255 protein-coding genes, 1 riboswitch and 3 other annotated features (2 of these 259 cut by a window edge) are annotated in these 230,686 nt (G+C 48.1%); of the genes, 207 read left to right on the forward strand and 48 right to left on the reverse strand.

Annotation, left to right across the window (positions count from 1 at the left end):
• From P403_RS0112675 to P403_RS0112720, 10 genes are all read left to right on the forward strand, one after another.
• A protein-coding gene (locus P403_RS0112675; protein ID WP_029332984.1) for a glycoside hydrolase family 57 protein crosses the window boundary here: on the forward strand, positions 1–824 show its end. 1,360 nt of this gene lie to the left of the window's left edge; only the last 824 of its 2,184 coding nucleotides appear in the window; its start codon lies beyond the left edge, outside the window; the stop codon is at positions 822–824.
• Between the two features lie 104 nt (positions 825–928).
• On the forward strand, positions 929–1,078 hold the full coding sequence (rpmG, locus tag P403_RS0112680; protein WP_012369771.1) for a 50S ribosomal protein L33: 150 nt from the start codon (positions 929–931) through the stop codon (positions 1,076–1,078).
• Between the two features lie 58 nt (positions 1,079–1,136).
• Complete coding sequence (locus tag P403_RS0112685; protein WP_029332985.1) at positions 1,137–1,685, forward strand: 5-formyltetrahydrofolate cyclo-ligase; 549 nt, start codon at positions 1,137–1,139, stop codon at positions 1,683–1,685.
• Entirely contained in the window at positions 1,676–2,458 is a 783-nt protein-coding gene (locus P403_RS0112690; protein ID WP_029332986.1) for a DUF92 domain-containing protein, read from the forward strand. Before P403_RS0112685 ends, P403_RS0112690 begins: the two co-directional genes overlap by 10 nt.
• Before the next feature lie 163 nt (positions 2,459–2,621).
• On the forward strand, positions 2,622–3,575 hold the full coding sequence (locus P403_RS0112695) for an L-lactate dehydrogenase (protein ID WP_029332987.1): 954 nt from the start codon (positions 2,622–2,624) through the stop codon (positions 3,573–3,575).
• 199 nt (positions 3,576–3,774) lie between these two features.
• Positions 3,775–4,284: a GNAT family N-acetyltransferase gene (locus P403_RS0112700; protein WP_029332988.1), complete on the forward strand. Its 510-nt coding sequence runs from the start codon at positions 3,775–3,777 to the stop codon at positions 4,282–4,284.
• 204 nt (positions 4,285–4,488) lie between these two features.
• Positions 4,489–5,526 carry a M42 family metallopeptidase gene (locus tag P403_RS0112705; RefSeq protein ID WP_029332989.1) on the forward strand — a complete coding sequence of 346 codons (1,038 nt, stop codon included), beginning with the start codon at positions 4,489–4,491 and terminating at the stop codon, positions 5,524–5,526.
• Entirely contained in the window at positions 5,510–5,707 is a 198-nt protein-coding gene (locus P403_RS0112710) for a YqgQ family protein (protein WP_029332990.1), read from the forward strand. Before P403_RS0112705 ends, P403_RS0112710 begins: the two co-directional genes overlap by 17 nt.
• An 83-nt stretch (positions 5,708–5,790) precedes the next feature.
• Positions 5,791–6,747: an ROK family glucokinase gene (locus P403_RS0112715; protein ID WP_029332991.1), complete on the forward strand. Its 957-nt coding sequence runs from the start codon at positions 5,791–5,793 to the stop codon at positions 6,745–6,747.
• Between the two features lie 216 nt (positions 6,748–6,963).
• Entirely contained in the window at positions 6,964–8,889 is a 1,926-nt protein-coding gene (locus P403_RS0112720) for an LTA synthase family protein (RefSeq protein WP_034801229.1), read from the forward strand.
• A 155-nt stretch (positions 8,890–9,044) separates the two neighbouring features.
• Here the strand turns inward: P403_RS0112720 and P403_RS0112725 are convergent, their stop codons facing one another.
• On the reverse strand, positions 9,045–9,224 hold the full coding sequence (locus P403_RS0112725; protein ID WP_029332993.1) for a DUF2759 domain-containing protein: 180 nt from the start codon (positions 9,222–9,224) through the stop codon (positions 9,045–9,047).
• Positions 9,225–9,391: 167 nt separating this feature from the next.
• Between P403_RS0112725 and P403_RS0112730 the strand changes: the two genes are divergently transcribed.
• Positions 9,392–10,009 carry an MBL fold metallo-hydrolase gene (locus tag P403_RS0112730; protein WP_029332994.1) on the forward strand — a complete coding sequence of 206 codons (618 nt, stop codon included), beginning with the start codon at positions 9,392–9,394 and terminating at the stop codon, positions 10,007–10,009.
• Between the two features lie 52 nt (positions 10,010–10,061).
• Here P403_RS0112730 and P403_RS0112735 read toward each other — a convergent pair whose 3' ends face one another.
• Positions 10,062–10,325, reverse strand: a complete 264-nt coding sequence (locus P403_RS0112735) for a DUF2626 family protein (protein WP_012369782.1) — start codon at positions 10,323–10,325, stop codon at positions 10,062–10,064.
• A 225-nt stretch (positions 10,326–10,550) separates the two neighbouring features.
• Between P403_RS0112735 and P403_RS0112740 the strand changes: the two genes are divergently transcribed.
• The 4 genes from P403_RS0112740 to P403_RS16095 are packed head-to-tail and all read left to right on the forward strand — an operon-like array spanning position 10,551 to position 13,062.
• Positions 10,551–10,937, forward strand: coding sequence for a Spx/MgsR family RNA polymerase-binding regulatory protein (locus tag P403_RS0112740; RefSeq protein ID WP_029332995.1), 387 nt, complete (start codon positions 10,551–10,553; stop codon positions 10,935–10,937).
• A gap of 57 nt (positions 10,938–10,994) precedes the next feature.
• Positions 10,995–11,840: an ATPase, T2SS/T4P/T4SS family gene (locus P403_RS0112745; RefSeq protein ID WP_235195213.1), complete on the forward strand. Its 846-nt coding sequence runs from the start codon at positions 10,995–10,997 to the stop codon at positions 11,838–11,840.
• Between the two features lie 17 nt (positions 11,841–11,857).
• Entirely contained in the window at positions 11,858–12,796 is a 939-nt protein-coding gene (locus tag P403_RS0112750) for a type II secretion system F family protein (protein ID WP_029332997.1), read from the forward strand.
• A gap of 20 nt (positions 12,797–12,816) precedes the next feature.
• Positions 12,817–13,062, forward strand: a complete 246-nt coding sequence (locus tag P403_RS16095; protein ID WP_235195214.1) for a prepilin-type N-terminal cleavage/methylation domain-containing protein — start codon at positions 12,817–12,819, stop codon at positions 13,060–13,062.
• Between the two features lie 58 nt (positions 13,063–13,120).
• Here the strand turns inward: P403_RS16095 and P403_RS0112760 are convergent, their stop codons facing one another.
• Both P403_RS0112760 and P403_RS0112765 read right to left on the reverse strand, forming a co-directional pair.
• Positions 13,121–14,239: a tyrosine-type recombinase/integrase gene (locus P403_RS0112760; RefSeq protein WP_029332999.1), complete on the reverse strand. Its 1,119-nt coding sequence runs from the start codon at positions 14,237–14,239 to the stop codon at positions 13,121–13,123.
• 78 nt (positions 14,240–14,317) lie between these two features.
• Complete coding sequence (locus tag P403_RS0112765; RefSeq protein WP_029333000.1) at positions 14,318–14,938, reverse strand: DUF4352 domain-containing protein; 621 nt, start codon at positions 14,936–14,938, stop codon at positions 14,318–14,320.
• A 243-nt stretch (positions 14,939–15,181) separates the two neighbouring features.
• Here P403_RS0112765 and P403_RS0112770 point away from each other — a divergent pair, with 243 nt between their 5' ends.
• On the forward strand, positions 15,182–15,367 hold the full coding sequence (locus P403_RS0112770; protein ID WP_029333001.1) for a hypothetical protein: 186 nt from the start codon (positions 15,182–15,184) through the stop codon (positions 15,365–15,367).
• A gap of 24 nt (positions 15,368–15,391) precedes the next feature.
• Here the strand turns inward: P403_RS0112770 and P403_RS0112775 are convergent, their stop codons facing one another.
• Positions 15,392–15,781, reverse strand: coding sequence for a helix-turn-helix domain-containing protein (locus P403_RS0112775; protein ID WP_235195215.1), 390 nt, complete (start codon positions 15,779–15,781; stop codon positions 15,392–15,394).
• Between the two features lie 221 nt (positions 15,782–16,002).
• Here P403_RS0112775 and P403_RS0112780 point away from each other — a divergent pair, with 221 nt between their 5' ends.
• The 52 genes from P403_RS0112780 (at position 16,003) to P403_RS0113055 (ending at position 48,862) form a co-directional block, all read left to right on the forward strand.
• A complete protein-coding gene (locus tag P403_RS0112780) occupies positions 16,003–16,221 on the forward strand; it encodes a helix-turn-helix transcriptional regulator (RefSeq protein WP_029333003.1) in 219 nt (72 codons plus the stop codon).
• 40 nt (positions 16,222–16,261) lie between these two features.
• Positions 16,262–16,519, forward strand: coding sequence for a helix-turn-helix domain-containing protein (locus P403_RS0112785; protein ID WP_029333004.1), 258 nt, complete (start codon positions 16,262–16,264; stop codon positions 16,517–16,519).
• 12 nt (positions 16,520–16,531) lie between these two features.
• The gene (locus P403_RS16450; protein WP_084157670.1) at positions 16,532–16,690 is read left to right on the forward strand and encodes a toxin-antitoxin system HicB family antitoxin; all 159 of its coding nucleotides are present in this window, start codon (positions 16,532–16,534) and stop codon (positions 16,688–16,690) included.
• Positions 16,690–17,445: a phage antirepressor gene (locus P403_RS0112795; RefSeq protein WP_029333005.1), complete on the forward strand. Its 756-nt coding sequence runs from the start codon at positions 16,690–16,692 to the stop codon at positions 17,443–17,445. The genes P403_RS16450 and P403_RS0112795 overlap by 1 nt, the downstream gene beginning before the upstream one ends.
• Positions 17,446–17,703: 258 nt before the next feature.
• Positions 17,704–18,000, forward strand: coding sequence for a hypothetical protein (locus tag P403_RS0112805; RefSeq protein WP_029333006.1), 297 nt, complete (start codon positions 17,704–17,706; stop codon positions 17,998–18,000).
• Positions 17,997–18,179 carry a hypothetical protein gene (locus tag P403_RS0112810; RefSeq protein ID WP_029333007.1) on the forward strand — a complete coding sequence of 61 codons (183 nt, stop codon included), beginning with the start codon at positions 17,997–17,999 and terminating at the stop codon, positions 18,177–18,179. The genes P403_RS0112805 and P403_RS0112810 overlap by 4 nt, the downstream gene beginning before the upstream one ends.
• A gap of 13 nt (positions 18,180–18,192) precedes the next feature.
• Positions 18,193–18,618: a hypothetical protein gene (locus P403_RS0112815; protein ID WP_029333008.1), complete on the forward strand. Its 426-nt coding sequence runs from the start codon at positions 18,193–18,195 to the stop codon at positions 18,616–18,618.
• On the forward strand, positions 18,615–19,115 hold the full coding sequence (locus P403_RS16300; protein ID WP_051667394.1) for a siphovirus Gp157 family protein: 501 nt from the start codon (positions 18,615–18,617) through the stop codon (positions 19,113–19,115). The genes P403_RS0112815 and P403_RS16300 overlap by 4 nt, the downstream gene beginning before the upstream one ends.
• A gap of 12 nt (positions 19,116–19,127) precedes the next feature.
• Entirely contained in the window at positions 19,128–19,328 is a 201-nt protein-coding gene (locus tag P403_RS0112825) for a hypothetical protein (RefSeq protein ID WP_029333010.1), read from the forward strand.
• The gene (locus P403_RS16105) at positions 19,325–19,981 is read left to right on the forward strand and encodes an ERF family protein (protein WP_051667395.1); all 657 of its coding nucleotides are present in this window, start codon (positions 19,325–19,327) and stop codon (positions 19,979–19,981) included. Before P403_RS0112825 ends, P403_RS16105 begins: the two co-directional genes overlap by 4 nt.
• Positions 19,978–20,148, forward strand: a complete 171-nt coding sequence (locus P403_RS16610) for a hypothetical protein (RefSeq protein WP_160167780.1) — start codon at positions 19,978–19,980, stop codon at positions 20,146–20,148. Before P403_RS16105 ends, P403_RS16610 begins: the two co-directional genes overlap by 4 nt.
• A 232-nt stretch (positions 20,149–20,380) precedes the next feature.
• On the forward strand, positions 20,381–20,830 hold the full coding sequence (locus P403_RS0112845; RefSeq protein WP_029333013.1) for a single-stranded DNA-binding protein: 450 nt from the start codon (positions 20,381–20,383) through the stop codon (positions 20,828–20,830).
• Between the two features lie 14 nt (positions 20,831–20,844).
• A complete protein-coding gene (locus tag P403_RS16305) occupies positions 20,845–21,681 on the forward strand; it encodes a conserved phage C-terminal domain-containing protein (protein ID WP_051667397.1) in 837 nt (278 codons plus the stop codon).
• Between the two features lie 104 nt (positions 21,682–21,785).
• On the forward strand, positions 21,786–22,508 hold the full coding sequence (locus tag P403_RS0112855; protein WP_160167781.1) for an ATP-binding protein: 723 nt from the start codon (positions 21,786–21,788) through the stop codon (positions 22,506–22,508).
• A 12-nt stretch (positions 22,509–22,520) separates the two neighbouring features.
• On the forward strand, positions 22,521–22,853 hold the full coding sequence (locus P403_RS0112860) for a YopX family protein (protein WP_029333016.1): 333 nt from the start codon (positions 22,521–22,523) through the stop codon (positions 22,851–22,853).
• Entirely contained in the window at positions 22,850–23,845 is a 996-nt protein-coding gene (locus P403_RS0112865) for a hypothetical protein (protein WP_029333017.1), read from the forward strand. Before P403_RS0112860 ends, P403_RS0112865 begins: the two co-directional genes overlap by 4 nt.
• 53 nt (positions 23,846–23,898) lie before the next feature.
• Entirely contained in the window at positions 23,899–24,165 is a 267-nt protein-coding gene (locus P403_RS0112870; protein WP_152638921.1) for a hypothetical protein, read from the forward strand.
• Positions 24,166–24,337: 172 nt separating this feature from the next.
• Positions 24,338–24,598 carry a hypothetical protein gene (locus tag P403_RS0112875; protein WP_029333019.1) on the forward strand — a complete coding sequence of 87 codons (261 nt, stop codon included), beginning with the start codon at positions 24,338–24,340 and terminating at the stop codon, positions 24,596–24,598.
• A 132-nt stretch (positions 24,599–24,730) separates the two neighbouring features.
• Positions 24,731–24,985: a hypothetical protein gene (locus tag P403_RS0112880; RefSeq protein WP_029333020.1), complete on the forward strand. Its 255-nt coding sequence runs from the start codon at positions 24,731–24,733 to the stop codon at positions 24,983–24,985.
• Positions 24,986–25,011: 26 nt separating this feature from the next.
• The gene (locus tag P403_RS16310) at positions 25,012–25,527 is read left to right on the forward strand and encodes a Holliday junction resolvase RecU (RefSeq protein WP_051667399.1); all 516 of its coding nucleotides are present in this window, start codon (positions 25,012–25,014) and stop codon (positions 25,525–25,527) included.
• Positions 25,528–25,540: 13 nt separating this feature from the next.
• Complete coding sequence (locus P403_RS0112890; protein WP_029333022.1) at positions 25,541–25,768, forward strand: hypothetical protein; 228 nt, start codon at positions 25,541–25,543, stop codon at positions 25,766–25,768.
• Between the two features lie 56 nt (positions 25,769–25,824).
• Positions 25,825–26,202: a hypothetical protein gene (locus tag P403_RS0112895; RefSeq protein WP_029333023.1), complete on the forward strand. Its 378-nt coding sequence runs from the start codon at positions 25,825–25,827 to the stop codon at positions 26,200–26,202.
• Complete coding sequence (locus tag P403_RS0112900) at positions 26,199–26,735, forward strand: dUTP diphosphatase (RefSeq protein WP_029333024.1); 537 nt, start codon at positions 26,199–26,201, stop codon at positions 26,733–26,735. Before P403_RS0112895 ends, P403_RS0112900 begins: the two co-directional genes overlap by 4 nt.
• Positions 26,735–27,178, forward strand: a complete 444-nt coding sequence (locus P403_RS0112905; RefSeq protein ID WP_029333025.1) for a hypothetical protein — start codon at positions 26,735–26,737, stop codon at positions 27,176–27,178. Before P403_RS0112900 ends, P403_RS0112905 begins: the two co-directional genes overlap by 1 nt.
• 58 nt (positions 27,179–27,236) lie before the next feature.
• Positions 27,237–27,461 (forward strand): hypothetical protein, encoded by a 225-nt coding sequence (locus P403_RS0112910; protein WP_029333026.1) that lies wholly within the window; start codon positions 27,237–27,239, stop codon positions 27,459–27,461.
• A 64-nt stretch (positions 27,462–27,525) separates the two neighbouring features.
• Positions 27,526–27,816: a hypothetical protein gene (locus P403_RS16520; protein ID WP_051667401.1), complete on the forward strand. Its 291-nt coding sequence runs from the start codon at positions 27,526–27,528 to the stop codon at positions 27,814–27,816.
• Between the two features lie 10 nt (positions 27,817–27,826).
• On the forward strand, positions 27,827–28,306 hold the full coding sequence (locus P403_RS16115) for a helix-turn-helix domain-containing protein (protein ID WP_051667403.1): 480 nt from the start codon (positions 27,827–27,829) through the stop codon (positions 28,304–28,306).
• Positions 28,303–28,692 (forward strand): hypothetical protein, encoded by a 390-nt coding sequence (locus P403_RS0112920; RefSeq protein ID WP_029333027.1) that lies wholly within the window; start codon positions 28,303–28,305, stop codon positions 28,690–28,692. Before P403_RS16115 ends, P403_RS0112920 begins: the two co-directional genes overlap by 4 nt.
• A 15-nt stretch (positions 28,693–28,707) precedes the next feature.
• Positions 28,708–28,974, forward strand: a complete 267-nt coding sequence (locus P403_RS0112925; protein WP_029333028.1) for a helix-turn-helix domain-containing protein — start codon at positions 28,708–28,710, stop codon at positions 28,972–28,974.
• A gap of 767 nt (positions 28,975–29,741) precedes the next feature.
• Entirely contained in the window at positions 29,742–30,011 is a 270-nt protein-coding gene (locus tag P403_RS0112940; RefSeq protein ID WP_029333030.1) for a hypothetical protein, read from the forward strand.
• A gap of 105 nt (positions 30,012–30,116) precedes the next feature.
• Positions 30,117–30,542, forward strand: a complete 426-nt coding sequence (locus P403_RS0112945; protein ID WP_034801232.1) for a terminase small subunit — start codon at positions 30,117–30,119, stop codon at positions 30,540–30,542.
• On the forward strand, positions 30,539–31,810 hold the full coding sequence (locus P403_RS0112950) for a PBSX family phage terminase large subunit (RefSeq protein ID WP_051667405.1): 1,272 nt from the start codon (positions 30,539–30,541) through the stop codon (positions 31,808–31,810). The genes P403_RS0112945 and P403_RS0112950 overlap by 4 nt, the downstream gene beginning before the upstream one ends.
• A gap of 10 nt (positions 31,811–31,820) precedes the next feature.
• Positions 31,821–33,206, forward strand: coding sequence for a phage portal protein (locus P403_RS0112955; protein ID WP_051667406.1), 1,386 nt, complete (start codon positions 31,821–31,823; stop codon positions 33,204–33,206).
• Positions 33,207–33,210: 4 nt separating this feature from the next.
• The gene (locus tag P403_RS0112960) at positions 33,211–34,140 is read left to right on the forward strand and encodes a phage minor head protein (protein ID WP_029333034.1); all 930 of its coding nucleotides are present in this window, start codon (positions 33,211–33,213) and stop codon (positions 34,138–34,140) included.
• A 5-nt stretch (positions 34,141–34,145) separates the two neighbouring features.
• Entirely contained in the window at positions 34,146–34,286 is a 141-nt protein-coding gene (locus P403_RS16615; protein WP_160167782.1) for a hypothetical protein, read from the forward strand.
• Between the two features lie 72 nt (positions 34,287–34,358).
• Positions 34,359–34,991 (forward strand): capsid assembly scaffolding protein Gp46 family protein, encoded by a 633-nt coding sequence (locus P403_RS16320; RefSeq protein ID WP_029333035.1) that lies wholly within the window; start codon positions 34,359–34,361, stop codon positions 34,989–34,991.
• 19 nt (positions 34,992–35,010) lie between these two features.
• On the forward strand, positions 35,011–35,775 hold the full coding sequence (locus P403_RS0112975; RefSeq protein ID WP_029333036.1) for a phage major capsid protein: 765 nt from the start codon (positions 35,011–35,013) through the stop codon (positions 35,773–35,775).
• 13 nt (positions 35,776–35,788) lie between these two features.
• Positions 35,789–36,067 (forward strand): Rho termination factor N-terminal domain-containing protein, encoded by a 279-nt coding sequence (locus P403_RS16325; RefSeq protein ID WP_051667408.1) that lies wholly within the window; start codon positions 35,789–35,791, stop codon positions 36,065–36,067.
• 4 nt (positions 36,068–36,071) lie between these two features.
• A complete protein-coding gene (locus P403_RS0112985; protein WP_029333037.1) occupies positions 36,072–36,416 on the forward strand; it encodes a head-tail connector protein in 345 nt (114 codons plus the stop codon).
• Entirely contained in the window at positions 36,409–36,732 is a 324-nt protein-coding gene (locus P403_RS0112990; RefSeq protein ID WP_029333038.1) for a phage head closure protein, read from the forward strand. Before P403_RS0112985 ends, P403_RS0112990 begins: the two co-directional genes overlap by 8 nt.
• On the forward strand, positions 36,732–37,079 hold the full coding sequence (locus P403_RS0112995; RefSeq protein WP_051667409.1) for an HK97-gp10 family putative phage morphogenesis protein: 348 nt from the start codon (positions 36,732–36,734) through the stop codon (positions 37,077–37,079). The genes P403_RS0112990 and P403_RS0112995 overlap by 1 nt, the downstream gene beginning before the upstream one ends.
• Positions 37,076–37,492, forward strand: a complete 417-nt coding sequence (locus P403_RS0113000; RefSeq protein ID WP_084157671.1) for a DUF3168 domain-containing protein — start codon at positions 37,076–37,078, stop codon at positions 37,490–37,492. The genes P403_RS0112995 and P403_RS0113000 overlap by 4 nt, the downstream gene beginning before the upstream one ends.
• Before the next feature lie 2 nt (positions 37,493–37,494).
• The gene (locus P403_RS0113005; protein ID WP_051667413.1) at positions 37,495–37,905 is read left to right on the forward strand and encodes a phage tail tube protein; all 411 of its coding nucleotides are present in this window, start codon (positions 37,495–37,497) and stop codon (positions 37,903–37,905) included.
• An 80-nt stretch (positions 37,906–37,985) separates the two neighbouring features.
• The gene (locus tag P403_RS0113010) at positions 37,986–38,369 is read left to right on the forward strand and encodes a hypothetical protein (RefSeq protein ID WP_029333042.1); all 384 of its coding nucleotides are present in this window, start codon (positions 37,986–37,988) and stop codon (positions 38,367–38,369) included.
• An 11-nt stretch (positions 38,370–38,380) separates the two neighbouring features.
• On the forward strand, positions 38,381–38,674 hold the full coding sequence (locus P403_RS0113015; protein ID WP_152638922.1) for a hypothetical protein: 294 nt from the start codon (positions 38,381–38,383) through the stop codon (positions 38,672–38,674).
• 19 nt (positions 38,675–38,693) lie between these two features.
• Complete coding sequence (locus P403_RS16130) at positions 38,694–42,623, forward strand: phage tail tape measure protein (protein WP_034801237.1); 3,930 nt, start codon at positions 38,694–38,696, stop codon at positions 42,621–42,623.
• Complete coding sequence (locus P403_RS0113025; protein WP_029333044.1) at positions 42,623–43,453, forward strand: phage tail family protein; 831 nt, start codon at positions 42,623–42,625, stop codon at positions 43,451–43,453. Before P403_RS16130 ends, P403_RS0113025 begins: the two co-directional genes overlap by 1 nt.
• 15 nt (positions 43,454–43,468) lie before the next feature.
• Positions 43,469–45,010 carry a phage tail protein gene (locus P403_RS0113030; protein ID WP_051667414.1) on the forward strand — a complete coding sequence of 514 codons (1,542 nt, stop codon included), beginning with the start codon at positions 43,469–43,471 and terminating at the stop codon, positions 45,008–45,010.
• Between the two features lie 105 nt (positions 45,011–45,115).
• On the forward strand, positions 45,116–47,143 hold the full coding sequence (locus P403_RS0113040; RefSeq protein ID WP_029333045.1) for a glycosyl hydrolase family 28-related protein: 2,028 nt from the start codon (positions 45,116–45,118) through the stop codon (positions 47,141–47,143).
• A 164-nt stretch (positions 47,144–47,307) separates the two neighbouring features.
• Positions 47,308–47,724 (forward strand): hypothetical protein, encoded by a 417-nt coding sequence (locus P403_RS0113045; RefSeq protein ID WP_152638923.1) that lies wholly within the window; start codon positions 47,308–47,310, stop codon positions 47,722–47,724.
• A gap of 17 nt (positions 47,725–47,741) precedes the next feature.
• Entirely contained in the window at positions 47,742–48,584 is an 843-nt protein-coding gene (locus tag P403_RS16330; protein WP_051667416.1) for a LysM peptidoglycan-binding domain-containing protein, read from the forward strand.
• A gap of 23 nt (positions 48,585–48,607) precedes the next feature.
• The gene (locus P403_RS0113055) at positions 48,608–48,862 is read left to right on the forward strand and encodes a phage holin (protein WP_029333048.1); all 255 of its coding nucleotides are present in this window, start codon (positions 48,608–48,610) and stop codon (positions 48,860–48,862) included.
• A 182-nt stretch (positions 48,863–49,044) separates the two neighbouring features.
• Here P403_RS0113055 and P403_RS0113060 read toward each other — a convergent pair whose 3' ends face one another.
• The gene (locus P403_RS0113060) at positions 49,045–49,251 is read right to left on the reverse strand and encodes a hypothetical protein (RefSeq protein WP_029333049.1); all 207 of its coding nucleotides are present in this window, start codon (positions 49,249–49,251) and stop codon (positions 49,045–49,047) included.
• A gap of 311 nt (positions 49,252–49,562) precedes the next feature.
• Here P403_RS0113060 and P403_RS0113065 point away from each other — a divergent pair, with 311 nt between their 5' ends.
• The 9 genes from P403_RS0113065 to gcvPB all read left to right on the forward strand — a co-directional run bounded on the left by P403_RS0113065 (position 49,563) and on the right by gcvPB (position 55,857).
• Complete coding sequence (locus tag P403_RS0113065; RefSeq protein ID WP_034801254.1) at positions 49,563–50,024, forward strand: hypothetical protein; 462 nt, start codon at positions 49,563–49,565, stop codon at positions 50,022–50,024.
• A 6-nt stretch (positions 50,025–50,030) separates the two neighbouring features.
• The gene (locus tag P403_RS16460) at positions 50,031–50,387 is read left to right on the forward strand and encodes a prepilin-type N-terminal cleavage/methylation domain-containing protein (protein ID WP_084157672.1); all 357 of its coding nucleotides are present in this window, start codon (positions 50,031–50,033) and stop codon (positions 50,385–50,387) included.
• Positions 50,272–50,703, forward strand: a complete 432-nt coding sequence (locus tag P403_RS0113070; RefSeq protein WP_235195262.1) for a hypothetical protein — start codon at positions 50,272–50,274, stop codon at positions 50,701–50,703. Before P403_RS16460 ends, P403_RS0113070 begins: the two co-directional genes overlap by 116 nt.
• A 35-nt stretch (positions 50,704–50,738) precedes the next feature.
• Entirely contained in the window at positions 50,739–50,972 is a 234-nt protein-coding gene (locus P403_RS0113075) for a hypothetical protein (RefSeq protein ID WP_235195216.1), read from the forward strand.
• Entirely contained in the window at positions 50,965–51,450 is a 486-nt protein-coding gene (locus tag P403_RS0113080) for a shikimate kinase (RefSeq protein ID WP_029333052.1), read from the forward strand. The genes P403_RS0113075 and P403_RS0113080 overlap by 8 nt, the downstream gene beginning before the upstream one ends.
• Positions 51,447–51,761, forward strand: a complete 315-nt coding sequence (locus tag P403_RS0113085; RefSeq protein WP_029333053.1) for a hypothetical protein — start codon at positions 51,447–51,449, stop codon at positions 51,759–51,761. The genes P403_RS0113080 and P403_RS0113085 overlap by 4 nt, the downstream gene beginning before the upstream one ends.
• A 182-nt stretch (positions 51,762–51,943) precedes the next feature.
• Positions 51,944–53,026, forward strand: a complete 1,083-nt coding sequence (gene gcvT / locus P403_RS0113090) for a glycine cleavage system aminomethyltransferase GcvT (RefSeq protein WP_029333054.1) — start codon at positions 51,944–51,946, stop codon at positions 53,024–53,026.
• Between the two features lie 13 nt (positions 53,027–53,039).
• The gene (gene gcvPA, locus P403_RS0113095; protein WP_029333055.1) at positions 53,040–54,386 is read left to right on the forward strand and encodes an aminomethyl-transferring glycine dehydrogenase subunit GcvPA; all 1,347 of its coding nucleotides are present in this window, start codon (positions 53,040–53,042) and stop codon (positions 54,384–54,386) included.
• On the forward strand, positions 54,379–55,857 hold the full coding sequence (gcvPB, locus tag P403_RS0113100; protein WP_029333056.1) for an aminomethyl-transferring glycine dehydrogenase subunit GcvPB: 1,479 nt from the start codon (positions 54,379–54,381) through the stop codon (positions 55,855–55,857). Before gcvPA ends, gcvPB begins: the two co-directional genes overlap by 8 nt.
• A gap of 239 nt (positions 55,858–56,096) precedes the next feature.
• Here the strand turns inward: gcvPB and P403_RS0113105 are convergent, their stop codons facing one another.
• On the reverse strand, positions 56,097–56,477 hold the full coding sequence (locus P403_RS0113105) for a rhodanese-like domain-containing protein (protein ID WP_029333057.1): 381 nt from the start codon (positions 56,475–56,477) through the stop codon (positions 56,097–56,099).
• Between the two features lie 138 nt (positions 56,478–56,615).
• Between P403_RS0113105 and P403_RS0113110 the strand changes: the two genes are divergently transcribed.
• The 3 genes from P403_RS0113110 (at position 56,616) to hpt (ending at position 58,566) form a co-directional block, all read left to right on the forward strand.
• A complete protein-coding gene (locus P403_RS0113110) occupies positions 56,616–57,446 on the forward strand; it encodes a lipoate--protein ligase family protein (RefSeq protein WP_029333058.1) in 831 nt (276 codons plus the stop codon).
• Positions 57,447–57,470: 24 nt separating this feature from the next.
• Positions 57,471–57,893 (forward strand): transcriptional regulator MntR, encoded by a 423-nt coding sequence (mntR, locus tag P403_RS0113115; protein WP_029333059.1) that lies wholly within the window; start codon positions 57,471–57,473, stop codon positions 57,891–57,893.
• Between the two features lie 145 nt (positions 57,894–58,038).
• Entirely contained in the window at positions 58,039–58,566 is a 528-nt protein-coding gene (gene hpt, locus P403_RS0113120; RefSeq protein ID WP_029333060.1) for a hypoxanthine phosphoribosyltransferase, read from the forward strand.
• Positions 58,567–58,637: 71 nt separating this feature from the next.
• On the opposite strand, the gene tnpB (P403_RS0113125) is transcribed toward hpt, so the two are convergent.
• The 3 genes from tnpB (P403_RS0113125) to P403_RS0113135 all read right to left on the reverse strand — a co-directional run bounded on the left by tnpB (P403_RS0113125) (position 58,638) and on the right by P403_RS0113135 (position 61,372).
• A complete protein-coding gene (gene tnpB, locus P403_RS0113125; protein ID WP_029332645.1) occupies positions 58,638–59,810 on the reverse strand; it encodes an IS200/IS605 family element RNA-guided endonuclease TnpB in 1,173 nt (390 codons plus the stop codon).
• Between the two features lie 201 nt (positions 59,811–60,011).
• Positions 60,012–60,419, reverse strand: coding sequence for an SA1362 family protein (locus P403_RS0113130; RefSeq protein ID WP_029333061.1), 408 nt, complete (start codon positions 60,417–60,419; stop codon positions 60,012–60,014).
• 20 nt (positions 60,420–60,439) lie between these two features.
• Complete coding sequence (locus P403_RS0113135) at positions 60,440–61,372, reverse strand: DUF1385 domain-containing protein (RefSeq protein ID WP_029333062.1); 933 nt, start codon at positions 61,370–61,372, stop codon at positions 60,440–60,442.
• Positions 61,373–61,527: 155 nt separating this feature from the next.
• On the opposite strand from P403_RS0113135, the gene aroQ reads away from it, so the two are divergent.
• The 15 genes from aroQ (at position 61,528) to spo0A (ending at position 75,302) form a co-directional block, all read left to right on the forward strand.
• Positions 61,528–61,953, forward strand: a complete 426-nt coding sequence (gene aroQ, locus P403_RS0113140) for a type II 3-dehydroquinate dehydratase (protein ID WP_029333063.1) — start codon at positions 61,528–61,530, stop codon at positions 61,951–61,953.
• A 19-nt stretch (positions 61,954–61,972) separates the two neighbouring features.
• A complete protein-coding gene (locus P403_RS0113145) occupies positions 61,973–63,037 on the forward strand; it encodes a M24 family metallopeptidase (protein WP_029333064.1) in 1,065 nt (354 codons plus the stop codon).
• Positions 63,038–63,065: 28 nt separating this feature from the next.
• Positions 63,066–63,632, forward strand: coding sequence for an elongation factor P (gene efp / locus P403_RS0113150; protein ID WP_029333065.1), 567 nt, complete (start codon positions 63,066–63,068; stop codon positions 63,630–63,632).
• A 167-nt stretch (positions 63,633–63,799) separates the two neighbouring features.
• Positions 63,800–64,261, forward strand: a complete 462-nt coding sequence (gene accB / locus P403_RS0113155) for an acetyl-CoA carboxylase biotin carboxyl carrier protein (protein WP_029333066.1) — start codon at positions 63,800–63,802, stop codon at positions 64,259–64,261.
• Positions 64,262–64,275: 14 nt separating this feature from the next.
• Positions 64,276–65,628 (forward strand): acetyl-CoA carboxylase biotin carboxylase subunit, encoded by a 1,353-nt coding sequence (gene accC, locus P403_RS0113160; protein WP_235195217.1) that lies wholly within the window; start codon positions 64,276–64,278, stop codon positions 65,626–65,628.
• Between the two features lie 121 nt (positions 65,629–65,749).
• The gene (nusB, locus tag P403_RS0113165) at positions 65,750–66,151 is read left to right on the forward strand and encodes a transcription antitermination factor NusB (RefSeq protein ID WP_029333068.1); all 402 of its coding nucleotides are present in this window, start codon (positions 65,750–65,752) and stop codon (positions 66,149–66,151) included.
• A 65-nt stretch (positions 66,152–66,216) separates the two neighbouring features.
• Positions 66,217–67,050, forward strand: a complete 834-nt coding sequence (gene folD / locus P403_RS0113170; protein WP_084157673.1) for a bifunctional methylenetetrahydrofolate dehydrogenase/methenyltetrahydrofolate cyclohydrolase FolD — start codon at positions 66,217–66,219, stop codon at positions 67,048–67,050.
• Positions 67,047–68,366 (forward strand): exodeoxyribonuclease VII large subunit, encoded by a 1,320-nt coding sequence (gene xseA / locus P403_RS0113175; protein WP_029333070.1) that lies wholly within the window; start codon positions 67,047–67,049, stop codon positions 68,364–68,366. The genes folD and xseA overlap by 4 nt, the downstream gene beginning before the upstream one ends.
• A gap of 1 nt (position 68,367) precedes the next feature.
• A complete protein-coding gene (locus tag P403_RS0113180; RefSeq protein WP_029333071.1) occupies positions 68,368–68,589 on the forward strand; it encodes an exodeoxyribonuclease VII small subunit in 222 nt (73 codons plus the stop codon).
• Positions 68,586–69,455, forward strand: coding sequence for a polyprenyl synthetase family protein (locus P403_RS0113185; protein WP_029333072.1), 870 nt, complete (start codon positions 68,586–68,588; stop codon positions 69,453–69,455). The genes P403_RS0113180 and P403_RS0113185 overlap by 4 nt, the downstream gene beginning before the upstream one ends.
• A 119-nt stretch (positions 69,456–69,574) precedes the next feature.
• Complete coding sequence (gene dxs, locus P403_RS0113190; protein WP_029333073.1) at positions 69,575–71,461, forward strand: 1-deoxy-D-xylulose-5-phosphate synthase; 1,887 nt, start codon at positions 69,575–69,577, stop codon at positions 71,459–71,461.
• A gap of 6 nt (positions 71,462–71,467) precedes the next feature.
• Complete coding sequence (locus P403_RS0113195; protein ID WP_029333074.1) at positions 71,468–72,274, forward strand: TlyA family RNA methyltransferase; 807 nt, start codon at positions 71,468–71,470, stop codon at positions 72,272–72,274.
• Positions 72,275–72,416: 142 nt separating this feature from the next.
• Positions 72,417–72,866 (forward strand): transcriptional regulator AhrC/ArgR, encoded by a 450-nt coding sequence (gene ahrC / locus P403_RS0113205; protein ID WP_029333075.1) that lies wholly within the window; start codon positions 72,417–72,419, stop codon positions 72,864–72,866.
• 12 nt (positions 72,867–72,878) lie between these two features.
• Positions 72,879–74,585 (forward strand): DNA repair protein RecN, encoded by a 1,707-nt coding sequence (recN, locus tag P403_RS0113210; protein ID WP_029333076.1) that lies wholly within the window; start codon positions 72,879–72,881, stop codon positions 74,583–74,585.
• A 3-nt stretch (positions 74,586–74,588) separates the two neighbouring features.
• Positions 74,589–75,302: a sporulation transcription factor Spo0A gene (spo0A, locus tag P403_RS0113215; protein ID WP_029333077.1), complete on the forward strand. Its 714-nt coding sequence runs from the start codon at positions 74,589–74,591 to the stop codon at positions 75,300–75,302.
• 781 nt (positions 75,303–76,083) lie between these two features.
• Here the strand turns inward: spo0A and P403_RS0113220 are convergent.
• Positions 76,084–76,338, reverse strand: a complete 255-nt coding sequence (locus P403_RS0113220; protein WP_029333078.1) for a DUF2627 family protein — start codon at positions 76,336–76,338, stop codon at positions 76,084–76,086.
• A 121-nt stretch (positions 76,339–76,459) separates the two neighbouring features.
• Between P403_RS0113220 and P403_RS0113225 the strand changes: the two genes are divergently transcribed.
• The 15 genes from P403_RS0113225 (at position 76,460) to trpA (ending at position 93,051) form a co-directional block, all read left to right on the forward strand.
• Positions 76,460–78,115, forward strand: a complete 1,656-nt coding sequence (locus P403_RS0113225; RefSeq protein ID WP_029333079.1) for a sigma-54 interaction domain-containing protein — start codon at positions 76,460–76,462, stop codon at positions 78,113–78,115.
• A 145-nt stretch (positions 78,116–78,260) separates the two neighbouring features.
• Complete coding sequence (yqiS, locus tag P403_RS0113230; protein WP_029333080.1) at positions 78,261–79,181, forward strand: phosphate butyryltransferase; 921 nt, start codon at positions 78,261–78,263, stop codon at positions 79,179–79,181.
• 13 nt (positions 79,182–79,194) lie between these two features.
• Positions 79,195–80,319, forward strand: a complete 1,125-nt coding sequence (locus P403_RS0113235; protein WP_029333081.1) for a Leu/Phe/Val dehydrogenase — start codon at positions 79,195–79,197, stop codon at positions 80,317–80,319.
• A gap of 13 nt (positions 80,320–80,332) precedes the next feature.
• Positions 80,333–81,436, forward strand: coding sequence for a butyrate kinase (gene buk, locus P403_RS0113240; protein WP_029333660.1), 1,104 nt, complete (start codon positions 80,333–80,335; stop codon positions 81,434–81,436).
• On the forward strand, positions 81,406–82,827 hold the full coding sequence (gene lpdA / locus P403_RS0113245) for a dihydrolipoyl dehydrogenase (protein ID WP_029333082.1): 1,422 nt from the start codon (positions 81,406–81,408) through the stop codon (positions 82,825–82,827). Before buk ends, lpdA begins: the two co-directional genes overlap by 31 nt.
• Before the next feature lie 13 nt (positions 82,828–82,840).
• Positions 82,841–83,854, forward strand: a complete 1,014-nt coding sequence (locus P403_RS0113250) for a thiamine pyrophosphate-dependent dehydrogenase E1 component subunit alpha (protein WP_029333083.1) — start codon at positions 82,841–82,843, stop codon at positions 83,852–83,854.
• Positions 83,851–84,834 (forward strand): alpha-ketoacid dehydrogenase subunit beta, encoded by a 984-nt coding sequence (locus P403_RS0113255; protein ID WP_029333084.1) that lies wholly within the window; start codon positions 83,851–83,853, stop codon positions 84,832–84,834. The genes P403_RS0113250 and P403_RS0113255 overlap by 4 nt, the downstream gene beginning before the upstream one ends.
• Positions 84,835–84,847: 13 nt before the next feature.
• The gene (locus tag P403_RS0113260; RefSeq protein WP_029333085.1) at positions 84,848–86,122 is read left to right on the forward strand and encodes a dihydrolipoamide acetyltransferase family protein; all 1,275 of its coding nucleotides are present in this window, start codon (positions 84,848–84,850) and stop codon (positions 86,120–86,122) included.
• Between the two features lie 50 nt (positions 86,123–86,172).
• Positions 86,173–86,407: a binding site (T-box leader), on the forward strand.
• Between the two features lie 52 nt (positions 86,408–86,459).
• Positions 86,460–86,706: a binding site (T-box leader), on the forward strand.
• Positions 86,707–86,757: 51 nt separating this feature from the next.
• Positions 86,758–88,152, forward strand: a complete 1,395-nt coding sequence (gene trpE, locus P403_RS0113265; protein WP_029333086.1) for an anthranilate synthase component I — start codon at positions 86,758–86,760, stop codon at positions 88,150–88,152.
• Positions 88,149–88,715, forward strand: coding sequence for an anthranilate synthase component II (locus tag P403_RS0113270; RefSeq protein ID WP_029333087.1), 567 nt, complete (start codon positions 88,149–88,151; stop codon positions 88,713–88,715). Before trpE ends, P403_RS0113270 begins: the two co-directional genes overlap by 4 nt.
• Before the next feature lie 6 nt (positions 88,716–88,721).
• Entirely contained in the window at positions 88,722–89,741 is a 1,020-nt protein-coding gene (gene trpD, locus P403_RS0113275) for an anthranilate phosphoribosyltransferase (protein WP_029333088.1), read from the forward strand.
• On the forward strand, positions 89,738–90,514 hold the full coding sequence (gene trpC / locus P403_RS0113280; RefSeq protein ID WP_029333089.1) for an indole-3-glycerol phosphate synthase TrpC: 777 nt from the start codon (positions 89,738–89,740) through the stop codon (positions 90,512–90,514). The genes trpD and trpC overlap by 4 nt, the downstream gene beginning before the upstream one ends.
• Complete coding sequence (locus P403_RS0113285) at positions 90,501–91,070, forward strand: phosphoribosylanthranilate isomerase (RefSeq protein WP_029333090.1); 570 nt, start codon at positions 90,501–90,503, stop codon at positions 91,068–91,070. Before trpC ends, P403_RS0113285 begins: the two co-directional genes overlap by 14 nt.
• Positions 91,071–91,075: 5 nt before the next feature.
• The gene (gene trpB / locus P403_RS0113290) at positions 91,076–92,272 is read left to right on the forward strand and encodes a tryptophan synthase subunit beta (RefSeq protein ID WP_029333091.1); all 1,197 of its coding nucleotides are present in this window, start codon (positions 91,076–91,078) and stop codon (positions 92,270–92,272) included.
• A complete protein-coding gene (gene trpA / locus P403_RS0113295; RefSeq protein ID WP_029333092.1) occupies positions 92,272–93,051 on the forward strand; it encodes a tryptophan synthase subunit alpha in 780 nt (259 codons plus the stop codon). The genes trpB and trpA overlap by 1 nt, the downstream gene beginning before the upstream one ends.
• A 222-nt stretch (positions 93,052–93,273) precedes the next feature.
• Here trpA and P403_RS0113300 read toward each other — a convergent pair whose 3' ends face one another.
• From P403_RS0113300 to P403_RS0113330, 6 genes are all read right to left on the reverse strand, one after another.
• Positions 93,274–95,274, reverse strand: a complete 2,001-nt coding sequence (locus P403_RS0113300; protein WP_029333093.1) for a penicillin-binding transpeptidase domain-containing protein — start codon at positions 95,272–95,274, stop codon at positions 93,274–93,276.
• 138 nt (positions 95,275–95,412) lie between these two features.
• Positions 95,413–96,135: a M23 family metallopeptidase gene (locus P403_RS0113305; RefSeq protein WP_029333094.1), complete on the reverse strand. Its 723-nt coding sequence runs from the start codon at positions 96,133–96,135 to the stop codon at positions 95,413–95,415.
• A 268-nt stretch (positions 96,136–96,403) separates the two neighbouring features.
• Positions 96,404–97,291 carry a diacylglycerol/lipid kinase family protein gene (locus tag P403_RS0113310; protein WP_029333095.1) on the reverse strand — a complete coding sequence of 296 codons (888 nt, stop codon included), beginning with the start codon at positions 97,289–97,291 and terminating at the stop codon, positions 96,404–96,406.
• A gap of 128 nt (positions 97,292–97,419) precedes the next feature.
• The gene (locus P403_RS0113315) at positions 97,420–98,889 is read right to left on the reverse strand and encodes an alanine/glycine:cation symporter family protein (protein ID WP_029333096.1); all 1,470 of its coding nucleotides are present in this window, start codon (positions 98,887–98,889) and stop codon (positions 97,420–97,422) included.
• A 225-nt stretch (positions 98,890–99,114) separates the two neighbouring features.
• A complete protein-coding gene (abc-f, locus tag P403_RS0113320) occupies positions 99,115–100,977 on the reverse strand; it encodes a ribosomal protection-like ABC-F family protein (protein WP_034801260.1) in 1,863 nt (620 codons plus the stop codon).
• Positions 100,978–101,258: 281 nt separating this feature from the next.
• Positions 101,259–102,140: a DUF1002 domain-containing protein gene (locus tag P403_RS0113330; protein ID WP_029333098.1), complete on the reverse strand. Its 882-nt coding sequence runs from the start codon at positions 102,138–102,140 to the stop codon at positions 101,259–101,261.
• A gap of 188 nt (positions 102,141–102,328) precedes the next feature.
• Positions 102,329–102,434: riboswitch (TPP riboswitch) on the forward strand.
• Between the two features lie 74 nt (positions 102,435–102,508).
• Between P403_RS0113330 and tenA the strand changes: the two genes are divergently transcribed.
• Positions 102,509–103,210: a thiaminase II gene (tenA, locus tag P403_RS0113335; RefSeq protein ID WP_051667417.1), complete on the forward strand. Its 702-nt coding sequence runs from the start codon at positions 102,509–102,511 to the stop codon at positions 103,208–103,210.
• Between the two features lie 150 nt (positions 103,211–103,360).
• Here tenA and P403_RS0113340 read toward each other — a convergent pair whose 3' ends face one another.
• Positions 103,361–104,134 carry a sporulation protein gene (locus P403_RS0113340; protein WP_029333100.1) on the reverse strand — a complete coding sequence of 258 codons (774 nt, stop codon included), beginning with the start codon at positions 104,132–104,134 and terminating at the stop codon, positions 103,361–103,363.
• Between the two features lie 98 nt (positions 104,135–104,232).
• On the opposite strand from P403_RS0113340, the gene P403_RS0113345 reads away from it, so the two are divergent.
• The 7 genes from P403_RS0113345 to P403_RS0113375 all read left to right on the forward strand — a co-directional run bounded on the left by P403_RS0113345 (position 104,233) and on the right by P403_RS0113375 (position 109,924).
• On the forward strand, positions 104,233–105,417 hold the full coding sequence (locus tag P403_RS0113345) for a class I SAM-dependent methyltransferase (protein ID WP_029333101.1): 1,185 nt from the start codon (positions 104,233–104,235) through the stop codon (positions 105,415–105,417).
• A 32-nt stretch (positions 105,418–105,449) separates the two neighbouring features.
• A complete protein-coding gene (locus P403_RS0113350; protein WP_029333102.1) occupies positions 105,450–105,875 on the forward strand; it encodes a BrxA/BrxB family bacilliredoxin in 426 nt (141 codons plus the stop codon).
• A 635-nt stretch (positions 105,876–106,510) separates the two neighbouring features.
• Positions 106,511–107,284: a transporter substrate-binding domain-containing protein gene (locus P403_RS0113355; protein ID WP_029333103.1), complete on the forward strand. Its 774-nt coding sequence runs from the start codon at positions 106,511–106,513 to the stop codon at positions 107,282–107,284.
• Positions 107,285–107,344: 60 nt separating this feature from the next.
• The gene (locus tag P403_RS0113360) at positions 107,345–108,001 is read left to right on the forward strand and encodes an amino acid ABC transporter permease (protein WP_029333104.1); all 657 of its coding nucleotides are present in this window, start codon (positions 107,345–107,347) and stop codon (positions 107,999–108,001) included.
• A 13-nt stretch (positions 108,002–108,014) separates the two neighbouring features.
• Complete coding sequence (locus P403_RS0113365) at positions 108,015–108,737, forward strand: amino acid ABC transporter ATP-binding protein (RefSeq protein ID WP_029333105.1); 723 nt, start codon at positions 108,015–108,017, stop codon at positions 108,735–108,737.
• Positions 108,738–108,795: 58 nt separating this feature from the next.
• Entirely contained in the window at positions 108,796–109,332 is a 537-nt protein-coding gene (locus P403_RS0113370; protein ID WP_029333106.1) for a GNAT family N-acetyltransferase, read from the forward strand.
• Positions 109,325–109,924: an HD domain-containing protein gene (locus P403_RS0113375; RefSeq protein ID WP_029333107.1), complete on the forward strand. Its 600-nt coding sequence runs from the start codon at positions 109,325–109,327 to the stop codon at positions 109,922–109,924. The genes P403_RS0113370 and P403_RS0113375 overlap by 8 nt, the downstream gene beginning before the upstream one ends.
• 243 nt (positions 109,925–110,167) lie before the next feature.
• Here the strand turns inward: P403_RS0113375 and P403_RS16900 are convergent, their stop codons facing one another.
• The 6 genes from P403_RS16900 to P403_RS0113405 all read right to left on the reverse strand — a co-directional run bounded on the left by P403_RS16900 (position 110,168) and on the right by P403_RS0113405 (position 115,907).
• On the reverse strand, positions 110,168–111,031 hold the full coding sequence (locus P403_RS16900) for an IS3 family transposase (RefSeq protein WP_235195150.1): 864 nt from the start codon (positions 111,029–111,031) through the stop codon (positions 110,168–110,170).
• Between the two features lie 14 nt (positions 111,032–111,045).
• The gene (locus tag P403_RS16905) at positions 111,046–111,720 is read right to left on the reverse strand and encodes a helix-turn-helix domain-containing protein (RefSeq protein ID WP_029330182.1); all 675 of its coding nucleotides are present in this window, start codon (positions 111,718–111,720) and stop codon (positions 111,046–111,048) included.
• Between the two features lie 417 nt (positions 111,721–112,137).
• On the reverse strand, positions 112,138–112,851 hold the full coding sequence (locus P403_RS0113390; protein WP_029333108.1) for a ZIP family metal transporter: 714 nt from the start codon (positions 112,849–112,851) through the stop codon (positions 112,138–112,140).
• Positions 112,852–112,976: 125 nt separating this feature from the next.
• The gene (gene fadH / locus P403_RS0113395; protein ID WP_029333109.1) at positions 112,977–113,741 is read right to left on the reverse strand and encodes a 2,4-dienoyl-CoA reductase; all 765 of its coding nucleotides are present in this window, start codon (positions 113,739–113,741) and stop codon (positions 112,977–112,979) included.
• An 88-nt stretch (positions 113,742–113,829) separates the two neighbouring features.
• Complete coding sequence (locus P403_RS0113400; RefSeq protein ID WP_029333110.1) at positions 113,830–114,765, reverse strand: manganese-dependent inorganic pyrophosphatase; 936 nt, start codon at positions 114,763–114,765, stop codon at positions 113,830–113,832.
• Positions 114,766–114,821: 56 nt separating this feature from the next.
• Positions 114,822–115,907, reverse strand: coding sequence for an N-acetylglucosaminidase (locus tag P403_RS0113405; RefSeq protein ID WP_029333111.1), 1,086 nt, complete (start codon positions 115,905–115,907; stop codon positions 114,822–114,824).
• A gap of 79 nt (positions 115,908–115,986) precedes the next feature.
• Between P403_RS0113405 and P403_RS0113410 the strand changes: the two genes are divergently transcribed.
• The gene (locus P403_RS0113410; protein WP_029333112.1) at positions 115,987–116,973 is read left to right on the forward strand and encodes an aromatic acid exporter family protein; all 987 of its coding nucleotides are present in this window, start codon (positions 115,987–115,989) and stop codon (positions 116,971–116,973) included.
• Between the two features lie 204 nt (positions 116,974–117,177).
• The gene (locus P403_RS0113420) at positions 117,178–118,302 is read left to right on the forward strand and encodes a M20/M25/M40 family metallo-hydrolase (RefSeq protein WP_029333113.1); all 1,125 of its coding nucleotides are present in this window, start codon (positions 117,178–117,180) and stop codon (positions 118,300–118,302) included.
• A 57-nt stretch (positions 118,303–118,359) separates the two neighbouring features.
• Here the strand turns inward: P403_RS0113420 and P403_RS0113425 are convergent, their stop codons facing one another.
• A complete protein-coding gene (locus P403_RS0113425; protein ID WP_029333114.1) occupies positions 118,360–118,539 on the reverse strand; it encodes a hypothetical protein in 180 nt (59 codons plus the stop codon).
• Positions 118,540–118,648: 109 nt separating this feature from the next.
• On the opposite strand from P403_RS0113425, the gene rnz reads away from it, so the two are divergent.
• Genes rnz through P403_RS0113460 form a run of 8 tightly spaced genes read left to right on the forward strand, consistent with a single transcriptional unit; the run spans position 118,649 to position 123,431 of the window.
• Positions 118,649–119,554, forward strand: a complete 906-nt coding sequence (gene rnz, locus P403_RS0113430; protein WP_029333115.1) for a ribonuclease Z — start codon at positions 118,649–118,651, stop codon at positions 119,552–119,554.
• Positions 119,555–119,557: 3 nt separating this feature from the next.
• Entirely contained in the window at positions 119,558–120,454 is an 897-nt protein-coding gene (locus P403_RS0113435) for a hypothetical protein (RefSeq protein WP_029333116.1), read from the forward strand.
• On the forward strand, positions 120,451–120,861 hold the full coding sequence (locus P403_RS0113440; RefSeq protein WP_029333117.1) for a DUF4430 domain-containing protein: 411 nt from the start codon (positions 120,451–120,453) through the stop codon (positions 120,859–120,861). Before P403_RS0113435 ends, P403_RS0113440 begins: the two co-directional genes overlap by 4 nt.
• Positions 120,839–121,180: a hypothetical protein gene (locus P403_RS16910; protein ID WP_235195218.1), complete on the forward strand. Its 342-nt coding sequence runs from the start codon at positions 120,839–120,841 to the stop codon at positions 121,178–121,180. The genes P403_RS0113440 and P403_RS16910 overlap by 23 nt, the downstream gene beginning before the upstream one ends.
• A 3-nt stretch (positions 121,181–121,183) precedes the next feature.
• Positions 121,184–121,546, forward strand: a complete 363-nt coding sequence (locus P403_RS16915; protein WP_235195219.1) for a hypothetical protein — start codon at positions 121,184–121,186, stop codon at positions 121,544–121,546.
• Positions 121,500–122,465, forward strand: a complete 966-nt coding sequence (locus P403_RS0113450; RefSeq protein ID WP_084157674.1) for an ATP-binding cassette domain-containing protein — start codon at positions 121,500–121,502, stop codon at positions 122,463–122,465. Before P403_RS16915 ends, P403_RS0113450 begins: the two co-directional genes overlap by 47 nt.
• On the forward strand, positions 122,456–123,028 hold the full coding sequence (locus P403_RS0113455; protein ID WP_029333119.1) for an ECF transporter S component: 573 nt from the start codon (positions 122,456–122,458) through the stop codon (positions 123,026–123,028). Before P403_RS0113450 ends, P403_RS0113455 begins: the two co-directional genes overlap by 10 nt.
• A gap of 25 nt (positions 123,029–123,053) precedes the next feature.
• Positions 123,054–123,431 carry a hypothetical protein gene (locus P403_RS0113460; protein WP_029333120.1) on the forward strand — a complete coding sequence of 126 codons (378 nt, stop codon included), beginning with the start codon at positions 123,054–123,056 and terminating at the stop codon, positions 123,429–123,431.
• Between the two features lie 77 nt (positions 123,432–123,508).
• On the opposite strand, the gene P403_RS0113465 is transcribed toward P403_RS0113460, so the two are convergent.
• Complete coding sequence (locus P403_RS0113465; RefSeq protein ID WP_029333121.1) at positions 123,509–124,321, reverse strand: SDR family NAD(P)-dependent oxidoreductase; 813 nt, start codon at positions 124,319–124,321, stop codon at positions 123,509–123,511.
• A 144-nt stretch (positions 124,322–124,465) separates the two neighbouring features.
• On the opposite strand from P403_RS0113465, the gene P403_RS0113470 reads away from it, so the two are divergent.
• Positions 124,466–125,926 (forward strand): MDR family MFS transporter, encoded by a 1,461-nt coding sequence (locus P403_RS0113470; protein WP_029333122.1) that lies wholly within the window; start codon positions 124,466–124,468, stop codon positions 125,924–125,926.
• A 54-nt stretch (positions 125,927–125,980) separates the two neighbouring features.
• Here P403_RS0113470 and P403_RS0113475 read toward each other — a convergent pair whose 3' ends face one another.
• A complete protein-coding gene (locus tag P403_RS0113475) occupies positions 125,981–126,877 on the reverse strand; it encodes a DMT family transporter (protein WP_029333123.1) in 897 nt (298 codons plus the stop codon).
• 43 nt (positions 126,878–126,920) lie between these two features.
• On the opposite strand from P403_RS0113475, the gene P403_RS0113480 reads away from it, so the two are divergent.
• The 5 genes from P403_RS0113480 to P403_RS0113500 all read left to right on the forward strand — a co-directional run bounded on the left by P403_RS0113480 (position 126,921) and on the right by P403_RS0113500 (position 134,129).
• Positions 126,921–129,041 (forward strand): type IA DNA topoisomerase, encoded by a 2,121-nt coding sequence (locus P403_RS0113480; RefSeq protein ID WP_029333124.1) that lies wholly within the window; start codon positions 126,921–126,923, stop codon positions 129,039–129,041.
• Positions 129,041–129,466 carry a hypothetical protein gene (locus P403_RS0113485; RefSeq protein WP_029333125.1) on the forward strand — a complete coding sequence of 142 codons (426 nt, stop codon included), beginning with the start codon at positions 129,041–129,043 and terminating at the stop codon, positions 129,464–129,466. Before P403_RS0113480 ends, P403_RS0113485 begins: the two co-directional genes overlap by 1 nt.
• Before the next feature lie 60 nt (positions 129,467–129,526).
• Positions 129,527–130,012: a hypothetical protein gene (locus P403_RS0113490; protein ID WP_029333126.1), complete on the forward strand. Its 486-nt coding sequence runs from the start codon at positions 129,527–129,529 to the stop codon at positions 130,010–130,012.
• Between the two features lie 237 nt (positions 130,013–130,249).
• A complete protein-coding gene (locus P403_RS0113495) occupies positions 130,250–132,817 on the forward strand; it encodes an ATP-binding protein (protein WP_029333127.1) in 2,568 nt (855 codons plus the stop codon).
• A 196-nt stretch (positions 132,818–133,013) separates the two neighbouring features.
• Positions 133,014–134,129: an MFS transporter gene (locus tag P403_RS0113500; protein ID WP_235195220.1), complete on the forward strand. Its 1,116-nt coding sequence runs from the start codon at positions 133,014–133,016 to the stop codon at positions 134,127–134,129.
• A 168-nt stretch (positions 134,130–134,297) separates the two neighbouring features.
• Here P403_RS0113500 and P403_RS0113505 read toward each other — a convergent pair whose 3' ends face one another.
• From P403_RS0113505 to P403_RS0113560, 12 genes are all read right to left on the reverse strand, one after another.
• Positions 134,298–135,476, reverse strand: coding sequence for an MFS transporter (locus P403_RS0113505; RefSeq protein WP_029333129.1), 1,179 nt, complete (start codon positions 135,474–135,476; stop codon positions 134,298–134,300).
• A gap of 143 nt (positions 135,477–135,619) precedes the next feature.
• Positions 135,620–136,219, reverse strand: coding sequence for an ABC transporter permease (locus tag P403_RS0113510; protein WP_235195221.1), 600 nt, complete (start codon positions 136,217–136,219; stop codon positions 135,620–135,622).
• Between the two features lie 23 nt (positions 136,220–136,242).
• A complete protein-coding gene (tnpB, locus tag P403_RS0113515; protein WP_029333131.1) occupies positions 136,243–137,415 on the reverse strand; it encodes an IS200/IS605 family element RNA-guided endonuclease TnpB in 1,173 nt (390 codons plus the stop codon).
• Positions 137,416–137,487: 72 nt separating this feature from the next.
• Entirely contained in the window at positions 137,488–137,634 is a 147-nt protein-coding gene (locus P403_RS16525) for a hypothetical protein (RefSeq protein WP_235195222.1), read from the reverse strand.
• Positions 137,634–138,335 (reverse strand): ABC transporter ATP-binding protein, encoded by a 702-nt coding sequence (locus P403_RS0113525; protein WP_029333132.1) that lies wholly within the window; start codon positions 138,333–138,335, stop codon positions 137,634–137,636. Before P403_RS0113525 ends, P403_RS16525 begins: the two co-directional genes overlap by 1 nt.
• 53 nt (positions 138,336–138,388) lie before the next feature.
• Positions 138,389–138,940, reverse strand: a complete 552-nt coding sequence (locus tag P403_RS0113530; protein ID WP_029333133.1) for an MFS transporter — start codon at positions 138,938–138,940, stop codon at positions 138,389–138,391.
• 11 nt (positions 138,941–138,951) lie between these two features.
• Positions 138,952–140,379, reverse strand: coding sequence for an FAD-binding oxidoreductase (locus P403_RS0113535; protein ID WP_084157675.1), 1,428 nt, complete (start codon positions 140,377–140,379; stop codon positions 138,952–138,954).
• Complete coding sequence (locus P403_RS0113540) at positions 140,376–141,404, reverse strand: ABC transporter permease subunit (RefSeq protein ID WP_029333135.1); 1,029 nt, start codon at positions 141,402–141,404, stop codon at positions 140,376–140,378. The genes P403_RS0113535 and P403_RS0113540 overlap by 4 nt, the downstream gene beginning before the upstream one ends.
• Entirely contained in the window at positions 141,401–142,267 is an 867-nt protein-coding gene (locus tag P403_RS0113545) for an ABC transporter permease subunit (RefSeq protein ID WP_029333136.1), read from the reverse strand. Before P403_RS0113545 ends, P403_RS0113540 begins: the two co-directional genes overlap by 4 nt.
• A gap of 21 nt (positions 142,268–142,288) precedes the next feature.
• Positions 142,289–143,359: a DUF58 domain-containing protein gene (locus tag P403_RS0113550; protein WP_029333137.1), complete on the reverse strand. Its 1,071-nt coding sequence runs from the start codon at positions 143,357–143,359 to the stop codon at positions 142,289–142,291.
• Positions 143,360–143,364: 5 nt separating this feature from the next.
• On the reverse strand, positions 143,365–144,288 hold the full coding sequence (locus P403_RS0113555) for an AAA family ATPase (RefSeq protein ID WP_029333138.1): 924 nt from the start codon (positions 144,286–144,288) through the stop codon (positions 143,365–143,367).
• A gap of 17 nt (positions 144,289–144,305) precedes the next feature.
• On the reverse strand, positions 144,306–144,995 hold the full coding sequence (locus P403_RS0113560) for a hypothetical protein (RefSeq protein WP_029333139.1): 690 nt from the start codon (positions 144,993–144,995) through the stop codon (positions 144,306–144,308).
• Between the two features lie 181 nt (positions 144,996–145,176).
• On the opposite strand from P403_RS0113560, the gene P403_RS0113565 reads away from it, so the two are divergent.
• Entirely contained in the window at positions 145,177–145,791 is a 615-nt protein-coding gene (locus P403_RS0113565) for an NAD(P)-dependent oxidoreductase (protein ID WP_029333140.1), read from the forward strand.
• Between the two features lie 71 nt (positions 145,792–145,862).
• Here P403_RS0113565 and amyS read toward each other — a convergent pair whose 3' ends face one another.
• On the reverse strand, positions 145,863–147,404 hold the full coding sequence (gene amyS, locus P403_RS0113570) for an alpha-amylase (RefSeq protein WP_034801267.1): 1,542 nt from the start codon (positions 147,402–147,404) through the stop codon (positions 145,863–145,865).
• A gap of 346 nt (positions 147,405–147,750) precedes the next feature.
• Here amyS and P403_RS0113575 point away from each other — a divergent pair, with 346 nt between their 5' ends.
• Positions 147,751–148,572, forward strand: a complete 822-nt coding sequence (locus P403_RS0113575; protein WP_029333142.1) for an endonuclease I family protein — start codon at positions 147,751–147,753, stop codon at positions 148,570–148,572.
• Between the two features lie 300 nt (positions 148,573–148,872).
• A complete protein-coding gene (locus P403_RS0113580; RefSeq protein WP_029333143.1) occupies positions 148,873–149,457 on the forward strand; it encodes a YdcF family protein in 585 nt (194 codons plus the stop codon).
• A gap of 417 nt (positions 149,458–149,874) precedes the next feature.
• Here the strand turns inward: P403_RS0113580 and P403_RS0113585 are convergent, their stop codons facing one another.
• Entirely contained in the window at positions 149,875–150,387 is a 513-nt protein-coding gene (locus tag P403_RS0113585) for a YtxH domain-containing protein (protein WP_029333144.1), read from the reverse strand.
• 134 nt (positions 150,388–150,521) lie between these two features.
• Positions 150,522–150,692, reverse strand: a complete 171-nt coding sequence (gene ytzI, locus P403_RS16530) for a YtzI protein (protein WP_152638925.1) — start codon at positions 150,690–150,692, stop codon at positions 150,522–150,524.
• A 124-nt stretch (positions 150,693–150,816) separates the two neighbouring features.
• Here ytzI and P403_RS0113595 point away from each other — a divergent pair, with 124 nt between their 5' ends.
• Positions 150,817–151,920 carry a PP2C family protein-serine/threonine phosphatase gene (locus tag P403_RS0113595; RefSeq protein WP_029333145.1) on the forward strand — a complete coding sequence of 368 codons (1,104 nt, stop codon included), beginning with the start codon at positions 150,817–150,819 and terminating at the stop codon, positions 151,918–151,920.
• 62 nt (positions 151,921–151,982) lie between these two features.
• On the opposite strand, the gene P403_RS0113600 is transcribed toward P403_RS0113595, so the two are convergent.
• On the reverse strand, positions 151,983–152,918 hold the full coding sequence (locus tag P403_RS0113600) for a magnesium transporter CorA family protein (protein WP_029333146.1): 936 nt from the start codon (positions 152,916–152,918) through the stop codon (positions 151,983–151,985).
• Between the two features lie 121 nt (positions 152,919–153,039).
• Here P403_RS0113600 and P403_RS0113605 point away from each other — a divergent pair, with 121 nt between their 5' ends.
• A complete protein-coding gene (locus tag P403_RS0113605) occupies positions 153,040–153,408 on the forward strand; it encodes an Hpt domain-containing protein (protein ID WP_029333147.1) in 369 nt (122 codons plus the stop codon).
• 116 nt (positions 153,409–153,524) lie between these two features.
• Here P403_RS0113605 and P403_RS0113610 read toward each other — a convergent pair whose 3' ends face one another.
• Positions 153,525–154,403, reverse strand: coding sequence for a chemotaxis protein CheV (locus tag P403_RS0113610; RefSeq protein ID WP_029333148.1), 879 nt, complete (start codon positions 154,401–154,403; stop codon positions 153,525–153,527).
• A gap of 217 nt (positions 154,404–154,620) precedes the next feature.
• Between P403_RS0113610 and P403_RS0113615 the strand changes: the two genes are divergently transcribed.
• The 11 genes from P403_RS0113615 to P403_RS0113665 all read left to right on the forward strand — a co-directional run bounded on the left by P403_RS0113615 (position 154,621) and on the right by P403_RS0113665 (position 164,905).
• Positions 154,621–156,063, forward strand: a complete 1,443-nt coding sequence (locus P403_RS0113615) for an NADP-dependent glyceraldehyde-3-phosphate dehydrogenase (protein ID WP_029333149.1) — start codon at positions 154,621–154,623, stop codon at positions 156,061–156,063.
• Between the two features lie 1,049 nt (positions 156,064–157,112).
• Positions 157,113–158,087 (forward strand): MBL fold metallo-hydrolase, encoded by a 975-nt coding sequence (locus P403_RS0113620; RefSeq protein WP_152638926.1) that lies wholly within the window; start codon positions 157,113–157,115, stop codon positions 158,085–158,087.
• Positions 158,084–158,842 (forward strand): SDR family NAD(P)-dependent oxidoreductase, encoded by a 759-nt coding sequence (locus P403_RS0113625; RefSeq protein ID WP_029333151.1) that lies wholly within the window; start codon positions 158,084–158,086, stop codon positions 158,840–158,842. The genes P403_RS0113620 and P403_RS0113625 overlap by 4 nt, the downstream gene beginning before the upstream one ends.
• 19 nt (positions 158,843–158,861) lie before the next feature.
• Positions 158,862–160,058 (forward strand): ABC transporter substrate-binding protein, encoded by a 1,197-nt coding sequence (locus P403_RS0113630; protein WP_029333152.1) that lies wholly within the window; start codon positions 158,862–158,864, stop codon positions 160,056–160,058.
• Positions 160,045–160,809, forward strand: coding sequence for an ABC transporter permease (locus P403_RS0113635; protein WP_029333153.1), 765 nt, complete (start codon positions 160,045–160,047; stop codon positions 160,807–160,809). The genes P403_RS0113630 and P403_RS0113635 overlap by 14 nt, the downstream gene beginning before the upstream one ends.
• Complete coding sequence (locus P403_RS0113640; protein WP_029333661.1) at positions 160,806–161,540, forward strand: ABC transporter permease subunit; 735 nt, start codon at positions 160,806–160,808, stop codon at positions 161,538–161,540. Before P403_RS0113635 ends, P403_RS0113640 begins: the two co-directional genes overlap by 4 nt.
• Positions 161,524–162,411 (forward strand): ABC transporter ATP-binding protein, encoded by an 888-nt coding sequence (locus P403_RS0113645; RefSeq protein WP_029333154.1) that lies wholly within the window; start codon positions 161,524–161,526, stop codon positions 162,409–162,411. Before P403_RS0113640 ends, P403_RS0113645 begins: the two co-directional genes overlap by 17 nt.
• 1 nt (position 162,412) lies before the next feature.
• Positions 162,413–162,994, forward strand: a complete 582-nt coding sequence (locus P403_RS0113650) for a CDP-alcohol phosphatidyltransferase family protein (protein WP_029333155.1) — start codon at positions 162,413–162,415, stop codon at positions 162,992–162,994.
• A gap of 17 nt (positions 162,995–163,011) precedes the next feature.
• A complete protein-coding gene (locus tag P403_RS0113655; RefSeq protein WP_235195223.1) occupies positions 163,012–163,575 on the forward strand; it encodes an NUDIX hydrolase in 564 nt (187 codons plus the stop codon).
• A gap of 128 nt (positions 163,576–163,703) precedes the next feature.
• On the forward strand, positions 163,704–164,240 hold the full coding sequence (locus tag P403_RS0113660; protein ID WP_029333157.1) for a PadR family transcriptional regulator: 537 nt from the start codon (positions 163,704–163,706) through the stop codon (positions 164,238–164,240).
• Between the two features lie 26 nt (positions 164,241–164,266).
• On the forward strand, positions 164,267–164,905 hold the full coding sequence (locus P403_RS0113665) for a hypothetical protein (protein WP_051667420.1): 639 nt from the start codon (positions 164,267–164,269) through the stop codon (positions 164,903–164,905).
• Positions 164,906–165,398: 493 nt separating this feature from the next.
• Here P403_RS0113665 and P403_RS0113670 read toward each other — a convergent pair whose 3' ends face one another.
• Both P403_RS0113670 and P403_RS0113675 read right to left on the reverse strand, forming a co-directional pair.
• The gene (locus tag P403_RS0113670) at positions 165,399–166,055 is read right to left on the reverse strand and encodes a type 1 glutamine amidotransferase domain-containing protein (protein WP_029333159.1); all 657 of its coding nucleotides are present in this window, start codon (positions 166,053–166,055) and stop codon (positions 165,399–165,401) included.
• 68 nt (positions 166,056–166,123) lie between these two features.
• On the reverse strand, positions 166,124–166,978 hold the full coding sequence (locus P403_RS0113675; protein ID WP_029333160.1) for an aldo/keto reductase: 855 nt from the start codon (positions 166,976–166,978) through the stop codon (positions 166,124–166,126).
• 199 nt (positions 166,979–167,177) lie between these two features.
• On the opposite strand from P403_RS0113675, the gene P403_RS0113680 reads away from it, so the two are divergent.
• The 10 genes from P403_RS0113680 (at position 167,178) to P403_RS0113725 (ending at position 175,525) form a co-directional block, all read left to right on the forward strand.
• Positions 167,178–167,708 carry an NUDIX domain-containing protein gene (locus tag P403_RS0113680; RefSeq protein WP_029333161.1) on the forward strand — a complete coding sequence of 177 codons (531 nt, stop codon included), beginning with the start codon at positions 167,178–167,180 and terminating at the stop codon, positions 167,706–167,708.
• Between the two features lie 102 nt (positions 167,709–167,810).
• Positions 167,811–168,293 (forward strand): ferric iron uptake transcriptional regulator, encoded by a 483-nt coding sequence (gene fur / locus P403_RS0113685; protein WP_029333162.1) that lies wholly within the window; start codon positions 167,811–167,813, stop codon positions 168,291–168,293.
• A gap of 124 nt (positions 168,294–168,417) precedes the next feature.
• The gene (gene xerD, locus P403_RS0113690) at positions 168,418–169,302 is read left to right on the forward strand and encodes a site-specific tyrosine recombinase XerD (protein ID WP_152638927.1); all 885 of its coding nucleotides are present in this window, start codon (positions 168,418–168,420) and stop codon (positions 169,300–169,302) included.
• 116 nt (positions 169,303–169,418) lie between these two features.
• Complete coding sequence (gene deoB / locus P403_RS0113695) at positions 169,419–170,591, forward strand: phosphopentomutase (RefSeq protein WP_029333164.1); 1,173 nt, start codon at positions 169,419–169,421, stop codon at positions 170,589–170,591.
• A 20-nt stretch (positions 170,592–170,611) separates the two neighbouring features.
• Entirely contained in the window at positions 170,612–171,424 is an 813-nt protein-coding gene (locus P403_RS0113700; protein WP_029333165.1) for a purine-nucleoside phosphorylase, read from the forward strand.
• 26 nt (positions 171,425–171,450) lie between these two features.
• Entirely contained in the window at positions 171,451–172,752 is a 1,302-nt protein-coding gene (locus P403_RS0113705; RefSeq protein WP_029333166.1) for a pyrimidine-nucleoside phosphorylase, read from the forward strand.
• Positions 172,753–172,849: 97 nt separating this feature from the next.
• The gene (locus P403_RS0113710; protein ID WP_029333167.1) at positions 172,850–173,854 is read left to right on the forward strand and encodes a S66 family peptidase; all 1,005 of its coding nucleotides are present in this window, start codon (positions 172,850–172,852) and stop codon (positions 173,852–173,854) included.
• Between the two features lie 106 nt (positions 173,855–173,960).
• A complete protein-coding gene (locus P403_RS0113715; RefSeq protein WP_029333168.1) occupies positions 173,961–174,398 on the forward strand; it encodes a peptidylprolyl isomerase in 438 nt (145 codons plus the stop codon).
• 97 nt (positions 174,399–174,495) lie between these two features.
• The gene (locus P403_RS0113720) at positions 174,496–175,026 is read left to right on the forward strand and encodes a type 1 glutamine amidotransferase domain-containing protein (RefSeq protein WP_029333169.1); all 531 of its coding nucleotides are present in this window, start codon (positions 174,496–174,498) and stop codon (positions 175,024–175,026) included.
• 151 nt (positions 175,027–175,177) lie between these two features.
• Positions 175,178–175,525, forward strand: a complete 348-nt coding sequence (locus P403_RS0113725; RefSeq protein ID WP_029333170.1) for a GNAT family N-acetyltransferase — start codon at positions 175,178–175,180, stop codon at positions 175,523–175,525.
• Between the two features lie 20 nt (positions 175,526–175,545).
• Here the strand turns inward: P403_RS0113725 and P403_RS0113730 are convergent, their stop codons facing one another.
• Positions 175,546–176,019, reverse strand: a complete 474-nt coding sequence (locus P403_RS0113730; protein ID WP_029333171.1) for a DUF309 domain-containing protein — start codon at positions 176,017–176,019, stop codon at positions 175,546–175,548.
• Between the two features lie 94 nt (positions 176,020–176,113).
• Between P403_RS0113730 and P403_RS0113735 the strand changes: the two genes are divergently transcribed.
• The 39 genes from P403_RS0113735 to nrdG all read left to right on the forward strand — a co-directional run bounded on the left by P403_RS0113735 (position 176,114) and on the right by nrdG (position 219,480).
• Positions 176,114–176,869: a segregation/condensation protein A gene (locus P403_RS0113735; protein WP_029333172.1), complete on the forward strand. Its 756-nt coding sequence runs from the start codon at positions 176,114–176,116 to the stop codon at positions 176,867–176,869.
• Complete coding sequence (scpB, locus tag P403_RS0113740; RefSeq protein ID WP_029333173.1) at positions 176,859–177,431, forward strand: SMC-Scp complex subunit ScpB; 573 nt, start codon at positions 176,859–176,861, stop codon at positions 177,429–177,431. The genes P403_RS0113735 and scpB overlap by 11 nt, the downstream gene beginning before the upstream one ends.
• On the forward strand, positions 177,431–178,192 hold the full coding sequence (locus tag P403_RS0113745) for a pseudouridine synthase (RefSeq protein ID WP_014969990.1): 762 nt from the start codon (positions 177,431–177,433) through the stop codon (positions 178,190–178,192). Before scpB ends, P403_RS0113745 begins: the two co-directional genes overlap by 1 nt.
• A gap of 125 nt (positions 178,193–178,317) precedes the next feature.
• On the forward strand, positions 178,318–178,908 hold the full coding sequence (locus tag P403_RS0113750) for a redoxin domain-containing protein (protein WP_029333174.1): 591 nt from the start codon (positions 178,318–178,320) through the stop codon (positions 178,906–178,908).
• A 21-nt stretch (positions 178,909–178,929) separates the two neighbouring features.
• Entirely contained in the window at positions 178,930–180,468 is a 1,539-nt protein-coding gene (gene resB, locus P403_RS0113755; RefSeq protein WP_235195224.1) for a cytochrome c biogenesis protein ResB, read from the forward strand.
• Positions 180,465–181,631: a c-type cytochrome biogenesis protein CcsB gene (gene ccsB, locus P403_RS0113760; RefSeq protein ID WP_029333176.1), complete on the forward strand. Its 1,167-nt coding sequence runs from the start codon at positions 180,465–180,467 to the stop codon at positions 181,629–181,631. Before resB ends, ccsB begins: the two co-directional genes overlap by 4 nt.
• A 221-nt stretch (positions 181,632–181,852) precedes the next feature.
• Entirely contained in the window at positions 181,853–182,569 is a 717-nt protein-coding gene (locus tag P403_RS0113765) for a response regulator transcription factor (protein ID WP_029333177.1), read from the forward strand.
• Between the two features lie 2 nt (positions 182,570–182,571).
• Positions 182,572–184,299, forward strand: coding sequence for a sensor histidine kinase (locus P403_RS0113770; protein WP_029333178.1), 1,728 nt, complete (start codon positions 182,572–182,574; stop codon positions 184,297–184,299).
• A gap of 117 nt (positions 184,300–184,416) precedes the next feature.
• Positions 184,417–184,878 (forward strand): cob(I)yrinic acid a,c-diamide adenosyltransferase, encoded by a 462-nt coding sequence (locus P403_RS16140; RefSeq protein ID WP_420805700.1) that lies wholly within the window; start codon positions 184,417–184,419, stop codon positions 184,876–184,878.
• Positions 184,879–186,132 carry an EF-P 5-aminopentanol modification-associated protein YfmF gene (gene yfmF / locus P403_RS0113780; protein WP_029333179.1) on the forward strand — a complete coding sequence of 418 codons (1,254 nt, stop codon included), beginning with the start codon at positions 184,879–184,881 and terminating at the stop codon, positions 186,130–186,132.
• A complete protein-coding gene (yfmH, locus tag P403_RS0113785) occupies positions 186,132–187,400 on the forward strand; it encodes an EF-P 5-aminopentanol modification-associated protein YfmH (protein ID WP_029333180.1) in 1,269 nt (422 codons plus the stop codon). The genes yfmF and yfmH overlap by 1 nt, the downstream gene beginning before the upstream one ends.
• A gap of 3 nt (positions 187,401–187,403) precedes the next feature.
• The gene (gene ymfI, locus P403_RS0113790; RefSeq protein ID WP_029333181.1) at positions 187,404–188,108 is read left to right on the forward strand and encodes an elongation factor P 5-aminopentanone reductase; all 705 of its coding nucleotides are present in this window, start codon (positions 187,404–187,406) and stop codon (positions 188,106–188,108) included.
• A gap of 93 nt (positions 188,109–188,201) precedes the next feature.
• On the forward strand, positions 188,202–188,981 hold the full coding sequence (locus P403_RS0113795) for a DUF3388 domain-containing protein (protein WP_029333182.1): 780 nt from the start codon (positions 188,202–188,204) through the stop codon (positions 188,979–188,981).
• Between the two features lie 31 nt (positions 188,982–189,012).
• Positions 189,013–189,909 carry a helix-turn-helix domain-containing protein gene (locus P403_RS0113800; protein ID WP_029333183.1) on the forward strand — a complete coding sequence of 299 codons (897 nt, stop codon included), beginning with the start codon at positions 189,013–189,015 and terminating at the stop codon, positions 189,907–189,909.
• Between the two features lie 46 nt (positions 189,910–189,955).
• Positions 189,956–190,534, forward strand: a complete 579-nt coding sequence (pgsA, locus tag P403_RS0113805; RefSeq protein ID WP_029333184.1) for a CDP-diacylglycerol--glycerol-3-phosphate 3-phosphatidyltransferase — start codon at positions 189,956–189,958, stop codon at positions 190,532–190,534.
• Positions 190,535–190,604: 70 nt separating this feature from the next.
• Positions 190,605–191,846, forward strand: a complete 1,242-nt coding sequence (locus P403_RS0113810; RefSeq protein WP_029333185.1) for a competence/damage-inducible protein A — start codon at positions 190,605–190,607, stop codon at positions 191,844–191,846.
• 103 nt (positions 191,847–191,949) lie between these two features.
• Positions 191,950–192,990: a recombinase RecA gene (gene recA / locus P403_RS0113815; RefSeq protein WP_029333186.1), complete on the forward strand. Its 1,041-nt coding sequence runs from the start codon at positions 191,950–191,952 to the stop codon at positions 192,988–192,990.
• Positions 192,991–193,258: 268 nt separating this feature from the next.
• Complete coding sequence (gene rny / locus P403_RS0113820) at positions 193,259–194,821, forward strand: ribonuclease Y (protein WP_029333187.1); 1,563 nt, start codon at positions 193,259–193,261, stop codon at positions 194,819–194,821.
• Between the two features lie 50 nt (positions 194,822–194,871).
• A complete protein-coding gene (locus tag P403_RS0113825; protein WP_029333188.1) occupies positions 194,872–195,666 on the forward strand; it encodes a TIGR00282 family metallophosphoesterase in 795 nt (264 codons plus the stop codon).
• A gap of 29 nt (positions 195,667–195,695) precedes the next feature.
• Positions 195,696–195,956 (forward strand): stage V sporulation protein S, encoded by a 261-nt coding sequence (locus P403_RS0113830; protein WP_029333189.1) that lies wholly within the window; start codon positions 195,696–195,698, stop codon positions 195,954–195,956.
• A gap of 201 nt (positions 195,957–196,157) precedes the next feature.
• Positions 196,158–197,909: a 2-oxoacid:acceptor oxidoreductase subunit alpha gene (locus P403_RS0113835; RefSeq protein ID WP_029333190.1), complete on the forward strand. Its 1,752-nt coding sequence runs from the start codon at positions 196,158–196,160 to the stop codon at positions 197,907–197,909.
• Entirely contained in the window at positions 197,896–198,762 is an 867-nt protein-coding gene (locus P403_RS0113840; protein WP_029333192.1) for a 2-oxoacid:ferredoxin oxidoreductase subunit beta, read from the forward strand. The genes P403_RS0113835 and P403_RS0113840 overlap by 14 nt, the downstream gene beginning before the upstream one ends.
• Before the next feature lie 95 nt (positions 198,763–198,857).
• Entirely contained in the window at positions 198,858–199,949 is a 1,092-nt protein-coding gene (gene tdh, locus P403_RS0113845; protein ID WP_029333194.1) for an L-threonine 3-dehydrogenase, read from the forward strand.
• Entirely contained in the window at positions 199,949–201,121 is a 1,173-nt protein-coding gene (locus P403_RS0113850) for a glycine C-acetyltransferase (RefSeq protein WP_029333196.1), read from the forward strand. The genes tdh and P403_RS0113850 overlap by 1 nt, the downstream gene beginning before the upstream one ends.
• A 92-nt stretch (positions 201,122–201,213) precedes the next feature.
• Positions 201,214–202,830: an alpha/beta hydrolase gene (locus P403_RS0113855; RefSeq protein ID WP_029333197.1), complete on the forward strand. Its 1,617-nt coding sequence runs from the start codon at positions 201,214–201,216 to the stop codon at positions 202,828–202,830.
• Positions 202,827–204,284 carry a phytoene desaturase family protein gene (locus tag P403_RS0113860; protein ID WP_029333198.1) on the forward strand — a complete coding sequence of 486 codons (1,458 nt, stop codon included), beginning with the start codon at positions 202,827–202,829 and terminating at the stop codon, positions 204,282–204,284. Before P403_RS0113855 ends, P403_RS0113860 begins: the two co-directional genes overlap by 4 nt.
• A 124-nt stretch (positions 204,285–204,408) precedes the next feature.
• Complete coding sequence (locus P403_RS0113865) at positions 204,409–204,696, forward strand: hypothetical protein (protein WP_029333199.1); 288 nt, start codon at positions 204,409–204,411, stop codon at positions 204,694–204,696.
• Between the two features lie 123 nt (positions 204,697–204,819).
• Positions 204,820–206,091 (forward strand): DUF445 domain-containing protein, encoded by a 1,272-nt coding sequence (locus tag P403_RS0113870; RefSeq protein ID WP_029333200.1) that lies wholly within the window; start codon positions 204,820–204,822, stop codon positions 206,089–206,091.
• A gap of 13 nt (positions 206,092–206,104) precedes the next feature.
• Positions 206,105–206,926 carry a DNA-3-methyladenine glycosylase family protein gene (locus P403_RS0113875; RefSeq protein WP_029333201.1) on the forward strand — a complete coding sequence of 274 codons (822 nt, stop codon included), beginning with the start codon at positions 206,105–206,107 and terminating at the stop codon, positions 206,924–206,926.
• Positions 206,927–207,038: 112 nt separating this feature from the next.
• Entirely contained in the window at positions 207,039–207,476 is a 438-nt protein-coding gene (locus P403_RS0113880; protein WP_029333202.1) for a YlbF/YmcA family competence regulator, read from the forward strand.
• 64 nt (positions 207,477–207,540) lie between these two features.
• Positions 207,541–210,075, forward strand: coding sequence for a DNA mismatch repair protein MutS (gene mutS / locus P403_RS0113885; protein WP_029333203.1), 2,535 nt, complete (start codon positions 207,541–207,543; stop codon positions 210,073–210,075).
• An 11-nt stretch (positions 210,076–210,086) separates the two neighbouring features.
• Entirely contained in the window at positions 210,087–211,901 is a 1,815-nt protein-coding gene (gene mutL / locus P403_RS0113890; protein ID WP_029333204.1) for a DNA mismatch repair endonuclease MutL, read from the forward strand.
• Between the two features lie 775 nt (positions 211,902–212,676).
• Entirely contained in the window at positions 212,677–213,066 is a 390-nt protein-coding gene (locus P403_RS0113895) for a CidA/LrgA family protein (protein ID WP_029333206.1), read from the forward strand.
• Positions 213,059–213,739 (forward strand): LrgB family protein, encoded by a 681-nt coding sequence (locus tag P403_RS0113900; RefSeq protein ID WP_029333208.1) that lies wholly within the window; start codon positions 213,059–213,061, stop codon positions 213,737–213,739. Before P403_RS0113895 ends, P403_RS0113900 begins: the two co-directional genes overlap by 8 nt.
• 88 nt (positions 213,740–213,827) lie before the next feature.
• Positions 213,828–214,376, forward strand: a complete 549-nt coding sequence (locus P403_RS0113905) for an AAA family ATPase (RefSeq protein WP_029333209.1) — start codon at positions 213,828–213,830, stop codon at positions 214,374–214,376.
• A 93-nt stretch (positions 214,377–214,469) separates the two neighbouring features.
• Positions 214,470–216,494 carry a HAMP domain-containing sensor histidine kinase gene (locus tag P403_RS0113910; RefSeq protein ID WP_029333210.1) on the forward strand — a complete coding sequence of 675 codons (2,025 nt, stop codon included), beginning with the start codon at positions 214,470–214,472 and terminating at the stop codon, positions 216,492–216,494.
• Between the two features lie 117 nt (positions 216,495–216,611).
• Entirely contained in the window at positions 216,612–217,064 is a 453-nt protein-coding gene (locus P403_RS0113915) for an NUDIX hydrolase (protein WP_051667422.1), read from the forward strand.
• Positions 217,065–217,202: 138 nt separating this feature from the next.
• Positions 217,203–219,038: an anaerobic ribonucleoside triphosphate reductase gene (locus tag P403_RS0113920; RefSeq protein ID WP_152638928.1), complete on the forward strand. Its 1,836-nt coding sequence runs from the start codon at positions 217,203–217,205 to the stop codon at positions 219,036–219,038.
• The gene (gene nrdG, locus P403_RS0113925; protein ID WP_029333214.1) at positions 219,010–219,480 is read left to right on the forward strand and encodes an anaerobic ribonucleoside-triphosphate reductase activating protein; all 471 of its coding nucleotides are present in this window, start codon (positions 219,010–219,012) and stop codon (positions 219,478–219,480) included. Before P403_RS0113920 ends, nrdG begins: the two co-directional genes overlap by 29 nt.
• A gap of 114 nt (positions 219,481–219,594) precedes the next feature.
• On the opposite strand, the gene P403_RS0113930 is transcribed toward nrdG, so the two are convergent.
• Positions 219,595–221,067, reverse strand: a complete 1,473-nt coding sequence (locus P403_RS0113930; RefSeq protein WP_029333215.1) for a DHA2 family efflux MFS transporter permease subunit — start codon at positions 221,065–221,067, stop codon at positions 219,595–219,597.
• A gap of 179 nt (positions 221,068–221,246) precedes the next feature.
• On the opposite strand from P403_RS0113930, the gene P403_RS0113935 reads away from it, so the two are divergent.
• The 8 genes from P403_RS0113935 to P403_RS0113970 all read left to right on the forward strand — a co-directional run.
• Positions 221,247–222,155, forward strand: a complete 909-nt coding sequence (locus tag P403_RS0113935) for a TetR/AcrR family transcriptional regulator (protein ID WP_029333219.1) — start codon at positions 221,247–221,249, stop codon at positions 222,153–222,155.
• Between the two features lie 66 nt (positions 222,156–222,221).
• Positions 222,222–223,667 carry a SulP family inorganic anion transporter gene (locus tag P403_RS0113940; protein WP_029333221.1) on the forward strand — a complete coding sequence of 482 codons (1,446 nt, stop codon included), beginning with the start codon at positions 222,222–222,224 and terminating at the stop codon, positions 223,665–223,667.
• 87 nt (positions 223,668–223,754) lie between these two features.
• Positions 223,755–224,582: a fumarylacetoacetate hydrolase family protein gene (locus P403_RS0113945; RefSeq protein WP_029333222.1), complete on the forward strand. Its 828-nt coding sequence runs from the start codon at positions 223,755–223,757 to the stop codon at positions 224,580–224,582.
• 247 nt (positions 224,583–224,829) lie between these two features.
• A complete protein-coding gene (locus P403_RS0113950) occupies positions 224,830–225,576 on the forward strand; it encodes a DeoR/GlpR family DNA-binding transcription regulator (protein ID WP_029333224.1) in 747 nt (248 codons plus the stop codon).
• Positions 225,573–226,493 carry a 1-phosphofructokinase gene (pfkB, locus tag P403_RS0113955; RefSeq protein ID WP_029333225.1) on the forward strand — a complete coding sequence of 307 codons (921 nt, stop codon included), beginning with the start codon at positions 225,573–225,575 and terminating at the stop codon, positions 226,491–226,493. Before P403_RS0113950 ends, pfkB begins: the two co-directional genes overlap by 4 nt.
• 19 nt (positions 226,494–226,512) lie before the next feature.
• Positions 226,513–228,447, forward strand: coding sequence for a PTS fructose transporter subunit IIABC (locus P403_RS0113960; protein ID WP_029333226.1), 1,935 nt, complete (start codon positions 226,513–226,515; stop codon positions 228,445–228,447).
• 109 nt (positions 228,448–228,556) lie between these two features.
• Positions 228,557–229,702, forward strand: coding sequence for an FUSC family protein (locus P403_RS0113965; RefSeq protein WP_029333227.1), 1,146 nt, complete (start codon positions 228,557–228,559; stop codon positions 229,700–229,702).
• 63 nt (positions 229,703–229,765) lie between these two features.
• Positions 229,766–229,969 (forward strand) — a binding site (T-box leader).
• A 59-nt stretch (positions 229,970–230,028) separates the two neighbouring features.
• Positions 230,029–230,686 carry the beginning of an aromatic amino acid hydroxylase gene (locus P403_RS0113970; RefSeq protein WP_029333228.1) on the forward strand. The gene runs 992 nt beyond the window's last position, so 658 of the gene's 1,650 nt are visible here — the first part of the coding sequence; the start codon lies at positions 230,029–230,031; its stop codon lies beyond the right edge, outside the window.

Consider the following 230,686-nt stretch of genomic DNA (forward strand, 5'->3'; position numbering starts at 1 on the left):
TTTCGAGCGACTGGCCGTTCATTCTCGATGGACAGACGACGGCACAATATGCGGCAAATCGATTCCGTGAACATATTAAGCGATTCGAAGAAACGGAGCGGTTACTTGACGCTGGAGAATTAACGATCGAATGGCTTGAAACGCGTTATGCCGAATATCCCTTCTTAGCGGATGAAGACATCGAACCGGACGTCTATTTGACGACACATGACTACTATGTCGCGGTGCAACGTGAAACGTCATGGAACGATGACGCGATTTTACTCGTCGCAAAAGATTACCAAGATTCGAATCGACCGATTGCTGAGTTCGCGAAGCGATTGGCAAGAGCGGGAGAAAATGTCTATGTCATTACAGAAAATGAGACGGCTTATCGATTTGAAGACGGCGTTCATATTTACGGCGTCCACATGACGGGTCTACCGCTCGTTCAGACTTACAATCAGTTGGCCGGATTAAATCTTGCCGTGTTACGTCAAGCGCAAGCTCTGCATAAAATTGTAGAATTCCGCCTTGTCCATAACTTTACGATGGAGACGGCGTCGGCTGCTCAATCGTTTGCTGAGATTAACGAGTTGCCGCTTGTCAGCAATGTGTACAATCTTGAGAGTGAACGTTCTCCAGCGAGTAGCGGTGGTTTAGTTGTTGCGATTAAACGATTAGAGGGCGAAGCACTTCGTCATTCACAATTGATTTATTTAGAACGTGAAGAAGCGCGACAAGGAATCGAAAATGATTATCATGTTGCTCAAAAACCGCTTGAATTCCAAGTGAACCTTGAAAAACCATACGAACAATTGGCGATTCAGAAAAAGAACGGATGAACAGTTGCAATTCCGTTCCTTTCTTGGTACGATACTTGAGTATGCTTAACCTTATGTAAAGCAAAAACACTTGATACATTGAGAGCTAGATAGGAGGGAATCCCATGCGCGTTAAAATTACTTTGGCTTGCACTGAAACTGGTGACCGTACTTATATCACTAAAAAGAACAAGCGTAACAACCCAGAGCGTCTTGAGTTGAAGAAATACAACCCACGTCTCCGTAAGCACACACTTCACCGTGAAGTAAAATAATTGAGATGGAAGCCGTCACCTTGTGTGATGGCTTTTTTTGTGAATGGGGGAATACGACATGAATAAAAAAGCGGTACGCCGGGGAATCGGGGTGCAACTGAACCAGTTGGAAAACCGGCAGGAGCGGGAACGACGAATCGCAGAGCGGTTATTTCTATTGCCAGAATGGATGAATGCGACGTCAATTGCGGTGACCCTCTCGTTTCGAAACGAATGTTCAACGGATCGAATCATTCAACAAGCATGGGCGGATGGAAAACGTGTCGTCATTCCGAAGGTGATCAATCAAGAAATGAGATTTTTTGAACACTCGTCAAGCAGTCGACTGATCGAGAATTCGATGGGGATTTTTGAACCGGATGCAACTGCTTTTGAAATTCCGTTGCCATCGATTGATCTTTGTATCGTACCGGGGCGCGCCTATATGCGCAATGGCTATCGCTTAGGATGGGGCGGTGGATTTTACGATCGTGCGTTGATTGATTTTTCAGGTCCGACACTTTCGATTGCATTTGCCGTTCAAGTCGTGGAACGATTCGAAGTAGAATCGTTTGATCGCCCAGTGGATACAATTGTCACTGAAGATGAGGTCATTCAATGTCACTAACTGTTCTTTTATTCATCTGCTTAGCCCTCGGATATGCTGGCTATCAATTCGGATTATTAACGAAAAGCGGTGCATTGTTGACGATACTTGTCGGCAGCACGGTCGTCTATGCGCTCGATTACGAAGGACTAGTCCTGTTACTGTTATTCTTCGGTAGCTCTAGCCTATTGTCAAAACTCGGTAAGGTACGCAAGCGGTCCGTCGATCAAATCGTCGAAAAGGATGGTGCACGAGATGGCTGGCAAGTGCTCGCTAACGGCGGAACAGCAATGCTTGCTTCGGTAGGTGTTGTACTGACAAATGAATTTGAATTTTTATTAGTGTTCTTGATCGTCATTGCTGCTTCGAATGCAGATACATGGGCATCTGAGATTGGTCCGCTTTCTAAAAAAGAACCGATTTCAATTCGGACGTTTAAACCGGTCTTACGAGGAACGAGCGGGGGGGTGTCCTTACTCGGGACACTCGCGACAATCATCGGTGCATTATTTATCGCGACGGCGGGGGACATTCTATTCGATTTGTCCATAAAGCAATGGTTGATCGTCGCGGCCGGAGGTGTCCTTGGCAGTATTCTCGATACGGTGTTAGGCGCTACCGTCCAACGAAAGTATCGTTGTCAGATTTGTGGCAAAGAAACCGAGAAAAAAATCCATCATGGTACTACGACACAATATGTCCGAGGATGGAAGTGGCTCGGAAATGACGCCGTTAATTATTTGTCCAGTACGCTAGCGGGGCTGATTGGTTTCATGTTGTATCGATTGTGGTAATGGAAGGTGAAGTAACGTACTTCCTTATGTTAGGATATTGTTGACACAAATTAGACAAAATGTGACCGTTTACACAGCCTTTAATACTTTGTGAAAGATGTTACAATCTAATTGTGAGATAGTTAACAAACTTTTAATTTGTTTGGAAGGGTGGACATATCGGATGGAATTACATGCTAAAGTTACACGTGTTGCGTTAATTGGTGCGGGGGCCGTAGGATCAAGTTTTGCGTATCAAATGACGACAGCTGGACTTTGTGAAGAACTTGTCATTATTGATGTGAATAAAGCAAAAGCTGAAGGGGAAGCGATGGATTTAAATCACGGGACGCCATTCAGTTCTTCGCCGATGCGGATATGGGCAGGGGATTACGGGGATTGTAAAGATGCCGAAGTCATCGTGATCACGGCCGGTGCACCACAAAAACCGGGTGAAACACGACTTGACCTCGTTGCGAAAAATGCTTTAATCATGAAAGAAATGATGCGTCAAATCATGGAATCAGGGTTTGACGGCATCATCGTCGTCGCTTCAAATCCCGTTGACATCATGGCACATTTAGCATGGAAATATTCTGGTTTACCAAAGTCACGCGTCTTCGGATCAGGAACGGTACTCGATACGGCACGCTTGCGCCAAATGTTAGGAGAATACTTTAATATCGATTCACGAAACGCCCACGCCTATATTTTAGGTGAGCATGGCGACACGGAATTCGCTGCCTGGAGCAACTCAAGAATCTATGGAAAAACGATTGATGAACTGCTTGCCGAAGACGATCGTTATTCTCAAAAAGATTTAGATCAAATCTATATTAATGTACGCGATGCAGCCTATCATATCATTGAACGAAAAGGTGCAACATACTATGCGATTGGACTTGGTCTCGTTCGGATCGTCCGTGCGATTCTCGGGAACGAGAACTGTTTGTTGACTGTAGGAGCGCACGTTGACGGACAGTACGGGATTTCTGGTATTCATATTGGTGTACCTGCCGTGATCAACCGACAAGGTGTGCGCGAAGTCATCGAGGTGTCGCTGACGGATGAGGAATTAAAAAAATTTCATCATTCGGCGGAAGTTTTACGTCAAACGATGGAACCTGTCTTACGTTAAATCGGAAGCGTCAATCGTACGCACTGAACTCGGACAAACGGAGTTTCAGTGGGTACGATTTTTTGATTAGAAAAAAGGACACGATAAAAAATCTGAAAACTAGGTTTTATTTTACTAGAAAAAGGTTATGTTAGGGATAGAAGAGTTTTTCATGTCTTAAGAAACATTAGAAAACTCACAAAGGGGAGAAACGATAGTCATGTATACATTTCGAACGTTAACAAAGGAAGATGCAGAACAGTATTGGCGCTTACGCCTCGAAGGTCTAAAAAATCATCCGGATGCATTTGGTCATTCTTTTGACGATGAGCAACAAACGCCGCTCGAAGAAGTTCAAGAGGGGCTCGAAGGAGATCCGGAGTCGGATGAAGTTTGGATCGGGATATTCGATGAAGATACATTGTTTGGATTTGGTCAGGTCAAACCGTACGAGCTGTCACGGGAATCACATAAGGCGATGATTTCTGGTGTCTATATCTCACCGGATTATCGTGGGGGAACGGGTCGCGCCCTAATGGAGGCCTTGATTGAAGAGGCGAAACAAATTCCGGATGTCGAACAAGTCATTCTAGCCGTCTTGTCAGGAAATGAAGCTGCTCAAAAACTCTATGAATCACTTGGTTTCGAAGTATATGCAGAGGATCCTGATTCGGTCAAACTAGAGGATGGGACGTATCGAGATGACATTTGGATGAAAAAATACGTCTAAATGAAAGAGATGAAAAGTCATTTAAAGGATGAAAGTCATAGCGCACCTGATGCTATGGCTTTTTTCCATAGCAGGCGGTCGCTTTTTTTGAGTGTGCATTCTTTTTCGACTGGCGAGAGATATTTGGTATCATTAAGAAGGAAACGATTCCATTAAAATAAGCCGTCCTTTCTTAAAAAGGACGTCAAACGAGGAGCGAACAAGATGAAAGCTGTGATTGAGACGATTCGTGAATTAGTAGAAATCCCAAGTCCGACTGGATTTACCGCGCATGCTCTTACATATGTAGAAAATCGATTTAAAGCAGAAGGAATTACGTATAAAAAGTTAGAAAAGGGAGCATTGCTTGCTACGTTGCCTGGACAGTCTTCACGGATTCGTTTGTTGACAGCACACGTCGATACGCTCGGGGCGATGGTCAAAGAAATTTTGCCGACAGGTCGACTGACGTTATCTCAACTTGGCGGTTATGCGTGGACGGCGATCGAGGGTGAAAACTGTCTCGTGCATAAAATGGACGGACAGACGATCTCGGGAACGATTTTGTTCCATCACTCAAGCGTCCATACGTCACGCGTGACGAACACGGAAGAGCGAAATGCGACGAACATCGAAGTGAGACTCGATATCCGGGCAACGACGGCAGAAGAGACACGGGTAGCAGGGATTGAAGTCGGTGACATCGTGACGTTTGATCCGCGGTTTGTTCATACCGAAACAGGTTTCGTCAAATCACGTCATCTGGACGATAAAGCATCCGTCGCCCTGTTACTCGAACTGATCAAGGAGTGGAAAAACGAGACATTACCGCATACGACGCAAATTCTGATTTCGAATTATGAAGAAGTCGGATTTGGAGGGAATGCTGGTTTTTCTGAAGACGTCGCAGAATACATCGCTGTCGATATGGGCGCATTAGGAGAAGGACAACACTCGGATGAATATACGGTATCAATCTGTGCGAAAGATAGCTCAGGACCGTATGACCTTGCGTTACGACATCAGTTCACACGTCTCGCTCAAAGCCATTCGATTCCGTATAAAGTCGATATCTATCCCTATTACAGTTCTGATGCTTCAGCAGCCGTCAGTGCGGGTCACGACGTCCGTCATGGACTGCTTGGTCCAGGAATCGAATCGAGTCACTCGTATGAACGGACGCATGAAGCGTCACTTCAAGCGACGTATGATTTACTGAATGTGTTCGTGAAGGAGAAAATGAATGATGAAAACACTTTATGATGTGCAACAGTTATTGAAAACGTACGGGACGATTGTCTACTTAGGCGATCGCGAGTCGGATATTGCAATGATGATGCTCGAACTCGATGAACTCGAGCAAGCCGGTGTGTTAGAAAAAAAGCAATATGATTCAGCGAAAGTGATTTTGGCACATGAATTCAAAAAATCACGACATTCGTAAGAAAAAGTCTTGTGCAACCCTTTGCACAAGATTGCCGTTCAGCTAAACTAATAGAGATGAAATCATTTACGAATAAGGGAGCTATGCAGATGAAATGGTTACTCGGGATTGATATTGGTGGAACGACAGTCAAGATGGCAATTCTTGATTTACAAGGCATCATCGTTGAGAAATGGGAGATCGAGACGGTCATCCTGAATGATGGGGAACAGATTCCAGGCGACATCGCGACATCTTTTTTTGAGAAATGTAAAGAGAGTAATAAACGTCCGGAAGACTTCGTTGGTGCCGGAATCGGTGCACCGGGCTTCATCGACTTTAATACCGGTGTCGTCGAACGTGCCGTCAACATCGGTTGGAATAACTTTGAGTTGATTGGTGAATTCGAACGATTGACCGGTTTACCGGCTGTTATTGAAAATGATGCGAATGCAGCGGCAATCGGTGAGATGTGGAAAGGTGCCGGTAGTGGAGCGACGGAGTTACTTGCCGTGACACTCGGGACAGGTGTTGGTGGTGGATTGATTACGAACGGTCAAATCGTTCATGGGACAGTCGGGATGGCAGGAGAAATCGGGCATATCACGATGCTTGCTGAAGGCGGCGTCTTGTGCGGTTGTGGACGAAGAGGGTGTCTTGAAACAATCGCCTCTGCAACTGGTGTCGCACGTCTCGGGCTCGAAAAACGAAAAGGGCAGCAAACGGTCCTGAACGATATTCAAGCCGTGACGGCGAAGGATGTCTTCGATGCCTATACGAAGGGTGACCGGATTGCGACGGAAGTCGTCGAGGAAGTGACGTTCCATCTCGGATTAGCAATCTCCAACCTCGCGAACAGCATCAATCCGGAAATGATCGTTATCGGTGGTGGCGTTTCCAAGGCAGGAGATGCTTTGATGGTACCGCTCAAAAAACAATTTGAACGCTTCGCGTTACCGCGTGTGTTTGAGTCGACGACCTTTAAAATTGCTGAACTTGAGAATGACGCCGGTGTCATCGGTTGTGCATGGCTTGCAAAACAAATGTTCTTGAAAAAATGATTTCATTAAATTTCAGAAAAAGGTTCGCTTCTGCGAATCTTTTTTTTGTTTACAAACGTAAGGAAAGTATGTGATTGTTAAGTATCTGCTTTGTTCAGGTTGCATTTTTGTAAAAGTAAGCGTAAAATTTTCACGTGATACGGGTATAAATAGAATATGGATTGACGTGTAAAAGTTCCAGGTCAAGAACACACGTATATTAGGAGGCAGGTTTTTATGCAGCAAGACTCTGGCATTTGGTCGCGTATGCGACTAAAGGTAGGCCAAGGTGTGAAAAGCACCTACACAGAACATAAACTTTTTTGGATTGCGACATTATTGATTTGGCTAAAAACGTATGTGGCATACACGCTGTTTTTCGATGTTCCGATTACGAATTCAGCACAGGCATTCATCTTACTGATTAATCCAATCAGTTCGGCGCTCTTCATGTTTGGATTTAGTTTCTTCTTCCGTGGTAACGTTCAAAAATGGTTCATCTACGGAATACTCGTCCTTGCGACGCTCGTTCTTTATGCGGACATCATTTTCTTCCGCTTCTTCAATGACTACTTGACGTTACCGGTCTTGTTCCAAACATCAAATGCGGAAACGGTCTCAGCATCGCTTACATCATTGTTGACATGGGCAGACTTATTGATTGTCGGCGATCTATTGATTCTTCCGTTCTTCTTACGAAAAATGGACATGTCTAAAAATGTCGCGTCACGAGGACGCGCGATTTTAGCTTTCGTCGCAGCAACTGCTGTTTTCCTTGGAAACTTGGCACTTGCGGAAACAGAACGTCCGGAACTATTGACACGGGCATTTGACCGCGAGTTACTCGTCAAAAATATTGGAACGTTTAACTTCCATATGTATGACGCGTTGATTCAATCAAAAACATCAGCACAAAAAGCTCTTGCGGACAGTTCTGAATTGTCGGAAGTTCAAAACTTCGTCGCGTCGAAGTATGCTGAGCCGAACCCGGTCATGTTCGGTAAGTACGAAGGTAAAAACGTCATCGTGATGTCATTCGAATCGGCCCAATCATTTGCGGTTGGTCTGAAAGCGCCGAATGGTCAAGAAATCACACCGAACTTAAACAAATTAATTAAAGAGTCACATTCATGGGATAACTTCTACCATAATACGGGACAAGGGAAGACATCGGATGCTGAATTCATCTTAGAGAATTCAATCTATCCACTTGGTCGTGGTTCTGCGTTCTTTACGAATGGGGAAAATGAATTCCGGGCAACACCAGAGATGTTAAAAGAAGACGGCTATTATTCTGCCGTGTTCCATGCGAACAATAAATCATTCTGGAATCGTGACATCGTCTACAATAGTTTTGGTGTCGATCGTTTCTTCTCGGAGACCGATTATGATCTCGGTAACCCGGATGATTTAACGGAGTGGGGTTTACTCGACGACAAGTTCTTTGAACAGTCGTTACCAATGTTGAAAGATCTTCCACGTCCGTTTTATTCGAAGTTCATCACATTGACGAACCACTATCCGTTCGAAATGCCGAAACCGGAAGATGAACTTGTCCCACCGCTTGAGACGAGTTCGACGACATTGAATCATTATGTCCAAGCCCTCGCATACCAAGACATGGCACTCGGTAAGTTCATCGATGGTCTGAAAGAGGATGGTACATGGGACGATACAATCTTCATGTTGTATGGTGACCATTACGGAATCTCGACGAACCATAACGCGGCGATGGCGGAGCTCCTCGAAAAAGATGAGTTGACGGCATATGACGTCGCTCAGTTGCAACGTGTTCCGTTCGTCATTCACTTACCAGGACAAACTAAAGGTGTGAAGCACGAAGAAGTGGCAAGTCAAATCGACATGAAACCAACATTGCTCCACCTATTAGGAAAAGACTTTAAGGATGAAGTCTTGTTCGGAACAGATTTGTTCTCAAAAGAACATAAAGATTACGCCTTGTTCCGTGATGGGTCTATCATCACCGATAAAACCGTTTATACACAAGAAACGTGTTATGACCGGAAAACAGGTGAAGAAGTGACGGATGAAGAAAATGGAGCCATCTGTAAAGAGGCAGTCAAGCAGTCAGAAAAAGAACTCGGTCTGTCGGACAAAGTCATTTACGGTGACTTGCTACGTTTCTTACAAAAGTCTAAATAAGTCGTGACAAACACTAAAAAAGCCGAAATCCCTATACGTCTTAAGGGATTTCGGCTTTCTTTTGTTCGTACGATTCGTTTCGCAAGACTTATGACGACAAAAAAAGGTGAGCCTTCTCGACGAGAAAGCTCACCTTTTTAATGTTTATCCAACGATTACGATGGGATTCCACCGAAAATCAGCGTCGCAATACCGAACCAGCCGAATAGTACAACAGTCAGTCCAGCAAATACGAGTGGAAACATTTGGCGTTTCTTAAGTGAACGGACGACGGCCCAAACACCGACGAGTGCTACGATGAAGAAAAGCCAACCGATTGGTTGATCCAAATGCATGACGTACTCCCCCTTAAAAATCACGTTATGAAGTTCACGAAGATTTCACTTAAATCTCACTTTTTAGTTTAGCTGACTATCCGCCTAAAGTCGAGAGGGGGAAGAGGGAACTTTCGACAATTTCGTGTATAGTAGAAAAGAATGATGTTTAAAAGGAGTCTGATCATATGGAAATCGTAAGTATTACTTCAGGTATCGCCTCGGAAAACGGATACCTTCTTTTTCGAGATGGGAAATGTCTCGTCATTGATCCGGGAACGGAAGATATGCGTTTCTTTGACGAAATCGAACAGCGGAACGCGCAAGTCGAAGCAATCCTCTTAACACACGCTCATTTTGATCACATCGGTGGCGTTGACATGTTGAGACGATTCACATCGGCTCCAGTCTATCTTCATCAAAATGAAGCAAAGTGGCTGGCGAATCCCGATTTAAATGGATCGTCGAAGTTTGGTGTGCCGCCGGTCAAAGTCAAACCGGCTGAGCATCTGTTAGAGCCTGGACCACTCTCGATCGGTAGTTTTAACATGCATGTTCTTGAAACGCCTGGGCATTCGCCTGGTAGCGTTACGTTCTACTTCAAAAATGAGCGGGTTGCCTTTGCCGGCGATTTGTTGTTTAAGCAGAGTGTTGGGCGGACGGACTTACATGGTGGCGATCAAGACACGTTGATGCGCTCGATTGATCGAATCATCGCCGAGTTGCCGCACGACACGACGTTTTACCCTGGACATGGTCCGACGACAACATTGCGTCAAGAAGTTAAGAACAATCCGTTCTTTTGATTATGTGTAAAAAAACGCCTGCTCTTCGACTGAAGAGCAGGCGTTTTTTATTTTACATCTGGAAGTTGGACCAATACGTGAAGACGATAAAGAATACTGTTAAGTAAGCTGCAAAGATGTAGACATACGTTTTTTCAGTTAGGCGAAGATAGCCTAATGCTGCAAAGAAGACAGTTTGTGCCAAGAAGACAAAGCCCATAACTAAAAATGAATCCGTATGCTCACTTGAGCTCGCGTCGCCGCCAAGTGCGCCGATAAATGCCATGACTGCAATGATCCCAGTCCAAAATCCGAGTACGCGGTACATTCTCCCCATTCATATAACCCCCTAAATCCGACAGATAGTCAATATACGTACTTATTTTACCAAGCAAACAATCATCCGTCCATCATGTTCTAGTGTTTGTTGAGGAATAACTGTGAACAAAAGATGAAGTTTAATAAAAAGTTGTACAATAGTTGTACAAAAGGTGTACAAAGCAAAAAAACCATGCTATAGTTTCTGTAATGAGAAGCGCATATTTTGAGAGGAGGAGCAACAATGGCAAATGAGTTGATATTTTTCACGTATCCGAGCTGTACATCTTGTCGTAAAACGAAATCATGGTTAAAAGAGGAACATGTTGATGTAGAAGAACGCCATCTGTTCAGAAATGCTCCGACAGTGGACGAATTGATGGAATTGTTGAAATTATCGACAGACGGCATCGAAAGTTTACTTGCAACACGCAGCCAAGCTTTCAAAGATCTTGGGATTGATGTAGAGGATATGAAATTAAGCGAACTACTCCGATTGATGAGCGATAATCCGAAACTGTTACGTCGTCCAATTATTACTGATGGCAAACAACTCGTAATCGGGTATGATAAACCAGGTCTTGAAACACTAGCGAAGCGAAAAGCACGCTTAATCGCCCAAGTATCTTAAAGAAGCCGAGTTGTTCGGGCTTCTTTTTTTTTGTACTTTTTTAAGTAAGGAGGTGTCATGTTGAGAGAACTTGTCAGTCAATTGATTCAGCGATTTACACAAGGTGGTGTCACCGATGTGCATTTTGTTCCAGATGAACAGATGGCGCGTGTCATTTGTAGGACGGCCGACGGATTAAAGGAACAAGAAGCAATCCCTTTTAATCAATACAGTTCAATCGTTAGTCATATTCGGTATGAATCCAACTTGAAAGAACAAAATGAACGGATTCCGCAAAGTGGTGTCTATCCGGTTGACCAAAGTGGGATGCGGGTCTCGATTTTACCAAGTCGTCACGGGGACGCGATGTCATGGCGCTTCTATCGGGCGGTTGTCTCGAGTGAGATTGCGTCGACGCTTCTCAACCCGATTGAAGATTTAGAATGGCTCCAACAACAAAGTCACGGTTGTATCATCATTTCTGGTACGACGGGGGCAGGTAAGACGACGATGCTCTATTCCTTGATGGCATCGATGCAAGGCAAGCGGATCATCTCTGTCGAGGATCCCGTCGAATGTACGGTGCCTGGTATCTTACAGCTTGAGTTAAATGAAAAAGCCGGTTTTGACGCGACACGTTGTTTTGAGGAAATTCTTCGGGCAGACCCGGACTGGATTGCTTTTGGGGAAGTTCGAACTGCTGAAGCGGCACGGCTCTCAATCAATGCTGCTCTTAGTGGGCACGTCGTCGTATTTACTTTACATGCCGGAACAGTCAATGAAGTGTTGTTACGCTTAAAATCACTAGGGATTTCAGGGGAGGAGTTAGCGGTCTGTAAAAAGATCATTCATCTTTACCGGGAGGAGGGGCATGTCCACTGTACAGTAGAAAACTTAACACGAACAGCAAATGTCGCTTTTTAAACCGATTTCATCGACTATTGTCAAAAGGCATTTCGACGAAGGAAACGTTAGAAATCTTAAAACGATTCGAAGAGCCGATCCTTCTGCCGGTCATCGAAGAGATGCAACGACGGTTAGAGAGCGGGAATCCGTTATCTGTTGCATTAGAACCACTCGCCTTGTCCCCTTCGCTTCAACGTCTGCTTCAGGTGGGTGATCAAACGGAACGTCCCTTGATGATTTTAAAACAGGTCATTCGCTTGCTGGAGTTAGAAAATCAAATGAAAAAGAAATTTTGGAAAATGGCGCGGTATCCACTCGTCCTCGCCTCAAGCTTGATGTTACTGTTCATGTTTTATGCCCTCTACGTGTTTCCTTCCTTACTCGAGATGTCGAGTCCAGAAAGTCTTCCGCGCTTCTTAGTCTTGATTTTACACCCTTCAGCTAAGTACGTCCTTGCAGCGACTCCGATTCTGTTACTTTCGATCCTCCTTCTCACTTTTCGTCTGATTCCGGTCAAACGGCTATTACAGTTTAAAATCATCCAAAAACTTCTTCAGTTGTATTACAGTTACTTGTTTACGATTGAGATTGGTTCTTTTATTGACGCAGGTTTCTCGTTGGAAGAGGCTTTCCGCTCGCTTGAACAGGGGCAGACAGGAAAGAAACAACAGATGTACGCAATGCTTCACCAACATCAACAAGCGGGCACCTCGTTATCTGAAGCCATCTTACAAGAACAAATCATTGATGTTGAAACCGTTGGGCTCGTTCATCTTGCTCGAGAAAGTGGTGACCTAGGTCCATTATTGCTAGCACAAGCGAGTCTGTTGCATGAATCGATTGAAGAAGAGTTGGAGAAAAAACTGCTGTTGATTGAACCGGTCTTGTATGGAGGCTTGACGATCATGACAGGCAGCTTATTTTTTATTTTGTACTACCCGATCCAACTGGCGATTCAACAACTTCCATTTTGAAGAAAGAAGGAGTTTTGATTATGAGACGATTCTTGAAAAACGAACGTGGATTCACTTTACTTGAAATGGCTGCTGTCTTATTAATTATTTCGCTACTGCTGCTCGTATTAATTCCGACGATGACGAGTGGAAAAGATCAAGCGAAAGGTGTTAGTTGTGAAGCGAACATCCGTGTCATTCGTTCCGAGGTCAACCTCTATTATGCGAAAGAAAAGAATTCTGATTTCCTGCCCGTCCGAAACTCCTTACATACCAACGTTTTCTAGACGTTTCGCGCTCGTTTCAATCTGCACCTGCACTCTATCTGCACATTCCATTGAAAAATCAGGCGTTTTTGTCCGAATAAAGGTCGTCGAGGATGATGCGTGCCCGGTCCTTCATCTCGTCGGTCACATGGATATAATGTTTGACTGTCGTCGCAAGACTCGAGTGTCCGAGCATCGCTTGGATGCCAGGAAGGGGCAAGCCTTGTTGGATGAGCAACGTCGCATACGTGTGCCGTAACGTGTGCAGGGTGATGACGGGGAGTCCAGCTTGCTCCGAAAGGTCTTGGAACGGTCGCATCGCGAAGTGGTCATAGATGTACTGCCCGTCCTCGCGCGTGAAGACGAGGTCTTGCAGGTTATCGGCGCCCGTCTCGTGCAGCCACGTCCGTTGTTCAAACCGCCACCGCTCTAAAATCTTGCGCAGGTGATTGCTCATCGGAATGATACGGGAATGCCCGGACTTGAGCGTCGTCCATGTCTTGCGTCCTGCCTTCATGGATTGCCGGGCTTGGCGTTCGACACGGATCAATCCGTTTTTAAAATCGATATGCTCCCATCCGAGCGATCGGGCCTCGTTGCTCCGCAGTCCGGTATGCGCTACAATGATATACAACTTCGCGATCGGGTGGTCCTTGTAGGCGGCCTCGAACTGCTGGATGTGTTCGACGGTCCATAAGGTCTTTTCCCGTTCCGTGTGCTCGCGTCTGATTTGGATGCGGGCCTCTTTGTCGAGGATGTAGCCATTTTCGTAGGCGTAGGTGAGCAGGGCATTGATATGACGGGACAGGGCATTGCGGCTACTCGTCTTCAGTCCACGTTCCCGCGCGATGCGGTCTGCCCATGCCGTCAGTTCTCGCCGTGTTAACGTAGCAAAAACCCGTTTGCCGAATACGGCACTGAATCGTTCGAACGCATAGTGGCGGTTGTCAATCGTCCGTTCCTTCAAGATGCCCTCCTGGACGTGCAGGTACTCGTCTGCGACCTCGCGCACCGTCTTGCCAGTCTTCTTGCCGAGCAATCCGTCCTCGTTTTTACGGATCATGTCCGTCGCCCAACGCTTGAGTTCCCGTTGCGTGTCCCGCGTCGCAGACGGTTGATGCCGGTTGCCGTCCCTGTCAGTCAGGGACAGGCGGGTCCAATACTTCCCGTTGTCCAGTCGTTTAATACTGTAGTGCATGATGTTCCTCCTTTGTCGTACATACGTTCTAGTCTCGTCCGAAAGAAAAAGGCACCTGAGTGCCCTTAGTGTACTACGTTATTTCGTCGGAATCTCGACTGTATAGCGTTCTGCTAGATTTTCGAAGTTCGCATCTGACGGTCCATCGACGATGTACTTGATGCTCGTGATCTCTTTCGGGTCCGACTGGGCGACGAAGAAGATGTTTCCTTCTTTCTTCACCTTACCGATGAACTCGCCACCGACTTCATCCGATAAGAAGATTTCCGCGTCGACTTGCTCACCTGTATTCGTCGTGATCGTCGCCTGGTTCGGATGGAAGTTGATAGTGTCGTCACTCGTGTTTTCCGCTGTCACGTCGACGACGACGAGCGTGACCTCGTCCTTGTCACCGAATGCCTCTTTGTATGCGTTCGCGACCTTGAGGCGTGACGTTTGAATCTTGTTGACCGAGAAGTTGATAGGACCGAGCGTCGTCTTCTCACCGACCGCTTTATTCGTAAAGTATGTCGTCTTTTCGCCTGCCTCCGTCTTCTCGACGTTCGACTCTTCCTTGACGGCTTCCGTTTTCTCCGGCGCTGCCGCTTCTGTCTTATCTTCTGCTTTGGCTTCCGTATTCGGCTCCGTCGCGCTCTCTTCGCCGCAACCAGCGAGTAAAAGTGCTGCCGATAGGGATGCCCCCACGATCATGCGTTTCATAATGTTGCCTCCTTTTCGTATCTATACATATATTACCAAAGTAAAAACGAAAAAGTTTCATCTTTTTTAACAAATATGGAAAAGTATTCGACAATGTCCGGCCTTTCGTGTCGAACGAAATTAACCAAAGCTATGTAAAAATTGTGATAGGTCTATTGTATTATTTTCCAAAATTAATTATTATGAGAAAAGTATCATAAAAACAAGCGTTCGTATTTCAGAACGATGAAGGGGACTGTGTCAATGGGGCTTGTAGCTGTTCAAAAGAATAATCAAAACGAAGAGAGTGTCCTGGATAAAGTATTGGCTCGTGATCAACCCGTCGCAATTTGTTTTACCGACAGCAAAGGAAATGTCATCGCCTTTCAGCTAGATGCTGAGGCACTCGATAACAATGAACTCCCAGCGCGAAAAACACTATTCATCTAAATGGACATAGAAAAAAGGACGCCGTTAATCGGTGTCCTTGTTTTTTAATTCATTTTCATGCGCTTGGATCACAAGCTTCGTATAATCGATGATGCGATCAAAGTCTTTTTTACTCAATGCTGCCACTTCTTCCTTCGACAATCCTAATATGCGTAAAATCTTATTGTCGACCATCTGTTCCATTTTGTATTCATCTAATGTCACGCGTCTATCCTTCGTTCTTCCATACATATAATCCAATGTAGTCTCAAACAAGTCGGCCAACTCTAACACTTTTTCGTGTTTCGGCATGGAAGCATTTCTCTCCCACGAGTTATACGTCGTCGGTTTAACCTGCAATCTTTTCGCAACAGCGACTTGAGTCATACCTGTTTCCGTTCGCAACATGCGAATCCGATCTCCCATTGTCTCCATTAACTCGATCTCACTCCTATACGTTGTCTCCATATTAAGTCCCTCTCCCTCTATAAATACTATCCTAAAGGCGTGGACGATTCCATGCACCTTTATTCTACATAAAAATTGGATATTTTACGAATCGAAAAAGAAAATACGAAAATATTGAATAAATTCGTTGACATACGAAAATAATGGATATATAGTTAGGGTACAGAAACGAACAAGGAGGTGACAGCATGACGATAGCAGGGCGTGATCGCATGAAGAAACGCCGTGAGGAAATGGGAATCACCCAAGTCCATATCGCGCGAAAACTTGGCTATAAGACATCAGCAACAATCAGCTTGATGGAATCCGGCGTTCAAAACATCTACGTCGGACAAGCACTAACAATCGCAAAAATTCTTCATACGACAGTGGAGGAACTTTTTTTTGAAGAAGAGGTACGAAATTAATGGATAAATTCATTTTAATCGTATAGAAAGGAGTAACACAATGCAACAAGTTGTCATGTTGTCCTTTACCCCGGAACAGCTCACGACACTCATCGACGAGCGAATTGCCGAAGCACTGGCAACGCAATCACCGAAAGTCTGGATGAGCGGGAAGGAAGCACAAACGTACACGGGTTTTTCCCAGTTCGTACTCTACAACGCCCGAAAGGACGGCGAACTCAAAGCGTCCAGTTACAACCGCAGTGTCCGCTATCACCGCGACGATCTCGATGCGTGGTTGATCAGCAAACAAAAATAAGGAGGCACACACATGGAAAAAACGAATACGAAGCGACTTAACCTTCGCATGCCAGTAAGTATTCACGAATGGGTTGTGAAAGAAGCTGCTGAACACGGTGTATCGGCAACAGCGTTTATCAGCATGAAGTTGTCAGAAGTGCGTAAGCGAGAAAACAAGGAGGCAAAATGATGAATCAACTCACGAAGGTATTTGAAGGTAACGAAGTCCGTGTCGTCGGCACGCCGGAGCAACCACTGTTCGTTTTAGCAGATGTATGTAAGGCATTGAAGTTATCGAATCCAAGTGAAGTGGCGAAGCGAGTGCGTGAAAAGTATCGGTCTAAGAATAACTTAGGTCGTCAAGGAAACGCAGTAACCGTCAATGAAGCCGGATTGTATCAAGTCATCATGAGAGCGGATCAGAGTCCAGTCGCTGAACGTTTCCAAGATTGGGTTTATGAAGAAGTTCTCCCTTCAATCCGTAAAGACGGCGGCTACATGATCGCCCGTCACGACGAGTCACCGGAAGAAATCATGGCACGTGGCTTACTGATCGCCCAAACGACAATCGAACGACTCCAGCACGAGAAGGAAGTCGCTGCTACACAACTCGAAGCCCAACGCCCGAAAGTCCTATTCGCGGATGCAGTGTCAACGAGTCAGACGAGCATCTTAGTCGGACAACTCGCAAAACTCATCAGTCAGAACGGTGTCAGCATCGGTCAGAGTCGCTTGTTCGCTTGGATGCGGGAAAACGGCTACCTCGGTAAGAAGAACGCACACTACAACGAACCGACGCAATACTCGGTCGATCGTGGATGGTTCGAGGTTACGGAGCGCACGGTACAGAATCCCGATGGCACGGTACGGATCACACGGACGACGAAAGTCACCGGCAAAGGTCAAATCTACTTCATGAGCAAGTTGCTCGACGAGGTGAGCTGATGCCCATCTCCTTCTGGATTTTCACAACGTTCGGTGAAATGTTTCTGTTCCTGGTCTTCGCGGCGACGGTCTACTCCGAAAAAAGGTACGACGAACCGTGGTTCTAATCGGCAGCATCATCGCAGTCCTCGTCTTCATCGGCAACTGGCAAGAGGTCAAAAGGATTTACGGCAAATAAAAAACACCCATACCGGAGTAAGGGTGCTCTCATAACTCAACACTATGAGTATACCACGCTCCGCACGAGGAGGAAACGATATGGTCACGACACACACCATCAACCGCCAATTACCCGCCATCGTCCAGACGACGCCTGAAATCATGGCACTGGTCAGCAAGGGTCCGGTACGCATCGATGCGATCCACTCGGCGCTCACAGCGTCTTATCAACATCTCGCCAACGCGGCCTACCAACTCGACGCGAATCACCCGGTGCACGCTTTCCTCAAGCAGGTGCACAACGAACTGTACACGATCGAAACAGCACTCGACGAGCAGAACAACCTGTTCCTCGGCGCAGAGGAATCGATTGATAAAAAGGTGGTGGCGTTATGACACTCCAAACCCTCGCAGAACGGGCAACGGAAGTCGCAGAGGCGCAACCGAAGCTCGTCACCCTGATTGAAACACTCACCGCGGAACACGCCGCCCTCAGCTTGACGGATGAGCAACACGCGGCCTTGCAAGGACTCACAAATGAAGCGATGGAGATTCTCCGGGATCTCGGACGCTAAGGAGGAAACGACGATGGAAATGGATTCAAAAGTATTCGAAGCAATCAGCGGACGAGAGGCAATCTCGAAATTGATGGATGGAAAGCATGTATTCAACTCAACTGGTCACACTTACTACATGAAAGGTGACGTATTGTTCTTCTACTTCGGTAGCGAAAGCAACGGTTCAGAATCAACCGCTTTTTTCAATGACATCACACAGCAAACCTGGTACGTCCAAAAGCCGTTCGACGTTCGCGCTGAGATGTTGGCACGACCGAACGAATGGGTCGGGGCATTCTTGTCTCGAGGCATTTGGTGCAAAGTTCGATTCAATTCCGAGGAAATGCTTGCTGAGGAAATGACGATGGGCGGAGACACGGTCACGATGCGAGCGAGAATGGATGAACTTGACCGTTGCATTCCAATCGAAGATGTACCGAAAGGAGCTTCCTTATGACAACCCTATACCACCTATCCGCTCAGAAGCAGGCATTGCTCGACGCGCTCACTGGCTACGACCTTGAGGACATGGAAGGCGCGGACGTCATTGCTGACACCCTCGACGCACTCGACGAGGCGCTCGAAGTCAAGACGGAAAGCGTGCTCCACTTCCGGCAGAAGTTCCTGAACGACGCGGCTGCACTCAAGGCAGAGGAACAACGCCTCGCGGCACGACGCAAAGTGTACGAGACGAAAGCAGAACGGCTGAAAACGTACGTCGACGAGTCCTTGCAGGTCGCAGGGATCAAAAAGCTCGAAACGCCACTGTACACGGTGTCCTACCGCAAGAGTGACAGCGTCGAGATCACGGACACCGAAGCCCTCCCGATCGGACTCCTGCGCACGAAGACGGTGCAAGAGCCGGACAAGACGGCCATCGGCAAGCTACTCAAAGCAGGGGAAGCCATCGACGGCGCCCGACTGGTGACGAAGACGAACCTACAAATCAAATAAGGAGGAACGGACATGAGTGAACGAAAAGCGGATGCATGGGGCGTTTGTTACGGTGATCCGAACGCAGAGACGGAAGAAGAACTGGAACTGATTGAAGCATGGAAAACCTACGACGGCGCATACTCATCGGCATTGAACTGGAGCCATAACAACGAAGGCGACCCGAATTATATCGTGATGCCACTTTATCGAAAAGAGGAGGAACGGACATGAGTGAACAGAAGCCAATGAACCTGCAGCAGAAGCTCATCGAAGTACGCAAAGCCGTGCCTTATCTGCAAAAGGCAGCAAGCGGACCACAGTATCAATATGTCGGAAGTAGCCAAACACTCTCATCCGTCATGGAGAAAATGAACGACCTCGGCATCCTGCTCAAACAGGAAATCATCTCGCAACGTGTCACGCAGTTCCACACAGCAAAAGGAGCGCTCCAGTTCATGACCGATGCAGATATGCGGTTCACCTGGATCAATGCAGACGACCCAACGGATCGCGAGGAAGCGTTATGGCAAGGACAAGGCGTTGACAACGGGGAGAAGGGCATCGGAAAGCTCGCTACCTACGCGGAAAAATACTTCATCTTGAAGTCCTTCAACATCGCAACGGACAAAGATGACCCGGATTCATTCCAACAGAAGGTGGAAGCGAACAAACCACAACCGAAGAAAGCGACGACAGACATGCTTAACACGCTCGCTAAACTTGGTAAAACGCTCGCTGGTCACAAAGGGATTGAGCCTAAAGCGGTGTACGACAGCTATCACATGACGAGCGACATGCTTGAATCAGACGCGAAACAAGTGCTTGAACAATTGAAAGACGCGATTAAAAAAGCAGCTGAGGCGAACAAGGAGGAATCGGCATGAAGATGATGGACGAATACGAACAGCTTGAAGAGTGTTCCCGCTGCCAACAGATGATTCCCTTCGGCGGTGACCGCGACGTGTTCGGACAGCTCGTCTGCAACGTCTGCTTGGAAGAAGAACGCGAGAACGCTTTACAACACCAAGACTACGAAAAGAGCGTCCGCTAAGGGCGCTCGGGAGGTGGACGGAATGATTTTCTTGCCATATGACGTCGTTCGCTTAAATGAAAAGAAGGGTCTTTACGAAGTGGTTAGCATCGAAAAACACCCTCAACTTAATCTCTGGGTTACAAATGATGATTGCGACTCAGAGATTAAGGTTTCATCTGAACAAGCCATTCTTGTTGTACGGAACTATCACAGAAAAGACATTGAACAATAAAAACTAGGAGGCAACATCATGATTAACCGAGTTGTATTAGTAGGACGCCTTACACGAGATCCGGAAATGAAATACACCCAGTCAGGCATCGCCGTCACACGCTTCACTCTCGCTTGCGACCGTCCCTTCACTGGGCAGGATGGCAAACGCGAAGCAGACTTCATCGATTGCACGGTATGGCGCAAACAGGCAGAGAGCGTCGCCCAGTACCTCAAGAAAGGTTCACTCGCAGGAGTCGAGGGTCGCTTACAGATCAGCAGCTACGACGACAAGGACGGACAGAAACGCTACCGAGCAGAAGTGGTCGTAGACAGCGTCCGGTTCCTCGAATCGAAGAAGGACAGTGAACCATCGGCACCACGTCAGGAAGCACCAGTGAAGCAGGATAAGCCGGCAAGTGGTTTCGGTGCTGATCCGTTCTCAGGTGGTAGTTCGATTGACCTCTCTGATGATGATTTACCGTTCTAAAGGAGTGAAGCGAAATGGAAGACCTACAATCATTACTCGCCATCGAACGGTTCGCAGAAGACGCGTTCCGTGTGAAAAAGACCTACGTGGACATGACCGGGGATTTACTCTCCGGCATCCTCCTCGGTCAAATCGTGTACTGGCATCTCCCATCGAAAGACGGACGTTCCAAACTCCGTGTCCAGAAGGAAGGCAAGTTATGGCTCGCCAAAGGACGGGCGGACTGGTACGACGAGATTCGCATCACACCGAAGCAATTCGACCGGGCCATCAAGATACTGGTCGACAAGGATTTCATCGAGACGAAGCTGTTCAAGTTCGACGGATCACCGACGGTCCACATCCATCTTCACCCGGAACACGTCATTGATTCCGTTTTTCCCCAAAGGTCAAAATCCATTTTACCCAAAGGTGAAAATCCATTTTACCCAAAGGTCGAAATCCATTTTGACGAAAGGTTAAAAACCTTAACAGAGACTACAACAAAGACTACATCAGAGACTACGACAGATAAACCCATTGTCGAGCAAGCCTCGACGACACACCTCGACATCATTGACTATCTCAACTCGAAGACAGGCAAAAAATATAAGGCATCGACGAGATCGACCCGAACCCTCATCAACGCACGATTGAACGACAAGTTCACCCTCGACGACTTCAAGCAGGTCATCGACAACAAGATCCGGGATTGGTCGAACGATCCGAAGATGAGCAAGTTCATCCGCCCAGAGACCCTGTTCGGCACGAAGTTTGAAAGCTACCTGAACGAGACACACGTCGAGCGGAAGTTCTCGACACCGGACCACAGCGAATACGACCCCACATTCGGGAAAGACCTTCCCTTCTAGGAGGCGAGACCATGAAAACAATTACAGGAATCACGATATACAACCTCACGCAAGAGATCCTCGCCCAGCGCACCTGTCAAGGATGCGGGCAGGACATCGAGGTCGTGCGGCAACAATATGCCTTCGGACCGAAAGCCGGCGAATACTTCGAAGCCGTCAAGGGATGCAAATGCGAGGACCTGGCCATCGCCCGGCAAGCCGTCGAGAACGAGGAACGCATGATCCGGCGCAAGCTTGAGGACACGTTTTCTTCCGGCTCGACGATCAACGACAAACTGCTGCACGCGACGTTCGAGGGATATGACGCGACGTCACCGGAACTCACGGAAGCAAAAGCACGATTCCAACAATTCGCAAGCGACTTAAAAGGCACCCTGCTCGTCTCCGGAAGCTACGGGACAGGCAAGAGTCATCTGAGTATGGCGACGGTCAACGCGGTCAAAGAGAAGGGCGAGAGTGCGGTCTTCATCTCGCTTCCTCGCCTCTTGACGAAAATCAAAGGGACGTTCGGTAACGAAGGGTCGCAGGACGACATCATCACAAGTTTAGCCGACGTCACGCTTCTGGTCCTCGACGACATCGGGGCGGAGCAAGTCAAATACACGGACAGCAGCAAGACGACGATCGACACGGACACGTTCAGCAACGACGTCCTGTTCCAAGTCCTCGACGCCCGGATGGGGAAACCGACCATCTACACGACGAACCTGACCGGCAAGGACCTGCGGGCGCGGATCGGACAACGGAACTGGTCCCGGATGCTCGACGATGCCGACATCGTGAAGATGTACGGGGACGACTACCGACTGGCGAAATTCAACTTTTAAGGGGGAGAAACAATGCGCGAGATCAAGTTTCGAGCATGGGACAAGGTATATGAACATTTCCACGAAGATGACCTCATTCGTGAGTATGTACTGGGTGAGTTTATTGATAATCCGGAATACGACGTGACGCAATACACCGGAATCAAAGATAAGAACGGCGTTGAGATTTTCGAAGGCGATGTTTTGAAGTGGGATGAATCGGAATGGGGCTCACCTTACAACGAGTTAGTTGAATGGGATTACGATCAGTTCCATATCAGATTGGGTGATTGGTCTGAATGGTGCGAAGTCGTCGGCAACATCTACGAACATCCGCACCTTCTCGAACAGGAGGACCCGTCATGACACGCGAGCTGATCCTCAAACGTTACGAACGCGGCATGACCGCCGCACAGATTGCCGCCGTCGACAACTTAACACTGGCGCACGTGGAGGAAGTCATTTTCTCCAGTGGCGTGCAGCCGGTAAAGCGGAAGCAAGGGAAAGATGCGCAGGTAGGTACCATCACCGATGAAGAATTATTGCTTCGTATAAAAGACGGAGATACACGGTATGCCATAGAACGCGACTTGAATATGACGCCAGGTACATTAATCAGCAGGTTCAAGCGCGTTTCTAAGCAGATTGATGAAAGTGAGTTGCGAGCGGAAGAAGAGCGGAAAAACCAAGCGATGGCTAACTGGGCGCGCGAAGGGAAGACGTTGATCGAGATTCGGCAATTGGCGAAAACGAACTACCGGATGGTGAAACAAGTTCTTGAATCGTACGGACTTTACCAAGAAGTCGTGAACAACTCACAACCGGAACCGGTAGAAAAAGAACCTTCCCAAAAAACTTTGGAAATCGAACAACGAAGCGAACGCCTTATGGTTTACGCGAAAGAGGGGCTGACGCGTCAGCAAATCGCAACGGAATTAGGCATTAGTGCTAGTTACGTGGGGAAACTAGCCCGTGAACTTGGGGTGGAACTAAGCAAGCCTAAAGCGGCGAACAAAAGTAAAAAGAAGGTTGTTGAAAATAAAGAAGCTGCGAAAGAGACGGACGTTGACCAACCATCGCTCGCCGCCCAAGAAGTCGCCGTCACGACGGAAAGCGACGGATTCGCAGAGAACTACACGATCGCCCATCTCGCAAAGGAGGAAGTAGACATGACAGAAGCCATCGCAGAAGTGAAGCAGGAGACGGAAGAACGGGACATCCGCAACGACAAGTGGGTCCATTTCGTCGCCAATCAGATTGAGAACGCACGGGTCAAGACGAAGTTCGATGTGGTCGATCGTGGCGGTAAACTCGTCAAACAGACGGAAGTCCGTTTTGTCATCGAGGAAGTCCTATGAACCCATCGCCGCGTGAACTGAAACGCCGTCGGCGCACGGCACTGACGCTCTACATGGACGACCGACCGCTTCACTACATCGCGAACGCACTCGACATGACGGAGGCGGGCGTATACGAACTGCTTGAACAAACGGGCGCGAAGAATATCCAGTACGAAGGAGCCGGCACGCCTGACCCATTACTGGAGGCGCCGACGATGCCAAAAAAGTTGAAGACGTACGAGGAGCTGCTGATCGAGAACATGCAACTGCGCAACGAGAACTCGCGGCTACGTCGTCTCCACGCATGCGACGCAAACCCAGTCCTCGCTCGAAACTGACGCCACCGATCGGCACACGGGTCAGCAAACGGGCTAGGGGTGAGACGCGACGGGACAAGGTCATCGCCTCGTACAATGGATCCGGCTGGAAGTTACTCGCCATCTACGAAGAGGACTTACCCTACGCGACAATCTATGCACTCATATTCGAATACCAAGGAGGTTCGGGTCTATGAAAATGACGAAGGTCAAGCAATTTAAACAGTTGATGGATTACCTGGAGCAGTACGGCGGGCGGATCGTCCTCAAGCGGGGCGACCTGCAGCTGTCCCTCGCAAGCAAGCTCGACGTCTACAACCTACGCAAAGGGACGCACCGGGAACTGACATGGCGCGACGCACTCAATTATTACCGGCTCGAAGGATGGACACCGGTCATCAGCACACTGGAATGCCGGGAGACGCAGACACGGCGCTACGTGGGGGCACCATGAAGCGCCGTGTCTGCTGAGAGGCAAGACACTGTACCGGATTGAGAAGGACACAGGAGAGACACAGCGCGTCTGGCAATACGGTGATTTCATCGCCTACGAATACGAGGAATTACGAAAGGTTGGGTGGCAAGAATGGCGCGGGTATCGCAACAAGCAGGCAAGCAATTCGAGATGACGAACTGTGAGGGAGTGAACGAGATGAACGACAAGGAGAGAGCGTGGTCTTTTGAAAAGCAATTGGATGAGATGAGAAAAAAGAGTTCTGTTTGGTACAACCAAAATTGCGTGTTGCTTGAAGCGCTATCTTTTCATGCTAAAAACGGCGGTATGACCGAAGAAAAAATCACGAAACTTTTGAAAGATGTGGAAGAGATAAATTTTTGGTAACGATGAATCGGAACGGGGTGGAGTGAATGGCGCGTGCAGCACAACAAGCAGGCAAGCAATTCGAAATGATGATCGAACAGGCGAATCACGTGTACAAGCTGCAAGGCAAGGCGCTCGTATTCAAGAGTGAGCCGAGTGTGAAGACAATCCGCGGGCAGGCAGGCAAGATCGTCAAGACCATCTACGCCGAAGCGAACGGACTGGACTACTTCGGGACGATTGACGGGGGCAAAGGCATCTTCTTCGAAGCCAAGCAGACGAAAGGCAAGAGCTTTCCGCTGAAGAACATCAAGCCGCACCAAGTGGAGACGATGCGCACGCTCGACAGGCTCCAAACGACCACCTTCCTGCTCGTTCGATTCAGTGACATAGGCAAGATGTACCTGCTACCGCCGGACGCCTTCCTGAGCGCGTGGGATGGCTGGACGAAATACAGCAACCGGGCGAGCATCCCACTGGCGACGTTCGAGGCACACGGGACGGAGATCGCGGCGACGAATGGATGCGCGGTGGATTGGTTGGATGCGGTGCAAACAAATTAAGGGAGTGCGAACGATGGCTAAAATTATACCACTCAGAAAAGTAGATTCCGTTCACAACCTACTGCATGAACTGCTTAAGATGGCTGATAACGGCGAACTCGATAACGTCATAATTGCATTTAACCACAAAAATGGAGAAGTGCACACTGGATGGCACAACTTGGATTACAGCCAACGGCAGACGTTGATTTCTCACCAACAAATGGATGTTGTAAAAACCATGATCGACGAAAATTATTAACCAGGAAAACGAACTCATCACCCCGTCAATCAGCTAGATGACTAGGAGGCATCATCATGGAAACGACCAAACTCACGTTACCGATCGAGACGGACGAGCAGTTCATCGCCCTGTATCTCGACTACAAGCGAACGAAACTATCTCATCAAGCCTACGGGAATTCCATCGGGCTGGACGTGCGTGACTTATGGCGCAAGGTCTCGATTGGAGAATACCTGTATAAGAATCGTAAAAAGACGCGCAAGACGAACGTTTCTCGGACCTTGACGGACGACGAGTTGTACGAGAAGTACATCCTTGACGACCTGACGCAAGAGGAAATCGCCTACGAATGCAACGTGAGCCCGGCGACGGTGCATCACTGGCTGAAGGTAGCCGAAATCAAGAAGTACCGCGACGAAAATCCCACACATAGAAGGAGCCGACACATATGACGTACCAAGAACCGCAACCGCTCATTATCAGCTTCCAGACACTCCAAGACATCTGTGCCAAGCAAGTCGTCCTTGACCGCCACATCTGCGAAGACAAGGGCATCACGCCGCACGAGTTCCAATACGAGTTGCATACAAAACGCGAAATCTCCCTCCTCGTCGAAGCCGGCGAGATGATCAACGAGACGAAGACGTTCAAGTATTGGTCGAACAAGCGCATGGATCCGGAGAAGGTGCTCGAGGAAGCGATTGACTGGCTGCACTTTTATTGCTCCCTGCTCATGACGGACTACAAGGAAAACCAGCACGCCCATCAGTACGACTTAGCCATCTTCGACCGGCAGTCCTACGAACGGCAGGACGAGACGCTCGACGCCCTCTACCTGCAAATGTTCCAGGGGCAACGCAAACACCACATGCTCGCGGCGTGGTCGCTGATCTTGGAGCGACTGGGCTACACGGAGACGGACATCATCGGGATGTACGAGCAGAAAAACGCACGTAACTACGTTCGAATCATGGAGGGGTATTGATGCAGGAGCGGCTATTCGAGACACGACTGGATAAGGGGCAACGCAAGGCAGCGGGCAAGCACTTGAAAGAGTATTTCACGCTTCCAAGCCGTATCGCCAGCAAGACCGCGATGGCAGAGCTTGCCGCGACGAAGATGACGCCGGGGTACGTGCCGAGTGAGGTCCAGACGCACCAGGCGCCGAGCAGTAAGGTCGAGCGGTACGCGATGGCAAAGAGTGAAATTGAAGTCCTTGCGATGCGGTTGAACATCCTGCACCGGATTTACGTCGAGTTGATTGATGACCAACAGCGTGAGTTGTGGGACTTGTTGTACGATCCGAAGTTTTACCGCACGGACGAGGCGGTCATGCAGATGATGAAGATTTACAGCACGAACACGTACTACGGCATCAAGCACAAGTTGCTCGGCATCATTCACGACCATTTCGGAGACGGGTACTGAGGGGCATGCGCTCCTCGGCGCTTGTCGGGATAAAAAGTAAATTTTAAGGGGTGGAAAAATGAACATGTTTTCACTGGTACAAAGAAAAATTAAGACAGACGAATCGGTAAAAGGTGAAATTATAACAATGCGGGTGAGACCGGATATGTATTTCAACTTCACGAACATCAAAACAAGCGGTAATGATGATTCTAAACCCAAGACAACGCATGATTTCCAACGTGCTTTGAGTAAAGCACTTCAAGCATTTGACGATGTTATGGAAAAAGAAATGGGCGATTGATCAACCGATAAAACCTTGATTTCGATGGATGAACGGGGAGGCAACTCCCCACTGGAGGGATATGATGCAGGACGGACAGTACGCCGCGACCTATACGCGGGATCAGGAACGGATTTTCGGACAGTTGGACGTCGAGGGCGATGCGCTTCACTTCACGTCATGGGGCAAACACCGCAAGAACAGCGAATACCTGCAACGGGGGCACGTCGTTAGTCGCTCACGCGTTTGGGTGATGCAAGGGGATGTCGAGGTACACGGCGCATGGGACGACGCACAGGAGGCGCGTTTCGAGGCAATCCGGCGGAACATGGAACGGGAGATCGCACAGGGGGATTTTCAGGAGAAGTTATTTTAGGAGGGAGCACATGGGGAAGATAGCACAAACGGAACATCCACGCATCCTACAGCTGTGGCGGCAAGGCATGCACCAACGGGACATCGCGGCACGGTACGACGTCAGCACCATCACGATCTACCGCATCATCCGGGCGAGCAACGGAGGCACGACACGAGGCAAGCACGTCCCATCACCCGGCTACAAGATGCTGTGGCGGCTCTACATCACGGAGTCCTATCGTCAAGTGGACATCGCGGTACGATATGGCGTCAGCCCGACGACCGTCAAACGTTGGCTCGGCAAGGCAGGGATCGTGAAGTCATGGGAGCAACGCGTGCACGAGCGACGTAAGGTACAGCCACCGGACGAGGACACGCTCTATACGTTGTACATCCTTGACGACCTCACGGCAAAGGTGATTGGATCACGGTACGGAGTCAGCCAGTCTGTGGTCTATCGGTGGTTGGATGAGGCGGAACTAAAAAAGCACAAGGAGGCAACGGGATGAAACAAAGAGCCAAAAAACGAAAACGTCTCAAATTAGCAGAAAAACAGATTCGTAGCGTGAAAGTGGGTTATGTGTCGCGGCGTCAAATCAATAAGATGGCAAAGGATCTTATTCGCCTTGAGGACAAAAAACGAATGATAATTGACCCCGTTAGGATTTTTGAAGCGTTTAAAAGTTTTGCACGTAAAGTGGTTGAAACGATTAAAGCCATATACGAGTCAGTTGTCAAAAAAGTGCGCACAGTATTTGACGAATATCACGAAATAAAAAAACAGCGTCATGCAATTAAATATAATCCACCGCTTAGAACGATGATTCCCACTAATGTCGTGCACCAAGCAAATACGGGTTCGAGCGGGTTTATGATTCATCGTCAGAAGCGATAAGGGAGAGAGTTAGATATGACAAAAGACAAACAGTGGAAATCGTTAAAACGCGAATTTGAATCACTAGATGAAAAGGATTTGATTGAAATCGATTTAGTCGTCGAGGTGGTGAAACGTCGTAAAGAAAAAAGGCTATCACAACGAGATTTGGCAGAACTTACAGGATTGAAGCAGTCGTCCATTGCAAGAATCGAGCGTGATATCGTCATGCCAAAGTTAAATACATTCATCAAAATCGCAACAGCATTAGAATTGGAACTAGAACTTGTATCGAAGAAGTAAAGATGATTTTGTTCGGGCGTCCTTCGGGGCGTCTTTTTAGGTGAAGGAAAAATGAAGGAATTGGAGAGGAATAGCACGTTTTTCTGCGGTATGCTTGTACTGTACAAATCCACACCGGATAAGCGCCGGGTCATCCATCCCTTGCATGACACCACGTTTATCCCTTGCCAACAGCGCATGACGCAGCCACACACATAGCAAAGACTTCCGGGTCGTCGTAATAGGGCGGAGTGGTCGTGCGTTGTTTGCAGGATAAGCTAGAGCAATGTATGTAGTAACACTATTGGCGTAGTTATATGGATTGCGTGAATTTGTCCGAGCACCTGCCTTAGCGTAAAGGAAATAGAAACCGTCTGCCGTGGTGTCAGGCGGTTTTTTCGTGTCTTGCAACCAGTGGGTACCGCCCATTGCTTGGAGTACACGAAAGGAGCAAGGCACATGTCCAAACTGAAACTGCATGACCGCGTGAAGACGACGTACAATAATTTGCCGAACCGTAGTGGTGTGATCACCACGTTGTTTAGTGATACAGCGATTATCTGCTTTGAGGATTGCGATGGACGTAGGAAAAACGAGAGTCATATGGTGTACCGCTTGGCGTTGGACAGGGGCGAGCCTCCTGGAGTGAAGGAATAAGAGGGGGAATTGAACATGAATAACGATAAAATCAGTGGTTTTTTAGCCGTCATCATCTTAGGGTGTGGAGCGGCGTTATTAATGGCGTTAACAGCTAAAGCGATTATGTGGCTGTTTTAAGGAGGGATTATATGTTTTGGTCTGAGGTTATTATGTTGTCTATCGGGATGGTTGTGAGTATATTTTTGGGAATTGCAATAGGAAGCGAAGGTTCGATGAAAAGGCAAGTCGTCCGCAAGGGGAAACGTATTTATACTCGATTTGTTTTTAGTGAGTGCCAACATAAATTCGCGTTGAGCATAAATGAAAATTTAGACGATATTAAAAACGTCTACGAAGTGGTTGATATTGAATATTCTTCAAACGAGAAAGGTTTTTCTGCGTTGATTATAATGAAATGACGCCCTAACCGGCGTCTTTTTTTATGCCTTGCAACGAGCCGATGGGGATCGTCCTAGTCGGTTGGCTGGAGAGCATAAGAGAGAGGGGGTGAGGAAGTGGCAAGGATGACACCGAAGCAACAATTGTTTTGTGATGAGTATTTGGTTGACTTAAACGCGACACAGGCGGCGATACGGGCTGGGTATAGTGAAAAGACAGCGAAACAAACAGGAGTGGAAAACCTATCAAAACCTGTCATTCGCACTTACTTGGATGAACGATTAGCGAAGAAGACCACGGGACTCATCGCCTCTCAAGACGACGTCCTGCGGCTTCTGACGGGTATCATCGCAGGGGAAGAAGAAGGGACAGCGCTCGTGGGCATCGGTCAAGGTGCTCAACGAGTATCGCAAGTGCCACCGACCAACGCCGAAAAGATTCGCGCTGCCGAAATCCTCGGCAAGTATTACAAGTTGTTCACGGATCGCCAAGAGGTGCAGGTGACGGGCGCTGTCCAGTTCATTGATGACATTGGTGGCGAGGGTGGATGACGAAACAGATTCGCTTATCGGAATTGTTACCGAAAGCATTTCACGATAGCTGGAAAGCGGCAATCAATCCAAGTATCCTCAACATCATCGAAAAAGGAGGTCGCGGGTCCGGTAAGTCTTCGGACATCGCCATCATCATGACGCAATTGCTCATGCGCTATCCCGTTAATGCAATCGGCATTCGTAAGATTGACAACACAATCGAGCTATCCATCTTTGAGCAGATGAAATGGGCCATTGAACTATCGAACGTGAGCCATCTGTTCAAGGTCAACAAGTCACCGATGCGGATTACTTATACCCCGCGTGGGAACTACATGGTGTTTCGCGGGGCGCAGGAACCAGAGCGAATCAAGTCTTTAAAGTCTGCGAACTTCCCGTTTGCGTTTGGTTGGGTGGAAGAAGCCGCTGAATTCAAAACAGAAGACGAAATCACGACCATCACCAACTCTTTACTGCGTGGCGAATTAGGAAACGGATTGTTCTATAAATTCTTCTTCTCCTATAACCCGCCGAAACGAAAGCAGTCATGGGTCAATAAGAAGTATGAGAGCGTCCTACAGCCCGCTAACACGTTCGTCCATGCTTCGACATACCTCGATAACCCGCACATCTCGAAGCAGTTCATCGAGGAAGCGGAGGCGATGAAAGCACGCAATCCGCTCCGCTACCGCTGGGAATATCTCGGGGAACCGATTGGTTCGGGTGTCGTGCCGTTCACGAACCTCATGTTCCGCACGATCACGGACGACGAATACCGCGTGTTCGACAACATCAAGTATGGCTTGGACTGGGGATATGCGACGGACCCAGCATCGGTCGTGGCGTGGCATTTTGATAAACGCAAGCGCGTCCTGTATGCCGTCGGGGAAATCTATGGCGTCAAGATCAGTAACCGGCAACTCGCGGACATGATTCGCATGAAGGGATGGGACAGTGAGACCATCATCGCGGATAGCAGTGAGCCGAAATCCATCGCGGAACTACGGGAACTCGGCATAAGACGCATCATCGGTGCGAAGAAAGGTCCAGGTAGCGTGGAGCATGGCGAGAAGTGGCTCGACGAACTGACTGCCATCGTCATTGACCCGCAACGCACGCCGAACATTGCCCGCGAGTTCGAGAGCATCGACTACAAGACGGATCGTGACGGCAACGTCCTGCCTCGACTGGAGGACAAGGACAACCATACGATCGATAGCACACGATACGCCCTAGAGGGCGATATGACATTGACGACGTTCGGGGCATCCGTGCGTCTGTACTAGGAGGTAAGACATGGAGACGGCATTTCAAGAGTATATGCAACGATTCGAGGAAGATGATTTCGACGGGGCACTGGTCGCAGAACTCATCGAAGTATTCGGACCACGCCGCACGCACATGAAAGCGATGTATGAGCGGTACAAGGCAAATGGCAAGTTTATCCCGGCGATGACGAAAGAGTTGCCGATTCAGACGGCGTTCGACAGCCGCGTCGCAGGGGACTACATCAGTGAAGCGGTCGATTTAAAGATTGGGTATTTCGCAGGTGTCCCGATTGCCTACAGCTATGACAGCGAGATGCCGGAAGCAGAAGCGGCGAATGATGTACTCAAACGGTTTAATCGCTTGAATCGCATCCAAGACCTCGACAGCGAGACGGCAAAGTGGTCGGCTATCACAGGCTATGGTGTCCGCTTGCTCTACATCGATGAGGAATTACGCGAACGGGTCATGAACGTCCCGTCATATGACTGCATCTTCATCGGGGAACTGACAGAGCCAACCGCTGGTCTGCGCATGTATCAAGACGGTGAGGACTTGAAAGTCGACGTCTACACGGCACAGCGGATCGTGACGTTTCTTGAGACGGATGGCGAATACACGCCAGTCGAGGACGAGCTGAACGTATTTCAAGCCGTCCCGCTCATCGGCTACCCGAACAATTCGGAGTTGCAGGGCGATTGCGATAAGGTGTTGCCGATCATCGACGGCATCGACGAGGTGTTATCAAACTCGCTGTCAGAAGACACGGCACAACGCTTGGCATACATGGCGTTCGAAGGTGGACAAATTTCATCGGAAGACTTGACAGAAGCGCGGGCGAATGGGGCGTTCATGGTCCCGGCAGGTGGCAAGGTCTACTTCATCACGAAGGACATCAACGACACAGCGCGGCAGAATCTACTCACGCATCTTGTCAGCGACTTCTATCGCTTTACGAAGACACCGAACTTACGGGACGAGGCATTCACAGGCAATTCCAGTGGCGTCGCGCTCAAGTTTCAACTATTCCCGTTCAATGCCAAAGTCACGACATTCCAGCGGAAATTCGAGAGTGGGACATTACAGATGTTCACGGCGCTCGCTAACGTATGGGGATTACGTGGGAATGCGTTCGATCCGCTGAACGTGTACCTCGAGTTCACGGAAAACTTCCCGCTCGACCTACTCAACGAGGCGCAAGTGCAACAGACGCTCGCTGGACTGGTATCGGAAGAGACGCGACTCGGTCTATTCTCTGCCATTGACAACCCGAAAGAGGAACTCGAACAGATGCAGCAGGAACAACAAGACAAGGCATTCATGGGGTCAAATGAGATTGACACAAATCAAGACACGACGGATGACGCGGTACCCGATGCACCTGTTGATGCCGCCAGTCAATTCGTGACGGAGTGATGCCATGTTGCAGCCGAAACAAGCACCCTTCGCACCGACGGAGAAACAAATCGAGCAACGCATCAAAGTCCTGTACCGTGACGCCTATCGTGACATACAACGCACCATCGCCACGATGTACGAGCAATACAGCCGCGACGGGGAACTGTCCTTAGCGGACATGACTCGGTACAACCGCTTGAGCAACGTTGAGCGGGAACTGGCACAACTGTTAAGCCAACTCTATATCAACAACAAGCGGTATCTCTACGAGACATTAGAGGCCGCTTATTTGCATGGGTATTTCGAGCAGCAATACAAACTCGAGATGGCAGCGCAACAAGCCCTTGGCTCCGGTGGCGTCAATGAAAAGGCAGTCCAAGCGATGATTGCGGAATCACTGACGGGACTCGTCCTCGACGAACGACTGGGCGAGAATCAACGACTTGCGGTCAATCAGATGCGGCAAGCGTTGTCCTATTCACTCGTACAGGGTGAGAGCTACGTCAAGGCGGCGAAACGCATCAAGGAGACGCTCGGCAAAGACCAAGCGCGCTCGGTACTCGTCGCATGGACAGAGACACACCGCGCCTACGAGACCGCTTCCCACGACTCGCGGGAACAAGCGAAAGCGGACGGTCTGGTATTTGAGACGGCATGGCTCGCGACACTCGACAAGCGGACACGGCAACGGCACCGCGCAATGGATGGCAAGACACAAGACGCGGACGGCTACTTCTCGCTACCCGGTGGGTCAAAGGGACGTTACCCTGGTGATCCGATGCTTGGGGCGAGTGACGTCATCCGATGCCGCTGTACGACCGTGACCAACTTCGTTGACCGATTGCCCGGCAGTCGCCGTGGGCGCTCGGAATACGACGATGCACGCAGTCCAAATGACCTATTCAATGGCAAGACGACATACAAAGACTGGTACGCGTCGAGATTGGAGTGATTCGCATGGAAGAGCAGGAACGACCCGACGATTTTGTTTACACGCCCACGCAGATGGAAGAGGGCAAGTCACTGACGATCCGTCGCCTGTATGTGCGGCGTGAGAACGGTGAAGCAGTACCGGAAGAAGATACACCACCTGAATAACAATACGTGAGGGTGTCACGTCTGCAACTTTCGAGGGGCGGAGGACGCGGCAAACTCGATAGGAGAGTACACATGGAAAACCAAGCAGAAGAAACAGTCGAAACGCAAGAGGAAACACCGAACCTGGAACAACCACCACATGAAACGCCAGCTGAATCGGTGGCACTCACACCCGAAATCGAGCAGATGATCGCGAAGATGGTCCAAAGCGAGACGGATAAAGTCCGGACAGGCTACACGAAGAAGCTGAAAGAATCGCAAGCTGAACTCGACAAACTGAAGACCTCGCAAATGAGTGAATCAGAGAAATACGAGTATGAGCGTGCGAAAGTGGAGCAGGAAAAAGCAGAATGGGCGGCAGAGAAAGAGCGTCAGGAACTCGAACTTAAACGAGCGACGAACAAACACTACGCGGCCCGCGTCATTGCAACGAAAAGCATCCCGGCTGACCTCGCAGAATCATTTGAGACGCTTATCATGGACGACGACCCGCAAGCCATCGACGCAAAAGCAGACACGATTTTGGCACTCGCGGAAACACTGGCGGCGAAGAAGGTCGAGGAACAACTCGGCGGTCGCAATCCGAAGCACCGGAGTCCAAGTACCCTCACCAAAAAGTCCATCGCAGAAATGTCATATGGCGAACGCGTTGCCTTGCAAGAGAGCGACCCTGCCGCGTATGAAGCACTCAAAAATAAAAAATGACGAAAGAAGGTCCTAACACATGGCACTCACAACATCAGCAAACCTCATCAAAGGTCGAATCTTCGCCGAAGGAGTAATGGCGAAACTGGTAAACAAATTGGTACTTGATCCAATCGTACGCGAAGATACATTGCCAGCAAGCGAAAAAGGCGACGAAGTATCACTTCCGAAATACGCATACATCGGTGACGCCATCAAAATGATCGAAGGGACGCCACTCGTTCCTGCGTTACTCTCGCAAAGCATGGCGAAGGTTCCAATCAACCAATACGGTAAGGCAGTAGAAATTACTGACCGCGCTTTGAATTCGGGTATCGGTGATCCAATCGGGGAAGCAGAGGACCAAGTTGTCCTCGCGATTCAATCGAAAATGCAAGTCGACAAGTTCGCGGCACTCGACACAGCGACAGCGACGGAAACGGTGGCTGCCATCAACAACGCTGGAGTAGCAAAAATCGTTGCAAAGTTCGGTGAAGACCAAGAAGGCACGTTGTACCTCTACGTCAACCCGACAGACTGGGCAAGCGCGCTTTCGACGGACATCAACTTCGGGAAACTCATCAAAGAAGTCTATGACGTGGAGTTTGTGCCATCAAACCGTGTTGCTGCCGGTACAGTTTACGCTGTTAAAGACGAAGCGCTCGGTGTCTTCCTACAATCTGACGTCGATGTCGAGACAGACCGTGACATCCTCGTGAAATCGACAGTCCTTGCAGCCGATACGTTCGCGGCAGTCTACCTCCGTGACGAATCAAAAGCGGTAAAAGTCACAATCACACCATAAGGAGTGAAACAAAATGTTATTACGACGACACAAGCAGATGCGTGCGAAAGAGATTGAGCACGATGAAATAGACGAGCAAGAACGCGAAGATTTAGAGGGAACAGATGAAGTGGTCTTGGGTAATGATGAGTCAGATCAAGACCTTCCGGACGAAGTGGAAGAATCTTCTGAACTTGTAGACCTCCACGATTTCACTGTCGCGGAATTGAAAGAACAAGCGAAAGAACGCGGGTTAGAAGGATACAGCGACTTGAAGAAAGCGGAATTGGTCGAACTCCTCGAAGGGGAGTGACTGGATGACGACAGACCAAGTCAAAGCACTCCTCAACATCAAAGGGACGGCTCACGATGCGTATATCGACGCCGTCCTGCCTTTGTTCGTGGAGTTTACCTATGACCGCTTGTTGCTAGCAGAGACGGTCGAACTATCCGCACAGGTCAAGTTACAACTGGCGAAAGCTGTACAGATGTATGCCATCAAGGCGGGCGTCCTCTCGCAATCGAGTGGGAGTGTCTCGTTTAACTACGATCAAGTGGACGTATTCAAATGGTACGGCACAGAACTCGACAACGTGATCAGTGGCGGTTCGGGAAGGTTCCGCTTTGTGCCGATGTCGGGCGAGGTGACGAAACGTGTTTGATTTCAGACCGCATGAGATTGCACTCGTCTTCCCGTCTACTGGTGGGAGCTATGACGAGGCAGGGAGTTACATTCCGGGAGACAGCCCACCAGACGAGGTCATCGATGCCCATGTCGACGTGTTGAGCGGCAGTGAGTATGAGCGTGCCCAAAAGGTGGCGGCAGATACGAACGTCATCATCTACATCGATTATCGGGACGACCTCGACGAGCGCATCAAGGTACGGCACAAGGGCAAGACGTACAGCGTATCTGCCTTGATTTCGCAAGGTGGACTGGACGAGACACTCGCTCTGTACGCCAAGGAGGTGGAGTGATGGCTAATATTCGGGTGGATGTCGACATTTCCCGCGCGCTTAGTCGCCTTCGCAACTATGATAATGCGACCAAGAATAAGGTCAAAGTAGCGGTGCAAGCCTCGACGATGGCGATTGAGAGCGGTGCGAAACGACTGGCGCCTGTCGACACGGGGCAATTACGGTCGAGTATCAAAGGCAAGGTATCGGGTGGTGGGTATGAGGGGAACGTGACACCGACCGTTGAACATGCACCATTCGTGGAGTATGGGACGCGGAAAATGCCAGCGCAACCCTACATGCTACCCGCTGCTGAAGAAGAAGCACCTGTCTTTAACGCCGCGATTCGCCGGGCGGTGATGGAATGAATGGCATCTTATACGAATTACAGGTGGCGCTCTTGATGCGACTCAAGGCACTGGTCGGTGTACCGGTGTTCGATTACGTCGCTAAAGGGACTGCCTTGCCGTACGTCACGATCGGTGAATATACAGGCGTGCTGTTTGACGCAAAAGATTTTGACGGGCTCGAGCCGACGGTCACGCTCCATGCGTGGTCGGAAGCAAAGGGGAAAGCGGAAGCGATGAAACTACTCGCGAAGATGGAGGATGCCTTGCGCGATCCGTTACCACTGCGTGAAGGACATTCGGTAATCGTGCAGCGCCCCGAATTTCAGACAGTCTTACAAGAAGGTACGAATATCACATCATACAGCGGAGATGTGAACACCTATCATGGCGTTCTGCGTGTCCGCTTTAAAATTATTAAGGGAGTGATTTGATCATGGCACGAGGAATCGACTTTTTAATCATGGTAAACACAGGCACGTCGGAAGTTCCGGCTTACACGAAGGTCGGCGGACAGCGCGGCGGTACGATCAACTTCGAGACAGACACGATCGACCTCACGTCGAAAGATAGCGATGGTTGGTCATTCGAAGATTACGGCATCTCATCGTGGAACATCGAAGGTGACGGGATCTTCACGGAAGACGACACGACGCACGACGCACTCATCAACGCATTCATGAACAAGGAATCCTTGCTCGTCCGGTACAAGTACCCAAGCGGCAAAGCCTACGAAGGGTCAGTCATCGTCACAGAGTTTCCGATCGAAGCACCATACGATGATGTCGCGACGTACAGCGTGACACTCCAAGGGCAAGGCGCACCACTCAAAGTGCCAGCAGAATAACAACGACATACGGCGGTAGGGCAACTTACCGCCTTTTTTTTGTTGCATCACATACGCGAAAGCGAAAGGGGAACGACACAATGGCAACGATCCAACTCAACGGAAAAGAATACGAATTACATTTCAAGAACCGCGAACTCGATTTACTCGAAGAAACGACCGGACAATCGATGGAACAGTTTTTCGGGGAAGAACTCGCAAGCGGAAAAGTCAAGCCGATGTATACGCTTTTGCTGATTCTACTCAAGCGTCATGCGGACTTCGCATTGATGCCGCGTGAAGCCTTCCTCGACATCTTGGACGATGCTTTTGAAAGCGGCCTCGAGTTCGAACAAATCGGGGAAGCCATCAACGCGACGGTCGAGAAATCGGTTTTTATGAAGCAAGCACAGGCGAAATTACAAGCGCAGGAACTGGCGAAAGTGGCAAGCAAACCGAAAGCAAAACCAAAAGCGGTCAAGTAAACCACTACACGTTGATGCGGGACTGCATCCGTTATGCCGGCATAACACCAGCGGACTACTGGGACATGACGTACCGGGAGACGCTCATCACGCTCGAAGCGGCTGCTGAACGGCGGCTTGATCGATACGAGGACGAAGCGTCTTTCGCCATCATGAAACGGGTCGCGGACAACAAGAAGAACTTGAAACGGGACGATCTCTTCAAGCGCCCGAAACAAGGCAACTATGAAAAGAAAATCGTCACACTCGCAGAAAAACGCAACGAATTAGATTCACTGACAGCCGAACTCGGTTGGCTCCAGTGAGTAGGAAGGGGGAAACCTCATGGCGATGCAAGACATAACAGTACGGATTGCCGCCGACCTACGGGACTTTGCCAACGGCATGAACGAAGTACAAAGCCGCATGTCCAACATGGGACAGAAGCTATCGAGTACCGGTACAGCGATGGCGACGACGTTCGGGGCGGCAGGTGGTGCGATTGCGGCAGGACTCGGACTCGCAGTCAACAAGTCGATGGACTTCGAGGCGCAAGTCAGTCGGGTCGGGGCGATCTCGGGTGCGACAGGCAGTGAGCTCCAAGCCTTACGCGACTCTGCGCTCCAACTCGGGGCGTCCACGTCGAAATCCGCATCTGAAGTAGCGGTCGGGCAAGAAGCACTCGCTGCACTCGGCATGACTGCGACGGAAGTCGTCAGTGCGATGCCAGGTGTCATCAGTGCCGCTGAATCATCCGGTGCAGACATGGCACAGACGGCGGAAGTCATGGCGTCCGCGTTGAATATCTTCGGACTCGAGGCGTCTGAATCCTCGCGGGTTGCAGACATCTTGGCACAGACGGCGAACCAATCCGCCGCAGATATTGGGGATATGGGGTACGCGCTCAAATATGCAGGACCAGTCGCCGCGAACCTCGGCGTATCAATGGAAGAGTTATCCGCCTCCATCGGAATCATGACCAACGCTGGACTTGACGGATCGTCAGCAGGTACCGCATTACGTGCAGGACTCTTGTCACTCTTAAAACCGTCGAACGCGAATCAGAAGGTCATGGACAGTCTAGGGCTTTCGATGACGGATGCCAACGGGAAGTTTATCGGCTTAAAAGGCGTCGTCGAACAGCTGAACGGCTCGATGGACGGTATGACCAACGCACAGAAGACCGCAACACTCGCCTCACTCGTCGGGACGGAAGCCTCGTCCGGATTCCTTGCGCTCATGGCAGCAGGACCAGGCGAAATCGATAAGATGACGACCTCGCTCGAGAACAGCGGTGGGGCTTCAGCAACAGCGGCAGCGGCCATGAAAGATAACCTCAAAGGCGCGCTCGAAGAACTCGGTGGTGCGTTCGAGACGGCACAAATCACCATCGGGACGGCGTTGACACCCGCGATTCAAACAGTCGTCGCTGTCCTGCAAGGCTTGATGGACAAATTCAATGGATTGTCTCCTTCGATGCAATCCTTCATCGCAACGGGCGCCGCTGTCACAGCAGGCGTTCTTTTGCTCGTGGCAGGACTCGGGGGCATCCTCGTCGTCGCCGGGGCAGTCGCCTCTGGTATCGCGGCACTCGGGGGAGCGGCAGCCATCTTAGCTGGCGCACTCGCGGTCATCACGTCACCCGTCACCCTCGTCATTGCAGGACTCGTCGCCTTAGGTGCGGCATTCGTCGTGCTTTACAACAAATCGGAAACATTCCGGGCAGGCGTCACCTCGACATGGGAAGCAATCAAGTCGGCAGCGATGTCGGTCTTTAACTTCATCAAGCCATTCGTGATGCAAGCGATGGACGCCGTCGGTGCCTTCATCGGGCAGAAACTCGCGGAAATCAAAACGTTTTGGGACGAGAACGGGACGCAAATCCTCCAAGCAGTCACGAATGCGTGGAACATGATTAAAACAGCGATCTCGACCGCCATCGCGTTCCTTGCGCCGATTTTTCAAGCGGGCTTTATGGTCATCGTCTCCGTCGTCAAATCGACATGGGATGCCATTAAAAACGTCATCAATGGCGCGCTCGACATCATCAAGGGTGTCGTCAAAGTCTTCACAGGTGCGTTCACAGGCGACTTCTCGCTGATGTGGTCAGGCATCAAGCAAATCTTTACCGGTGCCCTGCAATTGATTTGGGGCGTCGTCAATCTGTACCTCGTCGGGAAGTTACTCGGACCACTCAAGACGTTCGCTTCGATGGGGAAAAGCGTCATCACAGGCGCCTGGTCCGCCATAAAGTCGGTCTTCACGAGTTCGCTCTCCGCGATTCGTTCGGGTGTCGCTTCGGGATTCAACGCGGCGAAGTCCGTCATCACGGGGGCGATGAGTAGCATTCGTTCTGCCGTTTCGTCGGCATGGTCGGCAGTCAAGTCGTCCATCTCGTCAGCAGTCGGTTCGATTAAGTCCAGCATCTCGTCCGGGTTCTCGACAGCGAAGTCCATTGTTTCAAACGCGATGTCTGCGATCAAGTCCGTCATCTCCAGTGTATGGAGTGCGGTCAAGTCCGTCATCTCATCCGCAATGTCCGCGATCAAGTCGGTCATCTCGTCCGGGTTCAACGCGGCGAAATCGGTCGTCTCGAGCGTCATCAATGCCATCAAGTCGGTCATTACGAATGGATTTAACAATGCCAAGTCCGCTGTGCAGACGGCAACGAACGCCATCAAAGCACTCGTCACAGGTGATTTCAACGCGTTAAAAGGTATCGTGTCAGGCGCGATGTCGAACGTAAAGAACGCCATCGTCAACGGCTGGAATTCCGCGAAGTCCTTCCTATCCGGTATCAATTTATCCGGCATCGGTAAGAACATCATTCAAGGGTTGATTAACGGGATTGGTTCGATGGCAGGTGCGGTTGCGTCGAAGATTAGTTCGATCGCTGACGGCATCAAGTCGAAAATCACGGGTGCCCTCGGCATCCACTCGCCGTCCCGCTGGATGAAAGACAACGTCGGGAAGCACATTCCGTCTGGTATCGCAGTCGGGATGCAAGCAAATGCGAAAGCGGCGACAGCAGCGGCAGCGAAACTGACGAAATCGATCACGGAACAGATGAAGAACGCAGAAGTGAAGTTTGACACGAAGAAACTCAGTGCTAGTGCCTACATCGCAGAGTTACGCAAAATTGATGCGGCGCATAAACTGACAGGCGACCAACAACGCAAGCTCAACAGCGAAATCTACGCCGCGCAACAAGTCGTCAAGAAACAGAACGCGGAAGCGCTGAAAGATAAATCGGACTTTTACAAAAAGCTCGACAGCATCAACGACTCGTTTGTTGAGAAATCGAAGAAGGTCGCCTCTGACCTGAAAGCGACGGAAGCGAAGTTGACGGCAGATTTTAACAAAGAGTTCGCAGACCGGAAGCGAAGCATCATGAACTTTACCTCGTTGTTCGACACGGTCGAAAAGAAAGCCATCGATCCGGCGGCAATGGTCAACGGATTGAAGACGCAGGTCGCAGCCATCAAGACATACAACAAATCCATCGAGGACCTGCGTGCGAAAGGCCTCTCGGATAAGTTGATGGATGAACTGCAAGCACAAGGCCCGAGTGGTGCGGCGGAACTGGAAGCGTTGACGAAACTCAACAGCGAACAGCTCGCCCAGTACCAGCATTACTACAACGCGAAACGTCAGCTCGCGCAAGAACAGGCGAAGAAAGAAACGGCGGACGAAAAAGCCGAACTCGCGGCGAAGGTCAAGGCAGAGGAAATGAAAGCGAAAGTGACCGTCCTCGGCTACCGCAACGAATGGATGAAACAGATTGCGGCACTCAAGTCCGCGACAGTCAAATCGACCGGCGGTCTCTCGCCCGGCATGAAAGACGCAGGGAAGCAAGCCATCGCCGGCATGATCAAAGGGATGGACAGTATGAAAGGTCCGCTCGCAAGTGCTGCGGAGCAACTCGCTAAACTTGTTGCCGCGACGACGAAGAAGACGCTCAATATCCACTCGCCGTCACGCGTCATGGAAGCCCTCGGCGGCTTTACAGGCGAAGGGATGGCAAACGGGATCGCGAAGTCACGCTCGCTCGTCGAAAAAGCGGTCCACTCGCTTTCGTCCGCCGCACAAGCAGGCGTCGCTATTCAAGCACAAACCAATGGCACGTATGCCCTTGAGACGACAGGCACACCGATCTATGTCGAGAACGTGATGATGATGGACGGTCGGGAAATCGGACGCGTCGTCCAGCCGTACGTCGACCAAGGACAGCAGAGTAAAACGCAAATCAAGTCGTACTTCGGGGGGAATCGCTAATGTTTTTGACAATCGAGACGCTCGAGGGACAGACCTACAAGTTGGATGACGACAAATACCGCATCCATACGCTCGATTTTAAAGTGTCATCCCCGGAGTACAATCACCAATCCGACAACATCGAAGGGCGCGACGGACAGATTGACCTCGGGAGCAGCTACAAGAAGCGGAAATTGACCGCAGAACTGTACCTCAAGGCGTCGAGCATGGCATCATATGCGCTCTACCGGGACCAAGTCTTCAAATTGTTTAAATCGAAAAAAGCATTTTACATCACCGAATCACGCACGCCGTGGAAACGATGGCTCGTCAAGGTGACGAATAGCTTTGAACTCGACCAGACACGCATTTATGGGGTGTTTACGGTCGAAATGGAGACAAGTGGCTTACCGTACGTCGAGAGTCGAGCGACGACACAACAACCGCTCGTCTGGATGGACAATGGATGGTTTTGGGGTGCCGGCATTTCGTGGGGCGACGGCATGGATCAATACAATGTCGTCAATGACACGGAGTTCGTCATCCCGAACTATGGGGACGTCGTCGTCGACCCGCGTCAGATGGGCCTCGTGATTCGCTTTAACGGGGCATCGAGTAACTTGACACTGACCAACCTTACGACAGGTGAGACGTTTGTCTATTACGGCACGACGGGAGCGAGTGACACCTTGGTCTTAGATGGTGTCCGCGTCCTTAAAAACGACATCAGCGTCGTCCGACAGACGAATTATGGTCTGTTGACGATGGCGATTGGCAACAATGATTTTCTCGTCGAGGGTGTGCTTGGGAACTTCACGCTCTCGTTCGAGTTTCGATTTTATTACCTCTAGGAAAGGAGCGGTTCGATGCTCATAGTCACCGACCTACTCGGCAATTCCGAACGCATCGTCTCGGTGCGCGATCTACAAAGGAAACGTCGCGTCAACGGGGAGCGCGAGCTCTCCTTTACATTGCTACGTTCAGATATCGACACGATCGGCTTTGACCTTGTGCAAGAAGAGAGTGAGATCCTGTTCGACGGCGATACCTATATCATCAAACAACTGAAAGAAATCGGGAGTGGCGACCGGACGTACAAGCAAGTCGATGCCGTCCACGCCTTTTTCCCGAAGTTGATTGACCAGTACAAGCATGAGACGACGAGTGGCACGAAGACCTTCGCGCAAGCCTTGGCGTTTGTGTTCGACGGCTCTGGCTATACCTACACGTTGTCCGGGACGTATGACACGGAATCGTTTGACAATCTTGGAGATGATAACCGGTTGGCATTGTTCCAGCAAATCCTTGGACGGTACGGGGGCGAGTTCGAACTCGTCGGCAACATCGTGGTCATACGTGAACAAATCGGTATCGAAACGGACTTCCAGTTTCGATACAACTTTAACATCAAGACGCTGTCACGGACGGTCGACACGACCAACCTCTCGACCTACGTCAAAGGATTCGGACAACCACTGACGGACTCCGAGGGGACGCCGACAGGCAATTACAAGGTACAGGGTGAGTATTACAGCCCGAACGTCGCACTCTACGGGATCCGGGAAGCGAAAGCCGTCCATGATGACCGGGTGACGACGATTGCGACGCTCAACAAGATGATGCAAGCGGCATTGCAAGACACACCATTGCTCTCGCTTGAACTCGATTTCCTCGACTTGCGTGCGGCAGGTTATCCGTTTATCGTCCCGAACGAAGGAGACCGCGTGCTGTTAATCTACGAGCCGATGGATTTGACGATTGTCGTGCGACTGGTCGAAATCGAGGAAAGTTTTAACTTTTACTTGCAGCCTGTCGGGACGAAAGTCACGCTTGCGAATCTCAACAAGGACATCACGGACACCGTCTCACAATTCAGTCGCACGACGAAAGCCGTCGATAAGGTCGTCAACCAGGACGGCACCGTCAAGACGGACATCCTAAGTGATGACGTCAAAAGCACAGTCGCGGCGGTGCAAGCCGCACGCAAAGAGTTAGCTTTTATCAATGGGATTCGCTCGGTTAAGCCAACGAATACACAACACCTTGTCGCATGGACGGCGAATGGCATCGGGACGTCAGAAGATGGTGGCATGACCTACCAAGAAGCCGTCACGGGTGAGGGGGTCAACCTCTCGAACAGCTATGGTACGTTGTCGCTTGCGAACGTCGAAGGCGTTGATGAGGCGCTGGCGGAAGCCGATGGACGTTTGGATGCGCTCGAAGCAATAAACGCAGGAACGCGTTTGACGACGCTTGAGAATCGATTAAAGAGCGGGCGTGGGACGACAGCAGAACGTCCTGTCTTAACTGCTACTGATGATGGTTATTTGTATTTCGACCGCACCTTGCTCAAAATGATTGTTTGGTCGGGTACAGCGTGGATCAATGTTGACGGAACAGTGTTGTAAAACAAAGGAGTGGATTTTTGCTCTATATCAACGGCATCAGCTTCGCCAATGGGTATCGCTACTGGCGTGGCACTTATACCACAGAGAATTAAAGGAGGATGAAACATGGCGAGCTTTTCATATAAAAACATCGGTCTCCCACTTGATTTACTCAACTGGGAAGTGCTAAATGAAAATTTTAAGAACGTCGCACGTGATTTGAATAAAATCAGTAATGATATTTTAGAGGAAGTAAGCGATGCTGCCAGTTTAAGATATTTGTCGCCAGTCGCTACACTTTCGGTGTTATCTTCGACTTATCCGGATGCTAAAGAAGGTGACGCTGCACAAACGTTGGATGATAATAAAATTTATCGTTACAACGGTACGAATTGGGTCTTTGTCCAACAGTTCGGTTCAGGCCCCTTCACTGATGTATACAATCAATTGGCTTTGCAACGCAGTTTTATAAACGTCAAATCTTTCGGTGCAGTTGGTGATGGAGTCAGCGATGATACGAATGCCATCCGATCAGCCATTCAATCCCTTCCGTCCACAGGTGGAAACATCTATTTCCCAAACGGTAAGTACCGCATTACGGATTCAATCGTCTTAAAAAATGGTACCATCATCACTGGTGAGACATCTACTGGCGCCCTTATTTATCCTGATTGCGACATCATGAACACGTCGGAGCAGACAAGTGTTACACCTTGTTTCCGAGTTTCTTCGTCCGCAAAAAACATCGGGTTTTATAAAATTGGTGTAGATAGTTCGAAGGCGTCGAACACGATTATGGCTTCTACTCTCATCACAAGTGGTGCTGGAATATCCAATTTCTTCGCTTTTGATATTTATGGGAAAGATGTCTATCAATTGCTTAAGTTCAGTGATTGTTCAGATATGTATTTCGAAAAGATTCTACTTGTGCCACCAACCAAAGTTTTGCCGGTGCCTCCTGAAAATGCTCTTAGTTTTGTACGCTGTCGAAATGTCAATATCTCAAATCTGATTGTATACGGAACGGCGGAAATTATTGATATGTCACAGTGCATCAACGTCACAATCGATAATGTCATCGGGGAATCTGGCGTCGGTGACGAGAATGAAGCATTCGACATCGGTGGCTGTAAGAATGTTACCATCGATAACTGTATCACCAATGGATTCGGGGAAGCGGTCAAACTAAAACAAGAAGGCAATTTACCGACTTACCTTATTACGGAAGACATTACTATTTCAAACTGCCAATTTCGTGAATTTTCAAAAGCTGGTATTGAATTGTTAACCAATAAGGTTCTGGCAGATTACGTCATCAAAAATATTAAAATCAGCAACTGCACGATTGAGAGTTCCGTTACCAATAGTCGTGGCATCTATCAAGTCAGTAGCGTCAACAATTACGGTTTTGAAAACGTAGAAGTCCGAGACACAAAGATTGAAGTTCCGAACTACGCTATTGATGTGGCGAACGCATCGAACTTTAAATTAAAAGGCGGAAATGCGTTGACATCATCTCTTTACTCAGCAATCAAGTTCATTTCTGATGTGGGGCACCCATATGCGGAAAAAACGAAGGACTTCGGAATCGATGACACTGAAATCAAAGTCAGCGGGAACGGGAAGGCGATTGATTTGGCACGCATCTATGGTTTCACTATGAAGGATGTCACAATTGATGTTCCAAAATCAACGTCTTCGAGCAACTATGCTGTTTATTTATTGAATGTCAAAGATCCAAAAATCACTCGGAGTAAAATTTCGGGCGGCGGATATGGGATTAGTTTAAACTGGACGACTAGTGAAACGTATCTGCACAGTACGGCAAAAATGATCACTGCTTTCATCAAAGATAATGAAATCAAAAACTTTGGGGTCTATGGAGTACGCTTAAATGTCGACATGCCGACCGATCTCGCTGTCACTTACAAGTATGCTCGTATCACAAATAATGATTTCTATATTGATGAAAATACCTCTCAAAGCGGACAAACAGCAATTCAGTTCCGTGCTCGCCGGATTACAGGCGGATTTGATTATATCAAAGCAGACCAAAACACGATGTACCGAGTTCCAACGGCTATCGGGTACGACGGAGTCACTTTGGGATCTAATTCAGTAGTCACTCCTAACATGATTTACACTGGAGCATAATATCAAGCGTCCTTCACCGGGCGCTCTCATATCAATCACCACAGACCCTACATCATAGACCGCATCACACTAGGGGGTAAATCCTGAATAACCCAACGCCATAGGCGTTTTTCTTTTGCACTCACATCACACTAGGGGGTCATCGCTTGGAAGGAGCTGCCGACATGGATAGCATTATCCAGACCGTACACGATCACGGGGAACGCATCGCTTTACTAGAAAAATCAGACGAGAAGACACGGCTTGAAATCACATCGATTAACGAGAAGCTCGGAACCGTCGAGCGCTCGCAACACAAGATTGAATCCACGCTCCACGACGTCTCCCGCGAGACACGCTCGGTCATCCGAGACTCGCAGGACATGACGCGTGGGCTTTTTAAATCGCAGGAACTCGTCATCTCGCAACTCGCGACGGCGTTCGAAAACGAAGCTGGACGCCAGCATAAGGAAACGACGCTGAATGTCGAGGTACAGGATAAACAGCGTGACCGAGTTTGGGCGGCATTCGGCAAATGGTCTGCCATCATCGTCCCGACACTCGGTGGAATCGCAACAATCATCGGTTACTTCTATAAATAATCAAGGAGGCTACATCTATGTATTACGACAAACGGAATAAGGAAGCACTCGCAGAACTCGCGCCGAACACGCAAAAAGCCGCACGCCAGTGGTACGACTACCTCGTCAAGAACGGCATCGAAGTACTGATCTACGACGCACGCCGGACGGAAGCGGAGCAACGGGCGAACGTAAACTCAGGCGCCTCACAAACAATGTACTCGTATCACCTCGTCGGGCAAGCGCTCGATTTTGTTCCTATTAAAGATGGCAAAGCCTTATGGGGTGGATATAATGCGTCTAATATCCAAAAAGCCATCAAAGAAGCGCAACGCATCGGCTTCACGTGGGGTGGAGATTGGGATTCGGACGGCAACCAACGCGATGAAACGTTCATCGATTCACCACACCTGCAGTACAACTACAAAGGCTATGGCTCAGACAAGGTCTTGGCATCTTCGACGCCTGTCAGCAAGCCCGCCTCATCTGCATCAAGCAAGACGCATCAGGTCGTCGCAGGCGACACATTGAGCGAACTCGCGGTCAAGTACAAGACGACGGTCGCGAACCTCAAGGCGTGGAACAACCTCAAGGACGCGGACATCAACATCGGGTGGACGCTGAACGTCGCGAAACCTGCTGCACCTGTCAAGGCATCGAGTGCCGCGATCATTGCATTCCCAGGCGACGCGCTATACCGCACGCAAGATAAATCAAAGATGAAGCAAATCAACATCGAACGCATTCAGCGCGCTGTCGGTGCTCCGGTAACGGGCAAGTTTGACGCGGCTACCGAGAAAGCGGTCGAGGCATATCAGAAGCGCAAGAAGCTCGCCATCGATGGTGTCGTCGGTAAAGATACATGGAACATGCTTTTTTAACCTAATCGAAATGGGGAATTGATATGAACGAAAAAACAATCGCTTTCGTCCGCCTTGCCATCCCACTCTATGCCATGCTCAACGCGACCTTGCTTGCGATGGGCTATGACCCGTTGCCATTCGAATCTGAAAAGGTGGACGGCTTCGTCACGGGTGCGGTCGGTGTCGTCGGTTTAATCGTCGCCTGGTGGAAGAACAATAACGTCACACCGGAAGCACAACAGATGCAGCAGGCGCTCGACGACAAGAAGCAATACAATCAACTGAAAAACCTCTAACCAACGCCTACCCTCACGGGTGGGCTTTTTTGTTTGTTCTAAAATGGGTAAATCAGGAAATTATATGCTATATTCAAATTGCGGTTGGGGAACCGCACGATGTCTAACGGGGCATCATCGAAATTGGATAGGCCTCCTGCATCTGTGGGAGGTCTTTTGTCGTACACAAAAAGAGTGCCCGTTTAGGACACTCCCAGTTGCATGCGTAGTTGTTCCTCGAAGCGTGCTCGCTTCATCTTGCTTTGCGTAACGTCGAGTTGCATCAGCGTCTCGGTCTGCTTGAGCACATCGACCTGCAAGCCTTTCGTCAGACGTTCGAGTGCGGCGAGGATCTCAGGTACCTCTCCCGACAGCACGATCTGTGTCTTGTTTACCAGCATCACTTTCATAATGCCCTCCCTTGTGTAAACAGTGCGACGGTCAATGCTTAATGATACCCCGTGTGGGTATCTGCTAAACTGCACCGCATCTGCACACAATCTGCACCTGCACAGTCAAATGCACATTATTTTATCTACTCCACGCTTCACCTCACGACGAAAACCCTCCTATTATCAACGATTCTTTTAACCGCTTTTCTTCTATATAACTAAACGCTATTATGCGAAAGAAAAAAAATATCCGGAAACATTGCAGACGATTAACCGTGGTACTGCTGAAAAACCAAATGAACTGCTCTGCGATCAGGAGACGTATACCTATGATTCGAAAACGGGCGAACTTACGAAGTGACGGGTTTACATTGATTGAAATGAGTGGAGTCTTAATGATTACCGGTCTGCTGTGCTTATTGTTATTGCCGACTGTTATTGATCGGCGCCCGGCAATTTATTTACTCGAACAAGATATTGCGATGATGCGGCAAGATTTTCAGACGTTACGGTTGCTGCAATACTCGAAAACGGATAATCAAAATACCATTCAATTTCGATGGCGTGCAGACGGGGCGGGATATTTTATCATGGTGAACGATCGAATCCTGTGGCAGAGAACGTTTCAACCGGGTCATAGTTGTATCATCCCGACGACCGGGCGAGTGATTTACTTTAAAAGTTATCATTCGACCTATGCCTCGACGTGGTACTGCCGTTCAGCAAAACAAGAATATGAAATAAAATTCCTCCTCGGAAATTATCAAATGTTGATTCAAAAAATGAGGTGAAATGGCATGCGGTCGAAGGTAAAAAGAGTTGTTTGCTCGGAGGAAGAGCGTGGATTCACTCTCCTTGAAGTGATGCTCTCACTTGTCGCCATCAGTTTGTTTTTAGTATTAGCGATTGATCCTTACTTGAATTTCCAAAAACAAAAAACACAGTTAATTGTTGAGACACGGCGCTTGGACGAGATGGCATCGAAGCAAGTGGTGGGTGATTCGACGGGGTATCGTGTCGAGGAAGGGAAGTGGTGTCTTGAAACGTTATGCCTTGCGAGCCGAATCCGGAACGACCCTCCTCGAAATTTCAATGGTCCTTTGGTTGAGTCCTCTGTTACTCCTTGGATTATTGACGATGACACAACTCGTTAGCAACGCCAATCAAACAGAATGGATGGAAGAGGATCTGTTTTTTCATACCGTCGAACGATTGATGTGGCGAAGCATCGAGTGTGGTTTAGTGGGAGAAGAGCTGAGGGGACGGGATGTCGATCCGGGAGAGGAGCCGATTAAGTGGCGGCTCGTTCGTGTACAAAATCAAATACGGCTCAAAAAAGAGTTTGGAGGCGAACTGACGTATGCCCACGACGTGACGCATTATCGAATCAAAGAAGACGGAGCCCGAATCGTAATCGAACTCAATCAGCGGTCTCGAACTTACGCCTGCAAGAAACCGGCTTCATCCTGATTCAAACCTTATTGATTCTGATGGGAATTGGTGCCATGATGCTACTAGGTTGTATGCGGATGGATGAGACCATCAAACAGTATAAGCTAGAGCAAGAGGCGCTTCAACTCGAATCCCTTGTCAGAGCGGCATCAAATGACTGTCGCCAAGATGAGACAATCCGTTATCCGATTGGACGAGTTACTTGTATCCGAACGGATAAAGGCTTTAAAATGGAAGCAATCTTAGAGAATGGACAAAGAATCGAGGCGGTCGTTTCGGATGGATAAGGTTTATGTAATCGGCTTTATGGGAACTGGTAAAACAGCGATTGGTCGAAAGTTAAGCGAACGATATGACGTAGATGAACTAGATGAACGTTTTGTTCAAGAGTATGGTCAATCGATTGCTGATTTTTTTGCAGCACATGGTGAGGCAGGATTTCGAGCACGCGAAAGCGAATTGTTACGAAACAGTCAATCTCAAGTTGTCATCACGGGTGGTGGAATCATTGAACGACCCGAAAATCGTACATGGATGAAGGAAACGGGTACGGTCATCTGGATTGATACACCATTCGATTCGATTTGGAGACGAATTGAGTCAGACCGAAATCGTCCCTTAGTAGGGAAGTACGAGACTGTCAAGTCTTTGTATATGCGCAGACGTTCTGTCTATGCAGACAGTGCGAATCTTCGTTTAGAGGGAATGAAATCGATTCGGGAGCTAACGGCAGAAATAGAATCGGTATTGGAGGAAAAGTCATGATCTGGATTAATCTTGGAATCATCGTAGTAGCGATCCTCGGCTTAGTTGCTTATGGATTTGTGCTTTATAAAAAGAAGATTTCACAAGACTTACGGCTTGTAAAACAGTTGTTGGAGCGATTTACGATCCGCCAGCAAACGTTGCAGGCAGGCATCGATCATACGACGAATCGGATTGATCAAATTAAAGGAAATGTCGATCATCTTGTGAGTGAAGGGAAGCGTGTTGAGCAAGGGGCGCGTCAACTAATAGTTGAAGGGCAACGACTTTCAACAGAAGTTCAACATACAGCGGGACTCAAGCAATTTTGAAATGGCTTTCATTGAGCGAATGTGAAACAATAGGAGAGAAGGGACTTGGTCCTTTCTCTCTTTAGTTTTGTTCAATTTCCGAATAAACCTAGAAAAATAGGTTTGAAGTTGATAGAATGTAAATGAAAGTTGAACATTAAAGAGAAAAGGAATATAAAATGTTCGTAAATAGGGGGATATGTATGAGTCAGACGACATTGAAGAGAACGCCATTGTTTGAAACGATCGCACCGATGGGGAAAATGGTCGATTTTGCAGGGTTTGAAATGCCGGTTCTGTTTTCATCAATCAAGGAAGAGCACATTGCAGTACGTGAACAAGTCGGGATGTTCGATGTATCTCATATGGGAGAATTGTTAGTGACAGGTCCTGAAGCATTAGCGTTTCTTCAAAAGACACTGTCGAATGATATCTCTAAGATCGCGATTGGGCAGGCTCAATACAATGTTTTATGTCAAGAGGATGGTGGGACAGTCGATGACTTGCTCGTGTATCGACTGGAAGAAGAAAAATATTTACTAGTCGTCAACGCCTCGAATATCGAGAAAGATGAAGCACATCTTCGTTCGTATCTAGAAGGAAACGTGTTACTCGAAAACCAATCGGATGCGTATGGGCAGATTGCCGTCCAAGGTCCTAAAGCAGAGGAACTCCTGTCGACAATGACGGAGCTTGCATTAAATGAAATTAAATTTTTCCGGTTCGTTTACGGGAAAGTGGCAGGCGTCGACATGTTAGTTTCGCGCAGTGGTTATACGGGAGAAGACGGATTCGAGTTATATATGGCGGCAGCAGATGCAGAACATGTCTTTAAGACACTACTTGAAGCAGGTGTCGTTCCATGTGGTCTTGGCGCACGTGATACTTTACGTTTTGAAGCGTGTTTACCACTCTATGGTCATGAGTTATCGGCGACGATTTCACCAATCGAAGCAGGGATGGGGTTTGCCGTCAAACCGCAAGCGAAAGAATTCGTCGGGTCAGATGTTCTCGCAAAACAAAAAGAACAAGGCGCACCACGCCGTTTGATTGGACTTGAACTCGTCGATAAAGGGATTGTCCGTCAAGATGCCCCGGTTTTACTGAATGGAGAGACTGTTGGTTTTGTGACGACAGGGACGTTACCACCGACAATCGGTAAAGCCATTGCCTTAGCGCTCGTGCCAGCAGAATACGCGACAGAGGACCAGTTCGAAGTGGAAGTACGTGGAAAGAAACTAGCCGCAAAACGTGTGAACACACCGTTTTATCGTCGAGCCAACTAAGGGGGACTTATAGATGGATTTTCGTTATTTACCGATGACGCAAGAAGATGAAAAAGAGATGTTACAGACGATTGGTGCAAATTCGATTGAAGATTTACTAGCAGACATTCCAGCCGCTGTCCGCGACCAGGGGACGTTAGAAGAAGTCGGGATTCCGCTACCGGAAACAGATTTGATTCGAACATTTTCGAAGCTTGCTGACCAAAATATGAATACGAAGCAATATCCATCGTTCCTCGGTGCAGGCATTTACGATCACTATGCACCGGCTGTCGTCAATCATATGTTGTTGCGTTCAGAATTCTATACGGCGTATACACCCTATCAACCTGAAATCTCACAAGGGGAACTGCAAGCGATTTTCGAGTTTCAGACGATGATTTGTGAATTGACAGGAATGGACGTCGCAAACTCATCGATGTACGACGGCATTACAGCACTAGCAGAAGCGGCCATGCTTGCCTGTGCCCATAAAAAGAAAAAGACGATTGTCTTGTCGGATGGGGTTCATCCGGAAGCACATGATGTCGTTCGGACGTATGCGAAAGGACCGGGGCTCGAGGTCGAGACGCTCGCATTGCGAGACGGGGAGACGGCAATCGAACAATTAGATGGACTTGATGACATCGCATGTGTCATCGTCCAATACCCGAACTTTTATGGACGCGTCGAAGATTTACAAGCGTTAGCGGATGCAACACATGCAAAAGGCGGTTTATTTATCGTCTCAGCCAATCCGCTTGCCCTCGGACTGCTTGAAGCACCTGGGAAACTCGGTGCGGATATTACGATTGGCGATTGCCAACCGTTCGGGATTCCCCAAAGTTTTGGTGGACCGACATGTGGCTACTTCACGACGACAAAAGCCTTAATGCGTAAAATTCCAGGGCGTCTTGTCGGTCAGACGGTGGATGAGGATGGCAAACGCGGTTTCGTCTTGACGCTCCAAGCCCGGGAACAGCATATCCGTCGTGATAAAGCGACATCAAATATTTGTTCGAACCAAGCGTTGAATGCATTGGCGGCATCGATTGCGATGAGCGCGTTCGGAAAACAAGGGATTCGTGATTTAGCGGTCCGCAACTTACAAACGGCACATGCCTTGAAAAAATCATTGAAAGCAGCCGGCTTCCGCATCGTCGATGATGGACCGAGCTTTAATGAATTCGTCGTCGAATTACCGATCGATGCGGAAGAGGCAAGTCGTCAATTGCTTAAAGCAGGAATCATCGGTGGATTGCCGCTCGGCACATACGACGCAAAACGAAGTCGTGAAATGCTTGTCTGTGCAACAGAATTACGGACGAAAGAAGAGCTCGATCAATTCGTGTCAGCGTTAGGGGGATTAACTCATGCATAAATCAAGTGAACAAACATTGATTTTTGAAATCTCAAAACCCGGTCGTGTCGCATATGCGTTACCACTCGCGACGGTCGAAGAAGAAGCAATCGAAGACATGTTGCCAGCTTCTTTTGTACGAAAAGAAGATGTCGCGTTACCGGAAGTTTCGGAACTGGATCTTGTCCGTCACTACACGGCACTTTCGAACCGGAACCACGGTGTCGACTCCGGGTTTTATCCGCTCGGTTCATGTACGATGAAATACAATCCTAAAATCAATGAAGATATGGCACGACTTCCCGGGTTTGCCCACATTCATCCGCTTCAACCGGTTGAGAGCATTCAAGGAGCGCTCGGTTTGATGTATGACTTACAAGAAAAGTTAGCAGTCATCACGGGAATGGATGAAGTGACGCTCCAACCGGCAGCAGGGGCACACGGAGAGTGGACTGGATTGATGTTGATCAAAGCCTATCATCATGCGCGCGGCGACTTCAAACGGACGAAAGTACTCGTTCCGGACTCAGCACACGGCACGAACCCGGCATCGGCGTCTGTCGCAGGATTTGATACCGTGACGGTCTTGTCAGATGAACGAGGTCTTGTCGACTTAGAAGACTTAAAGAGCAAAGTAGGGGACGATACAGCGGCTTTAATGCTGACGAACCCGAACACGCTCGGATTGTTTGAATCGGATATCGTCGAGATCGCAAAAGCAGTCCATGAAGCCGGTGGGAAATTGTATTACGATGGAGCAAACTCAAACGCCATCATGGGAATTGCACGTCCCGGCGATATGGGCTTTGATGTCGTTCACTTGAACCTCCACAAAACGTTCACCGGTCCTCACGGTGGTGGTGGTCCGGGTTCAGGTCCGGTCGGTGTCAAACAAGACTTGATCCCTTATTTACCGAAACCGATCGTCGCAAAAACAGACGAAGGATTCATTTTGGATTATGATCGCAAAGAGGCAATCGGACGTGTTAAACCGTTCTACGGAAATTTTGGCATTAATGTCCGCGCCTACAGCTACATTCGGACGATGGGTGGAGAAGGTCTCGCCCGTGTCTCGAAAGAAGCGGTCTTGAACGCAAACTATATGTTAGCGCGTCTCAAAGGCGCATATGACGCACCGTATGATGTCTACTGTAAACATGAGTTCGTCTTATCGGGGCGTCGCCAAAAAGCACTTGGCGTGCGGACGCTTGATATCGCAAAACGACTGCTTGATTTCGGTTATCATCCACCGACAATCTATTTCCCGTTGAATGTCGAAGAGTGTATCATGATCGAACCGACGGAAACGGAATCAAAAGAAACGCTTGATGCGTTCTGTGATGCGATGCTCCAAATCGCACGTGAAGTCGAAGAAACGCCAGACGTCGTCCTGAACGCACCGCATACGACGGTCGTCAAACGGATGGACGAGACATTGGCAGCGCGTAAACCAGTGTTGCGTTATGAGCCGAAACAAGAAGTCCATGCATAACGGTTACTGAAAACGAACTGACGCGTAAGTCAGACTAAGATTGATTCGTATGATGGACGTTTCCAGTCGACATTAATTAAATGACCGATGATTCCATTTTTACAGGATCATCGGTCATTTTTATGCCTATTTTGGTCGATCATGATCTCCTTAGTCAGAGCCTCTCGTCAATAAGTCGCCAAGCGAAAAACCCTTCCTGAGCCTGAGGCGTAGGAAGGGTTTTTCGACGGAATAGTGAATTAGCTACGTTTGACTTTTCCGGTCCACTGTTTGAAACCGCCTTTAAGCTGGTACAAGTTCGTGTAGCCGGCTTTTTTCAAGACTTTAGCTGCTTGCGAAGAACGCATGCTGCCTTGGCAATACAGGTAGATTGGCATATCTTTACGAAGCTCTTTCGAACGCATCTTCATTTGGCTAACCGGAATGTTACGCGCGCCAACGATATGACCGCCTTTAAATTCTTGTGTTTCCCGGACGTCGACGATTTGTGCCTTACGGTAGTTCGCGCGGAATTCCTCTTGCGAGAGTTTTGTGATGCCTTTGACTGGCATGAAACGCCAGACGACATAAGCAATCAATGCCACCCATAAGACGATTGTGATGATTGTGCCTGTTTCCATATTCAACTTCCAACCCCTTCGTTCGTATAACATCTCTATCATTATAGTAAACGAAATCGATTTCGGCAATCGACTCGTCGTTGCGCAGGATAGAAAGGGTCTGATACACTTATACGGAAACGTTTTGGGGGTGTTCGCTTGGTAAAGAAATGGCAAGTATTGACGACCGAAGCACTAGAGCCGGCAATGAACATGGCAATTGATGAAGCATTGATTGCTTTTGTCGGGCGAGGAGAGATTGCGCCTACGCTTCGTTTTTACTCATGGGAACCACGCGGACTCAGTGTCGGTCATTTTCAGCGTGCAACACGTGATATCGATCGAAAGCGAATTGAAGAACTTGGTATCCCGATCGTTCGACGGATGACTGGTGGTCGAGCGGTTTTACATGCGGATGAACTCACATATAGTGTCGTCATTCAAGAGGCGACAGAAGGACTACCACGAACTGTAATCGAAAGTTATCGCCTGTTGACGGAAGGAATCCGAAAAGGCTATCATCACCTCGGTATTCCCGTTGAATTTTCAGTGCCGATGACGGAAGAAGAAAAAGAAGAGTTACGAAAGCCGAAATCGGCCGTTTGTTTTGATGCAGCCTCTTACTATGAATTGGCAGTCGGAAAACGGAAAGTCGCGGGGAGTGCTCAAGTTCGTCATCAAGGCGTTGTGCTTCAGCATGGATCAGTGCCTTTATCGGTTGATGAAGGTGAATTGTTTGATTGCTTCCTTTATGAAGATGAAACGATGCGTCAACGGATGAAGTCACGCTTTGCAGGAAAAGCGGTTGCCTTGAATGAACTCGCGGGCCGGAAAGTGTCATTCGAGGAAGTTCGTGATGCGTTTACACGCGGTTTTGAGGATGCGCTTCAATTGGAATTCGTTCCGCTTGAATTCAATGAGCGGCAATGGCAGGAAATTGAACAGTTAGCCGAGAAGTATCGTAGTGATGAATGGAACTGGAAACGTTAAAGTGAAAGATTGGAAGGTGATGTCGTGCCGACTCCGAGTATGGAAGATTATTTAGAGCAAATTTATATCTTGATCGAAGAAAAAGGGTATGCCCGCGTATCGGATATCGCAGAACTGTTAGGAGTACACCCTTCTTCTGTAACGAAGATGGTGCAAAAGTTAGACCGTGAAGAGTACCTCGTCTACGAAAAGTATCGTGGCCTCATGTTGACTGCAAAAGGTAGAAAGATTGGGAAACGACTTGTCGAACGGCACGCGCTGTTAGAAGATTTCTTGCGCCTTGTCGGTGTAGAAGAGTCACTAATCTATAAAGATGTCGAAGGAATTGAACATCACTTGAGTATCGAAGCACTTGATAAAATCAATGGGATGATTCAATTTTTCGCTGAACGCCCGGCTTTACAAGAAGAACTTCATAATTATCAACAAGCACACCCAGAAGACTGAGTGGGCTTGTTTTTTTACGTTAAATGGCTTATAAACGAACGTTTCGTTAAAGAACGATAAAAAAGTACGTGAATTAACCGGATTATGCTATACTGACGATGAAAATGACCGAAGGGGGTGACGGGTGGAAATTCACCCGGATACTATGGAAATCGTCATCAAAGAAAAATTGGTTTCAGAAACTGATTTAGCTAAAAAAGTGAGTGAACTCGCAATCGAGATTGAACGGGATGCGGCCGGGCGTCAAATTGTCCTTGTCGTCGTGTTGAAAGGGTCGATGGTTTTTGCCGCGGACTTGATGCGGCAAATTAAAGGAAGTGTTCAAATCGATACCGTTGCCTGTTCATCGTATGGTGCGAAGACGGTCTCTTCTGGACGCGTTCAATTGAAAAAAGATTTAGACCTGGATGTCGAAGGGAAGTATGTTGTCGTTGTCGAGGACATTATTGATACGGGACATACGTTGAGTTTTTTGTGTGAACATATGAAGTTGCATAAACCGGGTGTCTTAAAGATTTGTACGTTACTTGATAAACCTGCGCGTCGTGAAGTCGAGTTGACGGCAGATTATGTTGGATTTGAGATTCCAGATTACTTCGTCGTCGGCTATGGCATCGATTGTGCAGAAGAGTATCGCAATTTGCCGTACATTGGTTGGGTCGAGACAGATTGAACTACCTCCACCTACGCTTCGCTTAGAGGTGGAGGATTCCTGAGTGATCCGACCTAACGGTCGAAACCTGATCAGGCTAACCCCGTCGTCCCGACGGTTGAAGAAGCTAAGAGGCGTTCAGCTTCTTGTTTAAGATTCAATCCTGCGTTCACATCCCGGTCGTGATGGATCCCGCAACTCGGGCATGTCCATTCACGCAAGCCAAGATGTTTCACGTCTTTGTGTTGATGCCCGCAACTGGAGCACAGTTGACTAGAAGCGAAGGTCTTGCCGACTTTCACGATGGTCTTTCCGTACCATTCCGCCTTGTATCCGAGCATGCGGAAGAACTCCGACCAACTGACCTCGGAGATGGACTTGCTTAACTTGCGATTCTTCTGCATGTTCTTCACTTGCAAGGTCTCGATGCCGATGACGTCGTGGTTTTTGACGATCTCGGTCGATACCTTGTGCAGGAAATCGGTTCGCTTGTTGGCGATCTTCTCGTGGATGCGGGCGACCTTCCGCTTCTGCTTCTGATAGTTCTTCGCCTCGGAAAGTTTTCCTTTCTTGTCCAAGGCCAACCGTTGACGACGAGAAAGCTTGCGTTGCTCGCGCGCCAGCTTTTTCTCAAGCGAACGGAAGTAACAGTCATTCTTGTACACCGTGCCGTCCGACAGGATGGCGAAGTGCTTCAACCCGACATCGACGCCGACGGATGAGCCCGTCTTCGGCATTTCGTTGCTCTCCTGCTCGACGAGCAGGGAGACGAAGTATTTTCCTGAAGCGTTACGCCGGATGGTCGCGTTCAAGATGCGTCCGACGACCTGCCTCGAATTAGCGAAACGGACCCATTTCAACTTCGGGAGTTTTAACTTGTTGCCAATTATAGAGACTTCGGGAAGTTGAGATTTCCCTTGAATGTTCGTCTTGTACGATTGAACGAGGTTACGCTTTGACTTGAAGCGAGGCCGTTCGTTCTGCTTCTTGAAGAAGCGGTCAAAGGCATCGGCAAGATGTTTGACGCTCGTCTGCACAGACGTGCTATCGACTTCTTTCAACCAGTCGAACGCCTGCTTCAACACCGGGAGTTCTTTCGAACAAGACCCGTAGGATAGTCCTTTCCCTGTCGCTTTATACGTCTCATCCCACTTCGCTAAGAAGTGGTTGAAGACGAAGCGCGAACAACCGATCGTCTTCGCAATCAGGATTTCCTGCTCTTTTGTCGGGTGTATTCTGAATTTGTAGGCCTTGTGTGTCGGCATGATGTTCACCTCCTTACAAAGGAGTATACCCGAAAGAGAAGGGGACGATTCATCTCCCACTTTCACTAGGGTTTCACCCGAATCGTTTAGAAGTGGGCGTATTCTCGCCTAATTTAGATAAAAAAACCGTCAGCAGACACAAGTCGCTGACGGTCGAACGATAGAAGGGGGCTGCGTTTTAACAGCTCTCTCTTTTTAATATCAAAAAGCACGTTTTTTCTTTTTGCCTTTTTTACCTTCGATGACGGTCAAATTAGGACCTTTCGACCGATCGCGAAGTGGGCGTACTTTGTTAGAAGTCGAAGATCGAGTCGCCGTTTTGATTTGTTTTTTCTTGAAATCTGTTCGACGCGGTCCTTGATCTCGTTTACCGTGCAATTTTTTCGATTGCGCAACTGATTTTCGATATTGTGCGTTTCCGCCGCTTGCAGCGCCGCTATTACGCGTCATGAACTTAAAGATCAAGAAAATGATTCCCGCCACAACTGCAACGAACAGTAATTGTGAAAACAGACCGCCAGGATCATTGATAAGCTTATATCCAAAGCCGACGAAAGCAAACAGTAACACGATAAGTGCGAATGTAGAGCCGATCCGTTGTCTAATCATATTATCACCCCTGTTATCGATTAACCCAGTGCATTCTCATGTATGTTATCTTCCTGTTTTTCGAGTGCTTCAAACGCATAAATCGCAACCTCAATCTGTGAATCGTCTGGTTCTTTTGTCGTCAAGTACTGTAACCATAGGCCTGGCAAGGCAATGACGCGTAATCCCTTAATATTTTGGGCTTTATTTGTCAATTGGAGAACTTCAAAAGATAGACCGATGACAACGGGGAGTAAAGCGATTCGGAAGGCGAGTCGCACCCATAATGGATCAGTCGGGACGATTAAATAAACGAAGAAACCGACGATAACTGTGAAGATCAGGAAGCTTGAACCGCAACGATAATGGAGGCGGCTACTTCTTCTGACGTTTTCGACGGTCAGTGGATGACCGGATTCGACACAATTGATGACTTTATGTTCCGCCCCGTGGTATTGAAACAATCGTTTGACGAGTGGTGTCAATGAAATCAAGTACAAATATCCAAACAGTAAGGTTAGCTTAATCAACGCCTCGATGACGTTTTGGACGAAGTGACCAGATAATGCTGGGAAAGAACTGAATAGTGAGGCTAAGAATGCCGGCAACAGCGTAAACAGTAACTTTCCGAAAAAGAAGGATAAAACACCAAGTAAAGCGACGCCGAGCCATTTTGTCAATTGTCCTTGATTCGCTTCTTCAGGTTCTTCCTCTCCGGGATTAACGCCGTAACGATCACTTGCGAAGTTCATGTGGCTTGCTCCGTTCGCAGATGATTCGACAAGCGCGAACAGTCCGCGGAGAAGCGGGATTCGTTTACCAATCGCAATCCGTGGACGAATCGGCTTTTTCTGTTCAAATGTCTCAATCGTCGCATCATTTCGACGAATTGCAGAAACAGCATGTGTCGCATTTTGGAACATCACGCCTTCGACGATGGCTTGTCCACCGACGGGAGCTTTTGCGGTTTTCATATTTAAACGCATCCTATCTCAAATAAAATATCGTGTATCGTCAGTTTACTAGATTCTATTCAAAAAAACTATGGGGACTGCTTGATGACGGGTGAATCTTTAGGAGACGGAAAACGTCTTATGATACAATCAAAAGGACGAATGGAGGTGATGATGTGCGCGTATTGGTTTTAAATGGACCGAATCTGAATTTACTTGGAACGCGTGAGCCGGAAACATACGGTGCGAAGACGTTGAATGATTTAGAAACGTTGATGATGGAACGTTTTCCGGAAGTTGAGTTTACGTTTGAACAATCGAACCATGAAGGAATGTTGATTGATACTCTACATGCAGCGCGGGGGTATGATGGCATTGTGTTGAATGCAGCTGCATACACACATACGAGTATCGCCTTACGTGACGCGATCGCAGCGATTGAAGTGCCGACAATCGAAGTGCACCTATCGAATGTTCATGCGCGAGAAGAGTTTCGACATCGCTCACTCATCGCACCGGTCTGTCGTGGTGTCATCAGTGGACTTGGGATGACGGGGTATATACTCGCTACTGAAGCGTTACTTCATCCGGACGCTACATAACTTAAAGGGGGAAACAGACATGCAACATCGTATTGAAGCATTACAATCCGCTTTAAAAGAACGTGACTTACCAGGACTTATCGTGACGAAGGCAGAAAATATTCGCTACATTTCAGGATTCACCGGTTCAAGTGGCGCGTGTCTCGTTACGGCAGAACATGCTTATTTCGTGACGGATTTCCGCTATACGGAGCAAGCTGCTGATCAAGTCAAAGGAATGGAAATCGTTCAAATCGATCGGTCGATTCCAGCGACGATGGGTGAACTCATCGCAGGCGCACGCGTGCGAGCGGTTGGGGTCGAAAAAGATACGATGACACTTGGTTTATTTGAAGCATATGATGAAGCTTCTGCAATCGAACTGATTCCAACGACAGGAATCGTCGAAAACCTACGCTTGATTAAGGATTCATCAGAGATTAAGATGGTTAAGGAAGCGGTAAAACTAGCAGACGCTACCTTTGAACACATTTTGACGTACATCCAGCCGGGGAAAACAGAACTCGAAGTGTCGAACGAACTCGAATTCTTCATGCGTAAGCATGGAGCGACGTCGTCTTCATTCGATACGATTGTCGCATCTGGTTACCGCTCAGCGTTACCGCACGGTGTCGCGAGTCAAAAAGTGATTGAAACGGGTGAGCTCGTAACACTCGACTTTGGTGCATTGTTGAATGGTTACGTCTCTGACATTACGCGAACGATTGCGGTCGGTCCAATTAATTCCGAGTTACAAAAAATCTACGATACGGTCTTGCAAGCACAACTTGCAGGCGTAGACGGACTTCGTCCAGGGATTACTGGAATCGAAGCAGACGCGTTGACACGTGACATCATCAAAGAAGCTGGTTATGGCGAATACTTCGGTCACTCGACTGGGCACGGCATTGGTCTTGAGGTGCATGAAGGACCGGGACTTTCGTTCCGTTCGGAAACGAAGCTCGAACCAGGGATGATCGTGACAGTCGAACCAGGAATCTATGTGCCACAAGTTGGTGGATGCCGAATTGAGGATGATGTCTTGATTACCGAATCAGGGCGCGAAATTCTTTCGTCTTCATCGAAAGAACTCATTACACTCTAAGTAAGATGAACATTTAGGAGGAACCAGCATGGTATCAGTAAACGATTTAAAAACAGGCTTGACGATTAAAACTTCAGACGGAATGATTTGGCAAGTCCTTGAGTTCCAACACGTAAAACCTGGTAAAGGTGCAGCATTCGTGCGGACAAAAATGCGTAACATCCGTAACGGAAACATCCAAGAGATGACATTCCGTGGTGGCGAGCGCGTCGAACGTGCCCACATCGAGCGTAACAAGATGCAATACCTCTACCCAATGGGTGAAACGTATGTCTTCATGGACACGGAGTCGTATGAGCAGCTTGAATTGACGACAGCACAAGTCGAAGCAGCACTTCCATATCTCCTTGAGAACATGGAAGTTCAAATCGCAGTCTACAACGGCGAAATCCTCGGACTCGAACTTCCGAACACGATCGTCATGACGATTGTTGAAGCAGAGCCAGGCGTCAAAGGCGATACAGTTTCTAACGTCAAGAAAAATGCGACAGTTGAAACGGGTCACATCATCCATGTGCCGCTTTTCATCGAAGCAGGAGAAAAAGTAACAGTTGATACGCGGACAGGTGATTTCACAGGACGCTACAACGGATAATACAGATATGCCAATGCCCCTTCGTACTCGTTTCCGAGTCAAGGGGTATTTTTTCACTCGCCGGCACTTGCATCCTCTGGTATGACCAGTTAAACTTAATATTTGAGTAGGCATTAGCACCTGGTATAATATTATGAATGAATGTTTAGATGGGGGATGGAAAGAAGATGAAAATCGATCAGTTGAAACAAGTGTTAGAAATGCTTGATCAATCAAACGTAAATGAACTTTCTCTAGAAACAGACACGTATAAATTAAAGCTTAAAAAACAAGGGGACGGTGTCGTAGTATCTCAGCACGACGCGGTCGCGGCAGCGCCTGTCCAGCAAAAAGTAGTGGAAACGGCACAAAAGCCGGTCGTTGTACCTGAAGTCATGGAAGAGAAAGATGATACGGTCACAATTAACGCGCTAATGGTCGGTACGTTTTATTCACGTGCAAATCCTGAGAAACCTGCTTTCGTCAAAGTCGGCGATCAAATCGAAGTGGGTCAAGTCGTCTGCATTTTAGAAGCGATGAAACTATTCAATAACTTAAATTCGGAAATTGCCGGAACTGTCGTCGAAATTCTCGTCGCAGATGGAGACCTTGTTGAATTTGGTCAGCCACTCTTCCGGATTCGTCCTTGAGCGGGGTGATGGGAATGGAAAAACTACTAATCGCGAACCGTGGAGAAATCGCCGTTCGGATTATTCGTGCGGCTAAGGAACTTGGGATCCAGACGGTTGCTGTCTATTCGACAGCGGATCGAGAAGCACTTCATGTCCGAATGGCAGACGAAGCATATTGCATCGGCGATGTCAGTTCGACGTCTTCTTATTTGAATGTGACGAATATTCTCGCCGTTGCGACAAATCGAAACGTCACGATGATTCACCCAGGATACGGATTCCTGGCTGAAAACGTTGACTTCGCGGAGATGTGTGAAGCATGTGGTATTCAATTCGTCGGTCCGACGTCGCAAGCGATTCGCCAGATGGGCATTAAAGATGTCGCGAAAAAAACGATGATTGAATGTGGTGTCCCGGTCGTGCCGGGCTCTGACGGAACGGTGACGGATCAAGAAGCAATTGGTCTCGCTGAAGAAATCGGTTATCCAGTCATCATTAAAGCGACGGCAGGTGGCGGAGGGCGCGGGATTCGTGTTGCCCGGACAAAACAAGAACTGATTGATGGACTGGAAGAAACACGTCGTGAGGCAAAACAAGCATTTGGCAACAGCGATGTTTATTTAGAGCGTTTCATAGAAGAATTCCGTCACGTCGAAGTTCAAGTGCTTGCCGATCGACATGGGAACGTCATCCACCTCGGAGAACGCGATTGTACGGTGCAACGGCGGATGCAGAAGTTGATTGAAGAAGCTCCTTCGCCAGCCGTCAGCGCGGCGACACGGTTGAAAATGGGAGAAGCAGCTGTCAAGGCGGCAAAAGCCATCAACTATACGGGTGCCGGAACAATCGAATTCATTTTTGTCGAAGAAACAGAAGAATTTTTCTTTATGGAAATGAACACTCGGATTCAAGTCGAGCATCCGGTGACAGAAATGATTACAGGATTTGACCTTGTTCAAGCACAACTCCAAGTCGCGCTCGACCACCCGTTAGCAGTTCAACAAAAGGACATCGAGTTCCGTGGTCATTCAATCGAGTGCCGGATTAACGCAGAAGATCCAGATCACGATTTCCGACCACATGCGGGTCGCGTCACACAATACGTCGCGCCAGGTGGTATGGGTGTCCGAATCGATAGTGCCGTTTATCCAGGCTATATGATTCCTCCGTACTATGACTCGATGGTTGCGAAATTGATTGTCCATGCAGAGACGCGCGAGGAAGCTTGTGCGAAAATGGAGCGTGCTTTGGCTGAATTTTGGATCGAGGGTGTCAAAACGACGATTCCGTTCCATCAGAAGGTCTTGCAGCATCCTGTATTCCGCCGGGGAACCTTCACGACGAAGTTTGCGGAACGTGAGTTAAAAGCAGCAATCGTAAAATGAACGATGACGGGAGTCGATGGATTTTGCTCCCGTCTTTTTGGCGTTCACTATGTTTTTTAAAAGGGGAATGTGCTAAACTAATTGATTGAGAACGACAAAAAAAGGAGCACGTGAAATCATGATGAAACGACACATGGCACGCGAACTCGCAGTACAATCTTTGTTCCAGATGGAACTTTCTGACTTGTCTGCACAAGAGGCCATTGAATTCGCAGTAGAAGGCAAAGAATATGATACATTTGTAGAGCAATTAGTAGTTGGTGTAGAGGCGAACAAAGAAGAAATCGATCAACATTTACGGGCAGCGCTCGTCAACTGGTCATTTGAGCGTCTTGGTAACATCGAACGGACGATTCTTCGTCTTGCCGTCTATGAATTAATGTTCGAACCGAAAATTCCAATCCGCGTTACAATCAATGAAGCAATCGAATTAACAAAAGCGTTCGCAGACGAAGAAGCAACGAAAATCGTCAATGGTGTGCTTGGTAAGGTCGCACAACAAGCAGTCAAAGAAAATTCATAAGTAGATAAAGATAACCTTTTTCAAGGTGCAGAGTGAAACGAATTTTTTGGGGGAGTGGACAAATCATGGCAGTAGTAATCGATGGGAAAGAAATCGCAAAATCGTATCGTTTGAAGCTGAAAGAAGAAGTCGCACGTCTGAAAGAACAACGTATTCAACCGAAATTGACCGTTGTATTAATCGGTGAAGACCCAGCAAGCCAATCGTATGTCCGCGGGAAAGAAAAAGCGGCACAAGAAATTGGCATGGAGTCGGATTTGATTCGTTTACCGGCAGAGACATCAGAATCGGAGTTACTCCAGTTGATTGAACGACTAAACGCAGATGCGAGTGTCCACGGAATTCTCGTTCAACTGCCGCTGCCGGAACAAATCGACGAGAGTAAAGTCATCTTCGCTATTTCACCGGACAAAGACGTCGATGGGTTCCATCCGGTCTCAGTCGGGAAAATGATGATTGGTGAATCAACGTTCTTACCATGTACCCCAAATGGAATTCTGCACCTCGTCAAAGAAATGAATGTTCCGATCCAAGGCAGTCACGTCGTCGTCGTCGGTCGGAGTCAAATCGTCGGCAAACCAGTCGGGATGTTATTTTTGAATGAATCCGCAACGGTCAGCTACTGCCACTCGAAAACGGCAAACCTCTCTGAGATGACGCGTCAAGCGGATATCTTAATTGTCGCTGTTGGTGTTCCAAAATTGATTACGGCAGATATGGTCAAGCCGGATGCTGTCGTCATCGATGTCGGTGTCAACCGTGTCGACGGTAAACTTGTCGGGGACGTCGAATTTGATTCGGTCAAAGAGGTCGCCTCGATGATCACACCCGTTCCTGGCGGTGTCGGTCCGATGACGATCACGATGTTGCTCCATAATACAATCGAGGCAGCACGATGAATGACCCACTTCAAGTTTCCGAGCTCGTTGGGTATGTGAAACGTGAACTTGAAAGTGATTCGCTGTTACAGCAAGTGCAGGTGGTGGGAGAAGTGTCGAACTTTAAACGACACTCTTCCGGTCACCTTTATTTTACGTTGAAGGACGACCAGTCACGGATGAAGGCGGTCATGTTCGCACGTGACGCAAGTCGCCTGAAATCACCGATCAAAGACGGGATGCGTGTCGTCATGACGGCGCGGTTATCCGTGTATCTCGCTTCCGGCGAGATGCAACTCTACGTCGAGCGGATGACGGAAGATGGCGTCGGCGCCCTGTATGAAGCTTTCGTCCGTTTGAAAGAACAACTCGAAGAACGTGGCTGGTTCGATCCAGCGTTAAAAAAAGTGCTCCCAGCGTTTCCGCAACGTGTCGGAATCATCACATCACCAAAAGGTGCGGCACTTCACGATATCGCGACGACACTACGGAGGCGGTATCCGCAAGCGGCAATCGTCTTCGCCCCAGTGCTCGTTCAAGGGAAAGAGGCGGCACCGCAAATTGCTCGTGCCATCGAACAGATGAATGCGCGTCAGGCGTGTGACGTCTTAATCATTGGTCGCGGTGGCGGCTCAATCGAAGAACTGTGGGCGTTCAATGAAATGAACGTCGTTACGGCGATCCATGAGTCGACGATTCCGATTGTTTCTGCAGTCGGTCATGAAACGGACTTTACGATTAGTGACTTCGTCGCGGATGTCCGGGCAGCGACACCGACTGCTGCAGCCGAACTCGTAACACCAGAGGCGGCCGAACTGGAAAAACGAGTCGGTGAACTGAGTCGACGTTTGATACGAAACTATGACTATTTCGTCAAGAGCCGACGGGAACAAGTGACCCGGCTTGCGATGAGTTATGGATTAAAGTCTCCCCGTGTTTTGCTTGGATTAAAGCAGGAGCGCCTTGACCGGGCCGATATGAACTTGAATCGAATCGGAAAAAAACTCATTTTAACGAAACAACAAGACGTGTTGAACCTATCGAACCGTTTAGCACGGATTCCGGTTCGGGAGCGTCTTGAAGAGCAGTCGCGTGAAGTTGAGCGGATGCGTAAACAGTTGGAACGGATTCGCCCGTACATGAAGATGAAGCAGGAGCGATTGCACCAAATGGTGGCACGCCTTGACTCGGTTAGTCCGACCCGTGTCTTATTACGTGGTTATACGTATGTCGAACAAAACGGAGAGGTCGTTCGATCAGAAAAACAAGTGACGGATGACACCTTCCGGATTCAGTTTCATGACGGAAGTATTCTAGCGAAACGAGAGGATGAGTGAGATGGACACGGAACAATCATTTGAAGCAGCGTTAGAACGCTTAGAAGAAATCGTCGAATTGCTTGAAGAAGGGGAAGCCCCGCTTGAGCAAGCGATGACCTTGTATGAGGAAGGTGTAAAACTGACTGCTCTTTGCCAGGGGAAACTATCGACAGCTGAAAAGAAACTCGATTTAATCTTGGAACAAGATGGAACGTTACGTGAAAAAGGGGGAGCACAATGATTGCCTTGATGGAATGGAAAGCTCAAGTCGAGCGTGCGCTCGAATCATTTATGACCCGACTCGATGCACCGGAACAATTACGTGCTTCGATGCGCTATTCACTCGATGCTGGAGGGAAGCGTGTCCGCCCGGCGTTGATTTATGCTGTCCTTGATGCATACGGTGTCTCGCGGACAACAGGGGACGCGACGGCAGCAGCGCTTGAGATGATTCATACATATTCTTTAATCCATGACGATTTACCAGCAATGGACGATGATGACATGCGTCGTGGGCGGAAGACGAACCATATCGAGTTTGACGAAGCAACAGCGATTTTAGCAGGCGATGCGTTGTTGACGAATGCCTTTACCTGTTTACTCGAGACGGACGCGTCGGCAGACATCAAGGTTCAGTTGCTCGAGCGTCTCGCCATGGCAGCTGGAGCGGCCGGGATGGTCGGTGGACAGCTTGACGATATGCTCGGTGAGCGTGGTGGCATTGATGACGTCGAGGCACTTGAATCGATTCACCGGCGCAAGACGGGGGCATTACTCGTGTTTGCTGTTGAGGCAGGAGGAATTCTTGCTGGAGCAAATGAAGATGATGTAGTCCACTTACAACGTTACGGACGTCATCTTGGAATCGCCTTCCAAATTCAAGATGATATTTTAGATGTAACGGGAGATGCTGAAAAGATTGGTAAGCCGGTCGGGAGTGACGAAGGAAACGACAAAGCGACCTATCCGAAACTACTTGGTCTAGAGGGTGCGAAGACGGCTCTTGCGGCACAAGTACAAGCTGCTGAGGAAGCGATTGATGCGTTATCGGTCGAAGCGACGACACTTAAGGACTTGCTCGACTTCGTCGTCAAGCGTGACCATTGAGATCGACGACGCCTGGCGTCGTCTTTTTTATGTGCCAGTTATGTGGCGTTCATTAGATTGTTCTAGTACAATGTAGGGTACAAACGATATAAGAATGTAAGGAAAAGAGGCGGTAAGGTATGAAGTTGACAGAAATACAGGATCCGTCATTTTTAAAGCGTATGTCAGTCTCAGAACTCGATGTGTTCGCAGGCGACATCCGACGCTTTTTGATTGAAGAACTGGCTACGACGGGTGGTCACTTAGCACCGAATCTAGGTGTCGTCGAATTGACATTGGCACTTCACCGAGAATTTGATAGTCCGAACGATAAATTTGTTTGGGATGTCGGTCACCAGGCATACGTGCATAAAATCTTGACGGGACGTGCGGGACAGTTTGATACGTTACGCAAACACAAAGGATTATGTGGATTCCCGAAACGAAATGAAAGCATTCATGACGTCTGGGAAACTGGGCATAGTTCGACCTCGTTGTCGGCGGCGATGGGTATTGCCGTCTCAAACGAGTTAAAAGGAAATGACGACCGGGCGATTGCAATCATCGGAGATGGTGCATTGACTGGTGGCATGGCACTTGAAGCTTTAAACCACATCGGTGCAGAACAACAAAATGTCATCGTCATCCTTAATGATAACGAGATGTCGATTGCACCGAACGTCGGTGCGATGCATCAGATGTTAGGTCGTATTCGTTCTTCACGTAAAGTCCGTTATGCGCAAGATGAACTTGAGACATTAATCAAGAAAATCCCGCTGATCGGTGGAAGTCTTGAAAAAGGTAGTGAAAAACTAAAAGAAGCCGTCAAAGGAGCACTTGTTCCAGGAATGTTCTTTGAAGAACTCGGTTTTAACTATTACGGTCCAGTCGATGGACATGACTTGACGGATTTGATTGAACAGTTGAATTACGTCAAAAAAGAGCAAGGACCGGTCCTGCTTCATGTCATCACGAAAAAAGGAAAAGGGTATCGTCCAGCTGAATATGATGGAGTTGGAACCTGGCACGGTCTCGGACCATACAAGATGGAGTCTGGTGAAGTCATCAAAGGTAAATCGAAAGCGCCGAGTTATTCATTCACGGTCGCGAATACATTAACGAAGATGGCACGAGATGATGAAAAATTAACATTGATTACACCGGCAATGAGCGTCGGGTCAAAACTCGATTGCTTTGAGAAGGAGTTCCCAAACCGAATGTTTGATGTCGGGATTGCGGAACAACATGCCGTCACGTTCGCAGCGGGTCAAGCGACGCAAGGGATGAAACCGGTCGTTTCCATTTATTCGACCTTCTTCCAGCGAGCTTACGATCAACTCGTCCATGATGTCGCGCGTCAAAATCTTGACGTGACGTTTACGATTGACCGGTCAGGTCTTGTCGGAGCAGATGGAGAAACACACCAAGGTGTCTTCGATATCGCGTTCATGCGCCACGTTCCGAATATCCGGATCGTCATGGCGAAAGACGAGAACGAACTGCAACATTTACTTTATTCGGCTGTGAAGTATGAAGGACCAATCGCCGTCCGTTTCCCAAGAGGGGAAGGAATCGGTGTAACGATGGATGAGACGTTACATGAAATCTCGCTCGATACGTGGGAAGTCGAACGTGAAGGAACGGATGTTGCAATCATGGCATTCGGTCCACAAGTCCAAGATGCGTTGAAAATCGCAGATCTGCTCGAGGGAGAACTGTCTGTTCGTGTCATCAATGCGCGGACAATCAAGCCACTCGACGGGAAGATGTTGGATGCACTCTATGCGGAAGGTATTCCTCTCGTCACGCTGGAGGAAGCAGTCTTAAAAGGTGGCTTCGGTTCTGCAGTTCTTGAACATGCGAATGAGCAGGAAGCGTTCCCGCGCGTCAAACGATTCGGTATCCCAGATTGGTATATCGAGCACGGTGGCGTCAACGAGCTACTTGAAGAAATCGGATTATTGCCTGGACAAATCGCGGAAGAAGTACGTGCTTTTGTCAATCAAGGAAAGAAACAGAGTGTGTAACGATTAATGGAAAATGTTAAAAAAATCCGCCTCGACGTGTTACTCGTCGAGCGTGGTTTATGTGAAACACGTGAAAAGGCGAAGCGAACGATTATGGCTGGGCTTGTCTTCAGTGGAACGGAACGATTAGAGAAGGCAGGAGAAAAAGTGAAGTCCGACATCGACTTGACCGTTAAAGGACAAGTGATGCCATACGTTGGGCGCGGTGGTTTTAAGATGGAGAAGGCACTTGAAGTCTTTGACATCGACGTGACGGACCGGACAGGGCTCGATATCGGTTCGTCGACAGGTGGTTTTACGGACTGTGCCCTCCAAAATGGCGCGGCACACATGTACGCTCTCGATGTCGGATCAAATCAACTTGATTGGAAACTCCGGTCAGATTCTCGTGTGACGGCGATGGAGAAAACAAATTTCCGTCATGCGACACGAGACATGTTCCCTGTTCAACCGAGTTTCGCGACAATCGATGTCTCCTTTATTTCACTTCGTCTCATCATTCCACCACTGAAAACGATTTTAGCTGAGGGCGGCGACGTCATTGCCCTCGTTAAACCACAGTTCGAAGCGGGACGGGACGATGTCGGGAAAAAAGGAATCGTTCGGGATGAACGTGTTCACGGACGAGTTCTTGAGGAGATGGTCGAATTCTTCATTCGTGAAGGGTTCCATGTGAAGCAACTTGATTTTTCACCGATTACAGGTGGTGAAGGAAATATCGAGTTTCTCTTACATGCACAACTGACGACACCTGGCATGGAAACAATCGTTGACCCAGCGGATACGGTTCGTCTGGCACATCAAGCGTTGTAAAAAAGAAAACTATCATGGAAGCAGACTTCGTCATGTTGGAGTCTGCTTCTTTTTTCGACCCATACGAAAAATGGCAAACGTGGACTTTTCATGATTTATTGGATTACAATAGTAACAGCGAAAAATATAGCGAGGTGCAAGGATGACAAAGGGGCAACGGTTGATTAAGATTCGGGAAATCATTACGCAATCTGAAATCGAGACTCAAGATGAATTGGTTGAAGAACTTCGGAATGCTGGATACAAAGTGACGCAAGCGACTGTATCACGAGACATTAAGGAGCTGCATCTCGTAAAGGTGCCGTTAAACGATGGCCGTTATAAGTATAGTTTGCCTGCCGATCAGCGTTTTAATCCATTAGGAAAATTACGCCGTTTACTAGGTGATAGCTTTATTTCGATTGATTTTGCTCAAAATTTGATTGTCATGCATGTCTTACCGGGTAACGCCAATGCAATCGGTGTCCTACTCGATCACTTAGGCTGGTCGGAACTGCTCGGGACGGTTTGTGGCGATGATACGATTTTAATGATCGCTCGAAGTGAAGATACAGCAAAAGAAGTGACGGAACGAATTTTAGAGATGCTTTAAGGAGTTGACAAGATGTTAGCTGAATTATCGATCAAACAATTCGCGATCATTGACCAGCTGCAGATCCATTTCAAAAAAGGAATGACTGTCTTGACTGGAGAAACAGGTGCTGGTAAATCCATCGTCCTCGATGCAATCGGTTTATTGATTGGCGGACGGGGTTCTGCTGAATTTGTTCGTTACGGCGAAGATAAGGCGGAACTCGAAGGACTGTTCATGATTGAGGACGGGCATATGGTCTACACATTAGCTGAAGAATATGGCATCGACGTCGAAGATGGATCCATCATTTTACGCCGAGACTTATTTGCTTCCGGTAAAAGTGTTTGTCGTGTCAATAATAAGCTCGTCACGTTGACGATTTTACGTGAGTTCGGTCGTGTGCTCGTGGATCTTCATGGTCAACATGAACACCAACACTTGATGGAAAATACGTACCACCAATCGATTCTTGATGATTTTGGTCATGAGACGATTTCCTCGCGCCTGCACGAGTATCAAAAAAAGTTCGGGCTGTACGAGGAAAAACGGATGGCATTACAATCACTGGCACAGAGTGAGCAGGAACTTGCACAACGGATTGATTTATTATCATTTCAGACAGAAGAAATCACGAGTGCGAACCTCCGTCAAGGAGAAGAAGATGAACTGTTGAGTGAACGGAACCGACTCGCGAACTTCGAAAAGTTGCACGATTCGTTAAAAGCCGCCTACGATGCGCTTCATGATGAAATGCGCGGGATTGATTCAGTTGGGGATGCGATGCGGGAGCTGCAACAAGCATCGAGCATCGATGATCAGTTCGCGAATCAAAGTGATGCCATCGCGAGCGCTTTCTACGGTCTTGAAGAAGTCGGGTACGCGATTCGTGATCAACTTGAGACATTAGAGTTCGATTCGAACCGGTTAGACGAAATTGAACAGCGCTTATCTGTTTTCCAACAGCTGAAGCGGAAATATGGTGCGACAATCGAGGAAGTCATCGCCTATGGTGAAAAAATCGGAATCGAGCTTGATACGATGACCAATCGTGATGAACGCATTGAAAAGCTAAAGGCGGAAGTCGAGTTGCTTGAAAGTGAGCTGTTTGAGATTGGCAATAAGCTATCGAAGGCACGCCGAAAAGCGGCACAGTTGCTTGGCGAGGCGATTCATTTAGAACTGCGTGAACTCTATATGGAAAAAGCGCGGTTCGAAATTCGGTTCATGCAAGATGGAAAAACGCCGACCTTACGAAAAAATGGAATCGATCAAATCGAATTTTATATCATGACCAATGCGGGTGAACCATTTAAATCACTCGGAAAAGTCGCTTCCGGAGGGGAGTTGTCTCGGATCATGCTCGGACTCAAGTCAATCTTCTCGCGTTCGCTCGGCGTCGCATCGATTATTTTTGATGAAGTCGATACGGGGGTATCGGGACGGGTCGCGCAAGCAATGGCGGAGAAAATCTATCGTCTATCGATTGAAGGACAAGTGCTCTGTATTACACACTTGCCGCAAGTCGCCTCGATGGCGGATCAGCATCTTTACATTCGTAAAGTCGAAGAGACGGACCGGACGACGACACAGGTCAATGCCTTGACGGAAGCAGACCGTGGAAATGAGCTTGGACGGATGATTTCCGGAACACATATGACGGACTTGACGCTGCGTCATGCGGAAGAATTGATGGACCAAGCAATGAGTATGAAGGAATCGCTTAAAAATGGGGTGTAAGGATTGATTAGAGTCGGGATCGCAGATGACAACCGAGAGATGGTCGAATTGATTCGCCAGCATCTCGCTACTCAAGAGGATATGGAAGTCGTATGTGTCGCATATGATGGGGAGAAGTGTCTTGAGAAATTAAAAGAAGTCGAGACCGACGTGTTGTTGCTAGACATCATCATGCCACACCTGGATGGATTAGGGGTCCTCGAAGAATTGATGAAACAAAAAAATAATCCGGCTGTCATCATGTTGAGTGCCTTCGGTAAAGATGAGGTATCACAACAGGCAGTGACGTTAGGTGCTGCTTATTTCTTGCTGAAACCGTTCAGCATGAATCAGTTAGTCAACAAAATTCGCCTTGTGACGAACAATAATCCAACGATTCAACCGGAAACGATGGATTCGAAAATAGCGACCGTTTTACGAGAAGTCGGGATTGCGCCGCATATTAAAGGATTCACCTATCTAAAAGATGCGGTTGGGCTCGTTTTAGAACGTGAAGAGCTGCTCGGATTAATCACAAAAGAGTTATATCCGACGATTGCCCGCACCCATAAAACGACATCTTCCCGTGTGGAACGGGCGATGCGCCATGCCATCAAATCGGCCTGGAAAGAAGGGATGAGTGATCATACCTTGTTCACAGGACGGATTGAGCAAGAAAAGAGTCCGAAAAACTCGGAGTTCATCTCGTACGTCTCAAATTATATGAAACCGTCTTGAAATTAACCACTCGATCCGTGAGATCGAGTGGTCTTTACTGTGAATCAAAATGATTTTTGCTAGAAAGTGCCTAGTAAAGCTGATAGCTCGTCCGTGAGAACGAAGAGGGGGAGATGTGAGAGGTGCGAGTGACGAAGTAATAAAAGAAATTATTTATATTTATTAGAATATTCAATAAAAAAACATTGCATAAACTGAAATGTTTGTTATAATAAAGGTACCAAATCATTTGGAAAGACGTCAGATGAACGTCGAGTCGAATCGGTTTCCGGAGAACCCATTCCACAAGCCTCATCTCAGGACGCTACCTGTAAATAGCTCAAGAATGAGGGACAACATTCTCTTGATAGAAATTTTATCAAGGCCTTTCGTATCATTTCTAGATGAGAATCTCGAAGTGATAGGGACTTCCATGATTTCAAAGCAAGGGGAAAGTGGAAGGTAACGTAAATGTCCGAAATACAAGTACAGTTCGTGAAAAGGAGTGTTGTCTAGCAGTGATTGTTAGCAACCGAAAGTGTTACTGCTCGAAGCGGATGACATTAAGCTTCACCTAGGTCCAAGTACAGTCAGATAATGGAGTAGTATCACCATTCTATCGATCGCTCGATAGCCAGATCTGATTTCTTTCAACCTCTTCATTAAGAGGACAACCTATGGTATTGAAGTACACGAATAGTTCTACTATGAGAGGAGTTCATCCGTACGTGAATCCAACTTTATATGAGTAAAAGGTCCCGCGCTTGAAATGAGTTCAAGAGATGGGGACCTTTTTCTGTGTTCACTTTTTTTGATACCGTTCGGAGACTTTTCCACGTTTCTTATCACGATAAAAAACATACCCTGCGACAAAACCAATTCCACCCATCGCTAAGGCGAGTCCGACAACCCCCTGTAAAACATATACATAGGCCGAGTCCCCAAGGTATGCAAACGGGAACTGGGCAATTAAAAAGACACTGTCACGCATAAGTTTGATTCCGATGGCTCCAATGATGCCAGGAATCAATAAAGTTAGTAGTCCGATGATTCGCATAGAAGTGACCCCTTTCCAAGCGTATTGTATCAAAAATCAGGTAAGACTGCGAATCGGGTTTGCCCTCTTGTTTTATTATAGGTAGGATAAAGATGTAAGCAGTTTCAAAGGGGGAATAACGATGCATCATCTTCTGATTGTCGGTGCCGGACAAGGTGGGACGGAAGTGCTACATGCCTTCCAACGTTCACCACTCTTGACGGTCATCGGAGTCGTTGATTCAAATGAACAAGCACCAGGTCTTCAGCTGGCAAGACGCGGAGAAATTCGTGTCGAGACATCTTGGACTGCTTTTGAAGGAACGACGGTCGACTTCATCATCGATGCGACGGGAAAACGTGGCGTATTCGAACAGTTGATTCAATTCTTTCCCGAAGCAGCCGTTCTGCCGGGGGAATTCGTACGCGTTCTGATTGAACGGCTGACGGAAAAAGAACGAATGCTTGAAGCCATCATCCATTGTACAAGTGAGGCAATTTCGGTTGCCGATCAAGACGGTCAAACGATGTTAATCAATCCGGCCTATACACGAATGACGGGGTACAGTGGACAGGACGTCATCGGTAAACCAGCAAGCGCTGACATCGGGATGCAGGAATCGGTTCACCTGCGCGTCCTTGAGACCGGTGAAAGTGTTCGCGATGCGCGGATGAAGATTGGCCACGATCGACGCGATATCATCGTCAATGCGGAACCAGTCGTCGTGGATGGGCAAGTTCGGGGGTCGGTTGGTGTCATTCGTGATATTTCTGAAATGAAGGCGCTCGCGAAAGAATTGAAGGCGGCGCGTCAAAAAATTCGGACACTCGAGGCGAAATATACGTTTGACGATATCATCGCTGAAAGTGAAGCGATGCGTTTCGTCGTCGATCAAGCAAAGCTTGCTGCAACGATGCCGGTCAATGTCTTGATTCGGGGAGAGTCAGGAACAGGAAAAGAATTGTTTGCGCATGCGATTCACGCCGCGAGTGAGCGGCGATACGAACAGCTTGTCCGTGTCAACTGTGCAGCGATTGCTCCTAGTCTGTTAGAGAGTGAGCTGTTTGGTTATGAAGAAGGAGCGTTCTCGGGAGCGCGCCGTGGTGGAAAACGTGGTTATTTTGAAGAGGCGCATGGCGGATCACTTTTTCTTGATGAAATTGGAGAACTGCCGCTCGATGTACAAGTGAAGTTATTGCGGGTCTTACAAGAAAATGAAGTCGTTCGCGTCGGTGGAACGAAATCGGTACCGGTCGATGTAAGAATCATTGCAGCGACGAATGCGAACCTGGAGCAAAAAATCATTACCGGTGAGTTTCGCGAAGATCTTTACTACCGGATTAATCGCCTTCCGATTCACATACCAGCCTTGCGTGAACGCCCCGATGATCTTTTGCCTCTATCAACGCACTTGCTACGGAAGTTAAATCAAAGCTATGGCCGGTCCGTCGCCCGGATTTCGGAAGATGCACTGGAAGTGATTCGAAAACAGGAGTGGAAAGGCAATGTCCGTGAGCTTGAGAATGTCATCGGTCGTGCATTGATTTTTACGGACAAAACGGAAGATGTTTTACGAAAAGGCCACCTTCAGCTCGATCATCCGGTCGCTAAAAAACGAGTTGAACGTCCAAAAAAAGAAATTAAGCATCTGTCTGACGAGATGTCTTATGTCGAAGAACGTTTGATTCGTGAAGCTCTCGAGGCTTTTGACGGCAATAAAACAGAAGCCGCAAAACAACTCGGGATTTCCTTGCGTGCCTTGTATTATAAAGTGGAGCGATTTAATATTTATCAATAATTTGCAATTTTTTGCGTGCAACATATTGCATTAAATGCAATTAAATGCAAAATTAAGAAAGGCTTCACGCCAAAAAGAGAGCGTTTTCATATTGGCACGAAAATTGCTATTTGATTAATTGAGTGACAGGTTAGGGGGAAACAAAGTGAAGTTTGATCAAATGCTAAAACAAGCTGCTCAGCTTGAGGATTCAATCGTTGCGATTGCTTCCGCGGATGACGAAGAAGTCATGGATGCCGTCGCACTTGCGATTGAACATGATTTAGCTCGCTTTCATTTATTTGGGGATGCGACCCGGATTCAAAAGATGATCCATGCGCGTGGATTGTCAGAGTCACAATTTGTGATCACACACACTGCGACTGCTCAAGAGGCAGCAGAACGTGCAGCTTACGCTGTACGTAAAGGGGATGCTAGCGTCTTGATGAAAGGACTTGTTCCGACAGCAACGTTCATGAAAGCTGTTCTGAACAAAGAGATGGGATTACGTTCGGGGAACGTCTTATCTCATGTCGCATTGTTTGAAGTACCCGGTCGCGAATCGGCAATCGGTTTGACGGACGCTGCAATCCATATCGCACCGACGCTTGAAGATAAAGTCCACATTATTGAAAATGGCGTATCGGCACTTCGTGCAATCGGCTATACACTTCCGAAAGTAGCCGTCCTCGCAGCAGTCGAGGTCGTTAATCCGACGATGCAGGCGACGATTGACGCCGCCTTATTGACACAGATGAACCGCCGTGGTCAAATCAAGGATTGCCTTGTCGATGGACCACTCGCTCTTGATAACGCCGTCAATCTAGACGCAGCCAAACAAAAAGGACTGACAGGTGACGTTGCGGGGGCAGCAGATCTTCTTGTCGTGCCACAAATCGAAGTCGGGAACGTCATTTATAAATCACTGATGTATTTCGCACATGCTTCAGTCGCGGCGATTCTAGTTGGAGCGAAAGCACCCGTCGTCTTGACAAGTCGGGCCGATACGGCAGAAGCGAAACTCTATTCATTAGCCTTTGCTTTACTTAACGCGCAGCAAACGAAAAAAATCAAACAAACAATCTGAGGAGGAACTTAAAATGGTTGAAACAAATGTAGAAACACGCTTTAGTATTTTTGAAACAATGGAAATGGAAGATTATGAACAAGTCGTGTTCTGTCATGATAAAGTTTCGGGATTAAAAGCCATCATCGCCATCCACGATACGACGCTCGGCCCAGCGCTTGGTGGTCTTCGTATGTGGAACTATGCATCTGACGAGGAAGCATTAGTTGATGCGCTTCGTTTATCAAAAGGGATGACGTATAAAAATGCGGCAGCTGGCCTCAACCTCGGTGGCGGGAAAGCCGTCATCATCGGTGATGCGAAAACACAAAAATCAGAAGCCTTGTTCCGTGCATTCGGTCGTTATGTCCAGTCATTGAACGGTCGTTACATCACAGCAGAGGACGTCAATACGACGGTTGCTGACATGGATTATATTCACATGGAAACAGATTTCGTGACAGGTGTCAGTCCAGCCTTCGGTTCAAGCGGAAACCCGTCACCGGTCACAGCATACGGTGTCTACCGCGGGATGAAAGCAGCAGCAAAAGAAGTCTACGGAACAGATTCGCTTGGTGGAAAAACAATTGCCATCCAAGGCGTCGGGAACGTGGCATTCAATCTTTGCCGCCATCTCCATGAAGAAGGGGCAAAACTAATCGTCACGGACATCAATCAAGATGCATTACGTCGTGCGGAAGAAGCATTCGGTGCCTTGATTGTCGCACCAGATGAGATTTACAGCGTTGACGCTGATATCTTCGCACCATGTGCGCTTGGGGCAACGTTGAACGACGAGACGATTCCCCAACTGAAAGTCAAAGTCATCGCCGGCGCAGCAAACAACCAGCTGAAAGAAGACCGTCACGGTGACATGCTCGAAGAACGCGGTATTCTGTACGCGCCAGACTTCGTCATCAATGCAGGTGGTGTCATCAACGTTGCGGACGAACTGGATGGATACAACCGTGACCGGGCGATGAAAAAAGTTGAACTTGTGTATGACGCTGTCGCAAAAGTCATCGAGATTTCAAAACGTGACCACCTGCCGACATATCGTGCGGCTGAAAAAATGGCAGAAGAGCGAATTGCGACGATGCGCAGTGCACGTAGTCAATTCTTGCGTCGTGATAAAAATATCTTAGGGTCACGCGGATAAGAGGAGGATTCAGATGAGCGAACGTATTTTAACGATCAATCCTGGTTCAACTTCGACGAAGATTGGGATCTTCGAAGGAACGGAGCAGTTGTTTGCGAAGACGTTACGCCACCCAGCTGAAGCGGTCGGAGGACCGCTTCACGCTCAGCTGGAAATACGGCGTCAAGTGGTGTTGGATGTATTGGCACAAGAAAAGATTGAATTGAGAGCGCTTACTGCAGTCGTCGGACGTGGCGGTCTACTTCGTCCGCTCGTCAGTGGGACGTATGCCGTCAATCAGGAAATGCGTGAAGACTTGTTAAGTGGCATTTTTGGGGTTCATGCATCGAATCTCGGAGGGTTACTAGCAGACGAAATCGCTCGCACGTTATCGATTCCATCGTTCATCGTCGATCCGGTCGTTGTAGATGAACTTGAGCCGATTGCTCGAATTACGGGATTACCTGAACTTGAACGCAAAAGCATTTTTCATGCGTTGAATCAAAAAGCAGTCGCGAAACGATATGCGAAACAAGTCGAAATGCCATATGAGGAAATGCGTCTAATCGTCGCACACATGGGAGGCGGGATTACCGTCGGTGCACATCTCGACGGACGGGTCATCGATGTCAACAATGGCCTGGACGGGGAAGGCTCATTTTCACCGGAACGAAGCGGTTCCCTACCTGTTGGTCAACTAGTAGAACTATGTTATAGTACCAAGTATAAACTCGAGGAAATGAAGCGTCTGGTCGTAGGATCAGGCGGACTTGTCGCGCACCTAGGGACATTTGACGCAATCGAAATCGAACGTCGAATCGATGCCGGGGACGAAAAGGCTGCCTTATTGTACGACGCGATGGCTTACCGGATCGCAAAAGAAATTGCTGCCCAAAGTGCAGTCTTATATGGTCAAATCGATGCCATCATTTTAACGGGTGGCTTAGCATACAGCGACCGGTTGACGAGTGCGATCGAAGAACGCATCACGCACCTCGGACAAGTGATCCGGATACCGGGTGAAGATGAGTTACGTGCACTTGCGGAAGGTGTACTACGTGTTTTACGCGGAGAAGAAGAAGTTAAGGAATATGGAGGCGAACCAACATGGCTAGAGAATTCGACGTCGTTGTCTTAGGTGGCGGACCGGGCGGTTATGTAGCGGCAATTCGTGCTGCACAAGCCGGCAAGACGGTCGCAATCGTAGAACAAGGAAAACTCGGGGGAACCTGTTTACACCGTGGCTGTATCCCTTCAAAGGCACTTTTAAAATCAGCAGCGGTCTATCAGACAGTCAAACACGCCGCTACATATGGCGTCGACGTACCGGAATCGTTTTTACGATTCGAACAGGTCAAACAACGGAAACAAGACATCGTCGATGGACTGGAATCCGGGATTCAACATTTAATGAAAAAAGGAAAAATCGAAGTTTTCCATGGTCGGGGATCGATTCTTGGGCCAAGCATCTTTTCACCGATGCCGGGGACGATCAGTGTCGAACCGGAAGAAGGGGAAGGGGAATTGATTTTACCGCGTCAATTGATTGTCGCGACAGGATCACGTCCACGTCCGTTAGCCGGTCTGTCGTTTGATTCCGAATATGTCCTCAGCTCAGATGAAGCACTCGACATGAATGCGTTACCTAACTCGATCGTCATCATCGGCGGCGGGGTCATCGGCATCGAATGGGCATCGATGTTGACGGACTTTGATGTCAATGTCACGGTCGTCGAGTTCAGTGACCGGATTTTACCGACGGAAGATCAAGCAGTCAGTCGTGAAGTGGCCCGTCAGCTGAAAAAACGCGGTGTCAAGATTTTGACGAGCGCGGCTGCGCAAAGTGACAGCTTCAAGATGACGGATTCAGGGGTGACGATCGACGTCGATCGAAATGGTGACAAAACGACGCTTGCGGCAGATAAGTTGCTTGTCGCCATCGGACGGATGGCGAACGTCGAAGGGATTGGGCTTGAGAACACGAACATCGTCGTCGAGAATGGATTTATTCAAGTCGATGCTGATTTCCGGACGAAAGACAATCATATCTATGCGATTGGCGACGTCATCGGACGCCTGCAACTCGCGCACGTTGCATCCGCTGAAGGCGCAAAAGCGGTCGAAGCAATCGTCAATGGGTCGACGACGCCACTCAATTACGCGTTTGTCCCACGCTGTATCTACAGTGTACCGGAAGCAGCTTCGGTCGGTCTGACGGAAGCAGAAGCAAAAAATGCCGGGATGGATGTCAAAACGGGAATGTTTTCGTTTAACGGACTCGGTAAGGCACGCATCGAAGGCGAAGCCGCCGGATTCATCAAACTGGTCTCTGATGCGAAAACAGACGATTTAGTCGGTGTCCATATCGTCGGACCAAAAGCAACGGAACTGATTAGCGAAGGTGGGCTGGCGCTTGTCTTGAATGCGACGGCATGGGAAGTCGGGCAGCTCGTTCACCCGCACCCAGCCTTGTCAGAAGCATTCGGTGAAGCAGCACTCGCAGTTGACGGATTAGCGGTTCACGCATAAGGAGGAATAACGGATGGAAAAAATAGAATTCAAAGAACTCGTTGAGCTCGGACTGACGGAGCAAGATGCAATCCAGATGTTTGAAACGATGGTACGGGCACGAAAAATTGATGAGCGGATGTGGAAATTGAACCGGGCAGGTAAGATTCCGTTCCTCGTTTCTTGCCAAGGGCAAGAAGCGGCACAAGTCGGGGCGGCATTCGCACTCGAAAAAGGAACGGATTATATTTTACCGTACTACCGTGATTTAGGGGTCGTCCTTCATTTCGGTCAAACATCGCGTGACATCATGTTGTCTGCGTTCGCGAAAGCAGAAGATCCAAACTCAGGTGGACGTCAAATGCCGGGACATTATGGCTCACGTGCCTTAAACATCGTCACGGGATCAAGTCCTGTCACGACACAAGTCCCGCATGCGGTCGGGATTGCCCTGGCTGCGAAAATGCGTAAGGAACCACTTGTCGCGTATGTTTCGTTTGGTGAAGGATCATCGAACCAAGGGGATTTCCATGAAGGGGCGAACTTTGCCGGGATTCATAAATTACCGGTGATTCTCTTCTGTGAGAACAATAAATATGCGATTTCAACACCACTCTCGAAACAATTGTCAGCGAAACATGTCGCAGACCGTGCAATTGGTTACGGTATGCCGGGGGTGACGATTGACGGGATTGATCCACTTGCTGTCTATAAAGCAGTCAAGGAAGCACGTGACCGTGGTATCCGTGGAGAAGGTCCAACGTTGATTGAAGTCGAAGTTGAACGCCTTGTCCCTCACTCGTCAGACGATGATGATAAATCGTATCGTTCGGCAGAAGAACTGGCAGAACTGAAAACACGCGACGGCATCAAGATTTTCCGGGCGAAATTGATTGATATGGGTGTCTTGACTGAGGAGTCAGCGACAGAAATCGAGACGACACTCGAACGTGAAGTCGAAGAAGCGACGGCTTACGCAGAAGCAGCGGCGTATGACTTACCGGAAAATGCACTTCGTTACGTGTACGACGAGGAGGAAACGAAATGACGACATTAAGTTTAATTGAAGCAATCAATAGCGCGATCAAAGAAGAAATGGAACGTGATGATTCCGTCTTTATCTTAGGTGAGGACGTCGGTGTCCGTGGTGGCGTGTTCCGCGCGACACAAGGATTGCTTGAGCAGTTCGGAGAAGAACGTGTCATCGATGCACCACTCGCTGAGAGTGCGATTGCGGGTGTTGGAATCGGAGCTGCCATGTACGGCATGCGTCCGATTGCTGAGATGCAGTTCGCCGACTTTATCATGCCGGCCGTCAACCAAATCGTCAGTGAGGCGGCAAAAATTCGGTACCGTTCGAACAACGACTGGATTTGTCCAATCGTCATCCGTGCACCATTTGGTGGCGGCATTCATGGTGCATTGTACCATTCGCAATCAGTCGAAGCGATGTTCAATTCGACGCCGGGTCTAAAAATCGTCATTCCGTCAAACCCATACGATGCCAAAGGGTTACTGAAGGCAGCGATTCGCTCGAATGATCCTGTTCTGTTCTTTGAGCATAAACGGGGTTACCGGTTACTAAAAGGTGAAGTTCCGGAAGAGGACTACACGGTTGAAATCGGGAAGGCCGATGTCAAACGGGACGGAGAAGACGTCACCGTCATCACGTACGGACTTTGTGTCCAAATGGCGCTTGATGCAGCAGCGCGTCTTGAAAAAGACGGCATCGACGTCCATATCCTCGATCTTCGGACCGTCTATCCGATCGACCGGGCGGCAGTCGTCGCAGCGGCGCAAAAAACGGGGAAAGTCTTGCTTGTGACGGAAGATAATAAAGAAGGCAGTGTCATGAGTGAAGTCTCGGCAATCATCGCGGAAGAAGCCTTGTTCGATCTTGATGCACCAGTCGAACGATTGTGCGGACCTGATGTACCGGCGATGCCATACGCACCGACGATGGAGAAGTTCTTCAACATCTCAAGCGAAAAAATCGAAGAAAAAATCCGGACGCTGTACGCGTACTGAGGGGGACCCGTCAATGAAGACAGAAACATTAACGATGCCACAACTTGGTGAGAGCGTGACGGAAGGAACGATTTCGTTATGGCTCGTCAAACCAGGAGATACCGTCAAAAAGTATGATCCGATTGCTGAAGTCATCACCGATAAAGTGACAGCCGAAGTACCATCATCGTTCGATGGTGTCATCGACAAGCTGCTCGCTGAAGAAGGGGACACGCTCCAAGTCGGGGAAGCGATCGTCACGTTACAAGTCAGTGGTGGATCGACGGAAGTTGCAGCGACTGAAGAAGAAATCCCGGCCGTAAAAGAGCAGACGGTAGAAGCAGATCAGTCGATGAAAAAACGCTATTCACCAGCTGTGCTGAAGTTATCAGCAGAACACGGCATCAACCTCGATCACGTCAATGGGACGGGAGCGGGTGGTCGGATTACACGTAAAGACTTGCTGAAACTCGTTGAGTCCGGTCAGGTCAATCAACCGGATGTCGTCGAGGCACCAACGATCGAGACCGTACCGACGCCGGCAAAAGCGGCAACCGAGGCACCGGCACCGAAGTCTGCCCCAAAACCGACGATGAGTACGACGGAAGACGGCGATATTGAAATTCCGACGGCGGGTGTCCGTCAAGCGATCGCGAGTAACATGGTGCGCTCGAAACAGGAAGCACCACACGCCTGGTTGATGGTGGAAGTCGATGTGACGAATCTGGTCGAAGCACGGAATCGTCATAAAGATCAGTTCTTCAAACAAGAAGGCGTCAAATTGACGTTCTTGCCGTTCTTCATGAAAGCAACAGTCGAAGGACTGAAGAAACATCCAATCATGAACTCACAGTGGGCAGGCGATAAAATCATTCAAAAACGGGCGATCAACCTGTCACTCGCCGTCGCGACGCAAGAAGCGTTATTCGTCCCGGTCGTCAAACATGCGGACGAACTGAGTATTAAGGGACTCGCTCGGGCGATTGATGACTTCAGCAAACGGGCACAGGCTGGCAAGTTATCGTCAAGCGAGATGCAAGGTGGTACGTTCACCGTCAATAACACGGGTTCATTCGGTTCGATTCAATCGGCACCGATCTTGAACTTCCCGCAAGCGGCGATTTTATCCGTCGAATCGATTGTCAAGCGCCCGGTTTGGGTCAACGGCATGTTCGCGGCACGTGACATGGTCAACTTATGTATGTCGATCGATCACCGTGTACTGGACGGGTTAGTGGCCGGTCAATTCCTGCAGACGGTCAAGCATGCACTCGAATCAATCGACCCGGATCAACTCGCTTTATACTAAATGGTTGACAGGTCGGTCGAAGCGACGTAATATAATAAACAATTGAACAACACAACGCTACGACGAAGAAGAGTAGCCCGTGAAACGATTGAAGAGAGCTGATGGGTGGTGCGAATCAGTATCGGGAAACAGGTGAATGGGCTTTTGAGCATCAGACCGAACTTGAAGTAGGCTCTGACGGTGACCTCCCGTTATCGAGGACGACGAATCAGGTGCGCCGGTTCGTTCGAGGGGACTATTGTATAGTCAACGAAGGTGGTACCGCGGGGTTTTCCCGTCCTTCATGTGAATCATCACATGACTGGACAGGAAGACCCTTTTCGTATACAACAATATAAAAAAATCGATGAATGAGTTAAGTAGTTAAACACATCACTGTTTCAGAGAGCCGGAGAAGGGTGGGACTTCGGCACAGGGAGGTTTAATGAATGGTCTCATGAGAGCATGGCTGAATTTACAGTAGGTCATGACGGAAGCCCCCGTTATCGTAGGCTACGGTGTCCCTGAAGTGAGGAAGCACCGGAAAAGTGGGAACGCAACAAACGTTCCAATCGAGGTGGCACCGCGAGTTAATCGTCCTCCATGTAGCAATTGCTATGTGGAGGACTTTTTTTATACCAGGAGGCGAAATCAGGATGATTCAGACAGAGGAATTAGTAATCGAACGACTTGAGATGAACGGGGACGAGCTGACACCGATTTCGATTTTTCGACGCATCGACGGGGAACGAAAGTGTTTACTCGAAAGTTCGACCCAGTCCGGCAACGCGCGTTACTCGATCATCGGGGTCGACCCAGTCGCTCTGCTACGGGCAGAGGGAAATCAAGTCACACGGCATGATTTAAAGACGGACGAATCGGTTACGACGATCGGTGATCCGGTCCATTTACTGCAACACTACATCACACGACCGACAAGTGAACAGGACTTACCCTTTTTAAGTGGGGCGATCGGCTACGTCGGCTACGACACGATTCGCACCTATGAAAACATCGGCGTGATGCCAAAGGTTGACCGGAATCTACCGGATGCGTTACTCGCCGTCTATGATGAAATCATTTTATATGATCATCTGGAACACCGTGTCCACTTGGTCCATACGTCACTCGGTGGTGTGACGGACCGCAGTGAGATGTTGGAGCGGCTAAAGCAAAGAAAGCAACAACTCGAACGGACCGGCGAACAAACGTTGCTCGAACGCCCCCTTGAAAATATTTCATACCAGCCGCAGATGGAGAAGGAAGACTTTATCCGGCTCGTAGAACAAGCGAAACAACATATTCGGCAAGGTGACGTCTTCCAACTGGTGTTATCGCAACGACTCGATGCGACGTTTGCGGGTGATCCGTTCCACTTCTACCGGAAGTTACGGCAAGATAATCCGAGTCCCTACCTCTTTTATATCGACCTCGGCGAGTTAATTGTCCTCGGGGCATCGCCGGAAAGTCTCGTTCAGGTCAAAGGAAGACGCGTGACGACGAATCCGATCGCCGGGACACGGCGCAGAGGACAAACGAAACAAGAAGACGAACGGTTGGCAGCTGAGCTCGTCGCAGACGAGAAGGAACGGGCGGAACATCGGATGCTCGTCGACCTTGGACGCAACGATCTCGGCAAGGTCTGTCAGGTCGGAAGCATTAATGTATCGCGCTACATGGAAATCGAACGTTTCAAAAACGTGATGCATCTCGTCTCCGTCGTCGAAGGGACGTTGGCGAACGGGCAGACAGGAGCCGACGCCTTGATTTCTTGTTTACCCGCTGGAACGGTCTCCGGAGCGCCGAAGATTCGGGCGATGCAATTGATTGAACAGTATGAAGTGTTGAAGCGGGAAGTGTATGCGGGCGCCGTCGGTTACTTCGATGTCAGTGGAAATCTTGATTTTGCACTCGCGATTCGGACGATGGTCATCAAGGATGGTACGGCCTATGTCCAAGCCGGTGCCGGAATCGTCTATGACTCGGACCCGACGCTCGAATATGAAGAGACACTGCACAAAGCGAAGTCGTTACTGGAGGTTTGGAAATGATTTTATTGATTGATAACTATGATTCCTTTACCTATAACCTGTATCAATATGCGGCGGAACATACCGACGTACAAGTCGTCCGTAACGATGCGATGACGATCGCAGACATTCAAGACTTGAAACCGGACGGAATCATTTTATCGCCGGGACCAGGCAATCCGAATGAAGCTGGCATTTGTCTAGATGTCATCGAACAACTGTCCGGTTCGATTCCAATCCTTGGCGTCTGTCTCGGTCACCAAGCAATCGGACAAGCCTTCGGGGGACAAGTCGTCCAGGCAACGGACATCATGCACGGCAAGACATCGATGATTCGACAGAACGGGAACTTATTTAAGGGACTGGCGGAACAATTTGAGGTCATGCGGTATCATTCATTGGTTGTCGACCGCGAGACGGCACCCGACGTGTTACAGATTACGGCAGAGACGACGGACGGGACGATCATGGCATTTGAACATATCGAACACCCGACATACGGGATTCAGTTTCACCCAGAGTCGGTCGGAACGATCGACGGAAAACAAATCGTCAAACGATTCATTGAACTGACAGGGGAGTGACAAGACATGAAAGAGATATTAACGAAACTAGCAGCTGCGAAGCATTTACGATACGACGAGATGCAACAAGCAGCACGACAACTGTTTGAACCGAACGTGACGGATAGCGAAATCGCCGCATTTCTCGTCGCCTTAAAAGCAAAAGGCGAAACAGCGGAGGAACTAGCGGGACTCGCCTCGATCATGCGGGAAGTCGCACTCGACATTCCGGTCACGGGAACGGACTTCATCGACAACTGCGGGACGGGTGGCGACGGCTCACAATCATTCAACATCAGTACGACAGCTGCCTTCGTTCTCGCAGGTGCAGGAGCGAAGGTCGCGAAGCACGGTAACCGGAGTATCTCGAGTAAAACGGGCAGTGCCGATGTCCTCGAGGCATTAGGTGTTAAACTGGATGAAACACCCGAGCAACTCGCAAATCGACTCGAAGAAAACGGGATTGCGTTTTTATTCGCTCAGCGGATGCACCCGCGTGTCAAACAAATTATGAAGGTCCGGAGCGATTTACGGATCCCGACGATCTTCAACTTGATTGGTCCGTTAACGAACCCGGTCTCTTTAAAAACACAATTGCTCGGGATTTACCGGGAAGATTTACTCGAGACGATGGCGTTGACGTTACACCGTCTCGGACGCAACCGGGCAATCGTCTTACACGGGGCGAACGGAATGGATGAAGCCTCACTCGCTGGAACAAACCAACTTGTGTTACTCGACGACGGAGAATTGATTCGCTTCAGTCTCCATCCGGAAGAAGTCGGATTGACCGTCGCCCCACTCGAAGCGATTCGTGGCGGGTCGGCTCAAGAAAATGCCGACATCTTACTACGTGTCCTTGACGGGGAAGCGGGACCCTACCGAGATACGGTGTTACTCAACGCCGGCATCGCCTTGTTCGCGGAAGGACGGGTCAAAACGATTCGCGAAGGAATCGATTGTGCGATCGTCAGTATCGATTCCGGACAAGCACGAGAAAAACTGCGACAATTGCAACAGACGAAACGACAGGAGGCAATCGGATGAATATTTTAGACCGCATCATTGAAACGAAAAAACGTGAAGTAGCTGAACTCAAGGTGTCGGGAGTCAAGCAGATCGAACGGTCACCGTTACGTCGTTCGATTCACGAACGTCTCGGCCAAGACGATTTGTCGGTCATCGCGGAAATTAAACGGGCGTCTCCTTCAAAAGGTGACATCTCGCTCGACGTCGACCCTGTCGCTCAAGCAAAACGGTATGCAGCGAGTGGGGCAACGGTCATCTCGGTTTTGACGGATACGACGTATTTCAAAGGGAGCATGGCGGATCTTGAGGCAGTCGCAAATGCAGTTGACGTGCCAATCCTCTGTAAAGATTTTATGATTGACCGGATTCAAATCGATCTTGCGAAAGCGCACGGAGCGAGCTTAATCTTATTGATCGTCGCGGCACTTGACGAAGCGACACTGGAAGACTTGTATCACTATGCCTACGCAAACGGACTCGAAGTTTTGGTGGAAGTCCATGATGAAGCGGAACTGAAGCAAGCAGAACAGCTCGGTGCACGGATCATCGGCATCAACAACCGGAACTTAAAAAAATTCGCTGTCGACTTAGCGACATCGACACGGCTGTTGCAGACGAAGCGTCCAGGCGTCCGGTATATCAGTGAAAGCGGGATTCAGACGGTCGAGCAGGCACGTCAGCTCCATCAAGACGGGGCAGACGGCATTTTAGTCGGTGAAACGCTGATGCGCGCAGAGGATCCCGCCGCCTTCATTCAAGCAGTCAACGGACCGGTCTATGACACGCATTAAATTTTGCGGATTACGGCGCGCCGATGATGTGATCGTCGCGAGCCGACTCGCCGACTACATCGGTTTCGTGTTCGCGCCGAGTAAACGTCAGGTCACGCTCGAACAGGCAGCCGAATTGCGGCAATTGGTTCCGGCAACGGTCCAAGTCGTCGGTGTTTTCGTCTCGCCGACCTTACAAGAAGTCGAAGCGGCGATTGAAACGGTCGGACTGGATTTGATTCAAATTCACGGTGTGATGGACGAAGCGATTCGTAGACAAACGAAAATTCCAATCATTCAGGCACTCGTCGCGGGCGCTACTTCAATCGATACGGAAGCCGATTATATACTTTACGACGCGCCGGAAGCTGGAAGCGGGCAACCGTTCGATTGGTCGACGGATTTAACAAGTACCCGACCGATGTTCGTCGCCGGCGGTTTGACACCATCGAACGTCGCAGCAGCGATCGCGCGCTATCAGCCGTTCGCAGTGGATGTCTCGAGTGGAATCGAAACGGAGTTTCAAAAAGATCAACAAAAAATGCTGGCATTCGCACATGCCGTAAAGGGGAGATGAGCACGATGGGTTATTCACAACCAGATGCACTTGGTCAATATGGAGTTTATGGTGGACGCTACATTCCGGAAACATTGATGCAAGCCGTTCTTGAACTGGAACAGGCCTATGTCGAAGTCAAAGAGGATCCGGCGTTTTATGAACGGATGAACGATCTCTTAAAAAATTACGTCGGGCGTGAGACACCACTCTACTTCGCGGAACATTTGACGCGGGAAATCGGTGGCGCAAAGATTTACTTGAAACGGGAAGACCTGAACCATACGGGCGCTCATAAAATCAATAATACGATTGGACAAGCTCTACTCGCAGAGCGGATGGGGAAACGAAAAATCGTCGCCGAGACCGGTGCCGGACAACACGGTGTTGCGACGGCGACCGTCTGTGCCTTACTTGATTTAGAATGTGTCATCTTCATGGGGGAAGAGGATGTCCGGCGTCAAGAATTGAACGTCTTCCGGATGGAACTGCTTGGGGCGAAGGTCATCCCGGTCACACAGGGCAGTCGGACCCTGAAGGATGCCGTTAATGAAGCGTTACGTTACTGGGTCAAACATGTTGAGGATACACACTATTTGATGGGATCGGTTCTCGGGCCACATCCGTTCCCGGAACTTGTCCGTGACTTCCAAGCCGTCATCGGGAAAGAGACGCGGGCGCAAATTCTTGAAAAAGAGGGTGTCTTACCGGACGCGATCGTCGCTTGTGTCGGTGGCGGGAGTAACGCGATTGGTATGTTCCATCCGTTCATCGATGATGAAACGGTTGCGCTGTACGGAATTGAAGCAGCGGGAGACGGAATTGAGACGGACAAACATGCAGCGACGATGACGAAAGGGGAAGTCGGTGTCTTACACGGGTCGATGATGTACTTGCTACAGGATGCGCACGGTCAAGTCACGGAAGCCCATTCGATTTCAGCCGGGCTCGATTATCCAGGCGTCGGACCGGAACATAGTCTCTTAAAAGACATTGGCCGTGTCCAGTATGAAGCCGTCACGGATCAAGAAGCACTCGATGCGCTCCAGTTGTTATGCCAAAAAGAAGGCATCATTCCAGCGCTCGAAACAGCCCATGCCGTCGCCCATGCGACGAAGCTTGCGAAAGACATGTCGGAAGACGAGATTCTCGTCATCTGTTTATCCGGTCGTGGTGATAAAGATGTCATGACGGTCAGATCGGCCTTAAAGGGGGAAGCGTGATGCGATTAGAACAAGCAATCCGAACAGTCAATGACCGTGGTGAAAAAGCATTTATTCCGTATGTCATGGGAGGAGACGGGGGAATCGACCGTCTGCCGGACATTTTGTCATTCCTCGAACGGAGCGGGGCGACCGCGATCGAAGTCGGTGTCCCGTTCTCAGATCCTGTCGCGGATGGACCGGTCATTCAAGAAGCCGGTCTCCGCGCGCTTGCACACGAAGTTAGCTTACACGACGTCCTCGAAGCGATTCGGGTCGCACGTCAAGAAACGACGGTCCCGATCGTCGTCATGACCTACTTGAATCCAATCTTCCGCTTCGGCATCGATGCCTTTCTCGCGACATGTCGCGAAGTCGGGGTCGACGGCTTAATCATTCCGGACTTACCACTTGAACAGAGTGCACAGTTTTTTGCGAAGCATGACAAACAAGACATCGCCCTCGTCCAACTTGTTTCATTGACGAGTCCGATTGAACGGATTCAAAAAATCGCGAATCAAAGCGAAGGATTCCTGTATGCCGTCACGGTCAATGGGACGACTGGGGGACAGACGACGTTCGGTGAGTCGCTCGAAGCCCACCTCGCTCGTGTCGCAGAGTTAAGTCCCGTTCCGGTCCTCGCCGGATTTGGAATCAGTACGCCAGCACACGTCAAACAGTTAGGGGCTTCGGTCGCGGGTGTCATCGTCGGTAGTAAAATCGTTGAATTGTTACAACAAGAAGATACATCAGCGATTGAGCAATTGATGGCAGCCCGGTTACCCGATCTTCACGTCTAACTAAAAAGGTCTGACTCGTCAGTCAGACCGACATCAATTCTTGTGACGGACGTTTCCGTCCTGCATCAATCAAATGGCCGATGATCTCAGGGATCATCGGCCATTTCTATGCCTCTTCTCGCTCACGACGTTCTGAGATGTATACAAGGCAGGAAAGGTTTCATCTTTTCCTGCAGGAGTCAGGGAAAGCGAAGCTTTTGTATCTCAGGTCGCGTCAACAGCTTATCGTCCCTCCGCATCTTTCAAGACTTCCGCGACAAGGCCGGAAACATATGGACTGCCACGGTCTTCCTGTTCGACCGATTCAATCATCATCGCGACGAGTAACGTCGGGTCATCGTTGTCATAACCGACGAAAAAGCCATTTTCCTTTCCTTTTGTTTCTCCAGCTTGCTTGAGTTCAGCCGTTCCCGTCTTACCGGCAACGGCGACTTCCTGTATGTCAGCAGGTAAGTCATAACCCGCATGGACGACATCATACAAATCTTTTCGGATCATCGAGGCGTCATTCTTAGAGATTAAATCCTGTTTCCAGACTTGTTTCGTTTTTTCATCCGCCCGTAACGTTGGCTGATAGATGGTTCCGTCTGTCAAAAAGATTTCGTACATCGAAGCGAGGTGAACGATGTTCGTCAACATCTGACCTTGTCCGTACGATGTATCCATTAACTGACCGTCAGATGAAATGGTACCGTCGTTTGAAATCTGTGAAGCCCGCATCGGATAGGCGAACGGAATTTTTTCACCGTAACCGAGTGCCTGGAGTCCATCCGTAAAAGTGTCGGCTCCGACTTCAAGCGTCGACTGCGCGAAGTAAATATTATCCGAGTAGACTAGCGCATTGTGTAAATCGACAGGATCCGGCGTCTCATGGATCCGGGTGACATTGAAACCATCCTTTTTCCACTTTAAGCCGTCAATCGAATAGGCTTTATCGGGATCTAATTTTCCGGCCTTCAGACCGATAGAAGCCGTCAGTGGTTTTTGTGTCGATCCGGGTGCAAAGGCACTCGTGAAGCGATTGAGTAAGGGTTGATCTGGATCATTCGTTAATGTGTCGAGTCGATCTTGTGAGATACCGAGTGTGAACTCACTCGGATCAAACCCCGGTGAGCTGACGAGGGTCCGTGTTTCACCGGTTCTTGGATCGATTGCAGTTGCGACACCCGGTTCACCGTTCATCGTCTCGTACGTCGACTGTTGGAGCGCACCATCGATCGTCAGCGTAATGTCTTTCCCGTCTTTGACCTTCGTCTCGGCGACGGTTACCGGTTCGTCCTGATCCGACTTCACGATTTCGATGCTCGTTCCGGACTGGCCACGAAGTTCATCATCGAATACTTGTTCAAGTCCGCGTTTACCAACCCGTTCACCGGCTTGGATTTTATGGTTCGACTGTTTGACGTCTTCAGCAGTCGCCGCACCAATATAACCGATTAAATGGGAAGTCGCTTCACCGTATGGGTAAGTCCGCACTTCCGTTTCCTTGACGCTGACCCCTTTGATTGCCTCCAGTTGCTTAACAATTGCTTCTTTAGACGGATCAAATGTTTTTAACGGAACAAACTGACCGTCTTTGACCCAAGATGCCGATAGGGCGTCGTCAATCGAATTCGTCGACCGGTCGAGGAGAGAAGCGACTTTCTTTTTGGTCGTGTCATCCAGCTGGCCAGCTGTCACACCGACTTCAAAGCCTTGACCAGTCGTCGCGAGTGGTTTTTCATTCCGATCGATTAACTCACCGCGTTTTGCGGTAAGCGTGTTCAATTTGATTTGATCCGCTTGTTCGAAGTCTTCGAACAGGAAGGAAGGATCCCAGTCGACGTACCAATTGTCTGTATCTTTTTTTGTCTCGTAGACGAGTGGGACATCTTTCTTGAACGATACAGGTCCTGCAACCGTATCGAATTTGACGGTGACGGGCAATAGTTGTTTCTTCTCATCATCTGAGTCGGGTGCTTTTCCTGGTGTAATGGAAATATTTTTGATTTCAAGCGTATCGTTCAATTTTTTCGTTCGTTCGATGAACTGACTTTCACCGTACTCTTTTTGTGTCGTTTGACTAACATAATCCGCATACATCTTGTCATAATCTTGTTTTTCCCAAAGCTTTGAATAGGAAGCGAGTCGTTCTTCTGCTGTCGGCTGATCTTGACAGCCGACAAGGATGCCGATGCTCGTGGCGCTTGCCGCAACGAGCAGCATGGATTGTCGTTTCAACATGAATTCCTCCTTAGAAGCGAATATTTAATTAACTTACCACTGTTTGGAGGAATTTTCATCTAACTGACATGGGAAACACTGTTTAAGGTTACGTATACAAAAAAACCACTGACGAAGATTCCGTCAGTGGTGGTTGAGTTAATTAAAGTAGTTCAGTGGATTGATACTGCTTGCAGCAGATGACGCACTGTAGACGTATGAACCACGGTGTAGTTCAAAGTGAAGGTGGGCGCCGAAGGCGTTTCCGGTTGCACCGACCGTCCCGATTTTTGCTCCTTTTGCAATCGTTTGACCGGCATATACCGAGCGACTGTTCAAATGGGCGTAGACCGTCGTGTACGCAAGTCCATTGATTGTGTGCGTCATCATAACGTAATTGCCATAAGCACCGTAATTACGAGACGTGATGACTTTACCGGCAGCAGAAGCATAGACGGGAGTTCCTGTTGCAGCGCCGATATCGATTCCGTTGTGGAACGTATAACCGTAAACGCCGCTCGCTGCGCCGTAGCCTTGTGTGATTGGACCACTTGCAGGTCGTGAAAAGCTACTCGATGCTTTTGTTGCAGTCGTTGTTGTGACTTTATACTTTTTGACATACTTGGAAGCGACATAACGGGAAGAACCTGAGTATGAAATTTTCGTCCATGATCCGGATACGCCGAGGTATTTGTATGTTTTTCCTTTATTGACGGTTCCGACTGCTTTATAGGCAGTCGATGGACCCGTTCGAACACGGAGACCGTCAGCCATTACTTTTACTTTATATGTAGTTGCTGCTTCGACTTTTTCGATGCCTGTCGTTGCGAAGCCCGAAACCATCAGTGCTGTCATTGTCATTGTTGTTAACATACGTTTCATATGTAGTTCCTCCTAGTTGGGAAAAGGCGACGGACATCAGTAAAACTAAGTCTTTTTATGTTGGAAGATAAAAGATCTATGTAGTTAATGTTAAAAATGTTTTCTTGATAGAATGATTATAGCATCGGAAATAAAGGGGAAATATTTCAGTTTTGTTTCAAAGTTATCATTGTATAACATATATTGTAATGGGCATTATTGGGTTTAAAAGAGCGCAAGAAACCTCCCGCTGTTTTGAAAACGCGGGAGGTTGCAAGTATTGTTTCAATTAAGATGTAGGAGCGATGACATTTAAATGTTGAGGTAAAACGCGGACCGTGATTGGGAGCTCATCCGCGGTATCTCCATCTGCGTTAATCGAAAGTGTCTCGTCGGACTCGATTTCGACTTCGGTTGTCGTGAAGTACTCGATTTGATCAGCGTTCGATAAGTCACCTGTTAAAAGCTTCGGTAACGCTTGTAAGGCGTCGAAGAACCCTAATTGTTTGACGAGGAAGACATGCAACAAACCGTCATCGACACGTGCATCTTTAGCGAACGACTCGAATCCACCAACGGAATTCGTCAACGAGACGATGAGTAAGGGTGTTTCCCCATCAAACGTCTTTTCCTTTGCTCTTAATATGAGTGGATAGGGGCTGTGATCTTTAAAAGCTTTTAAGCCTTCGATGAAGTAGGCGACTGATCCGAGTGATGTTTTCTGTTCGACACTCACTTCTTCGACGGCATCGGCAATCAGACCGACAGCGATCACGTTCATGAAGTAATGCGAGCCGTACTTACCGATATCAAATGGGCGAATCGGAGCATCTTCGAGAACGCTGATTGCGTCGCGGGCATCCGTCGGAATATGGAGCGCACGTGCTAAATCGTTGACCGTCCCGAGTGGAACGATACCGAGCGTCGGACGGTGGTCTTGTTCTGCGATTCCCGTGATGACTTCATTGACCGTTCCGTCACCGCCCATTGCGACGACGGCATCATAATGCTCGTGCGACGCGGTCCGTGCAAATTCCGTTGCGTCGAGTTCTTTTTCTGTGAACCGGACATCGACCGTCGCAAAGCGCTGGGCGAGTGTTCCTTCTGCAAATTCTGCGTATTTTTTACCTAATTCTTTCCCGGATGACGGGTTAATAATTAACATGGCCTTCGACACATTCAATTCCTCCTTAGTGACTCTCTGTTCCTATTTTCCCAACTGACGACCAAGATAATCCTAGCGCAGCAAAAAAACCTTGGAGGCGATTACACGCGCCTCCAAGGTTTTTAGTAGAAAAGGAATGCTTAACGTCGTGCGACAGGTGGAGCTTCACCAGCAGCTGGACGCGCTTCTTCTTCATCGTCCCAACATTCGGTATTTTCGATACCTAATGCTTTAGCAGAGAAGACAGGATCAAGACCTTGCTTACGTTGGTTCTGGTAGTCATTGATGACTTTGATTGCGACTCCACCTAAGAGCGAGATGGCTGTTAAGTTGATTAATGTCATTCCGGCCATGAAGAGGTCGGCGAAACTCCAAACCATTCCGAGGCTGAGGAGCGATCCGATGAAGACAAATGCCATCGTAGCAATTCGGAAGCCAAAGACAGTTGATTTACTTTTCTTGATGAATTCAATGTTCGTTTCACCGTAGTAGTAGCTACCGACAATTGAACTGAAAGCGAACAAGAAGACACTGATTGCGATAAAGGCTGGTGCGACGGCACCGAGTTGCTCAGAAAGCGCATTTTGTAACATGGCGATACCTTCACCATTACCGGCAGCGTAGCTGTCACTGAGTAAGATGATTGTTGCTGTTGCTGTACAGACGATCAATGTGTCGAGGAAAACACCAAGTGTTTGTAAGAATCCTTGTTTTGCTGGGTGAGAAACTTCAGCGGCAGCAGCAGCGTTCGGCGCAGAACCCATACCGGCTTCGTTCGAGAAGAGACCACGTTTAACACCGAGCGAGATCGCAGCACCGACAGATCCACCAACAGCTTGGTCGATCCCGAATGCACTCTTGAAGATCATTGCGAAAACCCCTGGAAGTTCAGTGATGTTCGTGATGACAACGAAGATTGCAGCGATCAAGTAGAGTGACGCCATGATTGGCACGACGATTGCTGAAACTTTCGCAACCCGGTGTACACCACCGAAGATGACGAGGCCTGTAAGAACAACTAAGATACCACCGACGATCATTTTGTCGATTCCAAAGGCGTTATCAAAAGCAGCGGCAATCGTGTTCGATTGAACCGAGTTAAAGATAAGACCAAATGTGACGGCGATTAAGATTGCAAAAATGATTCCGAGGACGCGGTTGTTCAATCCTTTTGCGATGTAGTACGCAGGACCACCGCGGTAAGCGTTATTGCCTGTATCACGTACTTTATAGACTTGAGCAAGCGTACTTTCAATAAGGGCAGTTGCGCCACCGAGGAGGGCGACCATCCACATCCAGAAGACCGCTCCAGGTCCACCAAGTGTGACGGCGATCGTAACACCGGCCAAGTTCCCTGTACCGATTCGAGTCGCGGCACCGATGAAGAATGATTGAAGGGATGTAATACTCTGACCTTCATCATCTGTTGTCTTTTCATTTTTATCGAGTGTGACACGGAACATCTCTTTCAAGTAACGGAATTGGATGAACTTCGTTTTGATGGTGAAGTAGATCCCGACTCCGATTAAAGCGGCGATTAAGATATAAGACCATAAGATGTTGTTAGCGAAGTCGACGCCTGATTGTACAGCTTGTTGAAATGCATCCATGTGATAGTTCCTCCCAAAGTGTTTTTGCTGAAAAGTGATAATAGCTATAAGTTGAATTATACGAATTTTCAGACAACTTGCAAGCTTTTTTTCGAAACTTTCTTTTAAAATGTTTAAAATATATTTTTTTGGATTCAGAAAAACAGATCGTCATCAAAGCATTTTTAACATAAAAAGCCACCGCACTTAATGAAGCGAGCGGTGGTGAAATGATGCGCCTTTTGATTAGTGATCGACGGCCAACAATTTTTCATAGAAGACATCAATTTGACTGACGAGCTGTTCACGCGCTGAGAATAATGGCGCAAGGACTTCGTAATCTTCTGTCGTCGCTAGTGACGCATCGAGTAAAGCCACTTCATCCTCTAGCTGTTGAATCTGTTGTTCGAGTTCGTCTGTACTTAAAGGTGGACGTGCCTCAGTTACTGGCGTCTTGGTGGCTCGCTCGATAGGCGCGGGTTCCACTGATTCGATGTTTGTCCGAGCCTGTCGTTTTTCGGTAGCATAGTGGTAAGGACCAGAAAACATTTCCGTCGTGTCATCTAACCAGTACGTTTTCGAAAAAAGTCGATTCAAGAAGTAACGGTCATGCGATACGGCAATCAGCGTTCCGTCAAAGTGCTCGAGTGCTTCTTCAAGCGCCTCGCGGGATTCAATGTCGAGGTGATTCGTCGGTTCGTCCAGAATCAGGACATTAAGCGGCGAATGGACAAGAATCGCGAGCATCAAACGCATTTTTTCTCCGCCGCTTAACGCACTAATCGATAAGAAGACACGGGGACCGAAAAATAGGAAACGGGCTAACAGGGACCGGGCTGTTCCTTCATCTGTCGAAATGCGTGAGCGGAAGTAATCGATCAGTCGCTCTTCACCCGGCATGTCAACGTGTTGCGATAAAAATCCGACGCGATTTGACGGACCACGCGTAACATGTCCGTTCGTCGGTTCGAGTTGTCCGAGTAAGACACGTAATAACGTCGTTTTCCCACTCCCGTTCGCACCGACGATCCCAATCCGGTCACGCGGCGCGGCTTCGAAATCAAGCGACGTAAACAACTTGCGGTCGGCAACTGAAAGTTCAACATCCGTCAAGCGGTAAACGACTTGACTGAGTTGCCCGTGCGACGAAAATTGGATATCAGGCGCCGCTTTTTCAAGAAGTGGCCGTTTGAGTCGCTCAATTCGTTCGAGTGCCCGTTCCATCGCTTTTGCTTTCCGGAACAGTTTTTCGCTCGGAGGAGAGGCTTCATTTGCCCACTGGCGTAACCGCCTAATCGCATCCTTCATTTGTTTGATTTTCTTTTGTTGTTCCGTGTAGGCGTGGAACTGTTCGAGGAGCAGGCGTTCTTTCGCGACCGTATACGCCGAATAATTTCCGGGGTAGATCGTCAATTCACCATCTTCTAGTTCCGCAATCCAATTGACACTTGCGTCAAGGAACACGCGGTCATGCGAGACAATCAGGACTGCGCCCGGATAACTGTTTAAAAATTGTTCGAGCCATTCGATGGCTGCGAGGTCGAGGTGATTCGTCGGCTCGTCGAGGATCAACAAGTCCGGTTCCGTCAAAAGCATCCGGCCAAGGCAGATTTTCGTTTGTTCGCCACCACTCAATTGAGAAAAGGGACGTGTCAGCAAGGCATCGAGGTGGAGGCCGTTAATCATACGTTGGATTTTTGAATCGAGTAGGTACCCGTCCTGTCGTTCGAATTGTTCGGTCACGCGCGTATAATCGTTCAGCACATCGTCGAGGTGGTCGGCATTTGCCATTTGTTGTTCAAGCTGATGCATCGTCGTCCGTAAGGCGACGACCTGGGCAAATGCGGTCCAGAGAACATCGAGGCCGGTCAATTCTTCTGCGAACTGTGGGATTTGAGCCAAATAACCGATGGAAAGTCCTTTTTTTAGATAAATGGTTCCGCTGTCCGGTGCATCGAGTTGAGCGATTAAGCGCAGTAACGTTGTTTTTCCGGTTCCGTTTCGACCGATCAATCCGATACGGTCAGCTTGTTTAAGATAGAGTGAGATGTCGGTTAAGACGGATGCTCCTCCGAATTGTTTTGTCAGATGTTGGATGTCGCATATCATGATCAATAACTTCCTTTCATGCGCATCAAAAAAACGGAGAACGCAAATAGCGCTCTCCGTTTACCGTAGAATGTGCGCTTTGCTTTATTTTTCAGATAGATGTTCTAGAAAAAGGGCAGACTGATCCCTTAGAACGCCATTCCATGAAAAATCGCGCGCAACAGATAAAGTTGTTCCATCAACCAATGCTTACACGCAGCAAAACCCATCTTCTACACCACCTTTTCGTTTCGATAAAGCCAGTTTACCATATGTTAAGCTGGAAATGATACCGTTTTCAGTTACTTGAACAGTCCGGAAATCGATTTAAAGAAATTACTTAGACCGTCAAACAATTTTGCGAAAAATCCTTTCGTTTCTTCCGAGGTCGCGAATGCTTGAATATCTTGACCGGCACTTTTTAATCCGGTCTCAATTTGTCCCCAGTTCAAGTCTGCTTTCTCCATTTGGCTGAACAATGACGTCAATCGGTCCATCTGGGCGTCTGACAATTGGATGTTGTTATTTTGAATGACTTGGATGATGACATTCTCGATATCGACTTTGGTTTCCGGTTTTTGTTTTGCGATTTCGGCCTTGATTTCATTCATCAGTTTGGCGACTTTGTCCGTCCCGACCGTTTTTCCGACATCGGACGTAACGGCTAGTTCTTGTTGGGCTAAATCTTTTCGTTCATCCGTCAATTTAATACCGGTTTCTGCCGACGTTTGATCATATGCTTTCATGATTCCCGTCAAAGCAGACGTACCGGTGACTTTATAAGGAGAAGTAATCGTGATATCGGCGTCCGTCACACCCGCTGTGACGAGAGCATTCAAATACATGTCCTTTGTGACCCAAGTGATGTTTTCGGTTGCGACCGAGAGACCGTCGCCTTTTTCAGCGAGTTCAATTTTTGCGGAAGAGTACATGTTACCGCCGAGTTGCGATTGGGGAACGTTCTTCCCTAAATATTTTTCCTCATCAGCTGCCGTGGCGATGACGGGCGTGATGCCTTCCGGCGCATTCAATCGGGCGAGCACCCAGGCCTTGTCTTTTGCACCGAGCGATTCACCGAGCGTGATGATCGTTTTATCGACGACTTGTTCTGCTGAAGCAGCAGTCGGGAGAAGTAAGCTTGACGCTAACAGCGTTGTTGTCATGATTTTTGTTGCTTTATTCATAGTAGGAATCCTCCGAGTATAGTAGATAGTATCAGGTACTAATCCTATTGTAAGTGACGTGTTCCGGAACGGAATCGGTCTTGAGGCGGAACGGAACACGCGTCTCCTGCCCCATACAGTATACTAAGTTTTTCCTGAAATACGGACGATTTGACTGAAAAAGTGGTATAATTAAACAAGAATTAAATAATGACCACTAGGGGAGTCGGTAGGCCGACTGAGACGACGAAGACGTTCGGACCCTTTGAACCTGATTAAGTTTGGACTTACGGAGGGAAGTGGCGTGAACGTCTCTTTTGTGGTCTCTTCACGTCATGCCCTGTTCGTAGGGTGTGGCGTTTTTTGATTCAACAAAAGGGGGAATTAGGATGAAATTCAGTCAAGAAATTCGGCAAGCCGCAAAAACGTATTGGGACAGCAGCTTTTCCCATCCATTCGTCACTGGCATTGGTGACGGGACGTTACCGCTCGAAAAATTTCGGCATTATGTCATGCAAGATGCGTATTACTTAAAACATTTCGCAAAAATTCAAGCCCGCGCCGCCTCAAAAGCAACAGATTTCGCGACGATTGCAGAGCTTGCGGAACATGCGACGTCGACATATGCGGCTGAGCTGTCGCTCCACCAGTCTTTTTTCGAACCGCTTGCTATCACGGAAGCAGATTTAGCAACGTTCGAACCGGCACCGACTGCTTATGCCTATGTCTCGCATATGCATCATGCGAGTAAGGGGACGCTTGGTGAGACGATTGCAGCGATATTACCCTGTTACTGGCTCTATTATGAGGTCGGACAACAACTGTTGACGAAATCACCTGCGTCACCGATCTATCAGCAGTGGATTGCAACATACAGTTCAGAATGGTTCGAACGGGTCGTCTTTGAACAAGTCGACCGTCTCGATGCATTGGCGGCGCAAGCGACTGAAGCAGAACGAGAACGGATGAAACAACATTTTGTCAAAAGCTGTTATTACGAATTACTCTTCTGGGAAATGGGCTGGACGGAAGAAACGTTTGAACGTGTTTTTACAGGAGTTACGCGTCAAGCAAAAGTAACGAAACGATAAGTACAGCTTTAGCCGCTGTCGATCAGCGCGATCAGACGGCAGACCGCACAAAACCTGAGCAATTTTCAGCTTTCGTAAAGAAAGTCATGGTAATCGCTCAGGTTTTTTTGTGGGTGGATTACAGGCATGATGAAGATTCTGGTAAGGAAATCAGCTGTACCGCTCAATCAAATCGTTTAATTGTTGTTTGACGGCGTTTCGGTCCATCAAATCGTGGTTCGATAAGGATAGCTTCGTCATTGTCTCATCCGCACCCGCCATCTCACTGAAGAGCGAGCCTAAGTCGTGGGCACGACGGTCGATTTGCAAGACGATGTCGATGCCGGACCGGTCTTGGAGCAGGATGAGTTCGACTTCGTCCAGTTTATGGGCGAAGTACGTATTACGTGCCGAGTACTCGAGTTCTTGAGCGATCGGTAAGTCCTTACGATAACGGCCGGGGAGTTTTTCCGTATCGGCCTTCTTAAGTCGGAAGCCGAGTTCTTCCATCGCTTCTAGGATGACGGATTGGAGGTCGTTGGCTTGGACGATGATAGCGTCTCGGTCTGACGGATCGACCGCTTGGGCGATATCGAGACCCGTTTCAATCCATGACTTCGACTGACTGACCGATAGCGGCGTATTAAATGGCACTTGAAGCGTAAACGGAATTTCACGTTCAACACCTGCTTCAATCGTAAAAGCAGCTTCATTTAGTGAAAAACGATCGAGTGTAAACGTCGTGAATGACGTGCTGTCGCGGACCTCTTCCTTATATTGTGTATTAAACGCTAAATAGATCCGGTCGATTTCTTGGTCGACACTGCCGCCTTTAATATGAACGGTTCCGTGAATTTGTCCGCCGGGCTCACAGCGCTCGCTGTCGAGTCGTGTATCGACTGTGGCGGCACCGATTCCGATTTGTGATAAAAGTTTTTTGAACATCGTTCGTTCCTCCTTTAATGATGAAGCTACCTTACTTGTCGAATAGGGTGGAATTTGCTACAGTTTCGAAAGAACAATCAGAAAAGGACGGGACTACAGTGGAATTACACCAAGTAAAAGAATTACTCACTCAAAAGCTCGAGGCTTCTGCTCTCGTGCATGCAACGATCAGTGGTCCGCGCCAAAAGTCGAATGATCTTCGAAGAATCAAACTAAAACCGATTCTATTGAAAGATACGTATGCAATCCAATTAGAGTTTCAATATGAGCGGATAATTAAACATGAAAATTTGAGAATCGACGAATTTTTAGGACGACTCGACGCATTGATGGAAGAATTCCGTCAATTTTTGTTCCGCTTCGAGACGGAAGAAGTCCAGTTCCAGTTATCAAAGAAAATGAAAGTATCATTAAAGACAACAAAACAGTCGCCACTCCAAGCAGAACTGTCGCATAACCGAAAAAAAAGTCATCTTCTTGAAGATGGTGTCGTCGTACCGTTTTTAGTCCGGCTTGGTGTCATGACGGAAGACGGGCAAGTCAAACGGCAAAAGTACGATAAATTCAAACAAATCAATCGGTTCCTCGAGTTCGTCGAAGATAGTATTTCCGCATTACCGACGGATCGGACGTTACGGATTCTTGATTTTGGATGCGGAAAATCGTATTTGACGTTTGCTTTGTATCATTACTTGAGTGTCGTCAAAGGTTTTGACTTGAAAGTGACCGGACTTGATCTCAAAAAAGAAGTCATCGAAGAATGTACAGCGATTGCGCGCGATCTCGACTATACGAATCTCGAGTTCCGTGTCGGGGACGTCCATGACTACAATGAGGATACAGAGGTTGACTTGATGGTGACGCTTCATGCCTGTGACGTTGCGACGGATGTCGCCCTGGCCCGCGCCGTTGATTGGAATGCGTCTGTCATCTTAAGTGTTCCGTGTTGTCAAAAAGAACTCAATCGTCAACTCGACTGTTCACCACTCGACGTCATGTTGCAGCACGGGTTGATTAAGGAAAAGTTCGCTTCGCTCGCGACAGATTCAATCCGCGCCGAAATCTTGACGCTCGTCGGTTACGAGACACAATTGCTTGAGTTCATTGATTTAGAGCATACACCAAAAAATGTTTTAATCCGGGCCTATAAAAATGACCGTCAGCCGACGGAAGAAAAAATTGACCGTTACGTCGCCTTCCGTGATTTACTGCATGCGAAACCATATTTGGCGCATGAATTAAGCGGCAGACTTGGACAGATTTCGTCTAAACTCGTACAATAAGAAAGAGAACGAATAAGGGAGGAATTAGACCGATGGATTTCCAAATGTATTTTGAAGACGTCGTCCAGACAGCACGCAAAGAAGCAGCGGCTGCTGGTTTTGAAGAATTAACGACAGCTGAAAGCGTCGATGACGCGATGAAGCGTGAAGGGTTGACACTTGTCCTCGTCAACTCAGTATGTGGATGTGCCGGTGGGATCGCTCGCCCAGCAGCTGCTTACGTCAATCGAATGGAAGGCGTCAAGCCGGATCATTTCGTAACAGTGTTTGCGGGACAAGACCGTGAAGCAACGGACCGGGCACGTGAGTACTTTGAAGGGTATCCACCTTCATCACCATCATTCGCTTTGATGCAAGACGGCAACATTCTCTCGATGGTTGAGCGTTTCGACATCGAATCGTTTACTGCAGAAGAAGTTGTTGAAAAATTAGAGTCATTGATTGAAATTTACGCATAAATGAATCAACGTGAGCCGTGTTTCTTAATTGAAGCACGGCTCACGTGTGTATACAAACGCTTATGAAGAGTGAATATACTATATCTAAGTGCAATCAGTTCGCGCTTTCCTGTCGCGGTTCTAAAGCGATTCAAGACGGCTTGCGCCTCGCCCGAGGAAAGCAACGAAAAAAACGCTTTTATCGCCCAATAACACTTTGACTACAGTCTGGAGCCGTGTTTCTTAATTGAAACACGGTTTTTAGTTTGTCGTGAAAGTGAGTGTGCGCGAAAGGGATGTTTTTTTAGCAGTCCCCCTGAAGCAGAGGCCGACTTATTGAAAGAGCAATGAAAAAAGAAGGACGAATCGAATCAATAGCATCCCCTTTTTCGAGTTAGAAAGTACCCATGATTAAAATCCGAGCATAGCAATAAAAAATGTAAGCGGATTCAAAAGTGGTTATTTACTCATTTTTTGTATAAAAAGAATCGATTTATGCATTATTACGAGATAATTATACTTTACAATGAATAAATATTCGTATATCCTAAAAGTAATAAATCGGATCAGAGCTATTTAGTATTGAATTAGAAAAAAACATAAGTCATACTATTGTTAAAGTTCTGACAATTGAGCGTTGGAAGGGGAATTTATTCATGAAAAAATTAGTAGCAACGGCAATGGCAGGCATTCTCGCACTTACGATGGCAGCATGTGGTGCATCAGATGATTCATCAGGCGGTTCAAGTGATGACAATAAAGTATTAACGATGGGAACGTCAGCAGATTACTTCCCGTTTGAATACATCGATACGGCGAAAGGAGACGACATCGTTGGATTTGATGTCGCAATCGCAAAAGAAGTTACAAAAAACCTCGGTTATGATTTGAAAATTGAAGATATGGAGTTCGGTAGCTTACTCGGAGCACTCAGCTCAGGTCGGATTGATTTTGTCATGGCAGGAATGACACCGACAGACGAGCGGAAGAAAAACGCTGATTTCACAGATGTTTACTTCGAATCAAAGAACCTCGTCATGACAAAAGACGAAGCGATTAGTTCGGAAGATGAACTCAAAGGTAAAAAAATCGGGGTCCAACTCGGTTCGATTCAAGAAGGCATTGCGAAAGACCGTTATAAAGACAGCGAAGCCGTCTCGTTAAACAAGATTCCGGAGATCATTCAAGAATTGAACACAGGCCGGATTGACGCGCTCATCATTGAAGATGCGGTAGCGGTCAAATACATGGATCAAGACGCATCGTTAAAAACGTATGAAATTAAAGAAGACGGACCGACGGGTTCAGCCGCCGCTTTCAAAAAGGGTGACAAGATGCGTGACGAGTTCAACAAAGAATTGAAAAAGATGATCGATTCAGGTGAAATCGACAAACTTGCAGAAGAATGGTTCCAAAAAGAAGCAAAATAAGAGAAGCGCATAGGGGTGGGGGTAACCCCATCCCTTTTGTGCGACGTTAGGAGTTTGGTTATGATAGACTTTACAAAGATTCAAGATTCAATCCCATACATTCTGCAAGGGATTCCGGTCCTGTTCCAAGTCGTGATCGTCGCTGCCATCGCAGGGATGTTCATCGGAATCATCGTGGCAGCACTTAAAATTACGAAAAGTAAGTTCATTCGCTTCATCGGTCATGCTTATACGGCAGTCTTTCGTGGGACACCGCTCATTTTGCAACTGGCAATCATTCACTTCGGTTTACCGCAACTGACGGGTTACGTCACGACGGGCTATCAATCCGCTGTCATCGCCTTTTCATTAAACTCAGGTGCATACATCTCGGAAATCATCCGGGCAGGAATTCAAGCAGTCGATCGTGGACAATGGGAAGCGGCAGATGCACTCGGTATCCCATACATGAAACAATTGCGGTCAATTATCTTACCACAAGCATTCAAAAACATTTTACCAGCCATCATGAATGAAATGATTACGTTAACAAAAGAGTCGGCACTCGTCTCGACAGTCGGTGTTCTCGACATTATGCGCCGAGCGCAAGTCGTCGGTGGAGAAAAAGCATTGTACTTCGAACCCTTGTTATTTGCGGGACTCGTCTATTTCGTCCTTGTCATGGGATTGTCCTTGATTGGTCAACAAGTCGAAAAAGCTATGAGAAAGAGTGGGTAATCAGATGGAACCTATGATTCAAGTCACCGATCTGTACAAACAGTTCGGAAAGTTAGAAGTATTAAAAGGCATCACGACGACAGTCGGCCGTGGGGAAGTCGTCGCAGTCATCGGACCGTCGGGCTCAGGGAAGTCGACGTTCTTACGTTGTATCAACCTTTTGGAGCAACCGACAGGTGGGATGATTAACGTCGACGGCTTCGAATTGACAAAACCGAAAGCGAATATCGCGAAAGCGCGTCAAAACATCGGAATGGTGTTTCAACAGTTTAACCTGTTCCCCCATAAATCAGTGCTCGATAACTTAATTTATGCCCCAATCAATGTCCTCGGTTTATCAAAAGAGGACGCAATCAAACGTGGCGAAGTATTACTTGAACGCGTTGGTCTCGCTGAAAAACGGGATAATTTCCCGAACCAGCTATCCGGTGGTCAAAAGCAACGGGTTGCGATCGCGCGTGCCTTGGCGATGGAGCCGAACGTCATGTTGTTCGATGAACCAACATCAGCACTCGACCCGGAAATGGTCAATGAAGTCCTCGATGTCATGAAGCAACTCGCGGAAAGTGGGATGACGATGGTCATCGTCACGCACGAGATGGGCTTCGCAAAAGAAGTCGCTGACCGTGTCCTGTTCCTCGACGAAGGCATTTTGATGGAAGAAGGAACGCCGATCGAGTTGTTCGATCATCCGAAAACCGACCGTGCGAAAAAATTCTTGGAAAAAGTCTTATAACACATAACCGCCATCTCTTTCATCAAAGGGGTGGCGGTTTTTGAGGAGGACGATAACGATGAAGTTACTAGAGGGGAAAGACATTCGGCTGACGCGATTTCAAACAGGGGATATGGAAAGTTATCGGAGCTTTCTGGATGACGCGACATTTGCACGCAACTTGAGTGCGACACCATATCGCTTCTTGTCAGATGAAAAAATCAACGGGATGCTTGCGAGTGATGCCCATGAGACATTTCGGTTCGCCGTTCGCCGGACGGATGCCGAGCGTCTGATTGGCGTCGTATCCCTCGAAGACATCTTATGGTCAAATGGGACGGCCTGGTTGATGATTGGAATCGATCCAAGTGAAGCCGGGAAAGGGTATGGACGAAAAGCATTACAGCTCTTACTGCGATACGCCTTTTCTGAGCTCAACCTCGAGCGGATCCAGTTGACGGTCTTTGCCTATAATGAACGTGCGATTGCGTTATACGAACGGCTTGGTTTCATCCATGAAGGGACATACCGGCAATTTTTAAAGCGGGATGGTATCCGGCATGACATGTTGCTTTACGGATTATTGCGGACGGAGTGGGAGGATTTTTATGATTAACGAAACGGAACAGTTCGTCCGCACATTCCATGCGGCAGATTTTTCAGGACATGACTATGCCCATATCGAACGCGTCCGGAAAATGGCGTTACAGATTGCTGCGACGGAAGGCGGGGATTTGCTGACGATTGAACTGGCGGCACTCCTGCATGATGTCGCTGACGTAAAACTCGGCGGAACACTTTCGTCCGTCGATGCATTTTTATCCGGGAAAGTCTCAGACACTCGGAAACAGCAAGTCCTTCAAATCATCGATGGGATGTCATTTAAAGGAGGGGACCGTCCATCACTTGAGACGCTGGAAGGACAAATCGTCCAAGACGCCGATCGGTTGGATGCGATCGGTGCCATCGGGGTCGCCCGGACCTTCCAGTATGGAGCATTGACACAAGCACCGATGCATGTACCCGGTTTAAGACCACGCAAGCCAGGAGACCGGACGAGTCCTTCAAGCACAATCAATCATTTTTATGAGAAGTTACTTTTGTTAAAGGACTTAATGAATACCGAAACGGCAAAAGGCATCGCAGAGGAACGGCATGCGTTCATGGTTGAATTTTTGGAACGTTTTCAGAAGGAATGGGAGTTTTGAAATTGGGACCGTTCCACCCTGGACGCAAGAAACGCCGATGCCCCCGTTTATCAGACGGAGGCATCGGCGTTTCAGGCTGTAGACAAAGTGACATCGGGAGATTAAGCGTCTTTTTTCGTTGCTTTCCTCGGGCGAGGCGCAAGCCGTTGCTCCCTGATCCTAACGGACAACGAGCAGGGTCTTGCCTGCCTCTAAAAGTGAACTGCTCCCCGTCAAGTAGACAGGTCAAATAATATAAATTTTTTAAACGGCTTGAGCCCTGAATTCCAGCGGACTTAAGCCGTTTAATCGTTTTTGATACCGCAGCTCATTATAAAATCGAATGTAGCGTCGGATTGCATCGTGGAGTTCATCGAACTCCTCGAATGTATGAAGATAGTAGCTTTCACACTTTAGCGCTCCCCAAAAAGATTCGATTGGACCATTATCGATGCATTTACCGGCACGGGACATGCTTTGTGTGATCCCAGCTTGTTGAGTCATATGATGAAAGGCATTTGACGTATATTGAAACCCACGGTCACTATGAAGAAGAGGGAAGCTACCAGGATCATCATCCAAGGCGAGTTTTAGCGTATCGAAGACGAGCTGACTGTTATTCGAACGACTTAGCACAAATGAACGAATTGATCCATCATACAAATCGAGAATTGCACTTAAATAAGCCTTTTTTGAGGTGCCGTATTTGAATTCCGTGATATCTGTTAACCATTTCTGATTCGGTTTTTCCGCATGGAATTCACGATTCAGAAGATTTTCTGCCGTTTGTCCGGGTATGGTTCTCATATATTTCGGTCGTGTTCGACGAATGACGCAACGAATGCCGGCGATTCGCATCAAGCGACGAACCCGTTTATGATTAACCGTTCTGTTAAATTGGCGATCTAGATTCAAGACCATTCGTTCACATCCATAGACTCCATCTACCGACTCATGAATAGATGTCAGCTCTTCAATGATCATGATGTTCTCTTCTTCGCGTACCGTCGGTACACGATTTAACCATTTATAATAGGCAGCACGGGATACGTCCGCAAAACGACAGAGGGCGACAATCGAATAGCCGAACTGGTCCGCCAACGATTGTATAGCCTTGTACTTATCCAAATTTCGGACTTGGTCTAACCTCTCCCCCTTTCGAACTCCTCTAGCTTTTTTAAGAACTCATTTTCCATTCGAAGAAGCTCGTTCTCTTGCTCAATCTTTTTCATCTCGATGGAGAGGCGTTCCACGTCCGTCAGTTCCTCAAACGGTTTCGTACGTCCACGGCTATCCATCAGTCCGTCAATCCCATTCTTTTCATACTTTTGAACCCACTTGTAGATTTGTTGGTAGGAGACCCGGTGGGTCTTCGCAGTTTCTTTATACTTCTTTCCATTTTTAAGACAGTCGCTGACTATACTAACGCGTTCTTCGAATGTCGTGATTCTTCCTCTGGTCATAGCGAATCGCTCCTTTAGTAGTGTGTCTTCACTACGACCATTATAGTTTGAAATCCAACGTCTGAGTACGCTTGCACTGGAGATGTTTAATTTTATGATGACGTCCATGACGGGCTCACCTTTTTCTAGCACGTCGCGTACGGCTCGCTCTTTAAACTCATTGGAATACTTCGTGCATACCGACCGTTTCTCCAAAGCTGAGATACCGCCTTGACGATACATCTGTCTCCATCTGAGTAGGGTCGATTGTGTGACCCCGAAGAGTCTTGCGACTTCCCACAACGTGGACACTCCTTCTTCATAAGTTTGGATGGCATATAGTTTTTCACTAGCGGAACGCTTGAATTTGGACATAGAAAAAAGCTCCTTTCAAAAGTAAACAGTTTTTCTTATTTCAACTGTCTACTTTTTGGGGAGCATATCAAAGTGCGTTAAAAACGCACTTTTCCCCGCAGGAGTCAACGAAACGTGACGCTTTTTTAGGTAACACTATGACGGAAAGCTAGTCATGCAGACGGTTTAGGGCGCAATCCGTCTCGCATCGCTTTTGAAGCGAAAAGCAATCGGTCGCGACCCTGCAGATTTGCTGTAGCGGCGCGAACGGTTGCCGCTTTGAAGACGAGGTGAGACAGGGAAGCGCGACCAGATTGTCTCTCGTTATCGTATGTTCACGCTTCATAATAGTTTGTCTACACGCTGAAACGCCGATGTCCCCGTTTATCAGACGGAGGCATCGGCGTTTCAATGTCTTTTAAAAAAAATTGTTAACAGTCAGCTAAGAACAATAGCTGTGATGAGACCGAGAGAAGCAAGTAGACCGACAATCGTCCCGCCTTCTTCGTGCGCCTCCGGCATCATTGTCGAAGCGAGCATCGCGATGATGCCGCCACTTGCGAACGAACCAATCATCGCAAATTGCATATCGGGTAGGTTAGCAAGCACGGAATAGCCGGCGAGCGAGGCGAGGGCGGAAATCAACCAGACGACCCCCCACATGATTAAGATTTTTTTCTTTGAAAATCCGTCTTTTTGAAGTCCGGTCGTACTTGAGAGACCTTCCGGGATATTGCTGACGAAAATCGCAGCGACGAGTGCCGCACTGACGTTCCCCGATAATAAGCTTGCCCCGATCATGATCGATTCCGGAATCGCATCTAAAATCGTTCCGAAAAAGATTGCCGTCCCTGTGCCTTCGTTTCCACCACCCGAACGTTTCCGTTTACTCGCACCTCGCGAAGAAACAAAAAAATCAAATCCTGTAAAGACGAGAGAGCCGACGATGAAAGAGATAGCGACGATGAACGTCGTTGATTTATTCAAGGCTTCGTCGAGTAGCTCGAACGTCGCTGCCCCAATCAAGATCCCCGTACCGAACGACATGACATATCCGATGTACCGTTGCTTCATCGGTAAAAATAATCCAATCAATGCCCCGATGACGACTGCTCCGCCAGCGAGTGCGCCCCAACCTAAAGCCATCCACATAACTGATTCCTCCCTTATTCCATTGTTCTTTTTTCCTTTCGATAATGATTTATAAACATAGTTAATTTTTGGAGGAGAAACGAAATGAAAAAATCACCTCCCGCTTCGGAAGGTGATTGTGATAGTCAGAACGGTTGTTTGTTCAGCCAGTGCCCACCGTCGAGTGCGATGCATTCTCCATTTAAGTAGCTTGCTTGATCGGAGACCATCCAGACGGCGAGTCCGGCGATTTCTTCCGGTGTCCCGAACCGTCCGAGTGGTACATTGCGACGAATTCGTTCCGCGTGTTCCGGTGACATCGCCAGTTTATCGGCACCACCCGTCCGTTCGATCGGTCCCGGACTGATTGCATTGATGCGGGCATGATATTTATAGCCCCACTCGACAGCGAGTGTCCGCGTCAAATTCAAGACCCCGGCTTTTGCGGCAGCACTTGGCGCGACCCCGGCTCCAGCTTGCCACGCGTAAGAAGCGACAATGTTTAAAATCTGTCCACCCTTGACGTCATCTTCTTGCCAGCCTTTGACAAGCGCGTGTGAACAATTGAATGTCCCATTGAGGACGATGTCGATGACCGTCTTCCATCCGTTCGGAGACAGCTCATCCGTCGGACAGATGAAATTTCCAGCCGCATTGTTCACGAGGGCCTCTAAGCGACCGAACGTTTCCCGTGCTTGATTGACGGCCGCAATACAGGCATCGGTATCGCGAACATCCATTTGAATGGTCAGATGCTCCCCCTCAATCTGCTTGAGTTCATGATCCATTTGTTGTAGCCGTTCCAAGTCACGTCCTGTGACGACGACGTTCCAGCCGGCTTTTTTTAAGGCGAGTGCCATTGCTTTCCCCATACCGCTCGTACCGCCTGTCACCATGATCGTTTGTGCCATTAACTTCTCCCCCTTTAGTCTGAATGAACAACCATTCATTATTAGTATTCAAAAAAGAAGGAGTAAACTCCTTCTTTTTTATAGTCGATTATTTTGAACTAACAGCAGTATCTGTCAGGATTGGAACAACTTGTTTCTTCCGTGAAACGACACCTTCGAGGTAAACGAGGTGGTTGGTTGCTTCGATTCCATAAGCTTGCTCGACGAGTGGTGCTTGTTGTCCGAGTACGAGCGCAACTGAATTATTTGTTAAGATGTCAGTCACGAGGAAGACGAACAGATCAAGTTCTTTTTCGAGAATGATTGTATTGATTTGCTCTTCGAGCTCAGCTTGACGAAGTAACACTTCAGCTGTATCGACCGTATTGACCTGAGCAATCTCGACTTTGTGTGCGCCCATCGAAAACTCTTTTGCGTCAAGTGAAATCAATTCTGTGATTGATTTTTTCGATAAGTCAGCACCTGCTTTGAGCATGTTCAAACCGTAGACGTTGGCATCGACACCAGCGATTTCTGCAAGTTCACGTGCCGCGACGATGTCTTCTTCGGTACATGTTGGTGACTTGAACAACAATGAATCAGAAACGATTGCCGATAACATCAAACCTGCGATTTCCGGTTTAATTGCGACACCATGTTCTTTATACAGTTTGTTCAAAATCGTTGCCGTACAACCGACGGGCTCAGCGCGGTAGTAAATCGGATCTGATGTCTCAAAGTTCGCAATCCGGTGGTGATCGATGACTTCTGTGACCGTGACGTCAGCGATGTCGTCGGCACTTTGTTGACGTTCGTTGTGGTCGACGAGAATGACGTGTGACGCTTCGGCAGCGACTGCCGTAACAAGACGCGGTGCAGCGATCTTAAATTGATCGAGTGCGAATTGTGTTTCATCATTGATTTCGCCTAAACGAATCGCTTCGGCATTCACACCTAATGCTTTCTTCAGTTCAGCGTACGCGATTGCTGACGTAATCGTATCCGTATCCGGATTTTTATGACCAAAAATCAATACTTTTTCCATGCTGAATCACTCCTCAATGGTTAATGTCTCGCCCATTAGTGTATCATATCTCGGAATTAGAAGGCGTCCATTTTGTACAGGATACCAGCGATTTTTTCGCTCCAGTAAGGATCCGATGCATAAAAAACGTTCATTCCTTTTGCTTTATTTCCAAGGAACGGTCCACGGTGGTACTTGCCATCCGGCGCGAGATAGTCGCGGGCGATGAACTGACCCGTTTTTCGAATCGAGTCGTCAAGCGATTTATAAGCCGTTGCATTTTGACCGGGTGCAATATCCGTCGCATTGACGCCAAACAGATTGAATTTTTCACGGGCAATCGTCGACCGACCGTAATTCGATTCATGAATCGCATGAGCGAGGAGATAGGCGGCATTGATATCAAAATCACGCTCGACTTTTTTAAATGTCTTCCCAGTACCGATCAGCGGACTATCGGGCGCATTATTTTTAATGAAGGCATCCAACTCTTTTGCCGACAAAGGAGTCGGTTTCCGTAAATTTTTTGTTAAGGTCGATACCTCGACATAGTCCGTCGTCCGCTTCGAAATGTCTTTTGGGGCACGTCCGACGGTAATCCAGCCGCCGAGTCCGGCGTTGGCGACGATGTAGTGACGTAACGTGTCACCCGTTCGTTCGTAAAACGATCGGTTCGTCGATTGTTCAACTGGGTACAAGGTCAACCGATCCGACGCGACGAAGCCGCTGACACCGGCAATTTCGATCCGACTGACGTCTGGACCGAAGTCGCGCAGTGTTAAACGGCTACCGGACGCGACATACGTCAACCGTTTCTTTAACGATTCGTCTTGATAGATGTTGAGCGTACCACCTGGGTCGACGATCCCAATCCCCGGTCCGGTCAAGTAGACGTACCGATCGTCTTCTGTTCGTTTAATAGCGCCACGCTCGTCAGCGAGAAAGGCTTTTGCTTCGTTGAACGTATCGAACTCTTGTTCTGTCGCGACTTGACCTTTTTGATATTTTTCAGCGATGTACGGTGCGGCCGGTTTTAAGACAGACGGTGGATCATCCTTCAACAAAAAAAATAGAACGCTTCCTAACAAAAAGAAAAACAACAGTCCTTTTAGTGATCCCGCTCGTTTTGCGGGACGACCGGGACGAATCGTGCGTGTACTCAAAAAATCACGTCCTTCAAAAAAATCGATAGACAACTTGGGTAAAGGATAGGTAGTCTAACAAAGAATAGGGGGGAACTCGATGTTCATTGGATATCGGACTTTAAAAACGGCCGTCGCAGCCGCACTCGCGATGTGGATTGCGGAGCAAATGAAGCTCGATTATTACGTCTTCGCCGCCATCATCGCCATCTTGAGTATTCAAGCGACGCGTAAAAAATCAATTCGTTCATCGTACGAACGCATCATGGCGTCGATTCTTGCCATCGGGATCGGTTTCCTGATTTTCGAAGTCGTCGGTTATCGTCCAGTTGCTTTAGCACTTTATTTCATTCTATTCCTTCCGTTGACGCAACGCCTCCGTCTACAGGACGGTTTTATTACGAGTGTCGTCATCTTGACGCACCTTTATACGGCACGGCAACTCAACCTTGCGATTTTTTTAAATGAAGTCTACTTGATTTTGATTGGCGTCGGTGTCGGACTACTCGTCAATATGTATATGCCGAGTCTCGATCGTGTCATCACGGAGCGCCGTCAGCAAATCGACAAACGGATTGCCGCTTTGTTCTTTGAAGTCGCAGCAGCGATCGAGACGGGACGGATCAATCATCATTCGCTGACGCTCGAGGAAACGGAGCGCTTGTTGCGGGAAGGAAAGGATGCTTCGTTAAAGCGGATGGGGAATGCAATCGGACGTCGAAACGATGACGAGGATTACAGCTATTTCCGGATGCGGGAGCAACAGTTCGAACTGCTCCGCGGAATCGTCCGTAATGTCGATGATTTGGTATTAATCGTTGACGAAGGAAAAAAAGTCGCCGACCTGTTTCGGACGATTGGTGACAATGTCCGTCCGGAGGCCGACGCAAGTTTATTTTTACAAGAACTGGCGGACTTACTCGCGACCTTCCGTGCTTCGCCGTTACCGACGACGCGTGAAGAGTTCGAAATCCGGTCCGCCTTGTTGCACATGCTGCAAGAAACGGAGCAATATTTACAATTAAAGCAGCGTTTCGTCGCGAAATCAGAAGAAATAAAACATCGTCGAGGCAAACGTACCAAGTAAGAAGATGGCTAAGATCGCAATCGTCGTCCACTTGATGAGACGTTGTTGTTTGGATGGGCGTGACATGACAGGTGCAACTCCTTTCTAAAAGCAAACGTAATTACTGCTATTGTACAAACAACCCTTCTGAAGTGCAAATTAGTCAGTTGATGGTATACTAAAAAAGCGCTAGTCGAATAGTACTTACATGAGGAGGAATCTAGCATGGTCAATGAGAAACGTGTACTTGATACATTTTTAGAGTTAGTCCAAATCGATTCAGAATCAAAAGAAGAAGCACAAATTTGTGCCCATCTGAAAAAAACGTTCACAGAACTCGGGTGTGACGTCTTTGAAGATGACGCATCATCGAAAACGGAACATAAAGGAAATAACTTAATCGTCACACTGCCGGCAACAAAAGACGGTGTCGATAAAATTTATTTCACGTCACATATGGATACGGTGTTCCCGGGACAAGGGATTAAACCAATCATCGAAGACGGTTACGTCAAAACAGATGGTACGACAATCCTCGGAGCAGATGATAAAACGGGTCTTGCCTCTATCATCGAGCTGGTCCATGTCCTGAATGAAACGAAGCAACCGCACGGACAGATTCAATTCGTCATCACAGTTGGCGAAGAGTCGGGTCTTGTCGGGGCGATGGTCCTCGATCAAACAAAAATCGATGCCGACTATGGGTTTGCCCTTGATTCAGACGGTAAAGTGGGCGATATCATCACGGCTGCCCCGACACAAGCGAAAGTGAATGCTAAAATCTATGGCAAAACGGCACATGCTGGGGTTGCGCCTGAAAAAGGTGTCTCAGCCATCACGATTGCTGCAAAAGCAATCGCGAAAATGCCGCTTGGTCGAATTGACGAAGAGACGACAGCAAATGTCGGCCGATTCAGTGGTGGTGGTCCATCGACGAACATCGTCTGCGATTATGTAGAAATCTTCGCAGAAGCACGTTCACTCGTCGCACCGAAGATGGAAGCCCAAACGGAAAAAATGAAAGCTGCCTTTGAAGAAGCAGCCGCTGAACTCGGCGGACGTGCTGAAGTCGAAGTCAAAGTCATGTACCCTGGATTCAAGTTCGAAGACGGCGATCAAGTCGTCGAAGTTGCGAAAGCTGCCATCACGCAACTTGGACGGACACCACGTTTACTTCATTCAGGTGGCGGTTCAGATGCGAACGTCATCGCCGGTTTCGGTATTCCGACAGTCAACTTAGCCGTCGGATACGAAGACATTCATACGACGAATGAAAGAATGCCAATCGAAGAACTCGTCAAGACGGCAGAACTATGTGTTACGCTCGTCGATTACATCACAAATAAGTGAGAAGATAATGAAAAGAGTGTACCGCTATATTGCGGTACACTCTTTGTTCGTTTACGATTAAGTTAATTGAGGACGTTCGACGAACTCCATTGACTCAAGAACAAATTCTTCAGTACATAATAAGGTCGTCGCGATTTCTTGAATCTGAATCGACTTGCCGTACTTTTGCCGATAGTTCTCGTTCAGCATCCGGGCTTCGTGTACGATTCGTGCATAGGTCCGTTCGATTTTGGTCATGGAAAAAAACCACCTTTCGAATCAGTATGGGTACAGTTTATCATGCTTCGTTGTGTGAAAGATGTATTTTGTGTATAAAAAATGCTAATTTTACGAAAAGGGGAAAAAGATGGAATTTTATTTTTTAGGTACAGGGGCAGGAATGCCTTCGAAACAACGCAACGTGTCGTCAATCGCCTTGATGCATCCGAAGATGACGTGGTTGTTTGATTGTGGAGAGGCGACGCAACATCAAATCTTACACAGTCCGATTAAACCACGAAAAGTCAGCACGATTTTCATCACACATCTTCATGGGGATCATATTTTTGGTTTGCCCGGTTTCATCAGTACGCGGGCAGCGCTTGAAGGAACGACACGATTGACGATTTATGGGCCGAAGGGGTTACAGGAATGGCTTGATGCGACGCTTCGTGTCACAGGAACATATTTACGTTATCCGCTAGACGTGATTGAAGTCGAAGCAGGGAAAACGTATGAACATGAAGGATTTACGATTACGGTCGACGCTCTAGAGCATCGTTTTTTAGCGTATGGATACCGGATCGAAGGGCGTCAAGAAAAAGGGATGTTGCTCGTCGATCGCTTAAAGGAGCACGGTATTCCGTCCGGTCCACTCTATAAACAAATCAAACAAAATGAATCGTTTGAGTTTGAGGGAGTGCTTTACGAGTCAGCTGATTTTTTAGGTTCGCCAAAACCAGGCGTGAAGTTGGCCGTTTTAGGCGATACGACACCTTGTGAAGCGAGTATCCGCTTAGCTCGGGGAGTCGATGTATTGGTTCATGAGGCGACGTTCGCCGATACCGAAACAGAACATGCCGGACGTTTCGGACACTCGACAGCACGTCAGGCGGCAGGGATTGCTAAACAAGCAGAAGCGAAGAAGTTACTATTGACACATGTCTCAGCCCGTTATGTCGAGCAAGAGGATCACTTAGAACGTGAAGCACGGGAAGTATTCCCTGAATCGTATCTCATGGTGGATCATCAATCCGTCCAAGTGAAGGCGTAAGTGATGGACATATTGATTCGGTGGGCACTCTTTTTATTAGCAGCCGTCCTACTCGCATTCTTACTAGAAAAAAGGACGGAAAAAGAACGTTATCTCTACATGAAACTTGTCTTTTATGCCTGTTTAGGTTCCGTTTCATTTCCAGTCTATGATATTCAGTTGCCACTCGGGATTATTCTATTTTTAATCGTGCTTCATCCGCAAAAAAACTCACGCTACAAACGGTATATGGCTTTGTTCGGATTTTTATTTTTCTTATTGCAATTATTCGCCGGTCCGTTTGATACGTTTACAGTCCGGGAAGAAACACAACAGATTGGGCGAGTGATGATTACGGATCAGTCGTTCCATCACTTGTTAAGTCAAATCGAGAAGCGGGTCGGAGATGAGTCGTTACGGCTCGAGCAAAGCGAACTGTTATTTGACCAAGGTGGTAATTTGCGAAATGCGACGTTCGAGGTGATTGCTAAAAGTCCGAAGCGGTTCGTCCGCTATGACATTTCCTATCAGGAAATCACAGGCACGATCACGTATCGACCACGTGAAGAAGTGCTGGAACGATCGCTCGAAACGTATTACCAAAAACTGATTGATGCGTCTCGTTCGTTTGATACGTTACGTCAGCTGTCGATTAAACAAATTTTACATGACTCAAAGACGCCGTACGTCGAGATGGATATGGATGGTCTTTATGAGACGTTTAGTCTTCAAGACGCGACCGTGTTATTAATTGGTGATCAAGGGGAGTTGATTCCTTACGTCAACACAGGAGAAGATGTCCTCGCAAACGCGATTCGCTTGACCTATTTGCGGGCGGACGGGCAATCCCTTCGTGAAAAAAAGATTTTATTGTACAATTACAGCTTTGAGACATCAAGGCGAAAAGGAGTCGTTCGATGAAACAGTGGATATTAGCGGGAAGTTTACTCATCTTAGCAGGGTGTTCTGACGAAGCAGAGCCAAAGACCTCGAAAACAGAGGCATGCGACGTGAAGGTCGACGTCTCGGTCGTCAACCATGCAAAGGACAAGACATTGTTTGAGAAAGCAATGTGTTTTGATCAAGAAGAGACGGCGCTTGATGCGCTCGAAGAAACGAAGTTAGATGTCGTCAAAACAGGAAAAGGTGAGATGGCTTACGTTACAGCCGTCGAGGGCGTTCGAGAGAAGTCAGCTGGAGCAAGTAGCGGCTGGGTATTCGGCGTCAATGAAAAACCGGGTGAGGTCGGAGCAGGAAGCTACGAACTTCAAGACGGAGATCGCCTTGAATGGCGATTTGAAAAAGATGCAATGGCTTATTTTCAGTAAAACAGAACGGGAGCGACTTCATCCATTGAATGTTGCTCTTTTTTTGATGGTGATGTTATCGGTCCCGTTCGTTTTGCACGATCATATAGGGAGGCTCGTACTCGTCCATCTCGTCTTTTTCATCACCATTCGTCAGTTCGAGGTCTTTCGTTATCTCATGTTACCGCTACTCTATACATTGATGATGATGGTTCCACTTCTCTATGGCGCTTCGATTGATGTAATTGGGATTCTGACGGTCAGCGTACAAATCACCTTATTTATCACATCAAGTCAACTCGTGTTCACGCTCGTTCGTCTCGAACAGATGGGACCCTGACCCTTGTTTCGGATGTTACCACGACTGACGCGACTAACGGGGCTCGTACTTGCCCTAATTCCGTCTTTGCTCCGGACATGGCCGGAAGTGAAGATGAGTCATCGACATCACGCATTATCGGAGCAATTAGAACGAATGGCGATGTATCATTTACTACCGATTGACGCCGTACCGAGCAGACTTCGAAAGCTGACGCTGCGCGACATTCGAACGGGTGTGATTTTGCTTAGTGTCAGCAGTCTGCTGTTGACCCCGTATGCTTATGTGGGTGCAGTCGTATTGCCAATGATTTTACTCTGTTCGAAAGGAGCTTTTCGTGATGCCAACGATTATTTCAAACGACAACGAAGCGACCGGACAGCTTGAGCGTCTCGCGGCGGAAGCGGGACAGCCTATCATCTATCCGGAACGACTGCTACATGGGCGAGTTCGTGATTTACTAGCGACAACAAGTCTATTTGTCGCGGGAGAACTTACGACGCTCCTCGGACTAGAACCGTTCTTTGAGCGAGAGGTAAGTGAATTATCATCCGGAGAACAACAACTCGTTTCAGTTGGATATGCGCTCGCTTCGTTACCGCCAAGTCTTTTCTTAGAGAATCCCTTCCTGTTTTTAGATCAAGTCCGAAAACGGCGATTGGTCGATTTGCTGAGTGAGATGGAACGTCGCTTTTCATGTCGTATCTATTATTCAGTCACCGATCAAGCGGATTTAGAACAGATTGTGTTCGAGCAAGCAGCTCGAGGAGACATCTATGATGAGATGCGGGCCGTCGAACATCGCTATCCGATGCAGACGCGCTACGCATTAGACGTATCCCGCCTTAGGTTAGCGGCAGGAGAACGAGTGGTGCTCGTTGGTGCCAACGGGAGTGGGAAGTCGACGTTGCTACGGCTCTTACTCGGCGTCGAGCGTCCCTTGTATGGAAAAGTGAAACGACGCGGGCGAAAGAATTACTTGCCTGCGCATCCGGCCCTTGCGCCTCAAGTTGACAGTCAACCGGGCACGTTCGCTTCACAAAAACAGCGATTGTTTGAACGGCTTGACTGGAGCGACGATGCTTATTATTTTGACGAACCGACAGCAGGATTAACGGACGCACAACGGCAGCGATTCGTCGAAACACTCATCGAGCAACCAATGAAGTTAGTCGTGATGGCGACGCATGACGACTTTTTAATCCGTCACGCGACACGTGTCCTTTATCTCGTTCAAGGTGAAATTGCGTTTGATGGTCCGGCGGCTACTTTTTTAGAACAAAGTAGGTTATATGGATGGGACTGATTCTCCTCGCTTGTCTGTTCATTTTGATTCTGTTTATCCGTTTTGAGCGTCGACCGTTGTCAGAAGCGATGTTACGCTTCATCGCGCTCGTCACTGCGGCGGCGATCGTCGGACGGATTCTTTTTTCGAGTCTGCCGAACATTCAACCGGCCACGGCACTCGTTCTATTACTTGCCGTCTACGTCAGTCCGGTCGTCGGTGCAGTCGCGGGTTTGTTGGTCGTCGTCCTGTCGAGTTTATTCTTAGGGAGCGGACCGTTCGTTTTATTTCAAGCGCTTGCTTACATGGCTATCAGTCTCGTCGGACTCGTATCGCTATTGAAATCGAAATGGCTGTTAGCCTGTTACGGGCTTCTCGCCGGATTTTTGTATGGCTGGATCAGCAACCTCGGTTTTTTAATCTTTACAGCATTCTCACAAGAAGCTTTTTTGACACTCATCGTCACAGGCGGAGTGTTTGATTTAGTACATGGAATCGGAAATGCCTGTTTTATTTTATTACTTCATCCGACTTTTTTACGGATTTTGCACTCAATCGACCAAAAGGCGGGTAAAGAACATTAACCTGATTCGATTGGAGTGAAAAAAGATGCTTAGTTCATCCGTGTCACTACCATATGTCGTCTTGTTGTTACTTATGTCGAGTTGTTGTTTACTGTTTGGCAGTATTCTGTTGTTAAAACACACTGTTCGTGGACGTTATGCGGGCTTTTATTTACTAGCTGCAGCAATTTTTCCGGCAGCGATGCTCATCACGTCTGCTGAAGGGGCATTGATGTCACAGCTTTACTTTGAAGCGGGTCTCTTTTTAGGATGTGTTGCGTGGCTACTCGTATTAGCGACGGGGTACATGCTCATGATGACGAGTGCCGTCACATTTCGTTATCTGTATCGCTATACTTCGTTACCAGCGACGCTCCGGACACGATTCGCGAGTCGGTTCGAGCGAAAAAAACAAATACACTAAACCTTTTAGAAAAGTCTCCTTATATAAAACAAGTCCCGCTAGCCGAGCTAGCGGGACTTGTTTTAGGGAAGCATCGATTAATTGGAGTACGCGAGATCTTCTTCCGTTGTGTCTTGTTCTTGACGAGCGGGATCCTGGATGCGACCTGTTAATTCTGTCAAGAGACGGCGAGGTAAGAATTTAGCCAGTGAGACCATTGCCCGATTGCTCGCACCTGGAACGATGACACGTTTCCCTTTCAGCGTACCGCGGTAACCCGCGAAGGCGACGAGGTGTGACGGCATGCTTTGGAAAGGCAAAGTGATGTTCGCCCGATTAAAGAAGTTCGTATCCGTTGGTCCCGGACAGAGGCATGAGACTGTGACACCTGAACCATCAAGTTCAGAAGCGAGTGCTTCAGAGAAGGACAGAACGTAGGCTTTTGTTGCGTAATAGACGCTCATGTATGGACCCGGCATGAAGGCAGCGACGGAAGCGACGTTCAAGATACGTCCGAAGCCACGATCGACCATGCCTGGTAACAAACGTTTCGTCAGTTCTGTTAAGGCGACGACATTCACATGAATCGAGTCGATGTCTTCCGATGGATCGATTTCTGCGAAACGGCCGGATGTCGCAAAACCAGCGTTGTTGAATAACAAATCAACAGTCAATTCTTGTTCGTCGAGGTACGTCAGAACACGTGAGACGCTGTCCGCCTGTGATAAATCGGCTGCGAACGTATAGGCTTTGATTTGATAACGTTTTTCAAGAACATTTTTAAGTTCCGTCAATTTTTTTTCGTTTCGGGCGATCAAGACACAATCAAACCCGTCGCGCGCCGCGAGCACGGCAAGATCAAGTCCGATTCCGCCAGAAGCCCCTGTAATTAAAGCAGTTTTTCGTAACATAACAAAATCCTCCATTCACATAATTGAATCATTTTCTAATTGTACCATTCCCTATTGTTCCCTTGAATCCTGCCACGTAAGCATTTACTTTCGAAACGCGGGGCAGAACCGTTATGATAAGAAAGAGAGAGGAAGTGCGAAGGAATGAGAAAAAATGTCACGATTGCGCTATTATTAGCAACGTTTTTAGCCGCGATCGAAGGAACGATCGTCGCGACGGCAACGCCCGTCATGGCGAGTGAATTAAATGGAGCGAAGCTCGTCAGTTGGATTTTTGCAGGGTTTCTTTTATTTATGGCGGTTTCGACACCGATTTACGGGAAGATGGCCGATTTATATGGGCGCAAACGCGTCTTGTTATTTGGAATCGGGGTCTTTACGGTCGCTTCGTTAGCATGTGGACTCGCCCAGTCGATGGAAACCTTAATCATTTTCCGTGCGGTCCAAGGAATCGGGGCAGGCGCGGTTCTCCCGATTGCGATGACAATCATCGGCGATTTGTATACATATGAAGAGCGCGGAAAAATTCAAGGAATCTTGAGTGCTGTTTGGGGGATATCCGGTGTTGCCGGACCACTCCTCGGAGGATTTTTAGTTGAATCGTTATCTTGGCGGTATATTTTCCTGTTGAACGTTCCGTTTGCGCTCGTGTCGTTCATCATGATCGTCGTCTTCTATAAGGAAACTGTCAAGGCGACGTCGCGGAAAATTGATTACCGGGGAGCACTACTATTTGCAGTTGGTATGAGTGCCTTACTATATGGTCTGTTATCAGGAAGTGAAGCGGAACAGTTTTTACGTCCGACAGTCATCGGTAGTTTTTTGATCAGTGCGGTGCTGTTGTTTCTCTTTTATCGGGCCGAGAAAAAGGCGAGTGATCCACTCCTGCCGCCGGCTGTCATCAAACATCCTGTCATTGTCGTGATTAACCTGGCAGTGTTCTTCTCCGCCTGGGTGCTCGTCTCGATGTCAGCCTACATCCCGATTTTTGCACAAGGCGTCCTCGGAAAAAGTCCGACCGAAGCCGGCTTCATGTTGATGCCGCTCTCGTTATTTTGGACGATTACGGCAATCATCGGTGGGCGGACGATTGGGACGGCGTCACCGCGTTATCGAACGATGTCCGGGATGGGGTTACTCGTCGTCGGGATGCTGATTTTAGTCTTCATCTCACGTGAGACGAGTGATGTGTTCCTCTATCTTGCGGTTTCCTTGATTGGAATCGGGTTCGGTTTATCGCAACCGGTCTTCATCGTTGTCTTGCAAACGTCAGTCGGTCGCTCGCTCCGTGGTTCAGCGACGGCCGTCAACTCCTTTTTGAGTACGACGGGACAAACGCTTGGTGTCGCCATCTTCGGGACGATTTTTAATCTATCGATCATTCAAGCGTTTAACGATTCGAAAATATTATCCGGTTATTCAATTGATCCGTTTTTCCAAGCGACGACGGCGAACCGGTACGGGAATGCCGTCCATACGGCGGCGGAACTGGCCTTAGCAGACGGGTTACGGCTCGTCTTCATCGGCGGTGTCTTATGTGCGCTCGTCGCGTTCGCGATGACGTTCCGCTTACCAAAAGTTCGTCCGGACGATAAACCAAACTAAAAAAACCGCTGAACGTCCGACTCGCAGGTGAGAGGAGGACGTTCAGCGGTTTGCTTATTCAGTAACAGAAGTCGCCGTTTCACGTGCGACGAGTTGCGCCCGGATGTCTTTTTCATTCCGGCGTAAGAACAGACCGATGCCGACAAGGAGTAGTGCGGCACCCGTGATTTGAATCCAAGTCAGCGATTCCTGGAATAAGAAGTACCCGAAAATCATCCCCCAGACCGCTTCACCGAGAATCGTGATGCTGACGATGCTCGCACTGACACGGGACAGCGCCCAGTTGAACAAATTATGCCCGAGTAACGTCGGGAAGATGGCGAGCAACACATAAATCAACCAATCTGTTTGAAAAGCCGAAACCAAGTCGACGGACTGAATCAACGAGAACAGCAGCAAGACGACGGACGCGACGGCATAGACGGCAAAGGAATATGTATTCGTCGAGACGCTTGTCCGGACGTGTTGGCCGAGTAACCAGTATCCGGCGACTAAAATCGTCGCGAGTAGGGCCAGCCCGTCACCAATCAAGGCACGCGTTCCGACGGCGATGTCACCGTATGCGACAAGTCCGCCGCCAAGCAGGGCGACGCCGACGAAAAACAGCGCTTTACGTGACGGATGTTGCTTAAAGAAGACGGCGTTCCCGACTAACACGAAGATCGGACTGGCGGTTACGAAGAGCGTTGAGCTGGCAACTGTCGTATAATCAAGAGAGAGAAACCAAAGCCAAAAGTGTCCGGCTAACAGGACGCCACTTAAAATCATGTGGCGAATCGTTGCGGAACTGAGGCTGAACAATTCTTTAACTTGAATGAGCGGCAGTAAAAGAAACGTCGAGAATAACATTCGGAAAAAAGCGACGGCCTCGATTGGCGTGTCTGCCCATTTCACGAAAATAGCCGATGTCGAAATAAAGAATAACGCCATGAATAAAGTAAAATACGGCATGAGTACCTCCACGTGTCTGTAGTTAGGAAATGAGGGTGTAACGATGCAATTGATCATTGCGGAAAAACCAAAACAGGCTGAAAAGCTCGCAGCGCCCTATCCATCGGTCAAGCGAGACGGATACATCGAAATCAAACCGTGTGAGCGTTTCCCGAGTGGAGCGAAACTGGCTTACGCCGTCGGTCATCTTTGTGAATTACAGGAACCGGCCCATTATGATGCCAAGTGGAAACGCTGGAACTATGACCATCTGCCAATCATTCCGGAACGGTTCGATTACCGGCTCGCGAAAGGGAAGAGCAAAGCCTTTCAAGTCATTAAAAAACTGTTGAACGAGCGGACGACGACTTCCATCATTATAGCATCTGATGCCGAGCGAGAGGGAGAGGCAATCGTCCGATTGATTCTTCGCCTGGCCAATAATGCAAAACCGATCGAGCGACTGTGGATTTCAAGTTTGACGCCGCAAGCCGTCGATCATGGATTTGCGAATCTACTGGACGGAAAAGCAACGGAAAATATTTTTCATGAGGCGATGAGCCGTGCATGCGCCGATTGGCTGATCGGCATGAATGCATCGCGTGCCTATACGACGTTACTGAAGAAAAAAGGCATTGCCGATGTCTTTTCGCTTGGGCGTGTCCAGACACCGACACTTGCCTTGATCGTCGACCGTGAGAAACAAATCGAACAGTTCAAGCCGGAAACCTATTTTGAAGTCGAGGCTGACTTTTCGCTATTTAAAGGAAAGTACATCGATCAAAAAAAACAGACGAAGCTGACCGACCGGGCACTCGCAGAAGCAATCAAGGAGCGGACGAAAGGGGAAGGCGTCGTTGCGTCCATTACGAAGACGGAACAAGTCGAGAAACCGCCGTTCTGGTTCAGTTTATCGTTGTTGCAAACGGAAGCGAGTCGCCGCTTTGGACTCGGTGCTAAAGAAACACTTGATATCGCCCAAAAACTCTACATTCGCGGCTGGATCAGTTACCCGCGGACGGATTCATCGTTCGTCTCAAAAGAGGAAGCGGGTCAGTTCCCGACGATTTTGAACCGACTGCTGAAGCAACCGGAATACGGTGGACTGAAGGAAATCTTGACGAAAGATCCGACACACGATAAACGGTATGTCAATTCTGCGAAAGTCAGTGATCACTATGCGATCATCCCGACAGAAGAAGCAGGAGCGGTCGCGAAGTTATCGGGGCGTGACGCACAAGTGTACGATTTAATCGTCCGGCGTTTTTTAGCAGCGTTTGCGCCACCCGCGCGCGCTGAAAAAACAGACATCATCACGACAAGGGAGCAAGATCGTTTCCTGACGAAAGGCAGTCGGACGATTGCGCGCGGTTTCAAAGAAGTTTTACAAATTGAGGCGAAGGAAGTCGAGCTGCCGGCAGTCGAACACGGACAACACGTCGCGATCAAGGGGGCGAAGGTACTTGAAAAACAAACGGAGCCACCGAAACGCTATACGGAAGGAACATTAATCCTCGGCATGAAGACAGCGGGGAAAGTTCTTGAAAATGAGTTACAAGCCATCATGAAGGAAATCGAGGGACTCGGTACGGAAGCGACGCGTGCCGGAATCATCGACGGATTAAAGCGACGCGATTACATCCAGTTGAAGAAAAAAGAGATCCATCCGACGGCAAAAGGGCGGATTTTAATCGAAGCCGTCAGCGGGAGCATCTTGGCATCACCTGAGATGACGGCAAAGTGGGAAAGCCGGCTCGACCAAATCGGTAAAGGGGAAGCATCCGCTGCCCAGTTCGTCGAACAAGCGAAAAAATTGTCGCAACACCTCGTCGATGATGCGAAGTCGCGTGTCGAGCAACTGCATGTCGATCCGTCGAAAGTCAAATCAAAAACCCGTCACGCCGCGGCAACGAACCGCCCGGTCGGACCGTGTCCGCTCTGTCAGGCGGAAGTACTTGACCGTGGGAAGTTTTATGGCTGCAGCGGGTATCAAAAGACGAACTGCGGTTTTACCTTGCCGAAAACAATCCTCGGAGCGCGCGTGACACAGACGGAAGTCAAAAAAATCTTAGCGACTCAAAAAACAAAACCGCTCGAGATGAAGAAAAATGGCCGGACATTCAAGGCGATGTTGTATCTCGAGCGCGATCAACTCAAATTCGAGTTTATGAAAGGAGAGTCATGATGCATTACGATTTAATGGAGAACAGGGCGTTCATTCCGATGTTCGAACGTTTTTTGAAGGAAGGAACAACATTGACGGTTTGGTTTCCCGATGAAGTGACGGTCGGACAAGCCGATGATTTGATTTTTGAAGCGGAAGAACTATTCGGTGTAGTGGCGGAAGTCATCGACGACCCCCAATCATTTGGCAAAGCACTGTTGTTGCCATATTTGACAGAACAGCAAACACGGGAAGACGGATTTATTCAGTATGAGACAGCGATGACGGAAGAAGTCAAAGCAGTCTTACGGGAACTGACCTTACCGATGATGACGGAAGGCGATTTTTCCGTCCTGTATTCCTATCAGATTGATGGATCTGCCGGATCGCTGTTTGTTGAAGATTGGTTTAATGCGGAAGTTTTGCTTGGAGATGGAAAGAACTAGAAACCTTTTGCACGTCGTTTGCGTATGAACAGATATCAAACGAAGTAGGGGGAAATGTTCATGTCAAGTATTACTACGGGTCCGCTCCTGTCGCTGCTGAAGACGGGAGGGACGATGGCTTACGTCGAAGGAGAAAGTTTCTTTTCAGACATGCCGGTCTTCATGGTCATCTTTTTTATCGCGATCTTGTCTTTTATGGCTTTTGCCTTGATCAGTGCCGTCACGAAAGGCGTCTCGACGAACAGTTTGACGAATCATTTGCGCCATCATGCTTCTGAGCTCGTTACACCGACGGAAGAGGGGGCGCAAGCCTACGTCGCCTATCTCCGTTCCTTGTCGATGTTTCCGGTCGAGAAAACAAATTTAGAGCCGGTCCGGTTAGTGAAAGGAATCTCAACGTTGATCAGCACGACGGATCAAATCACGGAGATGACGAAACAAGACATCACGGCCCAGTATGCAAGGCTTGGTCTGCTCGACGGCGAAATCTTAGCAGATGAAGCACCTGTCCATCATCATTCGACGCACCATTCACACCACTCATGAACAAATATGTCCGGTCACGATGATGTGGCGGGGCATTTTTTCTGACGAAAAAGGAGCGAATCCGAACCTTTTTGTCATGTTTTTGTAACATACAACTATTTTTATTAAAATTAGATGAAAAGTAAAAGATTTTGAGCATATTTAATGGAAAAGTATAAAAAACCTTTACAATAGGAAGGACAGGTATCTCCTATACGTATTATTCAACTAGAGGAGAAGGGGGAGGATCGATCGTTTATGAGAACATGGCTTAATCGAACAATCGGACGCCAAATCATGTCCGCTTTCTATATCATTTTAGCAATGTTATTGCTGACATCAGCAGGCGTATATTTCTATACGAAACAGCAGGTGCAAGAAGCTAAACAAGAACTTGCGACGTTAAACGAACACCGGACCAATGCGACGAATTTATATGAATCGTGGCAAAGTCTTCAATATGAGATGCGGGGATTCGTCTTACTTGGAGACGATGAAATGTTAGAGGAAATTAAAGCGAAACAACAAAATATCGATCAACAAACGACATGGTTCGAAAAAAATGCGGCATTTGCAGAAGAAGAGCAATACGCAAATGATGCACGGGAGCTGTATGACGCATACACGACGCGCGTCATGCCGAGCCTGATTAATTATGTTGACGCTAAAAAAGACGGTGAAGTCGAAGAACCGTTCTTACAAATGGCGACGCTCGGTAAAGTCACGCAAACACCGAACCTGGATGCGGATCGGAAATTTAACATCGATACGAAAAGTGCAGCGGACATGAGTTCGAGTATCGTTGACATGGAGACCGTCTTTACGGATTATCGTAATTCATTAAATGAGAAGGAACTCGCTGCCCAAAATCGACTAGGGACACAAGTTAACTCATCTCAAGTTCTCGGCTTAATTAACTTAGCAGTTCTTTTATTCATCATCGTGTTATTCGTTCGACCATTTATCGCGAAAATTACGCGTCAATTGCGTCAATTGAACCGAGAGAGCAGTCGATTAGCAAAAGGTGAAGATGCTTCACCTATTGAGGTCTTAAATGCAAAAGACGAGATTGGCGAGTTGACGACGACATTTAATTTAATGGCTGCGTCGATTTCAAATCAAAAATCGCAACTCGTCTCAAGTAACGATGAATTACAAAGTCAACAAGAAGAGTTAGTTGCCCAACAAGAGGAGCTTCAAACACAACAAGAAGAACTCGAAGAAGCGCTTGATGTGACGTTACGCAATGAGACGCATCTGCGGTACCGGAATGAATTGACAGAAACGCTCGCTTCACGCGAGACGTTAACAGCTTATCCTGCCATCATCGAAAAATTAATCTCGATTACAGATGCCGAGTTCGGAGCGATTGTCTTTCTTGACGAGGACGAGTATACGGATATCGTCTCTTACGGCATGACGGTCGATCAAGAACGGAAACTTTTGACGTCATCACTTTCTCTACTTGAGCGAGCGCGTATGCATAAAAAAGCCGTACGTTCAACGAAACAAGTGACGAGTGATCATCCGTTGCCGTACCCTTATAGCATGTATGAAACGGTCGTACCCGTCATGGACCCATCGACGAACATGATGATTGCAAGCATCTATCTTGTCCGCTACCGTGATCAATTCAATGAAGACCAAACGGCTGAAATTTGGTCGTTCTCTCGTCAGCTCGCCTTGTCCTTACTACGGATGCGTGTGTTCGATGAAATTGAGCGGGAACGTGAAAAAACATCGAAACTGCTACACTCGATTCGTGAGGCAGTCATGTATATCGAAGAAGACCGGATTTTTGCCAATCGTCCATTGCTTGCGTTGTTCCATCATCCAGCGCACGATCAGTTCAATGACGAGGGCTTGATGACGCTCGATGTCAAAATTGAAGAATTGGCGGTTCAAGTCGATCAACACGATGCCTTCCTTGAGTACATGAATCAAGTCTGTAGTCATCAAGTACCGACGGAAAGTCTTTCGCTATCACTTAATAAAGAGGAGCGTTTCGTCACGCTCTATGCAGAAGGGATTCATTACGGTGGACGTTTCCGTGGGACGATGCTCGTCTTGCGTGACGTCACGGTCGAAACAGAAGTCGACCGGATGAAGTCGGAATTCGTCTCGACGGTGTCGCATGAGTTGCGCACACCACTCGCTTCGATTTTCGGCTACACGGAACTGATGTTAGCAAAAGAGTTGACACCTAACCGCCAACAACGCTATCTCGAAACGATTCATGCCGAGACTGAGCGATTGACGGGACTCGTCAATGACTTCCTCGATGTACAACGGATGGAGTCCAGTCAGCAACACTATCATTTTAAAGAGCTTGACGTCGTAGCGATGATTCGTGAAATCGCTGAGTTCCAAGTCGGTTCGTCTCAAACTCATACTGTCTTGCTCGAGACGGATGACGCGGCAGTCGAAATGATTCAAGCCGATGAACAAAAAATGCGACAACTGTTCGGTAATTTAATCAACAACGCCATCAAGTATTCACCGGACGGTGGCGCGATTACGATTGGAATCGAACCTGCCGATGACTTATTGCGGATTCGGATTCAAGATGAAGGAATCGGTATTCCCCGTCACGCCTTGCCAGAGTTATTCAGCAAGTTTTACCGGGTCGATAATTCCGATAGCCGAAAAATTGGTGGAACAGGACTTGGGCTTGCAATCTGCCAAGAAATCGTTCGTGCCCATGAAGGCATGATTCACGTCGATTCGACAGAAGGCGCCGGTTCGAGCTTTACAGTCGAATTGCCCATCATTCAAGAAAGTCCGACAGCACTCTCACCAACACTGGAAATGACTGATTTTGAATGAAGGAAACCCTCTGCGTCCATACGGCGTAGGGGGTTTTGTCTATCTACGATATAATCACGGACATGGGATTAACTTGCTTGGAATCGGGAAATGGAAACTAACGGTTTTTCTAAAAAATAAGAGAGGATGTTGACTGATGCGTACAATCCGCCCTCCTTGTTAAACGGCGATTCAAGCGAACGTCCGTAAATTGTACATGATGCGTTTTGCAACAGCTTTCGTGCCTGCTTATGTGATTGAGCGGTTGTTTTGGGAAGCGCGTGGGATGAGTGTTCTCGATGTGATTTACGCAGAAATTGTCTTCGCTTTGACTCAATTGTCGCTTGAGTTGCCGTTCGGACGAGCCACCGATCGCTTCGGGCGAAAGTGGTTTCTCGTCTTCGGGATGGTGGCAGAATGTCTATCCTTCGCAATGCTATTGAACGCGTACACGTTGACTGCTTTTTTAGGTGCGATGGTACTCGCAGGGGTCGGGGCTGCTGCGATCAGCGGGACAGAAGAAGCCTTCTTATTTGAGACGCTTGAACAAGTCGGTCAAGTCGAGCGATTCGAACGGACAGTTGGTCGACTGAATGCAGTCAGCCTCATGACAGCTGGACTTGCTGCCCTCATCGGCAGTTGGTTAACGCAGTCCACTGCGTTTGAATTTCATTACAAGATTTCGCTCATCAGTTTAATGAGTGCGACATTGGTTAGCCTGACGTTACGTGAAACGCGACTCGTGGTTGAAGAATCGACAGCCCGTCCACTTCGTCTCGTTTGGCGAGAACTGAGAACACGCCCCATGTTGATCCGGATTTTTCTGTTTAGTGTCCTATTCGGGACGACGATTAATTTCATCGAAGAATTTTGGCAATTGTCAATGCGTGATCGTGGCATTCCCGTGACTGGATTTGGTCTCGTGTTCATTTTAATTATGGTAGCGCAAGGCGTTGGCAACCTGTTGCCCGCATTGACGAAGGGTTCGTTGACGGTAAACTTGAACGGGATGTTAGTCGTCTTTTTCGTAAGTGTCATTAGTTTTTCTTTGACGGGAATGGCAAGTATCCTCTTCCTGTTCATGGTGTTTCTGTTATACGGTCAGTCGGAGCCGATGACGAGTAGTCTCTTGCAAACTTATGCGTCAGCAAAAGAGCGGGCAACAATCGTTTCCATTGCTTCCTGGCTAGAGAGTGTGCTGATCATCATTGTCGGTCTCGGGTTCGGATTCATCAGTGAGTGGGCGAGTTTGGACATAGCGTATGTGTATCTGTGTCTCGTGTCGTTCGTCCTTTGGTTATGCGTTGCGTGGTTAAGCAAACGACGAGAGTGACCATCTGACGGCTACACGGGAAGGCCTGCTTAAAACATGGTGTTCGTCGTATGGACGATATCGAAAACGCCGCTGATTCCGTATGGAAAACGGAATCAGCGGCGTTTCATTGTGAAAAGACGAAGTGTCTCTAACACATGCCTTTAGTTGTATGTTTAAAACCGTTGCTTAGGAAATCTGTTGCGTCCGTTCGGTTGCTACTTGCTTGCGTAATTGCCGGGCCGGCCGAATCATTAACAACGCGATGATACTCGCGATGAGATAGACGACTTCGATACTCAGCCAATCGGCGAGAAGACCGAACAGGAGACTCCCGAGACAAAAGCTGACTGTATAGACGGTCTGTTGAACACTGTAAACGTAAGGTAACCGTGCAATCGGTGTATCGGCTTGAAGCCGTGTATTTAATTCTATCGCCCGGAGTTGACTGGCGTAGCCCTGGACGACGCAAGCAATCAAGGCGACTACAACATGAGGAGCAAATCCGAATAGAAGTGTCGCGGCAATCGAGAGGAATACACTGATTTGAAGCAGTGACCGTCCCTGTTGGCGTCGCAACATCTGGTAACTCCCGACAATCATGCTGAGCAGGTAAAACGCATTCAAGATGCCCCACCAACTGTCCGAGACATGGAGGTGTGTCGCGATGTAGACGAGGAATAACGCTGAAATCCAGGCGGTACTCGCGAAAGCATCGATGCCAAGCAATGTCGTATTCAAACGGGCAGATAAGTGAGTCCGGGTATAGTGCACGCTCGAACGAAACGACGGTTCAAAGCCTTCTTCTTCGATCGGTTTTTCAAGCGAGCGCACTTGATAACGAAATAACGCCGTCACGATAGAGGCGACAAGAAAGAGCAGCAAGGACACAAACAAGACGGACTGGGGCGACCCTGTGCTGACTAAAATCGCTCCGAGCGGCCACATGATCAGTTGGACGACTTGATTCGTTCCTTGGACGATGCTGTTTGCTTTTTGGAAATCGGTCGTGATTTGCGGAATGAAGGCACTTTCAATCGGTCGGGCAAATCCGTCGAGAAAGGCAATCCAAACCACGAGAACGAGCAACGCGACGAGTGGTAAATCAAGCAGGACGATCAAGGCGAGCGAGAGGGTCTTCATGAGCTGGCTGAGCAACAAAAGCGTTGCATGGGGCATCTGCTTCGCAAGGCGGGCGAAAAAGAAGCCGCTGACCGTCATGCCGGCCGTTACGGCAATCGGAAAGAGCGCAGCTGTGCTCGCCTGTCCTGTTTGTTGATACAAGGTAGCGATGAGGGCGACGATGTAGAGCGCGTCCCCCGCATTCGCTATCCACTGGCTGACCAGTAAAGTCGTAAAACGGTTCATCTAAAAAACCTCCACATCAATCATATTTAGTTAGTGGTTAGGAGTTTAGATGAATTTACATTGGACGGCCTCATTTCGGTCAATTTTGACTAAAGTATATAAGGGAAATAATGGATTGTCAATTCCCTTTGTACGAAGTGCCCTTACACCGGCCGCTGTTTCCGTAAGGCACGCATGTTGAGGAGGACGAAGACAAGCATAAATCCGGCAAGGACCACAAGATCGAGCCAAATTTCACGGAAGCCGTACCCGCGAATCATGATGTTTTGCAGGGCATCAGCGGCGTAGGTCAACGGCATCAGCCGATTGATGACTTCGACCCAGGTCGGGGCATCCGTCAAATCGAATAGACAGCTGAAAAAGATTTGCGGGACGATTGCGAGCGGGATGAACTGAATCAATTGAAATTCCGTCCGTGCGAAACTCGACAGCAGGAGTCCGAGTGACAGGGCGACGCTTGCCGTCAATAAATTGACGAAGAGTAACAGAAAATAGTTGCCTTGTTGTGTCACGTTTAAGACATTAACGATGAATAATTGAATTAAAATCGTCTGGATCGTGACGAATAAGAAAAAACCGACAAAATATCCGAAGACGATGCTCGACCGTCTGAGCGGAGTAGCAAGGGTCCGCTCGAGCGTCCCGCTGGACCGTTCACGGAGGAAGCTGACCCCGGCGATGATGAAGACGATTGAACTACCTCCACCTACGCTTCGCTTAGAGGTGGAGGATTCCTGAGTCATCCGACCTAACGGTCGAAAATTGATCAGGCTAACCCCGTCGTCCCGACGGTTGAAGAAGCTAGGATGCGTTCAGCTTCTTGTTTGAGGTTCAGTCCTGCGTTCACATCGCGGTCGTGATGGATCCCGCAACTCGGGCATGTCCATTCACGCAAGCCAAGATGTTTCACGTCTTTGTGTTGATGTCCGCAACTGGAGCACAGTTGACTAGAGGCGAAGGTCTTGCCGACTTTCACGACGGTCTTCCCGTACCATTCCGCCTTGTATCCGAGCATGCGGAAGAACTCCGACCAACTGACCTCGGAGATGGACTTGCTCAACTTGCGATTCTTCTGCATGTTCTTCACCTGCAAGGTCTCGATCCCGATGACGTCGTGGTTTTTGACGATCTCGGTCGATACCTTGTGCAGGAAATCGGTTCGCTTGTTCGCGATCTTCTCGTGGATGCGGGCGACCTTCCGCTTCTGCTTCTGGTAGTTCTTCGCCTCGGAAAGTGTTACTTTCTTGTCCAAGGCCAACCGTTGACGACGAGAGAGCTTACGTTGTTCACGTGCGAGCTTTTTCTCAAGCGAACGGAAGTAACGGTCATTCTTGTACACCGTGCCGTCCGACAGGATGGCGAAGTGCTTCAACCCGACATCGACGCCGACGGACGAGCCTGTCTTCGGCATTTCGTTGCTCTCCTGCTCGACGAGCAGGGAGACGAAGTATTTTCCTGAAGCGTTACGCCGGATGGTCGCGTTCAAGATGCGACCGACGACCTGCCTCGAGTTGGCGAAACGGACCCACTTCAGCTTTGGAATTTTGATTTTGGTGCCGACGATCGAGACTTCTGGAAGTTGAGACTTGCCTTGAATGTTCGTCTTATACGATTGAACAGGGTTGCACTTCGACTTGAAGCGGGGTCGTTCGTTCTGCTTCTTGAAGAAGCGGTCAAAGGCATCGGCAAGATGCTTGACGCTCGTCTGCACGGACGTGCTATCGACTTCCTTCAGCCAGTCGAACGCCTGCTTCAACGACGGAATTTCTTTCGAGCAAGACCCGTAAGACAGTCCTTTACCTGTCGCTTTATACGTCTCATCCCACTTCGCTAAGAAGTGGTTGAAGACGAAGCGTGAACAACCGATCGTCTTCGCGATCAGGATTTCCTGCTCTTTTGTCGGATAGATTCTGAATTTGTAGGCCTTGTGAGTCAACATGATGTTCACCTCCTTACAAAGGATATACCCGAAAGAGAGGGTGGCGATTCATCTCCCACTTTCACTAGGGATTCACCCTGATCGTTTAGAAGTGGGCGTATTCTCGCCTAATTTAGATAAAAAGAGGACGAATAGGGGGGCGAGGAACATCATCGCAATGGTCCGCTTGTCCCGAAAAATTTGCGAGATGACACGTTCTGCTACGGTCAGTGTCTGCATCAGACTCGCTCCTTTCGGATGAAGGCTTCATCGATTGAACCGAATCGCTGAATTAATTCCGCGGGCGTCCCGGCGTCAATCAACCGCCCATGTTGAATCAATAATAAACGATCGCACCGCTCGGCTTCATCCATGACGTGTGTCGTGACGAGGATGGTGACGCCAGACTTCCGCAGTTGGTCGAACTCATGCCAAAATGTTTTCTTGAGGGCGGGATCAATTCCGACGGTCGGTTCATCAAGCAGAAGCAAAGTCGGTTCATGAATCAAGGCGATCGCCAGACTGAGGCGACGCTTCATCCCGCCGGAAAATTGATGGATCGGCCGGTCGGCATCCTGCTTTAAGTCGACGAATTCGAGGACGGCTTCAATTCGGGCGCGGAGGCGGTCTTTTTTTAAGCCGTACAGCTTGCCGAAATAGCGTAAATTGCCACGTGCCGTCAAATCCTCATACAAAGCATCAGCTTGCGCCATATAACCGATTTTTTCTGCCTGACGTAACGACGGCTGCTCTGATCCGAGTACAGTGACCGTTCCACTTGACGGGGTTTGGAGACCAATCAGCGACTTGATTAATGTTGTTTTACCAGATCCGCTTAGTCCAATCAGCCCGACGATTTCACTCGGACCAATCGAAAAATTGACATCCGTCAACACGTCGATTTTTCCGAAGCGTTGGGAGTAGTTCTTGACTTCGATCATCATTTTCACGTCCCTTCTCTTTTTCTATACCCTCAAATCGGAGCAGGGGAAGCTTACTTTTTTTGTGTGTGGGGAGAAGTCAGTAATAGACGCAGTGTCGCGTAGAAATAACAGACAGAAATGATGTAAAACAGACTGCCGATTGTCAAGAAATCAATCAGATACCCGGCGACAATGATGCCTCCAGCTGACCAAAGGGACGTTTTAAAATGATAGCCCCCGATGTGACGGCCGACGACGGTCGTAGCAATCTCTTGCCGCGCGAGGACGGTTTTTTCCGTATTCTTCTGGATGGCACCAAGAAGACCCATCGCGATTTGAATGAAGTAGACATGACTGATTGCCGTCACGACGGGAATGTATAGCAGCAACAGTGCCATCCCGAGCGTATGGACGACAAGTAAGACCCGGTCCCCGAACCGGTCACTGAAACGACCGATTGCTAAGTAGGCGAAAGCGGACGTCACGGTAAAGAGGCCGTAAGCGAGTCCGAACTGGGCATACGAGTCACCCAGTTCGCGAATTAAGAGTAAGTAAAAGGGGAAGATGACGCTACTGCTCATCAAAATAATACTTTGGACACGGAGAAACAGCGGATAGTTCATGAAAAATCTCCTTACTGGAAGTAGTCGATATAAAATTGATTGAGGAAAACGGCGTGCGGGTCATACTGCTGCTTGGCCGCTTTAAACGCTGTCGCATGCGGATAGGCACGGTTGAATTGTTGGCGCGTCGCAAATGGATAGTACGGTAAATAGTAGCTCCCATCCGCCTCGAGTGTCGCATCAATCAGCTTTTGGATGACACGTTTCGTTTTAGCGAGCGACGTCGGGTCAGTTTTCGTGTGGGTGAGCCAGACGAGTGCGAACATATCCTGTTTCGCATAGGACAATTCGGCCGTCTCATCCTGTTCGACGTAGCGAATCGTGATGTTCAAGACGTTTAAGTCATCCTGCGTTAAGATCGAGCGGATGCGATCAATGTACGGGACAAACGCATCGACCGGGATGAAATATTCCTGCAAGAGCTCGGTCCGCCCCGGGTTCGTATACTCCATGAAGGCACTATCTGAACGCATGACGTTGTTGCGTGATTCATAAGTACCGGTTTGGTTTAAGAAGTAGGATTTTTGGAACGACCACAGCTGGTTCTTACCGAAATCACTATAGCGTGACATGCCTAACAGGGCTTTCGGTAAGGCAATGATACGCTCTTGTTTTAACGGTTCGTTTTCAATCGGAACCGCACGGCTCGACCGCAAATAGTTCGTCAGATACATGTCGCGGAAAAATCCGTCAGGCGCAACCGAAATCCGACCGATGTGCATCCGAACCGCGTCGTTTCCTAACACCTGTTTCCGAAAATAAGTCGGATAATCTTCGTATGATAAACCGATTGTCTGTTGCTGATACCATTCGTCTTCCGTCAATTGTAAGGTGACGTCGAGGATGACACCGAATAATCCGTAACCGCCCGGGACAAGGTGGAACAGCGCCTCATTTTCGGTGCGGCTGACATTCAGGATGGTACCGTTCGCAGTCAACAAGCGAAACGAATCAACCGTATCGAGTAATGAACCATAGCGGATATCCCGACCGTGCACATTGACGCTCAACGCACCACCAACCGTGAAGATATTTTGCGACTGCATGACTTTGATTGCCAAGCGGTCGGGCTGAATTTTTTGCTGGATGCCCGCCCAGGTGACGCCACTTTGAACCGTGATTCTGCGTTGCTTCGGTTGATAGCTTAAAATCCGGTTGTACGATTTCATATCGAGAACGGTCGCACCCGGCAGGTAGGTCTGGCCGCCTTGACTGTGTTGCAGACCGGCAATCGAGATATGTTCTTGTTTGGCAGCCAGCTGCCGGACCCAAGTCGTTAAGTCATTTGTCGACGTCGCCGCGTGGATTTGTTTGACATGTACCGGTAAAATACGAGATTGGTCCGACACGGTGACATCACGTTGTTCGTATGATACATAAGACAAACCAAATGCCGTCATGTAGAGACCAATGACGGCAATGATGAACACTCGTTTCATAATTTCTCCTTTGTCATGGAGTGGGGTGAGACAGAATCAAACGGATTCGTCAAACGTGTCGCAGCGGCTTCTGCCTGTGCGACCGGTTCCGTGAAGATTAGCTGTTCACGTCGCAAGCGATAGGCACGCTCGAGACGACTCGTCAGCAAGTTCCCGAGGAAGACGAGCGCAGCGATGCTGATTGCCGGAATCAGGAACAGGTGATTGATCCAGGAAACGGCTGAAAACTGAAGGAAGTAGAAACCGAACTGGGAAGACCATTCAAAGATCGTTGGTGAAACATCGTTCGCAAAGCGTGAAAGTGTCCCGCCGAAAAATAACCCGAACAAGGACAGGTGAATCAAGACCATCAACGTTTGGACGAACTGTTGCATGAAAACAATGGCAAGTGTCGGTAAAAGATGCGGCCAAATGTGCTTTCTAAATTGGTAATGGGGGCTGCCGCCGAGTGTTCGGGCGACGACCATGAATTCTTGCGTCAACAGGTGCCGCGTTTCACTGACTAAATACATCAGTAAGGCCGGTAACCCAAGTAAAATCAGTACGCCTGTCTCGAAGAGGACACGGGAAGACAAGGACGGGATGTCTTCCGGACTTGCAAAAAATAAGCCCGTCAACAAAATGAAATAGGCCAGTAAGGAAATCGGTAAAATTAAAAAGCCGTCAAGAACGGTACGAATTGCCGTATTTAATCTTTTACCCCGAAAGGCGAGCGGCACGCCGATCAACAGAGCGAGTAGGATGCGTCCGAAGGCGACGGCAAAGCAAATCCCGATCGTCCACTTGGCACCGGCAATCATGATTTGGAATAAATCGTTGCCCGCCCGGTCAGTTCCGAACCACTGCTCACGCGATGGTTCAAGTGGAGATGTCGCGAGGAACGTCCCATCCGCCGCGTACCGGTTCGAGATTTGGTCGACTTGTCCGTCACGAAATAGAGTATGTCCGACACTGAGCAGGAGAAGCGTCGTAAAAATCAGGATACAGCCCCAAAAGAACGGATCACGCAATAAGACACGTCTCATACAGCACCACCTTTCCAAGCTTTTGGAATACAAAGCTCAGCAATCAAGTCAATCAAAAAGAACGGCAAGTAAATCAAGAGGAGCGTCACAAGCAGGACAGGAAGTTGCGGATTCATGATTACGAACCGAAACAGACCTTGGACATTGAATGTGTATTCGATGACGACGAGACTCGATAAAATCGTGATGACGTTGGCGCGGAAAAACAGATAGAACCGATAAAACAAGTTCGGAATCAAGTGTGACCAAAATAAATGATTCGCGTGTGTCCCTTTGGCGCGGGCAAGTTCGATATAGCTGGCTCCTTCCTCTTCTTGAATTTGTCCCGTCAACCATTTGATGAAGAAGAAGAGGGTCGTCAGCGACAGCGTCAGAATCGGAAGGAAACGAATCGAATCAGCAAAACCGCCGGCGACTTCGATTTGATCGAAACCGGTCGTCTTAAAAAGAACGATGATGATGTACTGTGAAAAAATCACCCAAAATAAATCCGGCACCATCTCGAGTACACGCGTCGTCTGCTTCAACAGGTTACGTGTCCGCAGACGCGCACGATAAAACAAAAAGGCATAAGCGAGCGCAGCGATAAACGAACAGACAAGGGCACTACTGAAGATGATCAGCGTCTCCTGGATGAACGGTTTCAAGTCTGGCAACAACGGACGGAGCTGTTGTGCCGTCACATTGTAATAGAGAATCGGTTCGATACCAGTCAAAAACAGGACTTGTTGTTTGAGCGCATCGGTATAATTCGAAAAGTTCGGACGTAACTGGACAATCAATGCCGGTAAGGCGCTGATGCACAGTAAAACGACCAACGATACGATGAACTGAAGCGACTTTCGAATGACGAGGGGAAACATAGTAAAACTCCTTTCCAGTGGTTAACCGATTGCTTGAATGCGGTCGTTGCCAACCAGGATCAACTGACTATTAAGATGTTTTCGGCGGACAACATAGCGTTCGAACTGTTTTGTTGCGATATAGGAATCCCGGTCGGATAACGTCGACAGATGGACAAGGACGTGCTTCAAGTGCGGTTGCCCTTCACCTAACGCCAAGTGGGTCATATGGTTCGCTTCGTTGAGACGGTTCAAGAACAATTCAACTTTACAGCCCTCCTTAATCAACTCACTGATTAAGAACGAAGCTTGTTCGATGAAGCGTTCCGATTGATTATGTAAGCCGTATCCACTCGGACCCGACAAATTGAGGGCAATCGTGAACGTGTCCTGATTACTCGTCTCATAGACTTTTGCTTGCAGACGGCCGGTTTTTGCCGTCGCGTACCAGTCGATGTCCTTTGACGGTTCCGTCGTATATGCTTTTGATCCAAGCTGGACCAATTTGTTTTTTAATGGTGAATAGCGGTCCGGACGATCACCAATCCGTAAGCGGTTCAGCAGGAAAGGTGTCGCTTGTGCCGTTAACGAAGGCAGCACCGTGAACTGCGGATAACTATCGAATGAAAATAAGTAAACGCCCATCCGCCAGGGCAGACGAATCGTTAAGATGATTTCGTCGAGTGCCGTCGGACCACGTTTGACGGTCTGGATTGGGATCGTAAACAATTCTTCCGTCAACACCAGTTCGGTATCATACGTGTGGGGATGGAGCGCGTCACTCGTCGTGAAAACAATCCCGTCAGCAGCATGCAGCCGGAGTGAAGCTTTAAGGCCGAGTGAAGAAAAAAGTTCGAGTCCGAAAAGTTGCAGCTGGAGATCCGTTTGTTCTTGGTTGAACATCAATCGTTCATAGTGTTTCCATTCTAACGCGACTTCCCGGCGGAGTTGCCGTTCCGTCCGGTTGACGACGACATGAATCGTCGCGAGTGCGGCAAAAAGAAACCCGAGTCCCGAGACGACGGGGAGGAATAAGAATAAAAATGTCAATATGCAATAGACGGGAAATAATTTTTGTTCGAGCCAAAAGGGGACGGAACGTTCGATTTTCATCCGCGTCACCCAATCTCGACAGGAACTGGAATGGCATCAAGGAGATGGTACAAGACTTGGGCCTTTGTCGTCTTGATGCCCCCTTCAAGTGTCAATGTCAGGCGGTGGGCCAAGACATGTTTTGCAAGGTGTTTGATGTCCTCCGGAATGATGAAGTCGCGTTGATTCAAGAAAGCATAGCTTTGGGACGCGCGAAGCAGGGCAATCGCACCACGTGGACTGACACCGACTTCAACGAGTTCATGATTCCGTGTCGCCTGAACGATATGCAGCAGATAATCGAGCACGTCTTGCGACGCATGGACACGTCGTGCTTCTTCCTGCCATGAAATCAAGTCCCCTCCTGACGCAATCCCGACGGCTGATCGGCGGACGTTCGTCAAAATCTCAGACAGCAAGCGGCGTTCGTTCTCAAAATCCGGATAACCGACTTCGATCGCGACCATGAACCGGTCGAGTTGGGCGTCCGGTAGTGGGAACGTTCCTGCCGATTCAATCGGGTTTTGTGTCGCGATGACAAAGAATGGGGCTGGCATCTGATAGGTCGTTCCACCGATCGAGACTTGACGTTCTTCCATCGCTTCGAGCAATGCCGATTGTGTCCGCGGGACGGCGCGGTTGATCTCATCGATCAAGACGACGTTTGCAAACAACGGTCCACGCTTATTCTCGAACTCCTGCGTCTTTAAGTTGAAGAAGTCTGAACCGATGACATCGGACGGAAGCAAATCCGCCGTGAACTGAATCCGCGAGAAGGCACTTTCAAAGCTCTGAGCGAGCGCTTTGGCGAGCATCGTTTTCCCTGTTCCCGGTACATCTTCTAGTAAAATATGTCCTTCTGCGATGAGTGCCGTCAGACAGAGATCAATGACGTCCGGTTTACCGAGATAGATGGAATTGAGTTGGTCTTTTAATTGTTGTAGTTTCATAGGAAATCCCTCCAAGGTCAAATGGTTGAGTAGCGTGCTAATTGTTGTTCGAAACGTAGAATTTCATCGTTCGTGACGATTGTTTCCGACATATCACCGTAGCGAATATTCCGATATAACTGAAAATCGACAGGGACCTCAATCCGACGTAACCAGTCTTCAAGCGTTTCGTTCGGACGACGTTGCTGACTGCGTGGTAAATGTTGCTCAAAACGAATGACCAGATCACGGACACGTGAAGACGAATACGATGAATACAGATAAGGCGATTTTCTTAAAGAAGCAGGACGAAAGATTGACTGAGCGAATGGAACATCATCCGTTACGTCTCCTGTAGGAATGCGCCGTTTTTTCACGCGACGCGACTGAACGAGTTTCCAGACCATGAAACTAAATAAGCTGATTAAAATGACATATTGTAGATAAGAAAAGGGGGAGTCAGAGGCATCCGCTTTAAGGGATTTCCAGAGCTCTTTTGGACCAGGTCGTGGATCGATCGGTTCAAAAGGCATCTTGCCTTTTGTGTTAGTAGGTGAGTGACCGTTTTTAAAACTAATTTCGCCGTTCGCTTCAGTTTCTGCAATCGAAGGCTTTTTAAAAGGATCCGGCATGATGTAATGCGTGTAAATATACGTCGCGGTATTTTGAAACAAGAACAGACCAATCAAAATGACACCAAGCGACATGATAAAGCGTTGTCGTAACACAAGCGATCCTCCTTCCTGTTTTTAAGGAAAAAATATCCATATGTACTTAGGAAGATTTTAGCATACACGCTTAACAAATAAAAACAATTTTCTGAAAATAAGGGTGGGGGAAGACGATTCATTTTCAAGCGGTAAGGGTATCATTCAAACAGTGGATCTTGAAAGGGAAAGGATGTTATGCATGAAATTGATTATTTTTGGGGCAACCGGTCAAACCGGACAAGAACTCGTCAAACAGGCGATTGCGCATGACCATGAGGTGACGGCGTTCGTCCGTAATCCGGATAAGTTGGAACTGAAAGATGAACGACTTCATGTCGTTACGGGGGACGTCTTGAATCAAGAGGATGTCAATGCGGCGCTTGTCGGACAAGATGCTGTTTTGACGGCGTTAGGGACAGAAAGCCTTGCCTACAGCGGATTTTTAGAACGAAGTCTCGTCCGGATCGTCAATGCGATGAAAGTCAGTGGTGTGACGCGGATTGGTTACGTCGCATCAGCAGGTGTTGATAAAGAATTACCAGGTGCACAAGGATTACTCGCACAGCAAATCTTAAAGAATCCATTACGTGATCACCGGCAAGCGATTGACTTGTTGAAACAGGCAGACGTCGACTATACGGTCGCACGACCACTCCGTTTGATGAATGGTCCGCTAACCGGGATGTACCGCCAAACAGCTGACGGTGTACCCGACCAAGCGAAACAAATCAATCGGGCCGATGTCGCCCATTTCCTGCTTGAAGCGATTGAACAGGAAGAATCGATTCGCGAAAGTGTCGGTCTCGCCGAATGAAAAGAAGCCCCCATCCACGATCCTTCCTGAAAAGGAAGCAGTACCGGATGGGGGCTTTTAAATGCGACGAATTATTGTTGGCGGTAAATCGAGACAGAACCACCATTGACGAAAAATTGACCATACCCGTCGGCATTAATCGTGACGGAAGCCGAATTATTGCCGGTGATGTCTGTCCAGACTTCGCCTTTATTTTGCGTACCGACATACATCCACTTGCTACCACCAGGACCGTCAGATAGGATTGTCGCAAGCCCTGATTTTGAGCGGTCACTGACGCCTTCCCGTGTCCAACCGATGACATCCGGATTATCGAGGTAATCGTTTTGCTTACCGAATGCATAGTCTTTCCGTGCTTTTAGAATCGGATCGATTTTTGACGCGAGGGCAGGGATTTCGCGGTTCGAGGAACCCTTCGTGCCGTAGTAGTCCCCGTAAAAGACGGATGGATACCCTTGTTCTCGCGTCAAAATCATCGCGTAAGCAAGGGGCTTGAACCAGGATTGAACGGTCGATTCGAGCGATTGACCAGGTTGAGAATCATGGTTTTCAACGAGTGTGACGGCAAGCGTCGGGTTATCTTGGACGAGTGTACCGTTAAAAATTGTGCGCATGTCATAAAAGCCGCCGCCTTTACTCGCTTGTTCGAATTTGTAATGAAGTGGAGCGTCAAAAACGGATTGTTTATAGTTCGTCTGACTTAAATAGTTTTTAAGGGTCCCGAGATCGTTCTGCCAGTATTCGGCGACTGTGAATAGTTCCTTACCCGTCGTCTGACGAACGTTCGTCAACCAATCTGCGAGATACGTATGTTTGATGTGTTTGACGGCATCAAGACGGAATCCGTCGAGCCCGAGTTCATTGACGTACCATTTCCCCCAGTTCTTCATTTCCTGTTGCACTTCCGGGTGATCGAAATCAATGTCTGCATACATCAAGTAATCATAGTTTCCATTTTCAGAAGACACATTCGAGTCCCACGACTTACCTGTTCCACGGAATTTATAGATGGCACTTTTTGAGCGGGATTGATCCCAATCCGTTCCGTCGAAGTGATACCATTTCCATTTGAAGTTTGAATAGGCGTTGCTCCGTGCCGCGAAGTTGAACCCGGTCCAGGCCTGGATTTGATAGTCGCCAGAGACTTCTTGATTACGGTTACCCGGATTGACTTCGACGGCTGTGACGGATTCCGTAAAGTCAGCACCACCCTTGTGGTTCATGACGACATCACCATACACATCGATTCCAGCCGTGTGCAATTGCCCGATGGCGGACTTCAATTGCGTTTTCGTGCCGTACTTCGTCCGGACTGTTCCTTTTTGATTAAACTCACCGAGGTCATATAGATCGTAGGCACCGTAGCCGACATCATTTTGGGTCGTTCCTTTGTAGGCAGGAGGAATCCAAACAGATGTAATTCCGAGTTGATCAAGCTTAGAAGCGTCGTTTCCTAGACGGTTCCAGTGGTTCCCGTCGTTTGGTAAATACCATTCAAAGTATTGCATCATCGTCCCGTTGTCTGCTGTTGCTCCTACTGCAATCGGTTGCGCAAGTGGCGCTAAAAACGTCACGCTGGCAAGAGATGCGACAATCAAGCTTTTATGTTTCATCAAAAAGCCTCCTCTATCCATTTATGAAAACGCTTGCATTAATTATTATAGCAAGTTAAAACATGGGGGATATCATCCTCAAACCTTATTTATGTATCCTTTAAAATCATGACTTTTGCCTCTAGAATAGTTCGTCTGAATAATAATTCATCGTTTATTGATTCATGTTTCATCAAAAAACAGGACCTTCTAACCGTTGAACATTCATGCTAACTCTGATTTCTAGAATCCTCTAAAAAGAAGAGGTCTTTCGTCCATCTTCCGTAAGAAAGACAAGTGGTGTGAAAATGAGAGTGTAATACGGTTTGACATTGCATGTCCATACTTAACCTGAGGGGGAAAAAGCATGAACTGGAAGTCGAAAATCAGTGGGGCACTTGTTGCGACACTCGCGTTAGGATCACTGGCCTTTACGCCGGTCATCGCAAAAACGGATTCAACGAAGATAGTAGCGGGACCACAAGCGGTCACGTCACAATCAACAATCGATGCCTATTATCAGCCGGCAGCGGGGAAAACGGGTGCGGCATTAAAAGCATCACTGCATGACATCATCGATAATCATACGGAAGTCTCGTATGACACGGTTTGGACGGCATTAAAAGAAACCGATCAAGATCCAAGTAATGTGAACAACGTCATCGAACTGTACACGGGGAAGTCCATTTCAAAAAATAGCAACGGTGGGAACGTCGGTCAATGGAACCGAGAGCATGTTTGGGCAAAATCGCATGGGGACTTCGGAACGAGCATGGGACCAGGGACAGACTTGCATCACTTACGTCCGTCAGACGTCGTCGTCAATAGTGCTCGAGGGAACCTTGATTTTGACAATGGCGGAACGAAATATAGCGGATGCGATTGTAACCGAGATGGTGATTCATGGGAACCACCGACTCGCGTCAAAGGTGATATCGCGCGGATGATTTTCTATATGGCGGTTCGTTATGAAGGTGGCGGCGAAATCGACTTAGAGACGTCAGAAAACGTCAACAATGGTTCAAACCCACTTCACGGAAAGTTATCGACGTTAAAAGCGTGGAACAAACTTGACCCAGTCGATGCATTCGAAAAGAAACGCAATGACATCATTTTTGAAAAATGGCAAAAAAACCGCAATCCATTCATTGATCATCCAGAATATGCGACAGCAATTTGGGGAAATTAATCTAGCAAAAGGGGGCTGACTCAGAAGTCAGACCAACATCAATCTGTGTGACGGACGTTTCCGTCCTCCATTAATCAAATGACCGATGCTCCCGCGATTCACGGGAACATCGGTCATTTCTATGCACATTCTCATGGCTCAGGATAGTTTAGTGTATGCATGAAAAGTCCGGATTCCTTTTAATCGGGAGACATCCCCATGTTTGAGTCACCCCTGTTTTTTGATTGAAACTTTCCCTAGGGAAACATCGTAGAAACGGATGTAATCGAAAATAGCAGGTTGAAAGGAATCATATGACTCATGGAACGGATCAAACAAGTTTTGAAAAGATATCGGATAGCAATAGCCGGAATCTTAGGTGGACTCGTCATTTTCTGGTTTAGTATCGGTTTATTTGTTGCAGAAGGGAAACGTCCCGCGGCGAACGGGAAACACTCGTTTGTCATCGTCCTCGGTGCAGGTGTCAGAGGGGAAACACCGTCACTGATATTGAAAAACCGGATTCAGGCTGCAGTTGCATACGGAAAAAAATATCCGGAAACGACTTTTATCTTGAGCGGTGGGCAGGGGAAGGGTGAAGCGATTTCAGAAGCAGAAGCGATGCGCCGTGGCATGATTGACGAAGGAATCTCTGAAAAACGTCTTGTGCTCGAAGACAAATCGACATCGACCACTGAAAATTTACGTTTTTCAAAGGCGTTATTACCAAAAGGTGAAAATCACGTTTCAATCGTGACGTCAGATTTTCATTTGTATCGTGCGCGTACCGAAGCGAAGAAAGTAGGATTGAATAGTGATGCGATTCCTGCAGAAACACCGTTATCTGGTGTATTGCGATATGGTATGCGTGAACGTGTCGCAATCATCGTGAAGTTTTTTGAATGATGGATTCGGCGTGTAGACAAACTATTAAAAAGCGTAAACATGCGGTATTGAGATACAATCCGTTCGCGCTTCCCTGTCACGCCGCTACAGCAAAGCTGCAGGGTCGCGACCGATTGCTTTTCGTTTTAAAAGCGATTCGAGACGAATCGCGCTCTAAACCGTCTCTATGCCCGGCTTTCCGTTACGGTATTACTTAAAAAGCGTCATGTTTCGTTGACTCCTACGGGAAAAAGTGCGTTTTTAACGCACTTTCAGAGGCAGGCAAGACCCTGCTCGTTGGCCGCTAGGATCCAAGAAGCAACGGCTTGCGCCTCGCCCGAGGAAAGCAACGAAAAAAGATGCTTTATCTCCCGATAGCACTTTGTCTACAGTCAAAAACCACCATGCCACAAGCATGATGGTTTTTGATAAAACGGTTTATTTATTTTGCTGTGAATTGTCTGATTGATTGTTTTGTGGGGCTTCTTCTTTTCCGAGCGCCACGTCTTTTGCTTCGACCACTTTCTCACTGATTGAAGACAGGTCACCTTTAGCTTCCGTTGCTGTATCTTTTACAGAAGAAGCATCCGATTTAACGGTATCGAGTTCATTGTTGACTTTGTCATAGACGTTTTGAACGTCACCAGCGACTTCTTGAATGATTCCTGAAGCGCTTTTTACTTGTTCGATGACTTGTGAAGCTTTTCCTGACGGATCTTCTTTAATAGTAGATGCTAATGATGAAACGGAATCTTTTGCGCCGCTAAGTCCTTGTTTTGTGTTTTGTCGATTCGTTGAGCTCAGCATTGTAAGCAATCCGCCAACGACAGCTCCTAGCAACATCCCCGTAAGTAAATTGATACGACGACCTGACGAAGCTTCTTGATCGAATTGACGATTTGGATGTTCTTGTTGAGCAGCATGTGGATCATTTTGTAGATTAGGTTCCATGAATAGACACTCCCTTAAGATAATAGTTGACCATGATAGATATGTACCCTCGTCATAAAAAAGGAAAACATGCACTTTTCATGCAACAAAAAAAGACCACCGATGTTAAAATGGTCTCAGACGGTCAAAGTTGTTTAGTTTTGCTTCTCTTCATCCTGCTTTTCAGTCAGTTTACGGTTGATTTCATCGTAGTCAATTTCGATATCGTCTTGATTGCCTTTATATCCGTAGCCTTTTGAAATGACAATGATTGAAGCGACTAAGACAAACACGATGATTAGAATGGAAACAACATAGAGCCACATGATCCATTCCTCCTTTCATTCTTCTCTTTTAGTATGACGGAAAACTGTCCGTTCGTCTAAACGAAAGTGGTGATGATGTGATAAACTATGTTCAGATTAACATGTTTAGGAACGAGGTGACGGTATGAGTATATTAGTCGTAGATGACGAATTTACGAATTTAATGATTTTGGAGCGTCTGCTTGAAAATGAAGGATACGATGTCGTAAAAGCGATGAGTGGGGAAGAAGCGATCGAATTGATGGAGGACCCAGCCTTTATCGACAACTTAGATGTCGTATTACTTGATGTAGAGATGCCCGGCATTAGTGGGATTGATACAACACGGTTGATTCGAAAACGATTTGGTTTAGATGAATTGCCAATCGTCATCGTGTCTGGTCGTTCCAATGAAGAGGACATCGCGGATGGACTGGATGCGGGAGCATCAGACTATACGACAAAACCAATTCGAAAAACGGAACTGCTTGCCCGTGTTCGAAATGCGATGTCATTAAAACAAGCGATTGATGCACGGAAACGGTATGAAAAAGTCTTACAAGAAGATTTTGATCTTGCTCAAAAGCTTCAGCAAAGTGTGTTGAGTGCAAATATCGAAGATGAAGACATTCGAATCATGGCAACCTATATTCTTTCTAAAAAACTAGCCGGAGATATGTACGCCTGGTACCGCATCTCGCAAAATAAATATGGCATCATTTTGTTTGATGTCATGGGGCATGGTGTCTCGTCAGCGTTGATTACGATGGGAATGAGCTCGATCTTGTTTGAACTCGTGCATCGCATCGGTGATCCAGCAAAAGTACTTGAAGAACTGAACCGGCAGATGAGCCGCCTTTTCCCAGGGGATGAAACGGAAATTTATTTTACTGCCGTTTATTTGTACATCGACTTGGATGAGATGAAACTTAGTTATGCGAATGCGGGACACCCACCTGGTTTGTTACGGATGGGGGATCAAATCATCGCCCTCGAGAACACAGGATTGCCAGTCGGGATGTTTGAGGACTCACAGTATACGAGTCGGACGATCGACTTGACGTCTCCTGGATGTATCTACCTCTATACGGATGGTTTCATGGAGCTGTATAGCAAAGGGATTGACGAAGGGATTAGTGCGATCCGTCAGTTGATCGAACAGCAAGGACCGAACATTCACCACTTGATTCAACCCGATCAAAGTGATGAGGCCGATGATTTATGTCTCGTCACGGTCGAAATCAATTAAAAAAGCCACTCGCTCTTTTACATGCTACGTCTTCAGCATGTAAAAGCGAGTGGTTTTTTATGCTAGAAAAAGCGTCTCCGCCACAGGATAAAGGCAGCAAGTCCGGAGAAGAAAATCATCATCCCAAAGACAATCCAAAAGCCGATGACTTCACCTTCCCACGGCACATGGACGTTCATCCCGAACATCCCGGAAATCATTGTCGGGATTGAAATGACAATCGTTATTGAGGCTAAAAACTTCATGACGAAGTTGACATTGTTCGAGATGACGGAACCAAACGTATCCATCGTCGAACTGATGATATCCTTATAGATTTGTGCCATCTCCATCGCCTGGCGGTGCTCGACGAAAACATCTTCTAGTAAATCTTCATCGTCTTCATGTTTCTCGAGACTCGGTGTTTTAATGATGCGATCAAGAACACCATCGTTTGATTTAAGTGACGTCATGAAATAGACGAGGGATTTTTGTAAGTTCATCAGTTGAAAAATTTCTTGATTTCGCATCGAACGTTGAAGTTCATCTTCGAGTTCGTCCATTCGGCGATCGATTTGACGAAGGAAACGAAGGTAAGAAGAGCTGACTTTATAAAGAATTTGAAATACAAAGCGTGAACGATAATTCGTTCGGAATGTCCGTAATTTACCGTTCGAGAACAAAGTCAACACGTCGAGTTGTTGTGAACAGACGGTGATGAAATGCCTCGACGTCACGATGATACCGAGCGGAATCGTGTTGTAGCGTCGTCCCGATGACTCTTCTTCGATGTACGGAACATCGACAATCATCAAGAGTCCTTCATCATCTTTTTCAAAACGAGGTTTTTCTTCAACGTCCAGTGGGTCATAGATAAAATCCTCAGGAATTTTTGTGGCAGCAATGACTTGGTCGGCTTCGTCTTTTGTCGGATTGACAAGATGAATCCAAGAACCTTTCGTGAATTCTTGAATTTCGTTGACTGCCCCCGTCACATCACTTCGATAAATCGTCAACATATGTCTATCCCTCCTGCTCTTCACTTGCTTATTATAGGGACAGAAGATAGGACGTGTAAATGATTCTCAGATTTTTTTTTACGACATTTAATGCTAAAATAAAATCAGAGGGGGGAACTAGATGCCTTTTTTTAATCAAAAGAAGTTAGAGGAATTACGCTCAATCGCCGGTGGGGACCACGTATTTTTACAAAAAATTGGTGAAACATACATTGCGCAGTTTGATCGCAAATTCCCTGAACTAAAACAAGCGTTCGATGACAATGATCCAGAACAGACAGAAAAAATCGCACACTTACTTAAAGGTGCCTCCTATTCGGTCGCGGCGGACGATTTGGCAGATGCGTTTGAACAACTTGAAAAAGAAGCAGAAAACGGGTCGCTTGAGAATGCCGAGCAAGTTTTAAAAAATATTGATCAATCTATGACGGAGTTCCGAAAAATCTGGTTGGATGCTTTTATTGGGAAGAATCCGGACGCGATTCAGTAGGCTAGATATAATTTTTTAAAACGACGTTCACGATTTCGTTCGTGGACGTCTTTTTGTTGATTAAAAAAGTCGACATTCACAGGAAAGTGAACGCCGACTTAAAAGTCAGTCATATTTTACAAGACGTATGCATCAACCGTTTCGATCAAGCGACCGATTTCTGGTTTTGTAATTTGTGCGTTGACCCCAACAGATTCACCTTTATGGCGAAGATCATCTGAAATTAAGGAAGAGAAGACGATGATTGGCAGTTCTGCATACCGGTCGTCTTCACGAAGGCGTTTCGATAAATGAAGTCCATCCATTTTCGGCATCTCAATATCTGTGATCAACAAGTCACAATCGCTACCTGCTTCGAAGGCGTCAAACGCATCTTTTCCGTTGATGAACCATTTTAAGCCGTGATATCCCGCTTCTTCAAGCGTCTCGATGATGAGTGTCCGGAGCATTTCTGAATCTTCGGCAATCCAAATCGTTTTGTTCGACCGGTCACGCGGTTGGACGCGACGTCCTTCTTCACGTGCGAAGATGTCTTTACGAGACAATTCGAGTGCGATTTTTTCATAATCGAGTAAGATGATCATCTTATCGCCTGTCTTGACGACGCCGTTCGTCAATCCTTCGATTCCACGTGCGAGTTCGTTCGGTGTATCGATTTGTTCCCACGAGATACGTCTGATTTCCGTGACAGAATCGACGCGAAGGACACTTTTCTCGCCATTGAACTCACAGATGATTAACCGATCTTCCGTCGCTTCGTCATGCGCTACACCGATGACAGTCGGTAAATCGATGACCGTCATGACTTCACCGCGTAGTTCGATTAATCCTTTGACGGCGTCTGGTGTTCCTGGAAGTGGTGTCATCGGTAACGGAACGATGATTTCACGCACTTTCATGACGTTAATCCCAAAGGTATAAGGACCACAATGGAAAATGACGATTTCTAATTCATTCGTACCCGCTTCTAACAAAATATCGTGTTGATTGTACACGTGATTTATCCCCTTTCGTTCCTGCACATTCACTTCTGCCTAGTTATCGGCACAATTCGTAAAACATTCCATATCAAATTCAATAAAAAAACTATTGTAATCGCTTTCATAATATGTTAAGCAAAAAGTTTGGCATTTGTCTGACCAATTGTTTACAATAGCTATGCAGCCACACACTGAAGTGACAGAGAGAAAAAACATATGGAGGTAGAGTGGAATGAATACAACAAAAACAACGTATACATTTTTATTGGATGGACAATGGTATGAGAGTGAATCAAAAGAGACGATTGAAATCTCTTCACCATATAAGGAAGACCTCGTTGGTCGTGTGCAAGCGATGACGAAACCAGAAGTCGACCGTGCGATTGCTTCAGCAAAAACAGCACAAGCGACTTGGGCGAAACAACCAGCAAACAAACGGGCGGAGTTATTGCACGCCTGGGCAACTGAACTTGAGAAGCGTGCGGACGAAATCGGCGAAGTCATCATGCGTGAAGTAGGTAAGGGCCGTGCAGATGGCGTCAAAGAAGTCAAACGGACAGCGGAGATCATTCGCTATACAGCGGAAGAAGGTCTTCGTTTTGACGGTCAAATGATGCAAGGCGATTCATTCCCAGGCGGAAGTGCGAAAAAACTCGCAGTCATCAAAAAAGCGCCACTCGGCGTCGTTCTTGCGATTTCACCCTTCAACTATCCGGTCAACTTAGCGGCAGCAAAACTTGCACCGGCGTTGATGACAGGAAACGCGGTTGTCTTCAAACCGGCAACACAAGGCTCAATCAGTGGAATCTTGATGATTGAAGCGCTCGTCGCAGCAGGTCTTCCGTCAGGTCTCGTCAACGTCGTGACGGGTCGCGGATCAGTCATCGGTGACTATTTAACAGCACATCCAGGAATCGATATGATTACCTTCACGGGTGGTACAGGGACGGGACGTCACTTGTCGCGTCAATCAGCGATGATTCCACTTGTACTTGAACTCGGTGGAAAAGACCCGGCACTCGTCTTAGAAGACGCGGACCTTTCATTGGCAGCGGATCACATCATCAGCGGGGCGTTCTCTTATTCTGGACAACGTTGCACAGCGATTAAACGTGTATTCGTCTTAAATCATCAAGCGGATGCGCTCGTTGACGAATTAACAACACGGATCGCGAAGTTAACGGTCGGTTCACCTGAAGACGACAGTGTCGTCGTTCCATTGATTGATACAAAATCAGCGGATTACGTGGAGGGCTTGATTACGGATGCGAAAGATCAAGGTGCAACAATCGTCACTGGTGGAAACCGGACGAACAACTTGATTGAACCAACATTAATCGACAATGTGACACGTGACATGCGTGTTGCTTGGGAAGAACCGTTCGGACCCGTCTTACCAATCATTCGTGTCAGCTCAGTCGAAGAGATGATTGCGTACTCGAACGAATCGGAATACGGTCTTCAAGCAAGTGTCTTCACGGAAAACATTGATTCAGCTTTCGCTGTAGCGGATGCCCTTGAGACAGGTTCTGTTCAAATTAACGGTCGGACGGAACGTGGCCCAGACCACTTCCCATTCATCGGCGTTAAATCATCTGGACTTGGTGTTCAAGGTGTCGGACGAAGCCTTGCTTCGATGACGCGTGATAAACTGACTGTCCTTAACTTAAAATAAGCTTTGCAATAAACGAGCGACCTTTCATTCTGCGAAAGGTCGCTTTAGCGTGTAGATAAACTCTTATGAAGCGTGAACAGGCGATATCGAGAAGCAATCCGTTCGCGCTTTCCTGTCTCGCCTCGTCTTCAAAGCGGCAATCTTCCGCGCCGCTACAGCAAAGCTGCAGGGTCGCGACCGATTGCTTTTCGCGGTTCTAAGCGATTCGAGACGAATTGCGCCCTAAACCGTCTGCCTGCCCGGCTTTCCCTTACGGTATTATCTAAAAAGCGTCGCGTTTCGTTGACTCCTGCGGGAAAAAGTGCGTTTTAACGCACGCAGCGTGTAGACGAACTCTTATGAAGCGTGAACATGCGATATCGAGAGACAATCCGTTCGCGCTTCCCTGTCTCGCCTCGTCTTCAAAGCGGCAATCTTCCGCGCCGCTACAGCAAAGCTGCAGGGTCGCGACCGATTGCTTTTCGCTTTAAAAGCGATTCGAGACGAATTGCGCCCTAAACCGTCTGCCTGCCCGGCTTTCCCTCACGGTATTATCTAAAAAGCGTCGCGTTTCGTTGACTCCTACGGGAAAAAGTGCGTTTTAACGCACTTTCAGAGGCAGGCAAGACCCTGCTCATTGTCCGTTAGGATCAAGGAGCAACGGCTTGCGCCTCGCCCGAGGAAAGCAACGAAAAAAGACGCTTGATTTCCCGATGGCACTTTGTCTACATCCTAAGGAAAGCAATGAAAAAAGACGCTTGATTTCCCGATGGCACTTTGTCTACATCCTAAGGAAAGCAACGAAAAAAGACGTTTGATTTCCCGATGGCACTTTGTCTACATCCCGAGGAAAGCAACGAAAAAAGACGCTTGATCTCCCGATGACACTTTGTCTACAGCCTGAAGCGACCTTTCATTCTGCGAAAGGTCGCTTTTTTTTGCATCCAATTCCAGACGGTTTACGTATGCTTTAGTGAAGGGATGCAAGAGAGTGGCAGACAAAGTTTGCGGCTCAGGTTCATTTTTCTCTATAATGAAGGAAACTAGTGAGAGAAATGAGGGGATTCCAAGTGAACAGCAAAGATGAAATCTTCACGCTACCGATCCCAACGCCGTTTCCAGTCGGTGATATCAATTGTTACGTCCTAAAAACGGAGACTGAACATATTTTAATTGATTGTGGACCCGATACGGCAGAAGCTTGGCAAGCCATGCAAGAGGGCCTACAGAAAATCGGCTTGTCTGTCGAAGAACTCGACAAAGTAATCGTGACGCATCACCATGCCGATCATGCCGGAATGGCTTATCGTTTTTCTGAAAAAGGAATTGCGATTTACGGGCACGCACGACTGCGTCCCTATTTAGAACAAGATACGGACTTCTTAAATAGTGGCGATGCCTTTTTGCAACGCTTAGCGATGTCGTTCGGGGTGCCGAAAGAAATACGAGCGTTACTACCGAGCTATCTGTCAGCTCTGAAATGGCTCGGAAAAGGACAACTTGATCACGTTCTAAAAGAAGGCGATTCCATTACGGCGGCAGGTACATACCGCGTGATTGAGTTACCGGGACACGCAAGTGACCAGATCGGGATTCTCGGTCAAGACGGGACATTATTCGCAGCCGACCATTTACTGGCACGGATTGAGCCGAATCCATTACTCGAACAGCCGCAAGCAGGGGATGATTCAGACATAAAACGGCCCGTCCTTGCTTACATGCGCTCGCTCGAAAAACTCCAAGGCGAACGGATCACGATTGCCTACACCGGGCACGGGGAACCGATTCATGACGTGTCAACATTGATTGAAGAACGCTTGCTCCAACGAAAAGCCCGCGGTGAGCAACTTCTGAAACATCTGACAGGAGAGCAGACGTTATTTGATTTAGCCCAGTTGACATACGGCAATCGTTTGAAAAAATCATTCCCGCTCGTCATGAGCGAGATGAAAGCGCGACTCGATCATTTAGTCGCAAGTGGTCAAATCACAGTCGAAAAACGAGACGCGGTTCTTTATTATTCGAAGGCGGGAGTTAGCGGATGAATCTAATGAATAAAACGGTGGTCTTGACGGGAGCATCAAGCGGTCTCGGTGAAGCGTTAGCGCGCGTCTTGAACCGGCAAGGGGCGAATTTGATTTTGATTGCCCGCCGTGCCGATCGACTCGAACAATTAGCCGGGGAGCTGAATGCTCGCTATATCGTCTATGACTTAGAACATTCACCGGAGCGTCTCGCAGAACGAATCCAGGTCGACTATGGCATGATTGATGTATTGATTAATAATGCTGGATTCGGAGAATTCAGTTTCTTGCACGATACCTCGATCGAAACGATTGAATCGATGCACCGGATCAATGTCTTGACGCCCGTCCGGTTGACGAAAGCGTGTCTATCTTTACTCCGTCCGAATGGAATGATTGTCAATGTCGCGAGTCAGGCAGGAAAGCTGCCGACTCCGAAATCGACCATCTACTGCATGACAAAAGCAAGCCTGCTTCAGTTCTCGAATGCATTGCGGCTTGAATTACGACCAAAAGGCATCCATGTGATGACGGTTAATCCAGGACCGATCGCGACGGAATTTTTCATACGCGCTGACCTCAGTCGTAAGTATGAAAAAAATGTCGCCTCGATACTACTGTCGAAAGAGTCGCTCGCAAAGACGGTAGTCCGAGCGATCGAACGTCAAAAACGAGAGGTCAATGCACCGTGGTGGATGGAACTTTCAGCGAAAGTTTATGCCGTTTGTCCCCGATTGATTGAAGGGCTCGGTAAATCAGGATTTGATAAAAAATGATAGGGTGGGGATGGAACAGATGTTAAAGAAAATGATAGGTGTCGCCGCGACCGGGATGTTGCTTGCAGGATGCGGAGCTACTTCCGATATGCCGGAAAAAAAGGATGTTCTCGGATCTTCTTATAAGATGATTGAACAAGAAGCACAAAAAACGACGGTCCGGATGTACATGTGGGGTGGAGATGACGGCATCAATGCCTACATCGACGAGTATGTCGCACCCAAGTTGAAAAAAGAGCATCAAATCACTTTGAAGCGTGTGCCGATTGAAACAGCGGATATCATTCAGAAATTACGTGCCGAAAAAACAGCCGGTAAGGACACAGGCGTGATTGATGTTGTCTGGATCAACGGCGATAATTTCCGAAATGCGAAAAAAGATGGGCTGTTATATGGTGATATTGCGAGCGTCTTACCGAACATCAAACAAGTCGACGCCGCGGCGCAAGCTTCAGATAGTGGGACGAAGACGGAAGGGCTCGAAGCCGCCTGGGGAAAAGTCCAGTTCGCGTTCCATTATGATCAAGCCAGTGTTGCCAAACCACCGATGGACTTAAGTGAATTAAAAGACTGGGTCAAAGCAAATCCAGGAAAATTCACTTATCCGGAAGTAACGGATTTCACAGGAAATGCGTTTGTGCGTCATGTCATGTATGGTGTCGAATCAAATGAAACGTTGAAGGACCCGAAAAGCGATTTTAAAAAGACATGGGACTATTTAAATGATTTAAAACCGTACCTTTGGAAAGAAGGGAAAACCTATCCGAAGACACTCGCACAGCTCGATCAGCTGTATGCGAAGGGGGATGTCGCGTTCACGATGGGCTTCAATGAACGCCGGGCCGAACAGGAAGTCGCGTCCGGGACCTTCCCGAAAGAAACACGTCCACTCATCTTAGAAGAAGGTTCGATTGCGTCGACCCACTTCTTATCGGTTCCGTTTAACGCACCAAATCCAAAAGGGGCGCTCGTTGCGATCAACGAATTGTTATCAGCAGATGCGCAGTTGAAGAAATATGACGCGACCTACTGGGGAGATGGGACAAGTCTTGATTTAAGTACGTTGACGTCAGAAGAACAACAAGCGTTTAAGGATGTCCCGGCAGCAAAATCGACACCGACACCGGATGCCTTTGAAGGAAAAGTCCGAGCGGAGCTCGATCCGGAGTTCTTCGAGGTCATTCGAAAGGATTGGCCGGAACGTGTGGCGCGGTAATCCTTACCCCGCCGTCTTCTTGATTGCTGGTATGGTTCTTTATGGACTGTTCATCAGTGTATCGATGACGACAGTCGCCGATTATCGTGCATTGTTAAGCGATACCGTGTTTCTTGAAAGCATTGCGTTAAGTCTGTACGTCGCACTGAGTAGCACGTTACTTTCGTTAGGGGTCGGTGTCGGATTAGCTCAATTTTTCTCAAGGCGAGGGGGGATAGCGGAACAAATCCTTGCACTTCCGCTGTTCATCCCGCATCTGGGTGCAGCATATCTCGCGATTCTCTACTTCAGTAATGTACCGATGATTGGTCCGCATGAGACGAATCATTTTAGTATCATCTTGACTTACGTGTATAAGGAAACACCGTTCATCTTTTTTTATCTCATCCCTGTTTTTCGACGGCTTGATCACCGGTATGAGGAATTGGGGCAACTGCTTGGATTATCTAGGATTCACCGATTTTGGCATGGAAAAGGTGTTTTTATTTTGTTTCCGGCACTTGAAGCAAGCTTCATTGTTTTTGCATTTGTTCTATTTGCCTACGAAGTGCCGGCATTGCTTGGTGTGACGTATCCGAAAATGATTGGTGTATATGTATTTGATTTATATACGCAAGGAGACCTGTCGCAACAACCAACGGCTTTTGCCATCAGTGTCGTCTTGACGACGTTGCTCTTCATGATGTTAGCCGTCTTCACGTGGTGGATTCGACCGATCACAGAGCGAATCAGTAAGGGGCGGATTGAATGAAGCAACGAATCGTTACGCTATTGATTGCTTGTCTCGTCGTTGCACCGCTGCTCGGAATCATTCCGAAATCATTTTCTCTAAACCCACGAATCGTCGAGACGTTGACGACTACGCTCTTCATGATTGCAGCAGTGACGTTTTTGAACCACGTAATTGGTTATGCAGCGGGGAAAGCCATTGCCTTTCAGACGGGACGAATTATTCAACTGGCTGAGTTGTTGATTAGTCTGCCACTGTTTTTACCTGTATTATTGCTCTCATTTGGTCTTTATTTGACGTGGATCCGTTTAGGTTTGGCTGATCAATTCCTTGGCGTGTTACTCGTCCTTTTGTTACCGACACTTCCGTACACGGTCCGCCTTTATACGAACGGATTTCAGGCGCTCGGTGAACAACTACTCGAACAGACGGTCCTCGTTGAGGCGAACCGCTTGAAACGATTTTTCTTTTTAGTCGGACCGTTGCTTCGTCCGACATTACAATCGGTGACATTGCTCGTCACCGTCATCACACTTAGTCAGTATGCACTCGTCGTGCTGATCGGCGGTGGCGTCGTTCGGATGCTCGCACTTGAAGTCTTCCCCCTTTACTCTGGGAATGCGGTTGATGCGGCTAAAGAAGCGACGATTTGGTTGATTGGGTTACCATTTTTGATTTATCTAGGGCAAATGTTGTTCTTTACCTTATGGATAGAAGGGGTTCGGAGGTTATTAGATGGACGTAAAAATTAATAAAGTGATGAAGCGTTTCGGTAAAACGACCGTTTTGCAAGACATCAATCTAACCATCGCCTCGGGACAATGCGTTGCGCTTGTCGGACCGAGTGGAAGCGGGAAGACGACGTTACTGCGCTTGATTGCCGGATTAGAAAAGGTCTCAGGTGGAACGATTCACTTCGGAGAGCGTGACGTTACAAAAACAGTCCCGAGTAAACGCGGAGTGACGATGCTGTTTCAACGACCGCTACTGTTTCCCCATCTCACGATCGGGCAGAATATCCGCCTTGGCATGCGAGGGGACGCCCGACAAGTCTCTGAGTGGCTCGACCGCGTTGGGTTACCGGGACGTGAAGCGGACTTTGTCCATCAACTGTCGGGAGGCGAGCAACAACGTGCGAGCTTAGCACGTGCCCTTGCGAGTCAACCGAACTTTTTATTATTAGACGAACCGTTTTCGAGCCTCGATTTGCCGCGGAGGCGTGAATTACGGACGTTGATTCGTCGCCTGACGGAGCAACAAGGTGTGACGACGTTGCTTGTCACACATGATCGCGAAGAAGCGATGGCAATGGCGGACTATGTGTATGTCATGCAGGCAGGACGCATCATCGAGCAAGGGCGACCTGTTGCTTTAAGCGAGACAAGTCCGTTTTTTGGAGATGGTCTTGCCTTAGACGGGACATGGTATCCGCTGTCTGCGATCGAGTTGGTCTTAAGACCGACGAATCAAACGAATGAACGTGTTACGATTACGAAAGAATTAATCCAATATGGCGTTCGGTTCTATGAAGTCGAACGGGCAACCGGCGAGCGACTCGTCATTCAGACAAGAGGGGCGTTCGACGAAGCGACGACGGTTTATGTCGTCAGAAAGGAGGACTAATATGTTAGATACACGAGCACGAAAGATGGTCCAACCTGTGTTCGACCAAGCAGCGACCGGTTTAAAAAAGCTTGGTCTGTCGGCGAATCAAGTGACCATCATTTCCGGCATCATCGGAGGAGCGACAGGATTCTTCGTCTACAATGATATGATGGGAATTGCGATTCTCTTATTGTGGATTTCTGGAATGCTTGATGTCGTCGATGGGACGATGGCACGTCGCGAAAAACCGACAGCGATTGGAACGATTCTTGATCTTGTACTAGATCGAATCGTCGAGTTGTCCGTGCTAATCGGGATTGCGCTTCGTTTTCCGGAAACACAAATCGTCATGCTCTTTTTAATTGCGTCCTTTGTCATCGGCATGACGATGTTCCTTGCGATTGGAGCAGTCAGTGAAAATTATGGCATCAAGTCCTTCCAATACCAGCCGGGTCTCGTTGAACGGACAGAGGGATTCTTGTTTTTAACGGCAATGCTGTTATTCCCAAGTGCTATCATCTGGATTGCAATCGTCTTCTTGATTGCAGAACTGTATACGGTAGGCGAGCGCTTCTATCAAGCCTCTAAGGTGCTGGGATGAGTGAACAGGAGTTAATCATGGTCACGGATCAGGCCGGGCATCCATTATTCACGGCGTCACGAGACCGGGTACACGCTGAAGGGTTATGGCATGAGACGTTCCACTGCTTCGTCGTGAATCGAGAGCAACGAATCGTTCTCCTTCAAGAACGGGCGACTGAAAAAAAGGATTTTCCAAATTGTCTCGACATTACAGCGGCAGGACATTTACTTGCCGGTGAAACCGTTGCTGATGGTGTTCGTGAACTCGAAGAAGAGCTCGGACTCGTCCGGACGATGGATCAGTTGGAGCACGTTGGTATTTTTCTAGAAGAATTGACGTTGCCGGGATTCGTTGATCGTGAGCGGACTCAGGTCTTTTTGACGGAATCGAACCAAGCCATTTCTGACTATCATTTACAAGCTACTGAAGTCAAACGGCTGGTCGCTTTTTCATTCGACGCATTTGCTACGTTAGGTGACGAAACGACAACGGAAGTCGTCAGCATCGAGGGTGAACGTTTCGGGCGGAACCGCTTCGTCCCGCACCCGCCGGAGTACTGGGCGATGGTCGAACGAAGCATTGGACAATCTAGCATGTGACAGGAGGAACTGTAGATGAAACAGCGATCTACAGTTTTTTTCTTGCCTAAAAAAGTACAAAGTGGCGTAATGCTATGTAATTTGAGATAATTAACAATATATATTATTGATGAAAGAAGGTGCAGCCAGTGGGATTACGATTCGCACTGCTCGGACTGCTAACCCAGGGAGAAGCGACAGGCTATGATTTAAGTACGACGTTCAAAAAACAGATGACGCATTTTTGGACAGCACACCATACGCAAATTTATCGAGAATTATTAAAAATGGAAGAAGCATCACTCGTGACGAGTGTCCATATCGTCCAGGACGATCTTCCAGATAAAAAAGTCTATTCGATTACAGATAAAGGTCAAACAGAGCTCGTCGCCTGGCTACGGGCACCGAGTGAATTTAAGCCGAAAATGAAAGATGAGAACTTAATGCGCGTGTCGTTGTTACACCTCTTGCCGCTCGAGGAAGCGGTCGCTTACCTTGAAGAATCAAAACGACATCATCAATTTGCGGTCGACATGATGCAAGTGTGGCGAAAAGATCATTTAGAGAACGGGGCAACGCTCGGGGAGACACTGACGAGTGAGTACGGTCTACGGATGATGCTGAATTACCTCGATTGGTGTGACTGGGCAGTCGAAGAAATCAAAAGAAGTCAAACGAGTGTTTGATTGTGATGGGATAGGGAGTAGAGAACGTGAGTGTATTTAAAGATTATCAAGACTGGTTGGACGAGGAGACGGATGACATCATTGAACGGCATGCAACTTATGCCGCCGCTGAATTGAAATTAGGTGGAGAAGTCGGAGACTACTATGTTGATGCGGGGCTGATCAATCAATTCGTCATGCGACATGTCTCGTGGTTGTCGATCAGTGAAATCGAAGACATTCTGACAGAGTCTGAAAACAGCGACCGGATAGAATTGCTCGAACCAACAGATCACGAAGAAGAGATGCAACGTCAGCAAGCAGAACACGTGTTACGAATGGATGTAAAAGAAATGTTGGCTTTAAAAACACGTCCATTCATCGAGCGACGTGTACAAGCGCTCACGCAAGAAATTCGTCCGCTTCAAGACCGTCAGGCAGAAGCGCAGGCGGCATTCGATAAAATCGAACGGACGATTGAGACAGGACCAGCACCCAAAATCATTCCGAAACGTTGGTATCGACGGGAACGTGTGGTTGAACAGTCGTTTACCGATGAAGAGCGTACGAACCTTGACGAGCAGCTTGAAGCACGACAGCAGCAGCTCGTTATTGAAGACCGTACGGTTGCGGCAGCCGAACGTGAAATACTGATGCTGCAGCGGGCGCTTAACGAAAGGGAATGACTTGAAGTAAAAACAGCACCTCCACCTTTGTTCAGTGGAGGTGCTTTGACTGTAAACAAAGTATTATCGGGAGATAAAATCGTCTGTTTTCGTTGCTTTCCTCGGACGCGGCGCAAGCCGTTACTCCTTGATCCTAACGGACAACGAGCAGGGTCTTGCCTGCCTCTGAAAGTGCGTTAAAAACGCACTTTTCCCCGTAGGAGTCATCGAAACGTGACGCTTTTTATAGGAAGACCGTGACGGAAAGCCGGGCATGCAGACGGTTCAGCGCGCAAGTCGTCTTGAATCGCTTTTAAAGCAAAAAGCAATCGGTCGCGACCCTATAGCTTCGCTGTAGCGGCGTGACCGATTGCCACTTTGAAGACGATTAGGAAGGAAAGAGAGCGAAAAAGACAGGGAATCAGATGCAAGAGACCTTTCATCCAGTTTGTCTACACGTGAAAAAAGCACTTCCACTGATGTTCAGTGGAAGTGCTTAGCATCAACTAAAATTTTAGACAGTCGCGAGTTTAGCAACGATCAATTTAGCGACTGCTTCACTTGAAGCCGGGTTTTGACCTGTGATGACATTGCCATCGATGACAGCGAATTCTTTACCTGCGTCTGAAGTCAAGAATGTTGCGCCTTCATTACGTAATGTTGTTTCAAGTAAGAAGGGTACTTTTTCTTCAAGACCTGTTGATTTTTCTTCTTCATCTGTGAAGCCATTGATTTGGCGACCTTCGACGAATGGTTTACCATCGATCATGACGTGAGCGAAAGCGGCAGGTCCGTGGCAAACAGATGCGACGATTCCGTCTTTTTTGACCATTGCTTCGATTGCACCAGCAACTTGTGGGTTGTTCGGGAAATCAACGACCGCACCATGTCCACCTGGGAAATAAACAGCGTCGAACGATGAAGGATCGACTGTTGAGAGTGAAGCTGTATCTTTTAGTGCTTTACGTGCGTCTTGGAACTTCGGTAGAATTTCTTTGACGAGTGATGCTTTATCGATCGGGACGTCGCCACCTTTAACAGAAACGACAGTGACGTCATGTCCTGCTTCATTAAATAAGTTGAACGGTGCAGCAAACTCTTCGAACCAAAGTCCTGTTGCGTGTCCGTTCATGTCATCGGCGCTTGTTGAAACGATTAAAATACGTGCCATAATAAAATTCCTCCTCTAGTGTTAACGTTACAAATAAGAGGATTCCCCGGCTTGCTAAAACTCAAACCTTATTGATGTGCCGTATAAGGATGGACCGGCAATGTTTTTAGGACGTGATTGATTTGTTCAAGCGTGACGGGTTCCCGCATCGCCTTGAGGTTGGCTTGTAATTGGGACACGCTCGACGCACCCGGCAGGACGATTGCGGCTTGTTGATCAATTGCTTGGAGAGCAAGCGCCGGTAACGGGTAGTCTTGTAAGAAATTCAATGTTTCTTCGAGTTGTTCTTTATTAAATTGCTCGAACTGGTCAACGGATTGGAGGCGCGACGTACTCTCGGCCGTCAATAATCCTTTTGCGAGCGGACCACGAGCGACGACCTTGACATTTTTTTCATTGAGTAAAGGCAAGAGCGCTTCGATACGTCGATCGAGTAATGAGTAAGGTGTCATCAAATAATCGAGATCACTATGCTCGAGCCAATACTTAATGACGTTTGGCCGTAAAGAAGAAAGACCGTAGGCTTTAATCTTACCGTCTGCCTTTAAATCCTTCACGGCTTGAATCGATGCATCGAGGTCGTCCTCCATCGTACCTCCGTGGACATAGTAGAGATCGAGGTACGGCGTCTCGAGGCGGTTCAGACTTTCAAGGCATGCTTGTTTTAAGTACTCGTAACTCGGATCCCACGTCCAACCCGTTCCCGTTGCATTCATTCGGTTCCCACCTTTAGAGGCGAGGAAAATCCGGCCGCGGTCTTCTTGCGAAAATGTCTGTCCAATCAACGATTCGACGGCTCCGTTCGCGTAGACGTCCGCTGTGTCAAAATGAATGACCCCTTCGTCGAGCGCTGTACGGAGAATTTCTGTTGCTTCTTCTTGTCCGCGTTTTAAAATTGTCATTGTACCTAATCCGAGTCCCATGACTAATCCCTCATTTCTTTCGATATGTGCTACTACAGAACAGTTTATCATATTTATTTCTCCGTCCCCCTGTTAAGGAACTGTTTCATATTTCGAGTCCGAAAAAACAAACTTGCATCAAGAATCGGATAACAGGCATACTGAATAAGAAGAATACATCATGGCGCGGATAATAGTATAGAAGGAAGAGGTGTTTGAAATGGAAGAAAAAACAATTGAACGGGAAGTCATTTATGAAGGAAAAGTCTTTAATGTCGAAAAGCATGTCGTCAGCTTACCGAATGGTAACACATCAGTGCGCGAACTCGTTTATCATAACGGGGCTGTCGCGATCATCGCCTTTGATGAAAAAGGTGATTTGATCGTCGTCGAGCAGTACCGTAAAGCATTCGAACAGCTATCGATTGAAATTCCTGCAGGAAAACTTGAGGCAGGTGAGGATCCAATTGATTGTGCTGGAAGAGAATTAAAAGAAGAAACAGGTTACGCGGCGGAAGAATTGAAACATGTCTTCGATTTTTATGGCGCACCAGGATTTTGTAGTGAACGCGTACATATTTATGAAGCAGTCGGTTTAACGGCTGGCGAACGTCAGCTTGATGCGGATGAATTCCTTGAAAACCAGACTTTGTCACTCGACCGGGCTCTGGAACTGATTGCGAATGGGACGATCGTCGATGCGAAAACGATCATGGCAATCCAGCATTGGCACATTCGTACATTAAAATGATTCTAATTTAATTGATTTTCAGTTGATAATCATTTTAATTTGAAAATTGATTGAGAATCAGCTATGATAAAAGCATCAGTTTCGACCTAAGGGGGCGCTATGATGGAAAGTCGTGTTGAACGCATTAAAAAACAGCTGAGCGGTAAAGGATATAAGCTGACTCCCCAACGTGAAGCGACTGTGCGTATCCTGCTTGAACATGAGTCGGATCACCTCAGTGCTGAAAATGTCTTTTTATTAGTGAAAGAAAAAAACTCTGATATTGGACTCGCGACCGTGTACCGGACGCTCGAATTATTGACGGAGCTTGAAGTCGTCGATAAAGTCAACTTCGGAGGTGGCGTATCTCGATTCGATTTACGACAAGAAGGGGCGAGTCATTCGCACCACCACCTTGTATGTATCGAATGTGGTTCCGTCGAAGAAATTTTAGATGATATGTTAGAAGATGTCGAAAAAGAAATCGTCTCGCGGTTTCACTTTAAAATTAAAGATCACCGCTTGACCTTCCACGGAGTTTGCCGTGTTTGTCAGGAGCGTCATGCACGTGAAGCGCTTGAACAAACGCAAACACAAACTGTCTAACCGTCCTTCCACACACAGGACGGTTTTTTCTTTTTGAAAATATAGGTCAGACCTCTTCACAACGGTTTACACCTTTGATATGATGGAAAAGTAAGCGATTTCTTAAGCCAAGAGGATGAATTCAGTGAGACAACAACTGGAAGCATTTATCAACTATCTCGTCATTGAACGGCAAATGTCAGCAAATACGGCAGCAGCCTATCGAAATGATTTAAACCAGTATCTTCATTCGCTCGAACAAGCAGGGGTGACTTCGCTTGAATTCGTGACACGACATCATATCGTGCTCCATATCGAGAGCTTGTTGAACGCCCAAAAATCACGTGCGACCGTCAGGCGGGCGACGAGTTCGATCCGTTCGTTCCATCAGTATTTGGTCGAAGAGCGTCAAGTGGAGAGTGATCCGTCGCGTCATCTGGATTTACCGAAACCGGAAAAAAAGCTCCCGGTCGTCTGGAGTCAAACGGACGTCGTTAAGTTGCTTGATTCCGTGGTCGGAAACGATCCGCTCGTCAGACGGGACGTGGCGATGCTTGAACTGCTATACGGTACCGGTATGCGGGTCAGTGAACTGCTACAGTTGACGTTAAACGATCTACAACTCGAACTCGGTTACTTATCGTGTCTTGGGAAAGGGAACAAAACGCGAATCATTCCAATCAGCACGACAGCGATTGAGAGCGTCACGACCTATCTCGAATTAGCACGAAACAGTTTAGGGGGCCAGCAAACGGATTATGTCTTCTTGAATAGTCGGGGAAGCCGGTTATCGCGACAAGGTTTTTGGAAGATGATTAAACGACGTGCAAAAGAAGCAGGGATTGAAAAAGAGATTACGCCGCATGTGCTCCGTCATTCATTCGCTACTCATCTACTTGAAAATGGTGCTGATTTACGTGTCGTCCAAGAAATGCTCGGTCATGCCGATTTGTCGACGACGCAAATGTACACCCATGTCAATAAAGGGCGGTTACATGAAGTCTATAAGAATCATCATCCACGCGCATGATGTTCTTTATGGAATAAAGGTCTGACTTCAGACAAATGAAGCGTTTTGTCTAGTCGGTTTGTGGGAAAATCATTAGGACAGTCGTTCATTACAGTACGTATTAGGAGGAAATACAAATGGCACAACAATTCAAACGTGTATTTTTAGTCGTCATGGATTCTGTTGGTATCGGTGAAGCACCCGATGCGGAACAATTTGGAGATTTAGGAGCACATACGCTTGGTCACATCGGAGAGCATATGAATGGCTTGAATATCCCGAACCTGGAAAAGCTTGGTCTCGCGCATATTGAAGCCGTTCAAGGTGTTTCGGCTGATGCCGCACCAATCGCATCATACGGTAAAATGGAAGAAGTATCAGCGGGGAAAGATACGATGACGGGACACTGGGAGATCATGGGCCTTCGCATCGATACGCCGTTCCGTGTCTTTGAAAAATTCCCGGCTGACTTGATTGACCGTCTTGAAGCATTCTCTGGTCGGAAAATCATCGGTAACAAACCAGCTTCTGGTACGGAAATCTTAGATGAGCTCGGTCAAGAACACGTCGAAACGGGCGCATTGATCGTCTATACATCTGCGGACTCTGTCTTACAGATCGCAGCGCACGAAGAAGTCGTCCCACTCGAAGAACTGTACCGGATTTGTGAATATGCACGTGATATCACGCGCGACGATCCATACATGCTCGGTCGCATCATCGCCCGTCCATTCCTTGGGGAGCAAGGCGCATGGGTTCGGACATCGAACCGTCACGACTATGCCTTGAAACCGTTTGACCGGACTGTCATGAATGAACTTGAGACAGCAGGCTTCGATGTCATTTCGCTCGGTAAAATCGCTGACATCTTCGACGGTGAAGGTGTGACGGACGCGATCCGTACAAAATCGAACATGGACGGAATGGACCAACTCGTTGGTCAACTCGAACGTGACTTCACAGGGCTTTGCTTCTTGAACCTCGTTGACTTCGATGCCTTGTTCGGACATCGTCGTGACCCGCAAGGTTATGGAGAGGCACTTGAAGAATTTGATGCCCGTCTCCCAGAAGTATTCGAGCGGATGCAAGAAGATGATCTCCTAATCATTACAGCTGACCACGGAAACGACCCGATTCACGCTGGAACGGATCACACGCGTGAGTATGTCCCACTTCTTGCGTATCAAAAGAGTGAAGTGGCGAACAATTTAGGGACACGTGCAACATTTGCTGATCTCGGAGCGACGGTTGCTGCAAACTTCGGTGTTAAAATGCCGGCACACGGAAAAAGCTTTTTAACAGAACTTTAATTTCAAAGGAGCGATTTTGGATGACAGTCAACTGGAATGAAACACGTTCATATTTAGAAAGTAAAATGCAGGCAAAGCCGGAAATTGGCTTAATTCTTGGATCAGGTCTCGGCGTACTCGCTGATGAAATTGAAAATCCAATCGCGATTCCGTATGGCGACATTCCAAACTTCCCTGTTTCGACAGTAGAAGGACACGCGGGACAACTCGTCTTCGGGACGCTCGAAGGTAAACAAGTCGTCGCGATGCAAGGACGGTTCCACTTCTATGAAGGCTACTCAATGGAAATGGTCACGTTCCCAGTTCGTGTCATGAAAGCAATCGGCGTCGAAACATTGATCGTCACGAACGCAGCGGGTGCTTGTAATGAAGCATTTGAACCGGGGGATCTCATGTTGATCACAGATCACATCAATTTCTTCGGAACGAATCCGTTGATCGGGAAAAACGTCGATGAGATGGGACCACGTTTCCCGGACATGTCGAAGCCGTATGATAAAGAATTACTGGAACTTGCCCAAGCAACAGCCGATGAGCTCGGAATCAACGTTCGTCAAGGCGTTTACTTCGGCAACACCGGTCCGACATATGAAACGCCAGCTGAAGTCAAAATGGCACGGATGCTTGGTGGGGATGTCGTCGGCATGTCGACGGTTCCTGAAGTCATCGTCGCACGTCACTCAGACATGCGTGTACTCGGAATCTCATGTGTATCAAACATGGCAGCAGGTATTTTAGATCAGCCGCTCCATCATGATGAAGTCATCGAGACGACAGAACGTGTCCGGGCACACTTCTTATCTCTCGTCCGTGGTTCAATTAAAAAAATGTAACAACACTTTAGAGGAGGAAATAGATTATGCGTATGGTAGATTTGATTGCAACGAAACGAGACGGCGGCGAGTTACCAACAGCCGATATTAAAGCAATGGTCGAAGGTTTCACGAACGGAGATGTTCCAGATTATCAAATGTCAGCGATGTCGATGGCAATCTTTTATCAAGGGATGTCAGATCGTGAAATCGCGGACTTGACGATGGCGATGGTCGAATCAGGTGACGTCATCGACTTATCACGCATCCACGGCAAAAAAGTCGACAAACACTCAACAGGCGGCGTCGGCGATAAAATCAGTCTGATCGTTGCACCACTTGTCGCGTCAATCGGAATTCCGGTTGCGAAAATGAGCGGACGTGGTCTTGGTCACACAGGCGGAACAATCGATAAATTGGAAGCCTTCCCAGGATTTGATGTCGAGTTGTCTGAAGAAGCGTTCGTCAACCAAGTCAACGACATCAAGATGGCAATCATTGGTCAAACAGGGAACTTAACACCTGCTGACAAAAAACTGTACGCATTGCGTGACGTGACAGCGACAGTCAATTCGATTCCGTTGATTGCCAGTTCCATCATGTCGAAAAAAATTGCAGCTGGCGCTGATAGCATCGTTCTTGATGTTAAAACAGGTTCTGGTGCCTTCATGAAGTCGTTTGAGGACGCGAAAGCACTCGCGACAGAGATGGTTTCAATCGGGAAAAGTGTCAACCGGAAGACGATTGCCGTCATCACGGACATGGATCAGCCGCTCGGAAACGAAATCGGGAATGCAAACGAAGTCAAAGAAGCAATCGAAGTCTTACAAGGTAAAGATGTCCGTGACTTGAAAGTCATCGCCTTGACGATTGCCTCACATATGGCGGTCCTTGGCGAGTTCTATCCGACGTTCGACGAAGCCTATGCTGATCTCGAGACACGTCTCGCAAACGGTGCAGCACTCGACGTCTTCAAAAAATTCATCGCAGCGCAAGGTGGCGATGCGTCACTCGTCGACGATATGTCTAAAGCGCTTGAGACGAAATACCAAAAAGACTTCGTGGCGTCAAAAGCAGGTTATGTTTCTGAAATCATCGCCGATGAAGTCGGTGTCGCGGCAATGATTCTTGGAGCGGGCCGGGCAACGAAAACGGACGTCATCGATCATGCAGCAAGCGTCACGTTATTGAAAAAAGTCGGCGATCGTGTTGAAGTCGGCGATGTCATCGCGACACTTCGTTCGAATAAAGAAACATTGGATCAAGCAATCGAGAAAATGGATCATGCTTATCACATCAGTGAAACGAAACCGGAAGCACGTCCGCTCGTTCACGCTGTCATCGATTAAATCATATAAAGTAGTAAGTTGGGTCTTCTTCCCAATTTGCTACTTTTTTTGTTATGATGAAAGTCAGGTTTTTCCAAGTTGTGAAGGAGGAGAAAAAATGAAACCAACTCAATTGAAACAAGGCGATACGATTGCGATTCTTTCACCCGCATCAGCGGTCGCTGCTTACGTACCGCGCCGGCTGCAACGGGGGATCGAGACGCTTGAGCGGATGGGCTTTCAGGTCCTCGTGATGCCGAACACGACAGCGGTTCACAGTCATACGGCAGGAACAATCGGGGAGCGCCTTCAGGACTTACATATGGCGTTTCAAAATCCGGACGTCAAAGCAATCATTTCGACCATCGGTGGTTTTAACTCACATCAGTTGCTCGATGAACTCGATTACGATTTAATCCGCAACAATCCAAAAATCTTTATGGGCTACAGCGACATCACGGCCCTTCTGTCCGGGATTCATACGAAAACTGGTTTGACGACATTCGTCGGGCCTGCCATCTTGCCACAATTCGGTCAACTGCATGGTCTTGATGCGTATACAAAAAAGTGGTTTGAAAAAACGTTGATGCAGACGGAACCGGTTGGTCAAATCGAAGCGTCCGACGAATGGACGGATGAAGGCTTGCGCTGGGACGTCAATGATGACCGGAGACGGACGCATGTCGTCAATGACGGATATCTCGTCGCCCGCACAGGTACTGGGACGGGACCAATTGTCGCCGGCAATCTCGGGACACTGCTGTTACTTGCCGGGACACCGTATATGCCGTCACTTGAAGGTGCTGTCCTGATGCTTGAAGATGACGAAAGTGAGACGCCGGAGACAATCGACCGGTACTTTACACAACTGCGTCATCTCGGGGCATATGAAAAGATTTCGGCGATTGTCGTCGGACGTTTTCACGGGAAAGTTGATTTTGATCCAGACTTCCCGCTGAAAGATATCATCCTGCGGGCAACCCGCGGCTACGACTTCCCGGTTGTGCTTAACGCCGACTTCGGGCATACCGATCCGGTCTTTCCATTACCAAACGGCATTCCGGCATCGGTCACTGCAGGTGAAACGGTTGTGCTCGAAATCCTCGAATCCGCAGTGGAATGAGTAAAAAACCTGCGTTTTCCGAAAAAATTTGGTACACTGTTCCATGGAGTCACAAGTTGCTTGTGACGAACACCATTAGCTGAAAAGCGCGAAAGGTTGGTATACGATGCAAAAAACTGGATATATCTTATTAGAAGACGGAAATAAAATTGAGTTTGAATTGTTTAACGACGATGCACCGATCACGACAGAAAACTTCGAGAGCCTTGCGAACTCGAACTTCTACGATGGGTTGAACTTCCACCGTGTCATCCCGGGCTTCGTCTCACAAGGCGGCTGCCCAATCGGTAATGGTACAGGTGGTTCTGGGAAAACAATCCCATGTGAAACATCGACTTCATACCCGCACAAACACAAAGCAGGTTCACTCTCGATGGCGCACGCTGGTCGCGACACAGGTTCGAGCCAGTTCTTCGTCGTTCACGAGCCACAACCGCACCTTGATGGTGTCCATACGGTCTTCGGACAAGTCACTTCAGGACTTGAGCACGCTCAAAAAATGAAGCAAGGCGCAGGCATTAAAGAAATTCGCGTAGAAGCATAAGTGTCTGACTCCTCTTCAACTTGAAGAGGAGTTTTTGTTTTTTGGACTAAGGGAACAGATAATAAGGCACAAATAGAATTTCAGGAGGCGTTTCATGATGCGTTTACAAGGTAAAAAAGTCATTCAACTCGTCAGTAATGATTTTGAGGATTTAGAGTTATGGTACCCGGTCCATCGGTTACGTGAAGAAGGGGCGATCGTTGAAATCGTCGGCGAAAAAGCAAATGAAAAGTACATCGGCAAATACGGTGTTCCAATCGTCTCCGACATCGCGTTTGCTGACATTAATCCAGCAGACTACGACGCGATTCTCGTTCCGGGTGGTTGGTCACCGGATTTATTACGGCGGTTTGATTCGGTCTTGAAAATGGTCCGACACTTCGACGAACAAAAACAGCCGATTGGTCAAATCTGTCATGCGGGATGGGTTTTAATTTCAGCAGATGTACTCAAAGGTGTCAACGTCACGAGTACGCCGGGGATTAAAGACGACATGACGAATGCGGGCGCAGTGTGGCATGATGAGCCGGTCGTTGTCGATGGTCATATCATCTCAAGTCGGAGACCGCCCGATCTACCTGACTATATGCGTGAATTCATCGCCGTGTTAGAAAAGTCGAAGTCCTAATTCGGAAAAGGTGGGGTGAAGTGATTCACTCCTTCTTTTTGTCCTTCTCGACAAAAAAATGAAGTAATTCTAGCCGATAAGGTGTAGAATAAATGAGTCTCAGTCGTTCATGGTCCTGAGAGTTGTTGAAATTAGGAAGGTGTAGAATCAGATGCTAGTAAAATATAAGAAGCTGAATGAACGGACCGCGATGGGGTTAATCGCCTTTTCGTGTGAAGTGAAGGATCCGAAGTATTTGCTTGAAACGGTTCAAGCCTATGAACAAGAAGAAGATCGTCAATTGTATCTTTACAAACAGGATGAAGACTTCGTAGGAGTGATCGGTTTTAAATTAGTGGATGGCCACGCTGAATTGAGCCACATCGCATTGTCTCCATCGTTCCGCGGGGAGCGGATGTCGTACACATTACTCGACGCTGCGGCGAAGATGATGCGTCTCGATATCATCGGCTCGACTGAAGAAACAAGTCGTCTTGTTGAAAAGTGGAAAAATCAATGAAAAAAACCGGTCCGTTTATTTCAGGGCCGGTTTTTCCATTTCCCGCGATTTTTAAGTGCGGCTTGCCTTGCGTCGATGACGTCTTGCCGGTTTCGCAACCGGTGTTTGTCGATTAAAAAGGTTCGATCAAGCGGTTCTAGTGATTGGGTCTTCATTCGTTGTTCGAGTCTTTCGTCTACTGGTAAATGGATTCTCCGGTATTCCGGCTCCATAAAAGCGGACTTTAACGTAAGCAGTTGCGTGGCATCGATGCCGAGTTGGGTAATTGACGCTGCGTGCCGTTCGATTTTTTGAAAGGCTTTCGGATAGGTCCGCATCGCGCCGGTCACATTACCGCGCCGGTGGTGATACCGGGCGACGGCTAATTGAATCAAAGCGACGAGTGATTCGTCCGTCCGATTGCCGGCTTGCCAAAGTTCTTCTAATACTTCATGGCATTCGAAGTAATCTTCTTGTATATTGAATTCGAAAGTAAATTGTTCGATCGGGTGCATGATAGCACCTCCTTTCCTTTTAATATAGCATAGTCGAACAGTAACGATGTATGGTATACTAAGGCGCAAAAAACGTTGATGGGCAGGGAGAATCATGGAATCATATAGTGTGAAGATGGATGCGTTTGAAGGCCCTTTGGATTTACTGTTACACTTGATTGGGAAACTAGAAATCGACATTTACGATATTTCCGTCTCAATCGTGACGGATCAATATGTGTCCTATATTCGAGCTATGCAGCATCTTGAACTCGATGTTGCTAGTGAATATCTTGTCATGGCTGCGACGCTCTTGCAACTGAAAAGTAAACAGCTGTTACCGATTGAACAATCGGAGTTCGAGGAGGTTCCTGATTTTGATGAGGAGCCGACGCGAGAAGGTTTGATTCAACAATTGATTGAGTACAAAGCGTATAAGGAAGCGGCGATTGTGTTGAAGGAAAAGGAAGAAGCACGACTCGAGCTTTTTTCAAAACAACCGGAAGACCTGTTGCGTTATCTGGATACAGAAACAAATGACTATAACGGAACGTTATCATTTAGTGATTTGTTGCGTGCCTATGAAAAAATGCGACAACGTGTTGCCTGGAAAGTAAGACGGTCGAAGACGGTCAAACGTGAGGAACGGACACTGGAGCAACAGATGGTTCACGTATCAGAATACGTGCTGTCGCGAGAACGGACGACCTTTTTTGGCTTCTTTACGGAACAACCGACAGTCGAAGAACTCGTCGTCAGTTTTCTTGCTGTCCTTGAACTCGTCAAACAACGGGTTATTGCTTGCGAGCAGATGAACGACGATATTTTATTACGGACCTTGGCGAAGGAGGAGAATCCGATTGGCGTATGATCGAATCATTGAAAGTCTATTGTTTGTCGTCGGAGATGATGGCATCGATCCACGTGGCCTGAGCCAAGTGCTTGAAATCAGTGAAGCAGCAGCGCGCGAACAACTGCATGCGGTCCAGCAATTGTTTGAGTCGGAAGGACGTGTCCTCCAGATTGTTGAGTCGGGTGGGGTCTTTAAGATGGTGACACGAAAAGAGATGTCACCGTACGTTCAAGCCTACGCGGGATCACTCGCGGAAGACAGTTTGTCGCGTGCTGCGATGGAGACGCTCGTCATCATTGCCTACAAGCAGCCTGTCACGCGTGCAGACATCGAAGTCATTCGCGGCGTCAAGACAGAGCGTGTCATTCATACGCTCAGTGCAAAAGGGTTAATTGAAGAAGCTGGACGCGCGAAAGGCGTCGGGCGAGCTAAATTGTATAAAACGACCGATCATTTCTTGGACCATTTTGGTCTCAATAGTATCGAGGAGTTACCTCCGCTCGAATTCGAAGAAACGTTCGAAGCGGACGGCGATCTATTTTTCAGGAATGAACCGTCACTAGAGGAGAGAATAAATTAATGGAACGTCTACAAAAAATTATCGCACAAGCTGGTGTCGCATCACGACGCAAAGCAGAAGAATTAATTACAGAAGGTCGCGTCAAGGTCAACGGAAAAGTCATCACAGAGCTTGGAACGAAAGTCGGAGGACGTGCTGAAGTCGAAGTCGACGGCGTTAAGCTCGAACGGGAAGAGCATGTCTACTATATGCTATATAAGCCGACAGGCGTCGTCTCGACGGTTGAAGATGATAAAGGACGTAAAACGGTTGTTGATCTTGTGCCACCGGGCCATCGTGTTTTCCCGGTCGGTCGTCTTGACTACAATACGAGCGGCTTACTTTTATTGACGAATGACGGTGAATTTTCAAATCTCTTACTGCACCCGAAATACAAAGTACCGAAGCGTTACATCGTCAAAATCAAAGGCGTGCCGGATTATTACCACGTCAAAGGTCTTGAAAAGGGTGTCGTCTTACCGGACGGATTCAAGACAGGCAAAGCACGTGTCGAAATGCGTGATGTCGACAAGAAAAAGAATACAGCAATCCTCGAGATGGTCATCTACGAAGGACATAACCGTCAAGTTCGTCAAATGGTCGAAACACTCGGCGCAGAAGTCATCAAGTTGAAGCGGGAGCAGTTCGGATTCTTGACGTTAGCTGGACTCACTTCAGGAGACTGGCGTGAACTTTCAAAAAAAGAAGTCAATCAATTGCGTGAGCTAGCGGATCCCGTCGCGCCACCTACGAAAAGACGTAAGAACACAAAAAAACGTTAATTTGTAAAGCGGAAAGCTCATCCTATAGGTTGAGTTTTCTTTTTTGTGACAAAACAATTAACGTATTTCACATTGTCTCAACATTTAAGCGATTTCAAGTACAATATGGGTGGAGGCGGTATAACATGAAAAAAACGAAGCAAAACCCGGAAGAGCGGCTCGAAGCCGCTAAACAAAAAAAGAAGAAACGCTCATTCTGGCGACTGATGATCATGACGATCGTCTTGTTTGCTGGTGCGGTCGTCATCATGCAATTCGTCGATCAAGCGACACGCGATAAAAATGGTCGTGTCATGGCGGGAGACGATGCACCTGGCTTTACGCTCGTCGACTTGTATGGTGAGAAACAACACTCGATGGATGAGTATGCTGGAAAAGGACTCTTGCTTAATTTTTGGGGCACGTTTTGTGAACCGTGTAAAAAAGAGATGCCATTGATTAACGACAACTACAGCATGATGCAAGATGAAAATGTCAATTTTGTAGCCGTCAATGTCGGCGAAACACCGGTTCGCGTCTCGAGCTTTATCAAGGAAATTGGTGGAACGGACTATCCGATTTTAATGGATACGAACAGTTCCGTTGAGAAAGCGTACGGCATTTATAACTTACCGGTCACATTCATCATCAATAAAGAAGGCGAAGTCGTCGAAAAGTATGAGGGTGAAATTGATCAGGCGAAATTAGAAGAAATGATTAAAAAAGCAAACGAGTAACGCATCGAGGGGGAATTGATGATGCAGGAATATAAGCAACTGGACATGCGTTATGAAGAAGCAGAGCTTCGTTCAAAACGAAAAAAACAGTCGTGGATTGACCGAACATGGACATTCTTCTCTTCCGTCAAAGTCGGACTGTGGTTGATTGGCTTAATCATCCTCGCAAGTGGTGTCGGGACGATTTTCCCGCAGGAAATGTATATCCCGCAAGCGACACCACCAGAAGAATTTTATGGTAAAGAATATGGTACGGCAGGCGATATCTACTATGCATTAGGATTTCATAATCTCTTTGAATCGTGGTGGTACATCGGACTGATCACCTTATTACTTTTATCCATCATCATCGTATCGATCGACCGCTTCTTCCCGCTCTATCGAGCGTTGAAGAAACAACCGGTCATCCAGTCTGACCGTTTTATGGGCGGTCAGCGATTTGGCGCTGAGACGGCTGGAACGGTAAAACAAATCGACGCGATTGAGCCGTTGTTAAAAAAGAAAGGCTATAAAATCCGTCGACAGGACGGCGCTTTATTAGCAGAAAAACAACGGTTTGGACGTTGGGGTCCATACATCAATCACATCGGACTTGTTTTATTCTTTGGTGGAGCGATGTTACGGATTGTACCAGGGATGCATGAAGATGAGTTGCTATGGCTTCGTGAAGGTGAAACGTTGCCGATCGAAGCGACGGACAACGAGTACTACCTTGAAAACAATGCCTTCAATATCGAATTTTATGACCCGGAAAAGGTCGACGCGAAATTTAGTGAAGCGCTGAAACGAGCGGGTGGTAGTGTTCCGAAAAACTACGATACGAAAATGACGTTGTATAAAAAGACGGGTATGACGGATGATTTTAAACCGGATCTTGAAAAAGTAAAGTCAGGTGAAACGGCCGTTAACCAACCGTTTGAATTTGAAAACTACCAAGTCTTCCAAGAACAATATGCGGCAGATCCTGAATTCAAAACGATGTCGTTTAATATCGAAAATCAAAAAACCGGCAAAGTTGTCGATACGATTAAAGTCGATTTACGAAACCCGGACGCGACGTATGAATTGAAGGATGGCTACGAAGTCGAGTTAAAAGACTTTTTACCGGACTTCGTCGTCAAAGACGGAAAACCGACGACGAATTCTTCACGCCCGGTCAATCCGGCATTCGTCTTTAACATCAAGTCACCGGAGCACCCGGAAGGCGAACGGAGTCTGATTGGGATTAAGCTCAATGTCGGCGGGGACGAAAATCAATACAAGATGGGCTTTGCCGGGACTGAACTGTCGAACATCTCGGGAGTGCGGATTAAAAAAGATTTGACGCTGCCGTTCCTGTTCGTCGGTGGGATCATCTTCATGGCAGGTCTCTTGATCGGCATGTACTGGCCGCATCGTCGCCTTTGGATTAGAGAAACAAACGGTCAGATTAAGATTGCAGGCTTTACGAACAAGAATGCGTTAGGGCTTCAAAAAGAAGCCAATCTCGCCTTGACAGAAGTAGGTCTTCCTCAACTAGAAGACCGGCAGAAGTTGCGGGAAGAGGGGGAATCAGAATGAATTTGCTTAACTTGAGTGGAAATTTACTGCTGACATCGTTTATCTTGTATCTCATCAGTACCGGATTTTTTGCGGTTGCGACGAGTGGGAAAAAGGGACCGAGCCGGTCAGGTAAGATTGCCTTTACGCTCGCGATTATTGGATTTGCGACACAACTTGGTTATTTCTTTACACGCTGGGCAGGAGCGGGGCACGTTCCTGTGTCGAACTTATATGAATATACGACATTCTTCGGGATGATGATGGTTCTTGGTTTTTTGATCGTCTACGGGATTTACCGGAACAACGTTTTAGGATTAGTCGCGATGCCGGTCGCTTTGCTCGTCATCGCCTATGCGTCGATGTTCCCGGATGAGGTCCAACCACTCATTCCGGCACTTCAAAGTGTCTGGTTGAAAATTCACGTCACGACAGCTGCACTTGGTGAAGGAATCCTCGCGGTTAGCTTCGCGACAGGGTTACTTTACTTGATTCACGCAACAGATTTCAGAAAAGAATCAAAAACACGGACGTGGCTTGAAGTCGTCATGTTTTCGTTAACATGCGTGGTCGGTTATATTCTTGTCGGATTGTTATTTAACGCGCTTTCGACGAATGCGACGATTGAATATGTTGCGAAAAACGGTGCGACGATGCAACACGACTATACAATGCCCGTGTTGACTGGTCCGGAAGGCGGAAAAGTCATTTCGGGATCGGGCGCAGTCGTCGAACTGCCGAACTTCTTGAACGCGAACAAAGTCAATACAGTTCTTTGGTCACTGATCGGTGGTCTCGTCTTGTACGTACTCCTTCGATTTGTCATCTTACGGAAGCGTCTTGCGGAAAGCTTAAAACCGATCGCCCGTAAAATCGACTTAGAAACAGCAGATGAAATCAGCTATCGCGCAATTGCGATCGGCTTACCGGTCTTCATCCTGGGCGGTTTGATTTTTGCGATGATTTGGGCACAGATGGCATGGAGCCGCTATTGGGGCTGGGACCCGAAAGAGGTTTGGGCATTGATTACGGCGTTATTCTACGTCTTCTACCTGCACATGCGCATTCAGCGTGGCTGGATTGGTAAAAAGTCAGCTTGGTTATGTGTTGGTGGGTTTGGGGTCATCATGTTCAACCTAGTATTCGTCAATCTCGTTGTCGCAGGTCTTCATTCTTACGCCTGACTAAAAAATGAAACAGGGAGTCACCGATCGATGAATGACATCGATTGGTGACTCCCTTTCTTCGTCCAGGCATCAAATGTTGGATTTTGAAGGAAACGTGAAATGAATCAATCACCCTTTCCGGTCTAACCGGTTAGGGAGGTTTTTTCTTTTTGTTTCATAGTATACTAAAAGAGTAGTAGGATAGAGAAGAGAGACTAGTTTATGGGAGGAATCAACCGATGTCAGAAGAAGCTCGTATTTTAGTCGTCGATGATGAAGAACGGATTCGACGCTTATTAAAGATGTACCTCGAACGGGAGAACTTTACGATTGAGGAAGCAGACAACGGCGAGATGGCGCTCGAAATGGCGCTTGAAACGGAATATGATGTCATTCTACTTGATTTGATGATGCCGAAGCTCGATGGTATGCAGGTCTGTGAAGAGTTGCGCAAAACAAAAGCGACGCCAATCGTCATGTTGACGGCAAAAGGGGAAGAAACGAATCGTGTTCATGGTTTCGAAATGGGAGCGGACGATTATATCGTTAAACCGTTCAGTCCACGCGAAGTCGTGCTTCGAGTCAAGGCCATCCTGCGACGTGCTAGCGCAACGAAGTTCTTGCACACGGATGCGAAAACGAAAGATGTTATCGTCTTTCCGCATCTGACGATTGATAATGATGCGCACCGCGTGACGGTCGAAGGGCAAGAAGTCAACTTGACGCCAAAAGAATATGAATTGCTCTACTTCCTCGCGAAGCAGACGGATAAAGTCTTTTCACGGGAACAGTTATTAAAAGAAGTCTGGAATTATGAATTCTTTGGTGATTTGCGGACGGTCGACACACACGTTAAACGATTGCGGGAAAAACTAAACCGCTTGTCACCGAACGCGGCTCAGATGATCACGACAGTCTGGGGCGTCGGTTACAAATTCGAGAATAGTCCTGCTTGACGATGAAGTGGTTACAGAGTGTCGTCATCAAATTATGGGGAACGATTTTACTGCTCGTTTCTGTCGTTTTAATTGCTTTGACGATTTTGTTACTCGAATTTTTTAACTCGTTTCACATTGAACAAGAACGAGGACATCTCGCAAAGCTAGGTCAACAAGTCGAGACCGTTTTCCAAGCGCACGATGGGCTAGAGGAAGGATCGGCGACCGCTGTCGAAATTACGGATATTTACGGGGCGACGTTGATTGCGACAACGAAGGGCGAAACGATTCAAACGAATATTTCAGAGGAAAAGGCACGACGTATGATCAAGGAGCTCGAGCGCCAGAACTGGAAAGCAGTTGATGGTGAAGAGGGCGAGACGGCGATTGGGAACTATGAAGTATTCAATGGCAAGGCAGCACTCGCTTATCGTGCTCCGCTCGTAACGTCAAGCGAGGCGGGAACGACGTATTTAATTGAAGAATTGACGAACATCGAACAGGCGAATGAAGGTGCAAGGCAGATCATTCAACTCTGCGTCCTGCTTGCAATCATCGGAACGACCGTGTTCGCCTTCTTCCTCTCGACGCGCATCACGGCACCACTGCGGACGATTCGTCAAGCTGTCGTCGAAGCCGGAGAAGGAAAGTTCGACCAAAGTCTGACGCAACGTTCACGCGATGAAATCGGGGACTTGGCGTTAGCTTTCAATGAAATGAGTAGCCAATTGAATCAATACGTCACGGATCTCGATAAAGAACGACATCTGTTGTCATCGATTTTACGCTGTATGGCAGATGGCGTCTTGACGTTCTCTGATTCCGGGGAGTTGCTCGCGACAAATCCGCCGGCAGAAGATTTTTTGGCAGGGGCACCGGTTCCGGAAGAACTGATTGATTTGTTCAAGACCGTCATGCGGACAGAGACGGAAATGACCGTTTCCTTTGAACGGGAAGGTCGTTATTACATTATTATTGTCAGTCCGTTACTTGAGCACGAAGAGCAGATTGGTGCTGTTGCCGTCTTACGGGACATGACAGAAGCGCAGCAGCTCGAGAAGATGCGCGCCGACTTCGTTGCGAACGTCAGTCATGAATTGCGGACACCGCTCGTCATGCTCCAAGGGTACTCGGAAGCGATTGTCGACGGGATGACGGAAAGCGATGAAGCGACAAAAGAATTTGCTTCAATCATTTACGATGAGTCGCAACGTCTATCGCGTCTCGTCAATGATTTACTCGATCTTGCCCGAATGGAGGCAGGTCATCAAGAGTTACGGATTGAACCGATGGAAGCTGTCCCGTTTGCAAAACGGATGATTAAAAAATTCAAGCAAATGGGACGCGACAAACGTGTATCGTTTGACGTCGTCGGCCCGAACGTTGAATTCGAAGCGGATCCTGATCAAATGGAGCAAGTGTTGACGAACTTACTCGGCAATGCGCTCCGTTACACCGAGGATGGGCAAATCGAGATTAACATTGCGGAAGATAGGGAAAACATATTCCTATCCGTGATTGATTCCGGTACAGGAATTCCGGAAGAAGATGTGCCGTTCGTTTTTGATCGTTTCTATAAGGCGGACAAAGCAAGGACGCGTGGCAAGACAGGGACAGGGATTGGTCTCGCGATTGTCGTGAACGTCGTTCGCTCGCATGAAGGGGAGGTCGAAGTCGAGAGCCAACTTGGCGAAGGCTCGACATTCCGAATTCGATTACCGAAAAAACAAAGGAAGCGAACTCTCTGATTCGCTTCCTTTCGCTATAGGAGTGAGAAAAATGAAGATTTATACAAAAACCGGGGATTCAGGGGAAACATCGCTCGTCGGTGGCCGCGTTAAAAAAATGATGTGCAAATCGATTTGATGGGTGAACTGGATGAACTGAACAGCTTCGTCGGCCTCGCACGGACAAAAGCAACTTCGATTGAAGTAAAAGAACAATTGATTGTCATTCAACATGCCTTGTTTGATTGTGGAAGTGACTTAATGTACGTCGAACAAAAAGAATCCCGCTTGAGTCAAACTGCGACAGAAGATCTCGAGAGTTGGATTGATAGTTTAACGGAATTATCTCCTCCGCTCGATAAGTTTATTTTGCCAGGCGGAACGGAAGCGGCGGCAAGCCTGCATGTTGCGCGAACGATTTGTCGACGGATTGAACGTTCGATGGTCGATGTCGATCAAGCTCGTCACCTCTTGCCATTCATCAATCGGCTGAGTGACTTTTTCTTTGCCGCAGCGCGTTATGAGAATGCAGTCAATCAAACAGCAGATATTGAATACCTTCGCAGTGCACATGTGTTTAAACGAAAGGATGGAGAGTAAATGAGTCAGTCATTCGAAACATGGAAAAAAGAGGGGACGACGTACCATCTCGTCCCGACCGATAAATTCAAGACAACGACCGTACTCGTCACATTTTCTGCACCACTTGAAGAAAAAACGCTGACGAGCCGGGCGATCTTACCGTACATCATGGAAAAATCGACAGCGGCCTATCCATCGATGAAGGCGCTACGTGAACCACTCGAAACCTTATATGATGCGGGACTTTATGCAGATGCTTCGAAATTCGGCGAAGAGCATGTTATTTCATTCCAACTCGATGTCGTCCGAGGCGATCTCGTGCGGCACGAGACGTTGCTTGAAGAGGCGCTTGATTTGCTCGAACAAATGATTTTCTATCCTGACTTAACCGAAGGCGGCTTCCGTGAACAGTTCGTCAAACAGGAAAAACGTCTCCATGCGTTACGGATCAGCTCACTTTATGATGATAAAATGCGTTTTGCCCAGCAGCGTCTTCTTGAGTTAATGGCCCCTGGAGAAGCCGTTTCACTGTCGTCACTCGGTACACTCGAAGGATTAGAGAAAATTACAACATCCTCCTTACGGGATACATATCGGTCGATGGTTGAAAACGACCGGATCGATGTTTTCGTCGTCGGTCATGTGACGCGTGACGAAATGGAAGAGGCATTATCCTTCTTGCCTTCGCACAGTGAAAAAACGAGTCATTATATCCCGGCCTTAAAACAAGTCGCTGGTGTGAAGCGTTCATCAGAGACACAACCAATCAAACAAGGAAAGTTACATTTAGGCTACCGTGTTGCAGTCGATCCGACATCTGCTGACTCGATTCGGATGCAAATCGTCAACGGTCTTTTCGGTGGATTCCCCCATTCGAAATTGTTCATGAATGTCCGGGAAAAAGAAAGTCTCGCGTATTATGCAGCATCGCGCTATGCGGCGTTGAATGGTGCATTATATGTCTATTCCGGTGTCGAAACTCAAAAAGCGGAACGGGCAGAAACAATCATCAAGGAACAGCTAGTCGATTTGAAAGCCGGAAACTTTACGGCTGAAGAGTTGACACAAACGAAAGCGATGCTCATCAATGCGCGTCGTCAAATTCTTGATCAACCCGGACAATTGATTGGCTGGTTGAACGGGTCGAAAATGCGTGGATTGACGCTAGAAGATGAAATTCATATCATCGAGACGGCGACGCGTGAAGACGTTGTTCGTCTAGCCGCTAAAATCGAACTAGAGGCAGTCTACTTATTGCGAGGTGAAGAATAATGGAACAGTTAACGTATCATGATACAGATGAAACGGTATTTTTCGAACAATTAGACAATGGCTTGTCTGTTTATTTACTTCAGAAAAAAGGCTATGAAAAAACGTATGCGACGTTTACGACCCGCTATGGTTCAATCGATAATCGTTTCAAAAAAGGTGAGGACTGGGTGAGCGTACCGGACGGGATTGCCCACTTCCTCGAGCATAAAATGTTTGAGTCTGAGCAAGGGGACGTCTTCCAAGAATTTGGTCGTCTCGGTGCATCAGCGAACGCCTTTACCTCATTCTCACGGACAGCGTATTTGTTTTCCGCGACATCACTGATCGAGCAGAATCTCGAAACATTGATTGATTTCGTTCAAGATCCTTACTTTACACCGGAGAGCGTCGAGAAAGAAAAAGGCATCATTACGCAAGAAATTCAGATGTACCAAGATAATCCTGGATGGCGTCTATTCTTCGGACTCATCGAATCGATGTACGCGAATCACCCGGTTCGGATCGACATCGCGGGTACACCGGAGTCGATTGACAAGATTACAGCCGATGATTTGTATACGTGTTACCGGACGTTTTATCATCCGTCGAACATGGTATTGTTCGTCGTCGGAAACATCAATCCTGCGGAAACACTCGAGTTGATCAAACAAAATCAAGCGAAAAAAGATTATACAGACCGTCCGGCAATCGAACGCGATTACGGCGTTGAACCGAAAGAAGTCGCACGTCCGCGATTCGAACTCGAGCTCGACGTCAAGACACCGAAAGTCTTGATTGGATATAAAGATGAATCACTTCGTGGCGAAGAACAAGTCCGCCGAGAAATGACGAGTGAGTTACTCCTACATCTCTTGTTTGATCAAACCTCTTCGACGTATCTCGATTTGTATGAAGAAGGGTTGATTGACGATACATTCAGTTTTGATTATTCGAGCGAAGAAGAATTTGCTTTTGCAACATTCGGGATGGAAACGGAAGATCCGGAACGTTTCATCGCAGCGTATGAGGAGCTTCTTACGAAGCGCCCCTCGTTCAGCGAGACGGAAGTCGTCCGGAAGCGGAATATGATGCAAGGAAAATTCTTACGGGCATTGAATTCGCCGGAATTTATCGCCAATCAGTTTTCACGTCATGCTTTAGCGGACACGAACATGTTTGCGTTGCCGACATTGATTGCTTCGATTACGAAAGAGGAAATTGAAGCACGTTTTGACGAATTGTTTGCGCTTGAGAACCGAGCGATTTCAATCGTCAAACCATATGTGTAACCGATGCGGATTTTTATTACAGGTGCCAGTGGTGCCATTGGTCTAGCGACAGCAAGACGCCTGGCAGCAGCCGGACATGAACTTGTCTTGCATACACATCAACGACAAACAGAGCTTGAACAATTTGTACAGGAGTTGCCTGTGACGACTGAAATCGTCGCAGGCGATTTGTCGAATCGGGAAAAGATTGCCTCTCTTTGTGAGGGTTTGCCACCAGTCGATGGTTTCGTCCATATCGCCGGGACGAGCTTTAGTGGGTTGTTAATCGATCAATCGACGAACTCAATTGAATCGATGATGACCTTGCACGTCGAATCGCTCATTCGCATCAGTCAGTTCTTGACGCACAAAAAACCATTCTCCGCACCGTTGTCGATCGTTGTCGTCAGCAGTGTCTTAGGTGAGTTCGGTGCAGCCGGAGAAGTCGTTTATTCGAGCTGTAAGGCGGCGCAACTTGGTTTCGTAAAAGCTTATAGCAAGGAACTAGGCGCAATGAACGGACGGATCAATGCCGTCACGCCTGGTTGGATTGATACGCCAATGAATGCCGTTTTTTCGAAGGAAGATCGCGTACAAGCCTTAGCGGAGATTCCGGCTGGTCGGTTCGGGACGGAAGAAGAAGTAGCCTCGGCTATCACATTTTTAATGGGGGAAGAGGCTGGATATATCTCGGGAGCCATTTTAAAAATTGATGGCGCGTGGATGTGATCGCTTGAGAATTGAGCGAGGAATGCTTTTCATTTTTCAAAAAATCATTTAACATGGGGAATGGATAACCGTATAGACGAGGAGGGCTAGCGAGTGGGTGAATTCGAACAGTGGTACCTTGAGTACGAATTGAATGTCGATCGTCCGGGGGTGCTTGGAGATATTGCTTCACTTATGGGGATGCTACATATCTCGATTGTCACGATCAATGGTGTTGATCGTGAGCGCCGCGGCATGTTACTTCAAACGAAACAGCCTGATCAAATACCGCGACTCGCAGCCATCTTAAAGACGATGTCGACGATTGAGATCGTCAAACTCCGGAAGCCGAAGTTGCGTGACCGGATTGCGATTCGTCATGGTCGTTATATCGACCATAGTAGTGATGAATTAAAAACATTCCGTTTTGTTCGAGAAGACTTAGGGATTCTCGTCGATTTCATGGCTGAACTATGTAAGCAGGATGGGCATCTGCTGATTGGTGTCCGTGGCATGCCACGGGTCGGGAAAACAGAATCGATCGTCGCAGCAAGTGTCAGCGCGAATAAGAAATGGTTGTTCTTATCGTCGACTTTAATCAAACAAACGGTCAGAACTTCGTTATTTGACGATGAACGGACGGGCGACTACGTCTACATCATCGATGCCCTTGTGTCCCAACGGCACTTTGATGAGCGCCATTGGCAAATTTTACGGGAAGTCATGCGTTTGCCAGCGACGAAAATCGTCGAACATCCGGATGCGTTCGTTAAGTCCAGTGAATACACGTGGGATGATTTCGATTACATCATTGAATTACGCAACACGACCGAAGAAATCATCGTGACCGAACCTCCACGTGCACTTGGCGGAAATGAATGGTTCAATTTTTAAATAAGTAATGAAAATGGAAGGTGTGTTACCGATGACCGAGCTCGGAACCTACTTAAAAGAACAACGTGAGACATTAGGCGTCTCGCTAGAACAAATTCAAAGCACGACTAAAATTCAAAAGCGCTATATCGTCGCGATTGAAGAAGGTGCCTACGATCAATTGCCTGGTGCTTTTTATGCACGTGCTTTCATCAAAACGTATGCCGAAGCACTCGGTCTGGACGTAGACGAAGTGTTTGAGACGTATAAAAGAGACTTGCCGGAACCTGAAGCACAACCGGTCGTCGAGTTGTCACGACGCGCAACCTATTCGAAGTCGACGGCTCCGAAAAAGAGTGTTGCCAAACGGTGGATTCCAAACATCATTATCATCCTGTTAATCTTTGCGATTGGTGTCGCACTTTACTATGCGTTGCAAAATTTCCTCGATTCGAGTGATAAAGCCAATACGGCAGCACCGAAACAGAGTGATGTGACGATTGACGAAGGAGACGCTCCGAGTCAGGAGACGGATGTTCCGGCAACGGAAGAGCCGAAAGAAGAACCAAAAGAAGAAGTAACAGAAGAACCGAAAGAGGAAGTCAAGAAGCCGTTAGTGGCGAAAACGACCTCTGGGCAAGATATCACATATGAAGTACCGGCGGATAAAACGATGGATGTCTCGATCAGCATCAAAAAAGATGCATCGCCGTCACCGTTTGTCGGAGTACGTGATACATCGCTTGAAGGAGAGGCGCTTGCGCCAGACCATATCAATGCGTCTGATCCGAACCCGGTCGTCGTCAAAGATGCGAAAACAGATTTGATTCGGATTCGCATCGGTTCAATTAAAGGCATCGATAAAATCGTCGTCAATGATCAGGAGCTCAAACTTAACCGTTCGCTCCTCGTTCAAAATATTTACTTGAAGAAAGTAGCTACGCCGTAAGACGGCATAGCTACTGATCTTACATAAAAAGGAGGAGGATACCAGAATGAACTTGCCTAATCAATTGACGGTATTACGTGTCTTGTTAATTCCTGTCTTTGTCGCAGTACTCGCCATCGACCCAAACTGGGGTCAATGGGACGTTCTCGGTGCCGAACTTCCGGTTTCTCATTTTGTTGCGGCGATGATTTTTTCAGTTGCTGCCATCACGGACTGGTTGGATGGTTACTTGGCACGTAAAAATAAGTTAGTCACGAATTTCGGAAAGTTTATGGATCCACTCGCTGATAAGATGTTAGTCGCAGCTGCACTCGTGTACCTTGTAGAGCTCGATTTCGTTGCAGCTTGGGTCGTCGTCATCATTCTCTGCCGTGAGTTTGCCGTGACAGGGCTTCGTCTTGTCGCATCAGACGAAGGAATCGTCTTAGCAGCCGGAAACTCAGGTAAGGCGAAGACGTGGGTTCAACTGACGTCAATCATCGCGTTCTTGCTCCACGACATCGGATTCGCATTACTCAATATCCCGTTTGCTGAAATCACGATGTGGCTGGCGTTAATCTTAACGATTTATTCAGGCGCTGAATATTTCTCGAAAAACATTAAATTAATTACGAAATCGATGTAACTTATCTCAAACAAGGCTGTTCGCTAAATCGGACAGTCTTTTTATATACTTTTGAAAGCGGGGAATAAAGATGAAAGCAGAAATCATAGCAGTCGGAAGTGAACTATTATTGGGAGAAATCGCCAATACGAATGCACAGTACCTCTCGGAATGGCTCGCGAGTTGCGGCATTGATGTCCATTATCATAGTGTCGTCGGCGATAATGAGGCGCGGATGACGGACGTCTTCAAACAGGCACAAGCACGTGCCGACCTCCTCGTCATCACGGGGGGACTAGGACCGACAGAAGATGATTTAACGAAAGAAGTGCTCGCTAAGCTACTCGGACGTCGTCTTCAAGTCGACGAAGTCGCGTACAGCCGGATTGAAGGTTTTTTGAAAACACGTGGTCGTATGATGACCGATAATGAAAAAAAACAGGCGCTGGTCATTGAAGGGGCAGATGTCCTTTCGAACGGTGCAGGTCTCGCGCCAGGGATGTCGCTGAAGACGGCTGACCACCAATATATCTTATTACCAGGTGTCCCGCGGGAAATGAAGCAAATCATCGCCGATCATTTTGATCATTTGTTTGGACAGGAGACGATCAAATCGAGAACACTTCGCTTTTTCGGAATCGGTGAATCGGCACTGAACGACCGATTGACGGATTTGATTCGTTCGTCGCAAAACCCATCGATCGCACCGTACGCGGAACTTGCTGAAGTCCGGTTACGTCTGACGGCGAAAGCAGCGCAGGAACAAGTTGCCATCGAGATGCTTGATGGACTCGAACGACTTGTCCTTGCGGAAGTCGAGGATTACTTTTATGGCTATGGTGAAACGAGTTTACCGGAAGTCGTCTTACGGACTTGTGAAGAGGCAGGCGTGACGCTTGCGGCAGCGGAGTCTTTAACAGGAGGAGCCTTTGCGAGCGGTTTGACTGACATTGCGGGAGCAAGCAACAGCTTTCGTGGGGGTGCCGTCGTCTATGACGATGCAGCGAAGCGTAACCTATTAAGCGTTAGCGAAACCTTGCTGCGCGAACAAACGGCCGTCAGCGCTGACGTCGCGATTGCGATGGCTGAAGGAGCGAGACGTCTCTATCAATCGAATCTTGCTATTGCGTTGACAGGGGAAGCGGGACCGACGAGTAATAGTGGAAAAGCAGTCGGAACGGTCTATTGCGCCCTAGCAACACCGGACGGAACGGAGGTCGTTGAATTTACCTACCCAGCATTCGACCGTGGTATGATTAGATTACGTTCTGTAAAAGATGCGTACTTCCTTCTGTTGAAATACCTTAAGAAAATTGCCGTTCAACCGAAATAAGAATAATTCCAAGTATGCGAATAAATGTTCGTAAAAAGCTTGTCATTCGGTCTCAAAAGAAGTACAATAATCTCAGTAAGATAAATAGAAGGAGGCCTGCTACGTGAGTGATCGTAAAGCAGCACTTGAAATGGCATTACGCCAGATAGAGAAGCAATTTGGTAAAGGTTCAATCATGAAACTAGGTGAAAATGCAGACCAGAAGGTATCTGTGATTTCTTCTGGATCAATCACATTAGATATAGCTCTCGGTGCAGGTGGATATCCACGTGGACGGGTAATCGAAGTATACGGTCCAGAATCTTCTGGTAAAACGACTGTTGCGCTCCACGCGATTGCAGCAGTACAAAAACAAGGCGGTCAGGCAGCGTTCATCGACGCAGAACATGCGTTAGATCCAGCCTACGCAAATAAACTTGGTGTCGACATTGATGAGTTATTGTTATCACAACCGGATACAGGGGAGCAGGCACTTGAAATTGCTGAAGCCCTCGTCCGTTCAGGTGCAGTAGACGTGCTCGTCGTCGACTCGGTTGCAGCGCTCGTACCAAAAGCTGAAATCGAAGGGGAAATGGGTGATTCCCACGTAGGTCTCCAAGCACGTTTGATGAGTCAGGCATTACGTAAGTTGTCTGGTGCAACAAACAAATCGAAGACGATTGTCATCTTCATCAACCAAATCCGTGAAAAAATCGGCGTCATGTTCGGGAACCCAGAAACGACTCCGGGTGGACGTGCCTTGAAATTCTACTCGTCTGTTCGTCTTGAAGTTCGTCGTGCGGAAGCATTGAAAAATGGAACAGATATCGTCGGGAATAAAACAAAAATCAAAGTCGTTAAAAATAAAATTGCACCACCATTCAAACAAGCAGAAGTTGATATCATGTATGGTCTCGGGATTTCTAAAGTCGGTGAGTTAATCGACATCGGGACAGATCTCGATATCGTTCAAAAAAGTGGTGCATGGTACTCATATAATTCAGAACGTCTCGGTCAAGGACGTGAAAACGCGAAACAATACATGGTCGAGCATCCTGAGGTCGCTGAGGAAGTCGAACGTTTGATTCGTGAACACCACGGTCTTGTTGAACGTGCACTTGATGCGGAAGTAGAAGAAGAAACAGAAGATCTATTCGCAGAATAATATAGAGGCGATTCCTCCTTGAAGGTGAATCGAACAATCGATAACGTTTACTCGCTGGAGTGAACGTTATCTTTTTTTAGATTTTTCGTTGAAGTGACCTCAATTCAAGGTGTTTTTTGTTGAAAAGAGGAAAACAAAGGAATTCTTTCCCGCCCGTTCGTTGACAATGAACGAGTGCTATCCTTACAATATAGATGTACGTTTTTTAGACAGCTTCGATGAAAACCGAAATGAACTAAGAAACACCTTGCAAAGGGGAGGTGAACCCATGGATACAATAACTTGGATTATCATACTTCTCCTCACTTTGCTCATCGCATTCATCGTAGGCTACTTCTTGCGGAAATCGATTGCTGAAGCAAAGATTCAAGGCGCGGAAACCGAAGCGACAAAAATCGTCGAACGGGCACAAGTGTCAGCGGAAGCAACGAAAAAAGAAGCATTACTCGAAGCGAAAGATGAAGCTTTTAAACTTCGCAATGAAGTAGAAAAAGAACTTCGTGAACGTCGTCAAGAGCTAACCAAACAAGAAGCCCGCTTGCTCCAAAAAGAAGAGACTCTCGATCGCCGTGTCGACTCAATCGACCGAAAGGAAGATCAAATCAACACACGAGACGCTGAGATCGCGAAGCGGAAGCAACAAGCTGAAGCGTTAGAACGCAAAGTTGAGGATCTGTATGAAGAAGGTCGCCAAGAGCTCGTACGTGTTGCGAATCTTTCGCAAGACGAAGCGCGCGCTATCATCATGGATGAGACAAAACAAGCTGCGCTGCATGATGCGGCAATGCTACAAAAAGAAATCGAACAAAAAGCAAAAGAAGAAGCCGACAAGAAAGCACGTAACATCTTGTCCCTCGCGATTCAACGGTTCGCCGCTGAACATATCGCTGAGACGACGGTATCTGTCGTTAACCTACCGAATGATGAGATGAAGGGTCGAATCATCGGTCGTGAAGGGCGTAACATTCGGACACTTGAAACGTTAACGGGAATCGATTTAATTATCGATGATACACCGGAAGCTGTTATCTTGTCTGGATTTGATCCAATTCGTCGTGAAGTGGCGAAAATGGCGCTTGAGAAACTTGTCCAAGACGGTCGAATTCATCCGGCACGGATTGAAGAGATGGTCGACAAATCACGTCGCGAAGTCGATGAACGAATTCGTGAAATCGGAGAAGAAGCGACGTATGATGTCGGGATTCATGGAATCCATCCAGATCTCGTCAAAATTCTCGGCCGCTTGAAATACCGGACGAGTTACGGACAAAACGTCTTGTTCCACTCACTTGAAGTCGCGCATCTTGCGGGAATGATGGCAGCGGAACTTGGCGAAGATGTCACGCTTGCGAAACGAGCAGGTCTTCTGCACGATATCGGAAAAGCGATTGACCATGAAGTGGAGGGAAGTCACGTTGAGATTGGTGTCGAGCTCGGTACGAAGTACAAAGAGCATCCGACAGTCATCAATGCGATTGCTTCTCACCATGGTGATACGGAAGCGACTTCGGTCATCTCCGTCCTCGTCGCAGCAGCGGACGCACTGTCAGCAGCACGTCCAGGTGCACGACAAGAAACGCTTGAAAGTTACATTCGACGCCTCGAACGTTTGGAAGAAATTTCAGAATCATTCGATGGTGTTGAAAAATCGTTTGCGATTCAAGCCGGTCGTGAAGTTCGGATTATCGTCCGTCCTGACGTTGTCGATGATGTCTTAGCACACAAGATGGCGAGTGATATCCGGAAGAAAATCGAAGAAGAACTCGATTATCCGGGTCATATCAAGGTCACGGTCATTCGGGAAACACGAGCAGTCGAATACGCAAAATAAGCAAAGTGGCGGGCGACCGCCACTTTTTTAATGTATTGGAGGAAAAAAGCATGAAAATTCTATTTATCGGAGACGTCGTTGGCGCACCGGGCCGACACATCTTACAACAATTCACAGCACGCCTGAAGTCGAAGTACAATCCAACCGTCATGCTCGTCAACGGTGAAAACTCGGCCCATGGTCGGGGAATCACGAAGTCGATTTATCACCAATTACTCGAACTCGGTTTCCATGGCATCACGATGGGAAATCATACGTTCGACAATCGGGACATTTTTGACTGGATTGATGACGCAGACCGGATTGTCCGTCCAGCGAACTATCCGGAAGGGACTCCCGGTCGTGGCATGATGGTCTTAAAAGTCGGGAACAAAAAAATTGCCGTCATCAATGTCCAAGGCACAGTCTTTTTACCTGCTCTCGGAGATCCCTTCCGGACCGTCGATGAATTGATAGCGGAAGTCGAAGGGGAAGTCGATGCGATTTTCGTTGACGTCCATGCGGAAGCAACGAGTGAAAAAATCGCGATGGGTTATCACCTCGACGGACGTGTTCAAGCCGTCGTCGGAACCCACACGCACGTCCAAACTGCCGACGAACGTGTGCTTGACGGTGGAACAGCTTACATCACGGATGTCGGCATGACAGGTCCACTGGACGGTGTCCTCGGGATGCGTAAAGATGATGTCTTACGAAAATTTAAGACACAGCTTCCAACTCGGTTTGAAGTTGCGGAAGGACGGGAACAACTAAATGGAGTCTTGATTCATATCGATGATGCGACGAAAAAAGCAACGAAGATTGAACGGATTCATTTGACGGATCAATCGATATTCTTTGATTAAGTGTCATTTTTGATTGGGAGGTACATTGCATGGACGCCCTGAAAGTATCAGCTAAATCGAATCCGAACGCCGTCGCAGGAGCGATTGCGGGCGTGCTTCGAGAGAAAGGTTCTGTCGAGATTCAGGCAATCGGTGCGGGTGCGCTCAATCAATCCATTAAGGCGGTCGCGATTGCGCGAGGATTCGTTGCGCCAGCTGGCATGGATTTAATCTGTATCCCAGCCTTTACCGACATCATGATTGATGGCGAAGAACGGACTGCAATTAAACTCATCGTTGAACCACGCTAAGATCGTTCGGACATAGGTCCTAAATACACGTGATCATCTACTCGGCTAGAGTAGATGATCTTTTTGTCGTGACGAAAATCAAAAAAACGAACGGATTTCCGGGGGAGGATTGTACAAGTATCTGTAAATCGGTATCATGAAGGAGGATAGTAAAGTAAGACGCTTCCATCATTTCAGGGGACAGAGAAGGAGCGAACGTCGATGTACAATCAATTATCATGGAAAGTAGGCGGACAGCAGGGGGAGGGAATCGAATCGACAGGTGAGATTTTTGCGATTGCCCTCAACCGTCTTGGTTATTATTTATATGGATATCGTCACTTTTCTTCACGCATCAAAGGTGGACATACAAACAATAAGATTCGTGTGGCGACACATGAAGTTCGGACCGTCGCGGACGATCTCGATATTTTAGTGGCATTTGATCAAGAGACGATCGATGTCAATTTCCACGAGTTACGACAGGGGGCGATCATCATTGCCGACGCAAAGTTCAAGCCGACGAATCCGGATGCTTCGCGTGCCGATCTCTATCCGATTGCGTTTACGGAAATCGCAGCGGGTCTTGGAACCGCACTGATGAAAAACATGGTCGCAATCGGTGCTTCAAGTGCGATTCTCGGAATTGATCCAGAACGGTTTGAAGCCGTCGTTGAACAAATTTTTGGTCGCAAAGGTCCGGAGATGGTCGCAAAGAACTTATCGGCGATTCGTGAAGGAGCAGCTGCTTTTGAAGAGATGGCACTCGATGCCGAGCGGTTCATCCTGGAACCGGCCGACGGGAAGCAACGCATGTTCATGATTGGCAACGATGCGATTGCCCTCGGTGCCGTGACAGGGGGAGCCCGCTTGATGGCCGCTTACCCAATCACACCATCGTCAGAAATCATGGAGTACTTAATCAAAAAATTACCACAGTTCGGGGGAACGGTCGTTCAGACAGAGGATGAACTGGCAGCTGTCACGATGGCGATCGGCGCGAATTATGCTGGTGTCCGTGCCTTGACGGCGTCGGCTGGACCAGGACTATCCTTGATGGCGGAAGCCATCGGGTTGTCCGGGATGACGGAAACACCACTCGTCATCATCGATACACAACGGGGAGGACCGTCAACGGGACTCCCGACGAAACAAGAGCAATCGGACTTGATGGCGATGATTTACAGCACGCATGGTGAGATTCCAAAAGTCGTCCTTGCACCATCGACAGTCGAAGAAGCGTTTTATGATGCGGCGGAAGCCTTTAATATCGCAGAAGAATACCAATGTCCGGTCATCCTTTTGACCGACTTGATGTTATCGCTCGGAAAACAATCGGTCGAGCCGCTCGACTTAGAACGGGTCGAAATCCGACGCGGAAAATTACTGCAAGGCGACTTACCCGAGCTTTCCGGGAAAGACTACTTCAAACGGTATGAAGTGACGGAAGACGGCATCAGCCCGCGTGTCGTCCCGGGAATGAAACACGGGATTCATCACGTGACGGGCGTCGAACATAACGAAGAAGGACGTCCTTCGGAAGCAACGAAGAACCGGGTCGATCAAATGACGAAACGTTTACGCAAACTCAATCAATTCCGTTTAGCAGACGCTGTCCTTGTGACGGAACAGCATCAGACGCCAGACATCCTGTTCGTCGGTTTCAATTCGACGCGCGGGACGATTGAAGAAGTGATGCCACGATTAGAAGCAGACGGCATCAAAGTCGATCACTTGCATATTCGTCAAATGCACCCGTTCCCGAGTGAACTCGTCCGTCCACATCTCGAGCGGGCGAAAAAAGTCGTCGTCGTCGAATACAATGCGACCGGCCAACTCGCGAAACTGATTCAGATGAACTGTGGGTTCGCAGAGAAGATTGAACACATCTTGAAATTCAACGGTGATCCGTTCTATCCGGCAGAAGTCGTAGAACAGGTAGTAGCAGGAGGCGTTTTTAATGGCAACCTTTAAAGATTTTCGAAATGATGTCAAACCAAACTGGTGTCCGGGATGTGGTGACTTCTCAATTCAGGCAGCGATTCAACGTGCCGTCGCGAACGTCGGTCTTGAGCCGGAAGAACTGGCTTTGATTTCCGGAATCGGCTGTTCTGGCCGGATTTCCGGATACATCAATACTTATGGGTTTCATGGTGTCCACGGTCGTTCACTCCCGATTGCCCAAGGCGTCAAGATGGCAAACCGTGAGTTGACGGTCATCGCATCCGGCGGGGACGGAGATGGGTTTGCGATCGGAATGGGGCACACGGTCCATGCCTTCAAACGAAATGTCGACATGACGTACATCGTCATGGACAATCAAATCTACGGTTTGACGAAGGGGCAGACGTCGCCGACATCTGCTCCCGGATTCAAAACGAAGTCGACACCGAAAGGCTCGATTGAGAAGAGCATCTCACCGGTCGAGCTTGCTTTGACGGCCGGTGCGACGTTCGTCGCCCAAAGTTTCTCGAACGACTTAAAAGGATTGACACGACTGATTGAACAAGCGACGGAACATAAAGGGTTCGCCTTCATCAATGTCTTCAGTCCCTGTGTGACGTTTAACAAGGTCAACACGTACGATTGGTTCAAACAAAATTTGACGAAACTGGACGAGATTGAGGGGTATGATGCAACGAATCTCGATACAGCGAAACGCGTCGTCCATGAGCACGACGGACTCGTCATGGGTCTGATTTATCAAGATGATTCGCGGCTCGACTATCAGTCACAAATCGATGGGTATGATGAGACGGGACTGACGTTTGCCGATCTTGAAATGAATCAAGAAACATTTAACCAACTCGCTGCTGAATTCATGTAAAATAGAGACGAATAATGGTTTGGTTTTTGGGGATGCTAAACATTTGGTCATTACCGAATTAGAGAAAGCGGGATGACCCATGAAGGAGTCGGGGAATGATGACGAAATTAGTGACGGCGGTAGAACAGACGACGAAGACAACAACGATGCGGGCGCTCGTCAAAGAGGAGCGTGGGTTCGGAGCGGTCTTAAAAGAAGTTGCTGTTCCTGTACCGGGGCGTGGCGAAGTATTGATCCGTGTCGAAGCGACATCGATTTGTGGGACGGACGTCCACATTTATGAGTGGGATGCCTGGGCTGCATCGCGCGTCAATCCACCTTATGTATTCGGTCATGAGTTTTCGGGAGAAGTCGTCGAACTCGGTGAGGGGACAAAACGGCTGAAACTCGGCGATCATGTCTCGGCTGAAACACACATCGTCTGTCATCAGTGTAAACAATGTTTGCGCGGACAGTATCACATTTGTAAGAATACAAAAATCATCGGTGTCGATACACAAGGCTGTTTTGCCGAGTATGTCGTCATGCCGGAAGAAAACCTCTGGGTCAATCCGGAAGAAATGCCGGCAAGCATCGCGTCGATTCAAGAACCGATGGGGAATGCCGTCCATACGGTACTCGCAAGCGATGTCAGTGCCAAGACGGTCGCCATCGTCGGCTGCGGTCCAATCGGTTTGATGGCGGTCTCTGTCGCGAAAGCGGCAGGGGCAGCGGAAGTCGTCGCCATTGATGTCAATCCGTATCGGTTAGAGCTTGCGAAAACGATGGGGGCAGATGTCGTCCTTGATTCACGCCATGATGACGTCATCGAACGGATCATGATGATGACGGACGGCGACGGAATTGATGTCGTCTGTGAGATGAGTGGTCACCCCGTCGCAATCAGGCAAGCCTTTGAAATGGTGACGGCAGGTGGAGATGTCAACATCTTAAGTCTTCCCGTCAAACCGGTCGAAATCGACTTGACGAACCATGTCGTCTTTAAAGGGGTTCGCGTCCAAGGAATCACGGGACGGAAGATGTATGAAACATGGAGCCAAGTCTCTGCCTTCCTCTCAAGTGGAAAAGTCGACGTCAAACCGTTGATCACACATACGTTACCACTCGAACGTTTTGAAGAAGGATTCGAATTGATGCGCCAAGGGAAATGTGGAAAAGTTGTACTACAACCAAGGGGGACGAATTGATGGGTTTCGAACACTTACGGACAGAATTAGAGGAAATGAAAGCGGCGGGGACGTTCCGCAAGCTCGTACCACTCGAAAGTGCACAACACAATCGTGTGACGATTGATGGAAAAGAACTGATTCAACTATCTTCAAACAATTATCTCGGACTCGCGGCGCACCCGCGTCTCGCAAAACGGGCAGCGGATGCAGCACTTGAATTCGGTGCCGGGACAGGATCGGTCCGGACGATCGCGGGAACACTCGAAATGCATGAAGCGTTCGAGCGGGAACTGGCAACATTCAAACATACGGAAGCAGCACTTGTCTTCCAGTCGGGATTCGCAACGAACCTCGGTGTCTTGTCGGCACTGCTCGGACCAGAGGATGTCGTCATTTCCGATGCCCTTAATCATGCTTCGATCATCGATGGGATTCGCTTGACGAAAGCGAAACGCCGCATTTATAAACACGTTGACTTAGCGGACCTTGAAGCAGCGCTCCAAGAGACGCAAGACGCACGGACACGACTCGTCGTCACGGACGGTGTCTTCTCGATGGACGGGAACATCGCACCACTTCCGGAAATCGTCGAACTCGCAGAAAAGTACGATGCGCTTGTCATGGTCGATGACGCCCATGCATCGGGTGTGTTAGGGAAAAGCGGCCGCGGGACGGTTAATCACTTCGGTCTTGACGGTCGTGTCGCCCTGCAAGTCGGTACCTTATCGAAAGCCATTGGTGTCCTCGGCGGGTATGTTGCATGTGAACAGCATGTCAAAGACTACTTAATCCATAAAGGACGTCCCTTCCTCTTCTCGACGTCACATCCGCCAGCTGTCGTCGAAGCAAACCGCGAAGCACTGCGGGTAATGGAAGAAGAGACGGAACTGTTCGACCGTCTTTGGGAAAACACAGAGTTCTTCAAACAAGGACTACGGGATCTTGGCTTTGACATCGGCACATCGACGACGCCGATCACACCGGTCATCGTCGGCGACGAAGCGCTTTGTCATAAGTTGTCCGATCAACTGCGTGCTCACGGCGTCTTCGCGCAAGGAATTGCCTTCCCAACGGTCGCGAAAGGGAAAGCACGTGTCCGGACAATCGTTACGGCAGAGCATACGCGGGACGACTTGGAACAAGCAATCGAAGCCTTCAAACAAGTCGGACAAGAATTAAACTTGATTTAACAGGATAGAAAAACAGCCGATGATTGATTCGGCTGTTTTTTCGATTGTATGATAGGGAAAAGAGAACTTCAGAAAGGAAGTGCACGTGCTTTATGACGATTCAAAAAAAGCTATTGCTGGCGTCTTTACTGATGCTGACGTTTTTGCTCGGTGGCTGCATTCGCATTCAGTATGATGCGACTGTCCATCTGGATCAAAGTGTCACCTTGAAGACGACATATGCAGCAAAAGAACATCCGGTCGCACGATTATTGAACTTTAATCCGGACTGGGAGATGTATGCGAAGCAAGCTGAAAAAAACGGCTATGCAGCGTCGACTTTTAAAACGAAGGATGACTATGAAGGACTTCGTATGGAAAAAACATTCGCGAACCTTGAAGATTTGGCCTCGATTAAAGATGAATGGAAGACGGGTGTCGGGGGGATCTTGATTCCGCCCGATACGACGTATGATGTGGACAAGCATGAAGGTTTTTGGTTTAATACGTACCGTTTAAATACGAACATCGACTTAAGTATCGATCGCTTAAATATCAAGGGCTATCATCCTACAGGTCAAGTTAAAAAGTTAGCTGATCGTTACATCCGTCAAGCGGATATCGAGATTAAACTGCACGTCCCGGAAGTCGTCGCTTTGCAAAATGCAGAGAAAATCGACTGGGCGAACTACAATGACGTCTCGTGGAAATTATACGGGACGAAAGATAATCAATTGCAACTCGTGGCATACGTCCCGAATCCGACGGGCTGGATTATCACGGGGATCGTCTTATTGATCGGACTCGGTCTCTTGACGTTTTGGATCATCCACCATGTGCGGAAATTACGCCGGAAGCAACTTCAAACAATCAGTATCTCGCTACTCGTTTGTCTGTTACTCGGAGGTGGTGCTTGGTTAATCTTTGCCGACGAGACGGCGAGTGCCCCGCCACCGACAGCGCAAATCGTGACGGAATCGAAGGGGGAGATTGTCCCGACGTTCATGGTGCATGGCTTGTTCGGGACGGAACGGACCTTCTTACCGATGATTGAAAATTTTACGGAGAAAAAGTTAGCGGATGACGGAGGGCGATGTGATGTTGATCGGGCAGGGAAGGTAACTTGTAAAATCAATGACTCGTCGACCGGCTTCCCACTCGTTCGTATCATCTTCGAAGACGATGAAGCAAGCCTTGCGCAGCAACAGACGTGGCTCGAATCGGCGATCGCTCAGTATGACAAGCAACAAAAGGCGACGTTTACCGACATCCAACTTGTTGGTCACAGTATGGGCGGAGTTGACGTCGTCGAATATACGTTGAATGAAAATCTTCCGTATACGATTCGAAAAGTCGTTACGCTTGATGCACCAATCGGAGGTTCGGATTATGCGACGCTTGGCTTGACGCTTGCTCCGTTCGGGACGAATACGAACAGTCCGGCGATTCAAGATTTAGCAGAGAAGTCGAAGGCGATTGAACGGTTGAAAGCGCGACTTGAGACGTGGCCGCGTGACGTCCTTGTTTATTCCTTCGGTGCCAAAGGAGGCGACTTCAATCTGATTCCGTTAGACAGTTCGTTCGCGCTCGAAGATTATACTGACAACATCCAGACGAAGTCATATAAATATGACCACTTCACGATTCACCGGCGCGAACCGGTTTTCCGCGAAGTACGCGATTTCTTATTTAAAGAAAATCTAGTCGTGGAAGAGGAGGACGATCAATGAAACGCGTCGCGATTATTGGTGGTGGGATTGCCGGCGTGACAGCGGCGGCGCTCCTCGCTCGAGAAGGGCATGATGTGACATTGCTTGAAGGAAGTCGTGAATGGGGCGGTTCCGCAGGCAAATTCACCCGAAAAGAGTTGACGTATCCGGTTGGCGCGACACTTGGGATGGGCTTTCAACGGGGCGGCATTCATGACCGGATTTTGCGACACCTGGGGTTAAATGTCGAAACGGAATTACTTGATCTTGTGATGACGATTAAAATCGATGGACACGATATTGCCTATTACCGTGACCGTGCTCGATTCATCGGAGAACTACAGGATGTATTCCCACAGCAGGCGCAGCAAATCGGTACATTTTTTGAAGAAATCGATAAGATTCAACGTCATGTCGCTCCGTTGATGGAGTCACTCCCGGCACTACCTGTACGAACATTGCACGATGCACAGTTGATTCTAAAAGAAGCACAATCGAGCCTGCCCTTACTTCCATACGTCACACAGACCGTCGGACAAGTGTTACGGCGCCATGGGTTGGAAGGATCGGTTTTCGCTCGGCTGGTGGACGGAATTTTATTAGACAGTATGCAGACTGGACAGGAAGCATCCGCGTTACTCGGTGCCGTTGCCTTATCGATTTATCACGACGGAGCGTACTATGTGCCGGGCGGTCTTTATCGAGTCGCAGAAATCTTAAAAGAATCGGCAGAACATGACGGGGCGACGATGTTGCTTGGTCGTAAAATCACATCGGTCAAGCAAACGGCAGATGGCTTTTTATTAGAAGATCGTCGCGGTCGTCTCGTGTTAGCGGATGTCGTCATCGGTGCGCTCCCACTCGAAGCGATGCAACGTCTCGTCAGTCCACCTCTTCAGCAGACGCTTAAACGGACGTACGCAAGACAAAGGAAACTGGCGCAATGGGCCACATTCACGTATTATGCTGCTTTTCCGGAAAAACTGGTTGCATCTGATAGTGCCTTTCGACAAATTCATGATGAACGGTTACCGTCGGGTCATGCCTTTTTGTCATTATCACGTTCGGGCGATGTAAAACGCGCTCCGGAGGGCGTGCGGACATTGACGATGTCCTGTCACGTCCCGATTGGTTACTTTGATGCTACGGACAACGTACATTACGGGCATCAGATCGAAAGCATGCAGGATGTATTCGAAACGATTGTCGAACAAGAGTTTCCCGGCTTTCGCGAGCAGGTAATCGAACGTCATCCTGGTGGACCGGGCGCCTGGGTGCGCTACACGTCACGACCGGACGGTGGCGTCGGTGGTTATCCGCAATTGCGTTCAACGAGTTTGTTCCGCGCGGCATCATTTCGGACCGGTGTCCCGAATCTCTACGTCATTGGCGATACCGTCTTTCCGGGGGCAGGGACAATCGGTGCGTCGACGTCAGCGATTCATGTCGCCCGGCAGTTAGGTGTCAAGATTTGAATGACTTTGTGAAATGATGAAAGAAGCGGCCGAATGGTCGCTTTTTTGTCAGAACAGGATTATGATGAGGGAGAGACGGGAAGTAAGTAGTCATGACCATAAAAAGAGAGAAGGAGTGAATCGCGTGAATCCCTTTGAGGAAAAATGTCAACTCTTCATCCAGGAGCGACGTCCGGAAGTCGGACCGATCGTTTTTGCAACGGCACGAACGTTCATCAATGCCCGAGGACTGAGTGTCTATGAACGAATTTATCAAGGCAAGGAAGAGGTTCGGTTAGCATTTGTCGAACAAACGAACGGACAACAGCTTGTTTCTTTAATGGAGAACACATTCGGAAACGGATTAGTCTATTTCGTATCAACGGCAACGGCGACGTGGGACGGCAAAAAATTCGGAGAATACACGTTTTAATTACATAACGAGTCCCAGTCAGGTGAGGCTGGGGCTCTTTCTTGTCGAAACTTATCAGAATGGGGTAACGTATAATCAACTATACGCGCAATCAATCCCTTTCTACGAAAAGGAGGAAGTGTTTTGCAACACGAGGTGAATACACCAAAATCTTCGACACGACGCCTCGCGACCGTCTCGTTGATATTTATGGCAGTCGGTTTTGTCGCGTCGTTACCGTTTAAAGAAAATGCTTGGATTTTTTGGCTCCAAAGTGGTTTTGAGGCCGGTCTCGTCGGTGGAATCGCCGATTGGTTCGCGATTACAGCTCTGTTTCGTCATCCGCTCGGTCTAAAGATTCCACATACGAACTTGCTGCCGAAAAATCGTGAACGGGTCATCGAATCGATTGTCCAAATGCTCGAAAAAGATTTATTGAACAAAGAAAGCATCGTCGAAAAGCTGCGCCACATGACGCTTGCAGATCGCTTCATCAAATTATTACGTTCGCTTGTGTTAGTCCCGGCGTTTCGATCGACTGTGACGGAACTATTGATTGGGATTTTACGAAAACTTCCACGGGCATCAATCATCAAGGCGGTCGATGAGCGAATCGTTGAAACGATTCGAGCGTACCCGGCGAAGAAATTAGCCGATCGCTTAATCGATTTGAACGACGAGCGCCGACTCGATGAGTTGGCGATTGATCAACTGCTCGATTACGGACAAAAACTCTTGCAAGACCCCGTCATCCGCGATCAAATCGGACGACTTGCCTACCAGGCAATGATTGATCAAGAAAAAAATACCTTCTTACGGGTGACGGCGAAGACGGTTCAAAAAGTCTACTCGGAGGAACGCCTCAGCCTTGTCATCCAAAGTGTCCTCTTGAGCGTGATTCAAGACATGAAACACGTCCATCATCCAAATCGGTTGGCGATCATCGATCACATCCGTCGGAATTTGGCACAGCTCGCACAAGATGATGTCCGATTAGGGAAAATCGATGCGTGGAAGATGCAAGAAATCGAACGAATTGATTTAGAGCCGATCCTCGATCGCGCCTACACGTCAGGTATCGCAGAGCTAGAGACATACTTTATATCAGATGCATTTTGGGAACAACGGGCACTGCCTTTAATGAACCAGGCGCTTGATGAGTGGGAACACCATCCGACGTTCAAAGAGGAGAGCGACCGCTGGATGAAAGACCAACTCGTCCGGTTCGTCGACCAAAACCATGCGCGGATCGGCGGACTCGTCCGTGAGAACTTGAATCGGTTCGATACGGAAACGTTGATTCATATGATTGAGGACAAAGTCGGAAACGACTTACAATGGATTCGGGTCAACGGAGCGATTTGTGGATTTTTCATCGGTTTAATTTTAGGTGGAGTCAAACTATTTTTTGCGTAAAAGGAGACTTCTGATGTGGCAACAAGAAGTAAAATTGACGTCTGATTATGATTTTGAGGGCGTCCGGACCCGTCTGTTGAATGATTCGCTACAGCAACGGCTAGGAGACGTTTTACGGATTCCGATTCGTGTTGACGCTCAGCCTTGGATTGGTCAAATCGGGGCGAAAGACCGTCGGACGATCGTGCTGACAGGGGACGGACCGAAAGACGTGATGGTTGAAGCGATGCAACGGCGGTTTCGCTTGAATGAACCGAACCCGTCGCACGAACTAAAGCAGACGACGCTTGCTCCGATCGTTGAAACGTTTGGTGCGGAACGGCTTGTGCTCGATGTTGATCCGTTCACGGCCTTGACACGGTCCATCATCCACCAGCAAATCAATCTGTCGTTCGCACGCGTCTTGACGGACCGGGTTTTTCGAACATTCGGAACGACAATCGACGGCGTCGTTTTTCCGCCGACGCAAGCTGAACTGGCGGGTGCTTCGGTAGAAGACTTACGGGCGTTGCAACTATCGGGTCGTAAAGTCGATTATTTGTTACGGGCGGCGACCGCCCACCTTGACTTTGAACAACTCCGACAGGCGGAAGATGCGGTCATCGCGGAACAATTGATTGCTTTAAAAGGCGTCGGTCCCTGGACGGTCCAAAATGTGTTGATGTTCGGCTATGGGCGGAGTGATCTATTTCCGGCGTCCGACATCGGAATCTTACGGGCATTTGAACGCTTGAATGGCGTTCGTCCGACTGTCAATGAAGCGATTGTTCTCGCTGAAGAATTTGCCCCGTACCGCAGTCACGCTGCTTACTTATTGTGGCGTTCGATTGAATAAGGAACTATTCTTGTCACCCTCTAGTGAGAACGGTATAATGAATGCGACAGAACGAGTCATCGTTCGTAGAAACGACGAGTAGCGGTCTGACCGCTCGACATAGAGGGGACGAATGTGTATGTATACAGATGAACAAATCATCGAAAAAGCAAACGAAATCGCTAAAATGATTTCTGAAACGTCAGAAGTCGAACGGTTTAAAGCGGCCGAAGCCAACATCAATGGCAACGAAAAAGTTCAAAAGATGATGAAACAAATCAAGTTCCTCCAAAAAGAGGCAGTCAACTGCCAGCACTACGGAAAAACAGAGGCACTCGCGCGTGTTGAAGCAAAACTGGATAAATTATTTGCTGAGCTCGATGAGATGCCGGTCGTCCAACAGTTCCAAGAGTCGCAAGAAGAAGTCAACGGCTTACTTCAGTACATCACGGTGACAATCTCGAACGGGATTACGGATCAAATCATCGAAGCAACGGATGGCGATGTCTTAGCTGGAAAAACGGGCAGTGGGATGGAAGCTGAAAACAAAAGCGGCGGTTGCGGCTATTAATCAATGAAACGAATGGGGAAGCCGACGGAAATCCGTCGGCTTTTTCTACGAATGAGGTGGAAAGATGGAAGCAGTGCACAACACACCAATGATGAAACAATATTTTTCAATTAAGGCGGATTATCCGGATGCCTTTTTATTTTATCGACTCGGTGATTTTTATGAATTGTTTTTTGATGATGCCAAACAAGTCGCTCATGAACTGGAGCTGACGTTGACGGCGAAGAACGGGAAGAATGCTGAACATCCGATTCCGATGTGCGGCGTACCGCATCATGCGGCGAACGGGTACATCGAACAATTGATTGAACGGGGATATAAAGTCGCTCTGTGTGACCAAGTCGAAGATCCGAAGCTGACGAAAGGACTCGTCAAGCGGGAAGTTATTCAAGTCATCACGCCGGGTACGTTGATGTCGTCCTTGACGGAAAAGGAAAACCGTTACCTCGTCGCAATCGCTGAACAGGAAGGACGGTTCGGGATTGCCCGTGGGGACGTCTCGACAGGCGAGAGTGCCTTGACGAGTGTTACTTCGCTCGACGCCGTCATCAAGGAACTGAGTATCATCTTGCCACGGGAAATCGTCGTCACGAATCCGGAGCACACAGCAGCATTACAGTCGTTACGGATCCCGTTGACGGAAAGCACGCGCCGTGAAAGTCATCCACACGGTGACCGGGCGATCGACGCGGCACAAGCGGATGCGTTCGCTGTCCTTTATGCCTATATGCATGATACGCAAAAACGTGCCTTGTCGCACCTGCAACCGGCGCTTGTGTACGAAGCGACGGACTTTATGCAGCTTGAGCCGAATACGGTCAAAAACCTTGAACTCGTCCGGTCAGCACGAACAGGCGACAAAAAGGGTTCGTTGCTTGGATTACTCGACATCACGGGAACAGCGATGGGCGGCCGGATGCTCAAGCGGTGGCTTGAAAAACCGCTCTTGTCGGAACAGACGATTACGGAGCGGCTCGACGCGGTCGAAGAACTGCTTGCGCACTACTTTGAGCGGCACCAGTTGAAGGATACGTTAAGAGAAGTCTATGACCTCGAACGACTCGTCGCAAAAGTCGGCTACGGCACAGCTTCTGCCCGTGATCTCGTCCAACTGAAAACGACGTTACGATTGATTCCACGGATACAGGCAGCGCTCGAAGAACTGCTCAGCCAGCGTCTCGGGCAATTAGCGATTGGACTTGATCCGCATGACGAGTTAACGGCGTTGCTTGATGCGGCATTCGTCGAAGCCCCACCGATTTCAACAAAGGACGGTGGGATGATCCGGACCGGCTTTAACGCTGAGCTCGATGAATTGCTGACGGCTTCAAAAGACGGGAAAACGTGGCTTGCGACACTCGAAGCGAGTGAACGGCAGGCGACCGGCATTAAAACGTTAAAAATCGGCTACAACCGTGTTTTTGGGTATTACATCGAAGTCTCACGTGCCAACGCCAAGTTGCTCCCGGAAGGACGCTATGAACGAAAACAGACGCTTGCGAATGCCGAGCGTTACATTACGCCGGAATTGAAAGAAAAAGAAGCCTTGATTCTCGGAGCGGAAGAAAAAAGTATCACGATGGAATATGAACTCTTCTGTGGTGTCCGTGACCAAGTCAAAACACACATTGAGAGTTTGCAACGGGTCAGCCGCCGGATTGCGGAACTCGACGTCCTCGTCGCGCTCGCGGAAATCGCGGAAACGCACGATTACGTTCGTCCGGTGACGACGAACGGTCGAAGCGTAGCGATTGAAGACGGCCGTCATCCGGTCATCGAAACAGTCTTACCACGCGGGGAATATGTCGCAAACGGGATTGCATTAGACGAAGCGCGTGAAATGTTATTGATCACGGGACCGAACATGTCCGGTAAATCAACCTACATGCGTCAGTTCGCCTTGATTGCCTTACTCCACCAGATCGGTTCGTTCGTTCCGGCATCACGGGCGGAACTTCCCGTCTTCGATCAAATCTTCACCCGGATCGGGGCAGCGGATGATTTAGTCAGTGGACAATCGACGTTCATGGTCGAGATGGTCGAGACACAAGAGGCCTTGACACGGGCGACGGATCGGTCACTTATCTTGCTGGATGAAATCGGTCGGGGTACGTCAACCTATGACGGAATGGCCCTCGCCCAAGCGATTGTCGAGCACATTGCTGACTCAGTCGGCGCGAAAACGCTTTTCTCGACCCACTACCATGAGTTGACGGTGCTTGAAGAAACGATTGCGAAGCTTGCGAACGTCCACGTCCGCGCCGTCGAACAAAACGGACGCGTCGTGTTCTTACATGAAGTCCGGGACGGGAAAGCCGATCAATCCTACGGGATTCATGTCGCCCGTCTCGCAGATTTACCGGAAACCTTGATTTCGCGGGCAGAAGTGCTATTGTCTGAGTTCGAACAAGCCGATCAAAGCGTCAAACCACCGGTCGACGTCACACCGCCAGTACTCGAGGCACCAATCGATCAGCTGAGCTTGTTCGCGGAACCGGACCCTGTCAAGGAAACGGTCGCAACGCTTGATTTGATTAACATGACACCGCTCGATGCACTCAATACGTTGTATCGGTTGCAAGCAGAAGCCAGAAAGTGAGGAGATAACGGATGGGCATCATTCGTGAATTATCGGATTCGTTAGCAAACCGGATCGCGGCGGGAGAGGTCGTCGAGCGACCGGCTTCCGTCGTCAAGGAGCTCGTCGAAAATGCACTCGATGCTGGAGCGACACAAGTCGATGTCGAACTTGAAGAGGCAGGGATGAAACGGATGACGATTCGCGATAACGGACACGGGTTTTATCCGGACGATGCGGAACTCGCTTTCGTCCGTCACGCGACGAGTAAGATTAAGGATGAACACGATTTGTTCCGGATCAAGACACTTGGTTTTCGGGGCGAGGCGTTAGCCTCGATTGCGTCCGTCAGTAAAGTCACGCTGAAGACGAAACGAGCCGATCAAGAAGGGGTCCAATTGATTCTCGAATACGGAAAGTTACTCGATCGTTCGGCTAGCGCGATGAACCGGGGAACAGAGCTGACGGTCGAACACTTATTTTTCAATACACCAGCCCGCCTGAAGTATTTGAAGACGACGCATACAGAACTTGCGGCGATCACGGATGTCTTGAACCGGATGGCGTTCGCCCACCCGGAGGTCAAGTTCCGTGCTGTCCATGAAGGAAAAGTGTTGATCCAGACGAATGGTTCCGGAGACGTCCTTCAAGCCTTAGCGAGCGTCTACGGGCATCAGACGATTCAAGGGACACTTGTTGCGACAGCGTCGAATGCGGATTATCAATTGACGTGTCATCTCGTTAAACCCGAAGTCACACGGGCGTCAAAAAACTACATCACCTTGATTTTAAATGGGCGGTCAGTCAAAAACTTTGCCTTATCGCAAGCCGTCTTGAATGGTTATCATACGCTGCTGCCGATTGGTCGTTTTCCGATTGCTGTCATCGAGGTGACGATGGACCCGTTGTTGATTGATGTCAACGTTCATCCGGCAAAACGGGAGGTCCGCTTGTCGAAGGAAGCGGAATTATGTCAATTGATTCAAGAGACGATTCGAATGACACTCAGTCGTGAGACATTGATTCCGCAAGTGACGAAACCGAAACCGAAAAAAGATCCGAGTGCGCAGGAACGACTCGACTTCTCGTACAGTGTTGATCCGGTCGAAGAAACATCGTCACGTGCAGTCTGGAATTATCCAATTCCAAAACGCGAAGCCGTTCATGAGACAGAAGGACGACAGGCTGATCAAGCAGTCAGTTTCGAAGGAGAGCAACAGGAAGAAGTAGTAGAGAACGCTGGACGAACGGAGGACAATCGACCGAAGTTTCCTTATCTCGATGTCATCGGTCAACTGCACTCGTCCTATATCGTCTGTTCCGGTGAGGACGGGATGTATTTGATTGATCAACATGCCGCCCAGGAGCGCATCAAGTATGAAACGTACAAAGTGATGTTTGGTCGTCCGCTCGAGCAACAACAGCAACTGTTATTGCCGTACACGTTCGAAGTCTCATCTGACGACATGAAGCGGATGGAAGAAATCCTGCCTTTATTGTTAGAAGTCGGGATTGAGTTGGAGGCGTTTGGTCCGCAAAGCTTCATCGTCCGTGAAGTACCAACCTGGTTCCCATCGCACCGGCAGGAAGAGACGATTCAAGAGCTGATGGATGAAGCGTTGATGAAACAAAAAGTCGACATCGAACAGTACCGGGAAGATGCAGCAATCATGATGGCCTGCAAAAAATCAATCAAAGCGAATCATCCGTTAAATGAAGAGATGATGCGACGATTGATCGTCGATCTGTCACAAACCGAGATGCCGTTCACGTGTCCGCACGGTCGACCGGTCATCATCGAGTGGACGACGTATGAACTGGAGAAATTGTTTAAACGGGTGATGTGAGAAGACGATTTGCCCATCGTAAACGAAAAGAATCTGCCTAAACAGCGCCGATGATTCCGTATGAAAAACGGGATTATCGGCGTTTTATGTGTCATGGCCCATCCTATCAAATAACGACTGTCTAGACGCAGTCTCAGGATATGGACAACATAGTTCTTGGGCAATCACAGCTTTTTTTTCGTTGCTTGCCCGCCTCTTATCATCGCGTGAAAACGCGCTTCAGGCTGTAGACAAAGTGCCATCGGGAGATCAAGCGTCTGTTTTCGTTGCTTTCCTCGGGCGAGGCGCAAGCCGTTGCTCCTTCGTCCTAACGGACAACGAGCAGGGTCTTGCCTGCCTCTAAAAGTGCGTTAAAAACGCACTTTTCCCCGTAGGAGTCTACGAAACGTGACGCTTTTTAGGTAACACTATGACGGAACGCCAGTCATGCAGACGGTTTAGGGCGCAATCCGTCTCGAATCGCTTTTAAAGCGAAAAGCAATCGGTCGCGACCCTGCAGCTTTGCTGTAGAGGCGCGGAAGATTGCCGCTTTGAAGACGAGACGAGACAGGGAAGCGCGACCGGATTGTCTCTCGTTATCGCATCTTCACGCTTCATACACGTTTATCTGTTCAATAACAATTTTTCATCCTTAAAGCTGCCCTGTATCAAGAAGTGTCCCTTTAATTCGTGTGAGAACGATTACATCAAATAATTTGACTCATTTCATTGATTGTTCACAAACAGAAGCGGATAATGAACAGTGAATTCGGTTCATACGAGGGGAAAAGGAATTATGTCTACAAAAATGCGCGCACTTCTTTCATTGATTGGGCAAGTGATACTGATCACTTGTTTTGCGACAATCGGTGAACTGATCAGTAAAAGCTTTGACTTAGCGTTACCGGGGAATATCGTCGGACTCTTGTTGCTCTATTTAGCGCTCAAGGCGAAAATCGTTCAAGTCAAACACGTCGAACGGGGCGGCCGACTGTTGCTGCTCATCATGCCGTTGTTCTTCGTTCCGGCATTGTCGGGAATCATGGACTATACTGCATTCTTACGCCAGTACGGCTTACAGGTCGTCTTGATCGTCATCATGAGTAGCTTGCTGACGCTCGTCGGTTCTGCCTACATCGTCGATCGGCTTGCTCACCGGAAAGATGGGGTGACGCCACGTGATTAAGGCACTATTTTGGTTGATTCTGACGATTGTCATTTTTTTGATTGGATTTGCCGGGTATCGGCGGTATCCACGCGTCTGGACGTTACCGATTTTGACGGTGACGGCAACGATGATTTTGATTTTGTCACTGACAGGTGTCTCCCACGCGACCTATATGACGGGCGGGCAGTACTTGACGAAAATGCTCGGTCCTGCCATCACCGCCTTCGCGATTCCGCTTTATACGGTCCGGCACCACGTCCGGCGTTTCTTGCCGGAAATTGGTCTAGGGGTCGTCATCGGGACGAGCATCGCCTTGACGTCAGATATCGTGTTCGGACTGTTGTTACATCTCGGACGGACGACGAATCTGGCACTGCTCCCGAAATCCGTCACGCTCCCCGTCGCTTTGTCGATTTCAGAGCGTTCGGGTGGAACGGCGACCTTAACCGCGACGTTCGTCCTGATGACAGGTCTCGTCGGTTCACTTGTCGGTCCACGCTTGATGACGGGGTTAAAGATTCGTCACTTCGTCAGTCGGGGTGTCGGACTGGCTTCGATTGCCCATGTCATGGGTGCAACGAAATCGATGACGCTCGACCAGCGGGAGGGTACGGTCGGATTGCTGACGATGGTGCTGACGGCGATTTTTGCGAGTGTCCTGGCGCCCTTCATCATCCGCTTCATTTATTAACAGGCAAAAAAGTCGTCCGACGGTTGAAACCGGCGGGACGGCTTTTTCGTATGTCTATCATGCTAGTGACAAGGGAGACGGGGACATCATGATTATTTGGATTAACGGAACATTTGGAGTCGGGAAAACGACGGCGGCTAAGGGGTTACAACAAAGAATACCGGAATCTGTAATCTTCGATCCGGAATCAGTCGGTCAGTTGTTAAGAGAACAATTCCCGTCGACACGCATGTACGATGATTTTCAAGATGAACCGTTGTGGCGGGAACTAACACGGGTGCTTCTCGAACGGAGTGATCAATCCGGCGAGCGGACGATGATTGTCCCGATGACGGTGACGAATCCGATCTATTTTGATGAAATCATCGGTGAATTGAGACGACGGGGGCATCTCGTCCATCATGTTTCATTGATGGCTTCTACGACTACGGTCAAACGACGTTTACTTCGGCGATTTGAACGACCGGATTCCTGGGGAGGACGGCAGGCCGAGGCCCGCATTCAAGCATTGACGAATCCGCTGTTCAATCAACACATCGAGACTGATCAACTGACGAAACAAGGGGTCGTTGATGCGATTGTCCTGAGTTGTGACCTGCATGTAGCACCGCCATGCCGTAAACGTATCTTTTCATGATTGATTCACCCGAATTCAGGGAATTAACAGGAAGATACGAGATGGGTTAAAGACATCCCTGTATTTTTTGAATATAAGTAGGGGGATTTTTTTATGAGAAACTGGATGACTGAAAAGATAGGAAGACAACTGATGGCGATTTTTTATGGGGTATTCGCGATCGGAGCATTGACGTCATTTGCGAGCTACCTATATATCGACGGCGCAGCAAGTCAGACGAAACGTCAAGTACTCGACCAATTAGAGAAAACACAATGGTTCTGGTTCTTGAACTTACTGATTTTCATTTTGTGTCTTGTGTTCATCGTTAGACCGATCATCAATCGGTTGACGGAACAGCTGCAAGAGCTGACGAAGAAAAGTCACCGTCTTGCAGAAGGAAAGTCGATTTCTTTAGAGTATGACCGCCAATCGAACAATGAAGTCGGTCAATTAACAGACTCCTTTTACGAGATGGCCGAGTCTATTTCGTCTCAACATGCCGAGCTATCACGACAAAATCGAGAGCTCGAACAAAAACAAGATGATTTGACCGGTAAGCAAAGTAAACTTGAACAGTCTTTGACGGCAACACGTTCGAATGAATTGTACCTGAAAGATCGGAATGAATTGATTGAGACGTTGGCTTCGAAAGAAAGTTTGTTTGATTTTTCTTCCGTCATCAGCACGATCGTCCGTTTGACGAAAACGGAGTTCGGGGCATTACTTTTCATCAAGAATAATGAGATTACGTCTGTTGTACCAAAAGAGATGACCGATGAGCAGCAAGAGAGCTTAAAAACGGAATCGTTACTGTTGAAACGGGTCATGGTCTCAAAAGAAAGTGCACAATCGACGAAACAAGTGACCGACGATCGATTGTTAGGGTACCCGTACTACATGCATGAAGCGGTCATTCCAATCATGGATCCGGCAAAAGATGAATTGATTGCTTGCCTCTATTTAGCACGATTTGATGAAGCGTTCACGGAACATGACATCATCGAATTGGCATCGTTCGCAAAACAGATTGCGATTTCACGGATGCGGATGACGTTATATGAACAGATGGACTATGAGCGGGCGGAGACGGCGCAGCTGTTAAATTCTGTCCGTGAAGCGATTTTATACGTCAAACATGAAGAACAGGTGATACTCGGGAACCGGGCATTGTTTGAAATCTTCCAGTCGCTTCAGATTGAGGAAGAAACAGATATGACGACGTTTCTTGAAGTCAATCCCGAGACGATGTTCGAACAGATGGATCAACGAGAGGCATTCGGAACGTATTTCGAGGAGGTCCTCGCTGGTCAGATTCCGACCGATATGTTTTCCTTATCGATAGACGACGGCACATACTTTATTCAAGTCTATGCTGAAGAAATCGTTCATGAGGGACAACCAATCGGGACGATCCTCGTTTTCCGAGATGTAACGCCTGAAACGGAAGTTGACCGAATGAAGTCCGAACTCGTTTCGACGGTCTCACATGAACTACGGACACCCTTATCGTCAATCTATGGGTTTACCGAGTTGATGTTAAAACGGGACTTAGGCCCGGATCGGAGTAAACGGTATTTACAGACAATCCATGACGAATCAAAACGTCTAACTGATCTCGTCAGTGATTTCTTGAACGTACAACGGATGGAATCAGGCAAGCAGTCATACGAAAAAGAAGTATTTAATCTCCTCGATGTCGTCAAAGAGCAAATTCAGTTTCATCAGGCGACGACGGAACAGCATACCCTTCAACTCGATGCGGATCAAGGGCAGACATTCCTGGTGGAAGCCGATCGCAACAGCATGAGGCAGTTGCTTGGCAATTTACTGAACAATGCTGTGAAATACTCGCCAGACGGGGGTGAAATCATCATTGGTTTACTCGAGCATGATGCAAACATCGAACTGAGTGTCCGCGATTTTGGTGTCGGGATTCCTGTCAGCTCGACGCCGCACCTGTTCAGTAAGTTTTATCGCGTCGACAACTCAGATAGTCGTAAAATCGGCGGAACGGGACTCGGATTGTCAATCTGTAAAGAAATCGTCCGTGAGCATGACGGAACGATTGAAGTCGAGTCCGTCTTAGGTGACGGGGCACTCTTTAAAGTCATGTTACCGAATGCAACTAAAAAGTAAGCAAGCTACCTGTCTCTTCAACAAGTTATTTTGTTGGAGCGGCAGTTTTTTGTAGGGAATGTTTAAGGGCATCGCGAATGGTTAAACGGAAACAAGTAGCTGAAAGGGGATGAAACGATGCGAGAGTGGCATGGTGCAGCAGCAGTTTGTGTCAATGAGGAAAATCAAGTATTGATGGTCAAAAGTTATGGTTCCGAGGCGTGGGCCGTCCCGTCCGGTGGAATCGAGCCGGGAGAGACGGCAGGCGAATGCTGTGTGCGAGAAGTCATGGAAGAGACCGGGTATCCCGTAAAGGTTAAACAGAACCTATTTACGAAGCAGACCGTCATCCAAACGATTCAAGTTGAAACGACCTATTTTGAAATCATCCGAATCGGTGACAGTCAAGGGATCAACGACCCGGACGAAACGATTGAACAGATAGCGTGGATGTCGCGTGCTGCACTCGACACCATTGAACACATGTATCCGGAAGATGTTCTTTTTTTGACGGAGTGGCTCGACGGTCGTGAGAATCCTCATAGCGCTCCGAAAGTTCAAAAAGCGTGCCTGGAGCTGAAGAATACGTAAATTCTACAACCATTTCGTGAAAAATGAGTCCGTTCACTTGCAAAAAATCAAAAGTATGCAGGGATTGCTGATGCAGAATCTTCCTAGATATAGTAGTCGTACAGACAGAAATAAAGCGACAGCTAGGGAGTGATAATGATGGAAGTGAACACCTTGTACCGACAAGTGATTGAGGAACCAACGACTAACCATGTCCAAGAAAATGCCAACATCGATGGCAAAGCACCGCTCGCGAAGTTGAACCGGATCGCGAGTACGGCGGCGCGGGCGATGATGGAAGACCTGCTCGTGACGCCTCGCGTTAAACAAGCGTTAGCGGACAATATTCTGTATATCCATGACGCTGACTACTATGTCACGGGAACGACGACCTGTTCTCAAATTCCGTTAGGCCGCTTACTGACGAACGGGTTCCAGATGAGTCACGGGTCAATTCGTCCAGCACAAGATATCCGTTCTGCGATGGCGCTCGCTGCAATCATTATGCAAGCGAATCAAAACATGCAGCATGGTGGGCAAGCCTTTCCGAATTTTGATACCGATTTAGCTCCCTTCGTCGAGAAGACGTACGCACGTCAAATGAAGAAAATTAATCAGATTGCTCCGAGCTGGTCGAAGGCACGTCGCGCGAGATATGCGCGCCAAGAAACATACGAGATCACCTATCAAGCATGTGAAGCCTTCATCCATAATACGAATTCAATGCACTCACGCGGTGGCGGACAAGTTCCTTTTATCTCGATTAATTACGGGACGGATACTTCAGTTTACGGTCGGATGCTGACGAAGGCCTTACTTGAGGCGACACTGGCAGGTCTCGGAAAAGGAGAGACACCAATCTTTCCGATTCAGATTTTTAAAGTCAAAGCAGGCGTGACGTTAAATCCGGGTGACCCGAACTACGATTTATTTCAGCTCGCGACGAAAGTGACAGGAAAACGGCTCTTTCCGAATTTTGCGTTTTTAGATGCCCCGTTCAACGTCAGCAAGACAGCAGAAGAAGTTGCCTACATGGGTTGCCGAACACGCGTTTTTGAACATCGTCAAGGGGAAGCTTCCGTGACGGGGCGGGGAAATCTGTCGTTTACGAGTCTGAACCTCGTTCGGCTTGCCTTGACGAGTCAAACGGTCGATCATATGTTTACGGCATTGACGGAATATACGAAGCTTGCTTGCGAACAGTTGCTCGAACGGTATCAGTACCAAGCAAATCGACGGGCAGAGGAATTTCCGTTTCTGTATCAACACGTCTGGCGCGACGGGGAGACGCTTCAACCGACCGATCGCGTCGAGCCGGTCCTGCGCCACGGGACGCTTTCAGTCGGATTCATTGGTCTCGCGGAAGCGCTCGTCGTTTTGACAGGACATGATCACGGCGAATCAGCGATTGCCCATAACATCGGCCGGGCGTTGATTCAGACAATGCGTCACGTTGTCGATCAGTTCGGGGATGAGACGGGATTGAATTTTTCACTGATTGCGACACCGGCGGAAGGATTGTCTGGAAAATTCACGGCGCATGATGTCGCAAAGTTTGGTTTGATTGCCGGTGTGACAGATAAAACCTACTATACGAACTCGTTCCATCTTCCGGTGACGGCAACGGTAACGATGCGTCAAAAGATTCGCCTCGAAGCACCGTTTCACGCGCTGTGTAACGGAGGACATATTACCTATGTCGAGACGGATGGAGCGCTCGCAGAAAATCCGCAAGCCGTCGAGGATATCGTCCGGATGATGGCGGCAGAAGGAATTGGCTATGGCTCAATCAATCATCCAATCGATCGTTGTTTGACCTGTCGGACGGAACAGACAATCGAACAGACGTGTCCAGTCTGTGGCGGAGAAGACATTGAACGGATTCGGCGGATTACGGGATATCTCGTCGGGACGATGGCGCGCTGGAATGAAGCGAAACGGGCCGAAGAACAGGACCGGGTCTACCATGGTACGACTGCTATCGATCGTCGCTGATTCAGTCGTCGATGGTCCCGGCTTACGGACGGTCATCTTTTTCGCCGGCTGTCCACATCGGTGCCGAGGCTGTCATAATCCATCATCGTGGTCGCCTGAGGCAGGTACAACCTACTCGACTCCTGACGTCATCAAGTGGGTCGAGGAAATCGGATCAAAACGAATTACGCTGTCGGGCGGTGAACCATTCGCTCAAATCGAGGCACTCGAACAACTCGTCCTGATATTGCGACCGGACTATGAGATTTATTTGTTTACCGGATATCGGATTGAAGACTTAGTTAAAGAGGAACGCGCGTGTCGAATCTTACGGCAGGTGGATTGTTTGATTGACGGACCATATGTGAAAGAACTTCATGATCGGAGTCTGGCCATCCGTGGCAGTACGAACCAACGGATTCTCTCCACAAAACAGATTGAGCAGTATATCAAGAACAGGTAGCGGATGAACGACTTGCAAACAAAAAACGCCGATGCTCCCATGTTTCATCCGGGGCGATCGGCGTTTTCTGTGTCTATTCTTTTCATTCATAACGGAAGGAAGCGAAAGCTACCGTTACGCATATTTTTTTTCAGCGACCGTTTCGACGACCGTTAATGTTTCCGATGGACGCTTTTTAATGAAGAACGAAAGGATTAAGGCGAACAAGGCGAGCAATGTCGCGATGAAGAACGTATCATTAATCCCTTCGACCATTGCTTGCGTCATGATTGTTTTCGGTGCTGTCGTCGGTGTTGCGTTCGCAGCAAGATCCGTTGCGTAACTCGCTGTCCGTGATGTCATGACGGAAATGAGTAATCCGGAACCGATTGCTCCTGATACTTGCGACAACGTATTGTTGAGTGCCGTACCATGCGGTGTCAAATGTTGCGGAATATGATTGAGACCGTTCGTCATGACGGGCATCATGACCATCGAGATGCCGAGGAAGCGTAATGTGTACATGATGACAAGGAACGAATACGCTGTATCTGCCGTCAAACGACTGAAGAAGAACGTTGTTAAGACTGTCAACGACAATCCGATGATGGCAAGCACCCGGGCACCGAACCGGTCAAACAAGCGGCCTGTGATCGGAGACATAAACGCCATGACGAGTGCACCGGGTAACATCAAAAGTCCAGAGTGGAACGGGGAAATCCCACGAATCGTTTGGACATAAATCGGCATCAAGATCATCGCCGAGAACATCGACATGTTAAGGACCATTGAAATCCCTTGTGATAAAGCAAACATCGGATATTTAAAAATCCGGAACTCGAGCATCGGTTCGTCGAGACGTAATTGTCGTATAATGAATGAGACGAGGCTGATGACGCCGACTGTCAAGGAGCCGATGACAGCGAATGATCCCCAACCGGCTGAACCGGCTGAACTGAATCCGTACAACAAGCCACCGAATCCAAAACTGGACAACACGAGGGACAGGCGATCGATGCGTAAACTGCTTGTGACGACTTCTTTTTTTAGTAAGAAGAAACCAAGAACAAGAACAAGTGCAGCGATTGGTGTCACGATGTGGAACAGCATCGGCCATTCGTAATGCTCAAGGACCCAACCGGACAGAGTCGGACCGATTGCCGGTGCAAATGTGATGACGAGTCCGAAAATCCCCATCGCTTGCCCGCGTTTCTCGATTGGGAAGCCGGTGATTAAGACGTTCATTAATAACGGCATCATGATAGCAGAACCAGATGCTTGTAACATCCGTGCACCGAGTAAGACGGGGAAGAGCTCCGTTTGACCCGCGACGACAGTTCCAATCGTAAATAAGCTCATCGCCGTCAGAAACAGCTGGCGGGTTGAGAACTTTTGGACGAGAAAGGCAGACGTCGGAATCATGATGCCGTTGACGAGCATATAACCTGTCGTCAGCCACTGGGCCGTACTGGTTTGAATATCGAGCGAAACCATAATGGAAGGTAAGGCGATATTTAATAGCGTCGAGTTGAGGACGGCAACGAACGCGCCTGCCATGAGGACAGCTAAAATAAGATAAAGTCGAGATGATTGCTTGGTTGATTGCATTTCGTTATGCTCCTTTTATACTACGTGTCTAATTTGTTATACTTTGATTCTACAACTTAGTTATCTTACCGCCTGGAACAAAACATTACAAATTATTTGCTTTATACAGTAAAATAAAAAAGATTGAGGTAAAATCGAATGTACTCAAAAAGATCTTTTACTAGAAGAGGAATTAGAAAATGAACCCAAAAAAGAAACAACTCCTGGATGCTGCCTATCGTCTGTTCGTCGAAAAGGGATACCAGTCGACATCGATTCAAGATATTCTCGATCATAGCAATGTCTCGAAAGGGACGTTCTATAACTACTTTTCATCGAAAAACGAATTGTTCATCGACGTCTTTAACGTCGTCTTTGAAAAAATGCGTAATGTTCGAAAAGACATTTTGGTCGGACGCGACGTGTCGGATTATGAGACATTCATCCAACAAGGTAACTGTTACCTTGAACTGATGCAAAAGTATAAGCTCTATACCTTGTTTGAAGAAGCTGTCGCTTCGAACGAAAAAGAACTGAAGGCGTTCATGGAAAAGAACCGATTACTTGAAATCGAATGGACCTATCACCGGATGCGTGATTTGTTTGGCGAGGAAAAAGCGCCATACTTGCTTGACTTCGCCGTCCTTTATACAGGGATGCTCCAATACGCGATGTACTTCTTCCGTCAGTCGGAAAAAAATACACAACCGGAGCGGGTCGTCCGTTACGTCTTTAATCGGTTGACACATTTCGTCGATGACGTCAGTCGAACGGAAGAACAATTGATTCCACCACGCTTCCTCTCCGTTTGGCTCGATCGTCCGCAAGATGAGGTCGTCATCCGAAAAGAACTGTTCGTAAAAACAAATGAACACATGAAACGGTTGATTGGCTTGTCGGCGATTTCAGACGCTTCAAGGGAAGCGCATAACGAAGTGCTTGATTTTGTCTATGAAGAACTGCTCGAACGAAAAAAACCAAAAATCCATCTCCTCCGTCGTGCCCTCGATACGCTCGACGAGGATCCAATCTTCTGTGGACAGGACATCATGGCGACGTATAAAGAAATGGTCGATGAAATCGTGATGATCCGGACAAAATCACAATGACTCTTGTTTGCGTCCCAAAAAGGTACTATGATAGGAAATAGACAAAAAAAAGAAATGAGGAATTAGATGTTTTCACAATGGAGAAAAGAGTGGCTGTTGCAACCTAAAACAGACATTCTGTCCGGAATTGTCGTCGCGTTGGCACTCGTTCCGGAAGCAATCGCCTTTTCTTTGATTGCAGGTGTTAACCCGATGGTCGGACTGTACGCTTCTGTCATCATCGCCATTATTATTTCAATTGCCGGTGGTCGACCAGGAATGATTTCTGCCGCGACAGGTGCGATGGCACTCGTCGTCGTTCAACTCGTTAAAGATCATGGTGTCGACTATTTACTCGCTGCCGGGATTCTCGCCGGGGTCATTCAAATCGTGCTCGGTTTCTTAGGCGTTGCGAAATTACTTCGCTTCATTCCGCGCTCCGTCATGGTTGGTTTCGTTAATGCGTTAGCGATTTTAATTTTTTCGGCACAACTGCCGCAGTTCGAAGGACAAAACTGGATCATGTACGCAATGGTCGCAGCGTCGCTTGCCATCATCTTAATTTTCCCGCGCTTTACAAAAGTATTGCCGGCACCACTCGTCGCAATCACGATCATGACGATTTTGACGGTCGTCTTTTCACTTGATACGCGTGTCATCGGGGATATGGGACAAATTTCTGCTTCACTACCAAGCTTTTTCTTACCGAACGTTCCGTTTTCACTCGAGACGTTACAAATCATTTTCCCGTATGCACTGTCACTTGCTTTCGTTGGTTTAATCGAGTCACTCTTGACGGCACGAATCGTTGATGAGATGACGGATACGACATCAAACAAGGCGACGGAATCACGTGGACAAGGAATCGCAAACATCGTTGCTGGATTCTTTGGCGGGATGCCGGGCTGCGCGATGATCGGTCAATCGGTCATCAATGTCACGTCAGGTGGTCGTGGTCGTCTATCGACCTTTACAGCAGGAGCATTTTTGATGCTGCTGATGGTCACGATGAATGACTTATTAATGACGATTCCGATGGGGGCACTCGTCGGCGTCATGTTCTTTGTATCGTATGCGACCTTTGACTGGGGTTCGTTCAAAATGTTGAAGAACTCACCGAAAAGTGACTCTGCTGTCATGCTCGCGACAGTCATCGTGACGGTCTTGACGGATGATTTATCGATGGGAGTACTCGTCGGCATCTTGCTTGCAGCGATTCTCTTCGCGTCGAAAATTTCGCGCATCAACATGACACGTCGTGTTGAAAACGATCAAGTCACGTATCAAATCAATGGACCGATCTTCTTTGCCTCGACGACGACATTTACTGAACAGTTTGATATCGTAGCCGATGCACAAATGAAACAAGTCGTCATTGACTTTACGAACGCCCATTTATTTGATGATTCCGCGACGGAAGCAATTGAAACGGTTGTCTTGAAATATCAGGCAGCAGGGACGAAAGTAGAACTCGTTGCATTAAATGAAGAATCACAAGCATTAATCGATCGGTTAGCGCACCGGATTGCATAATGAAGGACCGTCAGGATGAAAATCTTGACGGTTTTTTTGTATACCTGACCGGGTGAACGGTATACTAAGAAAAAAGGGGGAGTTTTCATGAAATGGTTTCGATTTGAACAAGAAGGACGGGAACGGATTGGTGTGGAGTCGGACGGACATCGGTATGACGTGACGACACAAGCCTATACGGATTCATTGCTCGAAGTCATCACACGGGGGTTTGAGATGGATGTTGATTTAGACATCGCACCATTGATTACAGAAGATGTCCGCTTGCTTGCACCGTATGTTCCAATGCGTAACGTCATTTGCGTCGGTAAAAATTATGCCGATCATATTAAAGAAATGGATACGGCAGGGGCGGGGAAATTCGTATTGTTCACGAAGGCACCGAGTGCGATTGTCGGGCCGTTTGATTCCATTGAACGCCATGCCGATTTAACGGATCAGCTGGACTATGAAGGCGAACTCGCCATCATCATCGGGACGACGGGGCGTGACTTGACACCGGAAAATGCACTGGACCACGTTTTTGGTTACAGCATCGTCAATGATGTGACGGCACGTGATCTTCAAAAAGAACACGTTCAGTTTTTCCGTGGGAAGTCGCTTGATGGCTTTTGTCCATTCGGTCCCGTCATCGTCACGAAGGATACGTTTGATCCGACTGACGTCCTGGTCGAGACGCGTGTCAACGGTCAAGTGCGTCAATCCGGTTCGACGAAGTTGATGATTCGTGACATCGTGACGATTTTGACGGAAGTCTCGCGCGGGATGACACTCGAAGCAGGAGATATCATCGCGACGGGTACACCTGCAGGCGTCGGTCATGGAATGAAGCCGCCTACGTACTTACAAACAGGCGATATCGTCGATGTATCGATTGAGGGAATCGGTCACCTTCGGAATGAAGTGAAAGCATAACGAACAACCGGGCTAAAAATTGAGAAGGTGATTTACTCATCTTTGAAAACCGTTCACTCCTTGAACGGTTTTTTTGTATAAACCGTCATATTGTGACCGTTTTTGATGTATAATTAATATGAAATCGACATTATTGTCGAATAAAGTCATAAAATGAACGTTTTTTATAGAAATAAATAAAAAAATGAACGATTTTGGTTGATTTTTAAATGTAAACGCTTTATATTAAAGATGCGGAGGGAAACCAATGTTAACGAAAAAACGCCATCAGCTGATTCTTGAGCTACTCGCTCGAGAAGAAGTCGTCAAAATGCAGACGATTGTCGAACGGACTGGAGCTAGTGAATCGACCATCCGTCGCGATTTATCACAACTGGAAACTGCTGGTCACTTACGCCGTGTTCATGGGGGAGCGACGGCAAACCATCTGCAGATTGATGAGCCGAGTTATGTCGAGAAAACAGATCGTTTCGTCGATGAGAAAAATCAAATTGCCCGAGCGGCGGCTGATTTAATCGAAGACGGCATGTATGTCTATCTCGATGCTGGAACGACGACGCTTGCCATCGTTCCTTATCTCGAACAGAAGGCGATTACGGTCGTGACGAACAGTCTTCCTCTTGCGAATACGTTACTCTACCACCGTATCCCGACGTTCGTCGTCGGAGGGCAACTCAAGCATTCGACGCAAGCACTGGTCGGCTACAATGCACGTGAAGGAATGTTGATTTACCACTTTGATGTCGCATTTCTTGGGATGAACGGCGTTCATCCGACGCAAGGATTTACGACACCAGATCCGGAAGAGGCACTCGTAAAGAAGACAGCGATTGAGTTAGCGAAAAAATCGTATGTGTTGGTCGACGAAACCAAGTTGGATGAAATCAGTTTTAGTCGCGTTGCACCACTTCGTGCAGCGACGATCATCACGATGGCATCGAACGAACAAACAGCGAAATACAGTCAATATACAGAGGTGGTGAACGCGAAATGATTTATACACTGACACTCAACCCGTCGATTGATTATTATGTATCTCTACCGGTATTTGAGGCAGGACAAGTCAATCGTGTCGAACAAGCAGAAAAAGTAGCAGGTGGAAAAGGAATCAACGTCTCACTCGTCTTAAAAAATTATGACGTCGAGACAGAAGCGCTCGGTTTTTTAGGCGGAAGTACAGGACAGTTCATTCGAAGTGAACTTGAAAAACAAGGCGTACTGACAGCTTTCACACCGATTGCTGACGAAACCCGGATTAACGTTAAAATTCGTGCCGATCAAGAATCGGAACTAAATGCAGCAGGTCCAGTTATTCAGGATGCAGAACTAGAGACGTTGCTCGCGACATTCGAAACAATGCAGTCAGGGGACATCGTCGTCTTCGCCGGAAGTATCCCAAGCAGTCTTCCACATGATTTATACAAAAAAATTGCACTCTTATTAAATGAACGCGGTGTTAAATTCGCCGTCGATACAACAAAAGAAGCGATGCTCGAAGTGCTACCACTCGGTCCATTCATGATTAAACCGAATCATCACGAACTCGGGGAAATCTTTGATGTCGATATCACATCAAAAGAAATGGCCGTCCCGTATGCCCAACAGCTTGTCGAACGAGGAGCGGAAAACGTCATTATTTCCTTTGCAGGTGACGGGGCATTGCTCGTCAACAAGCACGGGGCTTACACGGCGAATACGCCAAAAGGAAAACTCGTCAACTCGGTCGGAGCAGGGGATTCACTCGTCGCTGGGTTCGTTGCGAGTCATGCACTCGGACGTCCGCCGGAAGAAGCATTCCGGTACGCCGTGACGACTGGAAGTGCTTCCGCGTATTCATTCGGATTATGTACAAAAGCAGACATCGAACGGTTATTGACCGATGTCGAAGTCGTTGAACTCATTCAATCATAATAAAGGAGTGTGACTACTCATGAAAATTACAGATCTGTTAACACGCGATACGATTAAACTGGATTTACGTTCTGATACAAAAGCAAGCGTCATCGATGAGCTTGTTGAAGTACTCGACCGTGCTGGTAAACTAAACGACCGTGATGCTTACCGTGAGGCGATTTTAGCACGTGAAGCACAAAGTACGACAGGGCTTGGTGAAGGGATTGCGATTCCTCATGCGAAGACAGCTGCTGTTAAATCACCAGCAATCGCATTCGGTCGTTCGACAGGACTTGATTATGAAGCACTGGACGGACAACCAAGTCGCTTGTTCTTCATGATTGCAGCTGGAGAAAATGCGGACAACGCCCATCTTGAAACACTCTCGAAGCTTTCAGTCTACTTGATGGACAACAACTTCCGTGACACGATCCTCTCGGCTCGTTCGGAAGATGAAGTCATCGCGGCCATTGAAGCGAAGGAACGGGAAGAAGAAGGTCCTGTTGATGTGACACCGGAAACGGTCGATCAAAACGCACCTTACATCCTTGCTGTAACCGCTTGTCCGACAGGAATCGCCCATACGTACATGGCAGCAGATGCCCTCCGTCAAAAAGCGGAAGAGATGGGTGTCCGGATTAAAGTGGAAACGAACGGTTCGACAGGTGTTAAAAACGGTCTGACGGATGCTGACATTCAAGAAGCGACAGCAATCATCGTCGCTGCAGATAAAGCAGTCGAAATGGACCGCTTCAATGGCAAGCACGTCGTTGAAGTACCAGTCGCACAAGGAATCCGTAAACCAAAGGAACTGATTGATCGCGCCGTCAAACAGGACGCTCCTGTCTATAAAGGCAGCGGGTCAGGAAACAGCGGTACACCAGCACGTGGTGGATTCTACAAACACTTGATGAGTGGGGTTTCAGCGATGTTACCGCTCGTCGTCGCAGGTGGACTCTTAATCGCAATCAGCTTCTTCTGGGGAATCAACTCGTCAAACCCGGATGACCCGACGTATAACCAATTTGCAGGTCAATTGATGTCGATTGGTCAAGCCGCATTCGGTCTTTTAATTCCTGTCCTTGCTGGATTCATCGCGATGTCAATCGCTGATAAACCAGGTCTCGCACCAGGTTTGATTGCCGGTTTCCTCGCAAGCCAAGGGAATGCAGGTTTCCTCGGTGGTCTGATTGCCGGTTTCCTTGCAGGTTACGTAGTTCTAGTTCTTGTTAAAGCTTTGAAAGGTCTTCCGAAAGCTCTTGAAGGAATTAAACCAGTCTTGCTTTATCCATTGTTCGGTTCATTCATTACCGGTATGATCATGTTGCTCGTCATCAACGAACCGGTTGCAGCGTTCATGACATGGTTGACAGATTCACTTAACGGACTTAGTGGCGGTAACGCCATCCTCCTCGGTATGCTCGTCGCAGCGATGATGGCAATCGATATGGGTGGTCCGATCAACAAAACAGCATACGTCTTCGGTACGGCAGCACTTACAGCAGGGAACACGGAAGTCATGGCTGCAGTCATGGCAGGCGGTATGGTACCACCACTTCTCGTCGCGTTCTCATCAACATTGTTTGCACGTAAGAAATTTACACCGCAGGAACGTGAAGCAGGTATCGCTGCTTACGCAATGGGTGCATCATTCGTCACGGAAGGTGCGATTCCATTCGCGGCAGCAGATCCACTTCGTGTCATCCCGTCAAGTGTCATCGGTTCAGCAATCGCTGGTGCACTGACAATCGTCTTCGGTGTCTTACTTCCAGCACCACACGGCGGCGTATTCGTCTTCCCGTTACTCGACGGGCCTTCAGGCACATTGATGGCAGCACTCAGCTACGCGGGTGCCATCTTAATCGGTGCACTTGTCGGAGCGGCAATTCTCTCACTTTGGAAGAAACCGCTCGTCGATCAAGAACTCGCGAAAAAAGAAATGACATCTGGAACAGCTACAAAAGCATCGTAATCAAAACGAAATCACCCTCAGTTCGCTGGGGGTGATTTTTTTTGTTGCGTTTTCATGCTATTAAAGGAAGAATAGAGGGCATACTTACATTATGAAGGAGGGATCAACTATGGGAGGTCAATCCTTACAAATTGGACCACGTACCATCAAAACAGGACTAGCCGTTATTTTGGCATTAGTTATTAGCAATCTCTTTAACTTAAGCCCGATTTTACCTGGGATTTCGGCAGCAACGACATTGTTGCCTTCTGTTTATCAAAGATGGAAACAATTTTTAGAAGAGGCGGAGGCCAACTTGATCGGTGCCTTTTTAACGTTACTCGCCTTATGGATTCTCGGAGCGAATCCTGCGAACCCACTTGCGATCGGCATTGTCATCATGGCAGCGATTTCCATCCTGCTGGCGTTCGGATTCGGTCGGACGATTCCTCACGTCGTCTTGATGATCATCGTTATCTTGGAGAGTGTCGAAGGGGCGACAGAACCGCTTTGGCAAATCGTTTTGATACGGTATTTACTCGTGATGCTCGGGATTGCGTGTGCCCTCGGTGTCAATGCATTGATTTTCCCGCCACGGTACGGGAACGTTTATTATCAAAAAGCCTCAAAACTATTTGAGAAGCTGCTCGTCGTCACGCGGGCGATCGCTTTTGAAGGGAAGGTCGCTCCGTATCGCCCGGCAATCGACAAAATGAGTAAATCCCTACGCGAGACCCAACAATTATTTAACTTGCACCGGGAGGAAGTACGAGGGACACGCCAAAAACATGTCCCGTTGCTTCGTAACATCATCATCTTACAACACATGCAGTCGTGCTTGGAACGGAGTGTCGCGACGGCGGAACGTTTCCGGGAGCGGGAACAGGCCCTGTCGAACATCGCCGATGACTTACGCAGTGAATTGTTCTACCACGTCATGCATATCGCCCAGCGGCAGGAGAAAGTCCTGTTGACGTATGATTTATTGTTGACGGAAGAACCGCTCGCGATGGAAGACTTAGTGAAAGAAAATATCGCCTTCGTTAAACACTCTTTTCTCGATCGTGATGAGCTCGAAGAGGAAGAAATCATGGAAATTTTACCGATCGTCGTCGCGATGAATGAATGGATTCAAGAACTTGAAGCTTTTGAAAAACGGCTTCATGGCGCGTTAAAACGGCATGCGACGTCATTATCGATTGAACAGAAATCAGTCCGGGACAAAACATTTAATCGGTTTAAACGTAAAAAAGCGATTGACGAAAGCCAAAAGTAAGCGTATAGTCCTTCTTAACAGAACTTTAGTTGCTAAAAGCATAACAGCATAACAGAACGAAAGATGTAGACGAGGACGAAACCGAAGTAGAAACAATCTCCCTGTTTCAGAGAGCACGTGGCGCTGCGAACGTGTACACAGATTGAATCGAATTACAGTTTCTGAGTCTCTTGCGAAGCAAGCGGAGAAAACCGTTATCCCGTAATGAAGTGATTCGTGCTAAGCATGGATTATCAGGGTGGTACCGCGGCTTTCGTCGTCCCTGTCGGACTTGATGTCCGGCAGGGACTTTTTGTTGTTTAATTTAATCCAAGGGGGAACTTCATATGTCTACACCAATCATTCCAAGTCACTTACAACCACACGTCGCACCACAGCATTACGAAGATTACACGCCAACGGATCATGCGGTATGGCGCTACGTCATGCGCTTGAATTTAAATACATTGCAACATACGGCACACCCGGCGTACCTCGAAGGGCTCGCTGCTTCAGGAATCAGTCCGGAACGTATTCCTGATGTCCGCGAGATGACGGCGAACCTCAGTCGCGGTGGTTGGGGAACGGTCGCCGTTGACGGTTTGATTCCAGGGGTCGCTTTCTTCGACTTCCAAGGGCACGGTCTCCTGCCGATCGCAACCGACATTCGAAAGGTCGATAACATTCTTTACACACCAGCACCGGACATTCTGCACGAAGCGGCAGGACACGCACCGATTTTGATGAATCCGACGTACGCTGAATTTGTCCGCCGCTTCGGTGAAATCGGAGCACATGCCTTCAATCATAAAGCAGAACATGATGTCTTTAAGGCGCTGAAAAAATTAACGATTGTCAAAGAAAGTCCATTTTCAACACCGGAAGACATCGAGCAAGCTGAAATCGGACTCGCGGAAACACGTACCCATGTCACAGGGATTTCGGAAGCCAATGAAATTTCACGGCTCTTTTGGTGGACGGTCGAGTTTGGTTTAATCGGCGACC

Origin of the sequence: Exiguobacterium oxidotolerans JCM 12280, assembly GCF_000702625.1 — a bacterium.
Taxonomy (GTDB): Bacteria; Bacillota; Bacilli; order Exiguobacteriales; family Exiguobacteriaceae; genus Exiguobacterium_A; species Exiguobacterium_A oxidotolerans.

Coding starts and splice junctions, on each gene's coding strand:
- P403_RS0112695 (WP_029332987.1), top strand. CDS start 2,622: ATGGAATTACATGCTAAAGTTACACGTGTTGCGTTAATTGGTGCGGGG.
- P403_RS0112745 (WP_235195213.1), top strand. CDS start 10,995: ATGTTGAGAGAACTTGTCAGTCAATTGATTCAGCGATTTACACAAGGT.
- P403_RS0112985 (WP_029333037.1), top strand. CDS start 36,072: ATGACGACAGACCAAGTCAAAGCACTCCTCAACATCAAAGGGACGGCT.
- P403_RS0113465 (WP_029333121.1), bottom strand. CDS start 124,321: ATGTTACGAAAAACTGCTTTAATTACAGGGGCTTCTGGCGGAATCGGA.
- gcvT (WP_029333054.1), top strand. CDS start 51,944: ATGAGTCAGACGACATTGAAGAGAACGCCATTGTTTGAAACGATCGCA.
- P403_RS0113630 (WP_029333152.1), top strand. CDS start 158,862: ATGTTAAAGAAAATGATAGGTGTCGCCGCGACCGGGATGTTGCTTGCA.
- P403_RS16330 (WP_051667416.1), top strand. CDS start 47,742: ATGTATTACGACAAACGGAATAAGGAAGCACTCGCAGAACTCGCGCCG.
- P403_RS0113675 (WP_029333160.1), bottom strand. CDS start 166,978: ATGGGACTCGGATTAGGTACAATGACAATTTTAAAACGCGGACAAGAA.
- P403_RS0113625 (WP_029333151.1), top strand. CDS start 158,084: ATGAATCTAATGAATAAAACGGTGGTCTTGACGGGAGCATCAAGCGGT.
- P403_RS0113930 (WP_029333215.1), bottom strand. CDS start 221,067: ATGCAATCAACCAAGCAATCATCTCGACTTTATCTTATTTTAGCTGTC.
- deoB (WP_029333164.1), top strand. CDS start 169,419: ATGGCACAACAATTCAAACGTGTATTTTTAGTCGTCATGGATTCTGTT.
- P403_RS0113960 (WP_029333226.1), top strand. CDS start 226,513: ATGAAAATTACAGATCTGTTAACACGCGATACGATTAAACTGGATTTA.
- P403_RS0112805 (WP_029333006.1), top strand. CDS start 17,704: ATGGTCACGACACACACCATCAACCGCCAATTACCCGCCATCGTCCAG.
- P403_RS0113410 (WP_029333112.1), top strand. CDS start 115,987: ATGTTCATTGGATATCGGACTTTAAAAACGGCCGTCGCAGCCGCACTC.
- P403_RS0112900 (WP_029333024.1), top strand. CDS start 26,199: ATGACGTACCAAGAACCGCAACCGCTCATTATCAGCTTCCAGACACTC.
- P403_RS0113255 (WP_029333084.1), top strand. CDS start 83,851: ATGACGACATTAAGTTTAATTGAAGCAATCAATAGCGCGATCAAAGAA.
- P403_RS0113080 (WP_029333052.1), top strand. CDS start 50,965: ATGGATAAGGTTTATGTAATCGGCTTTATGGGAACTGGTAAAACAGCG.
- P403_RS0112870 (WP_152638921.1), top strand. CDS start 23,899: ATGGACGACCGACCGCTTCACTACATCGCGAACGCACTCGACATGACG.
- P403_RS0112735 (WP_012369782.1), bottom strand. CDS start 10,325: ATGGGGAGAATGTACCGCGTACTCGGATTTTGGACTGGGATCATTGCA.
- P403_RS0113710 (WP_029333167.1), top strand. CDS start 172,850: ATGAAACCAACTCAATTGAAACAAGGCGATACGATTGCGATTCTTTCA.
- P403_RS0113505 (WP_029333129.1), bottom strand. CDS start 135,476: ATGAACCGTTTTACGACTTTACTGGTCAGCCAGTGGATAGCGAATGCG.
- P403_RS0113025 (WP_029333044.1), top strand. CDS start 42,623: ATGTTTTTGACAATCGAGACGCTCGAGGGACAGACCTACAAGTTGGAT.
- P403_RS0113880 (WP_029333202.1), top strand. CDS start 207,039: ATGTGTATGTATACAGATGAACAAATCATCGAAAAAGCAAACGAAATC.
- hpt (WP_029333060.1), top strand. CDS start 58,039: ATGGAAATCGTCATCAAAGAAAAATTGGTTTCAGAAACTGATTTAGCT.
- P403_RS0113550 (WP_029333137.1), bottom strand. CDS start 143,359: ATGAAAATCGAACGTTCCGTCCCCTTTTGGCTCGAACAAAAATTATTT.
- P403_RS0113420 (WP_029333113.1), top strand. CDS start 117,178: ATGGTCAATGAGAAACGTGTACTTGATACATTTTTAGAGTTAGTCCAA.
- P403_RS0112780 (WP_029333003.1), top strand. CDS start 16,003: ATGACGATAGCAGGGCGTGATCGCATGAAGAAACGCCGTGAGGAAATG.
- tenA (WP_051667417.1), top strand. CDS start 102,509: ATGAAATTCAGTCAAGAAATTCGGCAAGCCGCAAAAACGTATTGGGAC.
- tdh (WP_029333194.1), top strand. CDS start 198,858: ATGATGACGAAATTAGTGACGGCGGTAGAACAGACGACGAAGACAACA.
- P403_RS0113655 (WP_235195223.1), top strand. CDS start 163,012: ATGGTCACGGATCAGGCCGGGCATCCATTATTCACGGCGTCACGAGAC.
- P403_RS0113005 (WP_051667413.1), top strand. CDS start 37,495: ATGGCACGAGGAATCGACTTTTTAATCATGGTAAACACAGGCACGTCG.
- P403_RS0113840 (WP_029333192.1), top strand. CDS start 197,896: ATGGCAACCTTTAAAGATTTTCGAAATGATGTCAAACCAAACTGGTGT.
- ccsB (WP_029333176.1), top strand. CDS start 180,465: ATGAATTTGCTTAACTTGAGTGGAAATTTACTGCTGACATCGTTTATC.
- P403_RS0113480 (WP_029333124.1), top strand. CDS start 126,921: ATGCAATTGATCATTGCGGAAAAACCAAAACAGGCTGAAAAGCTCGCA.
- tnpB (WP_029332645.1), bottom strand. CDS start 59,810: ATGCCGACACACAAGGCCTACAAATTCAGAATACACCCGACAAAAGAG.
- mutS (WP_029333203.1), top strand. CDS start 207,541: ATGGAAGCAGTGCACAACACACCAATGATGAAACAATATTTTTCAATT.
- trpA (WP_029333092.1), top strand. CDS start 92,272: ATGCGATTAGAACAAGCAATCCGAACAGTCAATGACCGTGGTGAAAAA.
- P403_RS16520 (WP_051667401.1), top strand. CDS start 27,526: ATGCAGGACGGACAGTACGCCGCGACCTATACGCGGGATCAGGAACGG.
- P403_RS0113555 (WP_029333138.1), bottom strand. CDS start 144,288: ATGAAACTACAACAATTAAAAGACCAACTCAATTCCATCTATCTCGGT.
- pgsA (WP_029333184.1), top strand. CDS start 189,956: ATGAACTTGCCTAATCAATTGACGGTATTACGTGTCTTGTTAATTCCT.
- P403_RS0113600 (WP_029333146.1), bottom strand. CDS start 152,918: ATGTTGACGATTTATCGAAGTGATGTGACGGGGGCAGTCAACGAAATT.
- P403_RS0113485 (WP_029333125.1), top strand. CDS start 129,041: ATGCATTACGATTTAATGGAGAACAGGGCGTTCATTCCGATGTTCGAA.
- fur (WP_029333162.1), top strand. CDS start 167,811: ATGGAAAGTCGTGTTGAACGCATTAAAAAACAGCTGAGCGGTAAAGGA.
- buk (WP_029333660.1), top strand. CDS start 80,333: ATGAGCGAACGTATTTTAACGATCAATCCTGGTTCAACTTCGACGAAG.
- P403_RS0113340 (WP_029333100.1), bottom strand. CDS start 104,134: ATGTTCAAAAAACTTTTATCACAAATCGGAATCGGTGCCGCCACAGTC.
- P403_RS0113260 (WP_029333085.1), top strand. CDS start 84,848: ATGAAGACAGAAACATTAACGATGCCACAACTTGGTGAGAGCGTGACG.
- P403_RS0112940 (WP_029333030.1), top strand. CDS start 29,742: ATGTTTTGGTCTGAGGTTATTATGTTGTCTATCGGGATGGTTGTGAGT.
- P403_RS0113835 (WP_029333190.1), top strand. CDS start 196,158: ATGTACAATCAATTATCATGGAAAGTAGGCGGACAGCAGGGGGAGGGA.
- P403_RS0113945 (WP_029333222.1), top strand. CDS start 223,755: ATGAAATGGTTTCGATTTGAACAAGAAGGACGGGAACGGATTGGTGTG.
- P403_RS0113650 (WP_029333155.1), top strand. CDS start 162,413: ATGTTAGATACACGAGCACGAAAGATGGTCCAACCTGTGTTCGACCAA.
- P403_RS0113915 (WP_051667422.1), top strand. CDS start 216,612: ATGCGAGAGTGGCATGGTGCAGCAGCAGTTTGTGTCAATGAGGAAAAT.
- P403_RS0113585 (WP_029333144.1), bottom strand. CDS start 150,387: ATGGAACCTAATCTACAAAATGATCCACATGCTGCTCAACAAGAACAT.
- P403_RS16450 (WP_084157670.1), top strand. CDS start 16,532: ATGGAAAAAACGAATACGAAGCGACTTAACCTTCGCATGCCAGTAAGT.
- P403_RS0113470 (WP_029333122.1), top strand. CDS start 124,466: ATGAGAAAAAATGTCACGATTGCGCTATTATTAGCAACGTTTTTAGCC.
- P403_RS0113065 (WP_034801254.1), top strand. CDS start 49,563: ATGATTCGAAAACGGGCGAACTTACGAAGTGACGGGTTTACATTGATT.
- P403_RS0113305 (WP_029333094.1), bottom strand. CDS start 96,135: ATGAAACGTATGTTAACAACAATGACAATGACAGCACTGATGGTTTCG.
- P403_RS0112860 (WP_029333016.1), top strand. CDS start 22,521: ATGCGCGAGATCAAGTTTCGAGCATGGGACAAGGTATATGAACATTTC.
- P403_RS0113895 (WP_029333206.1), top strand. CDS start 212,677: ATGTCTACAAAAATGCGCGCACTTCTTTCATTGATTGGGCAAGTGATA.
- P403_RS0113225 (WP_029333079.1), top strand. CDS start 76,460: ATGCATCATCTTCTGATTGTCGGTGCCGGACAAGGTGGGACGGAAGTG.
- P403_RS0113195 (WP_029333074.1), top strand. CDS start 71,468: ATGGAAAATGTTAAAAAAATCCGCCTCGACGTGTTACTCGTCGAGCGT.
- P403_RS16320 (WP_029333035.1), top strand. CDS start 34,359: ATGGAAAACCAAGCAGAAGAAACAGTCGAAACGCAAGAGGAAACACCG.
- P403_RS0112690 (WP_029332986.1), top strand. CDS start 1,676: ATGTCACTAACTGTTCTTTTATTCATCTGCTTAGCCCTCGGATATGCT.
- P403_RS0112905 (WP_029333025.1), top strand. CDS start 26,735: ATGCAGGAGCGGCTATTCGAGACACGACTGGATAAGGGGCAACGCAAG.
- P403_RS0113495 (WP_029333127.1), top strand. CDS start 130,250: ATGAGAACATGGCTTAATCGAACAATCGGACGCCAAATCATGTCCGCT.
- P403_RS0113605 (WP_029333147.1), top strand. CDS start 153,040: ATGCCTTTTTTTAATCAAAAGAAGTTAGAGGAATTACGCTCAATCGCC.
- P403_RS0113390 (WP_029333108.1), bottom strand. CDS start 112,851: ATGTGGATGGCTTTAGGTTGGGGCGCACTCGCTGGCGGAGCAGTCGTC.
- P403_RS0113330 (WP_029333098.1), bottom strand. CDS start 102,140: ATGAATAAAGCAACAAAAATCATGACAACAACGCTGTTAGCGTCAAGC.
- P403_RS0112925 (WP_029333028.1), top strand. CDS start 28,708: ATGACAAAAGACAAACAGTGGAAATCGTTAAAACGCGAATTTGAATCA.
- P403_RS0113490 (WP_029333126.1), top strand. CDS start 129,527: ATGTCAAGTATTACTACGGGTCCGCTCCTGTCGCTGCTGAAGACGGGA.
- recN (WP_029333076.1), top strand. CDS start 72,879: ATGTTAGCTGAATTATCGATCAAACAATTCGCGATCATTGACCAGCTG.
- P403_RS0113045 (WP_152638923.1), top strand. CDS start 47,308: ATGGATAGCATTATCCAGACCGTACACGATCACGGGGAACGCATCGCT.
- P403_RS0112810 (WP_029333007.1), top strand. CDS start 17,997: ATGACACTCCAAACCCTCGCAGAACGGGCAACGGAAGTCGCAGAGGCG.
- trpE (WP_029333086.1), top strand. CDS start 86,758: ATGATTCAGACAGAGGAATTAGTAATCGAACGACTTGAGATGAACGGG.
- P403_RS0113475 (WP_029333123.1), bottom strand. CDS start 126,877: ATGCCGTATTTTACTTTATTCATGGCGTTATTCTTTATTTCGACATCG.
- P403_RS0113085 (WP_029333053.1), top strand. CDS start 51,447: ATGATCTGGATTAATCTTGGAATCATCGTAGTAGCGATCCTCGGCTTA.
- P403_RS16140 (WP_420805700.1), top strand. CDS start 184,417: ATGGGTGAACTGGATGAACTGAACAGCTTCGTCGGCCTCGCACGGACA.
- P403_RS0113400 (WP_029333110.1), bottom strand. CDS start 114,765: ATGGAAAAAGTATTGATTTTTGGTCATAAAAATCCGGATACGGATACG.
- trpB (WP_029333091.1), top strand. CDS start 91,076: ATGGGTTATTCACAACCAGATGCACTTGGTCAATATGGAGTTTATGGT.
- P403_RS0112920 (WP_029333027.1), top strand. CDS start 28,303: ATGAAACAAAGAGCCAAAAAACGAAAACGTCTCAAATTAGCAGAAAAA.
- P403_RS0113810 (WP_029333185.1), top strand. CDS start 190,605: ATGAAAGCAGAAATCATAGCAGTCGGAAGTGAACTATTATTGGGAGAA.
- P403_RS0113580 (WP_029333143.1), top strand. CDS start 148,873: ATGGAACGGATCAAACAAGTTTTGAAAAGATATCGGATAGCAATAGCC.
- P403_RS0113040 (WP_029333045.1), top strand. CDS start 45,116: ATGGCGAGCTTTTCATATAAAAACATCGGTCTCCCACTTGATTTACTC.
- P403_RS0113965 (WP_029333227.1), top strand. CDS start 228,557: ATGGGAGGTCAATCCTTACAAATTGGACCACGTACCATCAAAACAGGA.
- P403_RS0113615 (WP_029333149.1), top strand. CDS start 154,621: ATGAATACAACAAAAACAACGTATACATTTTTATTGGATGGACAATGG.
- P403_RS0113315 (WP_029333096.1), bottom strand. CDS start 98,889: ATGGATGCATTTCAACAAGCTGTACAATCAGGCGTCGACTTCGCTAAC.
- P403_RS0113565 (WP_029333140.1), top strand. CDS start 145,177: ATGAAATTGATTATTTTTGGGGCAACCGGTCAAACCGGACAAGAACTC.
- P403_RS0113075 (WP_235195216.1), top strand. CDS start 50,739: ATGATGCTACTAGGTTGTATGCGGATGGATGAGACCATCAAACAGTAT.
- P403_RS0113270 (WP_029333087.1), top strand. CDS start 88,149: ATGATTTTATTGATTGATAACTATGATTCCTTTACCTATAACCTGTAT.
- P403_RS0113765 (WP_029333177.1), top strand. CDS start 181,853: ATGTCAGAAGAAGCTCGTATTTTAGTCGTCGATGATGAAGAACGGATT.
- P403_RS0113940 (WP_029333221.1), top strand. CDS start 222,222: ATGTTTTCACAATGGAGAAAAGAGTGGCTGTTGCAACCTAAAACAGAC.
- rnz (WP_029333115.1), top strand. CDS start 118,649: ATGGAATTTTATTTTTTAGGTACAGGGGCAGGAATGCCTTCGAAACAA.
- P403_RS0113435 (WP_029333116.1), top strand. CDS start 119,558: ATGGACATATTGATTCGGTGGGCACTCTTTTTATTAGCAGCCGTCCTA.
- gcvPA (WP_029333055.1), top strand. CDS start 53,040: ATGGATTTTCGTTATTTACCGATGACGCAAGAAGATGAAAAAGAGATG.
- P403_RS0112845 (WP_029333013.1), top strand. CDS start 20,381: ATGATTAACCGAGTTGTATTAGTAGGACGCCTTACACGAGATCCGGAA.
- dxs (WP_029333073.1), top strand. CDS start 69,575: ATGAAGTTGACAGAAATACAGGATCCGTCATTTTTAAAGCGTATGTCA.
- P403_RS0113950 (WP_029333224.1), top strand. CDS start 224,830: ATGTTAACGAAAAAACGCCATCAGCTGATTCTTGAGCTACTCGCTCGA.
- yfmF (WP_029333179.1), top strand. CDS start 184,879: ATGAGTCAGTCATTCGAAACATGGAAAAAAGAGGGGACGACGTACCAT.
- P403_RS0112975 (WP_029333036.1), top strand. CDS start 35,011: ATGGCACTCACAACATCAGCAAACCTCATCAAAGGTCGAATCTTCGCC.
- P403_RS16300 (WP_051667394.1), top strand. CDS start 18,615: ATGACAACCCTATACCACCTATCCGCTCAGAAGCAGGCATTGCTCGAC.
- P403_RS0113030 (WP_051667414.1), top strand. CDS start 43,469: ATGCTCATAGTCACCGACCTACTCGGCAATTCCGAACGCATCGTCTCG.
- P403_RS0112725 (WP_029332993.1), bottom strand. CDS start 9,224: ATGCATTTGGATCAACCAATCGGTTGGCTTTTCTTCATCGTAGCACTC.
- P403_RS0112685 (WP_029332985.1), top strand. CDS start 1,137: ATGAATAAAAAAGCGGTACGCCGGGGAATCGGGGTGCAACTGAACCAG.
- P403_RS16310 (WP_051667399.1), top strand. CDS start 25,012: ATGGCGCGTGCAGCACAACAAGCAGGCAAGCAATTCGAAATGATGATC.
- P403_RS0113540 (WP_029333135.1), bottom strand. CDS start 141,404: ATGAGACGTGTCTTATTGCGTGATCCGTTCTTTTGGGGCTGTATCCTG.
- gcvPB (WP_029333056.1), top strand. CDS start 54,379: ATGCATAAATCAAGTGAACAAACATTGATTTTTGAAATCTCAAAACCC.
- P403_RS0112760 (WP_029332999.1), bottom strand. CDS start 14,239: ATGCACTACAGTATTAAACGACTGGACAACGGGAAGTATTGGACCCGC.
- P403_RS0113905 (WP_029333209.1), top strand. CDS start 213,828: ATGATTATTTGGATTAACGGAACATTTGGAGTCGGGAAAACGACGGCG.
- lpdA (WP_029333082.1), top strand. CDS start 81,406: ATGGCTAGAGAATTCGACGTCGTTGTCTTAGGTGGCGGACCGGGCGGT.
- P403_RS16615 (WP_160167782.1), top strand. CDS start 34,146: ATGGAAGAGCAGGAACGACCCGACGATTTTGTTTACACGCCCACGCAG.
- efp (WP_029333065.1), top strand. CDS start 63,066: ATGGTATCAGTAAACGATTTAAAAACAGGCTTGACGATTAAAACTTCA.
- P403_RS16095 (WP_235195214.1), top strand. CDS start 12,817: ATGAGACGATTCTTGAAAAACGAACGTGGATTCACTTTACTTGAAATG.
- nrdG (WP_029333214.1), top strand. CDS start 219,010: ATGGTACGACTGCTATCGATCGTCGCTGATTCAGTCGTCGATGGTCCC.
- trpD (WP_029333088.1), top strand. CDS start 88,722: ATGAAAGAGATATTAACGAAACTAGCAGCTGCGAAGCATTTACGATAC.
- P403_RS0112995 (WP_051667409.1), top strand. CDS start 36,732: ATGGCTAATATTCGGGTGGATGTCGACATTTCCCGCGCGCTTAGTCGC.
- P403_RS16105 (WP_051667395.1), top strand. CDS start 19,325: ATGAGTGAACAGAAGCCAATGAACCTGCAGCAGAAGCTCATCGAAGTA.
- P403_RS0112815 (WP_029333008.1), top strand. CDS start 18,193: ATGGAAATGGATTCAAAAGTATTCGAAGCAATCAGCGGACGAGAGGCA.
- P403_RS0112910 (WP_029333026.1), top strand. CDS start 27,237: ATGAACATGTTTTCACTGGTACAAAGAAAAATTAAGACAGACGAATCG.
- P403_RS0112945 (WP_034801232.1), top strand. CDS start 30,117: ATGACACCGAAGCAACAATTGTTTTGTGATGAGTATTTGGTTGACTTA.
- P403_RS0113715 (WP_029333168.1), top strand. CDS start 173,961: ATGCAAAAAACTGGATATATCTTATTAGAAGACGGAAATAAAATTGAG.
- P403_RS0112775 (WP_235195215.1), bottom strand. CDS start 15,781: ATGGAGACAATGGGAGATCGGATTCGCATGTTGCGAACGGAAACAGGT.
- P403_RS16610 (WP_160167780.1), top strand. CDS start 19,978: ATGAAGATGATGGACGAATACGAACAGCTTGAAGAGTGTTCCCGCTGC.
- amyS (WP_034801267.1), bottom strand. CDS start 147,404: ATGAAACATAAAAGCTTGATTGTCGCATCTCTTGCCAGCGTGACGTTT.
- P403_RS0113300 (WP_029333093.1), bottom strand. CDS start 95,274: ATGTTGAAACGACAATCCATGCTGCTCGTTGCGGCAAGCGCCACGAGC.
- P403_RS16115 (WP_051667403.1), top strand. CDS start 27,827: ATGGGGAAGATAGCACAAACGGAACATCCACGCATCCTACAGCTGTGG.
- P403_RS0113250 (WP_029333083.1), top strand. CDS start 82,841: ATGGAAAAAATAGAATTCAAAGAACTCGTTGAGCTCGGACTGACGGAG.
- P403_RS0113010 (WP_029333042.1), top strand. CDS start 37,986: ATGGCAACGATCCAACTCAACGGAAAAGAATACGAATTACATTTCAAG.
- P403_RS0112700 (WP_029332988.1), top strand. CDS start 3,775: ATGTATACATTTCGAACGTTAACAAAGGAAGATGCAGAACAGTATTGG.
- P403_RS0113285 (WP_029333090.1), top strand. CDS start 90,501: ATGACACGCATTAAATTTTGCGGATTACGGCGCGCCGATGATGTGATC.
- P403_RS0113730 (WP_029333171.1), bottom strand. CDS start 176,019: ATGCACCCGATCGAACAATTTACTTTCGAATTCAATATACAAGAAGAT.
- P403_RS0112880 (WP_029333020.1), top strand. CDS start 24,731: ATGGCGCGGGTATCGCAACAAGCAGGCAAGCAATTCGAGATGACGAAC.
- accC (WP_235195217.1), top strand. CDS start 64,276: ATGGAAAAACTACTAATCGCGAACCGTGGAGAAATCGCCGTTCGGATT.
- P403_RS0113500 (WP_235195220.1), top strand. CDS start 133,014: ATGATGCGTTTTGCAACAGCTTTCGTGCCTGCTTATGTGATTGAGCGG.
- rpmG (WP_012369771.1), top strand. CDS start 929: ATGCGCGTTAAAATTACTTTGGCTTGCACTGAAACTGGTGACCGTACT.
- rny (WP_029333187.1), top strand. CDS start 193,259: ATGGATACAATAACTTGGATTATCATACTTCTCCTCACTTTGCTCATC.
- P403_RS0113440 (WP_029333117.1), top strand. CDS start 120,451: ATGAAACAGTGGATATTAGCGGGAAGTTTACTCATCTTAGCAGGGTGT.
- P403_RS16325 (WP_051667408.1), top strand. CDS start 35,789: ATGTTATTACGACGACACAAGCAGATGCGTGCGAAAGAGATTGAGCAC.
- P403_RS0113130 (WP_029333061.1), bottom strand. CDS start 60,419: ATGATTAGACAACGGATCGGCTCTACATTCGCACTTATCGTGTTACTG.
- P403_RS0113680 (WP_029333161.1), top strand. CDS start 167,178: ATGGAAGAAAAAACAATTGAACGGGAAGTCATTTATGAAGGAAAAGTC.
- P403_RS0112825 (WP_029333010.1), top strand. CDS start 19,128: ATGAGTGAACGAAAAGCGGATGCATGGGGCGTTTGTTACGGTGATCCG.
- P403_RS0113375 (WP_029333107.1), top strand. CDS start 109,325: ATGATTAACGAAACGGAACAGTTCGTCCGCACATTCCATGCGGCAGAT.
- P403_RS0113575 (WP_029333142.1), top strand. CDS start 147,751: ATGAACTGGAAGTCGAAAATCAGTGGGGCACTTGTTGCGACACTCGCG.
- P403_RS0113860 (WP_029333198.1), top strand. CDS start 202,827: ATGAAACGCGTCGCGATTATTGGTGGTGGGATTGCCGGCGTGACAGCG.
- resB (WP_235195224.1), top strand. CDS start 178,930: ATGCAGGAATATAAGCAACTGGACATGCGTTATGAAGAAGCAGAGCTT.
- ahrC (WP_029333075.1), top strand. CDS start 72,417: ATGACAAAGGGGCAACGGTTGATTAAGATTCGGGAAATCATTACGCAA.
- P403_RS0113425 (WP_029333114.1), bottom strand. CDS start 118,539: ATGACCAAAATCGAACGGACCTATGCACGAATCGTACACGAAGCCCGG.
- P403_RS0112890 (WP_029333022.1), top strand. CDS start 25,541: ATGGCTAAAATTATACCACTCAGAAAAGTAGATTCCGTTCACAACCTA.
- P403_RS16305 (WP_051667397.1), top strand. CDS start 20,845: ATGGAAGACCTACAATCATTACTCGCCATCGAACGGTTCGCAGAAGAC.
- P403_RS0113370 (WP_029333106.1), top strand. CDS start 108,796: ATGAAGTTACTAGAGGGGAAAGACATTCGGCTGACGCGATTTCAAACA.
- P403_RS0112875 (WP_029333019.1), top strand. CDS start 24,338: ATGAAAATGACGAAGGTCAAGCAATTTAAACAGTTGATGGATTACCTG.
- P403_RS0113525 (WP_029333132.1), bottom strand. CDS start 138,335: ATGATCGAAGTCAAGAACTACTCCCAACGCTTCGGAAAAATCGACGTG.
- P403_RS0113365 (WP_029333105.1), top strand. CDS start 108,015: ATGATTCAAGTCACCGATCTGTACAAACAGTTCGGAAAGTTAGAAGTA.
- P403_RS0113350 (WP_029333102.1), top strand. CDS start 105,450: ATGGATTTCCAAATGTATTTTGAAGACGTCGTCCAGACAGCACGCAAA.
- P403_RS0113145 (WP_029333064.1), top strand. CDS start 61,973: ATGCAACATCGTATTGAAGCATTACAATCCGCTTTAAAAGAACGTGAC.
- P403_RS0113360 (WP_029333104.1), top strand. CDS start 107,345: ATGATAGACTTTACAAAGATTCAAGATTCAATCCCATACATTCTGCAA.
- P403_RS16525 (WP_235195222.1), bottom strand. CDS start 137,634: ATGCAGACACTGACCGTAGCAGAACGTGTCATCTCGCAAATTTTTCGG.
- P403_RS0112895 (WP_029333023.1), top strand. CDS start 25,825: ATGGAAACGACCAAACTCACGTTACCGATCGAGACGGACGAGCAGTTC.
- P403_RS0113705 (WP_029333166.1), top strand. CDS start 171,451: ATGCGTATGGTAGATTTGATTGCAACGAAACGAGACGGCGGCGAGTTA.
- P403_RS0113000 (WP_084157671.1), top strand. CDS start 37,076: ATGAATGGCATCTTATACGAATTACAGGTGGCGCTCTTGATGCGACTC.
- tnpB (WP_029333131.1), bottom strand. CDS start 137,415: ATGTTGACTCACAAGGCCTACAAATTCAGAATCTATCCGACAAAAGAG.
- P403_RS0113720 (WP_029333169.1), top strand. CDS start 174,496: ATGCGTTTACAAGGTAAAAAAGTCATTCAACTCGTCAGTAATGATTTT.
- P403_RS0113735 (WP_029333172.1), top strand. CDS start 176,114: ATGGAATCATATAGTGTGAAGATGGATGCGTTTGAAGGCCCTTTGGAT.
- P403_RS16130 (WP_034801237.1), top strand. CDS start 38,694: ATGGCGATGCAAGACATAACAGTACGGATTGCCGCCGACCTACGGGAC.
- nusB (WP_029333068.1), top strand. CDS start 65,750: ATGAAACGACACATGGCACGCGAACTCGCAGTACAATCTTTGTTCCAG.
- P403_RS0113700 (WP_029333165.1), top strand. CDS start 170,612: ATGACAGTCAACTGGAATGAAACACGTTCATATTTAGAAAGTAAAATG.
- P403_RS0113185 (WP_029333072.1), top strand. CDS start 68,586: ATGATTGCCTTGATGGAATGGAAAGCTCAAGTCGAGCGTGCGCTCGAA.
- accB (WP_029333066.1), top strand. CDS start 63,800: ATGAAAATCGATCAGTTGAAACAAGTGTTAGAAATGCTTGATCAATCA.
- P403_RS0113640 (WP_029333661.1), top strand. CDS start 160,806: ATGAAGCAACGAATCGTTACGCTATTGATTGCTTGTCTCGTCGTTGCA.
- P403_RS0113455 (WP_029333119.1), top strand. CDS start 122,456: ATGGGACTGATTCTCCTCGCTTGTCTGTTCATTTTGATTCTGTTTATC.
- pfkB (WP_029333225.1), top strand. CDS start 225,573: ATGATTTATACACTGACACTCAACCCGTCGATTGATTATTATGTATCT.
- P403_RS0113855 (WP_029333197.1), top strand. CDS start 201,214: ATGACGATTCAAAAAAAGCTATTGCTGGCGTCTTTACTGATGCTGACG.
- P403_RS0112865 (WP_029333017.1), top strand. CDS start 22,850: ATGACACGCGAGCTGATCCTCAAACGTTACGAACGCGGCATGACCGCC.
- P403_RS0113800 (WP_029333183.1), top strand. CDS start 189,013: ATGACCGAGCTCGGAACCTACTTAAAAGAACAACGTGAGACATTAGGC.
- P403_RS0113530 (WP_029333133.1), bottom strand. CDS start 138,940: ATGAACTATCCGCTGTTTCTCCGTGTCCAAAGTATTATTTTGATGAGC.
- trpC (WP_029333089.1), top strand. CDS start 89,738: ATGAATATTTTAGACCGCATCATTGAAACGAAAAAACGTGAAGTAGCT.
- P403_RS0113450 (WP_084157674.1), top strand. CDS start 121,500: ATGCCAACGATTATTTCAAACGACAACGAAGCGACCGGACAGCTTGAG.
- P403_RS0113770 (WP_029333178.1), top strand. CDS start 182,572: ATGAAGTGGTTACAGAGTGTCGTCATCAAATTATGGGGAACGATTTTA.
- P403_RS0113725 (WP_029333170.1), top strand. CDS start 175,178: ATGCTAGTAAAATATAAGAAGCTGAATGAACGGACCGCGATGGGGTTA.
- P403_RS16460 (WP_084157672.1), top strand. CDS start 50,031: ATGCGGTCGAAGGTAAAAAGAGTTGTTTGCTCGGAGGAAGAGCGTGGA.
- P403_RS0113055 (WP_029333048.1), top strand. CDS start 48,608: ATGAACGAAAAAACAATCGCTTTCGTCCGCCTTGCCATCCCACTCTAT.
- P403_RS0113235 (WP_029333081.1), top strand. CDS start 79,195: ATGGTTGAAACAAATGTAGAAACACGCTTTAGTATTTTTGAAACAATG.
- P403_RS0113825 (WP_029333188.1), top strand. CDS start 194,872: ATGAAAATTCTATTTATCGGAGACGTCGTTGGCGCACCGGGCCGACAC.
- P403_RS0113750 (WP_029333174.1), top strand. CDS start 178,318: ATGAAAAAAACGAAGCAAAACCCGGAAGAGCGGCTCGAAGCCGCTAAA.
- P403_RS0113060 (WP_029333049.1), bottom strand. CDS start 49,251: ATGAAAGTGATGCTGGTAAACAAGACACAGATCGTGCTGTCGGGAGAG.
- P403_RS0113180 (WP_029333071.1), top strand. CDS start 68,368: ATGGACACGGAACAATCATTTGAAGCAGCGTTAGAACGCTTAGAAGAA.
- P403_RS0113535 (WP_084157675.1), bottom strand. CDS start 140,379: ATGAAACGAGTGTTCATCATTGCCGTCATTGGTCTCTACATGACGGCA.
- P403_RS16905 (WP_029330182.1), bottom strand. CDS start 111,720: ATGTCCAAATTCAAGCGTTCCGCTAGTGAAAAACTATATGCCATCCAA.
- P403_RS0113850 (WP_029333196.1), top strand. CDS start 199,949: ATGGGTTTCGAACACTTACGGACAGAATTAGAGGAAATGAAAGCGGCG.
- P403_RS0113670 (WP_029333159.1), bottom strand. CDS start 166,055: ATGGCACGTATTTTAATCGTTTCAACAAGCGCCGATGACATGAACGGA.
- P403_RS0112740 (WP_029332995.1), top strand. CDS start 10,551: ATGGCAAATGAGTTGATATTTTTCACGTATCCGAGCTGTACATCTTGT.
- P403_RS0113105 (WP_029333057.1), bottom strand. CDS start 56,477: ATGGAAACAGGCACAATCATCACAATCGTCTTATGGGTGGCATTGATT.
- P403_RS0112720 (WP_034801229.1), top strand. CDS start 6,964: ATGCAGCAAGACTCTGGCATTTGGTCGCGTATGCGACTAAAGGTAGGC.
- P403_RS0112960 (WP_029333034.1), top strand. CDS start 33,211: ATGTTGCAGCCGAAACAAGCACCCTTCGCACCGACGGAGAAACAAATC.
- mutL (WP_029333204.1), top strand. CDS start 210,087: ATGGGCATCATTCGTGAATTATCGGATTCGTTAGCAAACCGGATCGCG.
- P403_RS0113745 (WP_014969990.1), top strand. CDS start 177,431: ATGGAACGTCTACAAAAAATTATCGCACAAGCTGGTGTCGCATCACGA.
- yfmH (WP_029333180.1), top strand. CDS start 186,132: ATGGAACAGTTAACGTATCATGATACAGATGAAACGGTATTTTTCGAA.
- P403_RS0112730 (WP_029332994.1), top strand. CDS start 9,392: ATGGAAATCGTAAGTATTACTTCAGGTATCGCCTCGGAAAACGGATAC.
- P403_RS0113595 (WP_029333145.1), top strand. CDS start 150,817: ATGAGTATATTAGTCGTAGATGACGAATTTACGAATTTAATGATTTTG.
- P403_RS0112795 (WP_029333005.1), top strand. CDS start 16,690: ATGAATCAACTCACGAAGGTATTTGAAGGTAACGAAGTCCGTGTCGTC.
- P403_RS0113220 (WP_029333078.1), bottom strand. CDS start 76,338: ATGCGAATCATCGGACTACTAACTTTATTGATTCCTGGCATCATTGGA.
- P403_RS0113910 (WP_029333210.1), top strand. CDS start 214,470: ATGAGAAACTGGATGACTGAAAAGATAGGAAGACAACTGATGGCGATT.
- P403_RS0113920 (WP_152638928.1), top strand. CDS start 217,203: ATGGAAGTGAACACCTTGTACCGACAAGTGATTGAGGAACCAACGACT.
- ytzI (WP_152638925.1), bottom strand. CDS start 150,692: ATGTGGCTCTATGTTGTTTCCATTCTAATCATCGTGTTTGTCTTAGTC.
- P403_RS0112770 (WP_029333001.1), top strand. CDS start 15,182: ATGGGGCTTGTAGCTGTTCAAAAGAATAATCAAAACGAAGAGAGTGTC.
- abc-f (WP_034801260.1), bottom strand. CDS start 100,977: ATGATATGCGACATCCAACATCTGACAAAACAATTCGGAGGAGCATCC.
- P403_RS0113135 (WP_029333062.1), bottom strand. CDS start 61,372: ATGAAAACCGCAAAAGCTCCCGTCGGTGGACAAGCCATCGTCGAAGGC.
- P403_RS0112955 (WP_051667406.1), top strand. CDS start 31,821: ATGGAGACGGCATTTCAAGAGTATATGCAACGATTCGAGGAAGATGAT.
- P403_RS0113510 (WP_235195221.1), bottom strand. CDS start 136,219: ATGACTCAGGAATCCTCCACCTCTAAGCGAAGCGTAGGTGGAGGTAGT.
- folD (WP_084157673.1), top strand. CDS start 66,217: ATGGCAGTAGTAATCGATGGGAAAGAAATCGCAAAATCGTATCGTTTG.
- P403_RS0113545 (WP_029333136.1), bottom strand. CDS start 142,267: ATGTTTCCCCTCGTCATTCGAAAGTCGCTTCAGTTCATCGTATCGTTG.
- fadH (WP_029333109.1), bottom strand. CDS start 113,741: ATGGCACAAACGATCATGGTGACAGGCGGTACGAGCGGTATGGGGAAA.
- P403_RS0112950 (WP_051667405.1), top strand. CDS start 30,539: ATGACGAAACAGATTCGCTTATCGGAATTGTTACCGAAAGCATTTCAC.
- P403_RS0113935 (WP_029333219.1), top strand. CDS start 221,247: ATGAACCCAAAAAAGAAACAACTCCTGGATGCTGCCTATCGTCTGTTC.
- P403_RS0112705 (WP_029332989.1), top strand. CDS start 4,489: ATGAAAGCTGTGATTGAGACGATTCGTGAATTAGTAGAAATCCCAAGT.
- P403_RS0113355 (WP_029333103.1), top strand. CDS start 106,511: ATGAAAAAATTAGTAGCAACGGCAATGGCAGGCATTCTCGCACTTACG.
- P403_RS16910 (WP_235195218.1), top strand. CDS start 120,839: ATGCAATGGCTTATTTTCAGTAAAACAGAACGGGAGCGACTTCATCCA.
- P403_RS0113875 (WP_029333201.1), top strand. CDS start 206,105: ATGTGGCAACAAGAAGTAAAATTGACGTCTGATTATGATTTTGAGGGC.
- P403_RS0113645 (WP_029333154.1), top strand. CDS start 161,524: ATGGACGTAAAAATTAATAAAGTGATGAAGCGTTTCGGTAAAACGACC.
- P403_RS0112765 (WP_029333000.1), bottom strand. CDS start 14,938: ATGAAACGCATGATCGTGGGGGCATCCCTATCGGCAGCACTTTTACTC.
- P403_RS0112710 (WP_029332990.1), top strand. CDS start 5,510: ATGAAAACACTTTATGATGTGCAACAGTTATTGAAAACGTACGGGACG.
- P403_RS0112785 (WP_029333004.1), top strand. CDS start 16,262: ATGCAACAAGTTGTCATGTTGTCCTTTACCCCGGAACAGCTCACGACA.
- P403_RS0113460 (WP_029333120.1), top strand. CDS start 123,054: ATGCTTAGTTCATCCGTGTCACTACCATATGTCGTCTTGTTGTTACTT.
- xseA (WP_029333070.1), top strand. CDS start 67,047: ATGAATGACCCACTTCAAGTTTCCGAGCTCGTTGGGTATGTGAAACGT.
- P403_RS0112715 (WP_029332991.1), top strand. CDS start 5,791: ATGCAGATGAAATGGTTACTCGGGATTGATATTGGTGGAACGACAGTC.
- ymfI (WP_029333181.1), top strand. CDS start 187,404: ATGCGGATTTTTATTACAGGTGCCAGTGGTGCCATTGGTCTAGCGACA.
- P403_RS0113830 (WP_029333189.1), top strand. CDS start 195,696: ATGGACGCCCTGAAAGTATCAGCTAAATCGAATCCGAACGCCGTCGCA.